The sequence below is a fragment of the Pannonibacter sp. XCT-53 genome (assembly GCF_009915765.1).
GTDB lineage: Bacteria > Pseudomonadota > Alphaproteobacteria > Rhizobiales > Stappiaceae > Pannonibacter > Pannonibacter tanglangensis.
In genome coordinates this window covers 1183789-1414474 of the sequence record NZ_JAABLQ010000001.1, presented here as the reverse complement: position 1 = coordinate 1414474, position 230686 = coordinate 1183789, and the positions used below count along the sequence as shown (strand labels likewise).

Below are 230686 nucleotides of genomic sequence, written 5' to 3'. Positions count from 1 at the left end.
ACCAAGATGATCCATCTCGGCAAGAACACGTCGAGCCGCATCATCTCCAAGGGCATTTCCGCCGGCAAGTCGCAGAACACCTATCGCGGTCTCGTCTCGGCCCATCGCAAGGCGACCAACGCGCGCAACTTCACCCAGTGCGACTCGCTGCTGATCGGTCAGGACTGCGGCGCGCACACGGTGCCCTATATCGAGAGCAAGAACGCCTCGGCCCAGTTCGAGCACGAGGCCACCACCTCGAAGATCTCCGACGACCAGATGTTCTACTGCCTGCAGCGTGGCCTGTCCGAGGAAGAGGCGGTCGCCCTGATCGTCAACGGCTTCGTCAAGGACGTGATCCAGCAGCTGCCGATGGAATTCGCCGTCGAGGCCCAGAAGCTGATCTCCATCAGCCTGGAAGGCTCGGTCGGCTGAGCCGCCTCGCACCCGGAACCCTGTTTGAAGACGGCGCAGGACTGTCGCGCCGCTGACTGAAATGAGGACTGCCTCAATGCTTGAGATCAAGAACCTGCACGCCCGCATCGCCGAAGACGGCACCGAGATCCTGCGCGGCATCGACCTGACCGTGAACCCGGGCGAGATCCACGCCATCATGGGGCCGAACGGCTCGGGCAAGTCTACCCTGTCCTACATCCTCGCCGGCAAGGAAGACTATGAAGTCACCGAAGGCGAGATCCTGTTCAACGGCGAGAACCTCCTCGACATGGAAGCCGACGAGCGCGCCGCTGCCGGCGTGTTCCTGGCCTTCCAGTATCCGATCGAGATCCCGGGCGTTGCCACGATGGAATTCTTGAAGACGGCGCTCAACGCGCAGCGCAAGGCGCGTGGCGAGGCCGAGCTGTCGGTTCCCGACTTCCTCAAGCTGGTGAAGTCCAAGGCTGCCGACCTCAACGTCACCATGGACATGCTGAAGCGTCCGCTCAACGTCGGCTTCTCCGGCGGCGAGAAGAAGCGCTCGGAAATCCTGCAGATGGCGCTGCTGGAGCCGAAGCTCTGCGTCCTCGACGAGACCGACTCGGGCCTCGACATCGACGCCCTGCGCATCGTCTCGGAAGGCGTCAACAAGCTGCGCTCGCCGGAGCGCTCGATGATCGTCATCACCCACTACCAGCGCCTGCTCGACCACATCGTGCCGGACGTCGTCCATGTCCTGTCGAAGGGCCGGATCGTCAAGACCGGCGGCAAGGAGCTGGCGCTGGAGCTGGAAAAGAACGGTTACGCTGACTATGTCGGCGAAAAGGCTGCCTGAGGCCGAGGAGAGACCATGACCGCGACCCTGCGTGTCGTTGCGACACAGGCCGAAACGGACCTCAACGCCCAGTTCGAGGCGCTGAAGGCCGGTGGCGCGACGCTGATCGACCTGCGCGAGGCGGCCTTCCAGAGCTTCAAGGCGACGGGGCTTCCGCACCGCCGCATCGAGGAATGGAAGTACACCGACCTGCGCGCCTTCGCGAAGTCCTACGAGGCGCCGGCCACGGCCGCGAGCCTTGAGGACGTGCGGGCGGCGCTGGCTGCCGTCGACACTTTCGGTGACCTGGCGCGCCTGCGCGTCGTCATCGCCAATGGCCGCCTCGTGGCGGACCTGTCCGACCTGGCGGGGCTGGCTCAGGCCGGCGTCGAGGTGAGCGACATCGCCACGGCCGGGCCCGAGCTGTTCGCGGCACCCGAGATCGCGGCCGCCAATCCGGCACTGGCCCTCAACACGGCCCTGCTGCAGGGCGGCGCGATCCTGCGCGTGCGCGCCGGCGCCGAGGTCGAGGCCCCGGTGGAGGTCGTCCAGCTCGCGCTTGGCGGGGCCACCTATGCGCGCCTGCGGGTCGAGCTGGCCGCCGGTGCCCGGCTGACGCTGATCGAGAGCTTTGCCGGCGTCCAGGCCCCGGTCAATGCGGTGTCGGACTATGACGTCGCGGACGAGGCAACCCTCGTCGGCGCGCGCCTCATCGCCAACACCGGGTCGGCGCCGCATCTGTCCACGGCCCTGATCCGTCTGGGGGCCCGGGCCGAGGTGCGTACGCTCGGCTTCCTCGTCGGCACCGATTTCGCCCGCAACCAGGCCTTCGTCACCTTTGCCGGCGAGCATTCCGCCGCCAAGCTCTATGGTGTCACCATGGTGCGTGCCGACCAGCTGGCCGACCAGACGCTCGTCGTCGATCACGCCGTGCCGAACTGCGAGAGCCGCGAGTTCTTCAAGACCGTGATCGACGGGCGCGCCAAGGGCGTATACCAGGGCAAGATCATCGTGCGTCCGCACGCCCAGAAGACGGACGGCCGCATGATGACCCAGGCGCTGCTCCTGTCGGAAGACGCCGAGATGGCCAACAAGCCGGAACTCGAGATCTTCGCCGATGACGTCCAGTGCGCCCATGGCGCCACCAGCGGCCAGATCGACGAGGACCTCTTGTTCTATCTCCGCGCCCGCGGCATTCCGGAGGCCGAGGCCCGCACCCTGCTGATCCTCGCCTTCCTGTCGGAAGCCATCGAGGAATTTGGCATGGACAGCGTGACCGAGGCGCTCGAGGCCCGCGTCCGGACCTGGCTCGCCGGCAGCTGAGACGCGCCGGCCGTTCTGCGACAAGGCTGCGCCCGGGATCATCCCGGACGCGCCACCCCCGACCGCCCGGGACGCGGGGAGGGCAGGCCCTCCCGGTCCGCAAGGAGATGACATGACCGCCCCGTTCGCCCGTCCAGAGACCGATCAGCCCTACGATGTCGCCGCCATCCGGCGCGACTTTCCGATCCTGTCGCGGCAGGTCTACGGCAAGCCTCTGGTCTATCTCGACAACGGCGCCTCCGCCCAGAAGCCGCAGGCCGTCATCGACGCCATGGTGAAGGCCTATTCCAGCGAATATGCCAATGTGCATCGCGGGCTGCATTTCCTGTCCAACGCCGCCACGGAGGCCTATGAGGCCGCGCGCGAGACCGTCCGCCGCTTCCTCAACGCCGGCAGCGGCGACGAGATCATCTTCACCCGCTCGACCACCGAGGCGATCAATCTGGTCTCCTACGGCCTCGGGCCCGAGACCTTCGGGCCGGGCGACGAGATCGTCCTGTCGATCATGGAGCACCACTCCAACATCGTGCCCTGGCATTTCCACCGCGAGCGCAACGGCGCTGTGCTGAAGTGGGTCTATGTGCGCGAGGATGGCGGCTTTGACCTGGAGGCCTTCGAGGCCGCGCTGACGGACCGGACCAGGCTGGTTGCCATCACCCAGATGTCGAACGTGCTGGGCACCGTCGTGCCGGTGAAGGAGATCTGCCGGATCGCCCATGAGCGCGGCATCAAGGTGCTGGTCGATGGCAGCCAGGCTGCCGTGCACATGCCGGTCGACGTGCGCGACATCGACTGCGACTTCTATGTCTTCACCGGCCACAAGGTCTACGGCCCGACCGGCATCGGCGTGCTCTACGGCAAGATGGAGGCGCTGAAGTCCATGCGCCCGTTCTGCGGCGGCGGCGAGATGATCGTCGACGTCACCGAGGACGCGATCAGCTATGCCAACCCGCCGCATCGCTTCGAGGCCGGAACCCCGCCGATCGTGCAGGCCATCGGCCTTGCGGCTGCGCTGGACTACATGGACCGGATCGGCCGCGACCGGATTGCCCGCCACGAGGCCTCGCTGCTTGCCTATGCGACCGAGCGCCTGTCGTCCATCAACTCCCTGCGCATCTTCGGCAAGGCGCCCGACAAGGGCGCGATCATTGCCTTTGAAATGCAGGGCGCCCATGCCCATGATGTGGCAACGATCATCGACCGGTCCGGGGTGGCCGTGCGGGCCGGGACCCATTGCGCCCAGCCGCTGCTGGCCCGCTATGGCGTCACCTCCACCTGCCGGGCCAGCTTCGGCCTCTACAACACGCACGAGGAAGTCGACGTCCTCGTGGATGCGCTGTTGAAGGCGCAGAAGTTCTTTGCCTGAGGAGCTCCCCATGGACGACACCTCCGCAGCCCGTCTTGGCACCGACGCCGCACCCGGCAGCACGGCCTTGCAGGGCGACAGCCCTGCCGGCGAGGGCAGCGCCGCGGCTCCGGTCGCAGCCATTCCCGAAGCGGAACTGGCCGCGCTGACCGACAACATCGTGGCCGCGCTGAAGACGGTCTACGATCCGGAGATCCCTTGCGACATCTACGAGCTTGGCCTCGTCTACAAGGTCGACATCGAGGATGACCGGTCGGTCAAGGTCGACATGACCCTGACCGCGCCCGGGTGCCCGGTGGCCGGCGAGATGCCGGGCTGGGTGGAGAATGCCATTGCCTCGGTGCCCGGTGTCGGCGACGTCGAGGTCCGCATGGTCTTCGACCCGCCCTGGACGCCGGATCGCATGTCGGAAGAGGCCCGCGTGGCCCTCAACTGGTACTGACACCAATGCCCGGCGCGCGTCATTCGCCGGGAACTGGTCGGTCCGCTGCGGCGACCGGGCATTTTCAGGGCGTGCAGCGTCAGCATCGCAACGCCTTGGCAGGAGACCCTTTTGCCAGCCGGGCCGCGTGCCCATATACTGGCCAAGGACGCATGACAGCGGCGCCTCTGCCGCGCCTGAAGGGAAACGGACCATGGCATCGGCCCGCAAGTTCCAGATCATGAAGGTCACCCCGGCTGCCGCCGGCCGCGTGCGCGAGCTGATGGAGGGCGGCGACGCTCCGCGGCTCGGGCTCAGGGTGGGCGTCAAGAAGGGCGGCTGCGCCGGCATGGAATACACCATGACCATGGTGGATGCGGCCGACCCGCGCGACGACGTGATCGAGGCGGACGGCGCCCGGGTCTTCATCGACCCGTCGGCGGTGCTGTTCCTGATCGGGTCGGAAATGGACTTCGAGGTGACGAAGTTCCGCGCCGGCTTCGTGTTCCGCAACCCGAACGAGGTCTCCTCCTGCGGCTGCGGCGAATCTGTCTCGCTCAAGGCCGCCGACCCGACCGCGCTCGCCCTGTCCTGAGATCGCCCAACCCCGGAACAGTCAGCCCGCAAGCAGTCAGTCCTGAAACGGCCTGTCCTGCCCTTGCCTGTTCAGGGCCTCCCGCATCTGTTCAGGGCCGGACCCCTTCCGACCCGCCCCAGCCCCGGATCTGCACATGACCTTTTTCGACCGTCTCAAGGCGGCTTCGGCTGCCGACTGGCACAGCTATGTCGACCACGCCTTCGTCCGCCAGATGGGCGAGGGCACCCTGCCGCAGCCGGCCTTCCGCCATTACCTGGTGCAGGACTACCTGTTCCTGATCCAGTTCGCCCGGGCCTATGCGCTGGCGATCTACAAGAGCCCGAGCCTCGGCGACATGCGCCAGGCGCTGGCCGGCGTGAAGGCAATCCTCGACATGGAGATGGACCTGCATGTCGAGCTTTGTGCCGGCTGGGGCCTGTCGCGCACCGATCTGGAACGCGCCCGCGAGGAGCGCCAGACGATGGCCTACACGCGCTTCGTGCTGGATGCGGGCGGGCAGGGGGATCTGCTCGACCTGATGGTGGCGCTGGCGCCCTGCGTGCTCGGCTATGCGGAGATCGGCCGTCGGCTGGCCGCCACGCCGCGCGGGCTGGATCCGGCCAATCCCTATGCCCGCTGGGTGGCGGAGTATTCCTCCGAGGGCTATCAGGAGGTGGCAGCCGGCTTTGCGGCCTGGCTTGACCGGATCGCGGCCGATTATGCGACCCCTGCGCGCCAGCCGAGGCTGGAGCACCTGTTCGCCCAGGCCAGCGTGCTGGAGGCCGACTTCTGGCAGATGGGGCTGGAGGCTGCCTGATCAGGCCACACGGGTGTCGTCGACGACGCCCGTGTCGGACTCGCATTTCACCCGGTTGCGACCTTCGTGCTTGGCCGCATAGAGCGCCAGGTCGGCGCGGGCAATCACGGTCTGCGAGGTATCGCCGGAGCGGTATTCCGACACGCCGATGGACATCGTGATCCGACCGAGGTTCTCCCCCGTCGACCGCTTCACCAGTTCCTTGGAATACACGGCCTTGCGGATGCTCTCGGCAATCTCGCTCGCCGCCGCGATGCCGGTGTTCGGCAGGATGATGGCAAACTCCTCGCCGCCGTACCGGCAGGCGCAATCCTGCCCCTTGACGTTCTGCTTCACCGCCAGCGCCACCAGCCGCAACACCTGGTCGCCCGTCTGGTGACCATAGGTGTCGTTGAACTTCTTGAAGTGGTCGATATCGGTGAGGAGCAGCGCGAAGGGCTCGCCGCTGTCGGCCGCCGACCGGATGGCCTTTTCGATCATCATGTCGAAGTGGCGGCGGTTGTTCAGCGTCGTCAGGTCATCGGTGAGCGATTCGTAGCGGATCGCCTCGAGGTTTTCCTGCAGCGTCTCGATCTGCCGGCGCGATTCCAGCAGCTGGCTTTCCAGGTTGCGGTTGGCCGCAACGGCCGCATGGGTGGACTTGATCATGTGCGCCACGACGGCGCGCAGCTTTTCGGGATCCGCGAGGTCCTTCAGCTTCTCGCTCGCCGTTTCCAGCGCCTCGCCGTAATCGGCCGTGGCATCCGTGCTGACGCGGATGGCGTCGACGAGATCCTGGACCTCCTCGGCCACCTTGGCGCCGACCTCGTCGATGCGGTCGCCGAGGCGGTTGGGCGAGAGGAACTTGGCATAGATCTTCTGCAGATCGTCGCCGTTGATCCCGCCCTTGACCGTGATGATGTCGTTGATGGCCCGGTTGAGGCCATGATTGAACCCGGCCGAATACGTGTACCAGAGTTCGTAATTGCGCGGATAGGCGGGCAGGGTGTTGCGACGGATGTAGGATAACGCCGACTCACCATAGGTGATCGTCCGCTTGAAATCCTCTTGATCCGACATGTCGGTAACCCGCATCCGCCTTATGGCTGCGGTCAACCGCAGCCTGCCCACATTCACAGCCTATCGTTGCAGGGCTTAACGGTCGGTAAACCTAGGCTTTTTTGTCAAGGTTCGTGACAAAAACCTGCTTCCCCCGACCGCAGGTTCTTGCCCCGTCAGGAGGCCTTCTTGGCGCGCGGATCCCGCAGCAGGAATGCCGGCACGTGATCGCCGAGGCCAATCACCGGCTCGTCATTGTCATGCCCGCGGTCGCGGCGCCCACCCCGATCCCGGTCCCGGTCGCGCTCCCGATCCCTGTCGCGCGACGGCCGCGCAGCCCGGGGCTGCATGTCCTCGCGCGGAGCCTGGACCGCCTCGACCACACGGTCTTCGCTGGCGGCCTCCGGGCGCGGCTTGCGGCTGCGCTCGCGGCGCGGAGCTTCGCTGACGACGTCCTCGGACGGCTCGCTGCGGCTGCGGCCGCCGCGTTCCCGCGACCCGCCGCGCTTCGGCTTGTCGCCGCCGCCCGACCGGGCCGCCTTGCGACGCTCCTTGCGCTCGGCAGCGGCAGCCTCGAAGTCGAGCGGCTCGCCCAGCCAGTCGATCGACTTGGCGATCACCTTCTCGATGGCAGCCAGATACTTGGCATCATCGCCGCTGACCAGCGTGTAGGACACGCCCGAGCGGCCCGCGCGGCCGGTGCGGCCGATGCGGTGGACATAGTCTTCCGCGTGGATCGGCACGTCGAAGTTGAACACGTGGCTCACGTCGGGAATGTCGAGCCCGCGGGCGGCCACGTCGCTGGCAACCAGCAGCTTGAGGTTCCCCTTGCGGAAATTGTCCAGCATCATCATGCGCGTGCGCTGGTCCATGTCGCCATGCAGCGCCCCGACGTTGAAGCCGTGACGTTCCAGCGAACGGAACAGCGTGGCCACATCCACCTTGCGGTTGCAGAACACGATCGCGTTCTGCAGGTCCTCGGCCTGGGCCAGCAGGTCGCGCAGGGTCTGGCGCTTCTCGTAGTCTTCGCCGCCGGTGGCCACCAGATACTGGGTGATCGTCGAGGACGTGGACGAACGGGTCGAGACCTCGACCTTGGCCGGGTTCTGCAGGAAGGTTTCGGTCAGGCGCTGGATCTCCGGCGGCATGGTGGCCGAGAAGAACAGGGTCTGGCGCGTGAAGGGGATCAGCTTGCAGATGCGCTCGATGTCGGGAATGAAGCCCATGTCGAGCATGCGGTCGGCCTCGTCGATGACCAGGATCTCCACCCCCTGCAGCAGCAGCTTGCCCCGCTCGAAGTGATCGAGCAGGCGGCCGGGCGTCGCGATCAGCACGTCGGTGCCGCGATCAAGCTTCTTGTCCTGGTCGCCGAAGGAGACGCCGCCGATCAGCAGGGCCACGTTCAGCTTGTGGTTGACCCCGTATTTCTCGAAGTTTTCCTGGACCTGGGCGGCCAGTTCACGCGTCGGCTCGAGGATCAGCGTGCGCGGCATGCGCGACCGGGCGCGGCCCTTCTCGAGCTTGGTCAGCATCGGCAAGGTGAAGGAGGCCGTCTTGCCCGTGCCGGTCTGGGCGATGCCGAGCACATCCCGCCCCTCGAGAACATACGGAATCGCGCCCTTCTGGATGGCGGTCGGCTCGGTATATCCGGCGGCGGCGACTGCCTGGAGAACTTTCTCGCTGAGGCCGAGCGTATCGAAAGACATAAGTGAGTATGTCCAATTCTGGTTCTGGATGAGGACGGGGAACGCACAGGTCGGCACCCCCACAATTGGCCGACAACCTACAGCCAAAGCCCGGAGTGTCAATGTTTTCCTTGAGTTTCGGCCCGATTTGACGCGGTTAAAGCTAATGTCGGGCGCTGGCGAGCCCCTGGTCCGCCGGTGCGCGCGCCAGCTCGGGGCCGGAACCGGCAAAATAGAGCCTGAGGTCGCGCGCATAGCGGCGACGGATCCGCTCGCCGGTCGCCCCCTGGCCCAGCTGGAGGGCAAGGTCGGACGGAGCGGGGCAGGGGGGCGGGGGCGGCAGCGTCCGGCCCGTGGCCGCGCGCACCAGTCCGGCCAGCTCCTCCCAGCGCCGCTCCAGCCGGTCGGTGCCGAGCACCAGCGGCGGCTTCAGCCCGGCCGTCTCCAGCATGTGGCACTGCGAGCGGAACAGGTTGTCGGCCCGCAGGTCCCCGATCTGGCTGATGCGGGCGACGAAGGCCTCCGGCGTCATCCCGGCCGAAAAGCCGTGCCTCAGGTAGAAGGTCGGCAGGGGGCGGCCGGAGGCGATCACGGTCTCGTAGGCGGCGGCGATCCGTTCGGCCGGAGGCTGGGCCAGGGCAAAGATGGCAATCGCCGGATAGCGCCGCCCCAGTTCGCGCGCCGTCAGCAGCTCCACGTTCTCGAACCAGCCGTCGTCCTGCGCGCCGGCATCGAGTGCCGCCAGGATCGGACGTGCCAGCGACTGCGCCAGTCCGGGAATGCGCGCATAGGCCAGCCGGCCGCCGGGCAGGACCAGATAATGGTGGTTGCGCAGCGGTCGTCTCAGCCGGTCGTAGACGGAATAGACGCTTTGCAGCATGAACGCGCTCCCACACCTTGCCGCATGCGGCCCTCACTGCCCCAACGCGGTAGCGGATCAGCCGGATGCGGTCAATTCTCCAGAGCGGGGAGCGCCCGTCAACCCGGTCAGATGTCGAGGTCCCGGGCGAATTCGGCGCGGTCCTGGATGAAGCGGAACCGGGCTTCCGGCTTGTTGCCCATGAGCTGCTCGACCGTGTCCCGGGTGTCGGCCTCGTCGCCCTCCACGATCTCCACCTTGAGCAGGGTGCGCTTGGCGGGATCCATGGTCGTTTCCTTGAGCTGGCTCGGCAGCATCTCGCCCAGACCCTTGAAGCGGCCGATCTCGACCTTGCCCTTGCCCTTGAACACGGAGGCCAGCAGCTCGTCCTTGTGGGCGTCGGTGCGGGCGTAGATCGTCTTGCCGCCCTGGGTCAGGCGGTAGAGCGGGGGAACGGCGAGATAGAGATGCCCCTGACGGATCATCTCCGGCATCTCCTGATAGAAGAAGGTGATCAGCAGCGAGGCAATATGCGCGCCGTCCACGTCGGCGTCCGTCATGATGATGATCTTCTCGTAGCGCAGGTCCGCATCCTTGTAATGGGACCGGGTGCCGACGCCGAGCGCCTGGATGAGGTCGGCAAGCTGCTGGTTGGCGACCAGCTTGTCGCGTCCGGCGTTGGCCACGTTCAGGATCTTGCCGCGCAGCGGCAGCACGGCCTGGTTCATGCGGTTGCGCGCCTGCTTGGCCGAGCCACCTGCCGAATCGCCCTCCACGATGAACAGCTCCGTGCCTTCCGACTGGTTGGCCGAACAGTCGGCCAGCTTGCCGGGCAGGCGCAGCTTGCGCACCGCCGTCTTGCGCGCCACGTCCTTTTCCTGGCGCCGGCGCAGCCGCTCCTCGGCGCGGTCGATCACCCACTCGAGCAGCTTGTTGGCCTGGGTGGGCGAGGCGGCAAGCCAGTGGTCGAAGGCATCGCGCAGGGCGTTTTCCGTGATGCGGGTTGCCTCGTTGGTCGCCAGCTTGTCCTTGGTCTGGCCGACGAACTCCGGCTCGCGGATGAACACCGACAGCATGCCGGCGGCCGAGGTCATGATGTCCTCGGAGGTCAGGATCGCCGCCTTCTTGTTGCCGACCAGATCGGCATAGCCCTTCAGGCCGCGCAGCAGCGCGTAGCGCAGGCCCGCCTCGTGGGTGCCGCCCTCCGGCGTCGTCACCGTGTTGCAGTAGGACGACAGGAAGCCGTCGCCTGCAAACCACGTGACCGCCCATTCGACGGAGCCGTGCTTGCCGGGTTCGCCGACCTTGCCGGCGAAGATGTCGTCGATGACCTTGCGCTCGGTGCCGAGCCGTTCGGAGAGGAAGTCCTTGAGGCCGCCGGGGAAATGGAACACGGCCTCGGCCGGCGTCTTGTCCTTCTCGCCGATCAGCGCGGGGTCGCAATGCCAGCGGATCTCGACCCCGCCGAAGAGATAGGCCTTGGACCGGGCCATCCTGAGCAGGCGTGCCGGCTCGAAGGTGGCCTCCTTGCCGAAGATCTGCCAGTCCGGCTTGAAGCGCACGAGGGTGCCGCGGCGGTTGTGCACGTCACCGACGAGTTCCAGCGGCCCGACGGGCCGGCCGCGCTGGAAGGTCTGGCGGTAGAGCTTGCGCGCCCGCGCCACCTCGACAACCATCTCCTCCGACAGCGCGTTCACCACCGAGGAGCCGACGCCATGCAGGCCGCCGGAGGCCTCGTAGACCTTGCTGTCGAACTTGCCGCCCGCATGCAGCGTCGTCATGATGATCTCGAGCGCGGACTTGTCCTTGAACTTCGGATGCGGATCGACCGGAATGCCCCGGCCGTTGTCGATGATCGTGACATAGCCGTCGGCGGTCAGCGACACGTCGATCCAGGTGGCATGTCCGGCCACGGCCTCGTCCATCGAGTTGTCGATGATCTCGGCAAAGAGGTGATGCAGCGCCTTCTCGTCGGTGCCGCCGATGTACATGCCCGGACGCCGGCGCACCGGTTCCAGTCCTTCCAGCACCTCGATGTCGGCGGCGGTGTAGTCATCGCCGGACGAGGTCTTGGGCGGCGTGCGCTCGGGCCTTTGCGCCGGCACTGCAGCTGACGTCGGCGCAGGGGCCTCGCCCGGAACCGCCGCCGGTCCGTCGGCCGGGGCAAGGGCAGCGGCAGCGGTGGCTGCGGCGGCAGCGGCGGACTTGCCCGTTGGGGCTGCGGGCGCCCCGGCGGCGCCGGCAGTCTGCGGTCGGGCGAAAAGATCCTTGTCTGCGCTCATCAATCCAGCTTGCCTGTGGTCCTGTCCGCCGCCGTCGCCCGCCTGAGGTCGGGGCGCTGCCGGCGGCCGGAGCGTGTCATCGAGTCTGAAGGGCCGCCGCGTCGGGGGCCGGGCGGGTCCTTATGCGCCCCCGCCGATTCGCGGTCAATTGTCTCAGTCTCCAGCCCTGGAACAAAGTCCGCGCGCCGCAGTTATCCGCGATTTCCGTGACGCCGGGCTTTCGAGCGGCTGCAGAAACCGAATGTCAACGTGTCTGTGATTGACTGCAACCATCGCCGGTGCAGCCGGTGATGGGGGAAACAAGACGACAATCCCGGGAGGCTCCGATGGGCCGGTTCTTCAGCCTGCGCACGATGCGTGCGCGGATCGATCTTCTCTTTGCCGGAATCCTGGCCGCCTGCGCGGTCTGCATCATGATCGCGGGCTAGCAAAGCCGCGCGGTTGTGGCGCGGCTGCAACAGCCAGACGGCTTCAGCTGCGCTAGAAGAGTGTTGGGCAAAAATTGCCGCTGTTCGGCCACGATTGGGCATCACCCGTTGGGGATGAGCAGTTGGTAACCTGGGGGATGTCGAGGGGCTTTGGTCCAAGGCATCCGCTCCGGAACAGGGCGTCAGATGGGATCATCCGCAGGCGGATGCAAGTCCCGTCGGGCCGGTCCGGACCAGGATCTGGGGGGCATCGCAGCGATGCCTGCTGAAGGGGAAATGGCGTGCGCGTATCCGTGGGTGCGAGCGAGATGACCGGTCAGGACCTCGTCGAGGTTTCGTCCCCGATTCGCCACAATGCCGGCCCTCGCGGTCAAAGTGCCGCCGGAAAGGTTGCCTACACTGCAAGACATTCAGACGGCTCCGGTCAGGGGAGGGCACAGCGCCCGGGTCCCGCCGGGTTCGTCCGCTCCCTTCGCGCGGCCGCCCGGACACTGGCAGTCTCGGTTGCCGCGCATGTCTCTAGGGGCTGGCTGCAGACCATGCGCCGCCCGGAAGCAGGTTTCGCCACTATGCGCAGCGTGCAGTGTCTTGTTGTCGTGGGGTTGCATCTGGCGCTGCTGTCACCGGCCCTTGCCTTTGACGGCACGCCGGCGCGCAACGAGCAGATCACCCCGGAGAAGATGACGGCCAACGAGGCGCTGCGTCTGGGGGCCAAGAAGTATTACGCCGGCGACAAGCTCGCCGCGCTCGACTCCCTGCGGTATGCCGCCGAGAACGGTCAGCCGATGGCCGCCTGGAAGCTGGGCCGCATGTATGCCGAGGGCGATGGCGTCACCGAGGACGACGTCAAGGCCTTTGAATACTACAGCCAGGTCGTCAGCCTGCATGGCGAGGACAGCCCCTCGTCGCCCCAGGCGCCTTTCGTGGCCAGCGCCTTCGTCGCGCTCGGCAACTACTATCTCAACGGCATCAAGAACTCCGCGATCAAGGCGAACCCGGCCCGGGCCCGCCAGATCTTCACCCACGCCGCATCCTATTACGGCGACGCGGAAGCCCAGTTCGCCCTCGGCCGCCTCTACCGCGAGAACAACGATCTTCTCGCCGTGCGCTGGTTCAATCTGGCCGCCATCAAGGGCCATGTCGGCGCCCAGGCCCTGCTCGGCGAGACCCTGTACAATCTCGGCGCCTCCGATGATCACCGCGAGCGCGGGCTCATGTGGCTGACCATCGCCCGCTCCCATGCGGCGACGGAGCCGGACGGGCAGTGGATCGTCGACCTGCAGGAGCGCTACTTCTCGCTCGCCGACGAGAACATCCGCCGGACCGCGGCTGCCGACGCGCAGGCATGGCTTGCCCGCAACGGCGCCTCCGCGACGGCCACGGCCGCGACCAATCTGCCGCTGCGCTGAGCCTGCCGGCCGCGCCGCCTCCCGTGCGGCGCCCCCTGGTCCGCAGGCACAGCCGTCGCCTTGTCATCTCGAAGTCCCCGCCGTGCCTGCCGGTCCTCTCGGGCCCGCCCGTCGGCCTGCGCGCCTCACGGCAGTCCGGCGAGCCTCTCCGGTGCCGCTGCGCCCCGTCCGCCCCCGGATGCTTCCGCAGGTGAAATGCCCGACGCGGCCGCTCCTGAAGCCGACACGGCGGAAACCGTGCCGGATCCGGCCGCAAGACCGGTGCCGGGTCGGGGGCCTGGCTGTGCCGGAGCCATCGCCAGCGCGCAGGGCATGTCGCTGAATTTCCACGACGTGTTGTTGAGAACCATGACGCAGCGGGCGAGGCGCGGTCCCTTGGCGCTGCGCAGGCACACCGTGCTGCCCACCTCGTGGTCAAGCCCCTGGGCGCGGCAGATGCAGGGCTTGCGGGTCGCCTCCGGGGCAAGCGGGTCCTCGGCGCGCAAGGGGGGGACCGGGGGCCCGGAGACCGTGCCCAAGGGCAGCGAACCGGGTGGGCCGGCCGGGTCCGAGGCTGCTGCCGGGGTCCCCGTCAGCAAGGCGAAAATCACACCCAGTCCGCATGCCGTCCGCCGAGCCCGCATCTGTGCCGCCTCCGCCCGTTCCGGCAAAGGTTAACACGATGCCCGCGAAAGGAAAGCGCCGGCGTGGCCGGACGTCCGGTCAGGCGGCGAGGTCCACCCAGACCGGCACGTGGTCGGACGGCTTGTCCCAGCCGCGCACATGGGCATCGATCCCGGTGCCGCGCAGCAGGTCCGCCGCCTGGGGCGACAGAAGGATGTGGTCGATGCGGATGCCGTTGTTCCGCTGCCAGGCGCCGGCCTGATAGTCCCAGAAGGTGTAGGTGTCCGGGCGGTCATTGGTGGCCCGCACGGCCTCGGTGAAGCCGAGGTTCAGGAGCGCGCGGAACCGGGCACGGCTTTCCGGCTGGAACAGCGCATCACCCAGCCAGTCCTGCGGCGTGCGGGCGTCGCGCGGTTCCGGAATGACGTTGTAGTCGCCCAGCAGCAGCACCGGCATTTCCAGCTCCAGCTGGCTGCGGGCGTGGGCAATGAGCCGGTCCATCCAGGCGAGCTTGTAGGGGAACTTCTCGGTGCCGAGCGGATTGCCGTTCGGCAGGTAGAGGCAGCCGATGCGCAGCGCCCCGGTTGCCGTCGAGACGGTTGCCTCGATGTAGCGCGCCTGCTCGTCGCTGTCGTCGCCCGGCAGCCCGCGGCGGATGTCCTCCAGCGGCTGGCGCGACAGGATGGCGACGCCGTTGAAGCCCTTCTGCCCGTGGGTGGCCACATGATAGCCGAGCTCCTCGAAGGCTCCGGCCGGAAAGCCCTCGTCCACGGACTTGATTTCCTGCAGGCAGGCGATGTCGGGCCGGGCCTCGGCAAACCAGGCGAGCGCCGTCTCGAGCCGCGCCTTGACGCCGTTGATGTTCCAGGTCGCGATCTTCATGTCCGCCGCCGGTCCTTCCTGCTGTCTGCCTCGCCCCGTCCGCAGACCGTGGCCAGGACCTCCTGTTAGCAGGCCCCTCCGGCGCTGGCCAGAGCATGGCCCCCGTCGTTGAAACGCTTTTGGGGCACGTGTTCGGGGCATGCTTGCGGAGCGCCTGTCCCGTGGCTTCCGCGACCAGCGCGACCAGCGCGGCCGGCGTCAGGGGCCGCGGCGCTCTCCGCTCGCCCGCCTCAGATGGCGAAGCTGGTGCCGCAGCCGCAGCCCGACACCGCATTCGGATTGCGGATCTGGAACGACTGCCCCATCAGGTCGTCGACGAAGTCGATCTCGGCGCCGTCGAGATAGGGCAGGGAGATGGCATCCACCAGCACGGTCGCCCCCTCGCGCTGCAGCACCAGATCGTCGGGCTCGCGCTCGGTCACGATGTCGTACTTGTACTGCAGGCCCGAGCAGCCGCCGCCCTCGACGCTGACACGCAGCATCGCTCCCGGCGCTTCGCCGGAGAGGATCTTGGCGACGCGCCGGGCGGCCTTCAGGCTCAGCGACACGGGCGTGGCGAGGGTCGAATCGTCGGTGGCTGCGGACATGGACCTGTTCCTTGACTGTCGGGCACCTGGCGGGAAAGGGGCGTCCGGACGGACCGGCCGGCCCGTCGGCGCAGGAAATCGCCGATTCTTGCCTGGCCGGAGGGGCTCCGGCGGCCTTTCCCCGTTGCGCCGCGCTGGCCTTAATAGGTATGTACGCTTGGGCCTTGCGTCAATTGTTATGGCATCAGGGCGAAGCCAGGGAGCGGACAGAAGATGACCATGGCGACCTTGGGCTATGGCGCACAGGAGCGGGCGGTCTACGCCCAGGATCCGGGCAGGAGCAGGGGCCGCCTGCATCCCGAACCCGACAGCCCGACGCGGACGCCGTTCCAGCGCGACCGCGACCGCATCATCCATTCGACCGCCTTCCGCCGCCTCAAGCACAAGACCCAAGTCTTTGTCTATCACGAGGGCGATCACTTCCGCACGCGCCTGACCCACACCATCGAGGTCTCCCAGATCGCCCGCTCGCTCGCCCGCGCGCTGCGGCTGGACGAGGATCTCGCGGAATGTCTGGCGCTTGCCCATGATCTCGGCCACACGCCCTTCGGCCACGAGGGCGAGGATGTCATGCACGAATGCATGGCCCCCTTCGGCGGCTTCGATCACAACGCCCAGTCCCTGCGCGTCGTGACCGCGCTCGAGCACCGCTATGCCGAGTTCGACGGGCTGAACCTTGCCTGGGAAACGCTGGAGGGGCTGGTCAAGCACAATGGCCCCCTTGTCGATGCCACCGGCGCGCCGCTCGGCAAGTTCAGGGACAGCGAATTGCCCTTTGCCATCCGCACCTATGCCCAGAAGCAGGATCTCCTGCTCGGCACCTGGCCAAGCGCGGAAGCCCAGGCGGCAGCGATCGCCGACGACATTGCCTATGACGCGCATGACCTCGACGACGGGCTGCGCGCCCGCCTGTTCAAGGTCGAGGACATCGCCGAGGTGCCCTTCCTCGCCGGCATCCTCGAGGAGGTCGACAGCCGCTATCCGGGACTGGAGGAGCAGCGTCGCATTCACGAGATCGTTCGCCGCCAGATCACCCGCATGGTCGAGGATGTCATCCGGGAAGGCATGCGCCGGCTGGAGGCGCTTAAGCCGCAGGGCGCCGACGACATCCGCGCCGCCGGCCAGTGTGTGGTCGGCTTCTCCGCCGCCATGGCCGACGCGGAACGTCAGGTGAAGAAATTCCTGTTTGCCCGCATGTACCGCCATCCGGACGTGCTGGCCGTGCGCAAGCTGGTGGCGCGCATCGTTCGGGAGCTGTTCGGGCACTACATGCAGCAGCCCGAGGACATGCCCCGCGAGTGGGCGCAAGGGATGGAGCGGCTCAGCGGCGCGGACCGGGCCCGCCGGGTCTGCGACTTCATTGCCGGCATGACCGACCGTTACGCCATCGAGGAACACCGCCGTCTGTTTGACGACACCCCGGAATTGGGCTAGGCCCCGCGCACCCCTCTGTCCGGACAGGCGCCGGGCAGACCGACGAACACTCCAGCCAGACTGGCCGATCCATGAACATCTTTGCCGAATTCACCACCCGTGTGCAGGCCGCCGTCGCCGGCCTCGACCTTGCCTCCGCCCCCTCGGCGGAGGATCTCGCCCGCGTCACGGTGGAAAGCCCGCGCGATCCCGCCCATGGCGATCTGGCCACCAATGCCGCCATGGTGCTGTCCAAGCCGCTCGGCCTCAAGCCGCGCGACCTGGCCGATCTCATCGCCGGGGCGCTGCGCCGCGATCCCGATGTCACCGAGGTGACGGTCGCCGGTCCGGGCTTCATCAACATGCGCCTTGCCCATGGTGCCTGGCACCGGGTCCTGGCTTCGGTCGTCGCCGACGGCATCGGCTTCGGCCGCGCCACGCTCGGGGCAGGGGCCCGGGTCAACGTCGAGTATGTCTCGGCCAACCCGACGGGCCCGATGCACGTCGGCCATACCCGTGGCGCCGTCTTCGGCGATGCGCTGGCCAACCTGCTCGCCTTCGCAGGCTACGACGTGACCCGCGAATACTACATCAACGACGCCGGGTCGCAGATCGACACGCTCGCCCGCAGCGCCTTCCTGCGCTACCGCGAGGCGCTCGGCGAGGACATCGGCGAGATCCCGGCCGGCCTCTATCCGGGCGACTACCTCAAGCCCGTCGGGGCGGCGCTGGCTGCCAACCACGGCAACGCGCTTCTGGCCATGGACGAGGCCGGCTGGATGCCGGTCGTCAAGTCCGAGACGATCGACGCGATGATGGCGCTGATCCGCGCGGATCTGGAGCTTCTCAACGTCCGCCACGAGGTGTTCTTCTCCGAACGCACGCTGCATGACCGGGGCGCCGGCGGCACGTCGGAGATCGACCGCATGCTCGACAAGCTGCGCGCGCGCGGCCTCGTCTACGAGGGCACGCTGCCGCCGCCGAAGGGCGAGCTGCCGGAAGACTGGGAGGACCGCGAGCAGACCCTGTTCCGGGCTACCGACTATGGCGACGACATTGACCGGCCGCTGAAGAAGTCGGACGGCAGCTACACCTACTTTGCCGCCGACGTGGCCTACTTCCTGTCGAAGTACGAGCGCGGCTTCAAGGAAATGGTCTATGTGCTGGGCGCCGACCACGGCGGCTACGTCAAGCGTCTGGAAGCGGTGGGCAAGGCCGTCTCCGGCGGCGAGTCGCGGGTCATTGTCCGCCTCTGCCAGCTGGTGAAGCTGTTCCGCGCCGGCGAGCCGGTGCGCATGTCCAAGCGCGCGGGCGATTTCGTCACCCTGCGCGACGTGGTGGAGGAAGTCGGCCGCGACCCGGTCCGCTTCATGATGCTGTTCCGCAAGAACGAGGCGCCGCTCGACTTCGACTTCCAGAAGGTCACCGAGCAGTCCAAGGACAACCCGGTCTTTTACGTGCAGTATGGCCATGCCCGCTGCTGCTCGGTGCTGCGCCAGGCCGGTGAGGAACTGCCCGGAGTTGACCTGGGTGATTCTGTCCTGGCGGCGACCGATCTGTCGGGCCTGACTGATTCTGGCGAGCTGGAACTCATCGCCAAGATGGCGGAGTGGCCCAAGGTCGTTGCCGCGGCTGCGGAGGCGCATGAGCCCCATCGCGTGGCGTTTTTCCTGCACGAACTGGCCAGCTCGCTGCATGCGCACTGGAACCGCGGCAAGGAAATGCCGCAATTACGCTTTATTAACCCTGAAAATTCACAGTTGACGCTAGCGCGACTTGCCCTTGTACGGGCAGTCTCTTTGGTACTTGCTTCCGGCTTGACTCTCCTCGGCGTGGACGCGCCCCGGGAAATGCGCTGAAGCGGGAGAGTTGTTCCGTCCGGGGGCCAGAGGCATCCGGACGGGCCTTGGGTGGAACACTGGACACATATGTCGCAACGCTCTGATTATCCCCGTTCCGAGTCCCTTCGTCCGGCTGATCCGTCAGGCCGGGAGCGGGGAGATGCGCAGGGCGCCGAGGATCCGCTGGTCGAGCTGGCCCGGATCGTCAACCGCAACCGCCAGTCCGCCCCCCAGTCGTCACTCCAGTCCGGGCAGCCGGGGCGCGTCGAGGCCTCCGACTATTTCGCCGGTCTGGAAGACGAGGACCTGCTCAAGGGGCCGGGCGGCGATCCGCTCGCTCCCCCGCCGCTGGCCCCCCCGCCGCTGGCCAGCCGCGCCGACCCGCTTGCCGCACGCGACGTTGGCCGCGATCCCCAGCGGGATCTCCAGCGCGATCCGATGCCGGCCTACACGCCCGTGATCGGCGGTTCGCCCAACGAGCCGGCCTTCGACTTCGATTTCGATCTGCCGAAGCCGGCCCCGGCCGAGGCAGGCCGACCGGACCCGCGCGCCGGCGTCGGCCGCAGCGCGCCGGCAGCCTACGACCGCGACGAGGACGTGGCGGAGGACAGCACGCTGGCCGCCTCCGACCCCTATCGCTATCCGTCCGGGCCCGATCCCGTCGAACCCTATCGCGCCGCGCCGCAGCCGCTGGCGGCCGAGCCCCTGCGCGCCACCCGGTCCCAGCCCGCAGCCGCGCCCGCCGCGCCCGCCGCGCGTCCGGGGGAGATCGACCTCGATTTCGATCGCTTCGCCGCCGATCTGCAGGGTGGCGATGCCGGTGCCTTCCAGGATGACACCGGCTGGGAAGAGGTCGATGTCAGCGATGGCACCACGCTGGATGCCGACACGCTCGACGACTTCGACATGGAGCCGGAGCGCGAGCCCTATGCCTATGGCGCGAAGGATCCGGCGGCCGTGCCGGGGCGCACCCCGGGCCAGCTCCAGGATCCCGGGCGGGTCGAGCTGCGCGGTCAGGACCGTGGCATCGGGCGCGAGCCGGCCGCACCGGCCGAGCCCTATCAGCCGCTCGTGCGCGGCAGCGCCCGGGACCGTTTCCCGAGCGACATCGAGGACGCCGGAACGGGTCGGCTCTCGGCCGGGCGGCCCGCGCAGGACCGTTTTTCCGAGGCGGGTAGCCAGGCGGGTGGTTTGTCGCTGCGCCCGACCCTTGATCCCGTAGAGGCCGACAAGGGGTCCGCGCTCGAGCAGGATCTCGTCGCCGGCCTTGAGGACGAACTGATCGGTGCCTTCCAGGCGCGCAAGGAGCCGGTGCTCGGGTCCGTGCCGCAGGACGAGTTCCGCAGCCTGTCGCCGCAGCGTGATTACGAGACGTCGCAGCGTGCCGCCTCGCAGGCGCAGCCTGCCAGGGCTGCCGCCGTACCGCCGCCGCCCTTCGTGCCGGATGCGGCGGCCTGGCCGGCGCTCGCGCCCGATGCCAAGGTGCGCAGCGCCCGCGAGGCGTCCGCCAACTTTGCCGAGCTCGACGATCTGGTCGGCTCCCTGTTCGAGGACGAGCGCCTGTCGCGCAAGCCCGAGCCCCGTCGCCCCGAGCCGGCCCCGTCGGCCGACATCGACGACATGGCCTGGCCGGACGCGCTCAACGCCCTGCCGCGTGAGGAAGGGCCGGCCGACGACGATTTCCTCGAGGACGAGTTCTCGACCGCCTTCTCGCAGAAGCGCAACAAGACGGCCGAGCTGCCGTTCAATGACGTGCTCTATGACGACGACGAGGCACCGCCGCCCCCGGGAGGCTATGACCTGGACGCCGTGGCCCGCGCCATGCAGGAGAGCGATCCGACCCTGGGCGGGGCAGGCGTCCTGCCGCCCCATCCTGCCCTGGAGACGGCGGCCGCGCCGCGCCAGAAGCAGTCGCGCAAGAGCCTCTACATCGCTGCCGCCGTCCTTGGTCTGGCCGGTCTCGGCGGGGCCGTCTTCGCCGTGACCGATTTCGGCGCGTCCTCCGTGCCGTCGGGCCAGCCGCCGGTGGTGGCGGGGCTCGAGGGCCCGCTCAAGACCTTCCCCTCCGACGACCAGGCCACGGTCGAGAGCAGCCAGCCGGCCAAGCTCATCTATGACCGGGTCGGCAACGAGGAGCGTCTGGTCGTGCCGGAAAATCCGGCCCCGGCCCAGCTCCCGCCGGCCCCGGTCGAGACCGCCGGAGCCGAAGCCGCTCCGGCCACGGGTCCGAAGCGGGTGCGCACGCTCGTCGTGCGGCCCGACGGCACCATCATTTCCGGCGAGGCCGAAAGCGGCAGCCAGCCCGGCGTGCGCGTGGTCAACACCGCGCGGCCGGACCCGGCTGCGGCCACGCAGCCCGCTGCCGCCGTCCCCGGCGCGCCGGCCGTCACCGATCCGGCGCTCCTCTCGCCGTCCCCGGCCCAGCCCGTGCCGGGCGTCCCGGCGATTGTCAGCGCCGGCACGGCCCCGGCGACCGATCCGGCCGCTGCCGCTGCTGCCGCCGCCGCCGCTGCCAATGCTCCGACCGTGTCCGGTCTGCCGCGGCCCAAGCCGGGCGGGGCCGGGCCGCAGGTCGCAGCGCTCCAGCCGCAGGCCGCCGCTCCGGCTGCCGTGCAGCCGCAGGTGCCCGCACCCGTTCCGGCCGCGCCCCAGTTGGCCGTCCCCCAGCCGGCTGCACCCCAGCCTGCCCCACCCCAGCCTGCCCCGGCGCAGGGCGCGGGACCGCTGAACCTGACGCAGCCCCAGGCGGCTCAGCCCGCTCAGCCGTCTGCGGCCGCACCGGCAGCCGCCGCCGCGGTTCCGGGTGGCTTCTCGGTCCAGGTGACCTCGCAGCGCACCCAGGAACAGGCCCAGTCGGCCTACGCGGCCCTGCAGCGCAAGTTCCCCTCGGTGCTCGGCGGGCAGGCGCCGCTCATCGAACAGGCCACGCTGGACAGCCGCGGCACGTTCTACCGCGTCAGCATCCCGGCGGGCTCGCGGGATCAGGCCGTGTCTTTCTGTGAAAGCCTGAAGGCGGCCGGTGGCGACTGCTTCGTCCGCCGCAACGGCACCTGACGGCAGGCCCGGCCGGGCTCCGGCGGCTCGCATCGCACCGCCCGAACCGGGGCACCGCCCCGGTTCCGCGTCTTCGTCGGCGTTTTCTTCGGCGGCTTCTGCGGCACGGCTCCGACAGCGTGCCGCGCGCGCTCCTCAGGCGAGAAGGGCAGAGGCGAGCACCGGCAGGCTGCGGTCGAGCCGGTAGTCGATCGACGAGTGGTTGTCGTCAAACTCCTCGTAGGTATGCGCGACCCCGGCGCCGCTGAGCAGGCGGGTCAGCCGCCGCGCGCCATAGACCAGATTGTACTGGTCAACCCGCCCGCAATCGATCCACAGCGCCTTCATCGACCGCAGCGCCTCCAGATGCGTCGGGGCAAGCGTCACCGGATCATGCGCAAGCCACGCCGACCAGCGTTCCGGGATCAGCGCGCAGGTGTCCGGATCGACCGGCAGGCGGATGCCGAGAAAGGCGGTCGGGTCCGGATCATAGGTCGCCGCCATCGCCAGCGACATCAGCACATGGATGTCGCCGCCGCCGAATTTCGGCCCGGCCTCGAAGTCCGTGATGAAGCGTTCGATGGACATTTCCTTGCGGGCCAGCGCGCGCAGCACGTTGGGCATGTCCGGCAGGTAGCAGAGCTCGAAGCCCATGTCGCCGGAATGGCAGGCCGCCGCCGACCAGATATCGGGATGGAGCATCGCATGCAGGATCGCGCCATAGCCGCCGCTGGACTTGCCGAAGACCCCCCGCCGGCCCTTGCCGCCACAGCCGAACCGGCCTTCGACGGCGGCCAGCACCGGGCCGGTCAGGTAGCTGCCCCAGCGCCCCATGGCGAGGGAATCGATGTACTGGTTGCCGCCGAGGCGGGTGAACCCGTCGGGCATCGCCACCACGACCGGGGGCAGGGTGCCCTCGTGAATCAGCCGGTCGAGTCGCTCCGGCAGGTTCTCGCCGAAGTTCTTCCAGGCCACATGGCCAAGGCCGGATCCGGTGAAGCCGGCCAGATCCATCAGGAGGGGCAGGCCGGCGCCGTCATGGCCATGGGGGACGTAAACCACCGTCTCCCTTGCGGCAGGATCGCCCAGCATGTTGGCGGCAATGAGATCGCTTTCCACCGTGAGGCTGTGTAACGTTCCGGCGGGGATGTCGTGGCGCTTGCGCATCGTCCTGTCCTGTGGTTGGCACATGGGATCGACATTAGGCCGCCCCGGCCGTGCCTGGCAAATCGGCCGAAAGCCGGGCGGGGCCGGCGGCCGGCGCCCCGGGCGGTCGGCCAGGATGGCGACGGCCCCGGGCCGCAAGCGCAGGACGTAAGGGTAGGACATGACCAAGGCATTCATCAGCGGCTGCGCCGGACCGGTGCTCACCGAGGCCGAGCGCGCCTTCTTCCGGGCAGAGGACCCGTGGGGGCTCATCCTGTTCGGCCGCAACTGCGAGACGCCGGACCAGATCAGCCGCCTGTCGGCCGAGTTTCGCGCGGCGGTCGGCCGTGCCGACGCGCCCGTGGTCATCGACCAGGAAGGCGGCCGCGTCATGCGCCTGAAGCCGCCGCTGTGGCCCTCCTATCCCTCCGGTCGCATCTATGGCCTGCTCTACGAACAGGACAGCGCGGCCGGCTTGCGCGCCGCCTGGCTCGGGGCGCGCCTGATCGCCGACGACCTGCTGGCGATCGGCATCACGATGGACTGCCTGCCGGTGCTTGACCTGCTCTATCCTGAGACCGTCGCGGCCATCGGCAACCGCTCCTACGGACGCGATCCGGCCATGGTGGCGGCGCTTGGCATGGCGGCCGCCGAAGGCCTTCTTGCCGGCGGCGTCCTGCCGGTGATGAAGCACATGCCCGGCCACGGCCGCGCCGAGGTCGACAGCCACCACGACCTGCCGCGCATCCGCGCCCCGCGCGAGGCAATCCTTGCCGATGATGTTGCGCCCTTCCATGCCTTCCGGACAGCGCCCTTCGGCATGACCGCCCATCTGCTCTACGAGGCCATCGACCCGGCCGCACCGGCAACCCAGTCGAAGATCGTCGTCGACGAGATCATTCGCGGTGCCATCGGCTTCGACGGGGCACTGATGTCGGACGACCTGTCGATGCAGGCGCTTGGCGGCACCCTCGGCGACCGGGCCCGCAAGGCCCATGCGGCCGGGCTCGATCTGGTCCTGCATTGCAACGGCGACATGAACGAAATGCGCCAGGTCGCTGATGCAACACCGGAACTCGCGGGCGTCGCACTGGCTCGCTGCCAGCGCGGCATGGCCCGTCGCCAGGATCCGGCGGCCGGCTTCGACCGGGCCGCGCACCGCGCCGAGTTCGAGGCCCTGATCGGCCGCATCGAGCCGCTGGCCTGACCCATGGCACCCGTCCAGACCGACTTCCTCGAGGATCCTGCGCCGTCCGACCGGGCGAGCGATGATCCGCAGCTGGTGGTCGATGTGGACGGGTTCGAGGGCCCGCTCGACCTGCTGCTGACGCTGGCGCGCAACCAGAAGGTCGACCTGCAGCGCATCTCGATCCTGGCGCTGGTCGAGCAGTATCTCGCCTTCGTGGCCGATGCGCGGCGCATGCGCCTGGAGCTGGCGGCGGACTATCTCGTCATGGCCGCCTGGCTTGCCTATCTCAAGAGCCGCCTGCTGCTGCCCGAGCAGAAGGACGAGGACGAGCCGACGGGTGAGGAACTGGCGGCGGCGCTGGCCTTCCGCCTGCAGCGTCTGGAGGCCATGCGCAAGGCCGCCGAGGCGCTGATGTCCCACAACCGGCTCGGACGGGACGTCTTTCCCCGGGGCGCGCCGCAGCCCCTGTCGGTGCAGCGCAAGAGCGTGTTCGACGCCACGATCTATGACCTGCTGACCGCCTATGCCTCGCAGCGCCAGCGCCAGTCGGTCACCAGCGTCCGCGTCCGGCGCCGCACCGTGTGGTCGCTGCAGGAGGCGCGGGACCTCCTGGCGCGGCTGGTGGGCGAGATGGCCGACTGGACCCCGATCAATGCCTATCTGGTCGATTACCTCGCCGACGAGAGCGAACGGGCGACGGTGATTGCCTCCACCTTCTGCGCGAGCCTCGAGATGGTGCGCGAAGGGCATCTGGAAGTGCGGCAGGGCGAGGTCTTCGCCCCGATCTACCTGCGTCGCCGACGGGAGAAGCGTGATGGCGGCTGAGCTGGATCCGGAAGGCCTCAGGATGGTCGAGGCACTGCTGTTTGCCTCCGCAGACCCGCTCGGGGCGTCCGAGATTGCCGCCCGTCTTCCGGCCGGCACGAATGTCACCATCCTGCTGGCCGAGCTGCAGCGCCAATATGCCGCACGCGGGGTCAATCTCGTGCCGGTCGCCGGCAAGTGGGCCTTCCGCACCGCGCCCGATCTTGCCTATCTGCTCCAGCGCGAGGCGGTGGAGTTGCGCAAGCTCTCGCGGGCGGCCCTCGAGACGCTGGCGATCATTGCCTACCACCAGCCCGTCACCCGCGCCGAGATCGAGGAAATCCGCGGCGTCTCCACCAACAAGGGCACGCTCGACGTGCTGCTCGAGACCGGCTGGATCCGCATGCGCGGCCGCCGGCGGACGCCGGGGCGGCCCGTCACCTATGGCACCACCGAGGGCTTCCTCGACCATTTCGGGCTCGAGGCCATCGCCGATCTGCCCGGTCTGGAGGAACTGAAGGGCGCTGGTCTTCTCGACAGCGCCATCCCGGCCAGCTTCCATGTGCCGCTGCCGGACGACTCGGAAACGCTTGCACCCGACGAGGATCCGTTGGAAGACGGCGAACTGTTCGATTTCGAGGACCTCGCCGCCGACGGCGAGGAGGAGCCGTCCCGTTGACGTCACAGCCGTCATCCTTCGCCCTGCCGGCCACCGGCGCGGCCGCATCGCCCGCCAGCCGCGAAGCGTCGGGCTGGGGCCCGCGCGGCACCACCGGCACCACCTTTGCCTCCGCCCTGGCCTTCGAGGACATCCATCACGCCTATGGCGCGGCGGAGACGCTGCACGGCGTCTCGCTCGCCGTCCGGCCGGGCGAGATCCTCTGCCTGCTCGGCCATTCCGGCTGTGGCAAGACCACGCTGATGCGCATCGCCGCCGGCGTCGAGCCGCAGTCGCGCGGCCGGGTGCTGATCAACGGCGAGGAGGTGGCTGGTCCGGCCCGCTTCCTGCCGCCGGAACAGCGCGGCGTCGGCCTGATGTTCCAGGACTATGCGCTGTTTCCGCATCTGACGAACCGCGAGAACGTGATGTTCGGTCTGACGCGGCTGAGCCGCACGGCCGCCGCCGAGGTCGCCGACCAGATCCTTGCCCGCGTCGGTCTCGGTGCCTATGCGGCCGACTATCCCCATTCGCTGTCCGGCGGCGAGCAGCAGCGGGTGGCGCTGGCCCGCGCGATCGCGCCGCGCCCCGGCATCCTGCTGATGGACGAACCCTTTTCCGGACTGGACAGCCGCCTGCGCGACGACGTGCGCGAGGAAACGCTGGCGATCCTGCGCGAGACCCGCGCCACCTGCGTGATGGTGACGCATGATCCGGAGGAAGCCATGCGCATGGGGGACCGCATCGCCCTGATGCGGTCCGGCCGCCTGGTGCAGCATGGCACGGCGGAAGATCTCTACCTGCGCCCGGTCAATGCCTTCGCTGCCCGGTTCTTCTCGGAAGTCAACGAGTTCGACGGGATCATCCGGGGCGGCCGGGTCGACTGTCCGCTGGGGGTTCTGCCCTTTGCCGGGTCGGCGCCGCTTGCCGACGGGACTGCGGTCCATGTCTGCCTGCGCCCGGACGGGATCCGCCTGCTGCCGGCCGGGGAGGGGCTTCCGGCCCGCGTCATCTCGCGCCGCTTCATCGGCACCGTCGACCTTGTCCTGCTGGCCTATCCGGGGTCCGACCGGCCGCTGCAGGCGCGCCTCAGGCCCGGCGATCAGGTCCGGGTCGGGGCCGATGTCGGCATCGCCGTGGAGGAACGGGATGTACTTGTCTTTGCCAAGTCGTCGCCGAGCCATTAGATAGAGCAGACGGTCCCGGGGAGCTTCGGTTGCGAGGGCTGGACCTTTTTGTAATAGTGACGCGCCGGTGAGCGACCGGAGTGAGTAGGAGTTCGGGGAATGAGCATCGGTATCTGGCAGCTTCTCATCATCGCGGTGATCGTCATCCTGCTGTTCGGCCGGGGCAAGATCTCCGACCTGATGGGCGACGTCGCCAAGGGCATCAAGAGCTTCAAGAAGGGCATGGCCGAGGACGACACCGCGTCGAGCGACACGCCGGCCGCCCAGCCGCAGAAGACCATCGACCATCAGCCGGCCAGCCAGGTCGCGGCCGAAAAGAGCCAGGACCAGTCGCGCACGAACTGAGCCCACGGTCCAGCTCGAGGGCCAGCCCGACAGGCCGGCTCTGGGGTCAGCAGGGTCGGGATCGGATCTGCCCGGCTGATCGCCGCGCGAGGACCCGGACCCGCAAGGAATGACAGGCAAGGGCATCCGGCCGGCGCAAGCGCGCGGGCAGGATGCGGCACGACCGGCAGGCACGCATGTTTGATGTTGGATGGACGGAACTCCTGGTGATCGCCGTGGTCGCGATCATCGTGGTTGGCCCGAAGGACCTGCCAAGGATGCTGCGCGCGTTTGGCCAGACGGTCGGCAAGATGCGGCGCATGGCCAACGAGTTTCAGTCGACCTTCAACGACGCGCTCAAGGAAGCCGAGCGTGAGGCCGACATTCTCGACATGAAAAAGGCCGCCGAGGACGCCGCGCGCGGCGTCCAGAACTATGACCCGCTCGCCGATCTCAAGAAGACCATCAGCCAGCCGCTGACCCTTGACGAACCGGCGGCGGATCGTGCGGCCGAAACGCCTCTGGACGCGGTTGCCGATGCCTTTGGCGGGGCCGAGACCGATCCGGCTCCTGCCGCCACAAGGCCTGCCTCCGCTCCGCCGTCACCTGCAGCCCCGTCACCTGCAGCCCCGTCACCTCAGGTACCGACACCCGGGCCCACATCGACGCAGACCCCGGCGGCTGCCCCGCTCGCCCCTGTGGCTGCTCCGGCCGCGCCTGCGCCTGCGCCGTCACCGGTGCCTGCTGCAGCCGGCGCACCCATCGCCGCCGGACCTGTGTCCGCCGCGCCCGTGGCTGCCGTCCAGCCCGTCCCGACGCCCTCCAGCGAGACCCGGTCATGAGCCAGGACGACATCGACGCCAGCAAGGCGCCCCTGATCGAGCATCTGATCGAATTGCGCTCCCGCCTCCTGAAGTCGGTGGTCGCGATCATCGTGATGTTCCTGATCTGCTTCTATTTCGCGATCGACATCTACAACATCCTGACGGTGCCCTATCAGCTGGCGGTCGGCATGGACAAGCCGATCGAGATGATCTTCACCGCGCCGCAGGAGTGGTTCTTCACCCAGATGAAGCTCGCCCTGTTCGGCGCGTTGTTCCTGGCCTTTCCGGTGATCGCCTCGCAGGTCTACATGTTCGTGGCTCCGGGGCTCTACAAGAACGAGCGCCAGGCCTTCATGCCCTATCTGGTGGCCACGCCCGTCCTGTTCTCGCTCGGCGCGGCGATGGTCTATTTCTTCGTCATGCCGATGGCGATGGGCTTCTTCCTGTCGATGGAGCAGACCGGCGGCGAAGGCAAGGTGACGATCCAGCATCTGGCCCGCGTCAGCGAGTACCTTGATCTCATCATGGTGCTGATCTTTGCCTTCGGCATCGTGTTCCAGCTGCCGGTCGTGCTGACGCTGCTTGGCCGGGCCGGTCTGGTGTCCTCGCAGATGCTGAAGGAAAAACGGCGCTACGCGATCGTCATCGCCTTCATCGTCGCGGCCATCCTGACCCCGCCCGATCCCATCAGCCAGATCGGCCTTGCGCTGCCGACGCTGCTTCTCTACGAAGTCTCCATCGTTACGGTTCGGATGATCGAGCGCCAGCGCGCGGAACGGGAAAAGCAGGAGGCTGCCTGATCGCCAGGCCCTCGCCCTGACCGGCGGCAAAGCGGCGCCCGACCAGCGGGCCTCCTTGCCATCGGAAACCCAAATGTTCGACATCAAGTGGATCCGGGAAAACCCGCAAGCCTTCGACGCCGCTCTTGCCCGCCGCGGGGCCGAGGCGGCGTCCGCCCGTCTCATCGCCCTCGATGACGCCCGCCGCGCCCATATCGCACGGCTCCAGGAGGCGCAGGAGCGCCGCAATGCCGCCTCCAAGGAGATCGGCAAGGCCAAGGCGATGAAGGACGAGGCCGCGGCCCAGGCGCTGATCGACGAGGTCGCCAAGATCAAGTCGATGATCCAGGAAGGGGAGGAAGAGGAGCGCCGCCTCAACGAGGCGCTCGACCAGGCCCTTTGCGTCATTCCGAACCTGCCGCTCGCCGATGTGCCGGACGGCTCCGACGAGACCGGCAACGTCGTCCACCATGTGCATGGCGACAAGCCGCAGCTCCCCTTCATCAACAAGCCGAAGGAGCATTTCGAGCTCGGCGAGGCACTCGGCACGATGGATTTCGCCACCGCTGCCAAGCTGTCCGGCTCGCGATTCGTCCTGCTCAAGGGCCAGCTGGCCCGGCTTGAGCGGGCGCTCGGCCAGTTCATGATCGACCTGCACACCACCGAACACGGCTACATGGAAGTGTCGCCGCCGCTGCTGGTCAGCGGCACGGCGCTCTACGGCACCGGCCAGCTGCCGAAGTTCGAGGAAGACCTGTTCCGCGCCGGTGACAGCCATTACCTGATCCCGACCGCCGAGGTTCCGCTGACCAACATGGTCGCGGACGAGATCCTCGGCGAGGAGGCCCTGCCGCTGCGCGTCACCGCGCTGACCCACTGCTTCCGCTCGGAAGCAGGCTCCGCCGGCCGCGACACCCGCGGCATGCTGCGCCAGCACCAGTTCCAGAAATGCGAGCTGGTGTCGGTCACCCGTCCGGAGGATTCCGCCGCCGAGCTGGAGCGCATGCTCGGCTGTGCCGAGGCCGTGCTGCAGAAGCTTGGCCTCCACTACCGCGTCATGACGCTCTGCACCGGCGACATGGGCTTCGGCTCGCAGAAGACCTATGACATCGAGGTCTGGCTGCCGGGGCAGGACACGTACCGCGAAATCTCGTCCTGCTCGGTCTGCGGCGACTTCCAGGCCCGGCGCATGAACGCGCGCTTCCGCCCTGCGGACGCCAAGGGCCTGCGCCACGTGCACACGCTGAACGGCTCGGGCGTGGCCGTCGGCCGCGCCATGATTGCCGTCATGGAAAACTACCAGAACAACGACGGCACGATCACCGTGCCGGAGGTGCTGCGGCCCTACATGGGCGGACTGGAGCGGATCGGCTGACCATGCGCATTCTCATCACCAACGACGACGGCATCCATTCCGAGGGGCTGCGCGCGCTGGAGCGCATCGCCCGGGCCCTGTCCGACGACGTCTGGGTCGTGGCGCCCGAGACCGACCAGAGCGGCGTGGCCCATTCCCTGACGCTGAGCGATCCCCTGCGCCTGCGCCAGATTTCCGAGCGCCACTTCGCCTTGCGCGGCACCCCGACCGACTGCGTCATCATGGGCGTGCGCAAGGTGTTGCCGGGCCTGCCGGACCTGATCCTGTCGGGCATCAACCGTGGCCAGAACATGGCCGACGACGTCACCTATTCGGGCACAGTCGCCGGTGCCATGGAGGGGGCGATCCTCGGCATCCGTTCCTTCGCCGTCTCGCAGGCCTGGAGCTTCGCCGTCGGCACTGAACCGGACTACGCGCCGGCCGAGGCCCTCGCACCGGAGCTGTTCCGCAAGCTGATGGACTTCGACCTGCCGCGCTATACCCTGCTCAACATCAACTTCCCGGCCTGCCGGCCGGAGGAGGTGGCGGGCGTGCGCGTCACCGTGCAGGGCCATCACGAGCAGGCCGGCCTCATCATCGACGAGCGCATGGACCGCCGCGGCAATGCCTACTACTGGCTGGGCTTCCAGGAGCGCTCGCATGATCCGGTCGGCAACAGCGACCTGAACGCCATCGCCGCCAATTTCGTCTCGGTCACGCCGCTCAGGCTTGACCTCACCGCGCATGATCTGGTCGGGTTGCTGTCGGCACAGCTGGGCTGACCCCGGTCCGGGGCGGGGAGGGGACGATGGCGCAGACGGGACACTTGGATCCGCCGCAGGTCTCGAGCGAGGAGTTCGAGGCCCGCGCTTCCCTGGTGCTGTCCCTGCGCCGGCGCGGCGTCAATGACCGCCGCGTGCTGTCGGCGATCGAGCGGGTGCCGCGCCGCCTGTTCCTCGCGGCCCGCCTGCACCGCTATGCCTACGAGGACTGCCTGCTGCCGATCGAGTGCGGCCAGGTGGTGAGCGCCCCCTCGCTGGTGGCGCGCATGGCCGAGGCGCTCGAGATCCAGCCCTCGCACCGGGTGCTGGAGATCGGCACCGGCTCGGGCTACCAGACCGCGATCCTGTCGCAGCTGTGCCAGCATGTCTTCACGGTCGAGCGCTACCAGACGCTGATCTCGCTCGCCCGCCAGCGCCTCGCCGCCCTCAAGATCACCAATTGCGAGCTGCATCACGCCGACGGCCTGCAGGGCCTGCGCGAGCGCGCGCCCTTCGACCGGATCGTGCTCACCGGGGCGGTCACCTCCATCCCCCAGATCCTGAAGGCGCAGCTGGCCAGCGACGGCATCCTCGTCTGCCCCATCGGCGCGCCCGGCACGCTGCAGGCCCTGGTGCGCTTTCGCAAGGGCGCAGAATCGCACGTTGAGGAAAGTCTTGGCGAATTGCGTCTCGTTTCGCTGCGCCCGGGCAAGGCCGATTTCCTTTAGTGCTTGATCTTTTGGCAGAATTCAGCCGTTTCCACGCGTCGTTTAGGCTTTGTCAACCTTACTCCCCTTTACTGGTCCCATGTTAACTTACATTGGGTCGAGCAGGGCAATGACCAGTCGGATGCGTAACGATCGCAAGTCCCTTTGGACACGGGTCGCCGTCATTGGCCTCCTGTCCGGTCTTGGTGCCGGTTGCAGTGGCGACATTGAGCGGTTTGCAGACGGGCCGATCTACACCGGCGGCACGGCAAACCAGCGTTCCATTCTCGGCAGCGGCGCGTCCAGCCAGCCGAGCTATCAGGATGTGGTGCGGGGTCCGGGGCAGGGCTCCGGGGCTCTGCCGGTGGCGGGCGGCAATCCGCGCAGCACCGGATCCATCGCCTCCAGCAAGCTGCCCCCGGTGCCGGGCACGGCCGAATCGTCCGCGCCGCCGCCGGTGCGCCTGTCGCAGGCGGGCGCCACCGTGAACCGTCCGGCCGCCATCCCGGTTCCGGCCGCTCCGGCTCCGGCTCCGGCTGCGGTGGCCGAGGCGGGCGAGAACACCTGGAAGGGCTGGACATCGGCCGGCGGCACCCGCATCCAGTTGCGCGAGGGCGACACGGTTGCCTCTGTCAGCAAGCGCTACGGCGTGCCGGCCGAAGCCATCATGGCCACCAACGGGCTTGACCGGTCGTCGCAGCTGCGCTCCGGCCAGTCGATCGTCATCCCGACCTATGTCTTTGCCGCCAACAACGCCAGCACCAGCGCGACCCCGGCTCCGGGCAAGCCGGTGCGCCTCCCGCCCGCCGGCTCCGCGCCGGAGGTGACGGGCTCCGTGCCGCCGGCCTCCAGCCTGACGGCCGCCATCAGCGCGCCGTCGCGCAAGCCGGCCGGGTCTCAGGCTGCTTCTCAGGCTGTTGCCGGTCTTGCGCCGGCAGCGCCAGTCGCCTCCGATGCCCGGCCGACCGCACCGCTCGTCGCCGGCCGCCCGGCGCCGGCTGCCCCCGCAACCGGGCCCGTGACGGCCCTGCGCGAGGCACCCGGGTCCACCTTGCCCGCCAGCGATCGCCCGGCCATCGACGCGGTCGCCGGTGCGGTGCAGGCGAGCGCGCCCGTGCGCACCGCCGCGGTGGATCCGCAGGAAACCACGGCCGGTCCCATGTTCCGCTGGCCTGTCCGTGGCCGCGTGATTTCCGAATTCGGCACCAAGCCGGGCGGCACCCGCAACGACGGCATCAACCTCGCCGTTCCCGAGGGCACGCCGGTCAAGGCGGCCGCCGACGGCTCCGTCATCTATGCCGGCAACGAGCTGCAGGGCTTCGGCAATCTGGTCCTGATCCGGCACGACGACGGCTGGGTCTCGGCCTACGCCCACAACAGCGAGATCCTGGTGAAGCGCGGTGACACCATCCAGCGCGGTCAGGTCATCTCCAAGGCCGGCGCCACCGGCTCCGTCTCGCAGCCGCAGGTGCATTTCGAGCTGCGCAAGGACAACAAGCCGGTCGATCCGACCCGCTATCTGCCCCGCGGCTGAGGCCGACAGTCAGACAGTCAAAAGGCGGCCACCGGCCGCCTTTTTCTTGTCGCTGGTGACCCGGCATTCCCTGTCATTCTCCGTCATTCCGGACAAGGTGAGCGTTCAGCGAACCGCAGATCCGGGATCCAGCATGTCTGTGCGAGCGCAAGCGAGCCCAAAACCACGTCAACCCGACACGACTTGCGACCGACAGGTGTGTCGCGCTCCGCGCGGCTAATATCTGGATCCCGGGTCAGGCCCGGGACAGGCCCCGGCTCGGCGCTTCGCTGACGCTCAGCTGGCCCGGGATGACTGTGAGTGGGTTTGTCAGACAGTCAAAAGGCGCCCGCCGGCCTGTCCCTAGCGCGCCAGCGGGACGCCGAGGCGTCCTGCCAGGTCCTGGATGAACTGGAAGGCGACTCGACCGGACCGCCCGCCGCGCGTCGTTGCCCATTCCAGCGCCTCGGCGCGCAGCTGCGCCGGCTCCACCTCAAGGCCGAAGTGGCGGACATAGCCGCTCACCATCTCCAGATAGTCGTCCTGGGTGCAGTTGTGGAAGCCGAGCCACAGGCCGAAGCGGTCGGACAGCGACACCTTTTCCTCCACGGCCTCCGCCGGATTGATCGCGGTGGAGCGCTCGTTCTCGATCATGTCGCGCGGCAGCAGGTGGCGGCGGTTCGAGGTGGCATAGAAGAGCACATTCTCGGGCCGCCCCTCGATGCCGCCTTCCAGGACCGCCTTCAGCGACTTGTAGGACGTGTCGTCATGGTCGAAGCTGAGATCGTCGCAGAAGACGATGAAGCGGTGCGGCGCAGCCTTGATCAGCGCCATCAGCCCCGGCAGCGTCTCGATGTCCTCGCGGTGGATCTCGATCAGCTTGAGCGGCGGCGTCTGGCCCGTGCGGTTGATCGCGCCGTGCACCGCCTTCACCAGCGACGACTTCCCCATGCCCCTGGCGCCCCAGAGCAGCGCGTTGTTGGCCGGCAGGCCCCGGGCAAAGCGCTGCGTATTGTCGAAGAGAAGATCGCGCACACGGGCAACCGCGCACAGAAGTTCGAGGTCGACGCGGTTGACGCGGGCGACCGGCTGAAGGTTTCCCGGCGATGGCTGCCAGATGAAGGCATCGGCGGCGTCGAAATCCGGCACCTGCGGCAGCGGCGGAACCGCCCTGGAAATCAGCGCGATCAGCAGGTCGAGCTTGTCCGACAGGTCGCTGGGGCTGAGGCTGGTTTCTTTTGTCATGACAGCACTGTTACCTTGATCCTGAATGCCTATATGGGGGGTGCTTGTAGGCCTGGGGCAGGCTTAACATGGGGGGGAGGGGCCCGAAATCCCGGTTTTGCCCGGATCGGTACGCCGAAACCTGCCGTCTCACTTGAAAAGCGGGGCCCCGTGGTTATAGTCCGCGCCACCTGAATGGGGCGTTGTCCGGCAGGGCCCGACAGGGTCGCCGCGACGCCATCTCCGAGGAGAGCTTGATGTTCATCACCCCCGCATACGCACAGACCGCCGGCGCCGGTGGCCCGGATCTGCTGATCTCTATGCTGCCGTTCGTCGCGATCTTCGCGATCATGTATTTCCTGATCATTCGTCCGCAGCAGAAGCGGATGAAGGCCCACAAGGAAATGATCGCGAACCTGCGCCGCGGCGACGTCGTCGTCACGTCCGGGGGGCTGATTGCCAAGGTCGTCAAGGTTGTGGACGACGCCGAGATCCAGGTCGAGCTGGCCGAAGGCGTGAAGGCGCGCCTCGTGCGCTCCATGGTGGCGGAAGTCCGCTCCAAGTCCGAGCCTGTCAAGGACGGCGAGTAATCTCTTCGGGACCGGTCAGTCCAGGCCGGCCGGTCCCGCTGCATTCGGTTTAGGATTGGTGCCGCCCGGCGGTGGCTCAGCCAGCACAGGCATTCACTCATGCTCTATTTCGCGCGCTGGAAGATCGCCCTGATCTTTGCAGTGGTCATCGGAGGGATCGTGTCGATCCTGCCGAACTTCATGTCTGCGGAAACCTTGCGGAACTGGCCCGACTGGCTTCCGAAGTCGCAGATCGTGCTGGGTCTCGACCTGCAGGGCGGCGCCTATCTTCTCTATGAAGTCGACGAGCGCGACTACATCGACAAGAGCCTGGCGACACTGACGGGCGAAATCCGCAACGAGCTGCGCAAGGAACCGCGCATCGGCTACACCGGCCTGACCATTCAGGGTGACACCGCACAGGTCCGCATCCGTGATGCCGACAAGCTTGAGGAGGCCCGCACCCGTCTTGAGCCGCTCGTCAACCCGCTGGCAAGCTCCATGCTGGGCGGCGGCGGCGTCAACGAGTTCGAGATGACGGTCACCGACGACGGCCTGATCCGCTTTGCGTTTACCGAGCAGGGGCTCAACCAGCGCATGGCAGCGATCGTGCAGCAGTCGATCGAGGTGATCCGGCGCCGCGTGGATGAACTGGGCAACACCGAGCCCAACATCCAGCGCCAGGGGACCAACCGCATTCTCGTCGAGGCTCCGGGCGAGCAGAACCCGGAGCGCCTCAAGTCGCTCGTCGGCCAGACGGCGCAGCTGACCTTCCATCTCGTCGATGTCACCATGTCGGCGGACCAGGCGCTGCAGAGCCGGCCTCCGGTCGGCACCATCATCCTCAATTCCATCGACGAGCCGGCCATTCCGTATCTGGTCGAGGAAGTTCCGCTGATGACCGGCGAGGATCTGGTCGACGCCCAGGTCTCGTTCAATCCGCAGACCAACGAGCCGGTCGTGAGCTTCCGCCTGAGCACGGCGGGCGCGCGCAAGTTCGCCAATGTCACCACCCAGAACGTCGGTCGGCCCTTTGCCATCGTGCTCGACAACGAGGTGATTTCCGCCCCGCGGATCAACGAGCCGATCACGGGCGGCTCCGGTCAGATCTCCGGCAACTTCTCGGTCGAGAGCGCCAACGATCTCGCGGTCCTGCTGCGCGCCGGTGCGCTGCCGGCCAAGCTGTCGGTGATCGAGGAACGCGCCATCGGTCCGGGCCTTGGCCAGGATTCGATTGACGCCGGACGCACCGCCTCGCTGATCGGTGGCGCGCTCGTCGTCGTGTTCATGGTGCTCGCCTACGGTCGCCTCGGCTTCTATGCCGACATCGCGCTCATCGTGAACGTGGTGCTGATCTTCGCCGCGCTGACCTTGCTGCAGTCCACCCTGACCTTGCCCGGTATCGCCGGCATCGTGCTGACCATCGGCATGGCGGTCGACGCGAACGTGCTGATCTATGAACGCATCCGCGAGGAGTTGCGGGCAGGGCGGTCGGTGATCTCCTCGATCGAGGCCGGGTTCAGCCGCGCCTTCGACACGATCGTGGACGCCAACATCACCACGCTCATTGCCGCAGTCGTCCTGTTCCAGCTCGGCTCGGGTCCGGTGCGCGGCTTTGCCGTGACGCTGGCGCTCGGCATCTTCACGACCATGTTCACGGCCTACACCGTGACGCGCTTCATCGTGTCGATCTGGATCCGTCGGGCCCGCCCGACCCATATCAATATCTGAACCGGAACTCACATCATGAAGCTCTTGCGGCTTGTTCCCGACAACACGAAGTTCCGCTTCATGCGGTTCCGGTTTTACAGCTTCCCGGCCTCGCTGGTCCTTGCCGCGCTGTGCATCGGTCTGTTCTTCACGGTCGGCCTCAACTACGGCATCGATTTCAAGGGCGGCAGCCTTATCGAGATGAAGACCAATGGACCGGCCGACATCGCCGAGATCCGCAGCAAGCTGTCCGCGCTCAACCTGGGCGACGTGCAGGTGCAGCAGTTCGGCGATCCGGACGAGGTCCTGGTCCGGCTCGAGCAGCAGGACGGCGACGAGCAGAGCCAGCAGCTTGCGATCAATGCCGTCCGCGAGACCTTTGCGGACGAGGTCGAGTTCCGCCGGGTCGAGATCGTCGGGCCGAGCGTCTCGGGCGAGCTGGCGACGGCCGGTGCGCTTGGCGTCGGGGTGGCCCTGATCGGCATCCTCATCTACGTCTGGATCCGCTTCGAGTGGCAGTTCGCCATTGGCGCCATCCTGACCACGGTGAATGACGTTATCGTCACCATCGGCCTTTTCGTGGTGCTGCAGCTCGACTTCACCTTGTCCAGCATCGCGGCGGTGCTGACGATCATCGGTTACTCGCTGAACGACACGGTGGTCGTCTATGACCGCATCCGCGAGAACCTGCGCCGCTACAAGAAGATGCCGCTGCCGGAACTGCTCGACCTGTCGATCAACGAAACGCTCACGCGCACGATGATGACGTCGGTCACCACTTTGCTCGCGCTCCTTGCGCTCTATCTGTTCGGTGGCGAGGTCATCCAGTCCTTCACGCTGGCCATGATCTTCGGCATCCTGATTGGCACCTACTCGTCGATCTTCCTGGCGGCGCCCATGCTCATCCTGTTCAATCTGCGCCCGGCCGGCGGAGACAAGGACGATGACAAGGACAAGGACAAGCCTGCCGAAGGCTCGGCGGCGGCGTCCAGGACGGTCTGACGCCCGAGACGACAGGACAACACATGGAAATCCGCAAGGCGCATTTCCCCGGACGCGCGCCCGTCGACGCCTATGGCGGCGGCGGGTTCCGTTTTGCGGACATGTCCCATCTTGGCTCGATCTGCTGCCTGCCGTCCGGGATCCATGGCTGGGACGTGACCCGCTTCGAGGACATCGACCTGGCGAGCTTTGCCCGCGTTCTGGGGCAGGCGGAGGAGATCGAGGTGCTGCTGGTCGGCACGGGGACCGACCTTCGTCCGCTCCGGCCCGAGTGGAAGGCTGCCTTCCGCGAGGCCGGCATCCTCGCCGATCCGATGTCGACGGGCGCAGCCGTCCGCACCTACAACGTCATGCTGTCCGAGGATCGCGCCGTGGCGGCCGTCCTGATCGCGGTGGACTGACCCATGGTCTCCTCCGCTGCCGCCACGTCCTTTGATCATGCCCAGGCGCTGGTGCGCGAGCAGGACCGCGACCGCTATCTGACCGCCCTGTTCGCGCCGCCGGAGCATCGTCCCGGCTTGCTTGCGCTCTATGCCTTCAACATCGAGATTGCCCGCATCCGCGATGTGGTCAACGACCCGCTGCCGGGCGAGGTGCGGCTGCAGTGGTGGCGCGATTTCCTCACTGGCACCCATCACGGCGAGACGTCGGCCAATCCGGTTGCCGCTGCCCTGGCCGAGACGATCCGGCGCTACCATCTGCCGGTTGCCGCCCTGGTCGCCCTCATCGATGCGCGGGTCTTCGATCTCTATGATGATCCGATGCCGACGCTGACCGATCTGGAGGGCTATGCCGGGGAGACCTCGTCGGCGCTGATCCAGCTGGCCTCGATCGTGCTCGCGGGTGGATCGGAGGCGGGCACCTGCGACGCGGCCGGTCATGCGGGGGTCGCCTACGGGCTCACCGGCCTCATGCGCGCCTTGCCCTGGCATGCGGCGCGCCACCAGCAGTTCCTGCCCTCCGACGTGCTCGACCGCCACGGCGTCGACCGGGCGACCCTGTTCCGGGGCGAGATGACACCGGAGCTCGGGGCAGCCCTCACCGAAATGCGGGCGCACGCGCGGCACCATCTGGACCGCACGCGCGGTCTCGTGGGGTCGGTGCGCCCCGAGGTCGCCGCCGCCTTCCTGCCGGTCTGTCTGGTGGAGCCCTTCCTGAAGGTGATGGAGCGCAAGGGGTTCAATCCCTTCCGCGACCGCGCCGAGCTGTCGCAGCTGCGCCGCCAGTGGATCATCTGGCGCGCTGCCCGCAAGGCCTTCCGCGCCGGCTGACCTCTCCTGATCGCACCGGCCGGACGGCGGCCAGACTTGCTGGCCGGACGTGCCGGCCAGGCGCGCGCCTTGCGCGTCTGGCTCTTGCGCCTGTCAGGTCCGCGTGAGGGCGTTCGCGCCGATCCAGCCGGCGAAATCCGCGCGGGCCCGCTGCGTCATGGCCAGCTTGCGCGCCTTGGTCTTTTCCGCCCCGCGCAGCCGCTTGCCCTCCGCGTCCTTGACGGGGGTCTCCATCGGCGGGAACAGGCCGAAGTTCACGTTCATCGGCTGGAACGAGCGCGGGCCTTCCGCGTCGTCGCGGGCAATGTGGCCGCCGGTGATGTGGCCGAGCAGCGCGCCCATGGCGGTCGTGGCCGGCGGCGGCGTCAGCGCGAGCCCGAGCCTCTCGCGGGCGGCAAAGAGCCCGGCCATGCAGCCGACCGAGGCCGATTCGACATAGCCCTCGCAGCCGGTGATCTGGCCGGCGAACCGCAGCCGCGTGTCGGCCTTCAGCCGCAGCGTCGGATCCAGCAGCTTCGGCGAGTTGAGGAAGGTGTTGCGGTGCAGCCCGCCGAGCCTTGCGAAGACCGCCTCTTCCAGCCCGGGGATCATCCGGAAGATCTCGGCCTGCGCGCCGTACTTCAGCTTGGTCTGGAACCCGACCATGTTGTAGAGCGTGCCAAGCGCATTGTCCTGGCGCAGCTGCACCACCGCATAGGCCTTCACGGTCGGGTTGTGCGCGTTGGTCAGGCCCATCGGCTTCATCGGCCCGTGCCGCAGCGTTTCGCGGCCGCGCTCCGCCATCACCTCGATCGGCAGGCAGCCGTCGAAATAGGGGGTGTTGGCCTCCCACTCCTTGAAGTCGGTCTTGTCGCCGGACAGCAGCGCGTCGATGAAGGCATCATACTGGGCCTTGTCCAGCGGACAGTTGATGTAGTCCTTGCCGGTGCCGCCCGGTCCCACCTTGTCGTAGCGCGACTGGAACCAGGCCACGTCCATGTTGATGCTCTCGAAATGCACGATCGGCGCGATGGCGTCGAAGAAGGCGAGGGCATCTTCTCCCGTCCGCGCCAGGATGGCCTCCGACAGGGCCGGGGAGGTGAGGGGGCCGGTGGCGATGATGACGCTGTCCCAGTCCTCGGGCGGCAGGCTGGTGAGCTCGCCCCGCTCCAGCGTGACGAGGGGATGGGCGGCGAGCGTGCGGGTCACCGCCTCGGCAAAGCCGTCCCGGTCCACCGCAAGCGCGCTGCCGGCCGGCACCTGATGCGCATCGGCCGCCTGCATGATCAGCGATCCGGCCGCGCGCAGTTCCGCATGCAGCAGCCCGACCGCATTGTAGTCGGCATCGTCGGAGCGGAAGGAATTGGAACAGACCAGTTCCGCCAGGCTGTCGGTCTTGTGCGCGTCGGTCCGGCTGAGCGGCCGCATTTCATGCAGCACCACGGGCACGCCGGCCTGGGCCATCTGCCAGGCGGCTTCCGATCCCGCCAGGCCACCGCCGATCACGTGAACAGGTTTTGTCATCCGATTGAAGCCTCTTGTTGGCCGCAGCGCTGTCTCGCGCGGCACCGGACCCAGGGACCAGACCCGGCGTTTGACCCCGGATCCGTCCCGGTGACCTGCCGGCAGCGTGGCCGGGCAGGCGTGGAAACATGATCCCGCCTGATATCGTTTTGGTGGGCAGGATGCAACGGAAGCCATAAGCTGCCGCTGCGGCATCGTCGCCGCCGGTCAGGGGAGCCTCGCCCATGAGCACAGTCAGCGCCGACAGGGCAGCGCCCGCCCCCCGGGACGCCCGCACGCGGCGTCCAGACCAGGCGCCCGCCTGCCCGCCAGACCACGTCCATGCAGGTTTGCCGGCACGTTCGCAGGCACGTTTGCACACACGGGCGCGGGCTCTGGCGCGGGCTCTGGCGCTGGCTCTCTGCGTTGCGCTCGCCGGCTGTGCCGCCCAGTCAAGCCAGCCGGCAACGGCCTGGTACACCGGCCAGGATGGCGTGCCGCCGCGGACAGACCGGATCTATGTCTGTCACAGCTTCGGCTGCGCGCGGAAGACGCCCGTGCAGCTGACGGGGCGCGACCTGCGGCGCCTTGGCGACATCCTGCGCGCGGGCCGGGCCTCGCCCCAGGCCGAGCGTGCGGCCATCGCGCGGGCCGTCGCCTGGATGGAGACCCGCGTCGCCGCCACCGTGGGCTCGGCCGGGGACCGTCCGGGCTTCGACATGCGGGGCGCGGGCGAGCCCGGCCAGATGGACTGCATCGACGAGGCCACCAACACGACCAGCCTGCTGCTGCTGGCCGAGGCCCGGGGGTTGCTGCGCCATCACCGTGCCGGCGCACCGGTCGCGCGGGGCTTCCTGGTCGATGGCCGCTACCCGCATGCCACCGCGGTGGTGCTGGAGACCTCCGGCGACGCCTATGCGGTGGACAGCTGGCCGACGCCCAACGGTGCCGCGCCGGTCATCCAGCCCCTGTCCGCCTGGTTCGCGGCCCGGCCCCGGCTCTAGCTCCGGGTTTGGCCCGTGCCGCCGGCAGCCGGCGGCACCGCGCGCATCCGGACCGGCGGCGTGTCAGCCGGCCCGCGCCGCCAGTTTCCACTTGCGGTATTCGCGGTCGACGATGCGGCGCGGATGCCAGACCAGCGTGCTCTGCAGGATTTCGCCGCTGAACCGGTAGAGCCGCGCCACCAGACGCCGCAGCGGACGCTTGGCCTGATAGCGGGCCTCCGACTGGGCCGGCTGCAGCGCGGCCGAAAGCCGCGCGTAGTTCTCCGGCATCGGATGCAGCTGGCCCGGATCGGGCGCGCGCATCTTGCGCGCGACGAGCGAGGTTCCCGAGCCGGCATTGTGCTCGGCCAGGTCGAAGCCCGCCTGCGCCAGCATCGCCTTCAGCGTGTCGTGGTTGAAATTGTAGACATGCGCATAGTGGAAGCGGGTGCTCGGCGCATGATGCGTGTTCTCGATGTCCGGCACGTCCACGAACAGCATGCCCCCCGGCTTCAGCCAGCGGTTCATGATGCTGAGCGAGGTCAGCGGCAGGTGCAGGTGTTCCAGCACGTGATGCAGCGTGATGGCATCGAAGCTGCCTTCCTCGATTCCGGCCTCCTCCAGCGGCGAACAGACGATCTGCGCCCCGAACACCCGGCGGGTGTAGTCGGAATAGCCCTTGTGCGGCTCCAGTCCGATTGCCTTGTAGCCGGCAAGCTCGGCCAGATAGAGGAACTCGCCACTGCCGCTGCCCACGTCCAGCACCTTCGCGCCGGTCTGGACATGCTTCTGGATCCGCTCCAGCCGGCCAAGGCCCGTGCGGGAGTAGCGCAGGATGTGCTTGCGCTTGGGTGTCAGCGTCGCCTTGTAGTCGCTGCGGTAACGCGACGCATAGTAGGCGTCCAGCTCGGCCTTGCTCGGCAGCGGCCAGGAATGCACCAGCCCGCAGCCCGTGCAGATCACCGTCGTCAACGGCGACCCATCGCGCCCCTTCAGGCCCACGATCTCCGAGTCATGTGTGCCGCAGACCTTGCAGGCCGTCGTGTTGCTGACCCGGTCGCCAATCTTTCCCGCCATGCGCTTGCCTCTCCCGTCCGCGTCTGACCCGGTCAGACGCGGACATAATAAAGAAGCCGTTCCCCATGCGCGACCATGGATTGGAACGACTCCAGACTGCTCATCTTCGCTATGTAGAACCCCGTAGGAAACATTCAAGAGCTGGAAAGCAGCGGCAAGGCTGCTGCACCGTCGCTCCAGCGTCCTCCATAGCGGCCGCATCGGCGCGCGCGGGCCCGGACAGTCCCTGGGCCATGCAAGGAGCACCTGACGGACGGACCGGAATGACGGGAAGGACTTTCAGCGCGGACGCCCCGCTGCGGATCTGTGCGGCGACAGGTCGGGAGATCTGCGGAAGACGAGAGACCCTGGAATCGAAAAGCGCTCGCCGATGGGAGGAGGATTCGGCGAGCGCTCTTTCGATGGCCGATCCGGGAGGAGGTGGATCGGTCGAAGCCGGACCGCAGGTGGGAGGAGGAGTCCTTTGGTCCGAAAATCGGAGCGGCGTGTTCGCCGCCCGTGTTGATGTTTAGATAATTCGTCCCGGCCCTGCGCGCCATGCACAATTCTGCATGCCTGCCTTGTTCATGTTGCAGAGCAGCACGTGCGGCGCAGCCTGCGGGCGGTCCGGACGGCCGCTTGCTCAGCGCATGGCCTGACGGGCAATCTGGGCAATGTCTGCACGCGAGATGCCGATGTCGTTCAGCTCGCGGGAGGACATGCGTGCCAGTTCGTCGTAAGTTGCGCGATACTTCTTCCAGGAGCGGTACTTGGAAACGATGTCGTGAAGCATGATGTTACCTTTCTTCTTGCTTTGTGGTGTCTTGTGGAACCTTGCGGCGTCCCGGTGTCCGGCGCTGCATCAATTCGTTGACATCTAGATAGGGGAACCAGATCCCGTTTGCCAGTGCTGGCTCATCATGCCAGCCCTGCGTCATCTGCAGGGCCGGTTAAGCGCCATTAGGGGCTGCGGCGTCTTCGTGGTGCGGGCGTGGTCCAGGCATGGCCGACCGGCGGCGGCGCTGTGCCCACGCGCCTCTGGGAGGGCCGGTTACCGAATCTGACCCGCAGGAATCGCAAGACTCTGCCGGATTTTCCCCCTCAACAGGGTCTGTTGCCGCTGCCGGCGGAAGGGCGGCGATGCGGCGGCCTCGCAAGCCGGGAAGGGGCCTTGCATGGTGCAGTGCAATCGCCGCTCCGGCGGGCGCTGCCCGGACCGGGGCCGCGAGCCATGCGATCCTGCGTGTGCTGCATTGCCCCGGCGGCCGACCCGCCCCCGTCCTCCGCGGTGCGTCACAGGCCGACCTTGCGATGGCCGGCACTTGTCCAGGCAGACCTGATCTGCCGCCCCCGACCGGACGCGCGAGGCGCTGGAACCTGGCATGTGGATCAGGCGCCAAGGACGAGTGCCAGAACCGGGTGGCAGAATCGGGTGCCAGAATCGAAGACCAGAATCGGGCATGTGGATCGGCGGCCAGGCTCTCGCGCGGCAACGGGATGCCGGACTCGACCGGTGGGATCAGATGCCGCACGCGGATGCCGGAAGCGGGGGCCAGAGCGACGGACCAGAGCGACGGACCAGAGCGACGGACCAGAACGGCGGCCAGACCCACGGGCCAGAACGACAGGCCAGAACGGCGGGCCAGAACGACAGATTGGTCTTTCCCGTCTCGACCCGCCGCCTGCGTCAGACCTCCGACCGGCCTCGCGCCGCAGTCCCCCGGCGGGACGGGACCCAGCCCTGCCTTGAAGGCTCGGGTTCGCCTCGGCCAGCGCCTGCGGCGACAAGGCCATCCGGCCTGCAACTCTGGCAGGAGGCTCGGCCGCGACTGGACGGGGCGCCTTCTTTGAAGATGGTCTGGAAAGACGATCTGGGAAGACACCCTGGGACGACTGTTGGGAAGCTGCCCAGGGCACGGTCTGGGCACGGTCTAGGGAACGGACTGGGCACCCGTCTGGACCGGTCGCCGTGGCAGATGGCATGCCGGCACCACGGCGCGGCCTGCTGCAAGGCCGGACGACGCAGAGGCATCGCGGACCGCTACCGCTTGTCCCGCGTCTGTGACTGGTTGTCGTCGCTGTTTCCTGCCGTACGCCCCAGTCTGTGCCAGAGAGGCGGGGCGATCACATGAAAACGCCCCCGGGCAGGTGTGCCGAAGGCGGGTTACCGGGACGTCGCGCGCCGGTTCCATCATGGACTGGACCCATCCGGATCCTGAAAAAACGTACGCCCGCCGGTGGGAGGAGGTACCGGCGGGCGTCGTTTAGTCGGGCAGGTTTGGGAGGAGAAGAACCTGCCGTCTCACACGATCCGGGGTTTGGGAGGAGGAGAACCCGGGACCGCGATTCCTGTAACTTGCAGAACCGCTCAGCGGCTGGCGCGGCGGGCGATGAACTCGATGTCGCCGCGGCCGATGCCAAGGTCGCTCAGCTCGCGGTTGGACAGGCGGGACAGCTCCTCGACGGTGCGGCGGTAGTTGACCCACGAGTTGTACTTGCGAACGACGGTGTTGAACATGTGTCCGATCCTTGACCTTGTGGAGCGGCTGCCGGCTTCCGCCTGGATCTGCCTGTCTGGCTGACCTCTTGTGCGGTGCAGCGCCGTTCCGATGGCCAATATCTAGATCCTCTTCGCATCTGCGAGAAGGTCCAGTCCTGCATGTCAGTCATGCGAATTGTGCAAGGCGGAAAAACAAAGGCGGGACAGCCTGTTCTGCCCCGCCCCTGATCATTTAAATCGATCGAATCGCCAGATTGTGCATTGCGGCATCATTCCGCCGCAGTCGATCTCCTGAGCGGCCGGCGGCCGAGCAGATCCTGCAGGAACCGGCCCGTATGGCTGGCCGGGTTCTCGGCCACATCCTCGGGCCGGCCGGTTGCCACCACGGTGCCGCCACCGTCGCCGCCCTCGGGGCCGAAGTCGATCAGCCAGTCCGCCGTCTTGATCACCTCGAGATTGTGCTCGATGACCAGCACCGTGTTGCCCTGCTCGACAAGCTCGTGCAGCACCTCCAGCAGCTTGGCCACATCGTGGAAATGCAGGCCCGTGGTCGGCTCGTCGAGGATGTAGAGCGTGCGACCCGTCGAGCGGCGGGACAGTTCCTTGGCAAGCTTCACGCGCTGCGCCTCACCGCCCGACAGTGTCGTCGCCTGCTGGCCGACCTTGATGTAGCCCAGCCCCACCTGCGCCAGCGTCTCCATCTTGTCTCGCACCGCCGGCACGGCCGCGAAGAAGTCAGCCGCTTCCTCGACGGTCATGTCGAGCACGTCGGCGATCGACTTGCCCTTGAACAGCACCTCCAGGGTCTCGCGGTTGTAGCGCTTGCCCTTGCAGACGTCGCAGGTCACATAGACGTCCGGCAGGAAATGCATCTCGATCTTGATCACCCCGTCGCCCTGGCAGGCCTCGCAGCGGCCCCCCTTGACGTTGAACGAGAAGCGACCGGGCTGGTAGCCGCGCGCCTTGGCCTCGGGCATGGAGGCGAACCACTCGCGGATCGGCGTGAAGGCACCCGTGTAGGTGGCCGGGTTGGAGCGCGGGGTCCGCCCGATCGGCGACTGGTCGATGTCGATCACCTTGTCGAGATGCTCCAGCCCCTCGATGCGCTCATGCGGGGCCGGGTTCTCGCGCGCACCGTTCAGCCGGCGTGCGGCAGCGCGGAACAGGGTGTCGATCAGGAACGTCGACTTGCCGCCGCCCGAGACGCCGGTGATGCAGGTGAAGGTGCCGAGCGGGATGTCGGCGCTGACATTCTTCAGGTTGTTGCCGCGCGCGCCGATCACCTTGATCTGGCGGCGCTTGTTGAGCTTGCGCCGCTCGGCCGGCACGGCGATGCCCTTGGCCCCCGACAGGTATTGTCCCGTCAGCGAGGCCGGATTGGCCATGATCTCGGCCGGCGTGCCGACGGCGACGATCTCGCCGCCATGCACGCCCGCGCCGGGGCCGACATCGACCACATAGTCGGCCGTCAGCACCGCATCCTCGTCATGCTCGACCACGATCACCGTGTTGCCGAGATCGCGCAGGTGCCGCAGCGTGTCGAGCAGCCGCGCGTTGTCGCGCTGGTGCAGTCCGATCGACGGCTCGTCCAGCACATAGAGCACGCCCGTCAGCCCCGAGCCGATTTGCGAGGCCAGGCGGATGCGCTGGCTTTCGCCGCCCGACAGCGTGCCGGAGTTGCGCGACAGCGACAGGTATTCCAGGCCGACATCGTTGAGGAAGCGCAGCCGCTCCCGGATTTCCTTGAGGATCCGGCCGGCGATTTCCTGCTGCTTGGGGCTGAGCGTCCCCGGCAGGGCCTCGAACCAGGTGGCGGCCGTGCGGATCGACAGGTCGGAGATCTGGCCGATGTGCCGGCCGGCGATCTTCACCGCCAGCGCCTCGGGCTTGAGCCGGTAGCCGTTGCAGGCCGGGCAGGGATGGTTCGACTGGAAGCGCGACAGTTCCTCGCGAACCCAGGCCGAATCCGTCTCGCGCCAGCGCCGCTCGATGTTGCCGATGACACCCTCGAAGGTCTTGCGCGCCTTGTAGCTGCGCACCCCGTCGTCATAGACGAACTCGATCTCGGTCTTGCCGGAGCCATGCAGGATCAGGTGGCGGACTTCCTCGGGCAGGTCGCGCCAGGGGGTGGCCATCGAGACCTTGAACTGGCGGCAGATCGCCTCCAGCGTCTGGGCGTAATAGGGCGAGGTCGAGCCGGTCTTGGCCCAGGGCAGCACGGCCCCGTCGCGCAGCGACAGGCTTTCGTCCGGCACCACCAGCTCCGCCTCGAAGGCAAGCGTCGTGCCGAGACCGTCGCAGGAGGGGCAGGCGCCGAAGGGGTTGTTGAACGAGAACAGCCGCGGTTCCACCTCCGGGATGGTGAAGCCGGAGACCGGGCAGGCGAATTTTTCCGAGAACAGGATGCGCTCGTGCGTCTCGTTGCGGTTCTGCAGCACCGCGTCCCGGTCGGCCGGCAAGTCCGGCAGCGGCCGGTCGGCGAATTCGGCGATCGCGATGCCGTCGGCCAGCTTCAGCGCGGTCTCGAAGGAATCGGCGAGCCGCCCGGCGATGTCCGGCCGCACCACGATCCGGTCCACCACCACGTCGATGTCGTGCTTGTACTTCTTGTCCAGCGCCGGTGCCTCGGCGATCTCGTGGAACGTGCCGTTGATCTTGACCCGCTGGAAGCCCTTCTTCATCAGCTCGGCGAGTTCCTTCTTGTACTCGCCCTTGCGCCCGCGCACGATCGGCGCGAGCAGGTAGAGCCGCGTGCCTTCCTCCAGCGCCAGCACCCGGTCGACCATCTGGCTCACCGTCTGGCTTTCGATCGGCAGGCCCGTGGCCGGCGAATGCGGCACACCCACCCGGGCGAAGAGCAGGCGCATGTAGTCATAAATTTCCGTCACCGTGCCGACGGTGGAGCGCGGGTTGCGCGAGGTCGTCTTCTGCTCGATGGAAATCGCCGGCGACAGGCCGTCGATCTGGTCCACGTCGGGCTTCTGCATCATCTCCAGGAACTGGCGTGCATAGGCCGACAGGCTTTCCACGTAGCGGCGCTGGCCCTCGGCGTAGATCGTGTCGAAGGCCAGCGAGGACTTGCCGGAGCCGCTGAGGCCGGTCATCACGATCAGCTTGTCGCGCGGCAGGTCCAGGTCGACGTTCTTGAGATTGTGCTCCCGCGCGCCCCGGATCGACAGGAACTTGCCGCGCTCGGCCGGCAGCGGCCGGTTCGCCGCAGGGCCGCTCACGCGGGCGGCGGGCAGGGCGGACATGGTGTCCTCGGACTTCGGATCGGACATGGGATCGTTCCTGGCTGACCCGCCGGCGGCGGGCACGCGGGCGGGCGGCCGCGGGCCGCCACCCCGGGGGATAAGGTTCACTGCTATATACGCGCCGCAAGCGAGGGCTCAACCGGCAATCACGGAGGCCAGGCAATCACGGAAGCCAGGCGGTCAGCGAGCGCCGGGAGGCCCCTGCCGGATGCCCCCGCGTGCCGGGTCCGCCGGCAGGAAGACCCCTTGCACGACGATCGCCCCTGCATGCCGGCCAAATCCGCACGCAGGTCGCCCAGCATGCCGGTCTCCCCGACATGACGATCGTTCCTGCAGGCAGGTCGCCCCGACATGCCGGACGCCCCGACACGCCGGCCGTCCCGGCATGCGGGTCCTTTGCCCTGGCCCCGCGCCCTGACCTCGCGACCTGACCCAGCGCCCTGGCCCCGCGCCCGTCTCCGCCTGCCTGGCGCGCCGCAAGGGCCCGTCCCGCAGACGACATTTTGATCCTACGCAGCCCGGACGCATCCGGACCAATCGCATCTGCGTCCTTGCCAGCCGCCTGTCTCCTTGCTACAACAGGAACAAAAAAAGAACAAGACCTGTTTTCAGCCGCAAGCGTCCCGACCGGGTCCCGAGTGGCCCCTCAACGGGCCAGGGCGCGGCCCAGTGGTGCGGCCCGGCGGCGCGGCGCTTTGTGCAAAAGGGCGAAAGCACGGGTGCGGCGGCGGCGATAAGGCGCTAGGGTCCGGCCGATCCGTCGTGCCGGCCCTCGCATGCTGCGCCCGCCGCGCGCGGTGCCGTCGGGCCCTGCGTCGGACGGGACCGCGAGGAGGGGACCCGCAGCGGCCGCCGGCACGGCATGGAAACAGGCAGAGACGAGCAACAAGGAGCCCGGAACATGGCGGGAAGCGTCAACAAGGTCATTTTGGTCGGCAATCTCGGCGCCGATCCTGAAATCCGCCGCACCCAGGACGGCCGTCCGGTCGCCAACCTGCGCATCGCCACCTCCGAGACCTGGCGCGACCGCGGGTCGGGCGAGCGGCGCGAGCGCACGGAATGGCATCGGGTCGTGATCTTCAACGAGGGTCTCTGCAAGATTGCCGAGCAGTACCTGCGCAAGGGTGCCAAGGTCTACATCGAGGGCCAGCTGCAGACCCGCAAGTGGCAGGACCAGGGCGGTCAGGAGCGCTACTCCACCGAAGTCGTGCTGCAGGGCTTCAACGGCGCCCTGACCATGCTGGACGGCCGGGGCGAGGGCGGCGGCGGCGCCCTGCCGGATTACGGCTCGTCCGGCGGCTATGAAGGCGGCGGCGGCGGGTACGGCGGCGGCTCGTCCGGTGGCGGCTATGGGGGCGGCTCGTCGGGCGGCTACGGCGGTGCCTCGGGCGGGGGCTCGTCGGGCGGCGGCTATGGGGGCGGTTCGGGCGGCTCGGGCGGCTCGGGCGGCGGCTTCGGCGGCGGCATGGACGACGAGATCCCGTTCTGACGCAGCGGTTGCCCCTCTGGCGAGGCCCTGCCCTGACGATACCGTCCGGACAGGGCCGCTCGCCCTCGAGGCGGGAAAGGCAGCCGGCATCTGGCCATCTGCGTCTGGCCATCAACACTCGGGCAGCCCCGGGGGATCGTGGCATGCCGGGGTCATGCCGGCGCGGCCGGTGACCACGGCGGCAGGCGCGATCCGCGGGGCCCGACTGTGGCATTCTGACGACAGCCCGGGGCTTGCCGGCGGCCGGACATGCGCGGCTTCTTTCTTTGCGTTAACCTTCGGGTGGGGGATCGGCTAGTATGGTCGGCGAGGCAGAGGAGGGCGTCGCAGGACCGGCATGCCGGGTCCGCAGGGACCGGCCGGTTCCGACGCCGGGACACTGGCGCCGGCACTCCTGCCGGCGGAGGCCGGCACGGTCTGTGGGGGCACGGATCGGGCGGGCGATGATTTTGATCAGAGGTTTTTGACGCATGCGCTCGGATTGTCGTTCCGCCCTCGTCCTTACGGAAGATGCCGCCAAGGGATGTTTCCAGAAGGGCCGTTTCCGTAAGGGGTTTTCCCGCTCCGTCCTGCTGGCGGCGTCAGCCTGCCTTGCACTTTCCGCGGCCAGTCCGGCCTCGGCGCAATCCTTCCTCGACCGGCTGTTCAACCCGGACTATCAGCCGAAGGAGCGGCTCGAGCCGGTTGCCCCGGCGGCGCCGCAGCCGCGGCAGCTGGACCGCTCGACGATTGCTGCCAACAAGGTCACCGGCCCGAAATATTACACCTACCGGGCCGATGGGCTGGAAACGGTCCCGCTCGGCGCGCTGGCGACGCTGAAGACCGCCGCGGCCGAGGTCAGCCAGACTGCCACCCAGACTTCGGGCCAGACGGCAGGCCAGGTCCCGTCCCAGTCGGCAGCGCCGACGCTTTCTGCCTTCGACCAGGCCCGCCCGGCGCTTGTCGACCTGTCGGTGAAGGCTCTGCCCGAGGTCGGTGCGGCGCTCAAGGCGCATTACCGCGACGCGCATGACTTCGTCTGGGTGACGGACGGCGCCCCCAACAGCCGCGCCCAGTCGGTTGCCGCCGAGCTGGCGGCTGCGGACCGCTACGGCCTCGACCCGGCGGATTATGCCGTGCCGCTGCCGGTGGTCGCCGGTCTGGAGGCGGAGGCGGCCGCGCGCGCGCTGATGACCTACGAGATGCGCCTGTCGGTGGCGGTGCTCACCTATGCGCTGGATGCGGGCCGGGGCCGGGTCGACCCCAATCGGATTTCCGGCTATCACGACCTGCCACGCCGGAAGGTGGCGCTTGACGGGGTGCTGCCGTCGCTCCTGTCGGCTTCCGATCCGGCGGCCGCGCTCCGCGCGCTGCAGCCGGCCTCGCCCGCCTTTGCCGCGCTCGTGGCCGAGCGGGCCCGCCTCAAGACCCTGGACGATCAGGGCCCCGAGATCCGGATTGCCGCCGGAACGCTGATCAAGCCGGGCCAGTCCAGCCCGGAACTCAAGAACGTCGTGTCCGCCATCCGTCACCGGGCCTCTCCGGCGCTCGAGGCACGGCACATCGCCACGCTCGGCACCTATAGCGACAGTCCGGTCTTCTCGCCGGAGCTGGTTGCGCTGGTGAAGGACTACCAGGCGGAAGCCGGTCTCAATGCGGATGGCATCATCGGGCCCGGCACCATCCGCGCGCTGACCGGCGACAGCCTCGAGGCGCGCATCGCCAAGGTGGAGCTGGCGCTGGAACAGATCCGCTGGCTGCCGGAGGATCTCGGCGACCGCCGCGTCTTCATCAACCAGCCCTCCTTCACCGCGGTCTATTACGAGCCGGGCAAGGCGCCGCTGTCGATGCGCACCGTGATCGGCACCAAGGCAACCCAGACCTCGGTCTTCTATGACGAGATCGAGACGGTGGAATACAACCCCTTCTGGGGCGTGCCGCGGTCGATCCTCGTCAACCAGAAGCTCGACATTCTCGCCAAGGATCCGGGCTATTTCGACCGCGCCGGTTTCGAGGTCACCAATGCCGCCGGCAAGCGTCTGTCGTCGTCGGACGTGGACTGGGTGGCCGTTGCCCAGGGCCGCGTCAACGTCAACGTGCGCCAGCGCCCGGGCGACGACAATGCGCTCGGCGAGCTGAAGATCCTGTTCCCCAACAAGCATGCGATCTACATGCATGACACGCCCTCGCGCCACCTGTTCACCAAGGACGTGCGGGCCTTCTCCAGCGGGTGCGTGCGCCTGGCGGATCCCCGCGCCATGGCGGCGGCGGTGCTGGGCACCGACGTCGCCCACGTCGCGGGCCGGATCAATACGGGCAAGAACAATTCCGAGGCGGTCACCGCCCGCATCCCGGTCTATCTGGTCTATTTCACGGCCTGGCCGCAGGACGACGGAACCATCGCCTACTATGACGATGTCTACGAGCGGGATCCCTTCATCCAGCGCGCGCTGGAGGCCACGGCGCGGGCGCGCACCGGCATCCGCACCTGAGGTCCTTCGGGGCCGGGCATCTGGACAGGCCCGGCTCCAGTCGCCGCCGGATGTCGGCCAAACGGGCAGCAAGCCCGCGCCCCTGTCCTCCGGCTGGTGCCGGGTCGGCAGCGCATGATCCGGCAAGGCGGTGGCGGCTCAGTCGGCCAACAGCGGTCCCGTCGCGCTGGCCATGCTCCGGATGCCGGGGGGCTTGCGGACTTGCGTGTCGAGGCGATGCGGCCCCGCCGGGAGGCTCCCGGTCGCTTTCATCCTCAGCTTGCGCGCGCTGTCCTGGCCGTTTCAGGGCCGGGACACGGCTCTCATCCGCGTCCAGGGGGGGCGCATTGCCGGCTGCCTCGGGGGCCGCAGGCGCGGCCCTCACCCTGACCTCGACCAGCTCGTCATCTCCGGCGCGTATCAGGGGACAGGGGCAGGGACGGGCGCAGGGGCAGGGCATTGGCCGCAGCGGTGTCAACGCCGTCCCGCAGGAGGCGCGCGATTGTCTCCTGCCCGGTCGCCTGATCGCCCTCAAGCACAGCCCGGCCAACGGGGTCTGCCGCGCCTGCCGGGTCAAGGTCGGGTCCGGGGACGCCTTCGATATCCGCCAGCCGTGGGCTCCGGATCTCTGAGCATCGAAGCCCGCGGCCAGCCGCGGCTCGCGTCTGGCCGGGTCAGCCCGGCGTGCCGTTGGCGAAGGCGAGGATGCCGTCGGCGATGAACTGGACCGAAAGGGCGGCGAGCAGCACGCCGAGCAGCCGGGTCACCACCATCTGCACCGTGTCGCCCATCAGCCGCTCGATCCGGTCTGCCAGCAGGAAGGCGAGGAGACAGCTGCCGAGGATTGTCAGGATCACGCCGCCGAGGCCCGCATAGGCCACCTGGCTCGGTGCCTGGCTGGCCAGCAGGATGATGGCCGAGATGGCCGCCGGGCCGGCGATCAGCGGAATGGCGATGGGAAACACCGCCATGGCATTGAGGTCGGACGGGTGATGCTCCACCGCCTTTTCGGCCGTCTCGCTCTTGCGCTTGTTGCGGTGGTCGAACACCATTTCAAATGCAATGACGAAGAGCAGCAGGCCACCGGCCACGCGGAAGGCCGACACCGAGATGCCGAGCAGGGTCAGCACCGTCTTGCCGGAAAAGAAGAACACGAAGAGCACGATGCCCGACGTGATCGTGGCGCGATAGGCGATGCGCCGGCGGTCCTTTGCCGACACGCCGGCCGTGAGCGCCAGGAACATCGGCGCGAGGCCCACCGGATCGATCGTCACGAAGAGCGTCGCAAAGGCGTTGAGCAGGAATTCCGTCATCATGGCCCCCGATGTCGTGCCGTGTGTTTCTTGGTGCGGGTTGCGTGCCGCCTCAGCTGCCGCAGCCGGTGCAGGCCACGCCCGGACCCAAGCCCTGACCCGAGGCCAGACCGGGGTCCAGACCTGCGCTGATCCCTTGCGCCCTGCGGCAGGCGACCGGCTAACGTCAGGCTGCCGGCCGCCGGTGCCGCAGCGCAGCATTCCCCGGTCGCCGCCCGTTGCCCGACGGTTCCCGAGCCGCTGATCCGCAGGCGTCTGCCGGGTCGGTCGTGCCGGGGCGGGCTCTGCCGGCGTCCGTCGTGCCCCGTTCCGGCGTCGTGCCGGCGGGCCGGGCACCGGCACCGTTGCACCGCTTATACCAGAGCGGTGACCGCAATTGCCTCTTTTTGGCCGGATTGTTTTCGCGGAGCTGTGAACAATTCATGTAAGTAACTGAAAATAAATAAACAATTATCCCGCGAATCTCCGGCGTGCATTTGGCTCAAGGGGCGGAATCGGCTATAAGCAAAGCAACATAAGAACCATATGGAACGCATCCGTGGCCGATCAGGATTCCACGTCCCCGGGCAGCAACCTGCCCTCAGACATCCGCCCCGTCTCCATCACCGACGAGATGAAGCGCAGCTATCTCGATTACGCCATGAGCGTGATCGTCAGCCGTGCGCTTCCCGACGTGCGGGACGGTCTGAAGCCTGTGCATCGCCGCATTCTCTACTCGATGCACGAGAACGGCTACGAGTGGAACAAGCCCTATCGCAAGTCGGCCCGCGTGGTCGGCGACGTGATGGGTAAGTACCACCCCCATGGCGACAGCGCGATCTACGATGCGCTGGTGCGCATGGCGCAGAGCTTCTCGCTGCGCCTGCCGCTGATCGATGGCCAGGGCAACTTCGGCTCGGTTGACGGCGATCCGGCTGCGGCCATGCGCTACACCGAGTGCCGCCTGGAAAAGGTCGCCCACAAGCTGCTGGACGACATCGACAAGGATACGGTCGACTTCCAGGAAAACTACGACAGTTCCGAGACCGAGCCCGTCGTTCTGCCGGCGAAGTTCCCGAACCTGCTCGTCAATGGCGCCGGCGGCATCGCCGTCGGCATGGCCACCAACATTCCGCCGCACAACCTCGGCGAAGTGATCGACGCCGCCATCGCCATCATGGCCAATCCGGCGATGACGCTCAGCGAGCTGATGGACATCATCCCGGGGCCGGATTTCCCGACTGGCGGCATCATTCTGGGCCGATCCGGAATCCGCTCGGCCTATGAGACGGGGCGCGGGTCCGTCGTCATTCGCGGCAAGGTCGACATCGAGGAGATCCGTGCCGGGCGCGAGGCCCTGATCGTCACGGAGATCCCGTACCAGGTCAACAAGTCGACGATGATCGAGAAGATCGCCGAGCTGGTGCGCGAGAAGCGCATCGAGGGCATCTCCGACATCCGCGACGAGAGTGACCGCTCGGGCATGCGCGTCGTCATCGAGCTGAAGAAGGACGCGGTCGCCGACGTCATTCTCAACCAGCTCTACCGCTTCTCCGCCCTGCAGCAGAGTTTCGGCTGCAACATGGTGGCGCTGAACGGCGGCCGGCCGGAGCTGCTCACGCTCGCCGACATGCTCAAGGCCTTCGTGGCCTTCCGCGAGGAAGTCATCGGCCGGCGCACCCGCTTCCTGCTGGCCAAGGCGCGTGACCGCGCGCATGTGCTGGTTGGTCTGGCGATTGCGGTTGCCAACATCGACGAGGTCATCCATCTCATCCGCACGGCGCCCGATCCGGCAACCGCCCGGGCCCAGCTCATGGGCCGTGACTGGCCCGCCCGCGATATCGAGCCGCTCATCCGCCTGATCGACGATCCGCGCCACACCGTGAACGAGGACGGCACCTATCGCCTGTCCGAAGAACAGGCCCGCGCGATCCTCGACCTGCGCCTGCAGCGCCTGACGGCCCTTGGCCGGGACGAGATCGCAGACGAGTTGAACAAGCTCGGCGAGGAAATCTCGGATTACCTCGAAATCCTCCGCTCGCGCGAGCGGATCCAGCAGATCATCCGTGAGGAACTGCTCGAGATCCGCACGGAATTTGCAACCGACCGCAAGACCCAGATCATGGACGGCGGGGCGGACCTTGAAGACGAGGACCTGATCCAGCGCGAGGACATGGTCGTCACCGTCAGCCATGGCGGCTACATCAAGCGCGTGCCGCTGGCGACCTACCGCGCGCAGCGGCGCGGCGGCAAGGGCCGCTCCGGCATGGCGACCAAGGACGAGGATTTCGTCACACGCCTGTTCGTGGCCAACACCCACACGCCGGTGCTGTTCTTCTCCTCGCGCGGCATCGTCTACAAGATGAAGGTCTGGCGTCTGCCGCTCGGCGGTCCGACCTCGCGCGGCAAGGCGCTGATCAACATGCTGCCGCTCGAGCCGGGCGAGCAGATCTCCTCGATCATGCCGCTGCCGGAGAACGAGGACAGCTGGGGCGAACTGGACGTGATGTTCGCCACCACCCGCGGCACCGTGCGGCGCAACAAGCTGTCCGACTTCACCCAGGTGAACCGCTCCGGCAAGATCGCCATGAAGCTGGACGACGGCGACGGCATCGTCTCGGTCGAGACCTGCACCGAAGCCGATGACGTGCTGCTGACCACGGCGGCCGGCCAGTGCATCCGCTTCCCCGTCACCGATGTCCGCATCTTCGCGGGCCGAAACTCGGTCGGCGTGCGCGGGATCAACCTGGCCGACGACGACCAGCTGATCTCCATGTCGATCCTGCGGCACTTCGATGCCACCTCCGAGGAACGGGCGGCCTATCTCAAGCTGCGCCGCCTGATGCGCGGCGAGACGGACGAGGCCGGCGTGCCCGAGGAGGCAGAGGAGGCCGGTGGCGAGGGAGCCGGTGCCGAGGGAGCTGGTGCCGAGGGAGCCGGGCTGGACGGCGCGGATCTCGGCCAGGACCGTTACGCCGCCATGAGCGCGGCCGAGCAGGTCATCCTGACCGTGTCCCAGAACGGCTTTGGCAAGCGGACGTCGTCCTTCGAGTACCGGGTGACCGGTCGTGGCGGCAAGGGCATCACGGCGATGGCCGTGACCAAGCGCAACGGCCCGCTGGTCGCCTCCTTCCCGGTCGAGGACAGCGACCAGATCATGCTCGTGACCAATGGCGGCCAGCTCATCCGCTGCCCGGTCGACGGCATCCGGGTTGCCGGCCGCGCCACCCAGGGCGTCATCGTTTTCAACACTGCCGCCGACGAGCAGGTCGTCGCCGTCGAGCGTGTCAGCGAGGATGACAGCGAAGGGGAGGGTGCCGAGCCGTCCGACCTCGCCGGTGGGCCCGACGGCGGCGAGTGAGCCGCGCCGGTCAGTCCGGGCAAGTCCAGACAACAAGAAAGGCGCTGCGGGAGACCGGAGCGCCTTTTGTCCTGTTTTGGTCGGAAAAGGCCGTGAATGGGCAGCGTTCCGGGCGGTTCTTGTCGCATCCGGGGCGACCGGCACCAAGGTCGGTTGTCCGGGGGCGGTTGTACGGGGTCAGTTGTACGGGGTCGGCTGGAGGGGGTCAGCTGGAGGGGGTCTGGCGCACCAGCACGGACAGGTTTTCCGACGGCCGTTCCTCGACGGTGATCGCGCCGATCCGGCGCAGGCCGGCCTTGCCGGACAGGCTTTCAAGGCAGCCCTCGCTCCAGTTGCCCCAGGCCTGACCCTGGCAGCTTGCCGGCAGGTCCGACGACAGACGATTGCCCTTGGCCGAAGCACCCTGCGTCGGCATCTCGGCGAAGGCGAAGGCGGCCGACGCGATGACGGTCAGGATCGCGACCGCCAGCAGCGCTGCAATGCCGGCGAGGTTGTACCCGTCGGACGTCGTTTTCGGGCTCTGGATCTTCTCAATCTGCATCGGTCTGTCTCCCCTGCCGGAGTGGTCAGGTTGTGAGCCGATACCATCATCTCCGCCGCTGTCGATCCGTGATCCCGGTCACAGGAACGGCGGTTTCGTGCGCCCGCCCGTCCCTGTCGTGCTCTGTGGGGGGGAGCCCGGCACAGGCCCGGGGACGGGCAGAAAAAAGGGCGCGGATCTGCTCCGCGCCCTTCAGACTGCTGACAAACTTCGGAGTTTCGTCAGTTTGGCGTCATTCCGGACAAGGTGAGCGTTCAGCGAACCGCAGATCCGGAATCCAGCATGTCTGTGCGAGCGCAAGCGAGCCCAAAACCAAGTCAACTCGATACGACTTGCGACCGGCAGGTGTGTCGCGCTTCGCGCGGCTGATATCTGGATCCCGGCTCGGCGCTTCGCTGACGCTCAGCTGGGCCGGGATGACTGTGAGCAGGTTTGTCAGCAGTCTGAAGCGCGCGGATCTGCTCCGCGCCCTTAGGTCGTGACGAGCCGGGTCGAGCGGACCCGTCAGGCCCGCGTTGCCGGCTTGCCGATCCCGGCCACCGGGCCCGGCTCCGGCAGCGGCGCGCGGGAGGGCGCGCAGGCCGGATCTTCGCCAAGGAATTCAAGCTCCAGGCAGCCATAGGGATCGCGCGAGACGGGCGCCGCCTTCTCGGGCGCGGGCAGGGGGCGGGTCAGGCTGTCGATCTGCGCGGCGCTGACGCCAATCAGGGCAATGAAGCCGCCGATGGCCGCAAGCCAGGCGAGGACCGGAGCGCTGGGGAGGAAGAAGCGGATCGTGTGTGTCATGCCGCCCATATGGGCCTTTGCCGGCAAAAGGTCTACCGCACTGCAGTAAAAGGTCTGTCACCCTTGTGTGAACGCTGCCCCGGCCGGGCCGCAACCGGGCCGGTCAGCCGCCGCTGCCGCGGCAAGGCCGCCGACACTGCAAAATGCGGCCTCGCCGGCGGTCAAACGGGCCTGCCGGCTTGTGGCCTTCCGCCAAGGGCGGTATCAAACGGACATGATCAGAACCGCGCTTTACCCGGGATCCTTCGATCCCGTGACCAACGGGCATATCGACATCCTCGGCCAGGCCCTGTCCCTGGCCGACAAGGTGGTCGTTGCCATCGGCATCCACCCGGGCAAGCAGCCGCTCTTCAGCTTCGAGGAGCGGGTCGGGCTGATCCGTGCCTCGTCGCTTGCGGCCTTCGGGGCCGATGTGACCGCACGGATCTCCGTCATTGCCTTCGACACCCTCGTGGTCGAAGCCGCCCGCCAGGAGGGCGCGCTGGTGCTGGTGCGCGGCCTGCGCGACGGCACCGATCTCGACTACGAGATGCAGATGGCCGGCATGAACGGGACGCTCGCGCCCGACATCAAGACGGTGTTTCTCCCGGCTTCGCCGCCGGTTCGCCACATCACCGCCACGCTTGTCCGGCAGATCGCCCGGATGGGCGGTGACATTTCCGCCTTTGTTCCTGCGCCCGTGGCCGGCCCTCTCGTGGCCCGCGCCCGCGCCGGAACCTGATCCCCGGTGCCCTGCACCCGAATCGCCCCTGATGGAGCTTTCATTGAAGAGCATTCTTGCCCTGTTTGCCCTGCTGCTGCCGCTGGTCCTTGCACCGGCCGCCGTGCGGGCCGAGACGCTTGACCCGCAGAACACCCTGTACCTTGACCTCAAGGACGGGCGCGTCGTCATCCGCCTGCGCCCGGACCTGGCGCCGAACCATGTCGAGCGGATCAAGAAGCTGTCGAAGGCCGGCTTCTATGACGGGATCGTGTTCCACCGTGTCATCGACGGCTTCATGGCCCAGACCGGTGATCCGACCGGCACCGGCACCGGTGGCTCGGACGAGCCGGATCTGGCGGCCGAGTTTTCCAAGGCCCCGTTCAAGCGCGGCGTTCTGGGCATGGCCCGCGCCAGCGACCCGGACAGCGCCAATTCGCAGTTCTTCATCGTCTTCGACGAGGCGGACTGGCTGAACGGCCAGTACACGGTCTGGGGCGAGGTCGTCGAGGGCATGGAGTTCGTCGACAAGATCAAGCGCGGCGAACCGCCTGCCAATCCGGACAAGATCATCAAGATGCGGCTTGCTGCCGACGCCGGCTGAGCCTCTGGGGCACCTCTGGGGTGCCTGCCAACCCGGGGCCGAAGGCCCCAGAAACAGTCCACAGAACTGGAGAAGCAAGTGGCTGAGTACAAGGACAGCGAGCACACGCTCCTCATGGAAACCACGCAGGGCCCGGTCGTCATCGAGATGCGCCCGGATCTGGCTCCGACCCATGTCGCCCGCATCAAGGAACTGGTGCGCGAGGGCTTCTATGACGGGATCGTGTTCCATCGCGTCATCGACGGCTTCATGGCCCAGACCGGGTGCCCGCAGGGCACCGGCACGGGCGGCTCCGGCAAGAAGCTGAAGGCCGAGTTCACCAAGGAAAAGCACAAGCGCGGCACCTGCTCCATGGCGCGCGCGATGGACCCGAACTCCGGCGACAGCCAGTTCTTCATCTGCTTTACCGACGCGCCCTGGCTTGACGGCCAGTACACGGTATGGGGCCAGGTGATTTCCGGCATGGAGAATGTCGACAAGATCAAGCGCGGCGAACCGGTCAAGAACCCGGACAAGATCGTGTCGCTGAAGGTTGCAGCCGACGCCTGAGTGACCTATTTGCCGCTCGCGGCAGCCTGATGCGGGCGTGGCGGAGCGATCCGCCGCGCCCGCTTGCCTGAGGGCAGGACGCCTCTTCAGACCATTCCCGTTGCTTTGAGACTGGGCCTTGTGACATGCGCGTTGACGATTTCGATTTCGAGCTTCCCCAGGAACGGATCGCCCTGCGGCCAGCCCGCCCGCGGGACGCAGCCCGGATGCTCGTGGTGCGTCCGCAGTCAGACCCTGAGCTTCAGGACGCAGGCGTTCTCGACCTGCCGATGCTCCTCGAGCCCGGCGATGCCCTCGTCTTCAACGACACCAAGGTGATTCCGGCCCAGCTTGAGGGCACCCGCACCCGCGGCGACGCGGTGGCGCAGATCGGGGCCACGCTGCACCTGCGCGCCGGCGCCGACCGCTGGTGGGCCTTCGTGCGTCCGGCCAAGAAGCTCGCCGTCGGCGACCGGGTTCGCTTCGGGACCACCTCCGAGGCAAGGGCCTGCCTCGGCGGCGTGCTGGACGCAACCGTGGCGGAAAAGAAGGACACGGGCGAGATCCTGTTCGTCTTCGACCTGTCGGGGCCGGATCTCGACGCAGCGATCCACGGTGTCGGCCATATTCCGCTGCCCCCCTACATTGCTGCCAAGCGGGGAGAGGACGAGCAGGACCGCACCGACTACCAGACGATCTACGCCGAGAAGGAAGGCGCCGTCGCCGCTCCGACGGCCGGTCTGCACTTCACCGAGCGCCTGTTTGCCGCGCTGGACGCCCGGGGCATCGAGCGCCACACCGTCACCCTGCATGTGGGGGCAGGGACGTTCCTGCCGGTCAAGGCCGACGACACCCGTGACCACGTGATGCATGCCGAATGGGGGCAGATCTCGCCGGAGACCGCCGCCCGGCTGCAGGCGGTGCGCGCGCGCGGCAACAAGGTCGTGGCCGTGGGCACCACCTCCCTGCGCATTCTGGAGAGTGCAGCCCAGGGGCCGGGCGGTCTTGCCGCCTTCGCGGGCGAGACCCGCATCTTCATCACGCCGGGCTATCGCTTCCGCGCCATCGATGCCCTGATGACCAATTTCCACCTGCCGCGCTCGACCCTGTTCATGCTGGTGTCGGCGCTGAGCGGGCTCGACACGATGCGCGCGGCCTATGCCCACGCCATCGAGACCGGCTACCGCTTCTACAGCTACGGCGACAGCTCGCTGCTGTTCCCGTCCGCTTCCAGCATTGCCTCCCAGGACGAGCTTTCCCGATGACCCACGCGCCGCAGCGCTTCGCCTTCCGTCTCCTCGCCACCGACGGCATGGCCCGCCGGGGCGAGATCACCACGCCGCACGGGCTGGTCCGGACCCCGGCCTTCATGCCGGTCGGCACCCAGGCCACGGTCAAGGCCATGTACACCGACCAGGTCCGCGCGCTCGGAGCCGATGTCGTGCTGGGCAACACCTACCACCTGATGCTGCGCCCCGGCGCCGAACGGGTGGCAAGGCTCGGCGGCCTGCACCACTTCATGCAGTGGCCGCACACGATCCTGACCGATTCCGGGGGCTTCCAGGTCATGTCGCTGGCGCAGCTGCGCAAGCTGGACGAGACCGGCGTCCGCTTCCAGAGCCACATCGACGGGCAGAAGTACCACCTGACGCCGGAACGGTCGGTCGAGATCCAGGGGCTGCTGGGGTCCGACATCCAGATGCAGCTTGACGAGTGCATTGCCCTGCCGGCGCCGGAACAGGAAGTGCAACGCGCCATGGAGCTGTCGCTTCGCTGGGCGGAGCGGTCCCGGGCCAAGTTCGAGGCCATGGGCGGGGTCGAGAAGGGGCAGGGGCTTTACGGGATCGTGCAGGGCGGGGATGTTCCGCACCTGCGGGTGCGCTCCGCCGAAAGCCTGGCTGCCATGCCGTTCGAGGGCTATTCCGTCGGAGGGCTGGCTGTCGGCGAGCCGCAGGAAGTGATGCTGCGGATGCTGGAGGTGACGACACCGGCCATGCCCGTCGACAAGCCGCGCTACCTGATGGGCGTCGGCACGCCGGAAGACATCCTGGAAAGCGTCGCGCGGGGCATCGACCAGTTCGACTGCGTCATGCCGACCCGCGCCGGCCGCCACGGCCTTGCCTTTACCCGTCGCGGCAAGATCAACCTGAAGAATGCGCGGCACGCCGATGATCCGCGTCCGCTGGACGAGGAAAGCGACTGCCCGGCCGCCCGCCAGTATTCACGGGCCTATCTGCACCATCTGGTGAAGGCAGGGGAGGGTCTGGCAGCCATGCTTCTGACCTGGAACAACCTCGCCTATTACCAGCAGCTGATGCAGGGCATGCGTGAGTCGATCGAGGCCGGCCGGTTCCAGGATTACCGCGCATCGGTGAAGGAAGGCTGGGCCCGGGGCGACATCGCGCCGCTCTGATCGGGACCGGCCCGTCTCGCCTCGTCCCCCCTTGCAGCACCTGTCAGCGGCGACGCCTGTCGGCGTCGCCCTTCTGTCGTTGCTGGTTCCGGAGTGCCGCGGACCAGGGCCCCGGTCGGGCGGGCCGTTCGGACCTCAGGCGGCCGTGCCCTTGTCCTTGCGCAGCACGCAACCGGAAATGCCCCAGCTGCCGTCTTCCTGACGGGCGAAGCTGTAGAGGGCAACCCAGTTGTCGCCATCGGGGCCGGTCACGAAGACTTCCTGCACCGGTCCCTGCGGGGTTTCCTTCAGCCGCCCGAAGCTGACCTCGCGCGGGCGGAACACCGGCAGATAGCCCTGCTTCACCATGGCGATGAAGATGTCAGGGCTCTGGAACTGTTTCTGAAGACCTGTCGTTGCGAAGGCAAAGGCACCGGCGGCATCATTGCGCCGAAAGGCCTCCATCTGGCCCTGGATCATCTTGCGAAACTGCGCGCCGTCCAGGACGCCCTCGGCGGACGCCGACGTCAGCCCCCCGGCCAGGCCGAGAAAGCCGCACACCACCCATACGAATGCAGAAGTACCCAAGCGCATTGCCGGTCTCCCTCAAGGTGACAGATGCCCAGCATACGCGGGAATTCCTCTACGGGATCTTTCCTGCCTTCACGTTTGCTTGACTGTCCCCCGAAAGACGTTGCGCCGGGAAAGGGCCGCTCTCAGAGACGCCAGAGCGTCACACCCTCGGGGCAGCGCGCACGCTCCAGTGCCGCCGGAAGATCGGCCACCAGGCCGGCCCTGTCCTTCAGCAGCGCGGTGACGAGCGACCAGCCCTTCTCGACAAAGGCCCGGTGCGGAACGGCCAGGACGACCGCATCCGCCCCGGACAGCGCGTCGAGCGGCGCAAGGGAAAGGCCGTACTCGTGCAGGGTCTCGTCCGCATCGGCCATCGGGTCGTGCACCACCACATCGGCGCCGAAGGATTGCAGCTCCCTGATCAGGTCGACGACCTTGGAGTTGCGGGTGTCGGGAACATTGGCCTTGTAGGTCAGACCAAGCACGGCGACCTTCGGCGGCATCGGCATGCCGAGACGGACGCAGGACTGGATGATCTTGCCGGCGACGAAGGCCGGCATGTGCTCGTTGGTGCCGCGTCCCGCCAGGATCACCTGCGGCGTCAGGCCGATCTCGTGCGCCTTGTGGGTGAGGTAATAGGGATCGACACCGATGCAGTGGCCGCCGACCAGACCGGGCTGGAACGGCAGGAAGTTCCACTTGGTGGCCGCCCCCGCGAGCACGTCGCGCGTGTCGATGCCCATGGCATGGAACAGCACCGACAGTTCGTTCATCAGGGCGATGTTGAGGTCGCGCTGCGTGTTCTCGATCACCTTCGCCGCCTCCGCCACGCGGATCGAGGGCGCGCGGTGGATGCCGGCAGTCACCACGCTGCCGTAGAGCGCGGCGAGGCGGTCGGTGATCGCCGGCGAACTGCCCGCGACGATCTTGGTGATGTCGGCAAAGCCGCGCTCCGTGTCGCCCGGGTTGATGCGCTCCGGGGAGTAGCCGACGTGGAAGTCGACATGGAGCTCACCACCCGATTCCGCCGCCAGGACCGGGACGGCGAGCTCTTCCGTGGCGCCGGGATAGACGGTCGATTCAAACACGACGATCGCCCCGCACTTGAGGTTTCGCCCTGCGGTCCGGGCGGCCGAGAGGAAGGGACCGAAGTCTGGCCGCTTGGCCCGGTCGACCGGGGTGGGCACGGCCACGATCACCACATCTGCCTGACGCAGAGGGCCTTCTTCGCCGGTGAAGGAGATTTGTTTGCCGGCTAAGTCAGGGCCGGAGATGGATCCGGTGCGGTCGATCCCCTGCGCCAGCTCGCTGATCCGCCGGGCGTTGATGTCGAAGCCGATGACCGGATAGCCGCCGGCCGCGAAGGCGACGGCAACCGGCAACCCGACATAGCCGAGACCGATCACGGCAACGGTGGGAAGGAGTTCGGCGCTGGTCATGGCGATCGCTTTCGGCTGCAGGCAGGAGAAATGACAAGGGCCGGGGCCTCCTGACGAGGCACCCGGCCCTGACTGTTTAGGAGCCGCCCTGCCGTCTGACAAGCGGCCGGCAGGACGGCACGCCCTCGTCAGCGCTCACGGCGGCGGGGGCTGGGGCGGCGCTCAGGCGCCGGTCTTGGCCTTGATCACGTCCTGCAGCATCGGCAGCAGGTCGGCAGCCAGATCCGGCTGGTCGAGACCGAAGGCGATGTTGGCGGCGAGGAAGCCGATCTTCGAGCCGCAGTCATACGACCGGCCCTCGAAGGCGAGCGAGGTGAAGGACTGCTGGCCCATCAGCTTGATCATGCTGTCGGTCAGCTGGATCTCGCCGCCGGCGCCCTTTTCCTGGCTGGACAGCAGGCCGAAGATTTCCGGCTGCAGGATGTAGCGGCCGGTGATCATCAGGTTCGACGGCGCGGTGCCCGGCGCCGGCTTTTCCACCATGCCGGTGATCGGCATGGCGGCCTTGCGCGGGCCATCGGCCAGCTTGACGATGCCATACTGGTGCGTCTGGTCTTCCGGCACTTCCTCGACCGCGATGATGTTGCCGCCGGTCTCGTTGTAGACCTCGACCATCTGGGCCAGGCAGCTCTTCTGCGACTTGACGATCACGTCCGGCAAAAGGATCGCGAAAGGCTCGTTGCCGATGATGTCGCGCGCGCACCAGATCGCATGGCCAAGGCCGAGCGGCTCCTGCTGGCGCGTGAAGCTGGTGGCACCGGCATGCGGGCGCATGGAGTTCAGCAGCTCGAGAGCTGCCGTCTTGTTGCGGCGGCGCAGGGTGTCTTCCAGCTCATAGGCCATGTCGAAGTGATCTTCGATGACCTGCTTGTTGCGGCCCGTGACGAAAACAATGTGCTCGATGCCGGCTTCCCGGGCCTCATCCACCACATGCTGGATGATCGGGCGATCGACGATGGTGAGCATTTCTTTCGGCACCGCCTTGGTGGCGGGCAAAAAACGGGTTCCCAGACCTGCGACCGGCAGCACTGCCTTGCGGATTGGCCTGTTCATAAAACTGCGCTCCTGAAATAGGCTCCGGGCCGGAGCCGCGCGTCAAAACCTTGGTGCGGCAGGGGAAGTTGGCCCCGCCAGCCTGTGAGACATAGCGGATTTTCCAAAAGGTTGAAACTGGGGTTGCGCCGGGGCTGCTCGAATGTTGCGGGGAGCGGAAAAGGCGGGTATGCAACGCCCGTCGGATCTCCGACAAAAGGACAGCTTGAAGGATCTCCCATGACGAGCGCCAGCACGGACGTCACCGTTGGAAATGTCACTTTCTCCAACCGGGCGCCGTTCAGCCTCATCGCCGGTCCCTGCCAGATGGAAAGCCGCGACCACGCGCTGGAAATGGCGGCGGCGGTGAAGGAAATCGCCGACCGGCTCGGCATCGCGGTCGTCTACAAGAGCTCCTTCGACAAGGCCAACCGCACCTCGCTCAAGGGCAAGCGGGGCATCGGCCTCAAGGAGGCGATGCCGGTCTTTGCCGAGATCCGCGAGACCTTCGGCATGCCGGTGATCACCGACATCCATACCGAAGAGCAGTGCGCGCCGGTCGCCGAAGTCGTCGACATCCTGCAGATCCCGGCTTTCCTGTGCCGCCAGACGGACCTGCTCGTGGCTGCCGCCCGCACCGGGCGCGTCGTCAATGTGAAGAAGGGGCAGTTCCTGGCGCCCTGGGACATGAAGAACGTGCTCGACAAGATCGTCGAGAGCGGCAATCCGAATGTGCTCCTGACCGAACGCGGCGCGTCCTTCGGCTACAACACGCTGGTGACCGACATGCGCGCGCTGCCGATCATGGCGCGCACGGGTGCGCCGGTCGTGTTTGACGCCACCCATTCCGTGCAGCAGCCGGGCGGGCAGGGCGCCTCGAGCGGGGGCGACCGCACCATGGTTCCGGTGCTGGCGCGTGCGGCTGCGGCTGCCGGCATCGCCGGCCTCTTCATCGAGACCCACGACGACCCGGACAACGCCCCCTCCGACGGCCCGAACATGGTGCCGATCAAGGATCTCGAGGCCCTTCTGCGCCAGGTGCGCGACATCGACCGGGTCGTGAAGGCCACTGCTGCCTGACCCGCTCCATCCCCAGTTCCTTGCGGGTTCGCCCGCCTCACCAATCCCCGCGGCCTCCCTCCCGCGGGTTCATCACAGGGAGATGCAAATGACCGCCATTGTCGACATCACGGCCCGGGAGATCCTGGACAGCCGCGGCAACCCGACTGTTGAAGTGGACGTGCTTCTGGAAGATGGCGCCTTCGGCCGCGCAGCCGTTCCCTCGGGCGCCTCGACCGGCGCGCATGAGGCCGTCGAGCTGCGTGATGGTGGCTCGCGCTACCTCGGCAAGGGCGTGCAGCAGGCCGTCGATGCCGTCAACGGCGAGATCTTCGACACCATCGGCGGTCTTGACGCCGAAGACCAGATCCACATCGACCAGACCATGATCGAGCTGGACGGCACCGCCAACAAGTCCCGCCTGGGTGCCAACGCCATTCTCGGCGTGTCGCTCGCCGTTGCCAAGGCGGCTGCCCAGTCGTCCGGCCTGCCGCTCTACCGCTATGTCGGTGGCGCGTCCGCCCGTCTGCTGCCGGTGCCGATGATGAACATCATCAACGGCGGCGCCCATGCCGACAACCCGATCGACTTCCAGGAATTCATGATCATGCCGGTCGGCGCGGAAAACTTCTCCGAAGCCCTGCGCATGGGCGCCGAGGTGTTCCACACGCTGAAGAAGGCGCTGAAGGACGCGGGCCACAACACCAACGTCGGTGACGAGGGCGGCTTTGCGCCGAACCTGGAATCGACCGACGCAGCCATCGGCTTCGTCATGAAGGCGATCGAGAAGGCCGGCTACAAGCCGGGCGAGGACATCTACCTGGCTCTCGATGCCGCCTCGACCGAGTTCTACAAGGACGGCAAGTACGTGCTGGAAGGCGAAGGCAAGACGCTGGACTCCGACCAGATGGCCGCCTACCTCGCCGACCTCAGCGCCCGTTACCCGATCATCTCGATCGAGGACGGCATGGCCGAAGACGACTGGGCCGGCTGGAAGGCCGTGACGGAGCTGTGCGGCAAGCGCGTCCAGCTCGTCGGTGACGACCTGTTCGTGACCAACTCCAGGCGTCTGCGCCAGGGCATTGCCAGCGCCACTGCCAACTCGATCCTCGTCAAGGTCAACCAGATCGGCACCCTGACCGAGACGCTCGACGCGGTCGAGACCGCGCACAAGGCCGGCTACACCGCCGTGATGTCGCACCGTTCGGGTGAAACCGAAGACGCGACCATCGCCGACCTGGCGGTTGCCACCAACTGCGGCCAGATCAAGACTGGCTCGCTTGCCCGTTCCGACCGGCTTGCCAAGTACAACCAGCTCCTGCGCATCGAGCAGGAACTGGGCACCCAGGCCCGCTTTGCCGGCCGCTCGATCCTCAAGGCCTGATCGGCACAGGTCGTCTGAACGGCAGAACCCCGGTGGCGACACCGGGGTTCTTGTTTTTTTGGGGGCGTGATTTCAAGTCTGGCCCGTCATGCCGGACAAGGTGAGCGGAGCGAACCGGAGATCCGGACTCCGGCATGTCTGCGCGAGCGTCAGCGCGCACCTCATGTACCTCAGCACTGGACAAGCATGCGGCAGGGTTGTCGCGCGCCGCGCGGCTGATATCTGGATCCCGGCTCGGCGCTGCGCTGGCGCTCAGCTGGGCCGGGATGACGGTTGAATTTGGAGTTGCCCGCTCCGAGGCTCACGCATCGGCGACGGCATCCTCGTCGCTGCGGGTTGCCTCGGCATGCTGCAGGGCTGCGGCAATGGTGGCCGGATCTTCGGCCCCGGCGAGGGCGAAGCGGCCGTCGATGATGAAGAAGGGCACACCCGTCACACCCATCTCGCTCGCCTGGTCGATCTGGCGCTTCAGCTTGGCAAGATCGGAATCCGTCTCGAACAGCTGCTCGACAAGATCCGACTGCATGCCGGCTTCGGCCGAGATCTGGACCAGCGTTTCGGACTTGGCAAGATTGCGGCCCTCGACGAAATAGGCGCGGAACAGCCGTTCGACGACATCGTCCTGCAGGTCATCCGAGCGGGACCACAGGATGAGCCTGTGCGCATCGAGCGTGTTGGGCGAGACGTCGATCTTCTCGAAGGCGAAGGCAATGCCTTCCTCGCGCCCGGCCTGCCGCACGCGCTCGTAGGCCGCCTCCGCCCGGTCCGGCCCGCCGAACTTCTCGTTCAGATAGGTCGCCCTGTCCTTGCCTTCCTTCGGCAGGGTGGGATCGAGCTGATAGGGATGCCAGCGCACGTCGACGGCAATGTCGGGAACCGAGCGGATCGCCTTCTCGAGGCGCCGCTTGCCGATATAGCACCAGGGGCACATGACATCCGAGATGACATCGACGACGAGGGGCTTCTGGCTGGACATGGATGGCTCCTCGGCGGCGCAACGGACTGGGGCATGTGACGGATTCCCCGAGCTGTCACAGTAGTCAGTCGGGCATATCCGCGCAACCGTCGCCTGTCGTCCGGCCGGGTCAGAGCTGGGTCTGGCCAAGGATCGCGGCGATCCGCCGCTGTAGCAGCGGCCCGCCCTGGTCGCCTTTCAGCACCGCCACCGGCCCGAGACCGCGCACCGCACAGACCAGATCTTCCTCGCGGCTGGTCGCATCGGCCACGGAGAGGATGGCACCCGTCATGTCGCCGGCCAGCGACGCGGTATCGAGGAGCGGACTGTCGACCCGGGGCTTGAGATGCAGCTCGCTGACATTGAGGCCACGCGGCATGCAGAGCGCCCGGCAGGCGGCCAGGTACCGGTCATACTGCTCGATCGGCAACCCGCCGCGGCCGGCTTCCTGCAACAGCCAGACCCGGCTCTCGGCGAGCACCCGGTCGGCCAGCCGTCGCCGCCGGCCCATGCGGATCGCGCTGGCGAGGCGGGCCGACAGCTGCCGCTTGCTCAGATCGCCGCCCAGGACATCGGTTGCACCGGCGCGAAACAGCAGGTCGATGTCACTGTCCCGATCCGGATAGGCAAGGACAGGCACCCGGGCAAAGCGTGCGTCGCGGCCGATGCGCTCGATCATGTCGGCCGCCTCCGGGGCGGGCGTGTCGAGAATCACCGCGTCAAAGGCCCGCTGGCCGAGATAGGTTTCGGCCATGTCGGTTGTGAGAGCGCCGACCAGCGTCACGTTGCGGGCACGGGCGTCGAAGAGCTCGAGGAACCGTTTGCCAAGGCCGATCACGAGCAGGCCAGACCCGCCCGAGTGATGCGGTGCTGCCCCGAACCGGGGAACGCGACCGAAGATCATCCGGCGCAAGCGCGCCTCCTCGGTGCGCAGGATCGCCCGCTGCAGCGCGCAGATCATGCGGAACAGCGAATCGGACGGCACGGCGGCGTCGATCAGCGCATGCGTCCGGGGCAGGGGATCGGGCAGGTCCCGGCCGGCCCGGGTCAGGGCGATGACCGGCACTTCCGCCCGCAGCCGCCCCATGTCCGCCAGCGCCATGGCAAGCGAAAAGCGGATCGACGGATCATCGAGATGGAGAAGCACCGCCGCCGGCATGCGGTTGGCGTTGGCGGCACCCGCCGCCAGATCCACATCCTCCGGCCATCCGGGAACACTTGCACCCTTGGGACCACCCAGACGCCAGATCGGCCCCTGCCAGACGAGGGCGCTGTCGCCCTCCCACTCGCGTCCGCTCATCGCTCAGGCAACCTGCTGCGCAAGGCGCTGCACGCGCATGGCCAGCCGCGCCCGGTCCACCCGGCCGTCATCAAGTTTCGGCAGGGCCGACAGCATCAGCACCCGTGTCGGGATCTTGGCCAGATCGACGCGCTCGGTGTCGAGATAGGCGAAGAAGGCCTTGCCGTCGGGCGCCGAGCCGGGCTTGGCAACCAGCGCCGCGTAGAGGCGCGCGCCAAGCGTCGGGTCCTCGACGAGGAACGCGGCCGCATCGCAGACTTCCGGATAGGAGGCATAGATCCCGTCGATGGCCGCCAGTTCGCCGATGCCCGGGGCATGCTCTCCCGGAATGCCGAAGCCTGCCAGCCCGCCGTCGGTCAACCGTACCGAAATGCCTGTGCGAAGAAATCCGGCCCGGTCGGTTGCGGGTCCTTCGTCGGCGCCTCCGCCGGACTTCCAGCCCCGGTCGGGGACCATGGGACCTCTGACAAGAAGCCGCGCAGGCCTGCCATCCTCCGGGTCGTCGACCTTGATCTCGAGCAGGTCAGGTCCGCTGTCGCCTTGCGAGGGCGACGAGATCTTTCCGGTCGGCACGGGCAGGATACGGGCAGACTTGCCGCGCAGCCGGGCCACCATCGCATACTCGTCGGCCACATGCAGGTCGACGAGCGTGTGGCGCGGCACGAAGGTTGCCGCCTGCGGCGAGGAGATGCTCCAGCAGGCAACGAGCGTTGTTTCCTTGCGCGCCAGCCGCCGGTCCATGGCTTCCACGAGCGGCCCGGGCAAAAGGACATAGTCGGCCTTGACCGCATCCGCATGGGCCGACAGCCGCGCCAGTGCGGTCGGATGGTGCAGGTGCAGCGTCCCGCCGGACAGCAGCCACGGCACCAGCCCGGCCCCGAGACCGGTCAGCCCGCTGAGCGCATAGGGCACGATGACCTGGGCGCCATCCGCAAGCCCGGTCTCCAGATAGGGCATGAAGCCGGCGGCAATCCACTGGTTGTGGCTGCGGGTGACCGGGGTTGCGGCCAGCCCGTTGCGCGACCAGGTGATGGTCGCGGTGTGCTCTGCCGCCTGGGCGCGGTTGAGGTCGGGCGCGACCAGACCATCGCCCATTTCCGCAAGCATCGGCCCGAGATCGATCAGCCCGTCGGGGATGTCCTTGCCGAGGCCGAAGACGAAGCGCAGGCTGAACAGTTCCGCCGCGACGTCGCGCGCCGCAAAGCCGGTCTGTCGCGTTTCCAGCCGGTCCTGGGCGATCAGGCCCTTGGCGCCGAGCCGGTTCAGCGCGTCGAGCACGTCCTTCTGGCGCCAGTGCAGCGGCAGCGGACTGATGATGAGGCCTGCGCGCATCGCCGCCAGCGTCGAGATCACCGCATCGACGGTGTTGGGCGCGTGCAGGCCGACCACATGATCGGTCGCCAGACCGACGGCGGTAAAGAACCCGGCCAGCCGGTCGATTTCCGTCTCGGCCTGGGCATAGGTGAGCGCGCGCGGCGCGCCGCCGGTCCAGTCGCTGCGGTCCGGGGCATCGACCATCGCCAGCCGGTCGGGATGCGCCTCCGCGGCCTTCCGGAACAGGCCATCCAGCGTGACCCGGCCCCAGATGGTGCTCATCCGGTGACGTTCGATCGTTTCGGCGGGCGTCGTGATCATGCTCTGCCGTCCCTTGGGCTCAGTTGCCCGCGTCTGCCGACCACCAGGTCGGGAATTCATAGCCGTAAAGCGGGAAGGTCTCGGGCGACACGATCCGCGTCCACTGTCCGAGCCATTCGGCCGGAAGGTTGAACAGCGGCACCGCATAGGCCCCCGACACCAGCACGCGGTCGAGTGCACGCACGGCCGAGACAAAGTCCGTCCGGCTGCGCGCTGCCACCATGGCGTCGATCATCGCGTCGATGGCCGGTTCCTTCGCGCCCGTGATGTTGAGCGACCCGGGCGTGTCGGCGGCCTTCTGCGACCAGCGGCCAACCTGCTCGCCACCGGGGGAGAGGGAGGCCGTCCAGGTGTAGAAGACCATGTCGAAGTCGAACTTGATGCGCCGTTCCTCGAACTGGGAGGCATCCACGGTCCGCACGCTGGCCTTGATGCCGACCAGATCGAGGCCGCGGCCATAGGCCAGCGCCAGCTTTTCCTCGTCCTCGTTCTTGGTCATGATCTCGAAGGTCACCGGCTGGCCCTGGGGATCGACCAGAACCCGGTCCTTCAGGCTGAAGCCGGCGTCCTGCAGAAGCGTCAGCGCGGCCTTGAGCACGGTGCGGTCGCGCCCCGAGCCATCGGTCTCTGCCGGCTTCCACGTCCCCTCGAGCACCTCGGGCAGCACGACGCCCGGGAACGGCGCCAGCAGCGCCCGTTCCCGCTCGTCCGCCGGCCGGCCGATCGAGGACAGGTCGGAATTGTCCCAGTAGCCGGCCGTGCGCTTGTAGAGGCCGGAATAGAGGGTGCGGTTCACCCACTCGAAGTCGAACAGCATCGACAGCGCCTGGCGCACGCGCCGGTCGGCGAAGACCGGGCGGCGCGTGTTGAAGGCCATGCCCTGCATGTTGGCCGGCGTGCCCTTGACGATCTCCTTGCGGACGACCTTGCCTTCCCTGGCGGCCGGGAAATCGAACCCGGTCGTCCAGCGGCTGGGGTTGTTGAAGGGCAGCACATCGATCAGCCCCTTGCGGAAGGCTTCCTGCAGGGATGTCTCGTCGCGGAAATACTCGATCCGGATCTCGTCGAAATTGTCGAAGCCGCGCTTCTGGGGCAGGTCCTTGGCCCAGTAGGTCGGGTTGCGCCGGTACACCACGCGGCGACCGGGGACGATTTCCGCAAAGACATAGGGACCGGTGCCGAGCGGCGGCTTCAGGGTCGACTTGTCGAAGGCCTCCGCGTCGGTGGCGGCCTTGGAGAACATCGGCGCCAGGCCGATCAGCAGCGGCAGCTCGCGGTTGTTGCCGTTCTTGAAGGTGAGCCGCACGGTGCGCTCGCCCATCACCTCGAAATTGGCGATCTCGGCGTACCAGTTGCGGAACGGCGGCCGGCCCTTGTCGCGCATGATCTGCAGCGAGAAGATCACGTCGTCGACCGTGAAGGGCGAGCCGTCGGAGAAGGTGGCCTTCGGGTTGAGGGTGAACTCGATCCATTCGCGGCTGTCGGGCATGCGCACGAATTCGGCCAGATGGGCATAGAGCGAGAACGGCTCGGCGTTGTTGCGCATGAGCAGGCTCTCGGTGATGTTCTCGCCGAACTGCCGTTCCTTCATGCCGCGCGCGCTGGTGAAGCCGCCCTGCACGATGAAGGAATTGAGACTGTCGAAGGTGCCCTGGACGCCGAGCGTCAGAACGCCGCCTTTCGGCGCATCCGGATTGGCGTAAGGGAAATGCGCGAAGCCGGGCGCCAGCGCCGGCTCGCCATGCATGGCGATGCCGTGCAAGGCGGGAACCTGTGGATCGCGCACGTTGGCGCGCGAGGTGCCGCAGAACAGCGTCGTGCCGAAGGGCAGGGCGAGAGCGGCGGGGACGGCGGTGGCCAGCAGGCGCCGCCGGGTGATCGACAGGCCGGAAGTCAGGGCATTTCGCTGGAAATCAGTCATCGACCCGCAGGAGCCTCCTTGATTCTCAAGGTCGGATGTTAACACACAGCCTGCGTACTGCTGCCTTTTTGGCGCTTTCCGGTGCTGGAAATTCCCAGACGATGTGGTTAAACATGGGCCCGCGCATTTCGGGTCACCCTGTTGCCGCAATCGTCGGGCATCGGGAGATCCAAGGAGGAGCTTGGCCTGTCCGGGTTTCAACCACGCCGCGGCCCCTGGCTGCGCGAACGGGCTGGTCGCAAGGTCCCTCGGGACAGCGAACGCACAATCGAGGATGTTTTCTGATGGCGAGTGTTTTTAAGAAGGGTTTGGCGGGCTGTGCGGTCGTGGCGCTTGCCGTCCTCGGGTCGGTTGCAGGCGCGGGTGCCCAGACGGCCGAGCCCGAATCCCCGTGGGTCAAGGTGTGCAACACCGATCCCAACGTGAACAAGGAAATCTGCCTCATCACCCAGGAACTGCGGACCGCGACCGGCCAGTTCCTGTCCTCGGTTGCCGTGCGCGAGATCAGCGGTGAAGCCCGCAAGACCCTGCTCATCGCCGTGCCGACCGGCATGCTGATCCAGCCGGGCCTGCGCGTCCAGGTCGATGCCGGCAAGCAGACCGAAGCCAAGTACGGCATCTGCTTCCCGAATGCCTGCTACTCCGAGCTGGTCATCGACGACGCCTTCATCGGCCAGATGAAGAAGGGCACGACGCTCATCCTGACCACCCTCAACCAGCAGGCCAAGCCGGTGCCGCTCGAGCTGACCCTGTCGGGCTTCACCAAGGTCTATGACGGTGCGCCGATGGACGTGGCCGAGATCCAGCGCAAGCAGGAACAGCTGCAGAGCGAACTGCAGCGCCGCGCGGACGAAGCCCGCCAGAAGCTGATCGACAAGCAGCAGCAGGCGACCGGCAACTGAGCCGACCGATCCTGCCAAGCCTTGCAGAGCGCCGCATCCCTCGGGATGCGGCGTTTTTTGTTGTCAAAAGGGGCCGAGGAAGAGGGCAGGGCGCTGGCGAGGCGAGAGGCCCGCACGCCCGGCAGGACAGGGCAGGTCAGGGAAGCGAAGAACAGGACAGGACAGCACAGGACAGCACAGCACAGGACGCCGGCGCGGCAGGGCCGGCGCACCGTGTCAGTGCATGCCGACCGAGCGAGGCACGTAGATGCCGTCCGGCGTTTCCTCGAAGATCTCGTCCAGCTGCGGATGGCGCAAGGGCTCGCCGGTCATGTCCGGAACCAGGTTCTGCTCTGAGACATAGGCGACGTACTCGGTCTCCGCGTTCTCCGCGAGCAGGTGATAGAAGGGCTGGTCGCGCGACGGCCGCACATCCTCGGGGATGGCGTTCCACCATTCTTCGGTGTTGGAGAAGGTCGGATCGACATCGAAGATGACCCCGCGAAAGGGGTAAACCCGATGGCGTACGACCTGCCCGATCCTGAATTTTGCAGTACGCATGACAGTCACCGTGCACAGGGTCGCGGTGCCGGTGGCGCCCCGGGAGGAGGAGGCTGCCTTCCCCCGGCACCTTGCGACATGGTCACAGCATAATAATCAACTGTCTAAAGACCGTAAACCTCGGCAAGAATCGGGTCCCGCGCCGCGACGAGCCGGGCGAGGTCGACGATCACCTTGGCCTGTTTCCAGGTCGCGTCATCCTGCATCTTGCCGTCGATCATCACCGCGCCGGAGCCGTCGGGCATGGCGTCGAGGATCTTGCGGGCGAAGGCGACCTCGGCCGGATCGGGCGAAAACACCCGCTTGGCGATGTCGATCTGGGTCGGATGCAGCGACCAGGCGCCGAGGCAGCCCATAAGGAAGGCATTGCGGAACTGGGCCTCGCAGGCGGCCGGGTCCGAGAAATCGCCGAACGGCCCGTAGAACGGCTTCAGTCCGGCCGAGAGGCAGGCATCCACCATCTTGCCGACCGTGTAGTGCCAGAGATCCTGCTGGTAGGCGGCCCGGGGGGCGCCGTCGGCGGTGGCGTCCGCAAGCACCGCATAGTCCGGGTGCCCGCCACCGACGCGGGTGGTCTTCATGCCGCGCGAAGCGGCAAGGTCGGCCGGCCCGAGGCTCATTCCGTGCATGCGCGGCGAGGCGGTGGCAATGGCCTCGACGTTCTTCACGCCTTCTGCCGTCTCGAGGATGGCATGGATCAGGATCGGTCGGGTCAACCCGGCGCGGGCCTCGAGCTGGGCCAGAAGCTGGTCCAGGTAATGGATGTCCCAGGGGCCCTCCACCTTTGGCAGCATCACGACATCGAGCTTGTGCCCGACCGCCGGCACGATCTCCAGGAGGTCGTCGAGGAACCAGGGGCTGTTCAGGCAGTTGACGCGGGTCCAGAGGCCAGTCTGGCCGAAGTCATTGTCCCGGGCCATCTCGATGAAGCCCTGACGCGCCGCAACCTTGGCATCGGCCGGGATCGCGTCCTCGAGATTGCCGAGAACCACGTCCACCTGCTGGATGAGATCGGGAACCTTGGCCCGCATCTTCTCCATGTGTGGTGGCACGAAATGGATCATCCGCTCCATCCGCACCGGCAGCTCGCGGTAAGGGGCAGGGGCTCCGATGGCAAGCGGGGCGTAGTAGGCGCGCGGGGTCTTCATGGCGGATCCCTCTCCTCTGGTCCGGGTCTCGCTTCAGGCTATAGCGCGTCTGCTGCGCTGCAACCATTGACCGAAAGGTGCAGAGGCAGGCGGCGGGCTCAGTGGTCCCACTTGCGGTGGATCCACATCCACTGCGCGGGATACTCGCGAATCCAGGCCTCGAACTGGGCGTGGATCACCTCGCAGCCGGCCTGGATGTCGGAGTCCCGGTCCTCGGTCCTCTGTGGCCGGAAGGCGCGCCCCTCGACGCGGAACCGCACGCCGTCCAGCCGGACGGTGCGGCCGATGACGATCGGCACGTCGCAGCTGCGCGCCAGCGCGACCGGAACCGGGGTGGCTGTCGCCGGCCGGCCGAAGAAGGGCACGTGCACGCCCCGGCGCTCCCTGAGGTCGCCCATGATCGCCACGACGCCCCCCTGGCGGAGGGTCGAGATCAGCCGGCGCGCGGCCTGGTGGCCCTTCGACAGCAGGCCGCCCTTGTAGAGGTCCTGCCTCAGGCCCCGCAGCAGGGCATCGGAATGCTCGTTCTTGAGCGCCTGGTAGACGCCCGTGATCTCCATGCCCTCCCACACCGCCGGGGCGACGCAGAGTTCCCAGTTGCCCGTGTGCAGCGACACGAACAGGCAGGCGCGGCGGTTCGCAATGATGTCCCGGGTCATCTCGTCGACGACGATCTCGTAGCGGCTGCGGTCCCGCAGCAGCCGGTCGATGTGGAAGGTCTCGGCCGTCACCCGGCCGAGATTGGTCCACATGTCGGCGATGATGCGCCGCCGTTCCGCCTCCGGCAGCTCCGGCATCGCCGCCGCGAGGTGGCGCAGCGCCCGCCGGTGCCGGCTGTTCAGGGGCGCGAGACGGCGCCACAGCCAGCCCATCGTCGCCGAGGCGAGGTCCACGGGAACAAGACGGAACAGACGGAAGACGACCGCCAGTGCAGCCCATTCGAGGCGGCGGAGAACCGCGGCGAGGGGCCGGGACGGGGCAGTCGACATGGCGGGTGATCCCGGATGCAGGCGCGTCGGCGCCGAGACAGTCTCCGGGCCGGCTTGATTGACCGCCCGGGTGGAACAGGTTAGGCCTGATAGCAAAAGCCCAGACCGCCACGCAAGCGGATCAGAAGGTCCGGCCCCCTCTCCCTGGACTGGTCATGCAAGACGTCATCGCGCTCGCCCTTCCGTTTTTCGGACTGATCTTCCTCGGCTTCGTTGCCGGCAAGATCAAGGACATCCCGCCCTCGGGCATGGCCTGGATGAATTTCTTCATCATCTACATCGCGCTGCCGGCGCTGTTCTTCCGCCTGCTCTCGGAGACACCGGTCGAGCAGCTGACGGACCTCAGCTTCGTCACCGCCACGACCTTTGCAACCTATACGGTCTTTGCGATCTCCTTCTGCATCGGCGTGCTGGCGACGCGTGGCAACATCGCCGAGTCGACGATCATGGCCATCGGCGGCTCCTATTCCAACATCGGCTACATGGGGCCGGGCCTGACCATGGCCGTGCTTGGCCCCGCCGCCACTGTCCCGACCGCCTTCGTCCTGTGCTTCGACAACACGCTGATGTTCATCCTGGCACCGCTGATGATGGCCATGGCCGGCACCGACAAGGAGCCGCTGACGGTGACCCTGTGGAAGGTGGTCGTGCGTGTCTTCACCCACCCCTTCATCCTGGCGACGATCGCCGGGGTGGGCGCTGCCTTCATCGGCTTCAAGCCGCCGCAGGGCGTGGACACGATGCTGAAGTTCCTGAGCGGCGCGGCGGCACCCTGCGCCCTGTTCGCCATGGGCGTGACGGTGGCGCAGCGCCCTGTGGGCCGGGTGCCGCTCGAGCTGCCGGCGCTGCTGGCCGTGAAGCTGGTCCTGCACCCGCTGCTCGTGTTCCTGCTGCTGACCTGGATCGGCGGCTTCGATCCGGTGTGGATTGCCACGGCCGTGCTCATGGCCTGCCTGCCGCCGGCCACCAATGTCTTCGTCATCGCGCAGCAGTACCAGGTCTACATGAACCGGGCCTCGAGCCTGGTCATGATCGGGACCATGGTGTCCGTCGTCACCGTGACGGGCTTCATCTACGCGATCACGCATGGCTGGCTGACGCCGGCCGTCTGACGTCGCCCTTCCAGCGCCCCGTCAAGGCCCAGTCGAGGCCCCTTCCGGGCGGGGCCTCCGTGCCCGGCCGAAGCGGACGTCCTTGCGTCCCGGCGCCGGCGCTCAGCGGGCGAGGCCGGCGAAGATCTTCGGGCGGCCGGCCATCGGCGTGATGCCCTCGCGCATCAGCAGCCGCCGCAGCGGCCCGATCCGCCCGGCCGCGTAGAGCCCGAGGCTGCGGGCGGCCTGAACCGGAAGGAGATCGCTCAGCAGCGACCGGTTGAGCAGGTCGACCGCCGTGGTGCGTGTCGAGATGTCCACCTTGCGGGCAGCCTCGTAACGGGCAAGCGTCTGCGGCGATCCGATGTCATCGCCGCGCGCCAGCGCCGCCTGCAGGATGCTGCCAAGATCAGCCACGTCGCGCAGCCCGAGATTGAGCCCCTGGGCGCCGATCGGGGGAAACACATGCGCGGCCTCGCCGACCAGCGCGCAGCGACGGGCCGCCACCTGGTGCGCGATCATGCCCGACAGCGGGAACACCTGCCGGCTGCTGGCCAGCCGGAATCGCCCGAGGATCGAATGGGCCCGCCGTTCCAGCTCCAGCGCCAGCGCCTCGTCGGTGTAGGACAGGAGATGCTGGGCAGTCTCCGGGCTGACGACACAGACGAGCGAGGACATCCGCCCGGGAAGCGGAACCAGCGTGAAGGGGCCCGTCGGCGTGTGGAACTCCGTCGAGATCGACTGGTGCGGCCGGTCATGCTCCAGGTTGAGCACCAGCGCATGCTGCGGATAGGACCACTGCCGCACCTCGATCCCGGCGGCGGCGCGCACGCGCGACTGGCGGCCATCGGCGCCGACTGCCAGCCGGGCCGTCACCGTGTCGCCAGTCTCGAGCCGGATCGTGACGCGGTCCTCGGCCGGCTCGACCGCCTGAACGCGCTCCTTGACCCAGGTCAGGCCGGGCTCGGCCAGCGCGGCCTGCTCCAGCACAACGTTCAGCTCCCGGTTCAGCACGTTGTAGCCAAAGGCCTCCAGCTTCAGCTCGCTCGCGTCGAAGGTGATTTCCGGTGCCCGGATCAGCCGGCCGGTGTCGTCGATGAGGCGCATGTGCGCGAGCGCGGCCGCCTTCGGCGCCAGGGCCGGCCAGACACCGATCTCGTCCAGCAGCGCCACGGAAGCCTGCAGCAGTGCGGTCGTGCGTCCGTCGGTCGCGTTGATCGCCGGAGCGATCAGCACCGTCTTCAGCCCCCGCCGTGCCAGCAGGATCGCAGCCGTCAGCCCCGACGGGCCGGCGCCGATGACGGCAGCATCATGGACAGGAAGCGGGGCGGCAGCGAGGGTCATGGCGGGAAAGCCTTCCGGAGCGACGGTTGCAGTCGTCGGGAGGATGGGACTTTCCGCCCGTTTTGCAAGTGTTTGACCTGACGCAAAGCGTCTCGTCGACAAATCGGCTAGGGAAGGCTGGACTGCAAGGGCCCTGATCCCCGGGGCCGGATGTCCGGAGACCGCATGACGCAGCATTCCGTCCCCGACCGGAGCGGGCTTGCCCGCCTCACTCCCGGGAGGCCCCGGGTGAGCTGGCGCGACCGCGCACCGGTCATCGGCCTTGTCGGCCTGCTGGCCCTGGCGGGCTGGGCCTATCTCGGCACGATGATCGCCGCCATGGTGCCGGTGATGGACATGACCGAGGCCGGGCCGGGAATGGGCCTGCTCAATGCCTTCAACATCTTCGCCGGCCTGCCGGCGGAAGCGCGCGCTGCCCTGGCCGTCCTGTGCCTGCCGGGGCAGGTGGCCACCTTCGGCATGCCGGCGGGTGTCAACCTGGCCCAGGATGCCGCTCTCGTTTTCCTGATGTGGATGATGATGACGCTGGCCATGATGCTGCCGAGCGCCATGCCCGTGTTTCTCGCCCATGCCGCCCGCGGGGGCCTGTCCTCCCGGGCAGCGGCGGCAGTCCACGCGGCCGAGGCTTCCGGCGGACGGCAACCCGGTCTGCGGGACGGGGTCCTGCGGCGCACGGCGCTGATTGCGGCCGGCTATCTGCTGGTCTGGACCGCCTATGCGGTGCTGGCCACGGCGGCACAGCTCGCCCTCATGGCCGCGGGCCTGATCTCGCCCATGATGGCGCCCGTCAGCCTGGTCTTCGCCGGCACGACGCTGGTGGCAGCCGGGATCTACCAGTTCACGCCGGCCAAGGCGGCCTGCCTGTCGCGCTGCTGGGTGCCGCGCTGGCAGAGCACCGGGCCGGACGGATCAGCCCGCGCGCTCGTCGGCGAGGGGCTTGTCCAGGGCCTTGCCTGTTTCGGCTGCTGCTGGGCGATGATGACGGTGATGTTTGCCGTCGGCATCATGAACATCGTCTGGGTGGCGCTGCTCGGCATTCTCATGACGATCGAGAAGACCATCCCAAGCCTCTGGCTTTACAAGGCAATCGGTGTCCTGTTCCTCGCCTGGGGCGGGTTGCTCCTGGGGCTTGCGACCGGGGGGGCGGGCTGAGCGCCACGCGCCCGTCCGCCGGGCCCGGTGCCCGGACCGCTGCGGCCCGGCCGGGAAATCGCAGCGGGGGACTGGTCAACACGTCACGAAATTGAAATAATGTCGCAAATCTGCAGTCTGCCTCGCGGGCTGCAGCCATGCCCGGCGCCGGCGCAGGATCCCCTGCGGCAGCGGCCGCATGGAGCCGTGGGTGGTGCCACAGGTGGTCTCTTGCGCGGGCGGGTCATGCCCCCCGGCGCCGGGACCGGACCGGTGCGGCGGCCCGGCAAGCTGATTGCTCTATTGCTGCGCGGCGTGCCGCGCGGTTCCCGCAGCGGCGGGGACACGCGGACCAAGTGGAAGACCAGTTGTCGTGACCGATATCACTCCCGAGAAGCATTCCCCCGAACCGGCGCTTTTCCTGATCCATGTGCTGACCGCGTCGGGCGCACCGATCGCACTGGTGGCGCTGCTGGCCGGGGCCCGCGGCAACTGGCAGGAAATGTTCGCCTGGCTCGGTCTGGCCCTGGTGGTCGATGGCATCGACGGTCCGCTGGCGCGCCGCTACAACATCGCCGAACGCCTGCCGCGATGGTCGGGGGCCTCGCTCGATTTCGTCATCGACTACGCGACCTATGTCTTCCTGCCGGCCTTCGCGCTCTCGGCCAGCCCGATGCTGGACCAGCCGTGGAACTGGATCTGCGGTGGTCTGGTGGTGTTCACGGGCGCACTCTATTTCGCCGACAACGGCATGAAGACGCATGACAAGGCGTTCAAGGGCTTCCCGGCCTGCTGGAACATGGTCGTCTTCGGACTGATGCTGTTGTCGCCGAGCCAGGGGTTCACCATTGCGGTGGTGCTGGCCTGCTGCGTCTTCACCTTCCTGCCGGTCCGCTTCGTGCATCCGGTGCGCGTCAAGCGCTGGCGGCCGCTGACGCTGGCCATGACCGTGGCCTGGCTCGTCTCTGCCGGCATCGGTCTGGTCAACGACATGACGCTGAGCGAACCGCTGACGGTGATTTTCGCCTTGTCCAGCCTGTATCTTCTGACAGTATCTGCCCTGCATCAGGCGCTGGAGCGCTATTTCTGAGCAGGAGTGAGCGATGCTGGAATGGGTGGCGGATCCGCAGATCTGGGCCAGCCTCCTCACGTTGACCGTGATGGAAGTTGTTCTCGGCATCGACAACATCGTCTTCATCTCGGTGCTGGTCGCCCGGTTGCCGGCCGAGCAGGCGCGGCGTGCCCGCCAGATCGGCCTCGGGCTTGCCCTCCTGTTCCGCATCGCGCTCCTGTCGGTCCTGACGCTGCTCGTCGGCCTGACCGCGCCGCTCTTCGCGCTGGCCGATCACGGTTTTTCCTGGCGTGACCTGATCCTGATCGCCGGCGGCCTGTTCCTGCTGGTCAAGGCCACGCACGAGATCCACCGCGGCATCGAGCCGGAGGACGAACCCGGCAAGGCACCCGTCGCCGCCACCTTCGCCGCCGTCGTCGCCCAGATCATCGTGATCGACATGGTGTTCTCGGTCGATTCGATCATCACCGCGATCGGCATGGCCCAGCAGGTCGGTGTCATGATCGCGGCCGTGGTGATCGCCATGGCGGTGATGTACGCCGCCTCCGGTCCCATCGCCTCCTTCATCGAGCGCCATCCGACGACCAAGATGCTGGCCCTGTCCTTCCTGCTGCTGATCGGCGTGGCGCTGATTGCCGACGGACTGGGCTTCCACATCCCGCGCGGCTACATCTACTTCGCCATGGCGTTCTCCGCGATGGTGGAGATCATCAACGTGCTCGCGCGGGCACGCCGACGCAAGGCCAGCCTGTCGCATCACTGAGGCACGCCGGCCGGGAGAGGCCGGCACGGGGAGGAGACCGATCCATGATCAAGGCCATCCGCATCCATGAAACCGGCGGACCGGAGGTCCTGCGCTACGAGGACGTCGAGGTGGGCGCGCCCGGTCCGGGCGCGGCCCTGATCCGCCACACCGCCATCGGCCTCAATTTCATCGACACCTATTTCCGCTCCGGCCTCTATCCGGCCCCCAATGGCCTGCCGTTCATTCCGGGCAACGAAGGCGCCGGGATCGTCGTCTCGGTGGGCGAGGGCGTGAGCCATGTCGCTCCGGGGGACCGTGTTGCCTATGTCGGGCCGCTCGGCGCCTATGCCGAGGAGCGGCTGGTGCCGGCCGACCGGCTGGTGCGCCTGCCGGAGGGCATCGACGACCGGACGGCCGCCGGCATGATGCTGAAGGGCATGACCGCGCGCTACCTGCTGCGCAAGACCTTCGTCGTGGGACCGGAAACGACCCTGCTGTTCCATGCGGCGGCTGGCGGCGTCGGCCTCATTGCCGGCCAGTGGGCGGCCCATCTCGGGGCCACCGTGATCGGCACGGTCGGCTCCGACGACAAGGCGGAGCTTGCCCGCGCCCATGGCTACACCCATGTGATCAATTACGCCCGCGAGGACTTTGTCGCCCGGGTGAAGGAGATCACCGGCGGCCGGGGCTGCGACGTGGTCTATGATTCGGTGGGGCGCGATACCTATCCCGGATCGCTCGACTGCCTGAGACCGCAGGGCCTGTGGGTGTCCTTCGGCCAGTCCTCCGGCCCGATCACCGACTTCAACCTGGCGCTCCTCGGCCAGAAGGGCTCGCTCTTTGCCACGCGCCCGACGCTGTTCAGCTACATCGCGCAGCGATCGGATCTGGAGGCAACGGCGGCCGATCTCTTCGACGTGGTCGGGCGGGGCATCGTCCGCATCGGCGTGAACCAGGACTATGCCCTGGCCGATGCGGCCCGCGCCCATGCCGACCTGGAGGGCCGCCGGACCACCGGCACCACGGTCCTGCTCCCGGGCTGACCCGGATGGGACAGGGCGGGGACCGGTCGCGCAGCCTCTATGCGCCGGCGATGCGCTACTTCTACGCCGTGGCAGAGCTTGGGTCCATCCGCGCCGCTGCCCGTGAACTCAACGTCGCCTCGTCGGCGGTCAACCGCCAGATCCTGTGGCTCGAGGAGGCGCTCGACCTGCAGCTGTTCGAGCGGGTGGGGCGCGGCCTGCGCCTGTCGCCGGCCGGCGAGGTGCTGCTTGCCCATGTCCGGCGCACCTATTCGGACTTCGAGGGAACGGTCGCCGAACTGGATGCGCTCAAGGGCCTTCGGCGCGGGACCGTCTCTGTTGCCACCGTCGAAAGCCTGGCCGAGACGATCCTGCCCGACATCATCGGCACATTCCGCAAGACCTATCCCGGCATCCACGTCGCCGTGACGGTCACCTCCGCCCAGCAGGCGGCCGCCCTGGTGGAGGCGGCGGAGGCCGATGTCGGCTTCACCTTCGACCCGCCGCGCAACGCCGCCCTGTCGGTCGCCTTTGCCCATGACCTGCCGATTGGCGCCGTCATGTCCCCCGGCCATGACGCGGCGCGCGCCGGGCCGCTGACCCTTGCGGACTGCCTGCGCTACCCGATTGCCCTGCCGGCGCGCGGGCTTTCGCTGCGCACCCGGCTCGACGCAGCCCTGGCCCGCATTCCGGGCAACCTGCGCACCTATGTGGAGGCCAACTCGCTGTCCTTCATGCGCGCGCTCGCCCGGCGCGGGATGGTGATCAGCTTCCAGACCCGAATCGGGCTGGAAAAGGATCTGGAGGCCGGGACACTGGTCTTCCGCCCGCTCACCGATGCGCCGCTGCAGCAGGACCGCTTCGTCATCGTCACATCGTCGATGCGGGCGCTGGCGCTGGCCCCGGGCATGTTCTTCGATCACGCCATGATCGCGTTGAAGGATCATTTGCCGACGATTGATGCCATTTAGGCATCGAATGGCTTCGCAAATGGTTCTATGTTCGGCCAAGGTTTTGCGGCAACCTTCGTGTGGTTGCCCTGCGGCAAACCGCCGCGACAGACCGGCGCGCATCAAGCGCAACGCAGGACACCACCAGAGGGAGAAGAATGATGGGGCGTTTGACGACGCACGTGCTGGACACCGCTCTCGGCCGTCCGGCCGCCGGTCTCGTGATCGAACTGTGGGCCGTCGAGCCCCGGCCGTCGCGCCTGCGCCGGGTGGAGACCAACGCGGACGGCCGTGTCGACGGCGCCATCCTGGAAGGAGCCGAGTTCGGCCCCGGCATCTACGAGCTGCGCTTCTTCGCCGGCGATTACCTGAAGGCCAGCGGCGCCACCCTGACCGAGCCGCCCTTCCTCGACATCATCCCGATCCGCTTCGGCATCTCCTCGGCCAGGGACCACTATCACGTGCCCTTGCTGCTTTCGCCCTTCGGCTATTCCACCTATCGGGGCAGCTGACCCATGCGCGACACCCTCCGATTTCTCCGGGCTGGCAGGATCGTCGAACTGGGCGACGTCGGTCCCATGGACACGGTGCTCGACTATCTGCGGCTCACCGAGCGGGCGACCGGCACCAAGGAAGGCTGCGGCGAAGGGGACTGCGGCGCCTGCACGGTTGCCCTCGGCCGGCTCGTCGACGGGAAGCTTGTCTACCAGCCGGTCAACGCCTGCATCCAGCTTCTCGGCATGATCGACGGGGCGGAACTGGTCACGGTCGAGGACCTGAGCGCGGACGGACGGCTCCATCCGGTGCAGAAGGCCATGCGGGACCTGCACGGCTCGCAATGCGGCTTCTGCACGCCGGGCTTCATCATGAGCCTCTTCACGCTCTACCACGCGGAGGGCATGACGAAGAGCCGGCAGGCCGTCACGGACTGGCTTGCCGGCAACCTGTGCCGCTGCACCGGCTATCGCCCGATCATCGACGCGGCGCTCGCCAGCTGTTTCGAGGCGGCCGACGATGCCTTCTCCTGGCGCGCCGGCGAGACGCGGGAGGCCCTGCGCCGCCTGGCCGACAGCCGCGACATCTTCATCGGCACGAGTGACAGCTTCCTTGCCGCGCCTGCCACGGTCGGAGGGCTTGCGGCCATCTACGGCCAGCACCCGGACGCCACACTGGTGGCCGGCGCGACGGATGTCGGTCTGTGGATCACCAAGAGCCTGCGCTCGCTTCCGAAAATCATCCATCTTGGCCGCGTCGCCGGAATGAACCGGATCGAGGAGACGGCCTCGGGCCTCGTGCTCGGCGCCGGCGTCACCTACGCCCAGGCAGAAACGGCCCTGACGCGGCTTGCGCCCGATCTGGGCGAGCTGCTGCGGCGCGTCGGCTCGAAGCAGGTGCGGGCGTCGGGGACCATCGGCGGCAACATCGCCAACGGCTCCCCGATCGGTGACATGCCACCGGCCCTGATCGCGCTCGGGGCCCGGATCGAGCTGCAGCAGGGCGAGGAGGTGCGCAGCCTGCCGCTCGAAGCCTTCTTCCTCGACTACGGCAAGCAGGACCGCAGGCCCGCCGAATTCGTCACGGGGATCTTCGTGCCACGGCCCGATGTGAACGAGGTCTTCCGCTGCTACAAGATCTCCAAGCGCTTCGACCAGGACATCTCGGCCGTCATGGGCGCCTTCCGCTTTTCCCTCGACGGGCCGATCCTGCGCGAGGCCAGGATTGCCTTCGGCGGCATGGCAGCCACACCGAAGCGGGCCACGGCCGCCGAGGCCGCGCTGGCCGGGGCAAGCCTTGATGACCCGAGCACCTGGGCGGCGGCCATCCGGGCCCTCACCACGGACTACCGTCCGATCACCGACATGCGTGCCAGCGCCGACTACCGCATGGAAGCGGCGCGGGCGCTGCTGGCCAAGGCACTGATGGAGGTGAGCGGCGCGGACGAACCGCTGCGGCTCAAGGGGGCAGCGCACCAGGGAGGCTCGGATCATGAACGCGCCGCATGACACCCGCCGGACCGGCGCGCCGCTCGCCCATGTGCACCGGTCATTGCCGCATGACAGCGCCGAAAAGCACGTGACGGGAACAGCCGTCTACATCGACGACATGGTCGAGCCGCAAGGCCTGCTGCATGTGGTGCCCGGCTGGGCGCGCCAGGCGGTGCGTGGCCGCATCTTGTCGATGGATCTCGACGCGGTGCGGGCCGCTCCGGAGGTGGTTGCGGTTCTGACCGCCGCCGATGTGCCCGGGCTCAACGACTGTTCGCCCTCGATTGGCGGCGACCCGGTTCTCGCCGGCGGCGAGATCCTGTTCTACGGCCAGGTGGCCTTTGCGGTGGTGGCCCGGACCCGGGACGCGGCCCGCCGCGCCGCCCGGCTGGCCCGCATCGAGGTCGAGGCCGCGACGCCGGTCGTCACCGTCGAGCAGGCGCTGGCAGCCGATGTCACCGTGCTGCCGGACTACCAGTTCCGGCGCGGGGCCCCGGAAGCCCGGCTTGCGACGGCACAGCGCCGGCTGGAGGGGTCGTTCCGGATCGGCGGTCAGGAGCACTTCTATCTGGAGGGCCAGATCGCCATGGCGATCCCGGGCGAGGACCGCAGCATGCTGCTGCACACCTCGACCCAGCATCCGACCGAAGTGCAGCATGTGGTCGCGAAGGTGCTCGGCCTGCCGGACGCGCTGGTGACGGCGGAAGTGCGCCGCATGGGCGGCGGCTTCGGCGGCAAGGAAAGCCAGGCCAACCAGTGGGCCTGTCTGGCCGCGCTCGCGGCCCGGATCACCGGTCGCCCCTGCAAGATCCGGCTGGACCGCGACGACGACATGATCATGACCGGCAAGCGGCATGATTTCCGCGTCGACTGGTCCGTCGGCCATGACGACAGCGGCCGCATCGAGGCTGTCGACATGACGCTGCTGGCCCGCTGCGGCTATTCCGCAGACCTGTCGCTTGGCGTGGTGGACCGGTCGATGTTCCACTCCGACAGCAGCTATTTCTATCCCGATGCCGTGATCCGGTCGCGGCGCCTGCGCACCGACACCTGTTCCAACACGGCCTTCCGCGGCTTCGGCGGCCCCCAGGGGATGCTCGCCGCGGAGCGGATGCTCGACGCGATCGCCATCACCCTCGGGCTCGACCCGCTGGAGGTGCGCAAGCGCAACTTCTACACGGCCGAGCGCAATCTGACACCGTACGGCATGCCGGTGGAGGAATGGCAGACGCTGCACCGGGTGGTGGAGGAACTGGAGGAGCGGACCGATTACTGGCAGCGCCGGCATGAGGTGCGCGCCTTCAACGCCCGCAGCCATGTCCTCAAGAAGGGGCTTGCCCTGACCCCGGTCAAGTTCGGCATTTCCTTCACGCTGAAGCATCTGAACCAGGCCGGCGCGCTGGTGCATCTCTACACCGACGGCTCGGTGCACCTGAACCATGGCGGCACGGAAATGGGGCAGGGGCTCTACCAGAAGGTCGCCCAGGTCGTGGCCGACGAGCTGGGAGTGACCCTCGACAAGGTGGCGATCACCGCGACGACCACTGCCAAGGTGCCGAACACCGGCCCGACGGCCGCCTCCTCCGGCACGGATCTCAATGCCATGGCGGCCCGCAACGCGGCGAGGACCATCCGCGAGCGGCTGGTCGCGCTGGCGGCCGAGCGCTATGCCTGCCCGCCGGAGACCGTCGTGTTCCGCAACAACCGGGTCCTTGCCGGCGACACCGAAGTCTCCCTGGCCGAGCTGGCGCGCGCGGCGCATCAGGCCCGCATCCACCTGTCGGATGCAGGCTTCTATGCCAGCCCGAAGATCACCTGGGACCGCGACAGCGCCAGCGGCCGCCCGTTCCTGTACTTCGCCTATGGGGCGGCGGCGAGCGAGGTCACCATCGACACCATGACGGGCGAAATGGTCGTCGACCGGGTCGACGTGCTGCATGACGTCGGCCGCTCGCTCAATCCGGCGATCGACATCGGCCAGATCGAAGGCGGGTTCGTCCAGGGCATGGGCTGGCTGACGACGGAAGAACTGGTCTGGGACGACCAGGGGCGGCTGCGCACCCACGCGCCCTCGACCTACAAGATCCCGACCGCCTCGGACATCCCGGCCCATTTCGACGTGCGCCTCTACGACAGCCCGGGCAATCCGGAGGAAACGATCTACCGCTCCAAGGCCGTCGGCGAGCCGCCGGTGATGCTGGCTAACTCGGTCTTCTCGGCCATCACCGACGCCATCGCCTCGCTGCGGCCCGGGCACGTGCCGCCGCTGGATGCGCCGGCCACGCCCGAGGCGATCCTGAAGGCGGTTCGTGCCATGAAGTCGGGAGGAGCTGCATGAGCCTGTGGCGCCGGATGTCCGGGTGTCTCGAGCGGGACGGGGCCTGCGCCCTCGTCACCGTGGCCGAGGTGGCCGGCTCGGCGCCGCGCGAGGTGGGCGCGCGGATGATCGTGCGCGCCGACGGCAGCCTCAGCGGCACCATCGGCGGCGGCACGCTCGAGTTCGAGGCGATCCGCTGGGCCATGGCCGCACTGGCCGCCGGACGGCGCGAGCTTGTGATCCGCCGGGTCTCGCTCGGCCCGGACCTCGGGCAGTGCTGCGGCGGGCGGGTCGATGTGGCGATCGAGACCTTCTCGGTCGCGGACCGGGGCGAGGTGTCGGCCCTTGCGGCGCGCGAGGCCGAGGGCGGACGGTTTGTGACCCGGCGCGATCCGGTCACCGGCCTGCGCAAGGTCCAGACCCCGGACACGGGCGGGCCCCTTGCCGCCTTCACGCGGGCCGCCGATGGCGCGATCCTTGAGGTGTTCGGCGCGACGGACCGGCCGGTGTGGCTGTTCGGGGCCGGCCATGTCGGACGGGCGGTCGTGCTGGCGCTCGCGCCCTTGCCCTTCGCGGTGACGTGGATCGACAGCCGGCCCGAGATGTTTCCGGCGGCAATGCCGGGCGACCTGACCTGCATCGCCCATGACCGGCCAGCGGATCTGGTGGACAAGGCGCCGGCGGATGCCTTTGTTTTGATCATGACGCATTCGCATGCGCTGGACGAGGACATCGCCGCGGCGGCGCTGAGAACGGGCAGATTTCCCTATGTCGGCGTGATCGGCAGCGCGACCAAGCGGGCCCGGTTTGTCAGCCGGCTTGGCAAACGTGGCCTCGCCCCTGCGGCAGTTGCAGCCCTGGTCTGCCCGGTCGGCGCTGGCGGCGTTGCCTCCAAGCTGCCGGCAGCCATCGCGGCGTCGATTGCGGTCGAACTGCTGGTCACAAATGAGGCAGCAAACGCGGAAAGCTTATCCAATCAGACCCTTGCGCTAGGCTCAGGGCTCAGACAATAACACGGCCAGGCGTGGGAACTTCGGGGGGACGGCGTGGACAGCAGCACTGCAGCAGCCGATGAGCAACGGACATCAGCTCCGCCGGGCGGTGGCAGCGGCGGCCGGCGCGCGGGCGCCGACGTCCTGCTTGCGGCACAAGGGATCACCAAGCGGTTCGGCGCCGTCGCCGCCAACGCCGACGTGGACCTGGTCGTCAACGCGGGCGAGATCCATGCCCTCCTCGGCGAGAACGGCGCCGGCAAGTCAACGCTGGTGAAGATCCTCTACGGGGCGCTGCAGCCCGACGCAGGCCGCGTCACCTGGCAGGGGAGGGAGGTCCGGGTGGCCTCGCCCGCCGCCGCGCGCGCCCTCGGCATCGGCATGGTGTTCCAGCATTTCTCGCTGTTCGAGGCCCTCAGCGTTGCGGAGAACATCGCGCTGGCGCTGGAAAAGCCCGGAACCATGCGCAGCCTTGCCGACAGGATCCGCGCCGTCTCGCGCGACTACGGCCTGCCGCTCGACCCCGACGCCCTTGTCGCCGACCTGCCCGTCGGCATCCGCCAGCGCATCGAGATCGTCCGCTGCCTGCTGCAGCAGCCCCGTCTCATCATCATGGACGAGCCGACCTCCGTGCTGACCCCGCAGGAGGCGGACGAGCTGTTCCTGACCCTGAAGCGTCTGGCCTCGGAGGGCTGCGCTGTCCTCTACATCAGCCATCGCCTGGAGGAGGTGCAGCGCATTTGCCACCACGCCACAATCCTGCGTCACGGCAAGGTGGTCGCCGAATGCGACCCGACACGGGAAACGCCCGGTTCGCTCGCGCGGATGATGGTCGGGGCCGACATCGCCCATGTGGCGGCCGCAGCACAGGCCCCCGGGGCAGCGGCAACGCGGCTCGCCGCCCGCCGCCTGAGCCTGCCGGCGGCCACGCCCTTCGCCGTGCCGCTGACCGACGTGACGCTCGAGGTCAGGGCTGGCGAGGTCGTGGCGGTTGCCGGCGTGGCCGGCAACGGGCAGGGCGAACTCTTCGATGCGCTGACCGGCGAGCGACGCACCGCGCCCGGCATGGTCGAGATCGACGGCACGGCCTGCGGCAACGAGGGCATCACCCGCCGGCGCCAGCGCGGCGCGGCCTTCGTGCCGGAAGAACGGCTCGGCCATGGCGCCGTTCCCGGCTTCCGGCTGTCCTCCAACCTGCTGCTGACCCGCCATGCGACCGGTGACGGTCTGGTGAAGGGCGGCTTCGTCGCCTTTGCGGCCATGGCAGCGATGGAGCGGCGCATCAAGCAGGTCTATGACGTGCGCATGTCGCATGACGACCCGGAAGCCCGCGCGCTATCGGGCGGCAACCTGCAGAAATTCGTCGTCGGACGCGAGCTGTCGCGCAATCCCGGCGTGCTGATCGTGAACCAGCCGACCTGGGGCGTGGATGCCGGCGCGGCCGCGCTCATCCGCCAGGCGCTGGTCGATCTCGCCCGCAAGGGATCGGCCGTGCTCGTGATCAGCCAGGACCTCGACGAGATCTACGAGATCGCCGACCGGATCGCGGTCATCTCGCGCGGCCAGCTGTCGCTGGCCGAACCGGCTGCTGCCATGAGCCGCGAACGCATCGGCCTGCTGATGGCCGGCGGTGCGGAAGCCGCTGCCCCGACCGGCTCGTCGACTGCAGCCCGGAGAGCATGATGCGCCTCGTTCTCGTCAAACGCGCCGAACACAGCCGCCTGATGACGGGCCTGTCGCCGGTCATCGCGGTCGCCCTGACCATGGTCTCCGCCGGCATCCTGTTTGCGGCCGCAGGCCACGATCCGGCGCTTGCCCTCTATACCTTCTTCATCGAGCCCCTGACCGACAGCTGGTCGCTGCAGGAGGTGCTGGTGAAGGCGACGCCGCTGGTGCTGATCGCCTGCGGCCTCTCGGTCTGCTACCTGTCGAACAACTGGAACATCGGGGCGGAAGGCCAGTTCGTCGTCGGCGCCATCGCCGGATCGGTGCTGCCGATCATGGTCCCGGCCTTCGAGAGCGTGCTGACCTTGCCGCTGATGCTGCTGATGGGGGCCGTCGGCGGCGCCCTGTTCGCGCTGATCCCGGCGCTGCTCAAGACCCGCTTCAACACCAACGAGATCCTCGTCAGCCTGATGCTGGTCTATGTGGCGAACCTGGCGCTGGACTATCTGGTGCGCGGCCCGTGGCGCGATCCGGGCGGGTTCAATTTCCCGGAATCCGCGCTGTTCTCGGCGGCTGCGACCCTGCCGACGCTGGGAGACGGGCGCCTGTCGGTGTCGCTGCTGGTCGCCATTGCCGTGGCGATCCTCCTGTCCGTGCTGCTTGCCCGGACCCTGAAGGGGTTCGAGATCCGGGTGCTTGGCGAGAGCCCGCGCGCCGGCGCCTTCGCCGGCTTTTCCTCCCGGCGCATGACCGTCTTTGCCTTCCTGCTGTCGGGCGCACTGGCCGGACTTGCCGGCATCATGGAAGTGGCCGGCTCCATCGGCCAGCTGCAGCCGACAATCTCGCCGGGCTACGGCTTCACCGCCATCATCGTGGCCTTCCTCGGCCGTCTCAATCCGCTTGCCATCCTGGTCGCCGGGTTCGTGCTGGCGCTGAGCTACATCGGCGGCGAGGGCGTGCAGGCCTCCATGGGCATCTCCGACAAGATTGCCAGCGTCGTGCAGGGGATGCTGCTGTTCTTCGTGCTCGCCTGCGACACCCTCATCCTCTACCGGATCAAGCTGCAGTCCGGTCAGACCGCAAAGGGAGAGCGCGCCCATGTTTGAGGCGATCCTGCTGACCGTGATCACCGCCGCCACACCGCTGCTGCTGGCTGCCATCGGCGAGCTGGTGGTGGAACGCTCCGGCGTCCTCAACCTCGGCGTCGAGGGCATGATGATCATGGGGGCCGTCACCGGTTTTGCGGTCGCCAACGTGACCGGATCGGGGGCCCTCGGTGTCCTCGGGGCCATTGCTGCCGGCATGGCGCTGTCTGCCCTGTTCGCGTTTCTGGTGCTGGTGCTGGTCACCAACCAGGTGGCGACCGGGCTGGCGCTGACGTTGCTCGGCCTTGGCCTCTCGGGCCTCATCGGCGAGGCCTTCATCGGCGTGCCGGGACTGAAGCTGGAGAAGCTCGACATCCCGTTCCTGAGCGACATTCCCTTCGTCGGACCGGTGCTGTTCAGCCAGGACCCGATCGTCTACGCCTCCTTCGCGCTGGTGGCCGCCGTCGCCTGGGCGCTGACCCGCGCGCGCATCGGGCTGATCCTGCGTGCCGTTGGCGACAACCACAGCTCGGCGCACGCGCTTGGCCTGTCGGTGCTGAAGGTGCGTTTCCTCGCGATCCTGTTTGGCGGTGCCTGCGCCGGCCTGGCCGGGGGCTACATGTCGCTCGCCTACACGCCGCAATGGGTGGAGAACATGACGGCCGGACGCGGCTGGATCGCGCTGGCGCTGGTCGTGTTCGCCTCCTGGCTGCCCTGGCGGGTCGTCATCGGCGCCTACCTGTTCGGTGCGGTGACGGTGCTGACCTTCCACGCACAGGCGATCGGTGCCGGCGTGCCCTCGCAGCTCTTGTCGAGCCTGCCCTATCTTGCCACCATCCTCGTGCTGGTGCTGATTTCCTCGAACCGCCGCCTGACGCTGGTCAACACGCCCGCCTGTCTCGGCAAGCCGTTCGTTCCCGATCGCTGACCGAAAGGCCAGCCGCCGGGGCCCGTCGCGGTCCGGTCCCGGCAGACCTCACCAGGATCCGCGAAAGCGTCGGACCGAAACCGACAAGTCGAAGGGGAAGTGTCACATGAAGAACATCCTGAAAGCCGCCGTCGCGGCGCTTGCGCTGGCTGCCGCCAGCACGGCCGCCCAGGCCGCAGACCTGAAGGCCTGCTTCGTCTATGTCGGCCCGGTGGGTGATTTCGGCTGGTCCTACCAGCACGACCAGGGCCGCCAGGCGATGGAAAAGCATTTCGCCGGCAAGGTGGAGACCGCCTATCTGGAAAGCGTGCCGGAAGGCCCGGATGCCGAGCGCGCGATCGAGCGCTTCGCCCGTGAAGGCTGCGGCATCATCTTCACCACCTCCTTCGGCTACATGAACCCCACCATCAAGGTGGCGCAGAAGTATCCGAACGTGAAGTTCGAGCACGCAACCGGCTACAAGACCGCAGCCAACGTGGCCACCTACAACTCCAAGTTCCACGAGGGCCGCTACATCCTCGGCCAGATCGCGGCCAAGATGTCGACGAAGGGCACCGCGGGCTACATCGGTTCGTTCCCGATCCCGGAAGTGGTTTCCGGCATCAACTCCTTCATGCTCGGCGCCCAGTCGGTGAACCCGGACTTCAAGGTCAAGATCGTCTGGGTCAACTCGTGGTTCGACCCGGCCAAGGAAGCCGATGCGGCCAAGGCGCTGATCGACCAGGGCGCGGACATCATCTCGCAGCACACCGATTCCACCGCACCGCTGCAGGTGGCGGCCGAGCGTGGTGTGCTGGGCTTCGGACAGGCCTCCGACATGATCGCCTTTGCGCCGAAGTCGCAGCTCACCTCGATCATCGACGAGTGGGGCCCGTACTACATCGAGCGCGTGCAGGCCGTGCTCGACGGCAAGTGGGAAAGCAAGCAGACCTGGCACGGCCTCAAGGAAGGCCATGTCGTGATGGCGCCCTACACCAACATGCCGGCTGACGTCGCCGCCATGGCCAAGGCAACCGAGGAGAAGATCAAGGGCGGCTGGGAGCCGTTCACCGGTCCGATCACCAAGCAGGACGGCACCGAGGCCGCCGCCGCAGGCGTCCGCCTGGAAGACGCCGCCATCCTCGGCATGAACTGGTACGTCAAGGGCATCGACGACAAGCTGCCGCAGTAACGTCAAGCCGTCTGCAGGGGCGGTCCGCCGTCCCTGCAGATCGCCCCCTTGGAGAGCGCCCCCTTGGAGATCGCCCATGGGCCGCACCGGTGTCCGCCGGCCCGGGCCCGGATCAGGACCGGGACCGGGAACTGGGCCAGCAACAGGGGCGGGGGTCTGACGGACCGCCCGCACGGGCCGGACCCCTGGCAAGGGCCGATTGCGCAAAAGACCGATCACCGCCGCGCTGCCGACCCGTCCGGGCCGGCGGCTCAGGCTCCCGCGTGCCGGCCGGTCCGGCCGGAGCGCCACCCGACCACGACACTCCAGAGAGTTCGCCATGATGATGACCTTCGCTGCCGACTGGCTCAACCTGCTGCTCCGCTGGGCGCATCTGGTCGTCGGCATCGCCTGGATCGGCACCTCGTTCTACTTCATCGCGCTCGACCTGGCGCTCCGGAAGCGGGACGGCATGCGCGAGGGCGTCTACGGCACCGCCTGGGAGGTGCATGGTGGCGGCTTCTATCATGTCGAGAAATACACGGTCGCTCCCTCCTACCTGCCGCAGGACCTCATCTGGTACAAGTGGGAGGCCTACCTCACCTGGGTGACCGGCTTCGCGCTGCTGGTGGTCCAGTACTATTTCAACGCCTCGTCCTTCCTGATCGACCCGTCCAAGGTCGCCATGACCCCCGGCGAGGCGGTGCTGATCTCGGTCTTCAGCCTTGTGGCGGGCTGGTTCATCTACGACGGCCTGTGCCGCTCGCCGATCGGGCGCAACACGCCGCTGCTCGCGGTCTGCCTGTTCGCCTTGATCCTGGGCGCCTCCTACCTGTTCACGCAAGTGTTCTCCGGCCGTGGCGCGCTCATTCACGTGGGGGCCTTCATCGGCACGATCATGGCCGTCAATGTCTTCGGGGTGATCATCCCGAACCAGAAGAAGATCGTCGGCAGCCTGCTGCGGGGCGAGGCCCCGGACCCGAAGCTCGGCCAGATGGGCAAGCAGCGGTCCGTGCACAACAACTACCTGACCCTGCCCGTGCTCCTGATGATGGTCTCGAACCATTATCCGATGCTGACCGGCCATCCGCATGCCTGGCTGCTGGTCGCGCTCGTGCTGGTGATCGGGGGCATGGTGCGCCACTTCCTCAACCGTCACGAGGCTGGCGATCCCTTCGCCCGCTACTGGTGGACGCTGCCCTCGGCCGCTGCCGGCCTGGCCGTGGCCCTGGTGATGACGGCGCCGCGCGACTTCTCGGGCGCCGGAACGGTCGCGGATGCGGAGGCCCTGAAGATCAGCCAGCAGCACTGCGTCATGTGCCATGCGGCAACCCCGACCCACGAAGGCTTCACCGAGGCCCCGAAGGAAGTGCGCCTTGAAACGGTGGAAGACCTGCGCCGCTACGCGGACCAGATCATGGCCCAGGCGGTCCAGTCCGACGCCATGCCGCTCGGCAACGAGACCGGCATGACCGACGCGGAGCGCCAGACCCTTGGTGCCTGGATCACGCAGCAGAAGTAGGAGGAGCGGGGACGATGACGACACCCCTGGCCCTTGCGGCCGTGAACGCCCTGACCGCCGAGGCCTTCGTCGCGCAGTTCGGCGATGTGGCCGAGCACTCGCCGTGGGTGGCGGAAGAGGCGGCACGGGCCGCGCCCTTTGCCAGCCGCGCGGCGCTGGTGGAGGCCTTTGCCGCAGCCATGCGCCGGGCCCCGCGAGAGCGGCAGCTCGCGCTGATCCGCGCCCATCCCGACCTTGCCGGCAAGGCGGCGGTGCGCGGCGAGATCGCCGAGGACTCGCGAAGGGAACAGGCCGGCGCCGGTCTTGACCGGTTGAGCCCGGAGGAATTTGCCCGGTTCACGGCGCTGAACGAGGCCTACAAGGCCCGCTTCGGCTTTCCCTTCATCCTCGCCGTCAAGGGCGCGACCAAGGACCTGATCCTGGCGGCCTTCGAGACCCGGCTCCATCACGATGCGGACACGGAGTTCGACACGGCGCTGACGCAGATCGCACGGATCTTCCGGTTCCGGCTCGAGGACCGTGTGGAAGACTAGGCGATCCGGCCAGTCAGGGCTGCAAACAGACCCCCGGCCGCCATCCCGGGCGCGCGAAGCGGAGACCCGGGACAGGACAGCCACGGTCTCTCCCAGGATAACTCATTGAACGATAGAGGCCCCGGCTCTCCGGTCCCGGCTCGGCGCTGCGCCTGGCCGGGATGACTTCGGTGAGGTCGAGGTCTGGCCAAGGTCTGGCAAGCGTGACGGGCGGAGCTGCTGGCTCAGCCGTCGCGGCTCCAGATCAGCGGATAGGACTCCGGCGCGTCGTCGACGCCGTTGCAGTCCTTCTTTTCCCGCAGCGTCAGGGCTTCCCAGCCGATGCTCTCGCCCTCCAGATAGACCAGCTCGTAGGTCACGAGCCGGCCGCAGTCGCCGATGCCCCGGGCGCGGGCGAAGGAGGTGAGCACGGACGTCGCCGGGTCGAAGGACGGGCTGATGATTTCCGGGTCTTCCGTCGGCTCTCCGGTCGGCGGGCCCTGGAAATGCAGCAGGGCCGCGTTGAGATCGCCGTCGATGAGCACCGAATAGACATAGACCGAGGTGCCCTGGTAGGCCCCCAGGAAGCAGGGCAGTTCCCAGATGCCGCTGGTCTCGTTGATGCCGTAATAGGTGGCGCCGAGGGCCGGCAGCGTGTCGGAAAGCGGGCAGACGGGATCGGAGGTCGCCGCCTCGCGGACCCGGTCGGGCACCTCTGCCAGGTCCGTGACCGCCCGGCGTTCGATGATGCGCACGCGGCGGTCATCGCTGACGCTGGACTGGATCGTCTCCGTGCCGCCGGGGCGCAGCGCCAGCTGGAAGCTGCCGCTGTCGGCCGGGCGGGGGCCGGAAATGATCAGGGCATCCTGGCGGCCGACGCGACCCTGATGATCGTCCATCAGCGCGAGGACCGGAGTGAAGCCATCCAGCGGCACGGGAATTTCCACCTTGGTCCCGCTGGCCAGTTCCAGCACGGCGGTCGCCGCGTCGCCGGCCTTGAGCGCGCGCATCATCGGTTCGTCAGGCACGATGCCGCCGAACCGGACCTTGCCTTCGTCCGGCTCGCGGGTGATGTCGCCGACCATGCGGTAGTCCTGGCTCGGCACCCAGAGCCGCACCTTGCCGCCGACCGGCGGGGTCAGGGAGGACTGGAACTCGAGCACCATGTCCGCCGCCGGCGCGAGCGGCCGTTCGAGCGCCAGCCGCAGGTAGTCTCGCTCCCCGACCGACACGAAGGTTTCGGCGGTGCACTGGGCCTCGGCATCGCAGCTGAGGGTCCAGGCGCCGTCCTGCAGCACCACTTCGGTCGCCCCCAGCGGCGCGGAAAAGGGCAGCAGCGCGAGGGGCAGCGCCCCGGCGGCGCACAGAAGACGACGGAAGACTGCGGCTGTGGTCATGCGTCCTGCTCCCCCGTGAGACGCTCGAACCGGCCGTCGAGAAACTCGTCGACCGGCCGGGCCCAGATGGTTCCGTCCTGGCCCTGATAGAGAAAGGCGTGAAGCCCGCTGGCCTCGATGCGGCATCGACCGACGATGCGGTACACCCCTTGCGTCTTGCGATGCCGCCACAGGCTGCCGCGCAGCGCCGGATCAAGTCCGCCGGCCAGGCTCGCCGCACCGATGTCGCCGTCAGCCGGGACCGGCTCGGGCGGGGATGAAACGCTGCTCATGAATGCCCCTCGCGGCCGCAGGCAGGCGGCCTGTCGAGAGTCATAGGACAGGAGCGCCCCGTTTCACAAGCGCCCGGTTGCACCAGCGTGGCTCGGGCAGCGGGCGTCTGGCCGTGCGGACCGGCTCAGCGGAAGGCGATCGGGATGGTGAAGGTCCAGGTGTCGCGGCGGGCAGCAGCGGGAATGGCCGGGAAGGGCGCGGCCCGGCGCACGGTTTCAAGCGCGGCCTCGTCCAGTTCGGGCACGCCGGAGCTGCGCGCCACCCGGATCGAGGAGGCCGCGCCGCCCTTCGCCACGACGAAGGACACCAGAGTTTCACCGGTCAGGCGGCGGCGCTTGGCCGACGGCGGATAGTAGAGCGCGCGGCGCAAGGCGCGCGACACGAGGCCCGGATAGTTGGAGACCTCAGCATTGCCTTCTGCCTCGCCCGTGCCGATCCGCCCGGCGCCGCCGGCCAGTGCGGTGGCCGAGGCCTGCCCGCCGGCGCCTCCGGCTGCAGACGGCGTCACCGGCGTCTGCGCGGCATCGGTCCTTTGCTGTCGGGTCGTCGCCGGCTTCGGCTTTTCAGGCCGGGCCGTTGCCGGCTTGGTCTGCGTCGGCCTCGGTCTGGCGGACGCGGACGGGTCGGGCAGGGCGGCAAGGCGCGCGGTCACCGCTTCGGCCGGCTGGGCCGATGTCGCGGCCGGTGTCTGGTCCGACGACTGGACAGGTGTCTGCACGGATGTCTGGACGGACGTCTGGACGGACGCCTGGACTGGGCCGGAGGTCGGGACCCGCGCGGTGACCGTCTGCGCCGGCGCTGCGGCGAGCGACTGCGGCGCGACGCTCTCGAGCGCACCCACCGCAGTCAGAATTGCCGGGGCAACCGTGTCCGGCGACAGGGCACTCACCGTCGGCGTCACCGGTTCGGCCTGCGCGGAGGAAGGGGCCAGAGACGCGACCAGAGACGTGACCAGAGACGCGACCGGGGGAGCAGGGTCTGCAACAGCCTCGGTGACCGGGTGCGCCATGGGCGTGACCGGCTGAAGCACGGGGGCGGCCGATGCGCTCGGCACAGGATCGGCGGGCGGGGGCGTCGCCGGGGCAAGCGCACTGCGCGACACCACGTCGCCGCTGACGACGAAGGTCTCGATGGCCGTGCCGGGCGTCGCATCGATCCGCGCACCGCCTCCGGCAATGAGAACCTCTTCCACGGCGGTCAGGCCGACAGCAAAGACCGAGGCATGCAGGAGGAGCGAGGCCACGAGCCAGAGCCGGCGTGGGGCAGCAGGACCCTGAGCCACGCCGGCCACCATCCTCGGTCCGCCGGCAACAGGCAGCGGCGCGGCCGGATGCTCCGTCGCGCCGGCGGCTGACAGGCGCGCGGGACCGAAGTCGAGCCGGCCCGCCTGCGGGTCCGGCTCGGCCGCGCCTGCGACCGGTGCGCAGCGCATCGGCACGAGGACGCCGGCCGGCCAGACCGGATCTGGCGCCTCGCCGGGCCCCGGAAAGGCCGCGCGCCCGGGAGCGGTCAGGCCAGCCTCGGCGCGACCGGCCTGCGGTTCTGGTCTGGCCTGGACTGCGCCGCGCTGCATGGCCCGTCTCCTTGGCTAGCGGCCGAAGCTGACCGCGGTGCGGCTCGACGCGGTGAGCGGGGCGCTGCAAAGCGGGGCTGCCGCCGCCGCGCCGCAGCCCGAAGGCCCGTTCACGAGGATCGAGCCGAAGCCCTCGCAAGGGGCACCGGCGATCTGGAACTGGCGAACCACGGTCTTGCCCTCCGGCAGCGCGCCGAAGTCGAACACGGTCATGCGGTCGACCACGCCGTCCTTGCTGAACAGCACGAACTCGAAGCCGGCCGCGGCCAGCGCCGCACCGGTGGCGTTGCTGGCCACGAAGGTGAGTAGGCAGCCGCCGTTGACGGTTGCAACCTTGTTCAGCTCCAGCCCGATCCCCTTGGGCTCCGCAGCCTTGACCGGGGTCGCGAGCAGGGCCGTGAGCGTGAGCGCTGCCGCCGAGGCGACACCCAGATGACGTGCAAATCGCATTCTTACCACCCGAACTGCTTGTTGAAGGTCAGCTTGAACGTGCGCCCGCGACCGTCATCCCCGGCCAGGTTGTTGCGGTAGCGCTTGTCGAAGATGTTCTCGACCGAGGCGCGGACTTCCCAGCCCTTGAACTGGGTCGCCTCGTCGCCCTTCCACGACAGGAAGGCGTCATGGACGGCGTACCCGGCGAAGGGCCCGGTGGTCTGCCCGGTCGAGATCGAGGTCGCGAACTGGCCGCGCCAGCCGAAGGACAGGTTGTAGTCCGGCACCCGCGCGCCGAGGGTCACGGCAACCGTGTCGGCCGGGATCGAGGCCAGGGTCTGCTTGGTCTTCTCGTCCTTGCCGCGCAGGATGCTGTAGGCGAGATTGGCAAAGGCGTACTGCGACTGGTAATCGGCCTCGAACTCGACGCCGTAGATGTGCGCCTGGTTGATGTTGACGTAGTAGGGGACCGGAACCCGGAGGTTGTTGAGCGGGTTGACCGCGATCAGGTTGGTCAGGTCGTTGTAGAAGCCGGTCGTCTTGAACTGCAGCGCGTCGCCGTCCTGGATCAGGTCGCGGCCGGACACCGCAAAGCCGGCCTCGTAGTTGAGCGAACTTTCCTTCTTCAGGCCAAGGCTGACGGTCCGCCCGCCCGGGAACGTGGAGCCGGGGCGCGTCGGCCGGGCGGAGGTGGAGAACATTTCGTCCAGCGTCGGCAGGCGTTCGGTGCGGGCCAGCGACCCGAAGATCGAGAAGCTCTCGGTGAACTTGTACATGGCCGCGATCTTGGGCGAGAAGGCGAGATCCGACTGCGACCGGGCGCCGGGGATACGGCTGTCGGGGTCCAGCGCGATGTGATCGAGCCGCACGCCGGGAATGATCGTCAGCTTCTCGTTCCAGATGAACTCATTCTGCAGGAAGACGCCGATCTTGCGGTCGGTGCCTTCCGGATGGAAGTCGACCCAGCCGGTGCCGCCCTTGGTCTTGCCGGTCCGCTGCTGATAGGAGAGCTGGGTGCCGAGCGTCAGGAAGTTGGCAAAGGTGTCGCCGGTCGTCTCGAACGTGTTCTCCAGCTTGGCCTGCCAGGTGCGATAGCCATACTCGCTGTCGAGAAACAGCGGCGACGGGATGCGGGCCGTGGCCTTGTCCTGCACGACCTTGGTGTCCGAGACGGACAGGTTCAGCTTCAGATCGAGGAACGGATTGCCCTGCGCGGGGTTCTCATAGGCAAACACCAGCGTCTGGTCGGTGATCTCGCGGTCGATGTTGCCGAAGTCGGTGATCGTGCGGTTCTGGGCGTAGGACGTGTTGTCGGCGTCGCTCTGCCAGCGCTGGTACGACAGGCGCACGCTCTGTTCGTTGGCGTCGCCGAAATGATGCGTGACCTTGGCAAGGCCCGAGAAGGCCTCGAAGCCGGAGCCCGGCACCTTGGCGCCCGAGCCGGTCAGGTAGTCGTTGGAGCGGCGGAAGTTGCCGTTGACCAGAACGTCGGTCTGCTCGCCGAGGCGCGCCGCCAGGATGGCCGACGTGCTGAGGCCTTCCTTGTTGGAATCAAGCATCGACTTCAGCCGCAGCGCGACCTTCTCGTTCGGCGACAGGAAATCGGAGGCATCCTTGGTGACGAAGTTGATCACGCCGCCAAGGGCGCCCGACCCGTACAGGGTGGAGGAGGCCGGCCCGCGCAGCACCTCGACCTGCTTGTAGAGCTCCGGATCGGAGAAGAACGAGCCCATGTTGTACTGTTCGTAGAACTTGGTCGCGCCATCCACGGTGATGATGATGGTCGATTCGTCCGAGGCATTGGCCGCGCCGACGCCGCGAATGTTGAAGCCCTGACCGCCGACGCGGTCGGTGCCGATGATCGTCACGCCGGGCGTCTGGCGGAAGATGTCGCCGATGGTGGTGGCCTGCTCGTCGTCGATCTGTTCCTGGTCGATGACGGTGACCGCCTGCGGCGTGTCGATCGCCACCTTTTCCTGGCCGGCGCCGATGACGATGCGCTGCAGCGCCGTCGCGGCCGACTTCTGCGCCTCCGGCGCTGCCGACCTTTGCGCCTCCGCCTGCTGCGCGAGCGACGGGGTCGCCACGGTCAGAGAGAGGAGGGCGACGCCGCCCATGAGGAATGCCAAGCGCTTGCCAGCCGACATGATGCTACCCCTGCAGTGCGGACTGGCTGGCTCTCCCGCTCGCTTGTCCCTTGAACCCTTGCTTATTTCCTGAATAACGCATTCAGGTATTGCGGTCGATACAAAAGATGAATATTGAAGTCAACTATTGAGCGGTGACCGCGGTGCGGCTGTCCAGGACCGTGCGGCCGCGATGTCACACCAGGACCGGCATGTGCCACTCCCCGCCAGGTGATCCCCAGCTCCAAGGGCGGTCGGGCCGGTCTCACGGACACGTTCCGACGGAACGCAAGTTGACTGCCTGCACCGGTCGCAGAGGGCGGCCGCCGTGCATCAGGAGGGGATTGCCATGACCACGACCACCAGCCCGCGCCCGGGAGCAGAGGCCATTCGCGCTGCCGTTGCGGCCCACCCGGAACGCCGCGAGCGGGATCTCGCCCGGGACCTGGGCGTGACCGAAGCCGAACTTGTCGCCGCCTTCTGCGGCGCGGGCGTCACGCGCCTGACCCCGTCCCTGTCGACGATCTGCAACGGCATGAAGACGGTGGGGGAGGTGATGGCCCTGACGCGCAACGAAAGCGCGGTGCACGAGAAGATCGGGCCGTTCGAGAAGTTTGTCGATGGCAGCCGGGCGGCCATGATGCTGGGCAGTGCCATTGATACGCGCATGTTCCCGTCCCACTGGGTGCACGCCTTTGCCGTGGAAAAGCCGGGGGACTCCGGTCCGCGCCGCAGCATCCAGGTGTTCGACGCCCATGGCGATGCCGTGCACAAGATCCACCTGCGCCCGGCCTCCGATGTGGCGGCCTATGAGGCCGTCGTGGCGAGCCTGCGGCATCCCGACCAGAGCGCGGGACTTGGTGTGGAACCGGTCGCGGCCCTTCGACCGGAGCGGCCGGCGCTGGAGACCGCCAAGGAGACCGAGCTGCGTCGGCGCTGGAGCGCCATGACCGATCCGCACCAGTTCTTCGGACTGCTGCGTGACCTCGAGCTGCACCGCCTGAATGCGCTGGAACTGGCCGGTGACGACTGGGCCTGGAAGGTCGATGGCGACGCGGTCCGTGCGATGATGCGGCTGGCGGCAGACAACGACATCCCCATCATGTGCTTCGTCGGCAATCGGGGCTGCATCCAGATCCACTCCGGCCCGGTCAGCCAGATCAAGGAAATGGGTCCGTGGATCAATGTCCTTGACCCCACCTTCCACCTGCATCTGCGCCTTGACCACATTGCCGAGGTCTGGGCCGTGCGCAAGAACGCCGATCAGGGTCATGTCACGTCGCTGGAGGCCTATGACGCCGATGGCCAGCAGATCATCCAGTTCTTCGGCCTGCGCAAGGAGGGCAGGGGCGAGCGGGCAGACTGGCGCGAACTGGTCGAGCACCTGCCGCGCGTGGCGCAGCGCGCGGTTGCCTGAGGAGGCCGTAATGACTGAGATGTCTGCTGCCGAGACCCGACGCAAGGGAGGCAACCGCAAGGCCGTCGCCCTGATTGCCGCCGCCGCCGCCCATGTGAGCCTCGCGCTCAGCCTCTCCGCCGCCTGGGCCGGTCCGGGCGATGACCTGTCGCAGGCCCGCCGCATTGTCGCGATCGGCGGCTCGGTGACGGAAATCGTCTATGCGCTGAAGGCCGGGGACCGGCTGGTGGCCCGCGACAGCACCTCCACCTATCCGCCCGAGGCGCAGGCGCTGCCCGATGCCGGCTACATCCGTGCGCTCAATGCCGAGGGCGTGCTGGCCGTGACCCCGGACGCGATCCTAGCGCTCGAGGGCAGCGGTCCGCCGGAGGCGCTTGATGTCCTCAAGCAGGCCGGCATCCCGCTTGCGATGGTACCCGAAAGCTTCACCGCCGAGGGGATCCTCGCCAAGATCGACCGGGTTGGGGCCGCCCTCGGCCTGAGCGACGCGGCCGCCGGTCTTTCGGCGGCGGTGCGGTCCGATCTTGCCGCCGCCATGGCGGAGGCGGCTGCCCGGGAGACGAAGCCGCGCGTGCTCTTCGTCCTGTCGCTGGCCGGCGGACGCGTGCTTGCCTCCGGCACCGACACGGCTGCCGACGGCATCATCCGCATGGCCGGCGCGATCAACGCCGTCGAGGCCTTCTCCGGCTACAAGCAGCTGACCGACGAGGCGATTGCCGGACTGAAACCGGATGTGATCCTGATGATGGACCGGGGTGGGGATCACGGCGCGGGCGCGGACGAACTCTTTGCCCATCCGGCCCTGGCCCTGACGCCTGCGGCCGCAAGCCGCCGTCTGGTGCGGATGGACGGGCTTTATCTGCTCGGCTTCGGGCCGCGCACGGCCGCAGCCGTGCGCGATCTCGCCGTGGCCCTGCGCCAACCCGGAAGCACCGCGCAATGAGCCGCAGTGGCGCTGCCGTGTTCGAGGCATCCGCCGGGGCCGCCGCGACTGCGGTGTCTGGGCCGTCTGTGCCGTCTGGGGCGTCTGCAGCGTCTGCAGCCTCTGGGGCGAGCGTGTCCGGACCACGCGCAACCGCCAGGGCCCGGCCGATCGAGGGCGACCGCGCTCCCCGCGCGCGGATCGTCCTCGGTTGCCTGGCGCTGGCCCTCGTCGCCACGGCGCTCGCCGCCCTGATGACCGGCGCCACGGGGCTCGCAAATCCCGAGGCCATCCGCCTGATGCTGGCCGGCGAGCGGCCGCAGGGCGACCTGCTGCTCATGCGCGACGTCATCGTGCTTGCCGACATCCGGTTGCCCCGGGTGATCATGGCCGGCCTGATCGGAGCCTCACTGGCGGTGTCCGGCGCCGTGATGCAGGGCCTGTTCCGCAATCCGCTGGCTGATCCCGGCATCGTCGGCGTGTCCTCCGGGGCGGGACTCGGCGCTGCCGCGATGATCGTTCTGGGCGGGGGGCTGCTTGCCCCGGTGACAGCGCTGTTTGGCGGGCATGCCGTGTCCTTCGCGGCATTTCTCGGCGGCCTCGCCACGACCGCGCTGCTCTACCGCATCGGCACGCGTGGCGGCTCCACCCACATCGCCACCATGCTGCTGGCCGGGATCGCGCTCGGCGCGCTGGCCGGTGCCGCGCTCGGCCTGCTTGTCTTCGTGGCTGACGACCGCGCCCTGCGCGATCTGAGCTTCTGGGGCCTTGGCTCGGTTGCCGGGGCCACCTGGGACAAGATCCTGACCGCAGGCCCGGTCATTGCGCTGGTGCTGCTGCTCAGCCCGCTGCTGGCCCGGGCGCTGAACGCCCTCGTGCTGGGGGAGGCGGCGGCCGGACACCTTGGCGTGAACGTGCAGCGCCAGAAGCGGCTGGCCATCGTGGCCGTGGCCGCGGCCACGGGCGCGAGCGTGGCCGTCAGCGGCGGCATCGGCTTCGTCGGCATCGTGGTGCCGCATCTCCTGCGCCTGACCATTGGCCCGGATCACCGCTACCTGCTGCCCGGCAGCGCGCTGCTGGGCGCCATCCTGCTGATCGCCGCCGACACCGTGGCGCGCACCCTTGTCGCGCCGGCGGAGCTGCCGATCGGCATCCTGACGGCGCTGGCGGGCGCGCCGTTCTTCCTCTGGATCCTGCTGACCCGCAGGGGCTTTTCCCTGGGGTGAGGGCATGAGCGACCTGGTACTGGACGGATTTTCGGTGACGCTGGCCGGACGCAGGATCGTCGAGGACGTCAGCCTCTGCGCCCGCGCGGGCGAGCTGACCGCGATCATCGGGCCCAACGGGTCCGGCAAGAGCACGCTGATGAAGGGCCTGTCGGGCGAGCACCGCTATGCCGGCTCGGCCCGACTGAACGGCCATGAGATCGCGGGCCTGGCGCCCGCGGTGCTCGCCCGGCAACGGGCGGTGCTGCCGCAACACTCGGTCATCACCTTCCCGATGACCGTGACCGAGGTGGTGGGGCTTGGCTTCCATGCCCGCCGGCCGCAGCCCGAGCTGATCGGCGCGGCGCTCGAGCGGGTGGGGCTGTCGGGCTTCGGTGGCCGGCTCCATGAAACCCTGTCGGGAGGCGAGCAGCAGCGGGCCCAGCTTGCCCGGGTGCTCGTCCAGATCTGGGAGCCGGTGAACGACGGGGCCCCCTGCTGGCTCTTTCTCGACGAGCCCGTGTCGAGCCTCGACATCCATCACCAGATCCTGATCATGGATCTCGCCCGCGCCTATGCCCGGGCGGGCGGCGGCGTGCTGGCCGTGATGCATGACCTGAACCTGACAGCCATGTATGCCGACCGGGTGATTGCCTTGCGCGGCGGACGGTGCGCCGCTTGCGGTCCGACCGCAGACACGCTGACCGGACCGGTCCTCTCCGGCGTCTATGGCTGCCGGCTTGCGGTAAACGAGACGCCGGCCGACGGCACGCCTTTCATCCTCCCGCACCTGGCGCGGGGGGCGTAGGCCAGGGAATGCCGGCTTGCCACTTGCATCCGGACGCCGGCTCGGCCATTGCAGGGACGTGCAAGGCCAGGCCATGCGTCAGGCCGCCGGAAAGCCGGCGGTTCAGGCCGCACCCGGAGAGATCCCCATGCGACGTCCCCTTGTCCTGTCCGCGCTGGTGGCCGCCTCGGCCGCAGGCTCCCTGTCGGGCTGCGCCGCCCTTGCCGTCGGCGGAGCGATCGTCTCGACCACGGCGAGCGGTGTCAGCACCGTCACCAGCACGGCCGTGGGCGTGACGACGAGCGCGGCCGGCGTGGCCGTCGACGTGGTGACGCCATCCGGCAGCGCGCCGAAACGTCCCTGACGGTCCCTGAGCGTCCCTGCGGTCCCCGACGGGGCCTGAGCCCCGGAACAGGGGCCAGAACAGGGGTCACATCAGGGGAGACCCGGGTCTGGAGCTGCGGTCAGCGCGCGGGCGCGATGCGGATCAGGCGACCTTCCTCGGAATCGGTGAGCAGGTAAAGATGCCCGTCGGGGCCGCTGCGCACATCGCGGATGCGTTCACCGAGATCCTCGAGCAGGCGCTCTTCTCCGACGACCTTGCCGCCTTCGATCTCCAGGCGGTTCAGGTGCGTGCCGGCCAGGGCACCGAGGAACAGGTCACCCTGCCAGGCGGGGAAGCGGCTGCCGGAATAGAAAGCCATGCCCGACGGGGCGATGGAGGGCACGTAGAGATGGATGGCCTGTTCCATGCCCGGCTTTTCCTTGCCCTCGCCGATGCTCAGGCCCGAATAGGCGCGGCCATGGGTGATGACCGGCCAGCCGTAATTGGCTCCGGCCCGGAGCACATTGATCTCGTCGCCGCCGCGCGGGCCATGTTCATGCGCCCAGATGCCGCCCTCGGGCGTGACCGTGAGACCCTGCGGATTGCGGTTGCCATAGGTGAAGATTTCAGGCAGCGCCCCGCTGCGGCCGATAAACGGATTGCCCGGCGCAGGCTCGCCCGTGCGGGTGATGCGGATGACCTTGCCGGAATGCAGCCCGAGATCCTGCGCGCTGTCGTCGTCGCCATGGTCGCCGATGGTCGCATAGAGCAAACCGTCCGGTCCGAAGGCCAGGCGCGACCCGTAGTGCCGGCCGCTGGACCCCCGGGTCTTGGCGGTGAAGATCACCGTGACATCGGAAAGGCCTGACTGCGTCAGCCGCGCCCGGGCGATGGCCGTCGTCCCGCCGCCCGAAACCGGCGCGGCATAGGAGAGGTAGATCGTGGAGTTCTCGGCAAACTGCGGATCGACGGCCACGTCGAGCAGGCCGCCCTGTCCGGTGTCATAGACGACCGGCACGCCGTTGAGCGGCGCGCTCAGCTCGCCCTCGGCACTGACCAGCCTGAGCCGGCCGGGACGCTCGGTCACCAGCATGCGGCCGTCCGGCAGGAAGGCAAGTCCCCAGGGGTTCTCCAGCCCGCGGGCCACATCGACCAGGGTGAAGCGCGCCTGCTGCGAGGCGATGGTGTCCGCCCGGGCCGGTGCTGCCAGCGCCATCAGCGCCGCGAGCGCCAGTCCCGCCCCGAGCATCAGGCCAAGGCGCCGGCGGCGGCGCACCAGGGCAGCCTCGGCGACGGCGAAGGCCTGTCGCTGGCGGCGGGCGCGGACGGGATCGGCGGAGAGGACGGGCACGGGCTGACGGTGCATGGCAGGCCTTTCGCAGGACGGGGCGCCCGCCGGGGGCGGGCCGTTGCCCAGCGATATGGGGCTCCCGGTCGGCGCCGCAAGGCTTTGCCGGCTGAGGCTCACGTCCTCGTGAAAACGGAGAAGCCGTGCGGCGTCAGCCGGTCGCGCTGGCCTTGCGCTTGACCGTGGCGACCTTGTCGACCTCGAAGGCCACGGTGCGGAAGATCTTCAGGAGCGACTGGTCGATCTTCGGCCCCATGTCGACGAGCACGCCATAGGCCTGACGCGGGCTGTAGGCAGGCTTGTAGGCCCGCTTCTCGATCAGGGCAGCGTAGATGTCGCAGATCGTCAGCATGCGCACGCTCTGGCTGATCTGGTCGCCCTTCAGCCGGTCCGGATAGCCGCTGCCATCCAGATACTCATGATGATGGACGGCGATGTCGATGACTTCCGGCGAGATGTTCGGCTGCGCCGACAGGATCTCGCGCGAGCGCACGGGATGCTGGCGGATGATCTCGAATTCCTCGTCCGTGAGCTTGGCCGGCTTGTCGAGAATGGAGAGGGGAATGTAGACCTTGCCGACGTCATGCAGCATGGCCGCGGCCCCCAGGAAGGCGCGCTCGGCCTTGGACAGGCCCAGCACATCGGCAAAGGCCAGCGCATAGCCGGTGACCAGCATGGAGTGGCAATAGGTGTGGCTGTGGTGCATCTGCACCGCCGACATCCAGGCGTCGATGCCGTCGAGGCGGAAAGCCTCCAGCGTGTCGTCCACGGCCCGGGCCACCTGCGCCAGCGGCAGCAGCGTGTCCGTCACCACCGACAGGGTGCATTCACCGAGCGCAGCACTCATGGCCTGGACGGAGAGGGAGGTCTGTTCGGGTGTTTCCGCCGGCAGGGACACATCGGTGTAGGAGCCGAACTGCAGCTCGATCTCGCGCAAGGCTTCCTTGGCCGGCCGCGTCCGTGACCAGATCCGTCCAAGACCGAGCGCGTCCGCCTGCATCTTGTCACGGCGGTTGCCGCCGCGCACCAGGCCGACGCTGGCCGCATTGCCGGCCCGCGCCAGCGCATCGCGGACGCCGGACAGGACGGCATCGCTGCCCTCCGCCACATCCACCAGCACGAGATCGGCAGACTTCAGATCTGCCTCGGCCACGTCCCGATGCTCGAATATCTCGGCCGGGTGCATCTGCCCGATCGTGTGCAACAGGTCCGGACAATGCTCCAGATCCGTCACAAGCATCACAAGCCTGAACACCGCACACCTCTCCTCAGTCCGCCGACCGTAAATTTTGGCCGAAGTTCCTAAGCAAAGCTTAACCCAACCCGCGCCGCCGGCCATCGTTGATATCTCATAGCCTAGTATAATTTACGTAGGGTTACCTCGAAAGTCGGCATTTGAAGCATCTGCTGCATTGCCGCAATTTTCCGAAAGCCCACCGGCAAGGCAGTCGATCGCCGTCCTGCTGCCGGGGCCACGGCCTCCTCCCTTTGGCCGGCTCGTCCGCTTTCGTCCGGCATGACAAGAGGGCAGCGCAGGGCATCGGAAGCGGGGCAATCGGACCATCATGGCGACACGGGCAGCGGGCCAGGCCCGAGAAAAAACCGCAGGATCTGGCGGCGATGCTGCCCCTCGGGACGAGGCGGGTCGCGAGATGCGGGTGACGGATCACCGGATTGCCGTCCGGCACGGCGCAGGCACCGCGGACGTGGCCGCGCGGCAGTGGCACGCGCCGCAAGGAAACGGGCCGGGCACCGACACTCAGGGGCTTCGCGCATCGGCGCCGGAGGTGCGGCGCAAGGCAGACCTTGCCCCCATCATTCTCCTGCATGATTCCCTTGGCTGCATTGCGCTGTGGCGCGACCTGCCCGAACGTCTGGCCCGGCGCACGGGCCGCACCGTGATCGCCTATGACCGGCCGGGCTTCGGCCAGTCACAGCGCCTGCACGCACGTCCGGCCCCGGATTTCGTCGAGGGCGAGGCGCTCGGCACCTTTGCCGATGTCCTGGCGGGGCTGCGCATCGACACGTTCATCGCTGCCGGCCACAGCGTCGGCGGCGGCATGACGCTCGCCATCGCCGCCGCCTGGCCCGACCGCTGCCGCGCCGCCATCACGATTGCCGCGCAGAGCGTTCTGGAAGACAGGACCCGGGCCGGCATCCGTGCGGCGGAAGCGGAGTTCGCCAACCCGGCAATGCGGGAAAAGCTCGCCCGGTACCACGGCGCACGCACCGACTGGGTGCTGGATGCCTGGATCGGCTCGTGGCTGTCTCCGGCCTTCGATGGCTGGAGCCTCGACGCGGTTCTGCCGGCCATCCGCCAGCCGCTGCTGCTGATCCACGGCGCGCAGGACGAATATGGCTCGCCCGCCCAGCTCCAGCGCATTGCCGATCGCGCGCGCGGTCCGGTCCAGTCCCTCCTGATCGAGGACGCCGGCCACTTTCCGCACCGCAGCCACGAAGCCGAGACGCTTGCCGCCATCACCGCGTTTCTGGCGGAGGTTGAGGAGAGCGTCAGGTCTTGAAACAGTGCCTGCGATGCCACTCCAAAAACGCCGGGTGCGGCCTGTCACGCATTTGCAGCGGTGGTGTTGCAAAGACGATCGTCCCTCCATCCGGCGCCCCAAAACGGGTGAGATGACGTGAGACGAGACCGGACGCCGCGACAAACGAACCTGGCGAAACCCCCGGAAAAACAGCAGGATTCGGGACGCGCCGAGATGTCTTGAAACAAAGTGTTGGCGGAAGAGGTGGGATTCGAACCCACGGAACGCTTGCACGCTCGCCGGTTTTCAAGACCGGTGCCTTAAACCACTCGGCCACTCTTCCGTTCGTTTCGTTTCCCGTCTTTGGTCCGCAAAGTCAAGCGTGCGGCTGCGGGTGTCTGGGGACGCTGCCGCCGGGCTCAGGTGTCGTGCCGAAGATGGATGTGGACGGGAAGGGGGCCGTCGACCCGCATGAGTGGGCAGGGGGTCGGGTCGACGGCCGGTGCCGGGAGGGCCCCAGCCTGCGGCGCGGCGGGGCGGCCGGCTGCAGTGCTTCCTTGGTAGCCGGGCGGACATGGCGGCGGTGTGATGATCATCACAAACTGTCCGATCCGGCCCCGCGCCGCTCCCTGACAGTTCTTTCCTGACAGCTCTTTCCTGACGGTCCTTTCCCGACAGTCCGAAGCGGCCAGTGCTGCCCTGCCAGTCCTGCGCGGCCGGCCTGACGTTGTCAGACCACCGACCCTGCGGGCCGCGGGGGCCAGCCGTGCGACCCGCCCCGGGTCTGCATCAGGATGACGGCGCAGGCGAGACCAGCCCAGCTCAAGCCAAGGGACAGGTGCCGCGAGAGGCACCGGCACCAGGCTGTGGCGACGGGGAGAGGAGGCGGGGCGGGGAGGGGGAGAGAGGGGGGAATCGCAAGGGCGAGGGGGCCTGTGGCGAGACGGTTGGCACTCACGTCCGGGTCGGGCAGCAAGACCCGCAGGACGCAAGGGCAGGAAAAACCGCAGCTTTCGGCTCGCGCCGCGCCCGGTTCAATTCCGCGCTTGGCTCACGGTTAAGGATCGGGTAACGACTATGGGGTTAACTGCGGTCAGTCCAATTCTGCGGGGGCGGAGTGGGGCTGTTGCGTGCGCCTGAACCGACATGGTTAAGGCCATCCTTGACGAGATGGCCATCCGGACGATCAGCTGCATGACCGCGTGACACGACGCCGGATTTCCGGTTGAATTGGACCGCGTGTGCTTGGGGCCGCCAGACGCGTGATGAGTGGGACGGCAGAATGCAAGGGATTGGCGTGAGCCGACAGACCCCGATGGCCGAAGCCGGCCAGACCGACGACAGCGCTGGCACCGCCGGCGCGGCACACGGTATCCCGTCTCCCGCAAGCGCAGGCAGGTCCGCCCGCCGGATGTCGTCCGGCATCCTGGTCGCCATGGCTGCAGCGCTCGCGCTTGCCGGCTGCGCCTCGACCCCGCCCAAGAAGCGGTCCACCGAATTTTTTCCGGAATCCAAGTATGGCGTGAAGGCCAGCCCGCGCGTGGTGGCCGACGGCCAGCCCGTACCGCGGGGCGGCGGCCGCGACATCGTTGGCCAGCCCTACAAGGTCGCCGGACGCTGGTATCATCCCAAGGAAGATCCCGATTACAAGAAGGTCGGCTTTGCCTCCTGGTACGGCGAGGCCTTCCACGGTCGCAAGACCGCCAACGGCGAGATCTACGACCGCAACGCCCTGACGGCCGCGCATACGACCATGCCGCTGCCCTCCTACGCCCGCGTGACCAACCTCGCCAACGGCCGCTCGATGATCGTGCGCGTCAACGACCGTGGCCCGTTCCACGGCAACCGCGAGATCGACCTGTCGCAGCGTGTCGCCAAGATGCTGGGCACCAAGGCGGCGGGTGTCGCCAAGGTGAAGGTGGAATATGTGGGGCGTGCGCCGCTGCATGGCCAGGACGAAGCCTTCCTGCTGGCCTCCTATTCCGGCCCGGATGCGGTCACGCCGGGCGGCACGATGCCGGGCACGATGATTGCGCAGGCAACCCCGCCGGCCCAGCCCGCCGCGCGCGCCACCACACCGTCCGCGCCCGTGCCGGCGGCTTCGGTCCAGGTCGCCTCGGCCGCCGACGCGCTCGGCGCAGCTCCGTCTGCCGGCGGCATCCGCGCCCCGTCGCCGCGTCCGCTGCTGATGACCTCGATGATCACGGTGGCAAGCGCCTCCGGCTCCACGCCGGTCAGCAATCCCGCCTATCAGATTGCCTATGATCCGGCCCTTGCCTTCGAGACCGGCATTTCGGGCGTGATGGTGGCCTCGGCAAGCCAGGTTGCTCCCGCGGCCGCCCCGCTTGGCGCTGCGCCCCAGACCCTCGCGCCCCAGACCCTTGCTCCGCTGCCCGCTGCCGTGTCGCCCGGCGCTGGTCCGGCTGCGCCCGATCTGGGCCAGCCCGGTCTCGGCGCTCCGCCCCAGACCCTCGGCACCCTCCCGGTCCGCATTCCGCCCGCAGGCCTGTCGCAGCCGGCGGCCTTTGCCCCGCAGCCGGCCGCCTCGCCCTTTGATGCGCTGCAGCCGGCCGTCAACGGCCCGCGCAACCTGCTGACGGGCGGTGCGATCTCTTCCTTTGCCGCCAACGACCGCATCAATGCGGCCTATTCCGCCTTCGGCAGCTTCGAGGCGACTTCCGTTCCGCTCAACCGGCTGGACCGCTGACGAGGGCGGGCTCGCGCCCGCTCGCCGGAGGTCTGGCGCTGACGGGCCAGTTGCAGGCAAACCGGGTTCCGTCGATCTGGTCGCATCGGATCCGGCGTAGCCCCTTGCGGGCCTGTCTGGCCGGGACAAGGGGCCGCTCAGGTGGTCGGTGACTGGCTGACGCGGCGTCGTCGCAGCCGGCCAGTCTTGCGGCACGGGTCCGGGTCGGCAGGAAGGGAGAGCCTGTTGGTTGGTGATCTTGGCCCCATCGGAAGGTGCCGCATGTCCCTCTGGGAGCTGACGGGTCGCGCATGGTCCGGCGTCGTCAGCAGTCTTTGCGGGTTCCGGCGCGCAGAAACCCGACGCCGCAGGCGGGCGCCCGTCCGCCTGGCCCTGTCGCTGCTTCCGACCCTCTCCCTTGGTGTTGCCCTATCTCTGGCCATTGCGCCGGCCTTTTCGCCAGCCCGGGCCGAGGCGATCGAGACCCGGGCGCCCATCGCCTTCCTTTACGACATCACCGCAGACACGCTGCTCTATGCCAAGGAGGCCGACAAGCCCTTCGCGCCGGGGTCGCTCGCCAAGGTGATGACGGCAGTGGTGGTGTTCGACGCCCTGGCCAAGGGCGAGATCAGCGCTGACACGCTGTACACCGTCTCGGAACATGCCTGGCGCACGGGCGGCGCGCCGTCGCGCGGGGCAACGATGTTTGCCGCCGTGAAAAGCCAGATTGCGGTCAAGGACCTGCTGGCCGGCCTGATCGTCCACAACGCCAATGACGCCGCCATCGTGCTGGCTGAAGGGCTGGCCGGATCCGAGGCGGCCTTTGCCGAGCGGATGACCCGCTTCGGGCTGGAGATCGGCCTCACCGGATCCCGCTTCCGCAGCCCGACCGGACTGGACGCCGACGCCTCGACGGTGACAGCCCGCGACATGGTCACGCTGGCCCGCCATCTTCTCGAGCGGCACGCTGACCGGCTCGCCCTGTTCACGCAGGCCGACTTCACCTGGAACAACATCTTCCAGCGCAACAAGAACCCGTTTCTCGGCGAGATCCGGGGCCTTGACGGTCTGGCGGGCGGTCAGTCCGAACGCGACGGCTTTTCCGGCCTGATCACGGTGGAGCGCGAGGGCCGCCGGATCGTCGGGGTGCTGGCTGGCCTGCCCAACGACAAGGCCCGGCTGCAGGCGCTCAAGGAGCTTGCCGATGCGGCGTGGGAGAGCTTTGCCACGCAGACCCTGTTCGTCGCGGGCGCCGCTGTGGGCGAGGCGCGGGTGTTCGGCGGCGTGGCGACCAGTGTCCCGCTGGTGGCTGGCCGCGACATCGCGGTGCTGTTGCCGGTCGGTGCCAGCATGAACTACCGCCTGCGTCTGGTCTACCGCGGGCCGCTGATCGCACCCGTCACGCCGGGAACGGAGGTCGGCGAGCTGAGGGTGATTGGCCCGGACGACGTGGTGGTCTACAAGGCACCCGTGGTCACCGGTGGCGCCGTCGAGACCGGAACGCTGCGCCAGCGGGCAGTGAACGGTGTGACCGAACTGCTGTTCGGCTGGATGTAGGGGCAGGCAGCGCCAGGGCTGCCGCAGTCAAGAGGTTGCAGTGCAGGGCAGGTTCATCACCTTCGAGGGCGGAGAGGGCGCGGGCAAGTCCACGCAGATCCGCCGCCTGCGTGACCGCCTGGAAAAGGCCGGCCTCGAGGTCGTCGTCACGCGCGAGCCCGGCGGGTCGCCCGGCGCGGAAATGATCCGCGAGGTGCTCTTGTCCGGCAAGGCCAAAAGCCTCGGCCCGCGCGGGGAAGCCATGCTCTTTGCCGCCGCCCGCGCCGATCACGTCGATGCCACCATTCGTCCGGGGCTGGCGGCGGGCAAATGGGTGCTCTGCGACCGCTATGCCGATTCGACCCGCGTCTACCAGGGCGAGGCCGGCGTTGACGGTCAGATGCTGGACCTGCTGGAGCTTGCCGCCACCGCCGGCCTGAAGCCGGACCTCACCGTGCTGATCGACGTGCCGGCGGATGTGGGCCTGAAGCGGGTCGAGGCGCGCAGCCACAATCCCTCCGGTGCCGCCCCGGACCGGTTCGAGGCCGACACGCTCGCCGTGCACGAGCGACGCCGGTCGCTTTTCCTCGAGCTGGCCGAGAACGAACCGGACCGCATTGCCGTGGTCGACGGTGCCGGCGACGTGGCCGCCGTCGAGGCGGCGATCTGGCAGGCGGTCACGACCCGCCTCGGACTGGAGGACGCCGGCCGTGGCTAGGGCACAGGAGATCGAGGCTGCCCCCGAGATCGACGAGATCGAGGGCGTCGCCCTGCCGCGTGCCCAGCCGGCGTTCTACGGCCACCACAGCGTGGAACGCGAGCTGATCACCGCGTATGGATCGGCACGGTTTCACCATGCCTGGCTGATCGGCGGGCCGAAGGGCATCGGCAAGGCCACGCTGGCGTTCCGCTTTGCCCGTTTTGCGCTGGCCCATCCCGACCGGTTCTCACCCGCCGTGGCTGCTGCCGAAAGCCTGGCCGTGGCGCCGGACCATCCCGTGGCGCGGCAGGTGGCGGCCGGCGCCCATCCCAACATCCTGCATCTGCGCCGCCCCTGGGACGACAAGGGCAAACGCTTCAAGCAGGCGCTGCCGGTGGAGGAGGTGCGCCGCACCGTGTCCTTCTTCGGCACCACGGCCTCGGGCGCCGGCTGGCGGATCTGCATTGTCGATGCGGCGGACGACATGAATGCCTCCTCGGCCAATGCGCTCCTGAAGATCCTCGAGGAACCGCCGCCCAACTCCCTGTTCCTGGTGCTGTCGCATGCACCCGGTCGCCTGCTCCCGACGATCCGCTCGCGCTGTCGCCGGCTCGAACTCGGCCCCCTGTCGCCGGCGGAGATCGCCGGGGCGCTCCCGGCGGTCGCCGGTCACAGCCCCGACGCGGCGACGTTGGCCGACATCGCCCGCTTTGCCGATGGCAGCCTGCGGGCAGCCCTTCTGCTGATGGCGGGCGAGGGGCTGGCGGTCAACCGCGGCTTCCTGGCGCTGGCGGAGCGGCTGCCCCGGGTGCCCGTCGCCGAGCTGCATGCCTTCGCCGACCTGGTCGCAGCCCGCGGCCAGACCGACAACTGGGAGGCCTTTCTGGCGGTGACCCGCGACTGGCTGCATGGCCGGCTGTCCGGCGCCGATCTTGCCAGCCCCTCGCGGCTTGTCAGGTGGACGGAGGTATGGGAAAAGATGGGCCGCGCGGCGGCCGAGGCCGAAGCGCTCAATCTCGACAAGAAGCAGGTTGTCATCGACGTGTTCCGGAGCCTTTCCGAAGTCATGCGAATGCCGGGATGAGCGTGCCGCCCGCGCGCCTCCGCCGCTGACCTTTGCCTGGCCGTCCTCCGACACCTGTCCGCCCCTCGCTGAAAGCGCCCGACCCTGATGACCGACAAGCCCCGCTACTACATCACCACCGCGATCTCCTATCCCAACGGCGTGCCGCACATCGGCCATGCCTATGAGGCGATTGCGACGGACGCCATGGCGCGGTTCCAGCGGCTGGACGGCAAGGATGTGTACTTCCTGACCGGCACGGACGAGCACGGCCAGAAGATGCTGCAGACGGCGCGCAAGGAAGGCATCACGCCCCGCGAGCTGGCGGACCGCAATTCGGCCCGGTTCCGCGCGATGGTCGAGACGCTCGGCTGCACCAACAACGACTTCATCCGCACCAGCGAGGAGCGGCATTACAAGTCGAGCCAGGAAATCTGGCGCCGGATGCTGGCCAATGGCGACATCTACAAGGACAGCTACTCCGGCTGGTACTCCGTCCGAGACGAGGCCTATTATCAGGAAGGCGAGACGGAGCTGCGCCCGGACGGGGTGCGCTACGGCCCGCAGGGCACGCCCGTGGAATGGGTCGAGGAGGAGAGCTACTTCTTCCGTCTCAGCGCCTATCAGGATCGCCTGCTGGCCCATTACGAGGCCAACCCCGATTTCATCGGCCCGTCGGAGCGCCGCAACGAGATCGTCAGCTTCGTCAGCCGCGGCCTGAAGGACCTGTCCGTGTCGCGCACCACCTTCGACTGGGGCATTCCCGTGCCGGATGACGAGCGGCATGTGATGTATGTCTGGGTGGACGCGCTCACCAACTACATCACCGGCGTCGGCTTCCCGGATGAGAGCGATCCCAAGTGGGCCTACTGGCCGGCGGATGTGCATGTCATCGGCAAGGACATCATCCGCTTCCACGCGGTCTACTGGCCGGCCTTCCTGATGGCGGCCGGTCTGCCGCTGCCCAAGCGCGTCTATGCGCATGGTTTCCTGTTCAACCGCGGCGAGAAGATGTCGAAGTCGGTCGGCAACGTCATCGATCCGTTCAACCTGGTCGAGCATTACGGCCTCGACCAGACGCGCTATTTCTTCCTGCGCGAGGTGCCGTTCGGGCAGGACGGCAACTACAGCCACGAGGCCATCGTCAACCGCATCAATGCGGATCTGGCCAATGACCTGGGCAACCTGGCCTCGCGTTCGCTGTCAATGATTGCCAAGAACTGTGACGGCGCGCTGCCGCAGCCGGGGGCGTTCTCCGAGGCCGACCAGGCGATCCTGGATCAGGCGGACGCCATGCTGGAGACCTGCCGCGCGGCATTCGGCAAGCAGGAGATCCACCAGGCGCTCAATTGCGTCTGGGCGTGCGTGGCCGAGGCGAACCGCTATTTCGCCGCGCAAGAGCCCTGGGCGCTGAAGAAGACCGATCCGGCGCGCATGAACACCGTGCTCTATGTCACGGCCGAGGTGATCCGCCAGATCGCGATCCTGGCCCAGCCGGTGACGCCGCTGGCGGCCTCCAAGCTGCTGGATGGCCTGCAGGTTCCGGCGGGCCAGCGCAGCTTTGCAACGCTTGGCGCGGCCGGGCGGCTGGCTCCGGGCGTTGCCATCACCAAGCCGGAACAGGCCTTCCCGCGCTATGTCGAGCCGGAGGCAGAGGCGGGCGAAGGCTGAGCGGGGAGGGGCGAAAGCCCGGGTCTGGCCCGGCCGGTCAAGGCCGAGCCTTTGGCCGCAGCACCCCTCTCCCCCTTGAGGGGGGAGCTGCCCCCGCCAGGGGGCGGAGGGGGGTAACGGTCCCTCCGATCATCCGGGACGTGGTTTCGTGTCGACAGGCTGACCCCCCCCTCTGTCTGCTGTCGCAGACATCTCCCTCTCAAGGGGGGTGAGGGGCGCTGCGGCTGGCGGCAGGTGTGCCGGATCAGGACCTGAGCAGGGGGAGCCGGACGCGACGAGGCTTTTCCTCCACGGATGAGCAACAGAGTTCTACAGTCGTTTTCCACAGGATGTCCCATGCTTGTCGACAGTCATTGCCACCTGGATTTCCCCGACTTTGCCGAGGAGCGCGATGCGGTCATCGCGCGCGCGCATGCGGCCGGGGTGAAGCTGATGGTGTCGATCTCGACCCGCGTGCGGAAGTTCCCGCAAGTGCTTGCAATCGCTGAACATTACGACAGCGTCTATTGCTCGGTCGGCACCCATCCGCACAACGCCCATGAGGAACTGGACATCACGGCGGACGAGCTGGAACGGCTGGCGGCGCACCCGAAGGTGGTCGCCATCGGCGAATGCGGCCTCGATTACTTCTACGACAAGTCGCCGCGCGAGGCGCAGGCGGCAGGTCTCGTCACCCATATCGAGGCGGCGCGCCGGACCCAGCTGCCGCTGGTGATCCATTCGCGCGATGCCGATGACGACATGATCGCCATCCTGAGCACCGAGATGGAAAAGGGGGCTTTCCGCGCGGTGCTGCACTGCTTCTCGTCGGGGCCCGAGCTTGCCCGGCGCGGGGTGGAGCTGGGGCTCTATGTCTCCTTCTCCGGCATCCTGACCTTCAAGCGCTCCGACGAGATCCGCGCGATTGCCGCCAGCGTGCCGCGCGACCGGCTGCTGGTGGAAACCGACAGCCCCTATCTGGCGCCGCAGCCCCGGCGCGGCCAGCGCAACGAACCGGCCTATACCGCCTTCACCAACGAGACGCTCGCCGAGGTGCACGGGGTGTCGCCGGAGGAGATGGCGCGGCAGACGAGCGAGAATTTCTTCCGCCTGTTTTCCAAGGTGCCGCGCCCGGAGGCCGCATGAGCGCAGAGCTGGAAATCACCATCCTCGGCTGCGGCTCGTCCGGCGGCGTGCCCCGGATCGGCAACGACTGGGGCAGCTGCGATCCGCGCAACCCGAAGAACCGGCGGCGGCGTTGCTCGATCCTCGTGCGCCGGATCGGAGAGGCCGGGGCGACGACCGTTCTGATCGACACCGGCCCGGACATGCGCGAGCAGCTGCTGGACGCCGGGGTCGATCACGTCGACGCCGTGCTCTACACCCACGCCCACGCCGACCATTTGCACGGGATCGATGACCTGCGCATGTTTGCCATCCGCGAACGCCGGCGCATTCCCGTCTACATGGACGCGGAAACCTCGCGCCGCTCGCGCGAGGCCTTCGGCTATTGTTTCGAGACGCCGCCGGGCTCGTCCTATCCGCCGATCCTCGACGAATTCCGGCTGGTGAAGGACGTGGAGACGGTGATCAGCGGGCAGGGGGGCGACATCCGCTTCCTGCCCATCGAGGTGCATCACGGCGACATCGATGCGCTCGGCTTCCGCTTCGACGATGTGGCTTATCTGCCCGACGTTTCCGGCATTCCGGAGGAGGCGGTGACGCGCTTTGCAGGACTCAGGCTCTGGATCATTGACGCCCTGCGGCGGACGCAGCACCCGAGCCATTTCTCGCTCGCTGATGCGCTCGGCTGGATCGCCGACCTGCAGCCGGCGCAGGCCGTCTTGACCAACATGCACAACGACATGGACCACGCGGCCCTGACGCAGGAACTGCCCAGGGGCGTCATTCCGGCCCATGACGGCATGGTGCTGCGCCTCGGTGAGGGCAGGGTCTCGGTCGGTTAGCTCCGCCCGTAGGCCTTGAGGAAAACGCGGACGGCGGCGTTGACCGTGGCGGTTCGCTCCGCGTCGGTGGGGGCGTCACCGACGTTCAGCAGCATGCGCCGCAACGTGCCGGCAATGCACAGGTCGAGAAAGTGCCAGGCGGCCACGTCCTCGTCCTCGATCTCCAGGGCGCCGGCAGCGATATGCGGGCGCAGGAACTCCTTGAGGTTCTCGCGCCCGCGCAGCGGGCCTTCCTCGTAGAGCAGGCGGCCGAAGTCAGGGAACTTTTCGGTGGCGCCGATGACCATGCGCAGCATCGAGATCATGTCCGGCTGCATCATCTTGGCCAGATAGAGGCCGGCGATGGTCTTGAGGTCGTGTTCCAGGTCGCCGATGGTCGCCGGGATCTGCAGGCAGCTTTCCGGCTGGTCGAAACGGTCCTTCAGGATCAGCGCCTTGAACAGGGCTTCCTTGCTGTCGAAATAGACGTAGAGCGTGCCCTTGGACACGCCGGCTTCCCGGGCGACCGCATCCATGCTGGTGCCGTCGAAGCCGTTGGCGCGAAACACCTGACGCGCGCCGTCGAGGATCTGGTTGCGCTTGGCGCTGTCCTGGCGGTCGTCGCCGGGCTGGGCGGCCGCTCGGGGGGATCCGGATGTCATCGTCGTTCCGTTGCTGAGGGGCCACCGCTGCGGCCCCGGGATCTGGTTAGGTTTTCCGCCGGGGCCTGTCAAATGCTGCCTGCGCGGGACCGCCCGAATTGCCTTTTGCCATGTCCGGACACGGCCTCTTGCCAGCCATGCCGGGCAGGTCTATAACGCATTGACCGAACCGTTCAGTCAATAGCGCCTGCAGGCGGGCGAGCGGTCCGACCTCTGGAACAGTTCTCGAAGGACGGAACCCGTGTCCGACAGCGTCCCCGCCAGCATCGACCCCGTTTCTTCTCCGGCCCGGACGGCCGGGGAGGGCCCCGATCGCCGCTCGGTCCCCGCAGCGGCGGAGGGCGGCGGATCTCCGACTGGTCAACCGGAAGCACATCCCCCCACCCGTGCCCGGAGCAACCCCGGAGATCCGTCGCCGATCCCCTCCGATCGCAGCCGGCGCAAGGCCAAGGCAAGGACCATCCTCAGCGTGATCGCGCTGGCGGCGCTTGGTGGCGTGTCCTGGGCCGGCCATGGCTGGTGGACGCATGGCCGCTTCGTCGAAACGACGGACGACGCCTATGTCACCACCGACATCACCGTCGTCCTGTCCAAGGTGTCAGGCCATGTGGCCACCCTCGAGGTGAGCGACAACCAGCGCGTCGAGGCCGGCGACATCCTGGCCCGCATCGACGACGGCGACTACCGGCTGGCCGTGCAGGGCGCGCGGGACCAGATTGCCAGCGCCGAGGCGACCGTTGACCGCATCGCCCGTCAGATCACGGCTGCGCGCGCCTCGGTCACCCAGGCCACCGCGACGGTCGCTGCCATGCAGGCCCGCGCCGACGAGGCCCGCGCCAACCACGACCGGCAGATCCGTCTGACCGAAGGCAAGGTCACGAGCCAGGCAAGCCTCGACGGGGCCATCGCCGACCTGCGCAGCGCCGAGGCCAACCTGAAGAGCGCGGAGGCCGCCGTCGAGGTGGCGCGTGCCAACATTCTGGTCCTCGAGGGCCAGAAGCTCGAAGCCGAGGCGGCCATGGCTGCGGCCCGCACCAGGCTCGACAAGGCCGAGCATGACCTCGGCTTTACCGTCATCCGTGCGCCGGTCGCCGGCATCGTCAGCAACCGGGCGGCGCAGGTCGGCACGCTGCTTCAACCGGGCAGCCGGGTCGCGGCCATCGTGCCGCTGACCGACACCCGCATTGACGCCAATTTCAAGGAAACCCAGCTCGGCCACATCCGCCCCGGTGCCCATGTTGCGGTGACGGTGGATGCCTATCCGGGACTGGTGCTGGAGGCGACCGTCGACAGCATCTCGCCGGCAACAGGCGCGGTGTTCTCGCTGCTGCCGTCGGAAAATGCCACGGGCAACTTCACCAAGGTGGTGCAGCGCGTGCCCGTTCGCATCACCGTGCCGATGGGCCAGAAGGGCGCCGAGGCCCTGCGCGCCGGCCTGTCGGTGGTGGTGGAAGTGGACACCCGCACGGGCGCTGCCGATCCCGCCGCCACGGCCAGCCTGCACTAGGCCGCCCATGACCAGCGCGGCGGCGACCAGCAGCAGTGACGCTCCAGGCCGGAGCGGGGAAGGGCGCAAGCTCTTCACCTTCCTCTGCATGGTCTTCGGCATGTTCATGGCGATCCTGGACATCCAGATCGTCTCGGCCTCGCTTGCCGAGATCCAGGCGGGGCTCGCGGCATCTTCCGACGACATTCCCTGGATCCAGACCAGCTACCTGATCGCCGAAGTGATCATGATACCGCTGTCCGGCTACCTGTCGCGGATGCTGTCGACGCGCTGGATGTTCACGATCTCGGCCGCCGGCTTCACCCTGATGAGCCTGATGTGCGCGACCGCCACCTCCATCGAGGAAATGATCGTCTGGCGCGCGCTGCAGGGCTTTCTCGGCGGCGGCATGATCCCCACGGTGTTTGCCACGGCCTATCTCATCTTCCCGCGCGAGAAGTTCAACGTCATCTCGCCGATCATCGGCCTCGTGGCCACGCTTGCGCCCACCATCGGCCCGACGCTCGGCGGCTACATCACCGACTACGGCTCGTGGCACTGGCTGTTCCTGATCAACGTGGTGCCCGGCATATTCGTGACACTGGCCGCCGTGACGCTCATCGACTTCGACAAGCCCGACCTCAGCCTGTTCGACCATTTCGACTGGGTCGGCTTTGCCGCCATGGCGGTGTTCCTTGGCTCGCTCGAGTTCGTGCTGGAGGAAGGCAACGGCGAGGACTGGTTCCAGAGCGAGGAAATCGTCCTGTTCACGGCCGTCATGCTGATGGGCGCCGCCGTGTTCTTCTGGCGCGCCTTCACCGCCCGCGAGCCGGTGGTGGACCTGACGGCCTTTTCCAACAAGAACTTCGCCATGGGCAGCCTGTTCAGCTTCGTCCTTGGGATCGGGCTCTACGGGCTCACCTATCTTTATCCGGTCTATCTGGCGGGCGTGCGCGGTTACACGTCGCTGCAGATCGGCGAGACGATGTTCGTCAGCGGCCTCGCCATGTTCCTGACCGCGCCACTGGCCGGACGGCTGATGTCGGTGCTGGATCCGCGCGTGATGATGGGCATCGGCTTTGCCGGGTTTGCCGCCGGCACCTGGCTGATGACCGGCATCACGCAGGACTGGGATTTCCACGAGCTGCTGCTGCCGCAGATCCTGCGCGGCTCGTCGCTGATGCTGTGCATGGTGCCGATCAACAACATCGCGCTCGGCATGCTGCCGCCGCAGATGATCAAGAATGCCTCCGGCCTGTTCAACCTGACGCGCAACCTGGGCGGTGCTGTCGGCCTTGCCATCATCAACACGGTGCTGAGCCAGCGGCAGGATTTCCACTACGCGCGGCTGCAGGAAAGCGTCAACGGCGCGCGGGCCCCGGTGACCGAAACGCTCGCCGGCCTGACCCAGACCTACCAGAGCCTCGGCGAGGGCGCCGGGACGGCGGCACTGAAGGCGCTGAGCGGCATGGTGACGAAACAGGCGTTCCTGATGTCCTTCATCGACGTGTTCCTGATCCTGACGCTGCTGTTCCTGTCGCTGCTGGCGGCAATCTTCTTCGTTGAACGGCCGAAGCCCATGGGCGGCGGAGGCGGCGGGCACTGAGCGGGCGTCCGTATTCGCCCCGGCAGACACGGCACGAATCCGGTAGGCTTGCGGCCATGTCCGACCCTGCAAACCTCGTGCGCAAGAAGCCGCGCGTGCCGACCGAAGAGCGGCTGACGCGGATCACGCTGGCCTATCTGGAGCGCTACGCCACGTCACTCGCCAACCTGCGCCGGGTGCTGACACGGCGCGTCGAGAAGGCAGCGCGGGCGCATGAGCGCGACGTGGCCGAGTTTCTTCCGCTCGTCGAGATCGTGCTGAAGAAAGCGGCCCGCTTGGGCCTCGTCAATGACGAGGTCTATGCCGAGACAAAGGCGGCCAGCCTGCGCCGCAAGGGCGCGTCCAGCCGCCAGATCACCGCGAAACTCAGCGCCCGCGGGGTCAGCCGCAGCGTCATCGAGGAAACGCTCGCGCGCGACGACACCGATGCGGCCGCAGCCGCCCGCCGCTACGCACAGCGCCGCCGCCTTGGTCCGTGGCGCAAGGGCTGGCACGAAGAAAACGATGCAGACCGCCGCGACCGCGACCGCAAGGACCTTGCGGCGCTGTGCCGTGCCGGCCATGGACTGGATGCTGCGCGCAAGGCTCTGCACGGTGCCGAGGACGACTTGGGGTAAGCGTCGCCATCCAGACGGCTCGAGGACCTTGCATGCGGCGGTCCTGGTGGGCGATCGCAGCAGACATCCCGGCAAGGCGTGACCTGCGGCTGACCGGCACAGGGACGCAAGCCGACCAGGGTGTCCAGATCAAACCATCGATTTCAAACCACCCATTTCAAACCATCGATATATGTTCCATAATATATCTTATGCGAATCTCTGATGTAGGCATAGCCATAGGGCCGCATGCCGTCGCCAGGCTCCCCTGAACGAGGCGCACGAGGGCTGCGGCAGGCCTACACGGCATCTTCGTGCCTGGGGACGAGCGAGACAGCGCCGGTTGCCATGGCGCTGCCCCGGCGCTCCGGTCCCGCGTCTCGTTGCACGCGCCCGCGATGACGCCAGTGTCCTGGGCGAGCGCCCGGTTTTTCACCGTCATCCCGGGCGCAGCGCAGCGGAGACCCGGGACCGGAGAGCCCAGGTCTTTTCGGCCTCGCGCGTTCAGATCGCTGAACCGATCGCGCCACGTCGAGTTCATGAATTCCTTTTGAAGCCCCGGCGCTCCTGTCCCGGGTCTCGTTGCACTCGCCCGGGATGACGCAGAGATGGCGACACGGGCTGGCTGAGGCAAGACTGAGGTCAATCGCGCTGCGCGTCGCACGAACGGCTGTCCTATCAGCTCAGTCGCTGTCCGGGCGGCCGCTTCGGAGCTTCTTGATGCTGCCGCGTTGTTTCTTGGTGTCGACCCGGCGCTTCTTCGAGGCGAGCGTCGGCCGGGTTGCCTTGCGCGGCTTGTCGCGGTGCGCGGCCTTGACGAGAAGCTCGATCAGCCGGGCCAGCGCATCCTCGCGGTTTTGTTCACGCGTACGGAATCGGTCGGCCTGAATGAGGATTTCCCCGGCCTGCGTCAGACGGCTGCCGGCCAGTTCCCCTGCCCGTTGTTTGACATCATGCGGCAACGTACGGTTGTTGTCAAGTTGAAAACGCAACTGAACCGCCGTCGAGACCTTGTTGACGTTCTGGCCGCCCGGACCGGAGGCGCGGACGAAGTCTTCGGTCAGGTCGCGCTCGTCGATATGCAGTCGTCCCTTGATCGTGATGCGGCGGCTTTCCGGCGCGCTCTCGAGCGGCCTTGGCGCCGCTGGACCGGGCGGCACAGGCGGCACAGGCGGACCTGGGGGCTCCCTGTCGCTCATGCCAGCACGCCTCCCAGAATGGTGGCCACCAGCGCGGCTTCCGCCTGCCCCCGGAAGGTCTCGTCCTTCAGCGTCTGGCCCGTGAGCGCGAGGATCTGGGTCTCGAAGTCGGCGTAATGCTGGGTCGCGGCCCAGATGAGAAAGATCAGATGCACCGGATCCACATGCGGCTTGAGCCGGCCGGTTTCCGTCCAGGTGCGGATGACGGCCGCCTTCTCGCTCACCAGCTGGCGCAAGGAGCCCTGCAGCACGGGCTTGACCTGCGGTGCCCCCTGCAGGATCTCGGAGGCAAAAAGCCGAGAGGCTTCAGGCCATTCGGCCGAGATCTTCAGCTTCTGCCGGATGTAATCGGCAAGCTCGGTCGCCGGGTCGCCGGTGACGTCCAGCATGCGTAAGGGGGCCAGCCAGGTGTCGAGGATATGCTCCAGCACGGCCTCGTAGATCGCCGTCTTGGTCGGGTAGTAGTAGAGCAGGTTCGATTTCGACATCCCTGCCCCGGCGGCGATCTTCTCGATTGTCGCACCGCCGAAGCCGAACCGGGAAAACTCGGACAGGCCCGCCTCGAGGATGCGGGCGCGGTTGCGTTCCTGGATCCGGGTCGGCTTGCCGTCGGTCTCGCCGGATGCCGGGCGGCCGCTTGCAACGCTGCGCAGGCCGGCCGCGCGCTTGATCGGCGAGGTGCCGGGGGTGCTGCGGGCGCGGCTCATGCCTCGGCTCCGGCTGTGACCTTCGGCCTGATGCCGACACCGGCCAGGATGATCCGCACCACGTTGTCGCGGGCCACGGCGAACTGCGCGTCGCTCAGGGGCTGTCCGTCGTTCAGGGTCTCGATCTGGTGGATGAAGTCGGCATAGTGCTGCGTGGTCGACCAGATCATGTAGAGCAGCGTGCGCGGATCGACCGGATCCATGCGCCCTTCCCTCACCCAGCGTTCGATGATGGCGATGCGGGTGGCCGTCCAGTCCCTGAGCGTGGTCTCGAGATAGTCCTGGATGACCGGCGCCCGGTGCAGGATCTCGTTGGCCCAGACCTTGGAGCCCATGGGATGCTGGCGGGAAATGTCCATCTTGGTGGTGATGTAGTGGGTCAGCGCCTCGGCCGGGTCCTCGCAGTCGTCGAAGGAGTTCGCGGCATCGAGCCAGATCATGAAGATGTTCTCCACCACCTGGCGGTACAGCGCCTCCTTGGTGGCGAAATAGTAATGCAGGTTGGCCTTGGGGATCCCTGCCCGCTCGGCAATCATGCCGGTGGTGGCCCCGCGATAGCCATGCTCGGCAAAGACCGCCTCGGCCGCCGACAGGATCTGCCGTTCGGTCTCGGCGCGGGCCGCACTCCTGCTGGACACCTTCCGATCCATCCGCTCCCGTTTCCCCCGCCCCCGCGGGTCGCAATCCGGCAAGCCCGTGCCGGTAAAATCACCTTGCCGATGAAATTATCATCTTGACCGTTTGGTCAAGTATTCATAGGCTTCATCTTGACCGTTTGGTCAGGTTTCCTGCGCGTGACTCGCCCCCCTCGGGGGCGGGACCATACTGCGCAGGTTTCCGGCCAGCGTCCAACACCAAGCGCAAGATCCGGAACACAAGGGACGGCGCACTCCAGAGAGATGACCGGTCGGCCACGCAGGAAAAACCTGCGGTACGAACCGGCGGGGAACAGCACGCATGGAAATTCTGAACACGATACCGGACAAGTCCTCCCGCCGCTGCTAGGCTCGGATGCTTTCCGCGTTCGGCCAGGTCCGTTCGCGTGCGCTGAATGCTGCTGCCACGACCGGCCCGCAAGGAATGGGCCGGCAAGGAGGAACCATGTCTGATACGGCTGCAACTGCTGCCATTCCGAACAATCTCGAAGCTTTCTGGATGCCGTTCACTGCCAACCGGCAGTTCAAGAAGGCCCCGCGCATGTTCGTGGGCGCCAAGGACATGCATTACACCACCGCCGACGGCCGCCAGGTGCTGGACGGAACGGCCGGCCTGTGGTGCTGCAACGCCGGCCATGGCCGCCCGCGCATCGTCGAGGCGGTGCAGAAGCAGGTGGCCGAGATGGATTATGCGCCGGCCTTCCAGATGGGCCATCCGCGCGCCTTCGAGCTGGCCGCCCGCCTGGCGGCCCTGCTGCCCTCCCCGCTTGACCATGTGTTCTTCACCGGCTCCGGATCGGAAAGCGTCGACACGGCGCTGAAGATCGCGATCGCCTACCAGCGCGCCATCGGCCAGGGCTCGCGCACGCGCCTCATCGGCCGCGAGCGCGGCTACCACGGCGTCGGCTTCGGCGGCATCTCGGTGGGCGGCATCGTCAACAACCGCAAGCATTTCGGCACCATGCTGGGCGGCGTCGACCATATCCGCCACACCCATGACCCGGCCCGCAACGCCTTCACCCGCGGCCAGCCGGACAATGGCGCCGAATTCGCCGAGGACCTGATCAAGGTCATCCAGCTGCATGACGCCTCGACCATTGCCGCCGTCATCGTCGAACCGGTGGCCGGCTCGACCGGCGTGCTGATCCCGCCGAAGGGCTATCTGAAGCGCCTGCGCGAGATCTGCGACCAGCACGGCATCCTCCTGATCTTCGACGAGGTCATCACCGGCTTCGGGCGCCTCGGCACCGGCTTTGCGACCGAGTATTTCGACGTGGTGCCGGATCTCATCACCACGGCCAAGGGCATCACCTCCGGCGTGATCCCGATGGGCGCGGTGTTCTGCAGCAGCAAGATCTACGATGCCTTCATGACCGGCCCGGAACACATGATCGAGCTGTTCCACGGCTACACCTATTCGGCCCATCCGGTGGCCTGCGCCGCCGCCCTCGGCACGCTCGACACCTACGAGGAAGAAGGCCTGCTCACCCGGGCTTCGGAGCTTGCCTCCTACTGGGAAGATGCGGTGCATTCGCTCAAGGACTGCCCGAAGGTCATCGACGTGCGCAATCTTGGCCTGATCGGCGCCATCGAGCTGGAGCCGATTGCCGGCGAGCCGACCAAGCGGGCGTTCTCGGCCTTCCTCAAGGCCTATGAGGACGGCCTCCTGATCCGCACCACCGGCGACATCATTGCCCTGTCGCCGCCGCTGATCATTTCCAAGGCGCAGATCGACGAGCTGTTCGGCAAGCTGCGCACCGTGCTTCAGAGCAACATCTGACACGGCACCTGTCGGCCCGCGCGCAGACGCGCGGGCCCTTCCAGACAAAAGACAACAAGTCCGCCAGGGACAGTCCGGGGATCCAGACCATGAAGAAGATCAACAACGCCATCGGCGGTCGCGAAGTCGTGTCGAATTCCGGGCGCGTCGCGCCGGTGTTCAACCCGGCGACGGGCGAACAGGTGGCCGAGCTGGGGCTGTCGTCGGCGGCCGAAGTGGCGGATGCCATTGCGGTGGCCAAGGCCGCCTTCCCGGCCTGGCGCGACACGCCGCCGCTGAAGCGCGCCCGCTTCATGTTCCGCTTCAAGGAACTGCTCACCGAAAACACCGATGCCATTGCCCGCGCGATTTCCGCCGAACATGGCAAGACCCACGACGACGCGCTCGGTGAAGTGGCGCGCGGCATCGAGGTGGTGGAGTTCGCCTGCGGCATCCCGCATCTTCTGAAGGGCGAGTTTGCCCGCAACGTCGGCCCGGCCATCGACAGCTATTGTGACCGCCAGCCGCTCGGTGTCGTGGCCGGCATCACGCCGTTCAACTTCCCCGCCATGGTGCCGCTGTGGATGTACCCGATCTCGGTCGCCTGCGGGAACACGTTCATCCTGAAGCCGTCGGAGCGCGATCCCTCTGCAGTCATGTTCGTCTACGACCTGTTCCGGCAGGCGGGCTTCCCCGAGGGCGTGCTCAATGTCGTGCATGGCGACAAGGAAGCGGTCGACGTGCTCCTCAAGCACCCGGACGTGAAGGCGATCTCCTTCGTTGGCTCCACGCCGATTGCCGAATACGTCTATTCGACCGGCACCGCCCATGGAAAGCGCGTGCAGGCGCTTGGCGGGGCCAAGAACCACATGATCATCATGCCGGATGCGGACATGGACCAGGCGGCCGACGCGCTGATGGGCGCGGGCTATGGCTCGGCCGGCGAGCGCTGCATGGCCATCTCCGTCGCGGTTCCGATCGGCGAGAAGACGGCGGACGCGCTGGTTGAAAAGCTCATCCCCCGCGTCGAGGCGCTGAAGATCGGTCCGGCCACGGACAAGTCGGCCGACATGGGCCCGGTGATCACCGAGGCGCACAAGCGCAAGGTGCTGCGCTACATCGACCAGGGCGTCAAGGAAGGCGCCAAGCTGCTGGTCGATGGCCGCGGCTTCAGCCTGCAGGGCTACGAGAACGGCTATTTTGTCGGCGGCACCCTGTTCGACCGCGTGACAAAGGACATGACGATCTACAAGGAAGAGATCTTCGGTCCGGTGCTCTCGGTCGTCCGGGCCAAGGGCTACGAGGAAGCCCTGACGCTGATCAACGAGCATGAATACGGCAACGGCACCGCGATCTTCACCCGTGACGGCGACGCGGCCCGGGCCTTTGCCGACCGGATCGAGGTAGGCATGGTCGGCATCAACGTGCCGATCCCGGTTCCGGTGGCCTATTTCTCCTTCGGCGGCTGGAAGCGGTCGCTGTTCGGCGATCACTCGATCTACGGGCCGGAAGGCGTGCGCTTCAACACGCGCATGAAGACGGTCACCACCCGCTGGCCGGCCGGCATCAAGGACGGCGCGGTCTTCACCTTCCCCAGCCTCGACTGAGGGCGGGACAACGCGGACAACGGGACAAGGGTTCAGGGAAACGGCATCATGGCAGCACTCGGACAGAACCTCAGGATCAACCCGGACCGGCTCTGGGACAGCCTGATGGACATGGCAAAGATCGGACCGGGGATCGCGGGCGGCAACAACCGCCAGACCCTGACTGATGCGGATGCCGAAGGCCGCAGGCTGTTCCAGTCCTGGTGCGAGGACGCCGGCCTGACGATGGGCGTCGACAGGATGGGGACGATGTTCCTGACCCGCCCGGGCACCGATCCGGACGCCCTGCCCGTCTATGTCGGCTCCCATCTCGACACCCAGCCGACCGGCGGCAAGTACGACGGCGTTCTCGGTGTTCTGGCCGGCCTTGAGGTGGTGCGCACGCTGAACGACCTCGGCATCAGGACGAAGCACCCGATCGTCGTTACCAACTGGGCCAACGAGGAAGGCGCGCGCTTTGCCCCCGCCATGCTCGCGTCCGGCGTCTTCGCCGGCGTGCACAGCCTGGACTACGCCTATGGCCGCAAGGACCCGGACGGCAAGACCTACGGCGAGGAGCTGAAGCGCATCGGCTGGGTCGGCGAGGAAGAGGTGGGCGCGCGCAAGATGCACGCCTATTTCGAGCTGCACATCGAGCAGGGCCCGATCCTGGAGGCCGAGACCAAGCAGATCGGCGTCGTCACCCATTGCCAGGGCCTGTGGTGGCTGGAGTTCACGCTGACGGGCCGCGAGGCGCACACCGGCTCCACACCGATGAACCTGCGCGTAAATGCCGGACTGGCCATGGCGCGGATCATGGAAATGGTCCAGACCGTGGCGATGGAGAACCAGCCCGGCGCGGTCGGCGGCGTCGGCCAGGTGAACTTCTCGCCCAACTCGCGCAACGTGCTGCCGGGCAAGGTCGTCTTCACGGTCGACATCCGCACGCCGGATCTCGCCAAGCTCAACGCCATGCGCGCCCGCATCGAAAAAGAAGCCGCCGAAATCTGCGAGGCACTTGGCGTCGGCTGTGCGGTGGAGGCCGTCGGTCATTTCGATCCGGTGACCTTCGATCCGAAGCTCGTCGCCAGCGTGCGCGCGGCCGCCGAGCGGCTCGGCTACAGCCACATGAACCTGATTTCCGGCGCGGGCCACGACGCCTGCTGGGCGGCCAAGGTCGCCCCCGCCACCATGATCATGTGCCCTTGCGTCGGCGGCCTGTCACACAACGAGGCGGAAGAGATCTCGAAGGACTGGGCCGGCGCCGGCTGCGACGTGCTTCTGCATGCGGTGCTGGAGACGGCGGAAGTGGTTGGGTGAGCGGCGTTAGGTCCTCAAGATCAAGGAATGCAGTTTTCGTCATCCCGGGCGAGGGAAACGAGACCCGGGACCGGAGAGCCGAGGAACCAAAAAAGAACAAGGGTCGCGGAGCATCGCGCAACTGCAAAGGGGAACAGACATGGCAAGCACTGTGATCAAGGGCGGCACCGTGGTGACCGCTGACCTGACTTACGAAGCCGACGTGAAGGTCGAGGGCGGCAGGATCGTCGAGATCGGCAAGGGCCTCTCCGGCGACAAGGTGCTGGACGCGACCGGCTGCTACGTCATGCCGGGCGGCATTGATCCGCATGTCCACCTCGAGATGCCCTTCATGGGCACCTATTCGGCCGATGACTTTGAAAGCGGCACCCGCGCCGGGCTTGCCGGCGGCACCACCATGGTGGTCGATTTCTGCCTGCCCTCCCCCGGCCAGTCGCTGCTCGACGCGCTGTCCATGTGGCACAACAAGACCAGCCGCGCGACGGCGGACTACTCCTTCCACATGGCGATCACCTGGTGGGGCGAGCAGGTGTTCAACGACATGGAGACCGTCGTCCGCCAGAAGGGCATCAATTCCTTCAAGCACTTCATGGCCTACAAGGGCGCGCTGATGGTGGATGACGACGAGATGTTCTCCTCGTTCCAGCGCTGTGCCGAGCTCGGGGCGCTTGCCATGGTCCATGCCGAGAACGGCGACGTGGTGGCCCAGATGCAGGCCAAGCTTCTGGCGGAGGGCAACACCGGCCCCGAGGCCCATGCCTATTCGCGGCCCGCAGAGGTCGAGGGCGAGGCAGCCAACCGCGCCATCATGATTGCCGACATGGCGGGCGTGCCGCTCTACATCGTGCACCTGTCCTGCGAGCAGGGCCACGAGGCGGTGCGCCGGGCCCGCGCCAAGGGCATGCGCGTCTATGGCGAACCGCTGATCCAGCACCTGACGCTGGACGAGGCCGAGTACGCCCACCCCGACTGGGATCACGCCGCCCGCCGCGTCATGTCCCCGCCCTTCCGCAACAAGCAGCACCAGGACAGCCTCTGGGCCGGCCTGTCCTCGGGGTCGCTGCAGGTGGTGGCGACCGACCATTGCGCCTTCACCACGGCACAGAAGCGGACCGGCTACGGCGACTTCACGAAGATCCCGAACGGCACCGGCGGCCTTGAGGACCGCATGCCGATGCTGTGGACCCACGGCGTGGCGACCGGGCGGCTGACGATGAACGAGTTCGTCGCCGTCACCTCGACCAACATCGCCAAGATCCTCAACATCTACCCGAAGAAGGGGGCGATCCTCGTCGGCGCCGATGCCGACATCGTGGTCTGGGACCCGAACCGGGAGAAGACGATCTCGGCCGCCAGCCAGCAGTCCTCCATCGACTACAACGTCTTCGAGGGACAGCATGTGAAGGGCCTGCCGCGCTTCACCCTGACACGCGGCCATGTCGCCATCGAGGAGAGCAAGGTCTCGACGCGCGAGGGCCACGGCGCCTTCGTTGCCCGTCCCCCGGTCACGGCGGTCAACAAGGCCCTGTCCACCTGGAAGGAGCTGGTCGCCCCGCGCAAGGTCGAGCGCAGCGGCATTCCCGTGACCGGCGTCTGACATCACCGGGGCCCGCGCCAGGCGGCAGCGGGCCCCTCGAACTTTCGACAGGACGGACCAGGGCGGTCCGGGGGACACGACATGAACACTGCGGCGCACCTTCACACCGCCACCCCGCAGGCCAGGGATGCCAGGGCGAGGCCCGTGATCGACATCGAGAAGCTGTCGCTGACCTTCGAGACCAACGACGGGCCGGTGCATGCCCTCTCCAACATTGACCTGAAGATCGACGAAGGCGATTTCGTCTCCTTCATCGGCCCCTCGGGCTGCGGCAAGACCACGCTGCTGCGCGTCATTGCCGATCTGGAGCAGCCGACCGGCGGCAGGATCGCCGTCAACGGCATGAGCCCGGAGGAGGCACGGCTGAAACGGGCCTATGGCTACGTGTTCCAGGCGGCCGCGCTCTATCCCTGGCGGACGATTGCCGACAATGTCGCCCTGCCGCTCGAGATCATGGGGCTTGATCCGAAGGAGCGCGCGGAGCGCGTCGCGCGCAACATGGAGCTGGTCAACCTCAAGGGCTTCGAGAAGAAGTACCCCTGGCAGCTCTCCGGCGGCATGCAGCAGCGCGCCTCCATTGCCCGCGCGCTTGCCGTCGAGCCGAAGCTGCTGCTGATGGACGAGCCCTTTGGCGCCCTCGACGAGATCGTGCGCGATCACCTCAATGACCAGCTGCACCAGCTCTGGGCCAAGACCAACAAGACGGTGGTCTTCGTCACCCACTCGATCCCGGAGGCGGTCTATCTCTCCACCAAGATCGTCGTTCTCTGTCCGCGGCCGGGCCGGATCTACGACGTGATCGAGAGTGATCTGCCCCGCGCCCGCACGCTCGACATCCGCGAGACACCGGAGTTCCTGAAGGTCGCCCATCGTGTCCGCGAGGGCCTGAAGGCAGGGCATTCCTATGAGGACTGAGACCGCGTCCCCCTCCGCCTCTATCTCGCCCGTCTCCGGCCTGATGTCCGGCACCGTCGGCCCGGTGCTGGTTGTGGTGCTGGCGCTCATCGCCATCTGGTATGTGGCGACCGTGGCCCTGAACGCGCCGTTCCAGCGCGACATCTACGCCCGTGCCGGGCAGGCCGACGTGCCGTTCACGCAGCTGGTGGCCGATACGCTCGACCAGCCCCGGCCCGTCCTGCCGTCCCCGCATCAGGTGGCGCTCGAGATCTGGGACACCACGGTCAACAAGAAGATCACCTCCAACCGCAGCCTGATCTATCACACCGGCATCACGCTCTCCTCGACGCTGACCGGCTTCGTCATGGGCACCCTGCTCGGCATCGGGCTCGCCGTGCTGGTGGTGCACTCCCGGGTGCTGGACAAGTCGCTCATGCCCTGGGTGATCTCCTCCCAGACCATCCCGATCCTCGCCATCGCACCGATGATCATCGTGGTGCTCAACGCGATCGGGATCTCCGGCCTGATGCCGAAGGCGATGATCTCGACCTACCTCTCCTTCTTCCCCGTGACCGTGGGCATGGTGAAGGGCCTGCGCTCGCCGGAACTCATCCATCTCGACCTGATGCGCACCTACAGCGCCAGCCGCTCGGAAACCTTCTGGAAGCTGCGGCTGCCCTATGCGGTGCCCTATCTCTTCGCCTCGATGAAGGTCGGCATCGCCGCAAGCCTGGTCGGGGCCATTGTCGGCGAGCTGCCGACGGGTGCGGTTGCCGGTCTTGGCGCGCGGCTGCTTGCCGGCTCCTATTACGGCCAGACGGTGCAGATCTGGTCGGCGCTGGTCGTGGCCTCCGTCGTCGCCGGGCTGCTCGTGGCGCTGATCGGTGTCGTCGAGCGCGCCACGCTTGCAAGAATGGGGATGAACCGATGAGCTCTGTCGCTGCCAGCCGTCCGCGCTTCGACACGCCAGCCCGTCTGGCGCTCGCGGTGCTGCTCTTTGCAATTCTCGGCCTGTCGGGGACGGCCTTCACGCCCGACCTCGACGCCTTCGACCTGCCGCGCCTGTCCATCGTGGTGGTGATCCTGGCCATCCTGGGCGTGCGCTACACCCTGGGCTTTGCCCGCAACCGGCTGGGGGACATGGCGATCGGAACGGTGACCGCCATCTCGGCCTGGTTCCTGATCGAGACCGCCGGCAACCACCGCGGAGCAGCGGCTGCCGGTTTCTGGTGCCTCACGGTCGCCACCTGGCTGGCGGCCTGGCTGTTCGTCGAGCGGCTGGCGAACTGGCGCGGACTGTCGCCCGCCGGCCAGAAGGCCGTCAATCTGGCGATCCCGCTGATCTTCGGTGCAACGCTGCTGGTGCTGTGGCAACTCGTCGTGGTGGGGGCCGGCATCCCGCAGGTGCTGCTGCCCTCCCCCGGCGCCATCGGCGCGCGACTCGCGAACTCGGTGCCGACGCTCTGGGCCGACTTCCAGCAGACCTTCCTCAAGGCGGTGCTGGCCGGCTACGCCATCGGCTGTGGCAGTGCCTTTGTCGTGGCCATCCTGATCGACCGGGTGCCGTTCCTGCGCCGGGGTCTGCTGCCCATCGGCAACCTGGTCTCGGCCCTGCCCATCATCGGCGTCGCCCCGATCATGGTGATGTGGTTCGGCTTCGACTGGCCGTCCAAGGCCGCCGTCGTCATCATCATGACCTTCTTCCCGATGCTGGTGAACACGGTGGCGGGGCTTGCCGCCGCTGACGCCATGCAGAAGGACCTGATGCGCACCTATGCGGCCTCCTACTGGCAGACGCTCATCAAGCTGCGCCTGCCCATGGCCCTGCCCTTCATCTTCAATGCCCTGAAGATCAACTCCACGCTTGCCCTGATCGGTGCGATCGTTGCGGAATTCTTCGGCACGCCGATCGTCGGCATGGGCTTCCGCATCTCCACGGAGGTCGGGCGCATGAACCTCGACATGGTCTGGGCCGAGATCGCGGTCGCGGCCGTGGCCGGCTCGCTGTTCTATGCGACCGTCGCCCTGGTCGAGCGCATGGCCACGTTCTGGCATCCCTCGCAGCGCGGCTGAGAGGCGGGCAGGCATAGGCACCTGGCCGGGAAGCCTGTAGGCTCCCGACTAGGTGATTCCGTCTGACCTGCCCCACGAGGACTGCCATGAAGCCCGGCCGCGACATTTCCGTTCTCATCGAGATCATGGCCGCGCTGCGCACCCCGGTGACGGGCTGTCCCTGGGACCTCGAGCAGGACTTTTCCACCATCGCCCCCTACACGGTCGAGGAGGCCTACGAGGTTGCCGAGGCGATCAGCCGCAACGACCTCGATGACCTGCGCGAGGAACTGGGCGATCTGCTGCTGCAGGTGATCTACCATTCCCGCATGGCGGAGGAACAGGGCGCCTTCAGCTTCCCCGACGTGGTGGAGGCGATCACGAAGAAGATGATCCGCCGGCATCCGCATGTCTTCGGCGACGACACCGCCCGCACCTCCGGCATGGCCAAGGGCATGTGGGACCGGATCAAGGCCGAGGAGAAGGCCGAGCGCAAGGCGCGCCGCGCGGCTCTGGGGCTTGCGGACACCGAGCCTGGCTATCTCGATGCGGTGCCCTCCGCCTTCCCGGCCCTGATGGAGGCGGAAAAGCTCCAGCGGCGGGCGGCCCGCGTCGGCTTCGACTGGGACAGTTTTGCGCCTGTCATCGCCAAGATCCGCGAGGAGCTGGACGAGCTGGAAGCCGAGCTAAAGGACCACACCGCGCCGGCCGTGACCGGCAACGTGGCGGATGCGATCAAGGACGAGATGGGCGACGTGCTGTTTGCGCTGGCAAACCTTGCCCGTCATCTGGACGTGGAACCGGAAGACGCGCTGAAGCGGACCAATGCCAAGTTCCGCCGCCGCTTTGCCGCCATCGAGGCCGAAGCCGCGCGCCGCGGCCTTGCGCTGGAGGACATGACGCTCGACGAGATGGAAGCGGTGTGGCAGGCGGCGAAGGGGAAGTGACGAGGCTGGAGCACCTGCCGACAGGTCCCCTGCCCTGGCCTCGGGCAAGCCTGGCCGCCGTCATCCCGGACGAGCGTCAGCTCGAGCCGGGACCGGAGCGCCGAGGTGTCTCAGGGACGCACTCAATGAAAATTCGATGCCTGGACACTCCGTCCCGGCTCGGCGCTGCGCCTGGCCAGGATGACTTCGGAGCGGTAGAGGTCTGCCATCAAGCGCAGGCAGGAGCCCCTGCCCTTCACTCCGCCCCTTCGATGAACGCCCCGTATCGGGCGCGGAAGTTGCCGCGCTGCTTGTCGGAGACGCGCACGGTCAGCTCGATGCCCTCGTCCGTGTCCTCGCGGGCCAGCACTTCGGCGATCTGGTAGAGCCCGGCCAGCAGGTGGCCGTCCGTGACGGGCAGGACGAGATCGAACCGGTCGTCGCCGAGGGCAACGAAATTCTCGATCCGGGTCAGCAGGGCCTCGACACCGTCGCCGGTGAGGGCTGACAGGGCGATGGCCCCCTCGGGGCTGTTGGCGGCCAGAAGCTTCTCGCGCCGCTCCGCATCGAGACAGTCGATCTTGTTCCAGACCTCGACGATGGGCGCCCCGGTCTGCGGGCTGACGCCGAGTTCCTCCAGCGTGCGCCCCACGTCGACCGCCTGGGCCTCGGTGTCGGCATGGCTGATGTCTCGCACATGCAGGATGAGGTCGGCCTCGAGCACCTCTTCCAGCGTCGCACGGAAGGCGGCGACCAGATGGGTAGGCAGCTCGGAAATGAAGCCCACCGTGTCGGACAGGATGACCTCGCGGCCATGCGGCAGACGGATCCGGCGCAGCGTCGGATCGAGGGTGGCAAACAGCAGGTCCTTGGCGAAGACCTCTGCTTCCGTCAGCCGGTTGAACAGCGTCGACTTGCCGGCGTTGGTGTAGCCGACCAGCGCCACGACAGGCTGGGGGATCTTCTTGCGCTTCTTGCGGTGCAGGTCGCGGGTGCGGCGCACCTGCTCCAGCTCCCGCTCCAGCCGCAGGATCTTCTCCTGGATCTGGCGGCGGTCGGCCTCGATCTGGGTTTCACCGGGGCCGCCCATGAAGCCGACACCGCCGCGCTGGCGTTCAAGGTGGGTCCAGGAGCGCACCAGCCGGCTCTTCTGCCAGGTGAGATGGGCAAGGTCGACCTGCAGACGGCCTTCCTTGGTGCGCGCGCGCGCACCGAAGATCTCGAGGATCAGACCGGTCCGGTCGATCACCTTGGTCTTCAGTTCCTTTTCGAGATTGCGCTGCTGGATCGGCGAGAGCGCGTGGTCGACGACGACCACATCGACCTCATGCGCCGCGACCAGGGCCGCGATCTCCTCGACCTTGCCGGTGCCGATCAGGGTCGCCGGACGCGGCTGCTGCACCCGGACGATGAGCGCATCGGCAATCTCCAGCTCGATGGCCGCGCACAGGCCCACGGCTTCCTCAAGGCGCGCCTCGGGACTGCGGAAGGCCTCCGGCGCCGTTTCGGCTCCTCGGCTGGTCTTGTCGGGGGTAATCGGTTCGACGACGAGGGCGCGAGAAAGAGGCGCGCGGCGGTCGAGGTCGGGCCCGCGGTCACCCGGCGCGGTCTCTCCGCGCCGGCGTCCACCGGCAGGGCCGTCGGATCTTGTGGATTGCGTCAATCAGGCGCCTGCTTTGTCGCCGCCATCCTCGCCCGGCTCAAACAGCTGGACAGGACCATTCGGCATGATCGTGGAAATCGCATGCTTGTAGACCAGCTGCGAGTGCCCGTCGCGACGCAGCAGAACGCAGAAATTGTCGAACCAGGTCACGACACCCTGCAGCTTGACGCCGTTGATCAGGAAAATCGTGAGAGGAGTTTTCTGCTTGCGGAGATGATTGAGGAAGGTGTCCTGGAGATTCTGCGCACGCTCAGCCATGAGTTTTCTTATCCTGTTTCTGCCACATGCGGCCGGGCATCTGACACTTGTCTTGTCGTGGACGGGAGCGAGGCCCTAAACACAAACGCTGCCGCCTCTGCCGGTGGTAACCGGTTCCACGATCCAAGACTATAGCAAGTCAGCCTTGCTGACACACAACAATTTCACACGTTTAGCGGATTTCTTCCAGATGGCTTGCGGTGTGGAACTCCTGGCGCAGGCGCGTCGCGATCGTGCCGGGATGACCATTTCCGATCGGCCGGCCGTCCAGCTGCACCACCGGCATGACCAGGGTCGAGGCCGCCGTCACGAAGGCCTCGCGGGCCTCGAAGGCCTCTTCAAGCGAGAAGGCGCGCTCCTCGAAGCGGATTCCCTCGCGGGCGACCAGATCCAGCACCACCGCGCGGGTGATGCCCTTGAGGATGCCGCTCTCGGCCGGCCGGGTCACCAGCACGCCGTCCTTCGTCACGATCCAGGCGTTGGTCGAGCCGCCCTCCGTAACATAGCCGTTGGCGTCCACGTACCAGGCTTCCTTGGCGCCCTGGTCGCGGGCGTGCTGCTTGGCCAGCACGTTCGGCAGCAGGCCCACCGTCTTGATGTCGACGCGCGGCCAGCGGTTTTCCGGATGGCTGACGACGGCGATGCCCGTTTCGGCCTGCTTGTCGCCCGCCCGCGGGTTGGTCGACTTGGAGGTGATCACCAGCGAGGGCGCCACCGGCTGCAGCGGGAAGAAGTGGTCGCGCCGCGCCACGCCGCGCGTCACCTGCATGTAGACGAGACCATGGCGCACCAGATTACGGCGAATGACTTCCTTCATCACGAAGGTCAGGGCCGCCCGCGACATGGGCATGTCGATCCGCAGTTCACGCAAGGACCGCTCGAGCCGGTCGAGGTGGCGCGGACCATCCACGAGCTTGCCCTGCCAGACCTCGCAGACCTCGTAGACGCCATCCGCGAACTGGTAGCCCCGGTCCTCGATATGCACGCCGGCCTTGGCATGCTCGACGTATTCGCCATTCACATAAGCAATGCGGCTCATGGGTTCCGTCCCCCAAAACAAACAGACACAGGCCTTGCGGCTCAGAAGAATTCGAGACTGACGCGGAACATCTGCTCCACCTGGCGCACGCGATTGGCCATCGCGAAGATGACGATGCGGTCGCGGGCCTGGATCTGCATGTCGCCGTTCGGCATCAGCACCTTGCCCGAGCGGAACACCGCCCCGACGCGAATGCCGTCCGGCAGGTCGATGTCGCGCAGCGGCCGCCCGACCAGCGGCGACGTCTCCAGCGCCTCCGCCTCGATGACTTCCGCCGCCCCGTTCTGCAGCGAGTGGACGCCCCGGATGCGGCCGCGGCGGACATGCTGCAGGATGCGGGAGATCGTCACCGTGCGCGGGCTGATGTAGGCATCGATCCCCAGCACGCTGGCAAAGGCGGGATAGCTCGGGTTGTTGAGCAGAGACAGGTTGCGGCGGCAGCCCATCTTCTTGGCCATGACGCAGGAGAGGATGTTGACCTCGTCGTCATTGGTCAGCGCGACCATCGTGTCGGCCGTGGCCACATCCGCTTCCTCGAGGATCGCCTGGTCCAGCGCCGACCCGTGCAGGATGACGGACCGCTTCAGCTCGTTGGCAATGCCGACGGCGCGCTCGCGCGAGGATTCGATCACCTTGATGCGGGTCTTGGACTGGCGCTGCTCCAGCGCCTTGGCGACGTAGAGCCCGATGTTGCCGCCGCCGGCAATGACCACCCGGTTGGCCTCGGGCTCCTCGTGCCCGAAGATGCCGAGGGTGCGGCGCACCTGGTCGCGGCGGGCCACCACATAGGCCAGATCGTCCACGAGCAGCTGGTCGGAGCTCTTGGGCACGAACAGCTTGCCGTTCCGGAACACGCCGACGACGACGGCACCGAGATCGGGGAACAGGTCGGTCAGCTGCCGCAGCGGCGTGTCCACCACGGGGCAGTCTTCCTCGCAGACGATGCCGACCATCACCACCTGGTCGTCGGCAAAGCGCACCGTCTCGGCCGCTCCCGGCAGCGACAGGCGGCGCAGCACCATGTCGCCCACCTCGATTTCCGGCGAGATGATGACGTCGATCGGCAGATGCTCGCGCGAGAACAGGTTGCGCCAGCGCCCCTGCAGGTAGCTCTGCGAGCGCACGCGCGCGACCTTGGTCGGCACGTTGAACAGGGAATGGGCCACCTGGCAGGCGACCATGTTCACCTCGTCATAGAGCGTGACGGCGATGATCATGTCGGCCTGATCGGCGCCGGCCTGGGCCAGCACGTCCGGCTGGGCGCCGTTGCCGACAAAGCCGCGCACGTCGAGCTGGTCACTGATCGCGTTGACCAGATGCGGAGAGGTGTCGATGACCGACACGTCGTTCTGCTCGGCCGCCAATCTCTCGGCAATGCCGTAGCCGACCTGCCCTGCCCCGCAAATGACGACCTTCATCGGCCCGAACTCCGGATAGACTCAACGACGCATGACCGCGCTCACGATAGCCCTAGCGACTTCAGCTTGCGATGCAAGGCCGAACGTTCCATTCCAACGAATTCGGCCGTGCGCGAGATGTTGCCGCCGAAGCGCTTGATCTGGGCCTGCAGGTAGTCCCGCTCGAAGATCTCGCGCGCCTCGCGCAAGGGGACGGACATCAGGTGGTCGCCGCCGCCGTTGGACGGCAGGTTCGGCAGCATGGCGCCCACTTCCGCAGGCAGAAGGTCGGCGGTGATCACCGCTTCCGCATCGCCCCGCGTCAGGATCATGAGCCGTTCCACGTTGTTGCGCAGCTGCCGGATGTTGCCGGGCCAGTCGTGGGTCTGCAGCACCGCCATGGCATCGTCGCCGATGCGACGCATCGGCAGGCCGGCGCTGGCCGAGATCTGCTCCATGAAATGGCGCACCAGCACGGGAATGTCCTCGCGGCGCTCGGCAAGGCCGGGCACCCGGAGCGGCACCACGCTCAGCCGGTGATAGAGATCCTCGCGGAAGGTGCCGCTGGCGATCTCGCTCTCGAGGTTGCGCGCCGTGGAGGACAGGATGCGGATGTCGACCTGGACGCGCGTCGCCCCTCCGACACGGGTGAAGGTCTGGTCCACCAGCACGCGCAGGATCTTGCCCTGCGTCTCGCGCGGCATGTCGGCCACCTCGTCGAGATAGAGCGTGCCGCCATGGGCCTCCTCAAGCGCCCCGATCTTGCGCAGGTTGCCCTTCTCGTCCTCGACGCCGAACAGCTCCTCCTCCATCCGCTCCGGCGTGATGGTGGCGGCATTGAGCGCCACGAAGGGTCCGCGCGCCCGCGGCGACAGCTCGTGGATCATGCGCGCGGCCAGCTCCTTGCCGGCCCCCGAGGGACCGGAAATCAGGATGCGGCTGTTGGTGCCGGCGATCCGCTCCACGGTCTGGCGCAACTGGTTGATGGCATTGGATTCGCCGATCAGCCGGGCCGTGTCGCCGCTGCGCTGCTTGAGCTCGCGGATCTCGCGCCGCAGGCTGGAGGCCTCCAGGGCACGCTCGGTGATGAGCAGCAACCGGTCCGCCTTGAACGGCTTCTCGATGTAGTCATAGGCGCCGCGCTTGATTGCGGATACGGCAGTCTCGACATTGCCATGGCCGGAGATGATCACCACCGGCAGGTCCTTGTCCTGCGCCTTGATCTCGTCGAGCAGCGCCAGTCCGTCGAGCCGGCTGCCCTGCAGCCAGATGTCGAGCACGACCAGCGACGGCCGCCGCTCCTTGATCGCCGCCAGCGCCGTGTCGCTGTCCGACGCCGTCCGCGTTCCGTAGCCTTCGTCGTCGAGAATGCCCGCGATCATCTCGCGGATGTCGGTCTCGTCGTCCACGATCAGGATGTCATACGCCATGGCCGGTCACTTCTTCTTGCCTGATGTCCTGGTTGGGCGAAGCTGCAGCTGCCTCTGCCGCTGGGTCTTGCGGTCCGATGATCAGCCGGACCATCGCCCCGCTCTCTCCCGGACCGAGGTCGGGCGCATCGAGAAGCTCGATGCCGCCGCCGTGGTCCTCCATGATCTTGCGCACGATGGCAAGACCGAGCCCGGTGCCCTTCTCCCGGGTGGTCATGTAGGGCTCCAGCAGCCGTTGCCGGTTCTCCGTCGGCAGCCCGACGCCGTTGTCGATCACGTCAATCACCTGCCGCTCGCCTTCGGCGCGCAGGACGATGCGGATGCGGCCTTTCGGCAGGTCCGAGCCCGCGCGCCCCGACACGGCCTCGGCCGCATTCTTGATCACGTTGGTCAGCGCCTGGCCGATCAGTCGCTGGTCGACAAAGCCCTCGATCGGACCATCGGGCAGTTCGGTGCGGATCTCGATGTCCGGATTGCCGACCGTCTGCAGAAAGGCTGCTTCCCGCACCATGTTGCGCAGGTCCGCGCGCGCCTTGGTGGGCTTGCGCATGCGGGCGAAGGACGAGAACTCGTCGACCATCTGGCCGATGTCGCCGACCTGGCGGATGATCGTGTCGATGCACTGGTCGAACACGGAGCGGTCGTCCTCGACCTTCTTGCCGTAGCGGCGGCGGATGCGCTCGGCCGAGAGCTGGATCGGGGTGAGCGGGTTCTTGATCTCGTGCGCGATGCGCCGGGCCACGTCGGCCCAGGCGGAGTTGCGCTGCGCCGAGACGAGATCCGTGATGTCGTCGAGCGTCACCACATAGCCGTGCTCGCGCCGGGTCGACTGCTCCGTGGTGATGCGGACGTTGACGGTCCGCTCCCGGCCGCCGCGTACCAGCGTGATCTGGGTTTCCTTGAACCGCTCGCTTTCCTTCTGGATGGCCAGCGCGACGCAGTCCGCAAGCTCCGGGATCACCTCGGCGATCGGCCGGTCAAGCGCATCGCTTTCCTCGATCTGCAGCAGGGCGCGGGCCGAGCGGTTGACCAGCGTGATGGCACCCTCGTCGTCGATGCCGATGACCGAGGCCGTGACGCCGGACAGCACCGCCTCGGTGAAGCGGCGGCGGCGGTCGATCTGTTCGTTGGCCGCCAGCAGCGCGTCGCGCTGGCCGCGCAGCTGGCCGGTCATGTTGTTGAAGGTGGCGCCGAGATTGGCGAGATCGCCTTCGGACTTCTCGGTCACCACCTCGACATAGAGATTGCCCTTCGACACCTGGTCGGCAGCCGAGATGAGGCGGCGGATCGGGGCGACAAGCCGGCTGGAAAAGCCGAAGCCGATCCAGATCGCCGACAGGAGCAGGATCAGCGCGACGCCCAGATAGATCAGCGCGAAGGCCACCTGGGCGCCAAACCGCGTCTCCTCCATCTTGGTGTATTCGGTGGCGCCCTCCTCCGCCAGACGCAGGTATTCCGTCACGCGCGGGTCCATCCCGCGGGTGACATAGAGATACATGCCGTCGAACGACTGCAGCTTCATCACGCCGCCGACGAGGTTCGAGGTGCCCGGCGCGATCAGGACCGGTTCCCCTCCGTCGGCCTTGGGATAGATGTCGGAGGGCGGCAGCAGGATGTTGGCGCGCGGATCCAGCACGACACGGGTGATGACGGTGCCATCGCCCTTCATCACGAAGGCGGCCAGCAGGCCGCGCAGCTGGGCCTGCGCGGTGAAGAAGGAATCGAACCGGGAGGGCTCGTAGTCGTAGATGCCCCGCGCCCGGTCCACGTCGCTGGCCATGGCGGTCAGGTCGGCGCGCAGCACATGCGCGTGTTCCTGCAGATAGGCCTGGGCGACGGTGAGCGCGTTGTCGATGATCTGGCGGGTGCGCTGCTCGAACCAGCGGTCCAGCCCCTGGTCGAGCGTGATCGTGGCCACGACCGCCATCAGCAGCGCCGGAACGGCGGCGATGAGGCTGAACATCGCCACGATGCGCACATGCAGCCGCGCGGCCGCCCGCCCCCGGCGACGGGCCTGCAGCAGCTTGGCGATTTCCCAGAGGATGGCGACGACAAGGCCGCTGGCGAGCAGGCCATTGACCAGCATCGACAGCTTCACGACCTGTTGCGTCGGCTCGATCGGCGTCGCACCGGTCAGCACCATGAAGGTGACACCGATGGAGGCCAGCGACAGGATCATCACGGCAAGGCCGATGCGCCGGCCCAACCGGCCACGCGGGCCCTGATCCACATCCGCGCGCGGATCCCGTTCCAGTATCATCCCGTCCCTGAAGTTGGTGGTGACATCGCACAGGCTGGCGGCCGCCGGCATGGATCCGGCGGCCATGCGCGACATGGTTACCACACATTGTTGCCAAATTGCGACAGGATTGCGGCCAAGCCCGGGGCCTGCCGGTTCGGCATCCGGTGCACTACGGAGCCGCTGTTGCATTGCAACCACTGCGCCCGGGCCGCATAAATCTCGCGGGAGCCTAGGGATTTTCGAGGATGGGACGATGACGGGACGCGGACGGGCGATTGCCGTCGCCATCGTGGCGCTGGCGGCTGTGCTGGCTGGCGGCTGGTTCTGGTGGCAGGGGCGCACGGCCCTGCCGGAGGGGCTGGCCACGGCCAACGGGCGAATCGAGGCCGAGACGGTCCAGATCGCCAGCAAGACCGGCGGGCGGGTTCTGGAGGTTCTGGTGGCCGAGGGCGATCTGGTGCGCACCGGACAGGTGCTGGCGCGGGTCGATACCTCCGAGCTGGAGGCCATGAAGCGCGGGGCCGCCGCCCAGGAAGCGGCCGCGCGCGAGGCCGTCAACACGGTGCTGGCGCAGATCGTCCAGCGCGAGAGCGAGCTGAAATACGCAGACCAGGCGCTGGAGCGCGCGCGCACGCTGCTCGGCAACGGCCATATCTCGCAGCAGGAGGTCGATCAGCGCCAGACGGCGCGCGAGACCGCCGCCGCCGCCCTTGCCGCCACCCGCGCGCAGCTGGCGAATGCCGAGAACACCGTGCTGGCCAGTGCGGCAGAGGTCGGCCGCATCGTCACCCTGATCGATGACAGCACGCTGACCGCCCCGATTGCCGGGCGCGTCCAGTACCGGCTGGCCGAGCCGGGCGAGGTGATCGGCGCCGGTGGCCGCGTGCTGACGCTGCTCAATCTCGGCGATGTCTACATGACCGTCTTCCTGCCCACCGGCAGCGTCGGACGCGTGCTGATCGGGGCCGAGGCCCGGATCGTGCTGGACGCCGCACCGGAATTCGTCATTCCCGCCACGGTCTCCTTCGTTGCGGCCGACGCCCAGTTCACCCCGCGCGAGGTGGAAACCCGGTCGGAGCGCGACAAGCTGATGTTCCGCGTCAAGCTGAAGATCGACCCGGCGCTCCTCGCCCGGCACATCGACAAGGTCCGCACCGGCCTGCCCGGCGAGGCCTATGTGATGATGGCCCCGCCCGTCGCCTGGCCGGCCGCGCTCGAGGTCCGCCTGCCCCCGGCCCCGTGAGGCGATGATGATCCTGCAGCCGCCCGCAAGCCCGATCGCACGGCCGGATGTGCCACAGGCCGGGGTCGCCCGTCTGGAGGCCGTCAGCCACCGGTACGGCAAGGTCGTCGCGCTCGATGCGATCTCGCTCGAGCTCCCGGCAGGGCGCACGATGGGCCTGATCGGCCCCGACGGCGTGGGCAAGTCCACCCTGCTCGCCCTGCTGTCCGGCGCCCGCCGGATCCAGAGCGGGACCGTGACCGCGCTCGGGGCTGACCTGTCGCGGCCGCGCGACAGGCGCAAGGTCCTGCCGCGCATCGCCTACATGCCGCAAGGGCTCGGCAAGAACCTCTACATGGACCTGACGGTGGCCGAAAACCTGGAGTTCTTCGGCCGTCTGTTCGGACAGGACCGGCCGGAACGCCAGCGGCGGATCAGCGACCTGACACAGGCAACCGGACTGTTTTCCTTTCTCGACCGGCCGGCAGGAAAACTGTCCGGGGGCATGAAGCAGAAGCTCGGGCTGTGCTGCGCCCTGATCCATGACCCCGATCTCCTGATCCTCGACGAGCCGACCACCGGCGTCGATCCGCTGTCTCGCCGCCAGTTCTGGACGCTGATCGAGACCATCCGCGCGGACCGGCCGGGCATGAGCGTGATCGTGGCGACCGCCTACATGGACGAGGCCGAGCGGTTCGAGCATCTGGTTGCCCTGCATGCCGGGCGGATCCTGGCCGAGGGCACGGCGGCGGACCTGAAGGCGCAAGGCCGGGGCGCAACGCTCGAGGAGGCCTTCGTCAACCTCCTGCCGGATCGCAGCGGACGCCCGCATGCGACGCTGGTGGTGCCGCCCTTCACCGACGGCGACGCGGCGCCGGCCATCATGGCCCGCGATCTGGTGCAACGCTTCGGCACCTTCACGGCCGTCGATCACGTCAGTTTCGAGATCCGCAGGGGCGAGATCTTCGGGTTTCTGGGGTCGAACGGCTGCGGCAAGTCGACAACGATGAAGATGCTGACGGGCCTTCTGCCGCCGACGGAAGGCGAGGCTTTCCTGTTCGGCGAAAAGGTCAACGCGGCCAATCTGGAGAGCCGCAAGCGGGTCGGCTACATGTCGCAGGCCTTCTCGCTCTATGGCGAGCTGACCGTGCGCCAGAACCTGATACTGCACGCGCAGCTCTTCCACATGCCGGCCGCCGAGGTGCCGGCCCGTGTCGCGGAGCTGCTCGACCGCTTTCGTCTCGGAGAGCATGCCGACACGTTGCCAGAGGCGTTGCCGCTGGGGGTGCGCCAGCGCCTGTCGCTGGCTGTCGCCATCGTGCACCGGCCGGATGTGCTCATCCTCGACGAGCCGACGTCGGGCGTCGATCCGGTGGCGCGCGATGAGTTCTGGCAGTTGCTCGTCGATCTCGCGCGCAAGGACCGGGTGACGATCTTCCTGTCGACGCATTTCATGAACGAGGGCGAACGCTGCGACCGCATCTCGCTGATGCACGCCGGCAAGGTCCTGGCCTGCGACACGCCGCAGAACCTCATCCGCGACCATGGAGCGGCCACGCTGGAGGATGCCTTCATCGCCTGCCTCGAGGCGGCACGTCCGGAGGAACAGGCAGCCGAGGCGGGAAGGGCCGCAGGCGCAGCAGATCCGGACACGACAACGGCGCACACGGCCGAGGCGACCGCAACGGCCACCGCCCCTGCCCGCAAGCGCCGGGCGCCGTTTCCGGTCCTGTCGCGCCGCCGCCTGATGGCCTATTCGCTGCGCGAGGCCAAGGAGCTGCGCCGCGATCCCGTTCGCCTCGCCGTCGCCCTGCTCGGCACCATGATCCTGATGCTGGTGTTCGGCTACGGCATCACCACGGATGTCAACGAGCTGACCTATGCCGTTCTGGACCAGGACCAGACACGCGAGAGCCGGCAATATGCCGAGAGCTTTTCCGGCTCGCGCTACTTTGCCGAGCAGGCGCCGATCCGGTCCGAGGCGGAGATCCTGCCGCGCCTCAGGTCCGGCGACATCTCGCTCGCCATCGAGATCCCGCCCGGCTTCGGCAAGGCCCTGCTCCGAGGCGAGACGCCTCAGATCGCGGCCACCATCGACGGGGCGATGCCCTTCCGGGCCGAGACCATCGCCGGCTATGTCGAGGGGCTGAACCGGGCTTATCTGGTCGAGCGTTACCGCCAGATCCATGGCGAGGCCCCGCCCGCCGGCGTCGCAGTGATCGAGCCGCGCTTCCGCTACAATCAGGACTTCAAGAGCATCAACGCCATGGCACCCTCCGTCATGGCGCTGCTCCTGGTCTTCATCCCGGCCATCCTGACGGCCGTCAGCGTGGTGCGCGAGAAGGAACTGGGCTCGATCACCAATCTCTATGTCACGCCGGTGACGAGCCTCGAGTTCCTCATCGGCAAGCAGCTCCCTTATGTCCTGGTCGCACTGGTCAACTTCCTGCTGATGACCGCCATGGCGGTGCTGGTCTTCGGCGTGGCGCTCAAGGGCAGCTTCGCCGCCCTCTGCCTCGGCGCGGTGCTCTATGTCTGCGCCACCACCGCCATCGGTCTCCTGTTTTCCACCTTCACCTCGACGCAAGTGGCCGCGATCTTCGGCACCGCGATCGGAACCGTCCTCCCGGCGGTGCAGTTTTCCGGCATGATGCAGCCGGTCGCCTCCCTGGAGGGCGGCGGGGCCATGATCGGGGCGATCTACCCGACCGCCCATTTCATGACCATCGCGGTGGGCACCTTCACCAAGGGCCTGGGGATCGGCGACCTGTCGGCAAGTTTCCTGGCGCTGCTGCCCGCTGCCCCGCTGGTGCTCGTTGCCTGCGTCCTGCTGCTGCCGAAACAGGAGCGCTGAGCCTTGCGCCGTCTCGTCACCATCTACCGGCTGGGCCTCAAGGAAATCCTGTCGCTGTGGCGCGATCCGGTGCTGCTGATCCTGATCCTCTGGGCCTTTACCGGCGGCGTCTACATGGCCGCCGAGGGCATGAAGAGCGATCTCAACAACGTCTCCATCGCAGTGGTGGACGAGGACCGCTCGCAGCTGTCGCTGCAGCTGGTCGAGGCGCTGCGACCGCCGGAATTCCTGACCCCGGTCCGCATCTCCTTCGGCGAGATCGATCGCGCGCTCGACGGCAACACCTTTTCCTTCGTGCTGGTGATCCCGGCGCGGTTCGAGGCCGACGTCAGGGCCGGCAAGACCCCGGCACTGCAGCTCGACATCGACGCCACCGCCATGATGCAGGCCGGGATCGGGACCAACTTCATCGCCAACGCGCTGGGTCAGGAGCTGAACCGCTTTGCCGCAAGCCTTGGCCTGGCGCAGGACAGGCCGCTCGACCTGGTGCTGCGCTATGCCTTCAACCCCAACCTGACCGGCGCCTGGTTTTCCTCGGTGATGGAGATCATCAACAACATCACCATGCTGACCGTGGTTCTGACCGGTGCGGCCGTCATCCGCGAGCGCGAGCACGGCACGCTGGAACATCTCCTGGCAATGCCGCTGACGCCCTTCGAGATCATGATGGCCAAGGTCTGGGCCAACGGACTGGTGATCGTCGCCGTCGTCGCCTTTTCACTCTGGATTGTCGTCGAGGGGCTGTTGAAGGTGCCGGTGGCGGGCTCGATCCCGCTGTTTCTTGCCGGAACCGTGCTCTACCTGTTCTTTGCCTCGGCCCTCGGCATCCTGCTCGGCACCGTCGCCCGTTCGATGCCGCAATTCGGACTGCTGTTCATCCTGATCGTGCTGCCGATGAACCTCCTGTCCGGTGGCGAGACCCCGCTCGAAAGCCAGCCGGAAGCCCTGCAGATGATCATGAGCCTGGTGCCCTCGACCCAGTTCGTGGCGATGGCACAGGCGGTGCTCTACCGGGGGGCCGGCGTGACGATCATCTGGCCGAAGCTCGTGATGATCACCCTCGTCGGCCTGACGCTGTTCACCCTCGCCGCCGCCCGCTTCCGCCGGTCCATCGCCGCCGCCCGCTGAGGGGCGACGGCGCGGTGCCTTGCGGCGTCAGCGGCTGGCGCGCAGCACCTGGACGTCGAGGTCGCGGATCTTCTTGCGCAGCGTGTTGCGGTTGACGCCAAGGAGTTCGGCCGCCTTGATCTGGTTGCCGCGCGTGGCTGCAAGAGCCGCGCCGATCAGGGGATACTCGATCTCCCGCAGGATGCGGTGATAGAGGCCCGGGGGCGGCAGCGCGTCACCGTAATTGGCGAAATAGCCGTTGAGATAGCGCTCGACCGACTGGCCGAGGTTGATCTCCCCCGACTGGTCCTCCGCTGCCTGCGAGGCCACCGGCGTCGACAGCTCCTGCTCCAGCAGCGCCTCGCCGATCACATCCTGCGGATAAAGGGCGGCGAGCCGGCGGACGAGGTTTTCCAGCTCGCGCACGTTGCCCGGCCAGCGGTAGCGGCGCAACAGGTTCATGGCGGCCGCGTCGATCTGCTTGGCCGGCAGGCCTTCCTTCTCGGCCAGCGCGAAGAAGTGGCGCACCAGATCCGGAATGTCCTCGACGCGTTCGCGCAGCGGCGGAAGGCGAATCGGCACCACGTTCAGGCGGAAGAACAGGTCTTCGCGGAACAGGCCCTGGTTGATCGCCTGGCGCAGGTCCTTGTGGGTGGCCGCGACGATCCGCACGTCGGTCTTGATCGGGGTGCGGCCGCCGACGGTGGTGTATTCGCCCTGCTGCAGCACGCGCAGGAGCCGGGTCTGGGCTTCCATCGGCATGTCGCCGATTTCGTCGAGGAACAGCGTGCCGCCGTCCGCCTGCTCGAACCGCCCCGAGGAACGGGCCTGCGCGCCGGTGAAGGCGCCCTTCTCGTGGCCGAACAGCTCGGCCTCGATCAGGTCGCGCGGGATCGCGGCCATGTTGATGGCGACGAACGGCCCGTTGCGGCGCTTGCCATAGTCATGCAGCGCGCGGGCGACCAGCTCCTTGCCGGTGCCGCTCTCGCCGTTGATCATGACGGTCAGGTCCGTCTGCATCAGGCGGGCCAGCACGCGGTAGATCTCCTGCATGGCCGGCGAGCGGCCGACCAGCGGGATGTTCTCGCCCATGTCCTCGGTCTCGACCGGACGGCGTTGCTTGGGCTCCTCCAGCGCGCGGGCGATGATGCTGGTGAGTTCTTTCAGGTCGAAGGGCTTGGGAAGATATTCATAAGCCCCCTTCTCCGACGCCCGGATGGCGGTCATGAAGGTGTTCTGGGCGCTCATGACGATGACCGGCAGGTCGGGCCGGAGCTTCTTGATGCGCGGCAGCACGTCGAAGATGTTCTCGTCCGGCATGACCACATCGGTGACCACGAGATCGCCGTCGCCGGAACTGACCCAGCGCCACAGGGTGGCAGCGTTGGAGGTGAGGCGCACCGTGTAGCCGGCCCGGGACAGGGCCTGGTTCAGCACCGTGCGGATTGCTGCGTCGTCGTCAGCAACGAGAATGGTCCCGGTCGGCATGGTCACGCGGTCCTGTCGCTGGAGGAGGTTTCGGGTTCGATGAAGGCAGGCATGAGGATGCGGAACACCGTGCGGCGCGGCACGCTCTCGCATTCGATCACCCCGCCATGATCGCTGATCATCTTGGCCACCAGCGCCAGGCCGAGGCCGGAGCCGTTGGTCTTGGTGGTGATGAAGGGCTCGAAGATGTGCGGCATCAGGTCTTCCGGCACGCCGGGGCCGTTGTCCTTGACGCAGAATTCCAGCGGCAGGCTGACCTTGTCGCTGGTGCCGGGCACCGACAGGCGCACGCCGGGCCGGAAGGCGGTGGTGATGCGGATCTCGCCGTCCGGATCATTGCCGATGGCTTCGCTGGCGTTCTTGACGAGGTTCAGGAACACCTGCACCAGCTGGTCACGGTTGGCAAAGACGAAGGGCAGCGAGGGATCGTAATCCTCGACGATGCGCTTGCCGCGGGCAAAGCCGCTGTCGGCGAGCCGCTTCACGTGGTCGAGAACCACATGGATATTGACCGGCTCGCGCTCGATCGGCCGCTCGTCGGAGAAGACCTCCATCCGGTCGACGAGTTTCACGATCCGGTCGGTCTCGTCCATGATCAGACGGGTCAGCGCCCGGTCGTCCTCGCTGGCGGACTGCTCCAGGAGCTGTGCCGCGCCGCGAATGCCGGAGAGCGGGTTCTTGATCTCGTGCGCCAGCATGGCGGCGAGGCCCGTGACGGTGCGCGCGGCGCCGCGCGAGGTGAGCTGGCGGTCGATCTTCTCCGCCATGGTGCGTTCCTGGAACATCAGCACCACCGCACCCGGCCGGTCGGACACGGGCGCGGCATGGATGTCGACGACCCGGTCGGAGCCGATGCGCGGCGAGCCGATGTCCACCTTGTACTCGTTCACCGGAGCCCCCCGGTCACGCACCTGCTCGATGAGGGTGAGCAGCGGGCTGCCGAAGGGCACGAAATAGCTGATCGGATGGCGCCGCAGCACCGATACGGAGGACCGCAGGAAAATCTCGGCCGCCATGTTGGCCGCCTCGATCACCCCGTCCGGGGCCACCAGCAGCACCGGATGCGGCAGGGCATCGAGAATGGTCGGGCCATCCGTGGTCAGGGCAGCCGTCCGGCCGTCCTGGGATCTGGGCGCAGGCGTCGTCATGCGGCGCTCCTTGAGGGCTGCGAGGAAAACCAGGACCGCGCCAGATCCCGCACCCGGGCCGGACTGTCGCTGGTCATCATCTCGGCGCGCAGGGCGCCGGGCACGTTGTCGGTCTGGTCGAGATACCAGCCCAGATGCTTGCGGGCGATGCGCCGGCCAAGCTCCAGTCCGTAGAGCGAGAGCAGCGCGTCATAATGCTCGAGCGCGAGGTCGGCGAGCGCTGCCCCTTCGGGTGCCGATGGCACAGGCGTGCCATTGAGATGGGCACCGATCTGACCGGGCAGCCAGGGCCGGCCATAGGAGCCGCGCCCCACCATCACGCCGGCAGCCCCCGATTGCGCCAGCATGTCCCCGGCGGCCGCGATGGACACGCAGTCGCCGTTGGCGATCACGGGAATGGTGACGGCCTCGACGACGGCGCGGATCGCCTTCCAGTCGGCCTCGCCCTTGTAGAACTGGTTGCGCGTGCGGCCGTGCACCGTGACGAGCTGGACACCGGCATTCTCGGCCCGGCGGGCAAGATCGGGTGCGTTCAGGCAGTCCCGGTCCCAGCCCAGCCGCATCTTCAGCGTCACCGGCACCTTGACCGCCTGCACGGTTGCCTCGATCAGCGTCAGGGCATGGTCGAGATCGCGCATCAGCGCCGAACCGGAATAGCCGGTGGTCACACGCTTGGCCGGGCAGCCCATGTTGATGTCGATGATGTCGGCCCCCGCATCCTCGGCGATGCGGGCCGCCTCGCCCATCCAGTGGGCCTCGCGGCCGGCGAGCTGCACCACATGCAGGTCGAGCCCCTCGCCTTCCGCCCGGGTCCGGGTTTCGGCATCCCCCTCCACCAGGCTCTCGCAGGCAACCATCTCCGACACGACCACGCCGGCACCGAATCGGGCGGCAAGTCGCCGGAACGGCAGATCGGACACGCCCGACATGGGGGCCAGAAACGCGCGGTTGGCCAGCGTGTGCGGGCCGATCGCCAGCGGCGTGTCAGGAAGAGAGGTGGGGTTTGTGCTCATATCGTGTGCAGGTTTCTTTCTGCCTACAGACTAGTCATTTTTTGCGCTGCGGCAAGCGGCAAGTTGCCCCGATCGGGTCGCGCGGCAAATAACCGGTTGAGCAGCGACGTGGAAAGACCTTATCTGCAGGCTCACGCGCCACCGCCCGCCCGGATCGATCATGTCCCCGTCCGCCCCTCTCGATGCGCTCGTCGTCGCCGCCGGCCGCGGCACCCGGCTGCAAAGCGCGGAAGACACTGCCCCCAAGCAGTACCTGCCGCTCGGACCCCGCCCTGTCCTTGCCTGGACACTCCTTGCCCTTGCCGCCTGTGCTGAGCTGCGCCGGATCCAGGTGGTCATTCATGCCGATGACGGTCCCCTCTATGCCGCGGCGCTCGACACCCTGCCCCCGGCCCTGCGCGCCCGGCTTGCCCCGCCCGTGACCGGCGGAGACACGCGCCAGGCCTCGGTGCGGCTCGGTCTGGAGGCCCTGGCTGCAGCCGGATCGGCAGCAGGGGCCAGAGACGGGCATCAGCTTGAGGACGGGGGCGCCCCTGCCTTCGTGCTCATCCATGACGCGGCCCGCCCCTTCCTTCCCCTGGCCGTGATCGAGCGGATGCTGGCCGCCTTCGCCGACGGCCATGAGGCGGTGCTGGCCGCCCTGCCCGTTCACGACACGCTGAAGCGGGCCAACTCCGGCGGCGTGGCCACAGGCACCGTCGACCGGCAGGGCCTTTGGGCCGCGCAGACACCGCAAGGCTTTGCCTTCCCGCGAATCCTCGCTGCCCATCGCGCCGCCGCAGCCGCGGGCCTGACCGGCTTCACCGACGACACGTCCCTGGCCGAATGGGCCGGTCTGAGCGTGAAGCTGGTGGAAGGGGCCGCCGACGCCTACAAGATCACCACCCGCGCCGATCTGCTGCGCGCCCGTGCCGATGCTGCCCGGGTGCCCGCCGGCCTGCCACAGGACGCCTCCGCCATGACCGACTGGTCCGCCTATCCCGACATCCGCGTTGCCACCGGCTACGACGTGCATGCCTTTGAACCCGGCGATGCCGTGATCCTCGGTGGCATCGCCGTCCCGCACGAACGCAAGCTCGCCGGCCATTCCGACGCCGACGTGGTGCTGCATGCGCTGACCGATGCCATCCTGGGTGCAATTGCCGACCGCGACATCGGCGCCCATTTCCCGCCCTCCGATCCGAAGTGGAAGGGGGCGGCCTCGGACCAGTTCCTGATCCATGCGCTGGACCTGCTGGCGGCGCGCGGCGGCAAGGTCGCGCATCTTGACGTGACCATCGTCTGCGAGGCCCCCAAGATCGGACCTGTGCGGGATGCGATGCGCGAGAGGATTGCCGAGATCTGCGCCCTGCCCCTTGGCCGCGTGTCGGTGAAGGCAACGACCTCGGAGCGCCTCGGCTTCACGGGTCGCAAGGAGGGCATCGCCGCCCTCGCCACCGCAACCGTGCGCCTGCCGGCCGGGCAGGACGAGGCCTGATCCGACCGCAAACCTCCGGAGCCACCGCCATGACCGATCTTGATCCCCTGCTGGCAGAGACCGCCGAGCTGGTGAAGCGCATGGCCGAGGCAGGCTTGACGCTCGCCACGGCTGAATCCTGCACCGGCGGTCTCGTGGCCGGCCTCGTGACCGAGGTGCCGGGATCATCGGCCGTGCTGGACCGTGGCTTCGTCACCTACTCCAACGCGGCCAAGGCCGAGATGCTCGGCGTGCCGATGGCCCTGATCACCGAACACGGCGCGGTCAGCCGGCCGGTGGCCATCGCCATGGCCGAAGGGGCCCTCGCGCACTCGCAGGCCGATGTCGCCGTTGCGATCACCGGGATTGCCGGCCCGGGCGGCGGGTCGGAGGCCAAGCCGGTCGGCACCGTGCATTTTGCCTGCGCCGCGCGCGGCCATCCGACCGTCGCGGATGCGCATCGGTTTGCCGACAACGGCCGCGCCGCCATCCGCGCCGACGCGGTGCGGGTCGCCTTGCAGCTTGTTTCAAATTTTACGGATGTTCTGAAGGGCTCCTCAAGCCTTTGAGCGTACTCTGCCATGCTTGTGCGGGGCTGACAAAATCCCCCCACAGAATGCAGGGGTAGATATGCGCGCAATGATTGCGTCGCTCTGGCTCGCGCTGCTTGGCGTGAGTGCCAGCGCTGAGGACATGCCAGTCCCGGGCGATTTCTTCTTGATCTCGCGCCAAGCTGACGGAACCTTTTCCGGCAGTCACAAGGTCCTGGAAAAGCCGGGCGAGGGTTATGTCGCGGTGAGCTACTGCGGCCGCAAGCTGTGGGTTCGCCCGAGCACGGTCGCCTGGACCCATATGGAGGTTGAGAACCGGCGCCGTGTCGCGCTCGAGTTCAACGCCGGCAAGGGCTGGCGCCCGCTTTGCGCCGAGGCCCAGAACCAGGTCCGCCTCGCCGACCTCGGCATCGAAGCCGACAACTTCATCGTCGCCAACGGCGGCAGCTACAAGCAGCCGACCGTCGAGAACCGCTTCAAGCATATTTCCAAGCAGTTCCAGGGCAAGACCGGCAAGACCGAGAAGAGCTCGACCTACCACAGCCGCTGAGGCGGTTTCCCGATCCTGCGCCGCACTGGACCGCCCGACCGCGCTCCGGTGCGATCAGCATTTATTAAACTTTGACGGCTGATACTCATCGTTAAGAAAGGGTTGTCACGCATTATGGGGGTCGAGCGTCCCTGATTGCAGACCGCAATCCGGCCCATCGATTGGAAAATTGCCGTGAAAGTGCTCCTGTCCCTGTTTCTGGCCCTGGTCGTGACGGCACCGCCGCAGGCAACGGCGGAGCTGTCGACGCAGGAGGAATTCCACATCATCTCCCGGGACAAGATGAACCGGTTCCGCGGCAGCCATCAGCTCCTGCGCCGGCCGCAGGACGGCTTCGTCCAGGTCCTGTATTGTGACCAGGTCTACTGGGTGCGCCCGCAGACGGTGGCCTGGACCGAGCGGGAAGCCGAGCGCGGCTTCGGCCTTGCCATCGAGACCAACCGCGGCAACGGCTGGCGCCCTGTCTGCCAGGATCCGCAGGCCCAGGTAACGCTCAAGGACCTCAACCTGAGCCCGCGCGAGGAACGCGCCGTCACCACCGCTCCGGGCGCCCGGCAATTCCGCTTCCAGGAAATCCAGCGCGGCTTCGACAACCGCTGAACCGTCATCGACGGACACCGCGGCCGAGGCCGGCCCGGCGTGCTCAGGCCAGTCGTGCCGGTCCGTAGACCTCGTCGGCACGCGCCTCGAAGGCAGAGGCGAACTTGCGGAAGGCCATGTCGAACATGGCCCCCATCAGCGAGGCGAGCGTCCGGCTCTTGAAGTCATACGAGATATAGAAGCGCACCCGGCAGCGCGTGTCGCCCAGCGGCTCGAAGGACCAGCGGTTCTCCAGGTGCTGGAACGGCCCGTCGAGATACTCCACGAGGATCTCGTTGCGGTCGCGATCAAGCGTGACCTTGCTGGTGAAGGTCTCGCGAAACAGCTTGTAGGCCACCGTCATGTCCGCGATCAGGATGTCGCGGGCGGGATCGATGTCCTTGCGGCCGCGCACGATCAGGTTCTGGCACAGCGGCACGAACTGCGGATACTTCTCCACATCCGCCACAAGGTTGAACATGTCGGCCGCAGAGTGGCCGACATCCCGGGTCGTTTCAAAGGACGGCATCGTTTCCTGTCCGGTTTCCTGTCCGGTGCCGCAGACGCGTCTCAGTGGCCGAGCTTGGCCGCGCGCGCCGCACGCAGATCCGCAAAATCTTCGCCCGCATGGTGTGAAGACCGCGTCAACGGGCTCGCCGAAACCTTGAGGAAGCCCTTGGCATAGGCGATCTTTTCATAGGCCTTGAATTCCTCCGGCGTCACGAAGGACATCACCGGGTGATGCTTCTTCGAGGGCTGGAGATACTGGCCGATGGTGAGGAAGTCGACGTCGGCGGTGCGCAGGTCATCCATGAGCTGCAGCACCTCGTTGCGCTCCTCGCCGAGCCCCACCATGATCCCCGACTTGGTGAACATGGTCGGATCGAGTTCCTTCACCCGCTGCAGCAGGCGGATGGAGTGGAAGTAGCGGGCGCCGGGCCGCACCTTCAGATATTTCGAGGGCACGGTTTCCAGATTGTGGTTGAACACGTCCGGCTTGGCGCGAACGACGATCTCGAGCGCCCCGTCCTTGCGCAGGAAGTCGGGCGTCAGAACCTCGATGGTGGTCTTCGGCGCCTTGGCGCGGATCGCGGCAATGACGTCAGCGAAATGGTTCGCGCCGCCATCGTCTAGGTCGTCCCGGTCCACGGACGTGATGACCACATGCTCCAGGCCCATGGTGGCGACGGCCGTGGCAATGCCCTCGGGCTCATGCGGGTCCACGGCGGTCGGCATGCCGGTGCGCACGTTGCAGAAGGCGCAGGCGCGGGTGCAGGTGTCGCCGAGGATCATGAAGCTGGCGTGCTTCTTCGACCAGCACTCGCCGATGTTCGGGCAGCCCGCTTCCTCGCAGACGGTGACGAGCTTGTTCTCGCGCACCACCTGATGCGTTTCCCGGTAGACAGGCGACGTCGGCGCCTTGACGCGGATCCACGCCGGCTTGCGCGCGACCGGATTGTCCGGGCGATGCGCCTTCTCCGGATGGCGGGGCTTCTGGGCATCCGCACTCTGCTGCGGCCGGTTCAGGGTGTCGAGGATCGTGACCATGGCATCCAGATGTCGTTGTTCGGCACGAAGGTCAAGTGCTGCCTTCGCACGGAGACTATGCGTTTTCGTGTGAACTGAGGAGCGATTTGAGACGCTCGACCGCAGCGCCCGAAAAGGGCCGCGACTTGCGCGTGGTCTCGTCCATCTGGACGATCACCGACGAGGCCCGCGCCGCGCAGGTCTCGCCCTGGAAGATGACCTGATCGAGCGTGAGCGAGCTTGTCCCGATCCGGAGCACCCGGGTTCCGATCTGCACCTCGCCGGGCCAGTGGATCTCGGCCAGGAAATCCAGCTCGAGACGGGCAATGACGAAGGCCGCGCCCGGATCGGCCAGGCCCCGGGTCCGCTCTTCGCCCGCCTGCCCGGCAACCGTGCCGTAGATTGCCTCCACCCGCCCGGTCTCGAGGAACGTGGCAAAGACGGCATTGTTTATATGCCCCTGCCGGTCGGTGTCGCTGTAGCGCAGCTTGTCGACCGTCACGAGCGGATAGTCGGACAGTTTCGGATGCCGGTCGCCCATGGTCCTCCTCCTGACCTTTGCCGAGCGGTGGACTGACGGAGGCCAGCCAGCTCAGCGGCCGCGGATCTTTCGCCAGAGAAACAGGAACAGGATCGCGCCGACGGTCGCCACGACCAGCTGGTCGAAAAAGCCGCCGGTGAGGTTGAGTTTCAGCATCTCCGCCAGCTTGCCGCCGACCAGGGCGCCGATGAGGCCGACGACGAGCGAGCCAAGAAAGCCGCCGCGGCTGTCAAGCACGCGGTGGGCCACGGCGCCGGCAATCAGGCCGATGATGATCCAGATGAGAAATCCCATGTCGCCCTCCGGTCAGGCAAGAATGCGTGCGACGAGCACGACCACCACGGCACCGATGGCGGCCACGAGCACCTCGTTGAGCAGCGGGTGACCGACATTGACGGAGATCCCGGTCGACTTCACCAGGAAACCGCCGACGAAGGCGCCGATCAGCCCCGTCAGCAGATAGCGGAACAGGCCGCCGCCGCCAACGATGAAACTGGCGAGCCACCCGGCCACAAGGCCGATGACGCACCAGATGACGATTGCCTTGGTATCCATCGCGGTCTCCCCAGAAACTGCAAGACCGCCGCCCGGATCCGGACGGCGGTCTGAACCGGTGTCAGGCGTTGAGCGCGCGCCCGTAGGCGTCCAGCACGCTTTCCTTCATCATTTCAGAAAGCGTCGGATGCGGGAAGATCGTGTGCATCAGGTCTTCCTCGGTCGTCTCCAGGTTCATGGCGACGACGAAGCCCTGGATCAGCTCGGTCACTTCCGTGCCCACCATATGCGCGCCGATCAGCTCGCCGGTCTTCTTGTCGAAGATCGTCTTGATCAGGCCGTTGTCCTCACCCAGCGCAATCGCCTTGCCGTTGGCGCCAAAGGAGAAGCGGCCGACGCGGATGTCGCGGCCAAGTTCCTTGGCCTTGGCCTCCGTCAGACCGACAGAGGCGACCTGCGGGTTGCAATAGGTGCAGCCCGGGATCTTGCCCTTGTCCATGGCGTGGACATTCGGCAGGCCGGCGATCTTCTCGATGCAGACAACACCTTCATGCTCGGCCTTGTGGGCGAGCATCGGGGGACCGGCGACATCGCCGATGGCATAGAGGCCGGGCACATTGGTGCGGCCATAGCCGTCGATGACGATGCAGCCGCGGTCGGTCTTCACGCCGAGGGCCTCAAGGCCGAGGTTCTCGATGTTGCCCTGCACGCCGACCGCCGAGATCAGGCGGTCAGCGGTGATCTCGGTCACCTTGCCGTCCCTGGTCTCCACATGGGCGGTGATGGAGTTGGCCCCCTTCACCACCTTGGCAACCTTGGCCTCGGTCATGATCTTCAGGCCGCGCTTTTCCAGCGCCTTGCGGGCGATCGCCGAGATCTCGGCATCTTCCACCGGCATGATCTGCGGCATGACCTCGACGACGGTCACGTCCACGCCCATCGAGCGGTAGAAGGACGCGAACTCGATGCCGATGGCGCCCGAACCCATGACGACCAGCGACTTCGGCATGAAGTCCGGCTTCATCGCCTCGAAATAGGTCCAGATCAGCTTGCCATCCGGCTCGATGCCCGGCAGCGCACGCGGCCGCGCGCCGGTGGCGATGATGATGTGCTTGGCGGTGTAGGTGCCCTCCCCCTTCACGCCCTTCGGCGCGGGGTGCTGCGGCTCGACCGCCGGCTTGGAGGATTTCGCCACCACGACCTCACCCGGCCTGGTGAGCTTGGCCTCACCCCAGATGACGTCGATCTTGTTCTTCTTCATCAGGAAGCCGACGCCGGCGTTGAGACGGGCCGAGACGCCGCGCGAGCGGGCGACCACGTCCTTGACGTCCGCCGTCATCCGGCCTTCCAGCGTCAGTCCGTAGGACTTGGCGTGGTTGGCGTGATCGAGGATTTCGGCCGAGCGCAGCAGCGCCTTGGTCGGGATGCAGCCCCAGTTGAGGCAGATGCCGCCGAGATGCTCGCGCTCGACGATGGCCGTCTTGAAGCCGAGCTGGGCCGCACGGATCGCGGTGACGTAGCCGCCGGGTCCGGAGCCGATGATGAGGACGTCATAGCTGTCGGCCATGGAAGTTCCCTCGCCTGTTTCGCAGGAAGTTTGCGTGTATCTCAAGGAAGAAAGGCCCCGGACCAGCCGGGGCCTCGCTGAGGTCACTCAGACCAGCATGCTCATCGGGTTCTCGATGTAGCCCTTGAAGGCCCCGAGAAGTTCCGCACCCAGCGCACCGTCGACGCAGCGGTGGTCGGTCGACAGCGTCACGGTCATGACGGTGGCAACGGCCAGCGCGCCGTTCTTGACGACGGGACGCTGTTCCCCCGCGCCGACGGCCAGAATGGTCGCATGCGGCGGGTTCACGACGGCGGCGAAGTTCTTCACGCCCATCATGCCCATGTTGGACACGGCGGTGGTGCCGCCCTGGTACTCTTCCGGCTTCAGCTTGCGGTCCTTGGCGCGCTGGCCAAGGTCCTTCATCTCGTTGGAGATGGTGGACAGGGCCTTCTGCTCGGCGCTGCGGATGATCGGGGTGATCAGGCCGCCCGGGATCGACACGGCAACGCCGACATCGGCGTGCTTGTGCTTGACCATGGCGTCGTCGGTCCACGAGACATTGGCGTCCGGCACATCGCGCAGGGCCAGCGCCAGGGCCTTGATGACCATGTCGTTGACCGAGAGCTTGTAGGCCGGCTTGCCGTCCCTGGACTTCGGCGCCGCATCGTTGAGCTGGGTGCGCAGGGCCAGGAGCGCGTCGAGCTCGCAGTCGACCGACACGTAGAAGTGCGGGATCGTCTGCTTGGACTCGGTGAGACGCTTGGCGATGGTCTTGCGCATGCCGTCATGCGGCACGAGCTCGTAGGAGCCTTCGGAGAAGAGCTTGAGCACCTGGTCCTTCGACGGACCGGTGGCCAGGGCGGGCGCCGGGGCGGCAGCGGCAGGCGCCGGAGCGGCTGCCACCGGAGCCGGAGCAGCAGCAGCAGGAGCCGCCTTGCCCGTGCCCGACGTCAGGGCCGCCTCGATGTCGCGCTGGACCACGCGGCCATGCGGGCCGGAGCCGGCGATGGCCTTGAGGTCGAGCCCGTTCTGGGCCGCCAGACGCCGGGCGAGCGGCGAGGCGAAGACCCGTGCGCCACCGGACTGAGGCGCTGCGGCGGGAGCGGCAGCAGCCGGAGCGGCTGCGGCAACCGGTGCTGCAGCCGGAGCTGCCGGAGCCGGAGCGGCCGCAGCGGCCGGAGTTGCAGCGGGTGCGGCCGAAGCCTTGGACGCATCCTCGCCGTCAGCGGCCAGCACGGCAATCACCGTGTTCACCTTGACGCCCTGGGATCCGGCCGGAACCAGGATCTTGGCAAGGGTGCCCTCGTCGACGGCTTCCACTTCCATGGTCGCCTTGTCGGTCTCGATCTCGGCGATCACGTCGCCCGGTGCGACCTTGTCGCCTTCCTTGACCAGCCACTTGGCCAGATTGCCCTCTTCCATCGTGGGAGAGAGGGCCGGCATGGTGATGTTGATCGGCATCTGTGCCTCCCTTGCCTCAGGCCTTGTAGGTGACGGCTTTCACCGCATCGATGACTTCCTTCACCGACGGCAGCGCCAGCTTCTCAAGGTTCGCGGCGTAGGGCATCGGGACGTCCTTGCCGGTGACGCGCAGGATCGGCGCATCCAGGTAATCGAAGGCCTTTTCCTGGACCTGGTAGCCGATTTCCGACGACACGGAGCAGACCGGGAAGGCTTCCTCGACGGTGATGCAGCGGCCGGTCTTGCGGACCGAGGCCAGAACCGTGTCGATGTCGAGCGGGCGGATGGTGCGAAGGTTCACGACTTCCGCCGAGATGCCCTGGGCGGCCAGTTCGTCCACGGCCTTCATGACATAGGTCATGCCGATGCCCCAGGAGACGATGGTCACGTCCGTGCCGGCGCGCTCGATCTTGGCCTTGCCGATCGGCAGGACGAAGTCGTCGACCTTCGGTACCTCGAAGGACTGGCCGTAGAGGATCTCGTTTTCCAGGAAGACGACCGGGTTCGGGTCGCGGATGGCAGCCTTGAGCAAGCCCTTCGCATCGGCGGCCGACCACGGCTGGATCACCTTCAGGCCCGGGATATGGGCATACCAGGAGGCATAGTCCTGGCTGTGCTGGGCGCCGACGCGGGCCGCCGCACCGTTCGGACCACGGAAGACGATCGGGGCACCCATCTGGCCGCCGGACATGTAGAGCGTCTTGGCGGCCGAGTTGATGATGTGGTCGATCGCCTGCATGGCGAAGTTGAACGTCATGAACTCGACGATCGGCTTCAGGCCAGCCATCGCAGCGCCGACGCCGAGACCGGCAAAGCCGTGCTCGGTGATCGGGGTGTCGATGACGCGGCGGGCGCCGAATTCGTCCAGCAGGCCCTGCGTGATCTTGTAGGCGCCCTGGTACTCGGCCACTTCCTCGCCCATGACGAAGACGCGGTCATCGGCGCGCATTTCCTCGGCCATCGCATCGCGCAGGGCCTCGCGGACGGTCAGGGTGACCATCTCGGTGCCAGCCGGCGCGTCGCTGTCGGCAGAGCCGGAGGTGACGGGCGCAGCCGGAACCGGGGCAGCGGCGGCAACCGGCGCAGGCGCGGCAACCGGGGCCGGCGCGGCGGCAGGCGCCGGTGCGGCAACGGCCGCAGCCGGTGCGGCGGAGGCATCCTCGCCATCGGCCAGAAGAACGGCAATCGGCGTGTTGACCTTGACCGCCTCGGTGCCCTCGGCGACGAGGATCTTGCCCAGCACGCCCTCGTCCACGGCTTCCACTTCCATGGTCGCCTTGTCGGTCTCGATCTCGGCGATCACGTCGCCGGCCTTGACGGCATCGCCCTCGGCCTTCAGCCACTTGGCGAGCTTGCCCTCCTCCATGGTCGGCGAGAGGGCCGGCATCAGAATGTTGATCGGCATGGTATCCCCCGGCCTTAGAGCAGAATGTCGGTGTAGAGCTCGGAGACATCCGGCTCAGGGTCGTTCTGGGCGAATTCGGCCGATTCGGCGACGATCGCGCGCACGTCGCGGTCGATGGCCTTCAGGTCGTCGTCGGTCGCCCAGCCGTTCTCCAACAGGCGGACGCGGACCTGCTCGATCGGATCGTGCTCGGTGCGCATCTTCTGCACTTCGTCCTTGGAGCGATACTTCGCCGGGTCGGACATCGAGTGGCCGCGGTAGCGGTAGGTGATCATCTCGAGAATGTACGGGCCCTTGCCCTCGCGGCACCAGGCGAGCGCCTTGTCGGAGGCGGCCTTCACGGCGCGCACGTCCATGCCGTCGACCTGCTCGCCGGGGATGCCGAAGGACAGGCCGCGCTGCGACAGGTCGGTCGTGGCCGACGCGCGTTCCACGCTCGTGCCCATGCCGTACTTGTTGTTCTCGATCACGTAGATGACCGGCAGCTTCCACAGCTCGGCCATGTTGAAGCTCTCGTAGACCTGGCCCTGGTTGGACGCGCCGTCCCCGAAGAAGGCCATCGCGACGTTGCCGTTGCCGGTGTACTTGTTGGCAAAGCCGATGCCGGTGCCAAGCGCCACCTGGGCGCCGACGATGCCGTGGCCGCCGTAGAAGTGCTTCTCCTTGGAGAACATGTGCATGGAGCCGCCCTTGCCCTTCGACAGGCCGCCCCGACGCCCGGTGAGCTCCGCCATCACGCCCTTCGGGTCGAGATCCATGGCCAGCATGTGGCCGTGGTCGCGGTAGCCGGTGATCATCTGGTCACCGTCCTTCTTGGCCATCTGCATGCCGACCACAACGGCTTCCTGGCCGATGTAGAGATGGCAGAAGCCGCCGATGAGGCCCATGCCGTAGAGCTGGCCCGCCTTCTCCTCGAAGCGGCGGATCAGGAGCATTTCGCGGTAGGCGTGGAGTTCCTCGTCCTTGCTGAACTCCGCGATGGCAGGTGCGGCCGATTTGGCTGCACCGCTGGACCGGGTGGCGCCTTTCGCGCGCGTACCGGCGGAAGACTTGTTCGTAGCGGCCATGACCCTCGTCTCTGCGTGGCGTTTCCCCTAGGAAAGCAAGCGGAAGGTAACCCGCGCGTCTTGTCAATCCAAGAGGTGTGAGGAGTTCGGGTGATACCCTTCAAGGGTATGAAAAATATGAAGGAAAAAGGATAAACTAATATTCGGTTCATCAGTCCGAATGAACCGGATTTCAGTTACCTGCCCCGCGGCTCGTCGAGGTGCAGGATCGCCAGTTCATTGACATGGACAACATTGAGATTGATGCGGGCCCGCTCGTCGATCATGTCCGGATCGAGGCTCTCCGGACGCAGCAGGCTGACGCGGGTCGCAAGATGCTCGCGCTCGTAGCGGAGTTCCGCCAGCTGGGCCTCCAGCGCAGCCACCTCGCGCTCGATCCGCTCGCGTCCGGCGATGCCGAATTCACCGCTGACCGAATGGAACCCGAAATAGCCCAGCACGGCCATGGCGACCGCCGGGATGACGAGGCGTCGGAGAATGGATTTCTTGCGCTGGCGGGTGGTAGCGGGCACTGGGCGACCTACGACGGACAATGGGCCTTGTGCCTCCACTGTGCCGAGTCACGCTTAACAGTTCCTTTCACCCGACAGGAATGGCGCAGGAAAACCTCATGCGCACAAGGCCCTGGGGCGGTGCCGCCAGCCGCCACTGCCAGCCGCTACCGCCAGCCGTCGCTCTCAGCTGCCGATGCCGCCCGCCGCAGGCTCCGGCGCCGCGCCCGTGACACAGGCGTCTGCGCGTCCCCGCAGGCCGCCCCCTGACGCCCGACCCGAGCCGTCAGGCAGCGGAGGAGACCCGCCGGGCCGCACGTCCGTCAGGCCGCCTTGGCAGGCATGGCCAGGCGCGCCAGCTTGGTCATGATCGTTGCCGTTCCCTTGAGCCGGTCATCCGCCCGCTCCCAGTCACGCGACAGCACGATCTTCTGGTCGGGACGGATCTTGGCGAGCGAGCCCTGTTCGGCGATGTAGGCGACAAGGCCGGCCGGATTGGCGAACTGGTTGCCGCGGAAGGTGATGACGATGCCTTTCGGGCCGGAGTCCACCTTCTCCACATTGGCCTTGCAGCACAGGCCCTTGATGTAGACGATCTTCAGCAGGTGGCCGACCTCGTCCGGCAGGGGTCCGAAGCGGTCGATCAGCTCCGCGCCGAAGGCATCGATCTCCTGCGCCTCGGTCAGGTCGGCAAGGCGGCGGTAGAGCGACAGGCGCAGCTGCAGGTCCGGGACATAGCTCTCCGGGATGAGGACCGGCGTGCCGACATTGATCTGCGGCGACCACTGGTCCTCGCCGACCTCGTCGCCGCCGTCCTTGAGCTGGGCCACGGCCTCCTCCAGCATCTGCTGGTAGAGCTCGTAGCCGACTTCCTTGATATGGCCGGACTGTTCCTCGCCGAGCAGGTTTCCCGCGCCGCGGATGTCGAGGTCGTGGCTGGCGAGCTGGAAGCCGGCGCCGAGATTCTCCAGCGACTGCAGCACCTTGAGCCGACGCTCCGCCGTTCCCGTCATCGGCTTGTTGGCCGGGACGGTGAAGAGCGCATAGGCGCGCGTCTTGGACCGGCCGACGCGACCGCGCAGCTGGTAGAGCTGGGCCAGACCAAACATGTCGGCCCGGTGCACGATCAGCGTGTTGGCGGTCGGAATGTCGAGACCCGATTCGACGATGGTCGTGGACAGCAGCACGTCATACTTGCCCTCGTAGAAGGCATTCATGACATCCTCAAGCTGGCCCGGAGCCATTTGCCCGTGCGCGGTCGCGACCTTCACCTCCGGCACGCTTGTCGCCAGGAACTCGGCCTGCTCGGCGAGATCGGAGACGCGCGGACAGACATAGAAGCTCTGCCCGCCGCGATAATGCTCGCGCAGCAATGTCTCGCGCACCACCAGCGGATCGAAGGGCGACACGAAGGTGCGCACCGCCAGCCGGTCCACCGGCGGGGTGGCAATCAGCGACAGCTCGCGCAGGCCCGTCAGTGCCTGTTGCAGCGTGCGCGGGATCGGCGTGGCCGACAGGGTCAGCACATGCACGTCGGACTTCAGCTCCTTCAGCCGTTCCTTGTGCTTGACGCCGAAATGCTGCTCCTCGTCGATGATCAGCAGCCCGAGATCGCGGAACTTCACGCCGGTGCCGAGCAACGCATGGGTGCCGACGACAATATCGACCGATCCGTCCTCCAGCCCCTTCTTGGTTGCCGCGAGATCCTTGGCGCTGACCAGCCGCGAGGCATGGGCGACATGGATCGGCAGACCGTGGAAGCGGGTGGCGAAGGTGCGGAAATGCTGGCGCGCCAGCAGCGTGGTCGGCACCACGACAGCCACCTGCCGGCCCGACATGGCGGCGACGAAGGCCGCCCGCAGCGCCACTTCCGTCTTGCCGAAGCCGACGTCGCCGCAGACCAGCCGGTCCATCGGGCGCCCGGCCGCCAGGTCCTGGAACACGGCATCGATGGCCGTCAGCTGGTCTTCCGTCTCCTCGTAGGGGAAGCGGGTGGAGAATTCGTCATAGACCCCTTCTGGCACCTCCACCACGGGAGCCGTCTTGAGGGCGCGCGCGGCTGCCGTCTTGATCAGCCCGTCGGCGATCTCGAGCACCCGCTTCTTCATGCGCGCCTTGCGCGCCTGCCAGGCCCCGCCGCCCAGCTTGTCGAGCATGACGTCGCTGTCTTCCGAGCCGAAGCGCGTCAGCAGTTCGATGTTCTCCACCGGCAGGTAGAGCTTGTCGCCGCCCTGGTACTGCAGCTCGAGGCAGTCATGCGGCGCGCCGAGCGCCTCGATGGTCTTGAGGCCGATGAAGCGGCCGATGCCGTGGTCGACATGGACGACGAGATCGCCCTCGGAGAGGCTGGCCGCCTCGGTGAGGACGTTGGCGCCCTTGGCCTTGCGGCGGCCCTTGCGCACCAGACGGTCGCCGAGGATGTCCTGCTCGGAGATGAAGACCAGCCGGTCGACCTCGAAGCCTTGCTCCAGCCCGAGCAGGCTAAGCGCGGTCGCCCGCGGCGGCAGGCCGGCAAGATCGGCAACCCGCTCGACCGGCATGGGCAGGTCGAGGCCATGGTCGGCGAGGATCTGGCCGAGACGGTCGCGCGAGCCTTCGCTCCAGCAGGCGATGACGACGCGTCGCTCCTCCTTGGTAAGAGCGCGCACGTGCTTGACGGCCGCATCGAAGATGTTGACGTCGCCCGCCGCCCGTTCGGCGGCAAAGGTGCGGCCCTGACGGCCGGCAAGGTCGATCACCGTGCGGCCGGACCCCGGCGGCGGCGTGAAGGGATCGAGCTGGCAGCTGGCGCTGTCCGCCAGCCGGGTGGTCCACTCCGCCCCGACCGGATAGAGCGCATCGGGCTCGACCGGCATGTAGGGCACGGCGCCGGCCAGATGGCCGTTGTCGAGCGCCTCCTTGCGCGCCGCATAATGCTCGCTGATCTGGTCGAGGCGCTCGCCCACCGCGTCGCCGGCCCGGGCATCCAGAACAATCGGCGCCTCGCCGATGTAGTCGAACAGCGTTTCGAGCCGGTCATGGAACAGCGGCAGCCAGTGCTCCATGCCGGCATAGCGGCGCCCGTCGCTGACCGACTGGTAGAGCACGTCCTCACGCCGGGCCGCACCGAAGCGGGCCAGATAGTTGCGGCGGAAGCGGGAGATGGCTTCCTCGCCCAGCACGACCTCGCTCATCGGCACCAGTTCGAGCCGCTTCAGCTGCCGGGTGGTGCGCTGGCTTTCCGTGTCGAATGCGCGGATCGATTCCAGCGTGTCTCCGAAGAAGTCGAGGCGGACGGGATCGTCCGCACCGGGGGCATAGAGATCGATGATGCCGCCGCGCACCGCGTATTCGCCGGTCTCTCGCACCGTGGGTGTGCGCGAGAACCCGTTCAGCTCCAGCCAGGCTGCGATCCGGGTCAGGTCGATCCGGTTGCCCGGTGCCATGGAGAAGGTCTGGGCGGCGACCCAGTCGCGCTCCGGCAGCCGCTGCAGCGCGGCATTGACCGTGGTGACGAGCACCTTGCGCCCGTCCCCCGGCAGTCCGCGCGCAAGCTGACCGAGGACCAGCAGCCTGCGAGCGCTGATCGCCGGGTTGGGCGACACGCGGTCATAGGGCAGGCAGTCCCAGGCCGGCAGCGACAGCGCCTCCACATCGGGGGCGAAAAAGGTCAGCGCCTCGATGACCCCCTGCGCCCGCCCGGCGTCGCGGGCGACGAACACCGCTGCAAGCCCGTCCTGCGGCGCCTCGGCAACGATGCGGGCAAGCGCCAGCGCCTCGGCCCCGTCCGGCACGCTGGCAAGGGTGATGTTGGCGCGGTCACGAAAGAGCGTCTCGAACAAGGGCGGCAGTCCCGGTGATGTCTTGGATGCGGTCAGGTCGGGTGGAGCGGCAGGGCCGGGCGATGCGGGGCCAGCCTCCGGAGCCGGCGCCCGGAACCGGTGTCAGCCGAGCCGGATGTCGTGGAAGGCCAGCATCCGGCGGAACAGCGGCCGGTCCCACTCGCCCGGCAAGGGCTTGCGGCCGGTGATCCAGGCATAAAGGTCCTGATCGTTGACGGTGATGATCTCTTCCAGCTCGTCAAGCTCCGCGTCGCTCAGGCGGCCGATCTCCGCCTTGGTGAAGCCTCCGAGCAGGAGGTCCATTTCCTTCATGCCGCGATGCCAGGTGCGGAAGAGGATGCGCTTGCGGCGGGCGTCGAGACCGTCGTCGGCGGCCCCCTCGGTGGCGTTTGTAGCCTGGATGCTGTCGGTCATGTCGGATCCTGACGAATCGGGACGGGACCGGATGCCCGATGCATGCCGGTCGCGCGGGGAAGTCCCTGCGCTTATAGCGTCGCCCAGCCCGGATGTCAGGTCCGGATGTCGGGTCTGGATGTCGGGCCCGGATGTCGGGTCTGGGCGTCGGGTCTGGGCGTCGGGTCCGTGTCCTTGCCCGGTTGCCAGCTCCGCGGGTGGGCCCAGCCCCGGTCCCCTTCCCCAGCCTCGCCCCTCCAATCCCGCCACCCGCCGCCGCGCGGAGCGGCCGTCCCGCGCTGCCGCGTTGCACCGGGCCGCCAAAGGGTGCAAAACCCCATGCACCCTATTGCCCTGTCGCCAAGGTCAGGGCCGTTTCCGGCCGAAAGACACACGCCGCCGCCATGCGCCCGACCCTGCTTGACCCTCTGTTCGCCCCCGTCTCGGTGCTGCCCGGCATCGGACCGAAGATTGCGAAGCTGCTCGACACGCTGCTCGACAGTCCGAGCGGTCGGGAGGCGACGGTGCTCGACCTTGTCTTCCACCTGCCGCATGCGGTGATTGACCGCAGCCGCCGCCCCGGCATTGCCTATTCGGAAAACGGTGACACCGTGACGCTGGACGTGCGGGTCGAGCGTCACATGCCCGCCCCCCGGGGCAGCAAGGCCCCCTACCGGGTGCTCGCCAGCGACGCCACCGGCTCGATCGCGCTGGTCTTCTTCCATCCCCGGCAGGACTGGCTGGAGAAGGTGCTGCCGGTCGGCGGCCGGCGCATCATCTCCGGCAAGGTGGAGTGGTTCGCCGAGCGGCCGCAGATGGTGCACCCGGACTACATCCTGACGCCGGAGGAAGCAGAGACCATGCCGGCCGTCGAGCCGGTCTATCCGATGACGGCGGGTCTGGCGCAGCGCACGCTGCTGAAGGGGCTCGCCGGCGCGCTGGACCGGCTGCCGCTCTTCCCCGACTGGCTCGACCCCGAATTCCGCGCCCGCCAGGCCTGGCCGGATTTCGACGAGGCGCTGAAGCGGGTGCACCGGCCGGAGGGCGCGCGTGACCTCGACCCGGCCTCCCCGGCCCTGTCGCGCCTTGCCTATGACGAGTATCTCGCCAACCAGCTGGCCCTTGCCCTTGTGCGCGCCACGATGCGCAAGCTCGGCGGCGAATCCCGCCTCACCACGGGCGACCTGAAGGCGAAGATCCTTGCCGCCCTGCCCTATGAGCTGACCCCCGGCCAGGCGCGTGCGGTTGAGGAAATCGAGGCCGACCTGCGCAGCCCGCAGCGCATGCTGCGCCTGCTGCAGGGCGATGTCGGGGCCGGCAAGACCATCGTCGGGCTTCTGGCCATGGCCGCGGTCATCGAGGGCGGCGCCCAGGCGGCCATGATGGCCCCGACCGAAATCCTCGCCCGCCAGCATTTTGCCTCCATGGCGCCACTGTGTGAGGCCGCCGGCATCCGCATCGCGCTGCTGACCGGGCGCGACACGCAGAGGCAGCGGCGCGAGACGCAGGCGGCGCTGGCCGCCGGCGAGATTGACCTCGCCGTGGGCACCCACGCCCTGTTCCAGGGCGCGGTCGAATTTGCCAATCTCGGCATTGCCGTGGTCGACGAGCAGCACCGCTTCGGCGTCCACCAGCGCCTCGCGCTCTCCTCCAAGGGCAAGGGCGTCGATGTGCTGGTGATGACCGCGACACCGATCCCGCGCACGCTGGTGCTGACCTATTTCGGCGACATGGACGTCTCCCGCCTCACCGACAAGCCGAAGGGCCGCAAGCCGATCACCACGGTCTCGGTCTCGCTTGACCGGATGGGCGAGATGGTGGCGCGGATCAAGGCCGCCGTCGCCGAGGGCCAGAAGGTCTACTGGGTCTGCCCGCTGGTCGAGGAGAGCGAGAAGATCGACCTTGCCGCCGTCGAGGACCGGCATCGGCACCTCGCGCAGGAGCTGAAGGTTCCAGTCGCCCTCGTTCACGGCCGGATGAGCGGCGAGGACAAGGACACCGCGATGATGGCCTTCAAGGAAGGCCATGCCCGGGTGCTGGTGGCGACGACCGTGATCGAGGTCGGCGTCGATGTGCCCGATGCCACGATCATCGTCATCGAGCATGCCGAACGCTTCGGCCTGGCGCAGCTGCACCAGCTGCGCGGCCGCGTCGGACGCGGCGACCGGCCCTCGTCCTGCGTGCTGCTCTACAAGGGGCCGCTGGGCGAGACCTCGGCCGCGCGCCTTGCGGTGATGCGCGAGACCAACGATGGCTTCGTCATCGCCGAGGAAGACCTGCGGCTGCGCGGGGAAGGCGAAATCCTGGGCACGCGGCAATCCGGCGCCCCCGGCTTCCGGCTGGCCCGGGGCGACGCACGCACCGATCTCATGGAGATTGCCCGCGACGACGCGCGCCTGATCCTGGAGACCGACCCGCAGCTGAAGGGTCCGCGTGGACCGGCGCTGCGCACGCTCCTCTACCTGTTCGGCCGCGACGAAGCGATCCACCTCATCCGCGCCGGCTGATTTCTTGCGCGAAATTTTTGTTTCAAGATATTGTTTTATATGATTTTTCAATCACTATTAAAGTGATACTTTAACCGCATTCATCGCCCGTGTGCCAGCAAATGTCCGGCTGGCGTGCGGGGCTTTGGACAGCGCCCGGCAAATCGGCTATGCCAACGCATGAGGGCTGCCCGCCGGCAGCCTGTCCCGGCGGAGCTGCTCCCGAGCCCGCCGCTGAGTGGAGCCCAGCACGTGCGACGGACCGCCTACAAGCTTGCGGGCCTGGCCTTTGTCGTCACCGGCCTTGTCGGTGCCGTGCTGCCGCTGCTGCCGTCGACGATCTTCTTCATCCTTGCCGCTGCCATGTTCGCCCGCTCGTCGCCGGAGCTGGAGGCGCGCATCCTCGCGCACCCGACCATCGGCCCGCAGGTGATCGCCTGGCGGGACCACGGCGTGATCCCGCCCCGGGCAAAACTGCTTGCGGTCGGTGGCATGGCGGCGGGCTATGCGGTCTTCGTCGTGCTGGGCGAGCCGGCGGGGCTGACCGCCGGTCTGGTGGCCGCCGCCATCCTCGCCTGCGCGGCCTATGTCCTGAGCCGCCCCTCCCGGCCGCAGGCGTGAGCACGGGGACCTGCCGCCCTCCGGCGGCTCAGCTGTCCGGGATCAGCCGCTTGCCGAGGGAAATGACCTCGTCCTGGCTGTAGCCGAGACCGTCGTAGAAGGCCTTGACCGGCAGGTTGGAACTGCGCACCAGCAGGTTGAGCTTCGGGCAGCCGCGGGCGACCAGCAGCGCCTCGCAATGCTCCATGAGGCGGCGGGCATGGCCTTGGCCCTGATGCTCCGGGTGAACACAAAGATAGTACAGCGATCCGCGGTGCCCGTCATAGCCGAGCATCGCGGTGCCGATGATGCCGTTGCCCTGGCGCAGCACGAGAAAGCCCCAGGGACTGTCGGCCATCTTGCGGTCGATGTCCCGGTCGGGGTCGTTCCAGGGCCGCGTCAGGCCGCAGTCGGTCCACAGGCGGACGACCCGGTGCCGGTCGCCCTCGGTGAAGGTGTCGATGACGGTCTCGTAGCGAAGGCTCATTCCACCGTCACCGATTTCGCCAGATTGCGCGGCTGGTCGACATCGGTGCCCATGAACACCGCCACGTGATAGGCGATCAGCTGGATCGGGATCGAGTAGATGATCGGGGCGACGATTTCCGACAGCGCCGGCATCAGGATGCGGTCGCGGTCGGCAAGGCCGGACGCCTCCGCCCCCTTCTCGTCCGTGATCAGCAGGATGCGCCCGCCCCGGGCGGCCACTTCCTGCATGTTCGAGACCGTCTTCTCGTAGATCGCGTCATGCGGCGCGATCACGATCACCGGCAGGTTCTCGTCGATGAGCGCGATGGGCCCGTGCTTCAGCTCGCCCGCCGCATAGCCTTCGGCGTGGATGTAGGACAGTTCCTTGAGCTTGAGCGCGCCCTCCAGCGCCAGCGGATAGCTGGTGCTGCGACCGAGATAGAGCACGTCCGAGGCGCGCGACAGGCCGGGAGCCAGTTTCTCGATCCGTGCCTCGAGCGCGAGCGCCTTCAGCGCCAGCCCGGGCACTTCCGACAGGGCGCCGACCAGCTCGGCCTCCTGGTCGGCCGTGAGCACGCCCCTCTGGCGACCGGCCAGGATGGCGAGCGACGCCAGGACGGAGAGCTGGCAGGTGAAGGCCTTGGTCGACGCGACGCCGATTTCCGGGCCGGCAATGGTCGGGAACACGAGGTCAGCCTCGCGGGCGATGGTCGATTCCGGCACGTTGACGACGGCACCGATGGTGAGGCCGGCGGCCTTGCAGTAGCGCAGCGATGCCAGCGTGTCGGCGGTCTCGCCGGACTGGGAGATGAACAGGGCCATCTCGCCGGGGTTCACCGGCAGCTCGCGGTACCGGAACTCGGACGCAATGTCGATCTCGACCGGCAGGCGCGCGTATTTCTCGAACCAGTACTTGCCGACGAGGCCGGCGTAGTAGGCCGTGCCGCAGGCCGACATCACCAGCCGCGTCAGTCCGGAAAAGTCCACCGCCATGCCGTCCGGCACCTTGGCCTTGCGTGCGGCCAGGTCAAGGTAGCGCGACAGCGTGTGCCCGATGACTTCGGGCTGCTCGTGGATTTCCTTGGCCATGAAGTGGCGATAGTTGCCCTTGTCGATCATGGCCGCGCCAATGGCGGACCGGCTTTCGGGGCGCTGCACCTGTGCGTTGCTGCGGTCGCGGATGACACAGCCCTGGCGGCTGAGCACGACCCAGTCGCCTTCCTCGAGATAGGTGATGCGATCCGTGAAGGGCGACAGGGCAATCGCGTCGGAGCCGAGGAACATCTCGCCGTCCCCATGACCGACTGCCAGTGGCGAGCCCTGGCGGGCACCGACCAGGAGGTCCTCCTCGCCCTCAAACAGGAACACCAGCGAGAAGGCCCCCTTCAGGCGTGGCAGGACGGCGGCGACCGCATCGACCGGTGACAGGCCTCCGCGCAGGGCCAGATCCGTCATCAGCGCCACGACCTCCGTGTCGGTGTCCGACACGGGGAACAGACCCGCCGCCGCCGCCTCGGCCCGCAGCTCGAGATAGTTCTCGATAATGCCGTTGTGCACGACACAGACGCGGCCGCTCTGGTGCGGGTGGGCATTGGTGACCGTCGGCGCGCCATGGGTGGCCCAGCGGGTGTGTCCGATGCCGATCCGGCCCGCCAGCGGGTCCTTGTCCAGCAGCGCCTCGAGGTTGCGCAGCTTGCCTTCGGCACGGCGGCGCGTCAGCACCCCGCCTTCCAGCGTGGCGACGCCGGCGGAATCATAGCCGCGGTACTCCAGCCGCTTCAGCGCGTCGACCAGGAGCGGCGCCACGCCCGCATTTCCGACAATCCCGATGATGCCGCACATGTCACCCATCCCTTGTAACGAAACTCGCCTGCCTCCCTTAGACGAGCCGGCCCAGCGGATTGAAATAAAACCTTGTTTCAGACCGTGACAGGGGTCGGCCGGGTCACGGCTTTCCAGTCTTGCGAGCCGCGAACCGCGCCCTCAGGTCCCGCGCCCGCTCCGGCTTCACTGACTGATGCGCACGGCCGATGGCCAGCGCATCCTCCGGCACGGGCTCCGTCAGGGTGCTGCCGGCGGCGACATAGGCGCCGTCGCCGATGCGGATCGGGGCAACCAGCGTGCTGTTCGAGCCGATGAAGCAGCCCTCGCCGATGTCGGTCCGGTACTTGCCATAGCCGTCATAGTTGCAGGTGATCGTGCCGGCGCCGATGTTGGAACGCGCCCCGATGCTGGCATCCCCGATATAGGTCAGGTGGTTGACCTTGGCCCCGGCCCCGATCGTCGCATTCTTGATCTCGACGAAATTGCCGACATGGGTATCGGCGGCCAGCTGCGCCCCCGGCCGCAGTCTGGCATAGGGCCCGATCAGGGACCCGGCCCCGACATGGGCCCCCTCCAGATGGCTGAAGGCGCGGATCCGGGCCCCCGCCTCGACGGTGACGCCAGGACCGAAGACCACGTTCGGCTCGACCGTCACATCCACGCCAAGCACCGTGTCATGGGAGAAGAACACCGTCTCCGGCGCCTGCAGCGTGACGCCGGAAAGCATCGCTTCCTGACGCATCCGGCTCTGGAAAATCGCTTCACATTCAGCAAGTTGCGCCCGGTTGTTCACACCGCGCACCTCATCCTCGCTGGCCGAGACGGCGCTCACCTTGAGACCGCGTGCGTTGGCGAGTTCGGCCGCATCGGTCAGATAGTACTCGCCCTTGGCATTGGCATTGCCGATGGCCGATATCAGCTCCAGCGCGATGGCCCCGCGAAAGCCCATGATGCCGGAATTGCAGAAGGTGATGGCACGCTCGGCCTCGCTGGCCTCCTTCTCCTCCCGGATCGCCAGGAGCGTGTCGCCGCGCATGACCAGACGCCCGTAGCCGAAGGGGTTGGCGGCCTCGAAGCCGAGCACGACCACATCGGCACCGGCGGCCAGCGCCTCGCGCACCCGCGCCACGGCCGCATCGGTGACGAGCGGCGTGTCGGCAAAGAGCACCAGCAGATCGTCCTTCGGCGTCTCGAGCAGGCTGCGGGCCGCGAGCACCGCATGCGCCGTGCCAAGCCGCTCGACCTGCTCATGGCACTGCGCCCCGGGCGCCAGCCGGGCGACGAGCTTGACGAGGTCCGGCATCTGCGGCCCGACGACAACGCCGATCTCGGCCCCTTGATAGTGCTGGATGCGCTTCAGCACATGGCCGACCATCGGCAGGTTGCCGATCTCGTGCATCACCTTCGGCGCGGCCGAGCGCATGCGTGTGCCAAGACCGGCAGCCAGAACGATTGCCTGCAGCGAACGGGTCGACATCAGCTTTCACCTCTCCACGGGATCTGGACCTGGGCCCGGTGCGGGGCCTTTTCGGAGCATGAGGGGTTTCATGCCGCGATCCACAGGTCAATAGTGACAGCATCCATGCGTCAGTTCGGGTTTCTTGTTCGTTAACTATAATTGCGCTGTGATGGGGCCGACAAAACCTGAGATTCGCTCCAAGGCAGGACCAAACCGCCGTGCGCAACCGCCGCGAGGACACCGGCAAATCGGGGTCTGGAGCATCTGTGCTCCGGTCTCGCTATGTCGTTGCCGGCTGGGGCTTCGCTGCCGTGCTGTTTGGGGTCGTTGGCGTCTCGGCGGTGCACTTTGCCCCTCCCCCCGACATCGAGGCCAACGCCCGCGCCTATGCGGGCCTGCCGCTCCCGGCAACAGGCAGCGGCCCTGTCGGTCCGACCGGAAGCATCGTGGCGGACAATGAGACCGTCACCTTCGGCATCATGCCCTCCACGGGCGGCATGGCCAATGCGGAAGCGATGCGTCTGCTCGAGGAGCAGGTGACGACCTTGCGCAAGGAACTGGTGGCCTTGCGCCGGCGCGCGGAGATGCTGGCCGAACAGGCAAGCCAGCAGTCGGCACGGCTCGCCGCCATCGAGACCGGAAGCCCGGCGGGCGTGACCGAGGCCGGCAGCCGGGTCCCGGCGCCGGCAGCCCCTCGCAGCCCGGACGCTGACACGCCCGCCGGCATGCCAGGCGTCCAGGCACAAGGCACGGGCGGCCAGTCAGTCCCGTCCCGCGCCGTGGCGGTTCCAAGCCCGCGCCCGGCGGCGGTGGAGACGGTCCCGGCCCCAGAGACGGGACACAAGACCGGACAGGAGGCCGCAGCGACACGGGCACAGTCCCGGACGACCGCACAGCCCCAGAACCAGAACCAGAACCAGAGCCAGGCCCAGGCCCCGGTGACCACCGCAGCGCCCATGCGCCCCAATCCGGAGGACATGACCGTCGAGGCGGACAGCGCAAGGGCCGCCCCCCCGGCAACGCCGGTGCGGATCGTGGCCTTGCCGGCAGCAGCCGGCCCGGCGCCGGAGGCAACCGCCTCGATCCCCCGCAACGACCCGATGCCGCCGGAACTGACCCGCGACCTCGCCTCCGCCATGGTGATCAGGCCCGCCGACGCGGCCGGCCGGCTGCTCGGATCAAGCGACGTGATCGGCCGCAGCGACTTCGCCATCGAGATCGGCCGTTATGCCAGCCGCGCCGAGGCGGACGCGGCCTGGCTCTCCTTCCGCGATGCCCATGCAGAGCGCATGGCGGACCTGCGCGCCCTCACCGCACCGGTGGACAACGGAGAGACGGCCGGCGGGCAAGGCGTGCGCCTGCTCGCAGGCCCCTTCGGCAATGCCGCAGCTGCCGCCGTCGCCTGCCTCCGGCTGAGCGAAGTGGGCAGCACGGCGTGCCGGCCGACCTTCTTCGTCGGCGAACCGCTCGAAACCGACTGAGCCGGGCCGGATCAGCCGATCTGGGAGAAGATCGGGAAGGTTTCCAGGAGCCAGAACGAGAAGACCTGAAGCTGTCCGGACAGGAACAGGATGCCGGTCAGGATCATGAACACGCCCATGGCCTGCTCGACCCGGCGCATGTGCCGGCGGAATTTCTGCATGAAGCGCAGGAAGGGGCCGGCAAAGAGCGCGGCAGCCAGGAACGGGATGCCCATCCCGAGCGCATAGGCGCTGAGCAGGAGTGCACCGCGCGCGACCGTGTCCTCCGAACCGGCCACGAACAGGATCGCCGCCAGGATCGGCCCGACGCAGGGTGTCCAGCCGAAGGCAAAGGCCAGACCCAGCACATAGGCTCCGCCAAGCCCCGCCGGCTTGCGCTGGACCTGCACCCGGGCCTCGCGGTAGAGCAGCGCGATCCGGAAGACGCCCAGGAAGTGCAGGCCCATGATGATGATCACGACACCCGCGATGTAGCCCAGGATCTGCAGGTGCTGGGAGATGGTCTGCCCGATCAGCGAGGCACTGGCGCCAAGCGCAACGAAGACCGTGGAAAATCCGAGCACGAAGGCGATCGAGGTGAAGAACACCCGGCGGCTGGCCTCGCTCTCGGCCTTGCCATCCGCGATCTCGTCAAGGCTGGTGCCGGCGAGGAAGCCGAGATAGGGCGGCACGAGCGGCAGCACACAGGGCGAGACGAAGGACAGGAGCCCGGCCAGCATGGCGCCAACAAGCGAGACTTCCTGCAACATCGGTCGGGCTTCCTGATCAGACGACACTTCCTCCGAAGCGTTGTAGCTGCCGCACCGGCAAAGCGAAAGGCGTCGGCATGTCACAGCTGTGTGTGACGCCGCCGGCGTCGTCACGCCGGGCAAGCGCCCGGTGACCGGCAGTGGAGGCCAGGACCGAGGTGGCCGCATTGATGTACCCGGATCAGGGCGCAAGGCTTGCCCGCGCGAAGCGGCGCAACGGCCCCGGGACCCAAACCGGAGGGCGAGGTCCGACAGCCGATCCGGGGCCTGTTCCAGGGCTCGGGTCAGGGCTGATTTCGGGGCCGAGATCAGGGGGCGAGATATGGGGCCAAGATCAGGGGGGCGTGGTGAGGCGTCGGTCTTGCGACAGCACCCAAGGTGCAGAAATGAGGGCGCAACAGTGAGGGGGCAGCACCTGGGAGGCAGCACCTGACGATAAGCAACTGGGGCCTGTCGTCGAACCAGTCCGGGAACCGGTCTTTTGGCCCATCTTCGGGCCGGTCGTCGGACCAGCCTTGGCGCTGGTCACGAGGCCCGTCATTGGGCCAGCGGGGGGAGCATGCAGGCCAGTGACCGCACTGGCGACCGGGACACGCCCGGCAACTGTCCGGCGCCTTCCGCGCGAGCCCCCATCCTGCGGGCCCTGCGGACGGGCGCCTGCGGTTCAGGCGTCGTTGACCAGGCCGCCCCGGACAACCTCGAACACGCGGCGATTGAGCTGTCCAACCTCCTGCCCGTCGCGCAGGCCTTGCCGCCACTGCTCCAGCACGAGCCGCAGCGCAAGGGTCTGGCGGTTGTGCGGAAGCTGGTCGACAAACCCGGCAAAGAACGCGTCAAGCGCCTTCCGGTCGACGGTGCCCTGGTCGATCAGGGCGTGGATCAGGGTCATCGTCGCGGCGATATGACCTTTGAGGAAATCGAATTCCGCGCCAAGCGCGGCTGTCTCTGATGTTGCGTCGGGCATGTCCTCAACCAGTCTGCCGGTGTGATCCGACGGTAAAAGCCCATTTCACTCACAACGGTTGCACAAGTTCCTTTACGTCCGGTTTCCGGCTCCTGGTGCATTGAAAACGTTACAAACTTTGGCCTTCAACCGGTGCGGCAGCAAAAATTGCACATTTGAAGCATCTTGCAAACCTGTTTCGGTTAAGTTTTTTCCCGTAAGCCGCAGGACGGCTCCCGAGGCGTCACCTCGCCGACGCAGGGATCACCGCAGCAGACCGGCCAGTGGCCGGCCCGCAGGCGGACGGCAGGCAGCCGACAGACGCTCGGGGGCTGCAGACCCGTGAACCTTCCATTACTTGGGAATACTTCCCGCATCTTGCCCGCCCGGTCCGGCCGGTCCGGCCGCATCCTGACGCTCCGCCTCGATCCGGATGGCCCCGTCAGCCGTCGACAGGACCAGCCGCTCCCCCTCCTGCGACAACCGGCTCACGCCCGACAACGCCTGACGCAACCTTGCCTCGGCGGCAGCAAGCGCCGGATCGGCGCAGATCGCCTGAGTGGCGATCAGCGGCAGATCCTCGACCAGGGAGCCGTCCGGCGCCCGGACGAAACCCATCGCCAGCGAGTTGCAGGGCGACTGCACCGCGATCCGGGTGCCCTCGAGGCTAAGCCGGGCGTCCACGCCGAGTGGCGCTCCCATGACATGCGTGATCCTGAAGTCCTGCATCCCGCCTCCCCCGGCCGGCGTTGCGATCAGGCCGGCCGGAAGGCCGACGGCCAGGGCGAGGCAGACAAGCTTGCCGAGCATCTGGTCTTGTCCCGCCTCAACTGTAGACGAAATCGCTGGCGCTGAGGCCCGTGACGCCGACCAGCCGAACTTCCCCGCCCGCGTAGCGCACCAGCATATCCGAACCCGACTGGATCCACGAGATCTCCCAGGGATCGATGTCCCCGGTGAACTCGATGCGGTCCTGGCCACGGGTGAAGTCGGTGATGCGGTCGCTGCCATCGCCGGCGTTGAAGACGAAGATGTCCGCCCCGGCATTGCCGGTAAGCGTGTCGCCGCCCTTGCCGCCCTCGATGCGGTCGGCCAGCGCAGAGCCGATGAGCGTGTCGCCGAGGCCGGTACCGATGACGGTCTCGACATTAAGGACCGTCGCGGTGTCCACGCCGTTGCTCACGCTGCGCGCGGTCAGGTTGACCGTCGCCGCACGGGTCATGGCCGACAGGTCGAGCGTGTCGGTGCCGGCCCCGCCATCCAGCGTGTCGTTGCGGCCACCGCCCCAGACGAAGCGGTCGTTGCCGGCATCGCCGCTGAAACTGTCGGTGCCAGCGCCGTCGAACAGGGTGTCATTGCCGGCGCCGCCGAAGACGGTGGTGCCGCTGGTGCTGCCGCGCAGCGTGTCGCTGTGGGCCGACCCGTGCAGGACCTCGATGCCGACGAGGATGTCGCCGAGCGCCTCTCCGCCGGCCTGGCTGGCCCGCTGCAGGTTCACGTCGACGGCCTCGGTGGAGGATGCGTAGGTCACGACATCGACCCCGTCGCCACCGATAAACACGTCGGAGCCCGGGCTGCCGGTGAAGATGTCATTGCCGGCCCCGCCATGGATCAGGTCATTGCCGATCGTGCCGAGGAAACTGTCGTTGCCGGCCCCGCCGGACACCTCGAACACGGTGGCCGTGGCCGCACCTGCGGTCAGGGTGCCAGATGCGGTCGCCACGGCGCCGAGACGGAGCAGGCCGTCGGTGAAGCGCAAGGTCTCGATCCCGGCGACAGTGTCGGTGCCATCCGGCGACCCGGCGCGCAGGTCCGCCACGGTGCGCGTGCCGTCGGCATTGAGGGTGATCCGGTAGTCGACGAGGCGGCCGGTGAACACGGCGACATCGGCACCCGCGCCGCCGTCGAGCCGGTCATTGCCCCGCCCGCCCGTCAGCACGTCATCACCGGCCCCGCCGATCAGCGTGTTCGCGTTGGTGTCACCGGTCAGCGTGTCGGCAAAGGCCGACCCGGACAGGTTCTCGATCGAGACCAGGATGTCACCCTGCGCATGACCGCCGGCCTGGCCGGAGGTGATGCCGAGGTTGACGACGACACCGGCAGAAGACTCGCTGTAGTCGGCCCAGTCGAGCCCGCTGCCGCCATTCAGCGTGTCGGCCCCGTCACGCCCGGCCAGCAGGTCGTCGCCATTGCCGCCGGTCAGCACATTGGCCCCGGCGTTGCCGCGCAGCGTGTTCGTAAAGGACAGCGCACCAACAACATTCTCCACGTTGGTGAGAACATCGCCGTCGGCAAAGCCGCCCGTGCCGCGTCCGCTCGCCAGATCGACCGTGACCGCACCGGTGGAGGCTGCATAGGTCACGTCATCGGTGCCCGCACCACCGTCGATGCTGTCCTTGCCGGCCGAGCCGTTGAGGATGTCATTGCCGCCACCGGCCAGCATGATGTCGTCGGCCGTGGTGCCGGACAGCGTGTCGTTGCCCTCCGTGCCCCGGATCGTCCGGTCGACCACGTCGAAGACCAGCGAGCCCACTGCAAGGCTGCGGTCGGCGAACTGGAAGGTCTCGACGTTGACGACCGTGTCCGCGCCGTCGAGGCCCGTACGGCGATCGGTCACGAGGATGCTGCCGTCGGTGTTGCGCTGCAGGATGTAATCCGCGCGCGTGCCGCTGAAGACGACGGTATCGGCATCTGCGCCGCCGTCGATCATGTCGTTGCCAAGGCCACCGGTCAGCCGGTCCTGACCGGCATTGCCCGTCAGCGTGTCGTTGCCTGCGCCGCCCGCGAGGATGTTGGCGCCCGCGTCGCCGATCAGCGTGTCGGCAAGGGCCGAACCGGTCACGGCTTCGATGCCGATGAGGCGGTCGCCCTGTGCATCGCCGCCGCTCTGGGTCGCCAGCCCGAGATTGATGGTCACACCCGCCAGCGATGCGGCATAGCTGGCCGTGTCGATCCCGGCCCCGCCGTCGAGGACATCCGCGCCACCGCCCCCGGTCAGCACGTCATCGCCCGCTCCACCGCTCAGCGTGTTGGCGGCCGCATCGCCGGTCAGCGTGTCGGCGAAGGCCGAACCGGTCACGTTCTCGATGCCGGAGAGGACGTCACCCTGCGCATGACCGCCGGACTGGGCCCCGGCAAGCCCGAGGTTGACCGAAACGCCCGCAGCGGACTCTCTGTAGTCGGCCGTATCGAGGCCGCCGGCGCCGGTCAGCGTATCCGCCCCGTCACGGCCGGCCAGAACGTCATCCCCGGCACCGCCGACGAGCACATTGGCGCCCGCAGTCCCGCGCAGGACATTGGCCAGGGCCTGCGACCCGGTCACGTTCTCGACATTCGCCAGCGTGTCGCCCTCGGCGAGCCCGCCGCTGCCACGGCCTGTCACCAGATCGACGGTGACACCGACGGTTGAGGCGGCGTAGCTGACAGTGTCCGTCCCGGCTCCGCCGTCGATCGCATCGCGGCCGGCAGACCCGAGGATCATGTCGTTGCCGGCATCCGCCTCGATCACGTCGTCGGCCGTGGTGCCGTTCAGCGTGTCATTGCCCGCAGTGCCCCTGATTGCCTGGCCCGTGCCGTCGAAAACGAGCGAGCCGACCGCAAGCGTCGCATCGGCGAAGGCGAAGCTCTCGACGTTGGAGACCTTGTCGATGCCGTCCATGCCTGCGCGCTTGTCGGTCACGGTGATGCTGCCGTCCGCATTGCGCACGAGGGTGTAGTCGGACCGCCGGCCGCTGAAGACGACCGTATCCGCATCGGCGCCACCGTCGATCGTGTCGTTGCCGGTCCCGCCCGCCAGACGGTCCTGGCCGGCCATGCCGAGCAGGATGTCGTCGCCGCGCATGCCGACCAGATGGTTGGCCTGATCGTTGCCGACGAGGCGGTCATTGCCGTCACCGGCCACCACGTTCTCGATCACGGTGCCGGAGGCGATGGTCAGGGCGGCGACGCCGGTCAGGTTGACCCTGAGCCCGGTGAGATCCGCATCGACGCCGCCCCGGATGGCGGCAAAGTTGAGCCAGTCCGTGCCGCCGTTGGTGTCACGGATGACGGAACGCCCGGGCTCCAGGGCGAGCATGCGCTGGAAGTCGTCGGTGAAGTGATAGACGGTGTTGATGCTGGCCGCATCGCCATAGATGTCGAGCGTGGCGTTGCTGACGCTGCCGGAGAACCCGTTGGCGCGCGTGTCGGTGATACGCACGGTCCAGACACCGGCCGACAGCTCGCCGCGAAACTCGTTCGAGCCGAACATCCAGACCTTGCCGGCGAAGCTGTTGACGGCGGTTGCCGAGCCGACGGTGAGCAGCAGGCTCTGGGTGCCGTCGGGCGACACCAGCTCGACCCGGAGATCCTCGACATTGCCATGGGTGAGCGTCAGCGTCAGCGACACATAGTCGATGTCGATGGCCTGGCTGACCGTGAGCCGGTACTCGGCCGACGCCCCGGTGCCATTGGCGATGCTGCGCACGGCGGCATCGGTGACGCGCTGCGTCACCTCGTTGGCGCTTGTCCTTGCAGTGCCGAACAGGCTCCACACCTCGGCGAAGCGAACCGCTTCATAGGCATCGACCTGCCCGAACCCGGCATCATTGGAAAAGGCCATGCCGCCGCCATTGACGGTGCGCGCGCCGTTGATGGCCCAGAGGTCGGTCTGGTTGGTGGTGAGCGCGCCGCGGTTTTCCTCGAAGCCGCCGGCCTGGACATCGGCCGTCACCGCCAGGATCTCCTGTACATCGCGCCAGCCAAGCGCCTTGTTGGCCCCCAGCATCAGCGCCGTCACGCCGCTGACGATCGGCGTGGCGGCCGAGGTGCCGCCGAAGCTGTCCGTGGTGTTGCCCGCCGAATATCCGGCCAGACCTGTCTCGTCGGTGGTGGTGATGCCGGCGGTGCCGCCGTTCGAGGGCGCCGAGACCAGCAGGTTCGAGCCGGTGTTGCTGTAGAAGGCGCGAACGCCCTGGTCGGTGTAGGCCCCGACGGTGATGGTGTAGCGGGCAGCACTGAATTCGGAGTAGTTGGCATCACGCCGGTCGGTCGCCCAGTCGTTGCCGGCCGCGACCGTGATGACGGTGCCGAGCCCGCCGCGACCGGTATCGGCCGCAAACTTCAGCGCGCCCTGAAACTGGATGCCCAGGCTGGAGGCAACGGAATCGGCGTATTTGGCCGACCAGTTCCAGCTGTTCGACGTGATGTCGAAGGAGGCCATGTGGCGGATGGCCTCGATGAAATAGGAGCCGGCATTGCCGAGGATGTCGACGCCGGTGATCTGGGCGCGGCTGGCGATGCCCGAACCGCCGATGCCGTTGCCTTCCACCGCCGCGATGATCCCGGCCACCGCCGTGCCATGGGCCTGCTGGCCGGCGGCACCTTGCGGGTTGAAGGTCAGGCTGCCGACGCGGAATTCCTTCGACGCGTTGTAGTTGCCGGCCAGGTCGGCGTGGGTTTTCTCAAGACCATCGTCAAAAACACCAACAGAGACACCCTGCCCCTTGAACTCGCCGCCGAGAAGATCAAGCGAGATCGTCTTCTTGTACCATTCCCTGGCCGCATTCGGATCCGTCATGGTCATCCCAGCACTTGTTGAACAGAGCCTCTGCCGGTTGGCAGGGCCCTGACCCTACGTGAGATGACCCCTCCCGGGTGCTAACGCGGTTCCGACAATTTTAAGGACCGGCGCGCGGCAGGACGCAGGGTTAAGGTTTGGTCGCCAGAAAGGCAGAAAACCCCGCTTTCCCCTTGTAATAAAAGACGATTCTGGAAGTTTTGCCCCTGTCGGAATTGCCAGTTGGATCAGCACGGCGACAGGGTCTTGCCCTGCGAGCACGGGGCTCCGCACCGGGGTCGGCCCGGGACATCCGAGGAAATCATGACCTGGGAGGGGGAATGGTGAGCGAGCAGGGACTCGAACCCTGGACCAACTGATTAAAAGTCAGTTGCTCTACCAACTGAGCTACTCGCTCCCACAGGGGGACCGTGGGGATCCCCACGCTGGCGGTGTGTTTATGTCCAAGTCGCCGCCAGTGCAACCCGGAAAATGACGGCACGATCCGCCTTTCCACGACCGCGATCCTGCCCCGAGGCCGGTGAAGACCCGGTAAACCGCACCCGTCGGGTCCGGTCCATCCCCGGACACAGGCGTTCAGGCGGGATCGAGGATCAGCATCAGGCCCCGGTTGTCGGAGGCTGCAATCACGCGGCGCGCGGCAACGCCGGGCCCGGTCAGCCGCAGCGCGGCAATCCGCGGCCATGTCGCGGGCTCCCCTGCGGACACGCCGTAGAGCCCCTCATAGGCCACCGGCGACAGGATCGACACCAGCCCGCGCGCCGTCCGGCACTCGATGCCGAGGCTCGTGGCGCGCAACGCGCGCACGCCCGTGACGGCCTGCAGGAAGATGTGATGATCGGCCGGATCGCGGGCGATCAGGATCACTTCGGCGAGCGCGCGGACGCCGTTGCCATGCTGCTGGAATTCCGGCTTCCAGAAGTTCTCCGGATAGCGGTTGCGGCAGGTGAACCAGCCGACCGACGGCGCATCCGGGTCTTCGGTGAAGGTGAGGTCGAACCCGACCTTGCGCACCACGCCGTCCGGTCCCGTCGCCTCGCGCTCGAAGCCGAAGGGCTCGAACAGGCGCAGGCCCGCAGCCTCGAAGGCAGCGCGATCCGCGGCCGGATCGGTGCTGTCGAGCACGACCATCGACGCCCCCTCGCCGGCCGCAAGGAAATCCCGGTTGAAGGCCCCGAACGAGAACGCGCCGCGGGCGGGAGCGGGAATGTCGACACCGGCCGGCACGCTCAGGAGCTCGAGGAAGGCGCCGTCCAGCTGGATCAGGCGGTTTTCCGTGCCCCAGGGATGGCGGGCGACCGGGGTCAGCCGGAAGCCCTGCGCCTCGTAGGACCGGGCCGCCGCCGCAAGATCGCGCACCGCGACGACGATGTGGTCAATGCCGCGCATCACCGGCCCTCCCTCGCGCACCGGTCAGACCAGGCGGCTGCGCTTGATGGCGGCCTCGATGAAGGAGGCAAACAGCGGATGCGGCTCGAACGGCCGCGACTTCAGCTCCGGATGGTACTGGACGCCGATGAACCACGGATGATCCGGGATCTCGACCGTTTCCGGCAGGACCCCGTCTGGCGAGGTGCCGGCGAAGATCAGGCCGCAGTTTTCCAGCGTCGGCCGGTAGCCGATGTTGACCTCGTAGCGGTGACGGTGCCGCTCGGAGATGGCCGTCGCGCCATAGATGCCGGCGATGCGGGAGCCCGGCTTCAGGGCAGCCTGGTAGGCGCCGAGCCGCATGGTGCCGCCGAGGTCATCGCCGGCCTGGCGCGTCTCCCGCTCGTTGCCGCGCGTCCATTCGGTCATCAGACCGACCACCGGCTCCTCCGAGGGGCCGAACTCGGTCGAACTGGCCTTGGAGATGCCGGCAAGATTGCGGGCCGCCTCGATCACGGCCATCTGCATGCCGAAGCAGATGCCGAAATAGGGCACCTTGCGCGTGCGGGCGAAATGCGCTGCCGCGATCTTGCCTTCCGCGCCGCGCTCGCCGAAGCCGCCCGGCACCAGGATGCCGGCAACCCCTTCCAGATAGGGGCTCGGATCTTCCTTCTCGAAGGTCTCCGATTCGATCCACTCGATGTTGACCTTGACGTTGTTGGCGATCCCGCCGTGCACCAGCGCCTCGATCAGCGACTTGTAGGCGTCCTTCAGCACGGTGTACTTGCCGACCACCGCGATCGTCACCTCGCCTTCCGGATTGGCGATGCGGCGGGAGATTTCCTCCCAGCGATCCAGCTTCGGCGCCGGCGCCCCGGTGATCCCGAAGGCCTTCAGGACTTCCTCGTCCAGGCCTTCCTTGTGATAGGCGATCGGCACGTCATAGATCGACGCCACGTCATAGGCCGGGATGACCGCGCTTTCCCGCACGTTGCAGAACAGGGACAGCTTGCGGCGCTCGGTGTCGGGGATCTTGCGGTCGCAGCGGATCATCAGGATGTCCGGCTGGATGCCGATCGAGCGCAGCTCCTTGACCGAGTGCTGCGTCGGCTTGGTCTTCATCTCGCCCGCGCTCGGAATATAGGGCATCAGGGTGAGATGGATGTAGATCGCCTGTCCGCGCGGCAGGTCGTTGCCGAGCTGGCGGATCGCCTCGAAGAAGGGCAGGCCCTCGATGTCGCCGACAGTGCCGCCGATCTCGACCAGCACGAAGTCGACATCCTCGTTGCCCTCGAGCACGAAGGCCTTGATCGCATCGGTGACGTGGGGAATCACCTGCACGGTGCCGCCCAGATAGTCGCCACGCCGCTCCTTGGCGATGATGTCCTGATAGATCCGGCCGGTGGTGATGTTGTCCTGCTTCGACGCCGGGCGCCCGGTGAACCGCTCGTAGTGGCCGAGATCGAGGTCGGTTTCCGCGCCGTCGTCGGTCACGAAGCACTCGCCGTGCTGGTAGGGGCTCATCGTGCCCGGATCGACGTTGAGATAGGGGTCGAGCTTGCGCAGCCGCACGGAGTAGCCGCGCGACTGGAGCAGTGCGCCGAGCGCCGCCGAGGCAAGGCCCTTGCCGAGGGAGGAAACCACGCCGCCAGTGATGAAGATGTATCGCGCCATGGAGCAACACCTTAACGGGACCCGGGCCGGGTCGGCCACACGGGTCTTGCGGTTAGACACAATAAAAATGCCCTGCGATTGCTGCCGCAGGGCAATTTCAGAACTCGGTTCCGGCCGGGCCGGACGGCGGCTTACTGGGCCGCCGGGACCTGCGGGCCGGTGGGCTGCTGCGGGCTCTGCTGCTTCAGCGCATCCAGAACGCCGCCGCCCTGGCCGGGCGTCACCGGAGCCGGGGCTCCCTGCTCGCCGCCCTGCGTCTGGGTCTGCGGCAGCGTGTCGAGCACGGACGCCGGGCTGTTGTCCATCTCGGCAATCAGGCTGAGGCCGATCGACGTGGCAAAGAAGGCCACGGCCAGCAGCGCGGTTGCCCGCGTCAGCACGTTGGCCGTGCCGCGCGCGGTCATGAAGCCGCTGTTGCCGCCCATGCCGAGCGCGCCGCCTTCGGAACGCTGCAGAAGGACGACGAGCACAAGGGCAAGCACGACCATCAGATGAATGACGATGACCACAGTTTCCATGTCGGACCGAAACTCTGTTGAACGATTGGCGCCTTCTACACCAGTCTAGATTGGCTTTCCACCCTTGATGCGCAAGTGCCCGCGCCGAGCTGTGGCAAAGCCGCCGGGCCGCGCCGGCTCAGCGATAGGCCGCGATGATCCCGAGGAAATCCGCCGCCTTGAGGCTGGCACCGCCGACAAGCGCGCCATCGACATGGGGCACCGCCATCAGCTCGGCCGCGTTGGCCGGCTTCACCGACCCGCCATAGAGCAACCGCATCGCCGCGCCCTCGCCGCCGAGCCGCGCCGCCAGCCGCGCCCTCAGGGCCGCATGCACCTCGGCCACGTCCGCGGCTGTCGGCGTCAGGCCGGTGCCGATGGCCCAGACCGGCTCATAGGCAATCACCGTGTTGGCAGCCGTGGCCCCGTCGGGGACAGAGCCGTCCAGCTGGCCCGCCACGACGGCCAGCGTCTTGCCGGCCTTGCGCTCGGCCTCGGTCTCGCCGATGCAGATGATCGCGACCAGGCCCGCGCGCCAGGCCGCCTGTGCCTTGGCCCGCACCACCGCGTCGCTCTCGCCGTGATCGGCGCGCCGCTCCGAATGCCCCACGATGACGGCCGTGGCGCCGGCGTCCTTCAGCATCTCGGCCGAGACGTCGCCCGTGTGGGCGCCGGAGACGGCCGCATGGCAATCCTGGCCGCCGAGCGCGATGCGCGTGCCCGCCGCATCCCCCGCCAGGCGGGACAGGAGCGTGGCCGGCGGACAGATCATGACGTCGACCTTCTGGGCCAGCTGCGGATAGAGCGCTGCCGCAAGAGCCTTGAACTCGGCCCGGCTGGCCTCCAGTCCGTTCATCTTCCAGTTCCCGGCGACGAGCGGACGGATCGGATGGGCGGTTGCGGCGGTCATTCTGCGCTCCTCCAGCAGTGATGCAAGCTTCGCCGACTTGGCTAGCGGCAGGCGCGGGAAAGTGCAAGTGCGCCGCATCGCCATCTGCAGCGCTCGCCCTATTGTCCGCCGCCGTGCAACGGGATATGCAGGGCAACTGCCCGGCCGGACAAGCCTGGCCGCATGCATCATGACCATCAGGAGACAACATGCTCGACGCGCTGCGCAAGGGCGCCGGCACCTGGGTTGCCAAGATTTTCCTCGTCCTCCTCGTCTTCAGCTTTGCAATCTGGGGCATCGCGGACGTTTTCCGTGGCTTTTCCAGCAGCACGGCCGCGAAAGTCGGCAATGCGGAAGTGTCCCTGACCGACTTTGATCGCGCCTATCGTCTGGAGCTCGACCAGATCGGCCGCCAGATCGGCCGGCCGCTGTCGACCACCGAGGGCGCCCAGTTCGGCATCCCGCAGCAGGTCCTGTCGCGCCTGATCGCCGACGCGGCGATGAATGACGAGGCCAACCGCCTCAACATCGGCCTGTCCGACACGGAACTGGCGCGCATGATCCAGTCGACGCCCCAGTTCCAGCGCGGCGGCACCTATGACCGCAACCGCCTGCTTGAAACCCTGCGCCAGAACGGCATCCGCGAGGAGCAGTTCGTCGAGGACCAGCGCGCGGTCGCCCGCCGCATGCAGATCGCCGAGGGCGCGACCGGGGCCATGGCCGCCCCGCGGACCATGCTCGAGGCCATCAACGCCTACGAGAACGAGACCCGTGCGGCCCGCTACATCCTCATCGCCCCGACGGCCGTCGGCGAGATCGCCGCGCCGGACGAGGCGGCCCTGACGACATTCTACGAGGAGCGCAAGGCCGAGTTCCGCGCGCCCGAAACCCGTGCGCTGACGCTTCTGGAGCTGTCCCCCGAGCGCCTGGCGAACGCCGGCGAAGTGTCCGACGAGGAAGCCCGGGCGGAGTATGACCGGACCATCGACCGCTACCGCAACGACGAGCGTCGCCGCGTCCGCCAGATCCCCTTCACCGATTCGGCCGAGGCGGAAGCGGCTGCGGCGGAGCTTGCCGCCGGCAAGACCTTCGCGGAGCTGATGGCGGCGCGCAACCTCAAGGACAGCGACGTCGATCTCGGCCTGCTGACCCGCGACAAGTTCCTGGATCCGGCAGTCGCCGAAGCCGCCTTCGCCCTGCCCCAGGGCGCAACCAGCCAGCCCGTGAAGGGCCGGTTCAGCACCCTGATCCTCGAGGTGGCCGAGATCCAGCCGGCCTCCACGCAGCCCTTCGAGGCCGTGCGTGACGAGATCAAGGCCGACCTTGCGACCCGTCGCGCCGAGCAGGAGGTCTCCGACCTGCATGACGAGATCGAGGACGCGCGCGCCAGCGGCGCCCTGCTCGGCGAAGTGGCGAGCCGCTTCGGCCTGCAGCCGGTCACCATCCCCGCCGTGGATGCCGCCGGCCGCGATGCCGCCGGTGCTCCGGTCACCCTGCCGCCGGCCCGCGACCTGCTCGCCAAGGCCTTCGAGAGCGACGTCGGCGTGGAAAACGACGCCCTCGCGCTCGGCACCCGGGGCTTCCTGTGGTTCGACGTGACCGCCGTGACGCCGGCGCGCGACCGCGACCTGTCCGAGGTCCGTCCGGCCGTGGTCGAGGCCTGGCTTCAGGCCGAACGCACCCGCAAGCTCGGCGAACTGGCGCTGGCCACGGCCGAGCGGCTGCGCAAGGGCGAGACCCTCGAGGCGGTTGCCGCCGAGAAGGGACTTGAGGTCCGGCAGGCGCCGGCCCTCAAGCGCAACCTTGCCACCGAGGACCTGCCGGCGGAAACCTCGAGCCAGGCCTTCGCCGGCCCGGTCGGGACCGTGATCGAGGCCGCAGGGGCTGGCGGCACGCGTGCCGTGCTCGTGGTCGACAGCATCGCCACCCCGGCCTTCTTCGTCGAGGCCGAGGAAATCAAGCCGATCGACGAGATGATCACCCGCCAGCTCCAGAGCTCGCTGCTGTCCCAGCTCATCAACGAGGTGGAAGCGCAGAAGGGCGTCGAGATCAACCAGGCGGGCATCGCCCAGATCATCGGCACCAACACCCAGAACTGACCGGATCGACGTCGCGCGGAGCGTGTTCCCATGAGCAATTTCAAGGCCTTCATTGCCAGGATCGCCGAGGGGGACGCGCTGTCGCGCGACGAGGCGCGGGCTGCCTTCGACATCATCCTGTCGGGCGCGGCAACCCCTTCGCAGCTCGGCGGCTTCCTGATGGGCCTGCGCCTGCGCGGCGAGACGGTGGACGAGGTCACCGGCGCCGTTGCCTCCATGCGCGCGCGCATGCTGCCGGTTGCCGCCCCGGCCGATGCCATCGACATCGTCGGCACCGGCGGCGATGCCACGGGCAGCTACAACATCTCCACCTGCGCCGCCCTTGTCGTCGCGGGCTGCGGGGTGAAGGTGGCCAAGCACGGCAACCGCTCGCTTTCCTCCAAGTCCGGCTCGTCGGAAGCCCTCGCCCAGCTTGGCGTCAACATCGACATCGGCCCGGAGCGGATCTCGGCCTGCGTCAATGAGGCCGGCATCGGCTTCATGTTCGCCCCGCTGCACCACGCAGCCATGAAGCATGTGGGGCCGACCCGCATCGAGCTGGGCACGCGCACCATCTTCAACCTGCTCGGCCCCCTCTCCAATCCGGCCGGCGTCAAGCGCCAGATGACGGGTGTCTTCGATGGCCGCTGGGTCGAGCCGATTGCCCATGTGCTGAAGAACCTCGGCTCCGAGCATGTCTGGATCGTGCATGGTTCCGACGGCATGGACGAGATCACCACGACGGGCCCGACTGAGGTGGCCGAGCTGAAGGACGGCGTGGTCCGGACCTTCACCATCACCCCGGCCGATGCCGGCCTGCCGACCGCCCGCTTCGAGGACCTCAAGGGCGGAACGCCGGAGGAAAACGCGGCAGCCCTGCGCGCCGTGCTCGCCGGGGCCAAAAACCCCTACCGCGATGTGGTGCTCATCAACGCGGCCGCCTCGCTGATCGTTGCCGGCAAGGTTGCAACCCTGCCCGAAGGCGTGGCGCTGGCCACCCGCTCGCTCGACAGCGGCGACGCGCTCGACCGGCTCGAGCGCCTCGTGGCCGTCTCCAACGGATAAGACCATGGCTGACATTCTCACCCGCATCGAGGCCTACAAGCGCGAGGAAATCGCCGCCGCCAAGGCTCGGCGCCCGCTCGCCAGCCTGCTGGATGCCGCGAGCACCGTCGAGGCCCCCCGCGGCTTTGCCCGGGCGATCCGGGCCAAGCTCGATGCCGGCGACTATGCCCTCATTGCCGAGATCAAGAAGGCAAGCCCGTCGAAGGGCCTGATCCGTGCCGACTTCGATCCTCCGGCGCTGGCCCGCGCCTATGAGGCCGGCGGCGCGGCCTGCCTGTCGGTGCTCACCGACACGCCCTCCTTCCAGGGCCACCCGGACTTTCTCACCGCGGCGCGGGATGCCGTCGCGCTGCCGGCGCTGCGCAAGGACTTTCTCTACGACACCTACCAGGTGGCGGAGGCCCGCGCCTGGGGTGCCGACTGCATCCTGATCATCCTCGCCGCCGTCGATGACGCGCTGGCGAAGGATCTCGAGGACGCCGCCTTCGACCTCGGCATGGACGTCCTGCTTGAGGTCCACGACGAGGCGGAGCTGGAGCGGGCGCTGAAGCTTGCCTCGCCGCTGATGGGCATCAACAACCGCAACCTGAAGACCTTCGAGGTGTCGCTGGAGACAAGCGAACGCCTGGCGCCGATGATCCCGGACGACCGGATCATCGTCGGCGAATCGGGTCTGTTCACCCCGGCGGATCTGGCCCGCATGCAGGCGGCGCGCATTTCCACCTTCCTCATCGGCGAAAGCCTGATGCGGCAGGAGGACGTGGCAGGCGCCACCCGCACGCTGCTGGCCCGCAGCCCGGAAGCGGCCTGACCCATGGCCGGCGACCAGGATCACCTGACCCATCTCGACGCGGCCGGCACCGCCAACATGGTGGATGTGGCCGACAAGGCCGTGACCCGGCGCGAGGCCCGGGTGCAGGGCGAGATCCGCATGGCGCCGGAAACCCTGCAGCTCATCCTCGACGGCAACGCCAAGAAGGGCGATGTCATCGGCACGGCGCGGCTTGCCGGCATCATGGCCGCCAAGCGCACGCATGAGCTGATCCCGCTCTGCCATCCGCTGCTGATCACCAAGGTTGCCGTCGACATCGAGCCGGATCCCTCCCTGCCCGGCCTCGTTGTCACGGCCAGCGTGCGCGTGACCGGCCAGACCGGCGTCGAGATGGAAGCCCTCACCGCCTGTTCGGTCGCCTGCCTGACGATCTACGACATGGCCAAGGCCGTCGATCGCGGCATGGTCATCGGCAACATCAAGCTCCTGGAAAAGAGCGGCGGCCGCTCCGGCGACTGGCGCGCCGACGAGACCTGACCTGCCCCTGCACAGGGCATCCACCCCTCGCGAGGACCTGACGCCATGAGCCTGATGCCGGTTGAGGACGCCCGCGCCAAACTCCTGTCCGGCGTCGTGCCACTCGGCGTGGAATCCGTGCCGGTTGCTGCGGCCAACGGCCGGGTGCTGGCGGCCGATCTGGCGGCGCGGCGCACCCAGCCCCCCTTCCCGGCCTCCGCCATGGACGGCTATGCCCTGCGCGCCGCCGATGCGGCCGCCGCAGGCGCCCGGCTGACCGTCATTGGCGAAGCCCCGGCCGGCCACGGCTTCACCGGCACGGTGGGGCCGGGTGACGCGGTGCGGATCTTCACCGGCGCTCCCGTTCCCGCTGGCGCCGACAGCATCCTGATCCAGGAAAACGCCAGCCGCAGCGAGGCGAGCCTCACGGTTCTGGAGCCGGTGCGTGCCGGCCAGTTCGTGCGCCCGGCCGGTCTCGACTTCTCGCAAGGCGACGTGCTGCTGCGGGCCGGAACCCGGCTCGACTTCAAGGCGCTGGCGCTGGCCGCCGCCATGAACCATGCCGCACTGCCCGTCTGGCGCAAGCCGCTGGTGGCGATCATCGCCACGGGGGACGAGCTGGTTCCGCCCGGGCAGACGCCCGGCCCGGACCAGATCATCGCCTCCAACCACTGCGGCGTCGCCGCTCTGGTGGAGGATTGCGGCGGCAGCCCGCTCGACCTCGGCATCGCCGCCGATGACCCGACCGCAATTGCCCTGAAGGTCCGCGAGGGCATCGCCGCCGGCGCTGACGTTCTGGTGACGCTCGGCGGCGCCTCCGTCGGCGATCACGATCTGGTGCAGTCGGTGCTGGGCAGCGAGGGCATGGAGCTGGCCTTCTGGAAGATCGCCATGCGGCCGGGCAAGCCGCTGATGGCCGGTCACCTCGGCCGCACCAAGGTGCTCGGCCTGCCGGGCAACCCGGTGTCGAGCCTTGTCTGCGCGCTCCTGTTCCTGCGCCCGCTGCTCTATCGCCTGACAGGCCAGCCGGACGGAACGGGCCAGACGACGGCAACGCTGACCGCGCCCGTGCCGGCGAATGACCAGCGCCAGGACTACCTGCGCGCCCGTCTCACCACCCATCCCGACGGCACCCGCAGCGTCACGCCCTTCGACCGGCAGGACAGTTCCATGCTCGGGCTTCTGGCCGCCTCCGGCGCCCTGATCATCCGGGAGCCCCATGCCCCGGCGGCACACGCCGGCGACCGCGTCGACGTGCTCGTGCTCTAGCCCCGCGCCCGGCAATCCCCCCCCTCTGGCAGCCTGGCAGCCTGGCAGCCTGACTGCCATGGCCTCACCGTGGCTCCCCGACCCCGGGGGACAAAAAAGCTGGAGCCGGACTGCGGGAGCCAGAGCGAAACCAACGGATCGAGGCCTACGCACAGCGGCTGCCAGAAAAGGCCAGCCAGAAGAGGCCAACACGACGGGGCCAGCCCGTCAGGATCATCCAGACAAGACCATCCAGACGGGGGCGTCCAGATGGGGGCTTCCAGACAGGAACTACCAGCAAGGGCCCCGAGATCAGGCTGCCCTGCCCCGATGGAGGGGCAGCCGGACCGCCCTGTCCCCTTGCGCCTCAGGCGTCCCGTGCACCCGGGCCACCGGGGGACAGACGGCATGCGGAAGATGCCAGATGCCAGACGCAAGAGAAGAGCACCATTTCATTTCCAACATAATTTTTTCATTGCAGATGATTTTTGCATCATTTGCAATGAACAGATATTTCTCCGTGCTGTTTGAGGGCTCTGGGAGGCTCCCGGCCTCCAGTTGCTCCCGGCTTCGCGTGGCCAGCCTTCAGGGAAAGACTGGTTGCGGAGCAGCGCCCGTCCTGTGCCGTGGTTCAGCGCGCCGTGCCGGGCACGTGAGGCGTAACCGTCCTTGAGGCTCCCGGTCCAGACGTGGGCCGCTGGTCTTTGCGCGCCCCCCTCATTTCAGGTCGGCCCGAACAAGGTCTCGAAAGGCGGACTGGCGGGCGAACCGGGTGCAAGCGGGAGACTGCATGGGCAAATCCACAGGCGATTGCCGTCCCCTGCCGCGCGGTTGCAGAAATTCGGTCGCGCCGGCTTTACGGACGCCAAACCGTCATCCTAAGCACGCACACTATCCCGACCTGTCCGGCGGGAGGCCTGTCGGGCGCACGCTGCGGTGCCCCCAGGGCGGATCCGTTGCGGACAGACGGCAAACACCCGCCCGCGCGCCGGCAGCGGACCACTCGACCCTTTTTTGTCACGACCTTTTTGTCCATGCGTCTCAAGAAGTCGATCCTGAAGCGAACCAGGCACATCCGCGCCCTTGTCCTCGACTATCCGCTCCGGCCGCTGCCCGACCCCGTGCCGGCCCCTGAGGCCGCGCCGGCGCAAGACACGGCCATCCCGCGCCGCGTCTACCAGACCTGGGAGGAAAACCTGTTCGGCCGACGGCATCTGGCCGCGCTTCAGGCCTTCCGGCGGCAAAATCCGGGGCTGACCTTCGTCCTGCTCGACCGTGCCGCCCGCGATGCCTACATGGCGGACGTCTGGGGCCACCATCCGGTCCATGCCGTCTACCGCGGCGCGCGCTTCGGTCCGATGCAGGCCGACATCCTGCGCTATTGCCTGCTGCACGAGCGGGGCGGCTACTATTTCGACATCAACAAGGCGGTGACCGTGCCGCTTGATGCCCTGCATGCGCCGGACACGACCGCCCTCCTCGCCCACGAATTCAGCGAATGCCACCTGCTGCCGGACCAGACCATTCTCAGGCTCCTGCCGCACCCGGACCGGTATGTCGCGCAATGGGGCTTCGGCTTCGCGCCCGGCCATCCCGTGCTGGCGCGCATGATCGCGGCGATCTGCGACTACGCGCCGGAATTTGCCGGCCGCCGCTTCGCCAATCCGAAGTCCGCGATCCTGCAGCTGACAGGACCGGGCATGTTCACCCGTGTCCTCCGCCAGTGCCTGCAGGACGATCCGGACCTCGCCGGCCGGATGCGGATCCACGGACCGAACTTCGACGGCAAGGGCAACGTCAGCCTCGACGGCTCCGACGTGCGCTATCTTCGCCAGCCACCCTACTTCCGCGCCCGCGACGAGATCATCCTCGACCCCATCGCGTTCCAGACCTGATCAGACCTGGGCAGACCAGACCTGTTCCGCGGCCCGCGAGGCCTCACCCCGCCTTGCGGATCCAGACGGCGGTGTCGTGGAACGCGGCGCCGCCGTAGGGGGCGACCGGGTCGGCGCCGGTCAGCGTGTTGATGCCGCAGCCGGTCTCGAAGGCGGAGTTGGGCCACAACCCTTCGGAGATCACCGTCCCCTGCACCAGCCCCTCGATCACCCGGGCGTGCAGGACGACCTCGCCGCGCCCATTGCCCATCACCACCTTGTCGCCGTCGGCCACGCCGGCCTTCGCGGCGTCCTGTGCCGTCAGCCAGACCTCGGGCCGTCCCCCCTCCTTCTTCACCGAGCCCGGGGTCTCGGAGAAGGTCGAGTTGAGGAACGAGCGTGCTGGTGCCGTCACGAGGCGGAAGGGATGGTCGGCATCGGCCCGCTCGACCGCATCCCAGTAGTCGGGCAGCTCCGGCATGGTGGCCACCGGTCCGAGCGCCTTGCCGTCCTCGGGCCGGTTGGGAGCCAGCGTCCTGGCCCAGTCGACGCGGAAATGGAACTTGCCGTCCGCATGGCCGAAGCCTTTCAGGAAATGCGCCTGCTCGAAGCCGGGCTGCATGTCCTTCCAGCGCCCGGCCTCCAGGTCGGCGAGCGTGCCATAGCCGGAATTGACCAGCATCCAGTCAACATGCTCGCGTGCGCTCATGTGGAACCCGGGATGGTCCTTCGCCCCGATCCGGCGGGCCAGCTCGTTGATGACGAACAGGTTCTCGCGCGCCTCGCCCGGTGCCTCGGTCAGCTTCGGACCGAAGATCAGATACTGGTGGCCACCGCCCTTGTAGATGTCGTCATGCTCGAGGAACTGGGTTGCCGGCAGCACGATGTCGGCATGACGGGCGGTATCGGTCATGAACTGCTCATGCACCACGGTGAAGAGATCCTCGCGGGCAAAGCCTTCCACCACCTTGCGTTGCTCGGGGGCAACGGACACCGGATTGGTGTTCTGGATCAGCATGGCCGTCACCGGCGGGCCACCGGCCAGCGCCGTGCGGTCGCCGGTCAGCACCCGGCCGACGAGGCTCTGGTCGAGGAGGCGTGTGGCCGTCTTCAGCTCCGGGGCCTCCACCATCGCCTTGTTGAGCTGGTAGATCGCGCCATTGTTGTGGAAGGCGCCGCCGCCCTCATATTGCCAGCAGCCCGTCACCGCGGCGATGCTGGCGGCCGCATGCATGGACACCGCGCCGTTGCGCGTGCGGGTGAAGCCGTAGCCGAGGCGGAAGAAGGTCTTCTTCACCTGGCCTATCATGTGGGCGAGGCTGACGATATCAGCCGCAGGCACGCCGCAGATGGCCTCCGCCCACTCCGGCGTGCGGCTCGCCAGATGCGCTTCCAGCGCATCCGGACAGTCGGTGTAGCGGGCAAGATAGGCCCGGTCGGCGAGATCGTCGCGGAAGAGGACATGCATGATGGCGCAGGCGAGCGCCGCATCGCTGCCCGGCTTGACGATCACGCCCACATCCGCCTGTTTCATGGTCTCGGTGCGGTAGACGTCGACGACGATGATCCGCGCGCCGCGCTGCTTGCGGGCGGCAATCGCGTGGGTCATCACGTTGACCTGCGTCGCCACCGCATTGGTGCCCCAGATCACCACCTGGTCGGCGCGGGCAATCTCCCGCGGATCGGGCCCGGACAACCGGCCCGTGCCGGCGACATAGCCGGTCCAGGCCATGTTGGTGCAGAAGCTGTCGAACTGGCGCGAGGTGCCCTTGGCGTGGCGGAACCGGTGGATCGCGTCGCGCTGCACCAGCCCCATGGTCCCGGCATAGTGATAGGGCCAGATCGTCTCGGTGCCGAAGCGGGCCTCGGCGTCGAGGAACTTCTCGGCGATGAGATCCAGTGCGGCATCCCAAGAGATCGGCTCGAACCGCCCCTCGCCCTTGGCCCCCACCCGGCGGAGCGGGCGGGTCAACCGGTCGGGATGATAGAGCCGCTCGGTGTAGCGGGCCACCTTGGCGCAGATGACGCCGGCCGTGTAGTCATTGTCCGGCGCCCCGCGCAGGCGGCCGATCCGCCCCTCCGCCGTCACCTCCACCTCGAGCGCGCAGGTCGAGGGACAGTCGTGCGGGCAGGCGGAGAAGGCAGTGATCGTGGCGGGCTTGTTCATGCGACACTCGCTGGCTGGCGCTCAAGCGGACGCAACACGCGCCCGGACGACAATGTCCGAGGTTTCAGACCTTGCGCCAGCGAAGTCAAGCAACGGTCGGCGCAAAATCAGGGTGCCAGTTTGGCTCCTGTGCCAGGACACGAAAAAAGCCGGCCCCTCGCGGAGCCGGCCTTTGATTTTGCGTGATTGTCAGCTGATCAGCCGACGATCTCGTGGCCGGCAAACCAGAAGGCGATCTCTTCGGCAGCGGTTTCCGGAGCGTCGGAGCCATGCACCGAGTTCTCGCCGATCGACAGGGCGAACAGCTTGCGGATAGTGCCTTCGGCGGCGTTGGCCGGGTTGGTGGCGCCCATCACTTCACGGTTCTTGGCAATCGCGTTCTCGCCTTCCAGCACCTGGACGATGGTCGGGCCGGAGGACATGAACTCGGTCAGTTCGCCGAAGAACGGACGGTCCTTGTGGACGGCGTAGAAGGCTTCGGCCTGACGCTGGCTCATCCACACGCGCTTCGAGGCGACGACGCGCAGGCCGGCTTCTTCCAGCTTGGCGGTGATGGCGCCGGTCAGGTTGCGCTTGGTCGCGTCCGGCTTGATCATGGAGAAGGTGCGTTCAATAGCCATTTTTCTCTCGTCTCTTTTTGATTTGTGTGGATCAATCCAACACAACAAACCGGGCCTTGAGCCCGGTCGAATTCGAAATCGACCATCCGTATAGCTTTGGTCGAGGGCGACCGCAAGGGCCCCGGACGAACCAAGGGATCGAACAACGCAACGCCGCAATCCGAAGCCGAGAACACGAATGCTGTCAGTCCTGAAAACTACGATCACGCCTTGCGTGAGCCTGGTGCTCGCCACGCTTCTGGCAATGTTTGCAGGTGCCGCCACTGCAAGCTCGCCCTTCAGCGAGGACAACCCCAACACCGCAACTCCGGCGCAGGTGACAGCCGCAATCAAGGACCTTGCTGAGGCGGATCGGGAGGCGTTGTTGGACTTCGTTGCCGGAAACGCCCTCTTCACGCTCTACCATGAAGCAGGGCACATGCTTGTGTCCGAACTGGAGCTGCCGGTGCTGGGAAAGGAAGAGGACGCAGCGGACAACTTCGCCGCAGTCTCCATGCTTCAGTTCGAGGACGAGACCGTCAATCACCTGCTTTCGGCGGCCATGGACGGATGGTTCCTGCTGGCGAACAAGAACGAGATCGCTGAAGCTGACTTTGCCGGTGAGCACAGCCTCGACATTCAACGAGGATACAAGGTCCTTTGCCTCATGGTCGGCAAGGATGCCAAGACCTTTGGCGATCTTGCGGTCGAACTGGAACTGGAGGCAGACCGCATTGAGAGCTGCGCACAGGACTACGCCGATGCGGAATACGCCTGGGCCAAGCTCCTTGAGCCGCACCAGCGGGCTGACAACGATCCGGACCGCAAGATAAAGGTTGTTTACGGTCCAGCCCCCGTGGGCATGCAACTGCTGACCGAGGACTTCAAGACCAATGAGCTGATGGAGCTGGTGGCAGAAGAACTGGACGCGTTCTACAAACTTCCCGAACCGGTTGTATTCCGGGCGATACGCTGCGGCGAGGAAAACGCATTCTGGCACCCGCAAAAGCGTGAAATGCACTTGTGCTATGAACGCCTGAACCAGATGGCAGACCTTTATCTACGCTATCTGAAAGCCGAGCAGTGAGGCAAAGGAGTGACCTGGCGGGGTTCTTCACGACAGTGGCGGTTTGGTTCTTGCGAAACCCGGACAACTCCCCCAAAGATCCGCCCATGTTGCAGATCACCGACCTCACCTACCGCATCGCCGGCCGCCTTCTCATCGACAGCGCCAGCGTCACCCTGCCCGCCCGCAGCAAGACAGGCCTCGTGGGGCGCAACGGCGCGGGCAAGTCCACCCTGTTCAAGCTGATCACCGGTGACCTCGCACCGGAAACGGGCTCCGTCAGCATCCCGAAGAACGCCCGGATCGGCCAGGTGGCCCAGGAGGCCCCGGGCACCGAGGACAGCCTGCTGGAGGTGGTGCTGGCCGCCGACACCGAGCGTGCGCGCCTGCTTGCCGAGGCGGAGACGGCGACCGATCCGGACCGGATCGCTGCCATCCACACGCGCCTCGCCGACATTTCCGCGCACACGGCCGAGGCGAGGGCGTCGGCGATCCTGTTCGGCCTTGGCTTTGATGCCGAGGCACAGCGCCGGCCGTGCTCGGCCTTCTCGGGGGGCTGGCGCATGCGCGTGGCGCTGGCCGCCGTGCTCTTCTCCGAACCGGACCTGCTGCTGCTCGACGAGCCCACCAACTATCTCGACCTGGAGGGCACGCTCTGGCTGGAAAGCTACGTCGCCCGCTATCCGCACCAGGTGCTGCTGATCTCGCATGACCGCGACCTGCTCAACAAGGCGGTCGATTCCATCGTGCATCTGGACCGCGGCAAGCTCACCTTCTACCGCGGCGGCTACGACAGCTTCGACCGCCAGCGGCGCGAAACGATGCTGCTGCAGCAGAAGGCCAAGGAAAAGCAGGACGCGCAGCGCAAGCACATGCAGGCCTTCGTCGACCGCTTCCGCGCCAAGGCCACCAAGGCCCGCCAGGCCCAGTCGCGCCTCAAGATGCTGGAGAAGATGGAGCCGATCATCGCGCTGACCGAGGAGAGCGCAAAACCGATCCACTTCCCCGATCCGCAGGGCCGTCTCGCCCCGCCGATCCTCAAGCTCGACGGCGTTGCCGTGGGTTACGGCGAGCGCACCGTGCTGTCGCGGATCTCGCTCAACATCGACACCGATGACCGCATCGCCCTGCTCGGCTCCAACGGCAACGGCAAGTCCACCTTCGCCAAGCTGATCTCCGAGCGGCTGGCCCCCATGTCGGGCGAGATCGTCCGGGCCTCGAAGCTGAAGATCGCCTTCTTTGCCCAGCACCAGCTCGATGAACTGCGCCCGGCCGAAAGCGCGGTCGCCCATGTGCGCAGCCTGATGCCGCAGGCGGCCGAAGCCCAGGTGCGCGCCCGCGTCGCCCGCTTCGGTCTGCCGACCGACCGCATGGACACGCCCGCCAAGGATCTCTCCGGCGGCGAGAAGGCGCGCCTCCTGCTCGGCCTTGCCACCTTCGACGGACCGAACCTCATCATCCTCGACGAGCCGACAAACCACCTCGACATCGACAGCCGCGAGGCGCTGGTCCAGGCCCTGAACGAGTTCCAGGGCGCCGTGGTGCTCATCTCGCACGACCGCCATCTGGTGGAGGCCTGCGCCGACCGGCTCTGGCTCGTGGCCGACGGTCGCGTCGCCCCCTTCGACGGCGACATGGACGACTATCGCCGCTACATCCTGCAAGGCCCCGACAGCCTGAAGAAGGCCCGCGAGGACGAGGAACGGGAGCGCGAGAAGGCGGCGAGCGGCGCCGACAAGCGCCGCGATGCGGCCGAGCGCCGCGCCCGCCAGGCCCCGCTGCGCAAGCAGATCGAGGCGGCCGAGAAGGAAATGGCGCGGCTGCAGGAGAAGATCGCCAGGATCGACGAGATGATGTCCGATCCCGACTTCTTCACCCGCGATCCGGAACGGGCCGCCAAGTTCGCTAAGGAACGCGCCTTCTGCGAAAAGAAACTCGTCAGCACCGAGGAAGAGTGGCTGCTGCTGTCTGCGGAGCTCGAAGAGGGCTAAGTTGAGAGTGTATCTCATATGAGGTACACTCATCATCCATGATTGGAGCGGACACCCTTCCCCGGAGATTTGTCATGACCGCAAAGACAGGCATGCTGCATGTCCGGATTGAAGACGAGACAAAAGCGCGCGCGGCGGCGGCTCTGGATGGCACCGGGCTGACCCTGTCGGATGCGGTGCGTATCCTCGTGACCCGGATTGCACAGGACGGTGTCCTTCCCCCGGGGCTGTTGCTGGATACGCAAGCCCATGACGCCTGGTTCCGGGACAAGGTGGCCGAGGCACTGAACGACCTTTCGGCTCCGCTGTCGCACGAGGACGTCATGGCGGCGGCAGCCCGGCGGATTGCACGCGGCCGACTTGACAGCGGCGACTGAGGGTGCCTGCGGTGCGGCTGGCATGGCATCCCTTGGCAGCGCAGGACTTTCTTGCGATCATCGACGACATCGCGGCGGACAATCCGGCCGCCGCGACCGCGTTCAAGCAAGATGTGGAAGCCCGCGTTGCAACACTGACGCGCCATCCTGACCTCGTCCGCCCGGGCCGTGTCGCGTCAACACGGGAGCTGGTTGTTCGGCAGACCTATATCGTTGTCTACACCGAACAGGCCGGTTCGATCCTCATCCTGCGCCTGCTTCATGGCGCCCGGCAATGGCCCTGAGCCCGCCCGTCACCCCCACCAGAAAGCCCGCCCATGCCGCTGCCGCAGTCTCCCGCCGTCATCGCCTTCGATGCCGATGACACGCTCTGGCACAACGAGAGCTTCTTCAAGCTGACGGAAGCCCGCTTCGCCGAACTGCTCGCGCCCTATTGCGAGAAGAACCGCGTCGCGGACCGGCTGGTGGCCGCCGAACGGCGCAACGTCCACCACTATGGCTACGGTATCAAGGGCTTCATCCTGTCGATGATCGAGACGGCGATCGAGGTCACCGACGGCAAGGTGCCGGCGACGGTGATCGGCGAGATCCTGACGGCGGGACAGGACATGCTCGGCCATCCGGTCGAGCCGCTCGACGGCGTGCGCGAGGCGCTTGCCGCCATCCGGGGCATCGCCCCGCTGATCCTCATCACCAAGGGCGACCTGTTCGACCAGGAACGCAAGATCGCCGCCTCGGGCCTGCAGAAGCACTTCACCGCCGTCGATGTGGTCAGCGAGAAGAGCCCGGAGGTCTACGCCCGGATCTTTGCCCGCTACACCGACGACATGTCGAAGGTGGTCATGATCGGCAACTCGGTGCGCTCCGACATCCTGCCCGTCCTTGAACTGGGCGCCACCGCCATTCACGTCCCCTACCCTCTGCTCTGGGCGCTGGAAGCGGCCGACTTCCCCGTTGGCCATCCGAAAGCGATCCAGCTCAAGAGCCTCACGGACCTGCCGGCGTTGTTCGGGCGGGCCTGACCGGGGTTGCGTCAGGGCGCCTTCACCGGATGCAGCGGCGCGCCGGTTGAGAGGAAGCTCGTGACATTGGCGATGGTCGTCTCGGCGATGGCCGTCAGCGCGTCCTCGGTGAAGAAGCCCTGGTGGCCGGTGATCAGCACATTCGGGAAGGTCAGGAGCCGGGCAAAGAGGTCGTCCGGGATGATCCGGTCCGACAGGTCCTCGAAGAACAGCTGGCTTTCCTCCTCGTAGACATCGAGCCCGAGGGCGCCGATCTGGCCGCTCTTCAGCCCCCGGATCACGGCGGCCGTGTCGATCACGGCCCCGCGCGAGGTGTTCACCAGCATGACGCCGGGGCGCATCTGCGCAATCGTTTCATCGTTTATGAGATGAAACGTGGCCGGCGTCAGCGGGCACTGCAACGACAGGATGTCAGCGGCGGCGAAGAGTTCGGCCAGCGGCAGATAGGTGACGCCAAGCGCGAGGCAGGCCGGGTTCGGCACCGGGTCATGCGCCACCACGCGGCAACCGAATCCGGTCATGATTCTTGCCAGCACCTCGCCGATGAGACCGGTGCCGATGATGCCGACCGTGCGCCCATGGACGTCGAACCCCATCAGCCCGTCCAGCGCGAAATTGCCGTCCCGCACCCGGTTGTAGGCGCGGTGGGTCTTGCGGTTCAGCGTCAGCATCAGGGCGACCGCGTGCTCCGCCACCGCATGCGGCGAATAGGCCGGCACACGGGCCACCTGAATGCCGCAGGCCGCTGCGGCCTTGAGGTCCACGTGATTGAAGCCGGCCGAGCGCAGCGCAACGAGCCTCACCCCGAAATCCGACAGTCCGTCCAGCACCGGCGCCGACAGGGTGTCATTGACGAAGGCGCAGACCACATCCGCCCCGCGCGCCAGCGGCATGGTCCGTTCCGTCAGGCGCATGTCGTGATAGACGAGGCTGACCGGCGCCTCCGCCCGTGCTGCCGCCGCATCCAGAAACCGGGCGTCATAGGGCTTGGCGCTGAACACATCGACACGGAAACGGGCATCGGACATTGTCGGGCTCCGGATGGGATGATGGCAAGATTGGCTGCGCGCCCCGTCTGAGGGGGCGTTGCCGGCAGTGATACACATCGCCGCGCAACAGCCCATGACATGGCGCATGGCCCGTGCCGAATTCCACGCCTCCCGCCCTCCCCGTCATTCCGGACAAGGTGAGCGGCCGCGAACCGCAGATCCGGAATCCAGCGAGCGCAACAAACAGCGACCAAGTGCGAGCGGCAGCGAGCGCAAGAACCATCCGTCATCTGCGAGCGGCAGCGAGCGCAACAGCCCACAACATGACGCATGGCCCCGTCTCGAAATCCACGCCTCCCGTCCTCCCCGTCATTCCGGACAAGGTGAGCGGCAGAGAACCGCAGATCCGGAATCCAGCATGTCAGTGCGAGCGGCAGCGAGCGCAAATGCAATTTCGCCTGATCGGCGCGCGCTGGACCAGCGTGTCGCGCTCCGCGCGGCTGATATCTGGATCCCGGCTCGGCGCTTCGCTGGCGCTCAGCTGGTCCGGGATGACGCGTAACAACAACGGGCAAACAAAAAACCCCGGACCTTTCGATCCGGGGCTTCCATCACGCATGCGCTGTTGAGATCAGCCGACAAACGGCCGGGTGCCGGAGGCGTCCTTGATCTCGGTCGGCAGGCCGATGCGGTTGAGGAGCGCGAGGAAGGGCTTGGGGTCAAGCTCCTCGACATTCTTCATCGCACCCACATCCCACGTGCCGTCGGCAATCAGCATGGCAGCGGCGACCGGCGGCACGCCGGCGGTGTAGCTGATGCCCTGCGAGCCGACTTCATTGTAGGCGTCCTTGTGGTCGGCGATGTTGAAGACCAGAACTTCGGCCGGCTTGCCGTCCTTCTTGCCCTTCACCAGCGTGCCGATGCAGGTCTTGCCGGTGTAATCCGGGGCAAGCGACGAGGGATCCGGCAGCACGGCCTTGACCACCTTCAGCGGCACCACTTCCAGCCCTTCGGCCGTCCTGACCGGCTGCTCGGACAGGAGGCCGAGGTTCTTCAGCACGGTGAAGACGTTGATGTAGTGATCCGAGAAGCCCATCCAGAAGCGCACGTCCGCCTGCGGATAGTTGGACGACAGGGAATGCACCTCGTCATGGCCGGTCAGATAGGTCTGCTGCGGCCCCACGAGCGGCATGTCCCAGACCTTGCCGACCTCGAACATCCGGTTCGACTGCCAGGCCCCCTGCTGCCAGGAATAGACCGTGCCGGTGAACTCACGGAAATTGATTTCCGGGTCGAAGTTGGTCGAGAACCAGCGGCCATGCGAGCCGGCGTTGATGTCGATGATGTCGATCGACTCCGGCTCGGTCACGTATTCGTCGATGGCCAGGCGCGCATAGGCATTGACCACGCCCGGGTCGAAGCCGACGCCGAGGATGGCGGTGACGCCCTTGTCCGCGCAGGCCTCGCGGCGCTTCCACTCGTAATTGCCGTACCAGGGCGGCGTCTCGCAGATCTTCTTCGGATCTTCGTGGATGGCCGTGTCCATATAGGCCACGCCTGTCTCGATGCAGGCATCCAGAACGGTCATGTTGACGAAGGACGAACCGACGTTGATGACGATCTGACACCCGGTCTTGCGGATCAGCGCGGCGACCGCCGCCGTGTCCATTGCATCCAGGGCATGGGCTTCAAGAGCGCCCTCGACCTTCAGGCTGCCTTTCTCGCGGATGCTGTCGATGATCCGCTCGCACTTCGCGGGATTGCGCGAAGCAATGTGAATGTCGCCGAGCAGGTCGTTGTTCTGCGCACATTTGTGCGCGACAACCTGCGCTACGCCACCGGCGCCGATGATGAGTATGTTGCGCTTCATTTCGCCCATAGTCCTCCTTGAGTCTTTGAGGGGCACTGCGCGGGCCGGAGCTGCCGGCCCGCGTTCAGGAACGTGTCACGCCGCCATCACGGCGGCATCACAGCAGGATCAGGAAAGGGCGGCTGCGAAGTCGGCATAGGTGAAGTCGCGGGCAAGGCGCACCGCGCCGTCCAGCTCCTTCACCGCGATCGCCGGCATCTTCACGCCGTTGAACCAGTTCTTCTTGACCATCGTGTAGCCGGCCGCATCCTGCATGGAGAGCCGGTCGCCGGCCTTCAGCGGCGCGGGGAAACGGAACTCGCCAAAGATGTCGCCGGCCAGGCACGACTTGCCGCAGACCATCCATTCATGGTCGCCGGCATTCGGCTCCATCTTGGCATTCAGCCGGTAGATCAGCAGGTCGAGCATGTGCGCCTCGATCGAGCTGTCGACGATGGCGAGGTTCTTGCCGTTGTAGAGCGTGTCGAGAACGGTCACTTCCAGCGTGGTGGACTTGGTGATCGCGGCCTCGCCCGGCTCCAGATAGACCTGCACCTCGTTTTCGCCGGCAAAGCGCTTCAGCCGCTCGGCGAACTTCTCCAGCGGATAGCCCTCGCCGGTGAAATGGATGCCGCCGCCCAGGCTGATCCAGTTCATCTGCCGGATCAGGAAGCCGAAACGCTGCTCGATATGGCCGAGCATGGCGTCGAAGCGGTCGAAATCGTCGTTCTCGCAGTTGTTGTGGAACATGAAGCCGGAGATCCGGTCGACCACGGCCGCGATCTTCTCCGGGTCATGCTCGCCAAGGCGCGAGAACGGACGCGCCGGGTCGGCCAGGTCAAAGCCGGAGGTGGAAACGCCCGGGTTGACGCGCAGGCCACGCACGTGACCGGCCGACTGGGCGTCGAACCGCTCGAGCTGGCCGATGGTGTTGAAGAGGATCTTGTCGGACGAGGCGATGACCTCGTCGATCTCGTCATCGGCGTAGGCGACCGAATAGGCATGCGTCTCGCCCGGGAATTTCTCCCGGCCGAGCTTCACCTCGTAGAGCGAGGACGACGTGGTACCGTCCATGTACTGCGACATGAAGTCGAACACGGACCAGGCGGCGAAGCACTTCAGCGCCAGCAGCGACTTGGCGCCGGAGGTCTCGCGCAGCCACGCGATCTTCTCCATGTTCGGGAGAAGCTTCGACTTGTCGATGAGATAATAGGGAGTGGGGATCATGTTTAGCCCTTCCGCCATCCTGAACAAAACAGGGAGGGAACCCAGTCAGGGGGGCCTGTTACCCCCTTTGCCCCCCGGGCACAATGAAAATCGGGTCCCTTGATTAAAATTTCACGCTTGACGCGCTCCGCACCTGTCAGCGTTCGCAGGGCCACCGACAGCAACGCCTCCCCCCTGCCCGCATGTAATGCCGCGCGTCAGCCGGGCGCGAAACCGTCACGCCCGCTTGCGAAGATTTGCCAGGCGACCGCCAATGCAACGGCAGCCGCGCGAAGCCGGCTCATCAAAACCATGCCGGCGCTGCAACAACTTGAAAGCCGGAAGGCCAATCCTTGAACGATCTGCAAAGCCGGACGTCCGGCCGCGCAACACGGGCGCGTCAGGCCATGATCCCGAGACCGTCAGACACGGCTCGTGCAGGCAGCGGGCTGACAGTGGTCGGGCAGCGGGCTGGCAGCGCGCGGGCCGGCACCGCCTCCTCGTTCAGCCTGGTGTCCGGGACTTGGGGACAGGTCGTGTGATCAGGCCGTGTAGTCAGGCCTTGCGCTCCCAGCCGCCGTTCGGCTTCTGCTGCCAGTAGGTCACCTCGGCGCCCTGGGCCTTCAGGCTCTTCCAGTGGCCCCGCGCCTCGGCGAGCGCCTCCGGGTCCTGCCCGTCAAACAGCAGGACGATGCGGGCATAGCCCTCGATGCTGCCGGGGACGGCCCGGTCGACCAGAAAGCGGATCACCGCGCCGTTGGGGTTGTCCGGCCCGTCCGTGAGATAGACGGGCTGGTGCTCGGGATGATCGTCCGCGGCGGTTCCGTGCGGCAGGAAGCTGTCGTCGGAGAAGGCCCACAGATGCGCGTCCAGCGCCTCGACCCGTTCGCGCGATCCGCATTGCACGACAACGGTCCAGTCCCGCTCGAGGCATTTCATCAGAAGACCCGGCAGGACCGCCTCCAGCGGCTGGCTCGTCAGGTGATAGAACAGCACTTCGGTGGCCAAAGGATCCGGTCTCCCTCGTTCGCTCGGCGCGGGTGATGCAGCCCGGCAACAGGCCGCAACCATTTCGGCGCCACGCGCCAGAATGCGCATGGACAGACGCCGGGACTCCTAGCATTAACCGGACGCAAATTTGCAGGCCTTATTTTGAACCCGGGTTGGCAGCGAGTCGTTAAGGACCTTGGCTGCCGAGGTGTTCAGGGCCGGTTATCGGGGGTTCATGATGGTTGTTCGCGTCGCGCTGTTCTTCACGCTGGTTCTCGGGCTCGCCGGTGCGACTGCGGCCCTTGGCCTCATCGTGACCGAGCCTGCGACTGCCTGCCAGGCCTACAAGGCCTGCTGAGGGTGCGGCTGGGGATAACCCGTGCCCCGCACACTGCAGAAACTGTTGAAAACCCGCTGGACACCCGGCGGGTTTTTTGTTGACGGACTGTGCAGCGCCTCCTGCAGCCGGTGCCCCCGGCAGGCTGGCCCGAACTGGCCCGAACTGGCCTGAACCGGCCTGAACTGGCCGGCGCCAGGTCGCCCGTCGTCCGGGCGGCCTGACATCGCAACCTGACATCGCGGCCTGACATCGCAGCGTGACATCGCAACCTGACATCGCGGACAGCGGGGCCGGACATGCCCCGCGCCCCGCCCCACATCAGGTCCGCTCTCAGTCCTCGTAATGGGCGCGGACCAGCTCGTCGAGCAGCCGCACGCCGAAGCCCGAGGCCCAGCCCTGGCTGAACTCGGTCTTGTCGGAGCCCATGGCCGTGCCGGCCACGTCGAGATGCGCCCACGGCACGTCATTGACGAAGCGCTGCAGGAACTGCGCGGCCGTGATGGAGCCGGCCGTACGGCCGCCGGTGTTCTTCACATCGGCGTTGGGCGTGTCGATCAGCTTGTCATAGGCCTTGGACAGGGGCAGCCGCCAGACGGTTTCCCCGGTGCCCTCGCCCGCCGCCGTCAGTCGCTGGGCCAGCTCGTCGTTGTTGGAGAACAGACCGGCGTTCTGGGAGCCGAGCGCGATGATCACGGCGCCGGTCAGGGTCGCCAGGTCGATCATGAACTTCGGCTTGAAACGGTCCTGCGTGTACCAGAGCGCGTCGGCCAGCACGAGGCGACCTTCGGCGTCGGTGTTGAGGATCTCGATCGTGGTGCCGGACATGGCGCGCACGATGTCACCCGGCCGCTGCGCGTTGCCGTCGGGCATGTTCTCGACCAGGCCAATGACACCGATGGCATTGACCTTGGCCTTGCGCGCGGCGAGTGCATGCATGAGACCGGTGACTGCGGCAGCCCCGCCCATGTCGCCCTTCATGTCTTCCATGCCCGCGGCAGGCTTGATCGAGATGCCGCCGGTGTCGAAGACCACGCCCTTGCCGACGAAGGCGACCGGCGCCTCGTCCTTCTTGCCGCCGTTCCAGCGCATGATGACCAGACGCGGCGGACGCACGGAGCCCTGGGCCACGCCGAGCAGCGCGGCCATCTTGAGCTTCTTCATCTCCTTCTCGGTCAGGATCTCGATCTCGACGCCGAGCTTCTCGAGCTTGGCCGCGCGATCTGCGAACTCGACCGGGCCCAGCACGTTGGCCGGCTCGTTGACGAGATCACGCGCCAGGATGACGCCTTCGCCCAGACCTTCCCGCACGCTCCAGGCCTTCTTGGCGGCCTTGGGGTCGACGCCGGCGATGTTGAGAGTGATCTCGGCCGGGGCGGCGTCCTCGTCCTTCTTGGTCTTGTAGGTGTCGAACGTGTGGCTGCGCAGCACGGCGCCGAGGGCGAAATCGGCCGCCGCCTCGCCGGTGACTTCGGCCTTCGCGGTCTCCAGATAGACGAGTGCCTGGGTGGCCTTGGCGGCTGCGACGGCCGCCTGCACGGCGCCGCCGAGCTTCATCCAGTCGAGGCCCTTCATGTCCTCCGGCTTGCCGAGGCCGATGACGATCAGCCGGTCAAGGTCCAGCCCGGCCGGGGCGATCAGGTCGAGGCGCGTCCCGCGCTTGCCGGTGAAGTTGCCCGCCTTGGCCGCACGGGCGAGCCCCCCGCTCAGGCTGTCCAGAAGGGCGGCGCCAAGCGCGCCGCTGGCCAGCTCCTCATCGGCAAAAACGACGGCAACGCCCGGCTGGGCCACGGCCTTGCCGAACTGGATCTTTGTGAGCTTGCTCATGATTGCTGCGGTATCCCATGTGCAGGTGTTGTTGTGGGGGCAAGATGGACCGCCCTCCTCCGACCCGCAAGCCTTGCGAAAATTATTGTCAAATTCGCTCGCTTGTTTGCGTGCTGTTCACCACCTTCCGTGCTAATCGGAGCTTCGGGCGGGATCCGGGGCACGGAACGAACGCAACTAGGCGCCGGACGGCTGGCGCTGCGGCTGGTCGCATGAAGACGCTTGAACGATACATCATCCGGCGCTCCCTCCTCGTCTTTGTCATGACGCTCGCGGCCATGACGGGCGTGGTCTGGGCGACCCAGGCGCTGCGCCAGCTCGATCTCGTCACCTCGAAGGGCCAGACGATCGTCCAGTTCATCTCGATCACGATGCTGGCGATGCCGTTCCTTGTCGTCATCGTCGCGCCTTTCGCGCTGATGATCGCGCTGATTCTTGTCCTCAATGCCCTGTCCAGCGACAGCGAGCTGATCGTGATCAACGCCACCGGCGGCTCACGCTGGCTCGTGCTGCAGCCGGTGCTGATGTTCGCCCTCGCCGTCACGGCCGCCACCGCCTTCTTTTCCCTCTATGTCGCCCCGCTCGGCCTGGCCCAGCTGCGCGACGAGATTGCCCGGGTGCGCGTCGACCTGGTCGCCAACATCGTTCGCCCGGGCCGCTTCATCACGGTTGAGGACGGGCTGACCTTCCACATCCGCAACCGCAGCGGCGACGGCAAGCTCGACGGGCTGCTGCTGCACGACACCCGCGATCCCGAGACGATCTTCACCTACCAGGCCAACCAGGGAAACATCGTCGAGGCGGCCGGCCGGACGCTGCTGATCATGCAGAACGGGACGATCCAGCGCCGCCCCAAGCGCCAGGGCGACATTTCCATCGTCCGGTTCCAGTCCTACGCCTTCGATCTCTCGAGCCTGATCCCCGAGGCCAGCGAGCCCGTCTACAAGGCCTCCGAACGCTCCACCTATGCGCTGATGTTCGAGCGCGACATCGACGACTACGCCCGCGGCAACCGCGAACGGCTGATCGGCGAGTTGCACAGCCGCTTCAGCCAGCCACTCTATCCGCTCGCCTTCGCGCTGGTGGTCTTCGCCTTCCTCGGACAGGCCCGCACCACCCGCCAGAGCCGGGGCATGGCAATCCTCGGCGCGCTGACCGCCTGCATCCTGCTGCGCACCGCGGGCTTCGGCGTGACCTCGCTGACCGCAGGAGACGACGCGATGATGGTGGGCCATTATCTCGTGCCGCTCGCCGGCATGGCGGCCGCGATCTGGGCCATCCTGCATTCGGAACAGGCCGCACCGGCCTGGATGGGCCGGTTGACGGAGCGCATCGGCGAGGCGGCGGACGCGCTGCAGCAACGCCTGCAGGGCCGCATGGGCGGGGGAACGTCCTGACATGCTCGGCCGCACGCTCACGCTCTATTTTTCCGCCCGCTTCCTCAAGGCCATCCTCGGCCTGTTCCTGCTGGCTGCCGTCCTCATCTATCTCTTCGACGTGCTGGAGCTCCTGCGCCGCGCCGGCGAGCGGGGCGATGTCTCGGTGCTCAGGGTCAGCCTGATCTCGCTCCTGCGGGTGCCGCTGCTCCTCGAGCAGGTCATCCCCTTTGCGGTGCTGTTCGGCGCGATCCTCGCCTTCGTGACGCTCAGCCGCGCGCTGGAGCTGGTGGTGACCCGCGCGGCCGGCATTTCGGTCTGGCAGTTCGGGGCCCCCGCGGCCCTGGTCGCGCTGGTGCTCGGGATCCTGTCGGTCATGGTCTACAATCCGGCCGCCGTCTGGATGCAGCAGCGCTCCGACGACCTGGCAGCCGGCATCTTCGGCTCGGAGGAAACCTTCCTGCTCCAGACCACCAATTCGGTCTGGCTGCGGCAGGACGGCGTTGACGGCGAATCGGTGCTGCATGCCGAGCAGCTCATCGGCCAGGGCACGGTCCTGCTCGGCGTCACGATCTTCACCTTCGACCATGACGGCACGTTCCAGGAGCGGATCGAGGCACGCGAGGCGCGGCTGTTCGAGGAATACTGGAACCTCACGGATGCCATCGTCTACACGACGGAAGCCGATCCGCAGCGCTACGGCGCCTACAAGGTCTCCACCTTCCTCACGCCCACGGAAGTGCGCGAAAGCATCGGCGCGCCCGAATCGATCTCGTTCTGGGACTTGCCCCGCTTCATCGAGCTGGCCCGCCGGGCCGGATTGCCCGCGTACCGATATACGCTTCAATATCAGACGCTTCTGGCCCGTCCCCTGCTTTTGCTGGCGATGGTTCTGATCGCCGCTGCGGTTTCGCTCAAGGTTTCTCGCTTTGGCGGGCTCGGCCGGATGATTCTGGGTGGAATCCTGTCTGGCTTCGTGCTTTACGTTCTGTCGGAGCTCGCGCGTGATTTGGGTGGAGCGGGTATCGTTCCGCCGCTGATTGCCGCCTGGGCTCCGGGAGTGTTTGGAGTTCTCATGGGATTGACGATCCTGCTCAATCAGGAAGACGGCTGATGACGCGGTCCTCGCTTCTCGCCCCCTCCTTCCTGACGCGTGGCGCTGTGCGCCCGGCTCGCGGCATCCGTATCCGCGGCCTGGGGTTCGTCATTGCCTGCAGCCTGATCGTGGCGCCGGGGGCCCTCACCCCCGCAGTTGCCCAGGATTCGCTTGCGAACGCGCTGCAGGCCCGCATCAAGCCCGATGCCCAGATGCTTCTGGAAGCGACCGAGCTCACCTATGACTTCGACCGGGACGTGATCTCGGCCGTCGGCAAGGTCGAGATCTTCTACGATGGCTTCACGCTGGAGGCCGAGCGCGTCGACTTCGACCGCAAGGCCGGCAAGATGGTCGCGCGCGGCTACGTGCGCTTCATCGAGCCGGACGGCAATGTCGTCACCACCAACGAGCTGGAACTCTCGGACGACTTCGCCCAGGGCTTTGCCAACTCGCTGCAGCTCGACACGCCCGAGCGCACCCGCTTCATTGCCGACCGCGCCACGCGCGAAGGCGGCAATGTCACCACCTTCGAGAACGGCCTCTACACCGTCTACACCAGCCCCGACCGTCCGGCGAACAAGCCGCCGCTGTGGCGGCTGCGCGCCCAGCGGATCATCCACAACCAGCAGGAGCAGGTTGTCGAGTTCCAGGACGCCTCGCTGGAGTTCTTCGGCCAGCCGATCGCCTACATGCCCTACCTGTCGATGCCGGACCCGACGGTCAAGCGCAAGACGGGGTTCCTGATGCCGTCCGGCGTCTTTTCGGAGCGGCTCGGCTTCGGCGTCGCGCTGCCCTACTACTGGGCGCTCGATCCCACCTACGATCTCGGCGTCACCCTGACCCCGCTGTCGAAGCAGGGCGTGCTGAGCGAGGCCGTCTGGCGCCAGCGGCTCGTCTCGGGCTCCTACCGGGTCGCGGCGGCCGGCCTGTTCCAGGCCCAGCCGTCCGAGTTCCGCGGCACGTCGGGCGACCGGCGCTGGCGGGGGGCGATCCACACCGACGGCGAGTTCCGCATCTCGCGCGACTGGAAATGGGGCTGGGACCTCACGCACAAGACCGACCGCGCCTTCCTGCGCGACTACGACAGCGTGAGCTTTGCCAAGAGCGACGAGGTCTCGCAGATCTATCTGGCCGGCGAGACCGAGCGCAACGCCCTGTCGGTCAAGGCCTATGCCTTCCAGATCTCGCAGGAGGACTACGATTCCTCGCGCGACGGTCATGATCCTGTCGGCCGTTTCTCGCCGGTGGGCCGCAGCCTGCAGGACAAGCAGCCCTACGTGCTGCCGGTCGTCGACTACGATTACGTGTTCGAGAACCCGATTGCCGGCGGCGAGCTGTCGCTGTCGAGCAACTTCACCAGTCTGCACCGCAACAAGACCGACGCCTTTGCCTTCAACGGCGTGGACCGGTTCCGCGGCATCGACGGCACCTTCTCGCGCCTGACCGTCCAGACCGACTGGCGCCGCACCCTGATCGACCCGATCGGCCAGGTCTTCACGCCCTTTGCCTATGTGCGCGGCGACCTGTTCTTCCTGGCCTCGCAGGACAAGAACATCAGCTCGCTCACGGGCGATGCCTTCGCCGGCCGCTTCATGCCGGCAGCGGGCATGGAGTACCGCTATCCCTTCGTCGTCACCTTCGACGGCGGCAACCAGATCATCGAGCCGGTGGCGCAGATCATCGTGCGCCCGGACGAGCAGCGCATCGGCCAGCTGCCGAACGACGACGCCCAGAGCCTCGTCTTCGATGCCACCACGCTGTTCGACTACGACAAGTTCTCCGGCTTCGACCGGGCCGAAGGCGGCACGCGTGCCAACATCGGCCTGAACTACAAGCTGCAGTTCGACGGCGGCCAGTATCTGAGCACCATGTTCGGCCGCTCGTTCCATCTGGCCGGCAAGAACTCCTACACCTACACGGACCTGCTCGGCGCGACGCGCAACTCCGGTCTGGAAACGCGCAACTCCGACTATGTCGGCAGCGCCTATTTCGACACGCGCTACGGCGTGCGGTTCGGTGCCCAGGCCCGCTTCGACGACGACAATTTCGCGATCCGTCGGGTGCAGGCCCAGGCGACGGCAACCTATGGCCCGGTGGTCAGCACGCTCGCCTATGCCTTCCTTGGCGCCCAGCCCGATCTCGGCATCGACAAGCCGCGCGAGGAAGTGCTCGGGGCCGCAAGCCTGCGCCTCAGCGACAACTGGCGCGTCTTCGGCTCGCTGCGCTACGACATGGAAAACCGCAACGTGGTGCAGGACGGGCTCGGCATCGGCTACGACGACGAGGGCTTCTCGCTGTCGGTCGCCTACCAGGAAGACCGCAGCCGCAACAACAAGGAGCCGGTTGACCGCACCGTCTTCTTCCGCTTCGGGCTGCGGACGATCGGCGACACCCAGGTCTCGACCGGCGGCCTCTGAGGCCGCCGCCGGCCCCCGGGATGCCTGCCGACGGCGAAAAGCGGTGCAGTTCCCAATTTTGGCCATGGTTTCACGCCATGGGCTTGAGAACGGTGGTGGGTCACACAGGACCGACAGGCAGCGGAAAAACGGTGGGGATGCCGTTCCGCGACGGCAACAGGGAGGCGCCGGGCAGGATGGCCCGGGCAGTCACAACATGAAGAAGTCACTTCTCCTCGCTTGCATGGCCATGATCCTGGCCACGGTCTCCGCCCCGCGCGTCGAGGCCCAGTCCTCCATCAAGGTCATCGTCGCCGACCAGGCCATCACCTCCTACGACATCCAGCAGCGCGCCCGCCTCATTTCCCTGACCCAGCGCAAGAGCAGCGGGGCAGCCACGCGCGAGGCGCAGGAGGAGCTGATCGACGACGTCCTGAAGCTGCGCGAGGCCCGCCGCATGGGCGTCAGCGTTTCCAAGTCCGAAGTCGACGCCGCCTTTGCCAGCATCGCGCAGCGCGTCAATCTCACGCCGCAGAATCTCGCAAATGCCTTGCGTCAGGCTGGTGTGAACCCCGAGACCCTGCGCAACCGTCTCAAGGCCGAGATCGCCTTCAGCCAGCTGGTGCGCCAGCGCTTCCGCGCCGAGGTCCAGATCAGCGAGACCGACATCGTCAACGCGCTGCGCAAGGCGCGCGCGGACGAGAACAACAAGGACAAGCCGGCCGACGTCAGCGTCGAATACGAGCTGCAGCAGGTCATCTTCGTCGTCCCGGCAAAGGCCAAGCCCAACTTCAAGGTGCAGCGAAAGCGCGAGGCGGAGACCCTGCGCAAGACCTTCACCTCCTGCGAGCAGGGCGTGCCCCAGGCGCGCAGCCTGTCCGAGGTCGTGGTCAAGTCGATCGGCTTCCGCCTCGAGACCGAGCTGCCGGCGGACATGAAGGACGTCATCGCCAAGACCGAGGTCGGCCGTCTGACGCCCCCGCTTGACGCCGAACGCGGCATCCAGATGATCGCTGTCTGCAAGAAGCGGGAGATCAAGTCCGACATTTCCGCCCGCACGCAGATCGAGGACGACCTGCGCCAGAAGGAGGGCGAGCAGCTCACCCGCCGCTATGTCCAGGAGCTGCGCCGCGCGGCCGTGATCGTCTACAAGTAAGCCGGATCGGTCCTGATGACAGCTCCCCGCCCCGCCCTCGCCGTCACCTGCGGCGAGCCTGCCGGCATCGGCCCGGACGTCACCCTGATGGCCTGGGCGCGGCGCGAGGAGCTTGAGCTTCCGCCCTTCTACCTGCGCGGGGATCTCGCGTTTCTGGCCGCCCGCGCTGCCCGTCTCGGGCTCGACGTGCCCTGCCGCGCCTGTGCGCCGGAGGAGGCGGGCGCCGTCTTTGCCGACGCGCTGCCGGTCGTGCCCACCGGACCGGCCGTTGCCGACCATCCTGGCGACCCGGATCCGGCCACCGGCGCCGCGGTCATCGCCTCGATCGACGCCTGCGTCGAGGATGTGCGCGAGGGCCGCGCCGCCGCGGTCGTCACCAACCCGATCGCCAAGAAAGTGCTCTACGACGCCGGCTTCCGGCACCCCGGACACACCGAATATCTCGGAGAGCTGGCACAGCGCTTTGCGCCCGGCCCCTTCCTTCCGGTGATGCTGCTGGCCGGTCCGAAGCTGATGGTGGTGCCGGTCACCATCCACGTGCCGCTCGCCCGGGTCCCCGAGCTGCTGACGGCCGGGCTTCTGGCCGACACCGCCCGCATCGTGCATCATGATCTTGTCACCCGCTTCGGTCTGGAGCGGCCGCGCATCGCCGTCTGCGGTCTCAATCCCCACGCCGGCGAAGGCGGCAGCATGGGCACCGAGGACCGGGACCTGATCGCGCCCGTGCTGCAGATGCTGACCGCCGAGGGCCTCAACGTCTCCGGCCCGTGGCCGGCCGACACGCTGTTCCACGACGCAGCCCGCGCCACCTACGACGTGGTGCTCGGCATGTATCACGACCAGGTGCTGATCCCGGTGAAGACCATCGGTTTCGATGACACGGTCAATGTCACGCTGGGCCTGCCCTTCGTGCGCACCTCGCCTGATCACGGCACGGCCTTCGGTATTGCCGGCACCGGCGCGGCGCGCTGCGACAGCTTCGCCGCCGCCGTGCGGATGGCGGCAGCGCTCACCCGGGAAGGTCCGGTGGCATGAGCCAGATCGACGACATGCCGCCGCTGCGCGACGTCATCCGCACCCATGGGCTGGATGCCAAGAAATCGCTCGGGCAGAACTTCCTGCTCGACCTCAACCTGACCTCGCGCATTGCCCGGGCTGCCGGTGACCTTGCCAACGCCACGGTCGTCGAAGTCGGTCCCGGTCCGGGCGGCCTGACACGGGCGTTGCTCGCCAATGGCGCGCGCAAGGTCATTGCCATCGAGAAGGACAGCCGCTGCCTGCCGGCGCTGGCCGAGATCAGCGCCCGCTATCCGGGCCGGCTGGACGTGATCGAGGGCGACGCGCTGAAGGTGGATGTCGCCGCACTCGGCGAAGGCCATCCCGTCAGGATCGTCGCCAACCTGCCCTACAACGTCGGCACCCAGCTGCTGCTCAACTGGATCACCACGCCCGTCTGGCCGCCGTTCTGGGCGTCCCTGACGCTGATGTTCCAGAAGGAAGTCGGCCAGCGCATCACCGCCACCGTGGATGACGACCATTACGGCCGCCTCGGCGTCCTCGCCGGCTGGCGCACCCGTGCCCGCATCCTGTTCGACATCGGGCCCCAGGCCTTCACACCGCCGCCGAAAGTCACCTCGGCCGTGGTGCATCTCGAGCCCAATCCGGAGCCCCTGCCCTGCGCGCTGGCCGATCTCGAACGCGTCACGGCAGCTGCCTTCGGCCAGCGCCGCAAGATGCTCCGCGCCTCGCTCAAGGGCCTGAAGCCGGACGCTGAACAGCGCATCGCCAACTGCGGCATCGCCCCGACCGCGCGCGCCGAGGAAATCGACATTCCCGGCTTCGTCAGGCTGGCCGCGCGTTTCGCGGAGAGCTGAGGGCGTCACAAAAGCGACGTCCCCAAAGACGATGCAACTTTTACTTGCCGATCGCCCTCGTGAAATTTATCAGTGGAGCCTCCAAGGCTTCAATCTGAAGGGTAATCGCAGTGGCGACGTTCACAATCAGGCATGGCGAGAACGTCGGGACGGGTGAGGCTGATTTCTTCCATCTGGATTCCAAGGTTGGCTCATTCAGCCTGGATGGTGGAGCTGGCTATGATACCGTCCGGATAAACCTTGCGTTTTTGGATGAGTATTCAATCGATAACGTCGAACGATTAGAGTTCTACGGCACGTGGGAACGGCCGAAAGACATGTATTTCGGCTTTGGCGGAGAGCCTCGATTTGTCGACTTTTCTCAAACCAATATCAGAACATCGATTTCTGTTTACAGTTCAAACTCTACGGTGATCGGCAACGGCGCGATCAGCTTGACGGCCGTGGAAAAGTCGGAGATCACGACGTTCGATATGGAGAGCGGCGCTTATCGCGGCACTTTTGACGGCAAGACAATTGAAAACACTTACACGAACTTCTTGAATGTGTCGGCCAGGTCCGGAGACGATACCGTCTACGGAAATCAATTCAACAATTTGGCCATCCTGGGACCTGGAAAGAACTACTTTGATGGCAGGGGCGGACTGGACACATTTCGTATTCAGGGTTGCCCATCCTCGTACAAGATCGAGAAGACCTCCAATGGTCATCTGATAAGTCTTGACCGAGCTGTGACCCCACAGTCAACCGAACTGGTCAACGTCGAGCGTGTCGAGTTTACATGTTACGGCGTCAGAATACTTGCGTTCGATCTCGATGGTGCCGCCGGGCAGACCTATCGCCTGTACCAGGCTGCCTTTGCCCGCACACCCGATACCGATGGCCTGAGACACAACGTGAAACTTGTGGACGCCGGCATGTCGCTGCATCAGATATCCTCCGCCTTCATCGGATCGGCCGAGTTCATCCAGCGCTACGGTCGCACCCCCTCTGACAGAACTTACATAAACGCCCTGTACAACAATGTCCTTGGCCGCGACGCCGACGCTGAGGGGCTTGCCGGCTGGATCGGGCGACTGTCATCCGGCACATGGGACCGAGCCAGTGTCCTTCTCGGTTTCTCCGAGAGCGCCGAGAACAAGGCCCTGGTCGGCCATGCGATTGAAAAAGGCATCTGGCTGCTTTGACCCTGGCAGCAAAAAGCCCGCCGCCGGGATCCGGGGCGGGCCAATCTTTCCGTCTCGCAGGGCACACCGCTCAGCCTTCGCCGGACAGTTCCCCCTCAAGGTCGCCGACCATGCCCTCGATGAACGGGCCGATGGCGGCGGAGCGGGCGCGCTTGTGCCGCTCGGCCTTCAGGATGGCCCGGACCGCTTCATAGGCGCGGCTCAGGTCCTCGTTGACGACGACATAATCATACTCGGTCCAGTGCCGCATTTCCCCGACAGCCGTCTTGAGCCGGCGCAGGATCACCTCCTGCGTGTCCTCGGCCCGGCGATGCAGGCGCGACTTCATCTCGGCGATGGACGGCGGCAGGATGAACACAGACACCACGTCTTCGCGCATCCGGTCATAGAGCTGGAACGTGCCCTGGATGTCGATGTCGAACAGCACGTCGCGCCCTTCGCCAAGGGCCTTCTCGACCGGATCGCGCGGCGTGGCGTAGTAGTTGCCGTGCACTTCGGCCCATTCCAGCAGCTCACCGCGGTCGCGCATCTGCTCGAAGCGCTCGCGCGTGATGAAATGGTAGTGCACCCCGTCGATCTCGCTGGTCCGGCGTGGCCGGGTCGTCACCGAGATCGACAGTTCGAGATTGTCTTCCCGCTCCAGCAGAAGCCGGGCAATGGTCGACTTGCCGGCGCCGGAGGGCGAGGACAGCACAAGCATGAGGCCGCGACGATGGGATTCCGCCTCGTCGGCCGTGACGACGGTGCCGCCGTGCGGCTTGCCTTGGTCAGCCATGGGGATCACTCCAGGTTCTGAACTTGCTCGCGAAGCTGGTCGATCACCGCCTTCAGCTCCAGGCCGATGGCCGTCAGGGCCACGTCATTCGACTTGGAGCACAGCGTGTTGGCTTCGCGGTTGAATTCCTGCGCCAGAAAATCGAGCTTGCGGCCAACCGGGCCGCCCTCGGCCAGAAGCTTGCGCGCCGCGCCCACATGGGCCGTCAGCCGGTCAAGCTCCTCGCGCACATCCGCCTTGGCTGCCAGCAGGGCGGCTTCCTGGGCCAGCCGCTGCGGATCCAGCGCCGGCACGGCGCCGACCAGATCCTCGACCTGCTGCTTCAGGCGGGCCCGGATCGCCTCCGGCTGGCGCGCCGGCACGGCTTCTGCGGCAGCGGTCGCCCGCGCGATCGTGTCGAGATGCCCGCCCAGGACCGCGCCGATGGCGGCCCCTTCGCGCGCCCGCATCTCGGCAAGCGCGACGAGGGCCGTGTCGAAGCTGGCGGCGAGCGCCGCGAGGAACGCGGCGCGGCTGGCCTCGTCCTCGACCGGCTCCTTCAGTTCCAGCACGCCCTTGTGCGCCAGGATGCCGTCCAGTGACGGCGGCGCGGCTTCCGGCATCCGGCGGTGCAGGAGTTGCAGCGCCCGCAGCACCGCCTCCAGCGCGGCCTCGTTCACCGTCAGCACAGCCTCGCCCTGGTCGCGCTGCATCGAGAGGTTGGCCGACACGTTGCCACGCGACAGCACCCGGGCCGCCTGCTCCTTGAGCGGCCCCTCGAGCTCCTCAAGGCCCGACGGCAGACGCAGCCGCAGGTCGAGGCTCTTGCCGTTGACCGAGCGCAGCTCCCAGGTCCAGCGCACGGGGCCGGCGGCCCCTTCGACCCGGGCAAAGCCCGTCATGCTGGCAAGCGCCATGTCACGTGTTCCTTGCAAGGACCGGGGCGCCGGACGCTGTCCGGGCCGCCGGTGTCAGTTGGAAGTTGCCGGCGCTGCCTGCGGCGCGGCCGGGGCCGACTGCTGCTGGGCCCGCAGCGCCCGCTCGATCTCGCGCCACTTTCGCACGTTCTGCTGATGCTGCTCGTAGGTTTCGGCAAAGACATGCCCGCCGGTGCCGTCGGCCACGAAGTAGAGATCCTTCGTCCGCGACGGATTGGCCACGGCTTCCATGGCCGCCCGGCCGGGATTGCCGATGGGCCCGGGCGGGAGCGCCGGGATCTGGTAGGTGTTGTACTCGGTCTTCTTGTCGAGATCGGCGCGGGTGATCGCCGAGCGGTCGCGCGTCCAGGCCTCGCCGCCATAAAGACCGTAGAGAATGGTCGGGTCCGATTGCAGCGGCATCGACCGGTTCAGCCGGTTGACAAACACGCCCGCCACACGGGTCCGTTCATCGGCCTTCGCCGTTTCCTTCTCGACGATGGAGGCAAGGATGACGAGTTCTTCCGGCGTCTTGATCGGCAGGTTCTCGCTGCGCCGGCTCCAGATCTCGCGCAGGAGCTTCTCCTGCGCGGCGACCATCTGGTCGAGGATCTGCTGGCGCGTGGCCCCGCGCGTGAAGGTGTAGGTTTCCGGCAGGACCTCGCCCTCGCCCGGGATGCGCGTGATCTCGCCAGTCAGGATCTCGTTTTCCTTGAGCCTTGCGATTACCTGCGCCGTCGACCAGCCTTCCGGCACGGTCACCGAATGGGTGACGGCATTGCCTTCGACCAGGTCGCGCATGACCTCGTTCATGGTCACGCCGGCCTTGAAGGCATATTCGCCGGCCTTCAGCCGGCCGGCGTTCTTGTAGGCGCGCACGCCGAGGTCAAACACCCAGGCGTTGCTGATGACCCGGTTGGCCTCCAGCGTTTCGGCAATCGTGGTGAGGCCCTGACCGGAGGAGATGATCACCGTCCGGTCCGCCTGCAGCGGGCCGGGCGCGTCGAACTCGAGCTTGCCCCAGTAGAGGCCCGCGCCGGCGGCCAGCATCATCAGCACGACGCTGCTGAGGATCAGGTTGATGAGAATGACGAAGGGATTGCGCACATGGCGCGAACGGGCTGGCGGCTCTGGAGCCCGGTCCGGCTGGATCGCCTCGCGGGGGCTTTTCGGCTTGAGTCGCATGGGTCGCTCGTTCCTCCGGGTCCGTCTGCATCCGTCCGGTGCCTTGCGGGCAAGCCGGCGGGGACTGCACTGTCGAGGGGACTTGTGGCAGGGACCTGTCCCCTGGCAGCCGCCCCCGGGAGGTTAAACCTGCCGATTGGGGCGAAACAGCGATGGTCTCGCCGACCGTCCGGCGGCGCGGGCTCCGCGCCGCCGCAGCAGCCCGTGGCTCAGGCTGCGACCTTGCGGAACACCAGCGAGGCGTTCGTGCCGCCAAAGCCGAAGGAGTTCGACAGCGCGATGTCGATGTTCATCGGCTTGGCCTTGTGGGCCACCAGGTCGATCTCGGTCTCGACGGACGGGGTGTCCAGGTTGAGCGTCGGCGGCGCGACGCTGTCGCGGATCGCCAGGATCGAGAAGATCGCCTCGACGGCACCGGCGGCCCCGAGCAGATGACCGATGGACGACTTGGTCGAGGACATGGTGAGACGTCCGGCCGCGTTGCCGACCAGACGCTCGACCGCGCCGAGCTCGATCGTGTCCGCCATGGTCGAGGTGCCATGCGCGTTCACGTAGTCGATGTCGCTGGCCATGATGCCGGCGCGCTTCAGCGCGGCGCTCATGCAGCGATAGGCGCCGTCCCCGTCTTCCGACGGTGCGGTGATGTGATAGGCGTCGCCCGAGAGGCCATAGCCGATGACCTCGGCATAGATCTTGGCCCCGCGACGGACGGCGTGATCATAGTCCTCGAGGACCACGACGCCGGCGCCCTCGCCCATCACGAACCCGTCGCGATCCTTGTCATAGGGACGCGAGGCCTTGGTGGGCTGGTCGTTGTAGATGGTCGCCAGGGCGCGGCAGGCGGCAAAGCCCGCCAGCGACAGGCGGCAGATCGGCGATTCGGTGCCGCCGGCCACCATCACGTCCGCATCGCCAAAGGCAATGAGACGGGCAGCGTCGCCGATGGCATGGGCGCCGGTCGAGCAGGCGGTCACGACCGCATGATTGGGGCCCTTCAGGCCGTGGCGGATCGACACCTGACCACCGGCCAGGTTGATCAGACGGCCCGGGATGAAGAACGGGCTGATGCGGCGCGGGCCCTTGTCACGGAGCACATGCGCCGCCTCTTCGATGCCCTGGAGCCCGCCGATGCCGGAGCCGATCAGCACGCCCGAGCGAACCTGCTCGTCGTAGGTCTGAGGCTTCCAGTTGGCATCGGCAAGGGCCTGGTCCGCGGCAGCCATGGCATAGATGATGAAATCATCGACCTTGCGCTGCTCTTTCGGATCCATCCAGTCATCTGGATTGTAGGCCCCCTCGACCGAGGGATCGCGCGGGATCTGACACGCAATCTGACAGGCAAGATCATCGACATCAAAGCCTGTGACGCGCTGCGCCCCGCTCTGGCCTGCCAGGATCTTCTTCCAGGTCACGTCAACACCGCAGCCAAGCGGAGTGACCATGCCCATACCGGTAACGACGACTCGTCTCATTAGCCCGCACGTAGTTCGGGCGGCAGCGCGCACGCTGCGCCCGTCAGGTCAGGGGGAAACCGGATTAACCGGCGTTCTTTTCCAGGAAGCTGACAGCGTCACCGACGGTCAGGATGGTCTCGGCTGCATCGTCCGGGATCTCGACGCCGAATTCTTCTTCAAAGGCCATGACCAGCTCAACGGTGTCAAGGCTGTCTGCGCCGAGGTCGTCGATGAAGCTCGCACCCAGCACAACCTTCTCGGAGTCGACGCCCAGGTGCTCGACAACGATCTTCTTCACACGTTCCGCGATATCGCTCATTTTACTTACCTCGGTGGTTTTTACGAACCGGTCACCCGCGCAAGGGCATCTTGGGCAAATCTCAGAAAACCACAAGACCTTGCGACGGGAGTTATCTGCACAAAAGCCAGGAAGCCGGCGGGACGCCAGCCTTCTGCACAGTCCGTCCAGAATAATCGGCGGCTAGGTAACACACTTTATCAGGGTTTACCAGCCGCCGAGCCGGAGCTCGACACGCCGGGGAACCGGTTGGTCCACCGGCAATTTCTCTCGTCAGATCATGGCCATGCCGCCATTCACATGCAGGGTCTGTCCCGTCATGTAGGCAGCCTCGTCACTGGCCAGATAGACGGCGGCAGCCGCAATCTCCGCAGCCGTCCCGAGCCGGCCGGCCGGCACGGACCCGAGAATCGATTCCTTCTGCTTGTCGTTCAGCACATCCGTCATCGCCGTCTCGATGAAGCCCGGCGCGATGGTGTTCACCGTCACGTTGCGGCTTGCGATCTCGCGGGCGATCGACTTGTACATGCCGATCATGCCGGCCTTTGCGGCCGCATAGTTGGCCTGCCCCGGGTTGCCGGTCACGCCGACCACCGAGGTGATGCCGATGATGCGGCCATGGCGGCGCTTCATCATGCCCTTGATGGCGGAGCGGCAGAGGTGGAACCCGGAGGTCAGGTTCACTTCCAGCACCTGGTCCCACTCCTCATCCTTCATGCGCATGAAGATGTTGTCGCGGGTGATGCCGGCATTGTTGATGAGAATGTCGACGCGGCCCATGGCAGCCTCGGCGGCCGGGATCAGCCCCTCGACGGCGGCCCGGTCGGACAGGTTGGCGGCGGCCACATGCACCCGGCTGCCGAGATCGGCGGCCAGCGCCTCCAGCTTTTCCACACGGGTACCCGAAAGGGTCACCGTCGCGCCCTGGGCGTGCAGCGCGCGGGCAATCGCCTCGCCGATGCCGCCGGTCGCGCCGGTCACCAGCGCGGTCCTGTCGTTCAGATTGAACATTGACTGTTCCTTCCTGTTGGCAGCGCGGACCGCAGTCGGTCCGGGCCTGGTGGAGACGGGAGCACGCCGGCCCCCGGTCGGCAGGTCTCAGCCCTTCAGCTGCTCCAGCACGGCATCGACGTCGCCCGGCACGTTGACGGCAAGACCGGTCGCGTCCTTGGCAATGCGCTTGACCATGCCCGAAAGCACCTTGCCCGCGCCGATCTCGACAAAGGTCGAGACCCCCTCGCCGGCAAGCCACTCGACGGACTCGCGCCAGCGCACGGTCCCGGTCACCTGCTGCACCAGCCGCGTGCGGATCTCGGCCGGGTCGGAAATCGGCCGCGCCAGCACGTTGGCGACCAGCGGGACCTTCGGCGCCTGGATCGTCACGCCGGCAAGCGCTTCGGCCATGGCATCGGCGGCCGGCTGCATCAGCGAGCAATGGAAGGGAGCGGACACCGGCAGAAGCACCGCGCGGCGCCCGCCCTTGCCCTTGGCAATCTCGACGGCGCGCTCCACGGCAGCCTTGTGGCCGGAAACCACGACCTGGCCCGGTGCGTTGTCGTTGGCCGCCTCGCAGACCTCGCCCGGCGCGCTCGCCTCGGCGGCAACCTCCCGGGCAACATCGAAGTCGAGCCCGAGCAGCGCCGCCATGGCACCGACGCCGACCGGCACGGCCGCCTGCATCGAGGTGCCGCGCAGCCGCAGGAGCCGCGCCGCGTCACCGATCGACAGGCTGCCGGCAGCCGCAAGCGCGGAATACTCACCGAGCGAATGGCCGGCCACATAGGCAGCGGATGCCTTCAGGTCGATGCCGCGCGCTTCCATCACCCGCAGCGCTGCAAGGCTCACCGCCATCAGCGCCGGCTGGGCATTCGCCGTCAGCGTCAGCTCGTCCTTGCTGCCGGTCCACATCAGCTCCGAGAGCTTCTGCCCGAGCGCCTCGTCGACTTCGGCAAAGACCGCCCGCGCCTCGGCAAAGCCATCGGCCAGCTCCTTGCCCATGCCGATGTCCTGGCTGCCCTGTCCGGGGAAGATGAACGCGACGCTCATGCCTGTGCCTCCGCTGCCGCGGCCGGGGTCTTGCCGGCCACGATCCGTCTGTCCTGTGGGCTGCCTGGAGGCTCCGCACCACCGACCGGCACGTCAGTGTTGAAGGAGCAAGCGCCCGCACTTGCGCCGCTAATGGTCTGACGAGAGCGCCCCTGTCAAGCCTCCGGCATGCACTGGTCCGGGCCCGACGTCGGGAAATGCGGGGGTTTTCCCCGTCTTGGGACCTTTCGCACCTGGCCGCCCCCCGGCGCGCGCGGGCCCGGGCAGCGCGGATTTTCACGCCGGGTGCGGGCCGGGCGCGGGTTACGCCTTGCATTCCGTGCCGGTTGCTGTATGAAGCAGGCCTCGTCCGGGACCTTGGCTGGTGGCTGAACGGAGGGACATGTCTCTGAAGGCATGTCAGGATCGTGAGGGATCCGACTTCCCGTGTCTCCGCTCTCGTAGGACTAATACGTTCCTTTCCGTAGGCACGTAGAGGCTTTGCGCCAGGCCCGTCCGATTGACACACAGAAAGGCAAGCACACATGCCGCTTTATGAACACGTGTTCCTGGCCCGCCAGGACGTGTCGACCCAGCAGGTCGAGCAGCTCGTCGAGCAGTACAAGGGCCTGATCGAAGCCAACGGTGGCAAGGTCGGCAAGATCGAGAACTGGGGCCTGCGCTCCCTCGCCTACCGCGTGAAGAAGAACCGCAAGGCTCACTACACGATGATGAACATCGACGCCCCGCACGCCGCGGTCGCCGAGATGGAACGTCAGATGGGCATCAACGAAGACATCCTGCGCTTCATGACCCTCAAGGTCGAGGCTCACGATGAAGAGCAGTCTGCCATGATGCAGAAGCGTGACCGCGATGACCGTCGCCGCCGCGACGACCGCTTCGGCGGCGAGCGCAGCGACCGCCCGGAACGGTCCGACCGTCCGGCCCGTGGTCCCCGTCGTGCAGATGCGGAGTAATTGAGAATGTCCGAAATCGCTCAGATCCCCGCCCGTCGTCCGTTCTTCCGTCGTCGCAAGACCTGCCCGTTCTCCGGCAACGGCGCCCCGGTCATCGACTACAAGGACATCCGTCTGCTGCAGCGCTACATCTCCGAGCGCGGCAAGATCGTCCCGAGCCGCATCACCGCGGTCTCCGCGAAGAAGCAGCGTGAGCTGGCCCGCGCCATCAAGCGCGCCCGCCTGCTGGCCCTGCTGCCCTTCGTCATCAAGTAAGTTCGGGGCTTCCCGAATCCGGGCCGCGGCGGATCTCGATCCGGCCGCGGCCCTGTCGGTTTTCCGGGCGCCGCCGCCTTGAGGGGCAGGCGGCGCATCAGAGCCGGCAATCCCGGATTGGGGCCGACGGGTTCGTGATCGGCCTCTAACCGTCTGGCACGGGCAGGCATCCCTGCCCCGGACGGGACAGACCGACTGGAGAAGTCACATGGAAGTCATTCTGCTCGAGCGCGTGGCCAAGCTTGGCCAGATGGGCGACAAGGTTCGCGTCCGCGACGGTTACGCCCGCAATTTCCTGCTGCCGCAGGGCAAGGCGCTGCGCGCCAACAAGGCAAACCTTGCCAAGTTTGAAGCCGAGCGCGCCCAGCTCGAAGCCCGCAACCTGGAGCGCCGCAAGGACGCCGAGGCCGTTGCCGGCAAGCTGAACGGCCAGACCTTCGTGGTCATCCGTTCCGCCTCCGAGACCGGCCAGCTCTACGGCTCCGTCTCCCCGCGCGACATCGCCGAAGTGGCGACCGCCGGCGGCTTCACCATCGGCCGCGGCCAGGTGCATCTGGCAACCCCGATCAAGACCATCGGCCTGCACAGCGTTGCCATCGCGCTGCACCCGGAAGTCGAGGTCTCCGTCTCGATCAACGTCGCCCGCTCCGCTGACGAAGCCGAGCGCCAGGCTGCCGGCGAGGACCTGACCGCCCGCGAGCAGGACGTGTTCGAGTTCGAGGAAGAAGAAGCCGAGGACGGCGAGGACGAGGGCGAAGGCGACGACGCCTGATCCAGCCTCCCCTTCGTGGTGGATACCGACGGCGCCCCTCGCGGGGCGCCGTTTGCATTTGCCGGCTTGGCAGGGGCTGCCCCGGCCCGAGAGCGCCCGATGCTGGCGCGTCAAGGCAAACTTTCGGGTTTGTCCCCGCTGATTTTCACGTCACACTCGTTATTAACGCGCTGCTAACTCCTCGCTTTTCCTGCCGCTCCAACGCCGGTAAACGAAGGGGGGCGTTATCCGGGGGATCCCATGAAAGGCAGCATTCAGAAGGTCGAGACCGTGTCGGACAGCGTGCGCGTCGCACCGCACAATGCGGAGGCCGAACGCCAGCTTCTGGGCGCCATTCTCGTCAACAACGAGACCTATTACCGGGTCTCGGACTTTCTCGAGGCGCATCATTTCTTCCTGCCCCCGCACAAGGACATCTACGAGAAGATCGGCCAGCTGATCCGCGCCGGCAAGACCGCCTCCCCGATCACGCTGAAGACCTTCTACCCGGCCGACACCAGGATCGCCGATCTCAGCGCCACCCAGTACCTGCTGCGCCTGGCCGCCGACGCCGCCTCCATCATCAACGCCGAGGACTACGGCCGCACGATCTATGACCTCGCCGTCCGGCGGAACCTGATCCGCATCGGCGAGGACATGGTCAACATCGCCTTCGACGCGCCGATCGACATGCCGCCGAACCAGCAGATCGACGATGCCGAGCGGCGGCTG

Annotated in this window: 197 protein-coding genes and 2 tRNA genes (2 of these 199 running past the window's edge); 112 read left to right on the top strand and 87 right to left on the bottom strand. The window is 67.4% G+C overall.

Annotated features, from left to right (window positions below; all coding sequences use genetic code 11):
• The 7 genes from sufB to tenA all read left to right on the top strand — a co-directional run.
• A protein-coding gene (sufB, locus tag GWI72_RS06460) for a Fe-S cluster assembly protein SufB (RefSeq protein WP_161673038.1) crosses the window boundary here: on the top strand, nt 1-414 show its end. The gene continues 1059 nt to the left of window position 1, outside the view; only the last 414 of its 1473 coding nucleotides appear in the window; its start codon lies off the left edge, out of view; the stop codon is at nt 412-414.
• A gap of 76 nt (nt 415-490) precedes the next feature.
• On the top strand, nt 491-1249 hold the full coding sequence (sufC, locus tag GWI72_RS06455) for a Fe-S cluster assembly ATPase SufC (protein WP_161673036.1): 759 nt from the start codon (nt 491-493) through the stop codon (nt 1247-1249).
• A 15-nt stretch (nt 1250-1264) separates the two neighbouring features.
• A complete protein-coding gene (locus tag GWI72_RS06450) occupies nt 1265-2551 on the top strand; it encodes a SufB/SufD family protein (protein ID WP_161708163.1) in 1287 nt (428 codons plus the stop codon).
• Between the two features lie 112 nt (nt 2552-2663).
• Nucleotides 2664-3917 carry a cysteine desulfurase gene (locus tag GWI72_RS06445; protein ID WP_161673032.1) on the top strand — a complete coding sequence of 418 codons (1254 nt, stop codon included), beginning with the start codon at nt 2664-2666 and terminating at the stop codon, nt 3915-3917.
• Between the two features lie 10 nt (nt 3918-3927).
• On the top strand, nt 3928-4359 hold the full coding sequence (locus tag GWI72_RS06440) for an SUF system Fe-S cluster assembly protein (RefSeq protein WP_161673030.1): 432 nt from the start codon (nt 3928-3930) through the stop codon (nt 4357-4359).
• A gap of 193 nt (nt 4360-4552) precedes the next feature.
• A complete protein-coding gene (locus GWI72_RS06435) occupies nt 4553-4933 on the top strand; it encodes a HesB/IscA family protein (RefSeq protein ID WP_161708162.1) in 381 nt (126 codons plus the stop codon).
• 136 nt (nt 4934-5069) lie between these two features.
• Entirely contained in the window at nt 5070-5732 is a 663-nt protein-coding gene (tenA, locus tag GWI72_RS06430) for a thiaminase II (RefSeq protein ID WP_161673026.1), read from the top strand.
• Here tenA and GWI72_RS06425 read toward each other — a convergent pair whose 3' ends face one another.
• The 4 genes from GWI72_RS06425 to parE all read right to left on the bottom strand — a co-directional run bounded on the left by GWI72_RS06425 (nt 5733) and on the right by parE (nt 11596).
• Entirely contained in the window at nt 5733-6791 is a 1059-nt protein-coding gene (locus tag GWI72_RS06425) for a GGDEF domain-containing protein (protein ID WP_161673024.1), read from the bottom strand.
• Between the two features lie 155 nt (nt 6792-6946).
• Nucleotides 6947-8476 (bottom strand): DEAD/DEAH box helicase, encoded by a 1530-nt coding sequence (locus tag GWI72_RS06420; protein ID WP_161673022.1) that lies wholly within the window; start codon nt 8474-8476, stop codon nt 6947-6949.
• A gap of 142 nt (nt 8477-8618) precedes the next feature.
• On the bottom strand, nt 8619-9335 hold the full coding sequence (locus tag GWI72_RS06415; RefSeq protein WP_161708161.1) for a hypothetical protein: 717 nt from the start codon (nt 9333-9335) through the stop codon (nt 8619-8621).
• A gap of 107 nt (nt 9336-9442) precedes the next feature.
• Nucleotides 9443-11596 (bottom strand): DNA topoisomerase IV subunit B, encoded by a 2154-nt coding sequence (parE, locus tag GWI72_RS06410; RefSeq protein ID WP_179956030.1) that lies wholly within the window; start codon nt 11594-11596, stop codon nt 9443-9445.
• A gap of 997 nt (nt 11597-12593) precedes the next feature.
• Between parE and GWI72_RS06405 the strand changes: the two genes are divergently transcribed.
• Nucleotides 12594-13433 (top strand): tetratricopeptide repeat protein, encoded by an 840-nt coding sequence (locus GWI72_RS06405; RefSeq protein ID WP_161673016.1) that lies wholly within the window; start codon nt 12594-12596, stop codon nt 13431-13433.
• A 125-nt stretch (nt 13434-13558) separates the two neighbouring features.
• Here the strand turns inward: GWI72_RS06405 and GWI72_RS06400 are convergent, their stop codons facing one another.
• From GWI72_RS06400 to GWI72_RS06390, 3 genes are all read right to left on the bottom strand, one after another.
• Nucleotides 13559-13918 (bottom strand): hypothetical protein, encoded by a 360-nt coding sequence (locus GWI72_RS06400; RefSeq protein WP_161708160.1) that lies wholly within the window; start codon nt 13916-13918, stop codon nt 13559-13561.
• 217 nt (nt 13919-14135) lie between these two features.
• Entirely contained in the window at nt 14136-14918 is a 783-nt protein-coding gene (gene xth, locus GWI72_RS06395; protein WP_161673014.1) for an exodeoxyribonuclease III, read from the bottom strand.
• A 230-nt stretch (nt 14919-15148) separates the two neighbouring features.
• Complete coding sequence (locus GWI72_RS06390; protein ID WP_161673012.1) at nt 15149-15505, bottom strand: HesB/IscA family protein; 357 nt, start codon at nt 15503-15505, stop codon at nt 15149-15151.
• 213 nt (nt 15506-15718) lie between these two features.
• On the opposite strand from GWI72_RS06390, the gene GWI72_RS06385 reads away from it, so the two are divergent.
• The 3 genes from GWI72_RS06385 (at nt 15719) to GWI72_RS06375 (ending at nt 21813) form a co-directional block, all read left to right on the top strand.
• Entirely contained in the window at nt 15719-16939 is a 1221-nt protein-coding gene (locus tag GWI72_RS06385) for a deoxyguanosinetriphosphate triphosphohydrolase (protein ID WP_161673010.1), read from the top strand.
• Between the two features lie 71 nt (nt 16940-17010).
• Nucleotides 17011-18777: an arginine--tRNA ligase gene (gene argS, locus GWI72_RS06380; protein WP_161708159.1), complete on the top strand. Its 1767-nt coding sequence runs from the start codon at nt 17011-17013 to the stop codon at nt 18775-18777.
• Nucleotides 18778-18846: 69 nt separating this feature from the next.
• Complete coding sequence (locus GWI72_RS06375) at nt 18847-21813, top strand: SPOR domain-containing protein (RefSeq protein ID WP_161708158.1); 2967 nt, start codon at nt 18847-18849, stop codon at nt 21811-21813.
• A gap of 135 nt (nt 21814-21948) precedes the next feature.
• Here GWI72_RS06375 and GWI72_RS06370 read toward each other — a convergent pair whose 3' ends face one another.
• Nucleotides 21949-22959 (bottom strand): alpha/beta hydrolase, encoded by a 1011-nt coding sequence (locus GWI72_RS06370; protein ID WP_161708157.1) that lies wholly within the window; start codon nt 22957-22959, stop codon nt 21949-21951.
• A 160-nt stretch (nt 22960-23119) separates the two neighbouring features.
• On the opposite strand from GWI72_RS06370, the gene nagZ reads away from it, so the two are divergent.
• The 11 genes from nagZ to GWI72_RS06315 all read left to right on the top strand — a co-directional run bounded on the left by nagZ (nt 23120) and on the right by GWI72_RS06315 (nt 33059).
• On the top strand, nt 23120-24145 hold the full coding sequence (gene nagZ, locus GWI72_RS06365; RefSeq protein ID WP_161708156.1) for a beta-N-acetylhexosaminidase: 1026 nt from the start codon (nt 23120-23122) through the stop codon (nt 24143-24145).
• 3 nt (nt 24146-24148) lie between these two features.
• The gene (locus tag GWI72_RS06360) at nt 24149-24952 is read left to right on the top strand and encodes a segregation and condensation protein A (protein ID WP_161708155.1); all 804 of its coding nucleotides are present in this window, start codon (nt 24149-24151) and stop codon (nt 24950-24952) included.
• Complete coding sequence (gene scpB, locus GWI72_RS06355; RefSeq protein ID WP_161708154.1) at nt 24942-25610, top strand: SMC-Scp complex subunit ScpB; 669 nt, start codon at nt 24942-24944, stop codon at nt 25608-25610. Before GWI72_RS06360 ends, scpB begins: the two co-directional genes overlap by 11 nt.
• Nucleotides 25607-26776 carry an ABC transporter ATP-binding protein gene (locus tag GWI72_RS06350; RefSeq protein ID WP_390805961.1) on the top strand — a complete coding sequence of 390 codons (1170 nt, stop codon included), beginning with the start codon at nt 25607-25609 and terminating at the stop codon, nt 26774-26776. Before scpB ends, GWI72_RS06350 begins: the two co-directional genes overlap by 4 nt.
• Nucleotides 26777-26875: 99 nt before the next feature.
• Nucleotides 26876-27121: a twin-arginine translocase TatA/TatE family subunit gene (locus GWI72_RS06345; RefSeq protein WP_161672996.1), complete on the top strand. Its 246-nt coding sequence runs from the start codon at nt 26876-26878 to the stop codon at nt 27119-27121.
• Nucleotides 27122-27297: 176 nt separating this feature from the next.
• Nucleotides 27298-27942 (top strand): Sec-independent protein translocase protein TatB, encoded by a 645-nt coding sequence (gene tatB / locus GWI72_RS06340; RefSeq protein ID WP_179956029.1) that lies wholly within the window; start codon nt 27298-27300, stop codon nt 27940-27942.
• The gene (gene tatC, locus GWI72_RS06335) at nt 27939-28724 is read left to right on the top strand and encodes a twin-arginine translocase subunit TatC (RefSeq protein WP_161672994.1); all 786 of its coding nucleotides are present in this window, start codon (nt 27939-27941) and stop codon (nt 28722-28724) included. The genes tatB and tatC overlap by 4 nt, the downstream gene beginning before the upstream one ends.
• A 73-nt stretch (nt 28725-28797) precedes the next feature.
• Entirely contained in the window at nt 28798-30078 is a 1281-nt protein-coding gene (gene serS, locus GWI72_RS06330) for a serine--tRNA ligase (protein WP_161708153.1), read from the top strand.
• 2 nt (nt 30079-30080) lie between these two features.
• Nucleotides 30081-30839, top strand: a complete 759-nt coding sequence (gene surE / locus GWI72_RS06325; protein ID WP_161672990.1) for a 5'/3'-nucleotidase SurE — start codon at nt 30081-30083, stop codon at nt 30837-30839.
• Nucleotides 30840-30865: 26 nt separating this feature from the next.
• On the top strand, nt 30866-31546 hold the full coding sequence (locus GWI72_RS06320) for a protein-L-isoaspartate(D-aspartate) O-methyltransferase (protein WP_161672988.1): 681 nt from the start codon (nt 30866-30868) through the stop codon (nt 31544-31546).
• A 121-nt stretch (nt 31547-31667) separates the two neighbouring features.
• A complete protein-coding gene (locus GWI72_RS06315) occupies nt 31668-33059 on the top strand; it encodes a M23 family metallopeptidase (RefSeq protein ID WP_209000062.1) in 1392 nt (463 codons plus the stop codon).
• 342 nt (nt 33060-33401) lie between these two features.
• On the opposite strand, the gene GWI72_RS06310 is transcribed toward GWI72_RS06315, so the two are convergent.
• The gene (locus GWI72_RS06310; protein ID WP_161708151.1) at nt 33402-34283 is read right to left on the bottom strand and encodes an ATP-binding protein; all 882 of its coding nucleotides are present in this window, start codon (nt 34281-34283) and stop codon (nt 33402-33404) included.
• A gap of 236 nt (nt 34284-34519) precedes the next feature.
• Here GWI72_RS06310 and yajC point away from each other — a divergent pair, with 236 nt between their 5' ends.
• From yajC to GWI72_RS06290, 5 genes are all read left to right on the top strand, one after another.
• Complete coding sequence (gene yajC, locus GWI72_RS06305; protein WP_161672983.1) at nt 34520-34852, top strand: preprotein translocase subunit YajC; 333 nt, start codon at nt 34520-34522, stop codon at nt 34850-34852.
• Nucleotides 34853-34951: 99 nt separating this feature from the next.
• The gene (gene secD, locus GWI72_RS20140; RefSeq protein ID WP_244314212.1) at nt 34952-36562 is read left to right on the top strand and encodes a protein translocase subunit SecD; all 1611 of its coding nucleotides are present in this window, start codon (nt 34952-34954) and stop codon (nt 36560-36562) included.
• A gap of 15 nt (nt 36563-36577) precedes the next feature.
• Complete coding sequence (gene secF, locus GWI72_RS20135) at nt 36578-37543, top strand: protein translocase subunit SecF (RefSeq protein WP_244314211.1); 966 nt, start codon at nt 36578-36580, stop codon at nt 37541-37543.
• A 23-nt stretch (nt 37544-37566) separates the two neighbouring features.
• Nucleotides 37567-37944 (top strand): Mth938-like domain-containing protein, encoded by a 378-nt coding sequence (locus GWI72_RS06295; protein ID WP_161672981.1) that lies wholly within the window; start codon nt 37567-37569, stop codon nt 37942-37944.
• A 3-nt stretch (nt 37945-37947) separates the two neighbouring features.
• A complete protein-coding gene (locus GWI72_RS06290) occupies nt 37948-38814 on the top strand; it encodes a phytoene/squalene synthase family protein (RefSeq protein ID WP_161672979.1) in 867 nt (288 codons plus the stop codon).
• 93 nt (nt 38815-38907) lie between these two features.
• On the opposite strand, the gene trmFO is transcribed toward GWI72_RS06290, so the two are convergent.
• Nucleotides 38908-40317 carry a methylenetetrahydrofolate--tRNA-(uracil(54)-C(5))-methyltransferase (FADH(2)-oxidizing) TrmFO gene (gene trmFO / locus GWI72_RS06285; RefSeq protein WP_161672977.1) on the bottom strand — a complete coding sequence of 470 codons (1410 nt, stop codon included), beginning with the start codon at nt 40315-40317 and terminating at the stop codon, nt 38908-38910.
• 353 nt (nt 40318-40670) lie between these two features.
• Between trmFO and GWI72_RS06280 the strand changes: the two genes are divergently transcribed.
• Nucleotides 40671-41300, top strand: a complete 630-nt coding sequence (locus GWI72_RS06280) for a hypothetical protein (protein ID WP_161708150.1) — start codon at nt 40671-40673, stop codon at nt 41298-41300.
• Nucleotides 41301-41363: 63 nt separating this feature from the next.
• Here GWI72_RS06280 and GWI72_RS06275 read toward each other — a convergent pair whose 3' ends face one another.
• The 4 genes from GWI72_RS06275 to uvrA form a co-directional block, all read right to left on the bottom strand.
• On the bottom strand, nt 41364-42356 hold the full coding sequence (locus GWI72_RS06275; RefSeq protein WP_161672974.1) for a class I SAM-dependent methyltransferase: 993 nt from the start codon (nt 42354-42356) through the stop codon (nt 41364-41366).
• Nucleotides 42357-42978: 622 nt separating this feature from the next.
• Nucleotides 42979-43128: a DUF1127 domain-containing protein gene (locus GWI72_RS06270; protein WP_161672972.1), complete on the bottom strand. Its 150-nt coding sequence runs from the start codon at nt 43126-43128 to the stop codon at nt 42979-42981.
• A 1575-nt stretch (nt 43129-44703) separates the two neighbouring features.
• A complete protein-coding gene (locus GWI72_RS06265) occupies nt 44704-44853 on the bottom strand; it encodes a DUF1127 domain-containing protein (protein ID WP_161672970.1) in 150 nt (49 codons plus the stop codon).
• Nucleotides 44854-45104: 251 nt separating this feature from the next.
• A complete protein-coding gene (uvrA, locus tag GWI72_RS06260) occupies nt 45105-48089 on the bottom strand; it encodes an excinuclease ABC subunit UvrA (protein ID WP_209000134.1) in 2985 nt (994 codons plus the stop codon).
• Between the two features lie 901 nt (nt 48090-48990).
• Between uvrA and GWI72_RS06255 the strand changes: the two genes are divergently transcribed.
• Both GWI72_RS06255 and GWI72_RS06250 read left to right on the top strand, forming a co-directional pair.
• Nucleotides 48991-49578, top strand: coding sequence for a single-stranded DNA-binding protein (locus tag GWI72_RS06255; RefSeq protein ID WP_161708149.1), 588 nt, complete (start codon nt 48991-48993; stop codon nt 49576-49578).
• 470 nt (nt 49579-50048) lie between these two features.
• Nucleotides 50049-52049, top strand: a complete 2001-nt coding sequence (locus tag GWI72_RS06250) for a L,D-transpeptidase family protein (RefSeq protein ID WP_161708148.1) — start codon at nt 50049-50051, stop codon at nt 52047-52049.
• Between the two features lie 653 nt (nt 52050-52702).
• Here the strand turns inward: GWI72_RS06250 and GWI72_RS06245 are convergent.
• Complete coding sequence (locus GWI72_RS06245; protein WP_179956135.1) at nt 52703-53341, bottom strand: MarC family protein; 639 nt, start codon at nt 53339-53341, stop codon at nt 52703-52705.
• Between the two features lie 538 nt (nt 53342-53879).
• Between GWI72_RS06245 and gyrA the strand changes: the two genes are divergently transcribed.
• Nucleotides 53880-56681: a DNA gyrase subunit A gene (gene gyrA, locus GWI72_RS06240; RefSeq protein WP_161708147.1), complete on the top strand. Its 2802-nt coding sequence runs from the start codon at nt 53880-53882 to the stop codon at nt 56679-56681.
• Between the two features lie 205 nt (nt 56682-56886).
• Here the strand turns inward: gyrA and GWI72_RS06235 are convergent, their stop codons facing one another.
• Both GWI72_RS06235 and GWI72_RS06230 read right to left on the bottom strand, forming a co-directional pair.
• Nucleotides 56887-57222: a hypothetical protein gene (locus tag GWI72_RS06235; protein WP_161708146.1), complete on the bottom strand. Its 336-nt coding sequence runs from the start codon at nt 57220-57222 to the stop codon at nt 56887-56889.
• Nucleotides 57223-57726: 504 nt separating this feature from the next.
• Nucleotides 57727-58008, bottom strand: a complete 282-nt coding sequence (locus tag GWI72_RS06230; protein ID WP_161708145.1) for a hypothetical protein — start codon at nt 58006-58008, stop codon at nt 57727-57729.
• Nucleotides 58009-58225: 217 nt separating this feature from the next.
• On the opposite strand from GWI72_RS06230, the gene coaD reads away from it, so the two are divergent.
• The 5 genes from coaD (at nt 58226) to tgt (ending at nt 62253) form a co-directional block, all read left to right on the top strand.
• Entirely contained in the window at nt 58226-58729 is a 504-nt protein-coding gene (coaD, locus tag GWI72_RS06225) for a pantetheine-phosphate adenylyltransferase (RefSeq protein ID WP_161674603.1), read from the top strand.
• Nucleotides 58730-58760: 31 nt separating this feature from the next.
• Complete coding sequence (locus tag GWI72_RS06220; protein ID WP_161708144.1) at nt 58761-59312, top strand: peptidylprolyl isomerase; 552 nt, start codon at nt 58761-58763, stop codon at nt 59310-59312.
• A 114-nt stretch (nt 59313-59426) separates the two neighbouring features.
• Nucleotides 59427-59861: a peptidylprolyl isomerase gene (locus GWI72_RS06215; protein ID WP_179956133.1), complete on the top strand. Its 435-nt coding sequence runs from the start codon at nt 59427-59429 to the stop codon at nt 59859-59861.
• A 125-nt stretch (nt 59862-59986) separates the two neighbouring features.
• Nucleotides 59987-61105 (top strand): tRNA preQ1(34) S-adenosylmethionine ribosyltransferase-isomerase QueA, encoded by a 1119-nt coding sequence (gene queA, locus GWI72_RS20130; RefSeq protein ID WP_161708143.1) that lies wholly within the window; start codon nt 59987-59989, stop codon nt 61103-61105.
• Nucleotides 61102-62253 (top strand): tRNA guanosine(34) transglycosylase Tgt, encoded by a 1152-nt coding sequence (tgt, locus tag GWI72_RS06205; protein WP_161708142.1) that lies wholly within the window; start codon nt 61102-61104, stop codon nt 62251-62253. Before queA ends, tgt begins: the two co-directional genes overlap by 4 nt.
• A 135-nt stretch (nt 62254-62388) precedes the next feature.
• Here the strand turns inward: tgt and GWI72_RS06200 are convergent, their stop codons facing one another.
• The 3 genes from GWI72_RS06200 to galU all read right to left on the bottom strand — a co-directional run bounded on the left by GWI72_RS06200 (nt 62389) and on the right by galU (nt 65297).
• A complete protein-coding gene (locus GWI72_RS06200; protein WP_161672949.1) occupies nt 62389-62826 on the bottom strand; it encodes a DUF4864 domain-containing protein in 438 nt (145 codons plus the stop codon).
• A 122-nt stretch (nt 62827-62948) separates the two neighbouring features.
• The gene (locus GWI72_RS06195) at nt 62949-64244 is read right to left on the bottom strand and encodes a nucleotide sugar dehydrogenase (RefSeq protein WP_161708141.1); all 1296 of its coding nucleotides are present in this window, start codon (nt 64242-64244) and stop codon (nt 62949-62951) included.
• 162 nt (nt 64245-64406) lie between these two features.
• Complete coding sequence (gene galU, locus GWI72_RS06190) at nt 64407-65297, bottom strand: UTP--glucose-1-phosphate uridylyltransferase GalU (RefSeq protein WP_161708140.1); 891 nt, start codon at nt 65295-65297, stop codon at nt 64407-64409.
• Nucleotides 65298-65516: 219 nt separating this feature from the next.
• Here galU and kdsA point away from each other — a divergent pair, with 219 nt between their 5' ends.
• Complete coding sequence (gene kdsA / locus GWI72_RS06185; RefSeq protein ID WP_161672943.1) at nt 65517-66356, top strand: 3-deoxy-8-phosphooctulonate synthase; 840 nt, start codon at nt 65517-65519, stop codon at nt 66354-66356.
• A gap of 88 nt (nt 66357-66444) precedes the next feature.
• On the top strand, nt 66445-67719 hold the full coding sequence (eno, locus tag GWI72_RS06180; protein WP_161672941.1) for a phosphopyruvate hydratase: 1275 nt from the start codon (nt 66445-66447) through the stop codon (nt 67717-67719).
• 301 nt (nt 67720-68020) lie between these two features.
• On the opposite strand, the gene GWI72_RS06175 is transcribed toward eno, so the two are convergent.
• The 4 genes from GWI72_RS06175 to GWI72_RS06160 all read right to left on the bottom strand — a co-directional run bounded on the left by GWI72_RS06175 (nt 68021) and on the right by GWI72_RS06160 (nt 73530).
• On the bottom strand, nt 68021-68695 hold the full coding sequence (locus GWI72_RS06175; RefSeq protein ID WP_161672939.1) for a DsbA family oxidoreductase: 675 nt from the start codon (nt 68693-68695) through the stop codon (nt 68021-68023).
• 109 nt (nt 68696-68804) lie between these two features.
• Nucleotides 68805-69974, bottom strand: coding sequence for a response regulator transcription factor (locus tag GWI72_RS06170; protein WP_161708139.1), 1170 nt, complete (start codon nt 69972-69974; stop codon nt 68805-68807).
• Between the two features lie 3 nt (nt 69975-69977).
• The gene (locus GWI72_RS06165; RefSeq protein ID WP_161708138.1) at nt 69978-71609 is read right to left on the bottom strand and encodes an AMP-binding protein; all 1632 of its coding nucleotides are present in this window, start codon (nt 71607-71609) and stop codon (nt 69978-69980) included.
• Nucleotides 71610-71628: 19 nt separating this feature from the next.
• Complete coding sequence (locus tag GWI72_RS06160) at nt 71629-73530, bottom strand: extracellular solute-binding protein (protein WP_161672934.1); 1902 nt, start codon at nt 73528-73530, stop codon at nt 71629-71631.
• A 284-nt stretch (nt 73531-73814) separates the two neighbouring features.
• Between GWI72_RS06160 and GWI72_RS06155 the strand changes: the two genes are divergently transcribed.
• On the top strand, nt 73815-74432 hold the full coding sequence (locus GWI72_RS06155; protein WP_161672932.1) for an invasion associated locus B family protein: 618 nt from the start codon (nt 73815-73817) through the stop codon (nt 74430-74432).
• Nucleotides 74433-74648: 216 nt separating this feature from the next.
• Here GWI72_RS06155 and hspQ read toward each other — a convergent pair whose 3' ends face one another.
• The 3 genes from hspQ to GWI72_RS06140 form a co-directional block, all read right to left on the bottom strand.
• On the bottom strand, nt 74649-74972 hold the full coding sequence (gene hspQ, locus GWI72_RS06150; protein ID WP_161672930.1) for a heat shock protein HspQ: 324 nt from the start codon (nt 74970-74972) through the stop codon (nt 74649-74651).
• A gap of 104 nt (nt 74973-75076) precedes the next feature.
• Nucleotides 75077-76120, bottom strand: a complete 1044-nt coding sequence (locus GWI72_RS06145) for an HpcH/HpaI aldolase/citrate lyase family protein (protein ID WP_161708137.1) — start codon at nt 76118-76120, stop codon at nt 75077-75079.
• 98 nt (nt 76121-76218) lie between these two features.
• Complete coding sequence (locus GWI72_RS06140; protein ID WP_161708136.1) at nt 76219-77109, bottom strand: lysophospholipid acyltransferase family protein; 891 nt, start codon at nt 77107-77109, stop codon at nt 76219-76221.
• A 155-nt stretch (nt 77110-77264) separates the two neighbouring features.
• Between GWI72_RS06140 and GWI72_RS06135 the strand changes: the two genes are divergently transcribed.
• Nucleotides 77265-78221, top strand: a complete 957-nt coding sequence (locus GWI72_RS06135) for an AEC family transporter (protein ID WP_161672924.1) — start codon at nt 77265-77267, stop codon at nt 78219-78221.
• Between the two features lie 102 nt (nt 78222-78323).
• Here GWI72_RS06135 and GWI72_RS06130 read toward each other — a convergent pair whose 3' ends face one another.
• Nucleotides 78324-79544, bottom strand: coding sequence for a UbiH/UbiF family hydroxylase (locus GWI72_RS06130; protein ID WP_161672923.1), 1221 nt, complete (start codon nt 79542-79544; stop codon nt 78324-78326).
• Nucleotides 79545-79709: 165 nt separating this feature from the next.
• Between GWI72_RS06130 and GWI72_RS06125 the strand changes: the two genes are divergently transcribed.
• The 15 genes from GWI72_RS06125 (at nt 79710) to uraD (ending at nt 96641) form a co-directional block, all read left to right on the top strand.
• Nucleotides 79710-80696 carry a DUF2182 domain-containing protein gene (locus GWI72_RS06125; RefSeq protein WP_161708135.1) on the top strand — a complete coding sequence of 329 codons (987 nt, stop codon included), beginning with the start codon at nt 79710-79712 and terminating at the stop codon, nt 80694-80696.
• Between the two features lie 352 nt (nt 80697-81048).
• Nucleotides 81049-81765, top strand: a complete 717-nt coding sequence (locus GWI72_RS06120; RefSeq protein WP_161672919.1) for a CDP-alcohol phosphatidyltransferase family protein — start codon at nt 81049-81051, stop codon at nt 81763-81765.
• Nucleotides 81766-81778: 13 nt separating this feature from the next.
• Complete coding sequence (locus tag GWI72_RS06115) at nt 81779-82510, top strand: TerC family protein (RefSeq protein ID WP_161708134.1); 732 nt, start codon at nt 81779-81781, stop codon at nt 82508-82510.
• 44 nt (nt 82511-82554) lie between these two features.
• Nucleotides 82555-83535, top strand: a complete 981-nt coding sequence (locus GWI72_RS06110) for a quinone oxidoreductase family protein (protein WP_161672915.1) — start codon at nt 82555-82557, stop codon at nt 83533-83535.
• Nucleotides 83536-83540: 5 nt separating this feature from the next.
• Complete coding sequence (locus GWI72_RS06105) at nt 83541-84485, top strand: LysR family transcriptional regulator (RefSeq protein ID WP_161672913.1); 945 nt, start codon at nt 83541-83543, stop codon at nt 84483-84485.
• A gap of 140 nt (nt 84486-84625) precedes the next feature.
• Nucleotides 84626-84976, top strand: coding sequence for a hydroxyisourate hydrolase (gene uraH / locus GWI72_RS06100; RefSeq protein ID WP_161672911.1), 351 nt, complete (start codon nt 84626-84628; stop codon nt 84974-84976).
• 3 nt (nt 84977-84979) lie between these two features.
• Nucleotides 84980-86467: a xanthine dehydrogenase small subunit gene (gene xdhA / locus GWI72_RS06095; RefSeq protein ID WP_161708133.1), complete on the top strand. Its 1488-nt coding sequence runs from the start codon at nt 84980-84982 to the stop codon at nt 86465-86467.
• Entirely contained in the window at nt 86451-88787 is a 2337-nt protein-coding gene (xdhB, locus tag GWI72_RS06090) for a xanthine dehydrogenase molybdopterin binding subunit (protein WP_161672907.1), read from the top strand. The genes xdhA and xdhB overlap by 17 nt, the downstream gene beginning before the upstream one ends.
• Nucleotides 88784-89779, top strand: a complete 996-nt coding sequence (gene xdhC / locus GWI72_RS06085; protein ID WP_161708132.1) for a xanthine dehydrogenase accessory protein XdhC — start codon at nt 88784-88786, stop codon at nt 89777-89779. The genes xdhB and xdhC overlap by 4 nt, the downstream gene beginning before the upstream one ends.
• Nucleotides 89780-89812: 33 nt before the next feature.
• Nucleotides 89813-91441 (top strand): ABC transporter ATP-binding protein, encoded by a 1629-nt coding sequence (locus GWI72_RS06080; protein ID WP_161708131.1) that lies wholly within the window; start codon nt 89813-89815, stop codon nt 91439-91441.
• Nucleotides 91438-92529 carry an ABC transporter permease gene (locus GWI72_RS06075; protein ID WP_244314209.1) on the top strand — a complete coding sequence of 364 codons (1092 nt, stop codon included), beginning with the start codon at nt 91438-91440 and terminating at the stop codon, nt 92527-92529. The genes GWI72_RS06080 and GWI72_RS06075 overlap by 4 nt, the downstream gene beginning before the upstream one ends.
• Nucleotides 92522-93436, top strand: a complete 915-nt coding sequence (locus tag GWI72_RS06070; protein WP_161672899.1) for an ABC transporter permease — start codon at nt 92522-92524, stop codon at nt 93434-93436. The genes GWI72_RS06075 and GWI72_RS06070 overlap by 8 nt, the downstream gene beginning before the upstream one ends.
• Nucleotides 93437-93542: 106 nt before the next feature.
• Nucleotides 93543-94607, top strand: coding sequence for a BMP family ABC transporter substrate-binding protein (locus tag GWI72_RS06065; RefSeq protein WP_161672897.1), 1065 nt, complete (start codon nt 93543-93545; stop codon nt 94605-94607).
• Nucleotides 94608-94926: 319 nt separating this feature from the next.
• On the top strand, nt 94927-96108 hold the full coding sequence (locus GWI72_RS06060) for a urate hydroxylase PuuD (RefSeq protein ID WP_161672895.1): 1182 nt from the start codon (nt 94927-94929) through the stop codon (nt 96106-96108).
• A gap of 14 nt (nt 96109-96122) precedes the next feature.
• On the top strand, nt 96123-96641 hold the full coding sequence (gene uraD / locus GWI72_RS06055; protein ID WP_161708129.1) for a 2-oxo-4-hydroxy-4-carboxy-5-ureidoimidazoline decarboxylase: 519 nt from the start codon (nt 96123-96125) through the stop codon (nt 96639-96641).
• 224 nt (nt 96642-96865) lie between these two features.
• Here uraD and GWI72_RS06050 read toward each other — a convergent pair whose 3' ends face one another.
• The 5 genes from GWI72_RS06050 to GWI72_RS06030 form a co-directional block, all read right to left on the bottom strand.
• Nucleotides 96866-98017 (bottom strand): DUF1176 domain-containing protein, encoded by a 1152-nt coding sequence (locus GWI72_RS06050; RefSeq protein WP_161672891.1) that lies wholly within the window; start codon nt 98015-98017, stop codon nt 96866-96868.
• Nucleotides 98014-98289: a hypothetical protein gene (locus GWI72_RS06045; protein WP_209000060.1), complete on the bottom strand. Its 276-nt coding sequence runs from the start codon at nt 98287-98289 to the stop codon at nt 98014-98016. The genes GWI72_RS06050 and GWI72_RS06045 overlap by 4 nt, the downstream gene beginning before the upstream one ends.
• Before the next feature lie 125 nt (nt 98290-98414).
• Entirely contained in the window at nt 98415-99863 is a 1449-nt protein-coding gene (locus GWI72_RS20125; protein ID WP_244314208.1) for a TonB family protein, read from the bottom strand.
• A gap of 15 nt (nt 99864-99878) precedes the next feature.
• Nucleotides 99879-100313 carry a hypothetical protein gene (locus tag GWI72_RS06035; RefSeq protein ID WP_161708128.1) on the bottom strand — a complete coding sequence of 145 codons (435 nt, stop codon included), beginning with the start codon at nt 100311-100313 and terminating at the stop codon, nt 99879-99881.
• Between the two features lie 2 nt (nt 100314-100315).
• Nucleotides 100316-102442: a TonB-dependent receptor domain-containing protein gene (locus GWI72_RS06030; RefSeq protein WP_161708127.1), complete on the bottom strand. Its 2127-nt coding sequence runs from the start codon at nt 102440-102442 to the stop codon at nt 100316-100318.
• A gap of 328 nt (nt 102443-102770) precedes the next feature.
• Between GWI72_RS06030 and GWI72_RS06025 the strand changes: the two genes are divergently transcribed.
• The 5 genes from GWI72_RS06025 to GWI72_RS06005 all read left to right on the top strand — a co-directional run bounded on the left by GWI72_RS06025 (nt 102771) and on the right by GWI72_RS06005 (nt 107116).
• Nucleotides 102771-103838: a hemin-degrading factor gene (locus GWI72_RS06025; RefSeq protein WP_161672885.1), complete on the top strand. Its 1068-nt coding sequence runs from the start codon at nt 102771-102773 to the stop codon at nt 103836-103838.
• 19 nt (nt 103839-103857) lie between these two features.
• A complete protein-coding gene (locus tag GWI72_RS06020; RefSeq protein ID WP_179956128.1) occupies nt 103858-104781 on the top strand; it encodes a heme/hemin ABC transporter substrate-binding protein in 924 nt (307 codons plus the stop codon).
• A gap of 113 nt (nt 104782-104894) precedes the next feature.
• Nucleotides 104895-105986 carry a FecCD family ABC transporter permease gene (locus GWI72_RS06015; protein ID WP_348272644.1) on the top strand — a complete coding sequence of 364 codons (1092 nt, stop codon included), beginning with the start codon at nt 104895-104897 and terminating at the stop codon, nt 105984-105986.
• A gap of 4 nt (nt 105987-105990) precedes the next feature.
• Nucleotides 105991-106773, top strand: a complete 783-nt coding sequence (locus GWI72_RS06010; RefSeq protein ID WP_161708124.1) for a heme ABC transporter ATP-binding protein — start codon at nt 105991-105993, stop codon at nt 106771-106773.
• Nucleotides 106774-106900: 127 nt separating this feature from the next.
• The gene (locus GWI72_RS06005) at nt 106901-107116 is read left to right on the top strand and encodes a hypothetical protein (RefSeq protein WP_161672877.1); all 216 of its coding nucleotides are present in this window, start codon (nt 106901-106903) and stop codon (nt 107114-107116) included.
• A 100-nt stretch (nt 107117-107216) separates the two neighbouring features.
• Here the strand turns inward: GWI72_RS06005 and GWI72_RS06000 are convergent, their stop codons facing one another.
• Both GWI72_RS06000 and GWI72_RS20380 read right to left on the bottom strand, forming a co-directional pair.
• Nucleotides 107217-108443 (bottom strand): PQQ-dependent sugar dehydrogenase, encoded by a 1227-nt coding sequence (locus tag GWI72_RS06000; protein ID WP_244314207.1) that lies wholly within the window; start codon nt 108441-108443, stop codon nt 107217-107219.
• Nucleotides 108444-108576: 133 nt separating this feature from the next.
• Complete coding sequence (locus GWI72_RS20380; RefSeq protein WP_161672875.1) at nt 108577-109680, bottom strand: HD domain-containing phosphohydrolase; 1104 nt, start codon at nt 109678-109680, stop codon at nt 108577-108579.
• 532 nt (nt 109681-110212) lie between these two features.
• Between GWI72_RS20380 and GWI72_RS05990 the strand changes: the two genes are divergently transcribed.
• Nucleotides 110213-110947 (top strand): alpha/beta fold hydrolase, encoded by a 735-nt coding sequence (locus GWI72_RS05990; RefSeq protein WP_161708123.1) that lies wholly within the window; start codon nt 110213-110215, stop codon nt 110945-110947.
• 214 nt (nt 110948-111161) lie between these two features.
• On the opposite strand, the gene GWI72_RS05985 is transcribed toward GWI72_RS05990, so the two are convergent.
• Nucleotides 111162-111251 (bottom strand) — tRNA-Ser (locus tag GWI72_RS05985).
• Between the two features lie 954 nt (nt 111252-112205).
• On the opposite strand from GWI72_RS05985, the gene GWI72_RS05980 reads away from it, so the two are divergent.
• From GWI72_RS05980 to GWI72_RS05950, 7 genes are all read left to right on the top strand, one after another.
• On the top strand, nt 112206-113615 hold the full coding sequence (locus tag GWI72_RS05980; protein ID WP_390805931.1) for a septal ring lytic transglycosylase RlpA family protein: 1410 nt from the start codon (nt 112206-112208) through the stop codon (nt 113613-113615).
• Between the two features lie 261 nt (nt 113616-113876).
• On the top strand, nt 113877-115151 hold the full coding sequence (locus GWI72_RS05975) for a D-alanyl-D-alanine carboxypeptidase family protein (RefSeq protein ID WP_161708122.1): 1275 nt from the start codon (nt 113877-113879) through the stop codon (nt 115149-115151).
• A gap of 40 nt (nt 115152-115191) precedes the next feature.
• The gene (gene tmk / locus GWI72_RS05970) at nt 115192-115848 is read left to right on the top strand and encodes a dTMP kinase (protein ID WP_161708121.1); all 657 of its coding nucleotides are present in this window, start codon (nt 115192-115194) and stop codon (nt 115846-115848) included.
• Nucleotides 115841-116914 carry a DNA polymerase III subunit delta' gene (locus GWI72_RS05965; protein ID WP_161672867.1) on the top strand — a complete coding sequence of 358 codons (1074 nt, stop codon included), beginning with the start codon at nt 115841-115843 and terminating at the stop codon, nt 116912-116914. The genes tmk and GWI72_RS05965 overlap by 8 nt, the downstream gene beginning before the upstream one ends.
• Nucleotides 116915-117001: 87 nt before the next feature.
• Nucleotides 117002-118564 (top strand): methionine--tRNA ligase, encoded by a 1563-nt coding sequence (gene metG, locus GWI72_RS05960; protein WP_161708120.1) that lies wholly within the window; start codon nt 117002-117004, stop codon nt 118562-118564.
• Nucleotides 118565-118900: 336 nt separating this feature from the next.
• Entirely contained in the window at nt 118901-119689 is a 789-nt protein-coding gene (locus tag GWI72_RS05955; protein WP_161708119.1) for a TatD family hydrolase, read from the top strand.
• On the top strand, nt 119686-120510 hold the full coding sequence (locus tag GWI72_RS05950) for an MBL fold metallo-hydrolase (RefSeq protein WP_161672862.1): 825 nt from the start codon (nt 119686-119688) through the stop codon (nt 120508-120510). The genes GWI72_RS05955 and GWI72_RS05950 overlap by 4 nt, the downstream gene beginning before the upstream one ends.
• Here GWI72_RS05950 and GWI72_RS05945 read toward each other — a convergent pair.
• The gene (locus GWI72_RS05945) at nt 120507-121151 is read right to left on the bottom strand and encodes a TetR/AcrR family transcriptional regulator (protein ID WP_161708118.1); all 645 of its coding nucleotides are present in this window, start codon (nt 121149-121151) and stop codon (nt 120507-120509) included. The two genes, GWI72_RS05950 and GWI72_RS05945, sit on opposite strands and share 4 nt — an antisense overlap.
• Before the next feature lie 469 nt (nt 121152-121620).
• On the opposite strand from GWI72_RS05945, the gene GWI72_RS05940 reads away from it, so the two are divergent.
• From GWI72_RS05940 to GWI72_RS05930, 3 genes are read left to right on the top strand one after another with little or no spacing between them, the layout of a single operon-like run.
• Nucleotides 121621-122658, top strand: a complete 1038-nt coding sequence (locus GWI72_RS05940) for an HlyD family secretion protein (RefSeq protein ID WP_209000059.1) — start codon at nt 121621-121623, stop codon at nt 122656-122658.
• Between the two features lie 7 nt (nt 122659-122665).
• Nucleotides 122666-124243: a DHA2 family efflux MFS transporter permease subunit gene (locus GWI72_RS05935; protein WP_161708117.1), complete on the top strand. Its 1578-nt coding sequence runs from the start codon at nt 122666-122668 to the stop codon at nt 124241-124243.
• A 56-nt stretch (nt 124244-124299) separates the two neighbouring features.
• Complete coding sequence (locus GWI72_RS05930) at nt 124300-124860, top strand: RecX family transcriptional regulator (RefSeq protein WP_161708116.1); 561 nt, start codon at nt 124300-124302, stop codon at nt 124858-124860.
• Nucleotides 124861-125522: 662 nt separating this feature from the next.
• On the opposite strand, the gene arfB is transcribed toward GWI72_RS05930, so the two are convergent.
• Genes arfB through GWI72_RS05915 form a run of 3 tightly spaced genes read right to left on the bottom strand, consistent with a single transcriptional unit; the run spans nt 125523 to nt 127383 of the window.
• A complete protein-coding gene (arfB, locus tag GWI72_RS05925) occupies nt 125523-126038 on the bottom strand; it encodes an alternative ribosome rescue aminoacyl-tRNA hydrolase ArfB (RefSeq protein WP_161672855.1) in 516 nt (171 codons plus the stop codon).
• Nucleotides 126035-126745: a TetR family transcriptional regulator C-terminal domain-containing protein gene (locus tag GWI72_RS05920; RefSeq protein ID WP_161672853.1), complete on the bottom strand. Its 711-nt coding sequence runs from the start codon at nt 126743-126745 to the stop codon at nt 126035-126037. Before GWI72_RS05920 ends, arfB begins: the two co-directional genes overlap by 4 nt.
• Nucleotides 126742-127383, bottom strand: a complete 642-nt coding sequence (locus GWI72_RS05915) for a TetR/AcrR family transcriptional regulator (RefSeq protein WP_348272643.1) — start codon at nt 127381-127383, stop codon at nt 126742-126744. The genes GWI72_RS05920 and GWI72_RS05915 overlap by 4 nt, the downstream gene beginning before the upstream one ends.
• A 463-nt stretch (nt 127384-127846) precedes the next feature.
• Here GWI72_RS05915 and GWI72_RS05910 point away from each other — a divergent pair, with 463 nt between their 5' ends.
• The 8 genes from GWI72_RS05910 to mazG all read left to right on the top strand — a co-directional run bounded on the left by GWI72_RS05910 (nt 127847) and on the right by mazG (nt 137559).
• Nucleotides 127847-129181, top strand: coding sequence for an aspartate aminotransferase family protein (locus GWI72_RS05910; RefSeq protein WP_161672849.1), 1335 nt, complete (start codon nt 127847-127849; stop codon nt 129179-129181).
• 89 nt (nt 129182-129270) lie between these two features.
• Nucleotides 129271-130767: a CoA-acylating methylmalonate-semialdehyde dehydrogenase gene (locus GWI72_RS05905; protein ID WP_161708115.1), complete on the top strand. Its 1497-nt coding sequence runs from the start codon at nt 129271-129273 to the stop codon at nt 130765-130767.
• 48 nt (nt 130768-130815) lie between these two features.
• On the top strand, nt 130816-132066 hold the full coding sequence (locus tag GWI72_RS05900; RefSeq protein ID WP_179956026.1) for a Zn-dependent hydrolase: 1251 nt from the start codon (nt 130816-130818) through the stop codon (nt 132064-132066).
• A gap of 139 nt (nt 132067-132205) precedes the next feature.
• Entirely contained in the window at nt 132206-133663 is a 1458-nt protein-coding gene (gene hydA / locus GWI72_RS05895) for a dihydropyrimidinase (protein ID WP_161708114.1), read from the top strand.
• Between the two features lie 81 nt (nt 133664-133744).
• Complete coding sequence (locus tag GWI72_RS05890) at nt 133745-134578, top strand: ABC transporter ATP-binding protein (protein ID WP_161672840.1); 834 nt, start codon at nt 133745-133747, stop codon at nt 134576-134578.
• Nucleotides 134568-135491, top strand: coding sequence for an ABC transporter permease (locus GWI72_RS05885; protein WP_390805925.1), 924 nt, complete (start codon nt 134568-134570; stop codon nt 135489-135491). The genes GWI72_RS05890 and GWI72_RS05885 overlap by 11 nt, the downstream gene beginning before the upstream one ends.
• Nucleotides 135488-136633, top strand: a complete 1146-nt coding sequence (locus tag GWI72_RS05880) for an ABC transporter permease (protein WP_161708113.1) — start codon at nt 135488-135490, stop codon at nt 136631-136633. The genes GWI72_RS05885 and GWI72_RS05880 overlap by 4 nt, the downstream gene beginning before the upstream one ends.
• 86 nt (nt 136634-136719) lie before the next feature.
• Entirely contained in the window at nt 136720-137559 is an 840-nt protein-coding gene (gene mazG / locus GWI72_RS05875; protein WP_161708112.1) for a nucleoside triphosphate pyrophosphohydrolase, read from the top strand.
• Nucleotides 137560-137794: 235 nt separating this feature from the next.
• Here the strand turns inward: mazG and hflX are convergent, their stop codons facing one another.
• The 6 genes from hflX to GWI72_RS05845 form a co-directional block, all read right to left on the bottom strand.
• A complete protein-coding gene (hflX, locus tag GWI72_RS05870; RefSeq protein WP_161708111.1) occupies nt 137795-139201 on the bottom strand; it encodes a GTPase HflX in 1407 nt (468 codons plus the stop codon).
• Nucleotides 139202-139459 (bottom strand): RNA chaperone Hfq, encoded by a 258-nt coding sequence (gene hfq / locus GWI72_RS05865; protein WP_161672824.1) that lies wholly within the window; start codon nt 139457-139459, stop codon nt 139202-139204.
• Between the two features lie 172 nt (nt 139460-139631).
• Nucleotides 139632-140498 carry a D-amino-acid transaminase gene (locus GWI72_RS05860; protein ID WP_161708110.1) on the bottom strand — a complete coding sequence of 289 codons (867 nt, stop codon included), beginning with the start codon at nt 140496-140498 and terminating at the stop codon, nt 139632-139634.
• Between the two features lie 41 nt (nt 140499-140539).
• A complete protein-coding gene (gene trkA, locus GWI72_RS05855; protein WP_161672820.1) occupies nt 140540-141916 on the bottom strand; it encodes a Trk system potassium transporter TrkA in 1377 nt (458 codons plus the stop codon).
• Nucleotides 141917-141957: 41 nt separating this feature from the next.
• Nucleotides 141958-143325, bottom strand: a complete 1368-nt coding sequence (gene ntrX, locus GWI72_RS05850) for a nitrogen assimilation response regulator NtrX (RefSeq protein WP_161672818.1) — start codon at nt 143323-143325, stop codon at nt 141958-141960.
• Entirely contained in the window at nt 143315-145585 is a 2271-nt protein-coding gene (locus tag GWI72_RS05845; RefSeq protein WP_161674588.1) for a sensor histidine kinase, read from the bottom strand. Before GWI72_RS05845 ends, ntrX begins: the two co-directional genes overlap by 11 nt.
• Before the next feature lie 235 nt (nt 145586-145820).
• Between GWI72_RS05845 and GWI72_RS05840 the strand changes: the two genes are divergently transcribed.
• Genes GWI72_RS05840 through GWI72_RS05830 form a run of 3 tightly spaced genes read left to right on the top strand, consistent with a single transcriptional unit; the run spans nt 145821 to nt 150771 of the window.
• Nucleotides 145821-146810, top strand: a complete 990-nt coding sequence (locus GWI72_RS05840) for an HlyD family secretion protein (RefSeq protein WP_161708109.1) — start codon at nt 145821-145823, stop codon at nt 146808-146810.
• Nucleotides 146811-146817: 7 nt separating this feature from the next.
• Nucleotides 146818-149643 carry a ribosome-associated ATPase/putative transporter RbbA gene (gene rbbA / locus GWI72_RS05835; RefSeq protein ID WP_161708108.1) on the top strand — a complete coding sequence of 942 codons (2826 nt, stop codon included), beginning with the start codon at nt 146818-146820 and terminating at the stop codon, nt 149641-149643.
• Nucleotides 149644-149646: 3 nt separating this feature from the next.
• Nucleotides 149647-150771 carry an ABC transporter permease gene (locus GWI72_RS05830; protein WP_161708107.1) on the top strand — a complete coding sequence of 375 codons (1125 nt, stop codon included), beginning with the start codon at nt 149647-149649 and terminating at the stop codon, nt 150769-150771.
• 27 nt (nt 150772-150798) lie between these two features.
• Here the strand turns inward: GWI72_RS05830 and ntrC are convergent, their stop codons facing one another.
• Genes ntrC through dusB form a run of 3 tightly spaced genes read right to left on the bottom strand, consistent with a single transcriptional unit; the run spans nt 150799 to nt 154399 of the window.
• On the bottom strand, nt 150799-152238 hold the full coding sequence (gene ntrC, locus GWI72_RS05825; RefSeq protein ID WP_161672810.1) for a nitrogen regulation protein NR(I): 1440 nt from the start codon (nt 152236-152238) through the stop codon (nt 150799-150801).
• 2 nt (nt 152239-152240) lie between these two features.
• Nucleotides 152241-153386, bottom strand: coding sequence for a two-component system sensor histidine kinase NtrB (locus GWI72_RS05820; RefSeq protein ID WP_208995655.1), 1146 nt, complete (start codon nt 153384-153386; stop codon nt 152241-152243).
• On the bottom strand, nt 153383-154399 hold the full coding sequence (gene dusB / locus GWI72_RS05815; RefSeq protein WP_161672808.1) for a tRNA dihydrouridine synthase DusB: 1017 nt from the start codon (nt 154397-154399) through the stop codon (nt 153383-153385). The genes GWI72_RS05820 and dusB overlap by 4 nt, the downstream gene beginning before the upstream one ends.
• Before the next feature lie 160 nt (nt 154400-154559).
• Here dusB and GWI72_RS05810 point away from each other — a divergent pair, with 160 nt between their 5' ends.
• The 4 genes from GWI72_RS05810 to GWI72_RS05795 all read left to right on the top strand — a co-directional run bounded on the left by GWI72_RS05810 (nt 154560) and on the right by GWI72_RS05795 (nt 157556).
• The gene (locus GWI72_RS05810; protein ID WP_161708106.1) at nt 154560-155876 is read left to right on the top strand and encodes a bifunctional 2-C-methyl-D-erythritol 4-phosphate cytidylyltransferase/2-C-methyl-D-erythritol 2,4-cyclodiphosphate synthase; all 1317 of its coding nucleotides are present in this window, start codon (nt 154560-154562) and stop codon (nt 155874-155876) included.
• 29 nt (nt 155877-155905) lie between these two features.
• On the top strand, nt 155906-156424 hold the full coding sequence (locus GWI72_RS05805) for a CinA family protein (RefSeq protein ID WP_161708105.1): 519 nt from the start codon (nt 155906-155908) through the stop codon (nt 156422-156424).
• A 61-nt stretch (nt 156425-156485) separates the two neighbouring features.
• A complete protein-coding gene (locus tag GWI72_RS05800) occupies nt 156486-156956 on the top strand; it encodes a hypothetical protein (protein WP_161708104.1) in 471 nt (156 codons plus the stop codon).
• Between the two features lie 174 nt (nt 156957-157130).
• Nucleotides 157131-157556: a hypothetical protein gene (locus GWI72_RS05795; RefSeq protein WP_161672800.1), complete on the top strand. Its 426-nt coding sequence runs from the start codon at nt 157131-157133 to the stop codon at nt 157554-157556.
• 43 nt (nt 157557-157599) lie between these two features.
• Here GWI72_RS05795 and GWI72_RS05790 read toward each other — a convergent pair whose 3' ends face one another.
• The 12 genes from GWI72_RS05790 to GWI72_RS05735 form a co-directional block, all read right to left on the bottom strand.
• The gene (locus GWI72_RS05790; RefSeq protein ID WP_161672798.1) at nt 157600-158064 is read right to left on the bottom strand and encodes a type II toxin-antitoxin system RatA family toxin; all 465 of its coding nucleotides are present in this window, start codon (nt 158062-158064) and stop codon (nt 157600-157602) included.
• 41 nt (nt 158065-158105) lie between these two features.
• Complete coding sequence (gene lipA, locus GWI72_RS05785) at nt 158106-159083, bottom strand: lipoyl synthase (protein WP_161672796.1); 978 nt, start codon at nt 159081-159083, stop codon at nt 158106-158108.
• A gap of 55 nt (nt 159084-159138) precedes the next feature.
• Complete coding sequence (locus GWI72_RS05780) at nt 159139-159603, bottom strand: acyl-CoA thioesterase (protein ID WP_161708103.1); 465 nt, start codon at nt 159601-159603, stop codon at nt 159139-159141.
• A gap of 51 nt (nt 159604-159654) precedes the next feature.
• Complete coding sequence (locus GWI72_RS05775; protein WP_161672793.1) at nt 159655-159897, bottom strand: GlsB/YeaQ/YmgE family stress response membrane protein; 243 nt, start codon at nt 159895-159897, stop codon at nt 159655-159657.
• A gap of 12 nt (nt 159898-159909) precedes the next feature.
• Complete coding sequence (locus tag GWI72_RS05770) at nt 159910-160158, bottom strand: GlsB/YeaQ/YmgE family stress response membrane protein (RefSeq protein WP_161672791.1); 249 nt, start codon at nt 160156-160158, stop codon at nt 159910-159912.
• 61 nt (nt 160159-160219) lie between these two features.
• Complete coding sequence (lpdA, locus tag GWI72_RS05765; RefSeq protein ID WP_161672789.1) at nt 160220-161665, bottom strand: dihydrolipoyl dehydrogenase; 1446 nt, start codon at nt 161663-161665, stop codon at nt 160220-160222.
• 87 nt (nt 161666-161752) lie between these two features.
• Nucleotides 161753-163108, bottom strand: a complete 1356-nt coding sequence (locus GWI72_RS05760) for a pyruvate dehydrogenase complex dihydrolipoamide acetyltransferase (protein WP_161708102.1) — start codon at nt 163106-163108, stop codon at nt 161753-161755.
• A 16-nt stretch (nt 163109-163124) separates the two neighbouring features.
• Nucleotides 163125-164513 carry a pyruvate dehydrogenase complex E1 component subunit beta gene (locus tag GWI72_RS05755; RefSeq protein ID WP_161708101.1) on the bottom strand — a complete coding sequence of 463 codons (1389 nt, stop codon included), beginning with the start codon at nt 164511-164513 and terminating at the stop codon, nt 163125-163127.
• A 14-nt stretch (nt 164514-164527) separates the two neighbouring features.
• Nucleotides 164528-165580: a pyruvate dehydrogenase (acetyl-transferring) E1 component subunit alpha gene (gene pdhA, locus GWI72_RS05750; protein ID WP_161672783.1), complete on the bottom strand. Its 1053-nt coding sequence runs from the start codon at nt 165578-165580 to the stop codon at nt 164528-164530.
• A 176-nt stretch (nt 165581-165756) separates the two neighbouring features.
• On the bottom strand, nt 165757-166092 hold the full coding sequence (locus GWI72_RS05745) for an FtsB family cell division protein (RefSeq protein WP_348272642.1): 336 nt from the start codon (nt 166090-166092) through the stop codon (nt 165757-165759).
• Between the two features lie 302 nt (nt 166093-166394).
• The gene (gene mfd, locus GWI72_RS05740) at nt 166395-169892 is read right to left on the bottom strand and encodes a transcription-repair coupling factor (RefSeq protein ID WP_161708100.1); all 3498 of its coding nucleotides are present in this window, start codon (nt 169890-169892) and stop codon (nt 166395-166397) included.
• A gap of 102 nt (nt 169893-169994) precedes the next feature.
• Nucleotides 169995-170306, bottom strand: coding sequence for an FAD assembly factor SdhE (locus tag GWI72_RS05735; protein WP_161672779.1), 312 nt, complete (start codon nt 170304-170306; stop codon nt 169995-169997).
• 383 nt (nt 170307-170689) lie between these two features.
• On the opposite strand from GWI72_RS05735, the gene recG reads away from it, so the two are divergent.
• Entirely contained in the window at nt 170690-172792 is a 2103-nt protein-coding gene (recG, locus tag GWI72_RS05730; RefSeq protein WP_161672777.1) for an ATP-dependent DNA helicase RecG, read from the top strand.
• A 231-nt stretch (nt 172793-173023) separates the two neighbouring features.
• Nucleotides 173024-173392 carry a YbaN family protein gene (locus tag GWI72_RS05725; RefSeq protein ID WP_348272641.1) on the top strand — a complete coding sequence of 123 codons (369 nt, stop codon included), beginning with the start codon at nt 173024-173026 and terminating at the stop codon, nt 173390-173392.
• 28 nt (nt 173393-173420) lie between these two features.
• On the opposite strand, the gene GWI72_RS05720 is transcribed toward GWI72_RS05725, so the two are convergent.
• From GWI72_RS05720 to glmU, 3 genes are all read right to left on the bottom strand, one after another.
• A complete protein-coding gene (locus GWI72_RS05720; protein ID WP_161708099.1) occupies nt 173421-173858 on the bottom strand; it encodes a GNAT family acetyltransferase in 438 nt (145 codons plus the stop codon).
• Entirely contained in the window at nt 173855-175681 is a 1827-nt protein-coding gene (glmS, locus tag GWI72_RS05715; protein WP_161708098.1) for a glutamine--fructose-6-phosphate transaminase (isomerizing), read from the bottom strand. The genes GWI72_RS05720 and glmS overlap by 4 nt, the downstream gene beginning before the upstream one ends.
• A 103-nt stretch (nt 175682-175784) precedes the next feature.
• A complete protein-coding gene (gene glmU / locus GWI72_RS05710) occupies nt 175785-177140 on the bottom strand; it encodes a bifunctional UDP-N-acetylglucosamine diphosphorylase/glucosamine-1-phosphate N-acetyltransferase GlmU (protein WP_161708097.1) in 1356 nt (451 codons plus the stop codon).
• A 248-nt stretch (nt 177141-177388) separates the two neighbouring features.
• Between glmU and GWI72_RS05705 the strand changes: the two genes are divergently transcribed.
• Complete coding sequence (locus GWI72_RS05705) at nt 177389-178603, top strand: SPOR domain-containing protein (RefSeq protein WP_161708096.1); 1215 nt, start codon at nt 177389-177391, stop codon at nt 178601-178603.
• Nucleotides 178604-178614: 11 nt separating this feature from the next.
• Here GWI72_RS05705 and GWI72_RS05700 read toward each other — a convergent pair whose 3' ends face one another.
• The 9 genes from GWI72_RS05700 to tpiA form a co-directional block, all read right to left on the bottom strand.
• A complete protein-coding gene (locus GWI72_RS05700; RefSeq protein WP_161672765.1) occupies nt 178615-179352 on the bottom strand; it encodes a cytochrome c biogenesis CcdA family protein in 738 nt (245 codons plus the stop codon).
• Nucleotides 179353-180016: 664 nt separating this feature from the next.
• On the bottom strand, nt 180017-180316 hold the full coding sequence (locus tag GWI72_RS05695) for a hypothetical protein (protein ID WP_161672762.1): 300 nt from the start codon (nt 180314-180316) through the stop codon (nt 180017-180019).
• Between the two features lie 333 nt (nt 180317-180649).
• Nucleotides 180650-181105: an META domain-containing protein gene (locus GWI72_RS05690; protein ID WP_161708095.1), complete on the bottom strand. Its 456-nt coding sequence runs from the start codon at nt 181103-181105 to the stop codon at nt 180650-180652.
• 16 nt (nt 181106-181121) lie between these two features.
• On the bottom strand, nt 181122-185858 hold the full coding sequence (locus tag GWI72_RS05685; RefSeq protein WP_161708094.1) for a S8 family serine peptidase: 4737 nt from the start codon (nt 185856-185858) through the stop codon (nt 181122-181124).
• 315 nt (nt 185859-186173) lie between these two features.
• Nucleotides 186174-186249 (bottom strand) — tRNA-Lys (locus GWI72_RS05680).
• Nucleotides 186250-186428: 179 nt separating this feature from the next.
• Nucleotides 186429-187241, bottom strand: a complete 813-nt coding sequence (locus GWI72_RS05675) for a VOC family protein (RefSeq protein ID WP_161708093.1) — start codon at nt 187239-187241, stop codon at nt 186429-186431.
• 24 nt (nt 187242-187265) lie between these two features.
• Complete coding sequence (locus GWI72_RS05670) at nt 187266-188894, bottom strand: CTP synthase (RefSeq protein ID WP_161676053.1); 1629 nt, start codon at nt 188892-188894, stop codon at nt 187266-187268.
• A gap of 131 nt (nt 188895-189025) precedes the next feature.
• A complete protein-coding gene (gene secG, locus GWI72_RS05665) occupies nt 189026-189412 on the bottom strand; it encodes a preprotein translocase subunit SecG (RefSeq protein WP_161676052.1) in 387 nt (128 codons plus the stop codon).
• A gap of 118 nt (nt 189413-189530) precedes the next feature.
• The gene (gene tpiA / locus GWI72_RS05660; RefSeq protein WP_161708092.1) at nt 189531-190301 is read right to left on the bottom strand and encodes a triose-phosphate isomerase; all 771 of its coding nucleotides are present in this window, start codon (nt 190299-190301) and stop codon (nt 189531-189533) included.
• A gap of 188 nt (nt 190302-190489) precedes the next feature.
• Here tpiA and GWI72_RS05655 point away from each other — a divergent pair, with 188 nt between their 5' ends.
• From GWI72_RS05655 to GWI72_RS05630, 6 genes are all read left to right on the top strand, one after another.
• Entirely contained in the window at nt 190490-192379 is a 1890-nt protein-coding gene (locus GWI72_RS05655; protein ID WP_161708091.1) for a SurA N-terminal domain-containing protein, read from the top strand.
• A 30-nt stretch (nt 192380-192409) separates the two neighbouring features.
• Nucleotides 192410-193423: an anthranilate phosphoribosyltransferase gene (trpD, locus tag GWI72_RS05650; protein ID WP_161708090.1), complete on the top strand. Its 1014-nt coding sequence runs from the start codon at nt 192410-192412 to the stop codon at nt 193421-193423.
• A gap of 4 nt (nt 193424-193427) precedes the next feature.
• Nucleotides 193428-194234: an indole-3-glycerol phosphate synthase TrpC gene (gene trpC / locus GWI72_RS05645; RefSeq protein WP_161708089.1), complete on the top strand. Its 807-nt coding sequence runs from the start codon at nt 193428-193430 to the stop codon at nt 194232-194234.
• Between the two features lie 3 nt (nt 194235-194237).
• Nucleotides 194238-194732 carry a cyclic pyranopterin monophosphate synthase MoaC gene (gene moaC, locus GWI72_RS05640; protein ID WP_161676047.1) on the top strand — a complete coding sequence of 165 codons (495 nt, stop codon included), beginning with the start codon at nt 194238-194240 and terminating at the stop codon, nt 194730-194732.
• Nucleotides 194733-194777: 45 nt separating this feature from the next.
• On the top strand, nt 194778-195980 hold the full coding sequence (locus GWI72_RS05635; protein WP_161708088.1) for a molybdopterin molybdotransferase MoeA: 1203 nt from the start codon (nt 194778-194780) through the stop codon (nt 195978-195980).
• Nucleotides 195981-196993: 1013 nt separating this feature from the next.
• On the top strand, nt 196994-197854 hold the full coding sequence (locus tag GWI72_RS05630) for a glycosyltransferase family 32 protein (protein WP_161708087.1): 861 nt from the start codon (nt 196994-196996) through the stop codon (nt 197852-197854).
• A gap of 43 nt (nt 197855-197897) precedes the next feature.
• Here the strand turns inward: GWI72_RS05630 and GWI72_RS05625 are convergent, their stop codons facing one another.
• Together GWI72_RS05625 and ndk are read right to left on the bottom strand one after the other, a co-directional pair.
• Entirely contained in the window at nt 197898-200000 is a 2103-nt protein-coding gene (locus GWI72_RS05625; RefSeq protein ID WP_161708086.1) for a molybdopterin oxidoreductase family protein, read from the bottom strand.
• A gap of 197 nt (nt 200001-200197) precedes the next feature.
• A complete protein-coding gene (gene ndk / locus GWI72_RS05620; RefSeq protein WP_161676043.1) occupies nt 200198-200620 on the bottom strand; it encodes a nucleoside-diphosphate kinase in 423 nt (140 codons plus the stop codon).
• 178 nt (nt 200621-200798) lie between these two features.
• Between ndk and GWI72_RS05615 the strand changes: the two genes are divergently transcribed.
• The 5 genes from GWI72_RS05615 (at nt 200799) to GWI72_RS05595 (ending at nt 205055) form a co-directional block, all read left to right on the top strand.
• Entirely contained in the window at nt 200799-201686 is an 888-nt protein-coding gene (locus tag GWI72_RS05615) for a DUF4344 domain-containing metallopeptidase (RefSeq protein WP_161676042.1), read from the top strand.
• An 86-nt stretch (nt 201687-201772) separates the two neighbouring features.
• Nucleotides 201773-203656, top strand: coding sequence for a ribosomal protection-like ABC-F family protein (gene abc-f / locus GWI72_RS05610; RefSeq protein WP_161708084.1), 1884 nt, complete (start codon nt 201773-201775; stop codon nt 203654-203656).
• Nucleotides 203657-203730: 74 nt separating this feature from the next.
• Entirely contained in the window at nt 203731-204033 is a 303-nt protein-coding gene (locus GWI72_RS05605) for a type II toxin-antitoxin system RelB/DinJ family antitoxin (protein ID WP_161708083.1), read from the top strand.
• A gap of 32 nt (nt 204034-204065) precedes the next feature.
• Nucleotides 204066-204317, top strand: a complete 252-nt coding sequence (locus tag GWI72_RS05600; RefSeq protein ID WP_244314205.1) for a type II toxin-antitoxin system RelE/ParE family toxin — start codon at nt 204066-204068, stop codon at nt 204315-204317.
• 33 nt (nt 204318-204350) lie between these two features.
• Complete coding sequence (locus GWI72_RS05595; RefSeq protein ID WP_161708081.1) at nt 204351-205055, top strand: HAD family hydrolase; 705 nt, start codon at nt 204351-204353, stop codon at nt 205053-205055.
• Nucleotides 205056-205066: 11 nt separating this feature from the next.
• Here the strand turns inward: GWI72_RS05595 and GWI72_RS05590 are convergent, their stop codons facing one another.
• From GWI72_RS05590 to GWI72_RS05575, 4 genes are all read right to left on the bottom strand, one after another.
• Nucleotides 205067-206083, bottom strand: coding sequence for a 2-hydroxyacid dehydrogenase (locus GWI72_RS05590; RefSeq protein ID WP_161708080.1), 1017 nt, complete (start codon nt 206081-206083; stop codon nt 205067-205069).
• A 592-nt stretch (nt 206084-206675) separates the two neighbouring features.
• Nucleotides 206676-207914 carry a saccharopine dehydrogenase family protein gene (locus tag GWI72_RS05585; RefSeq protein WP_161708079.1) on the bottom strand — a complete coding sequence of 413 codons (1239 nt, stop codon included), beginning with the start codon at nt 207912-207914 and terminating at the stop codon, nt 206676-206678.
• A gap of 108 nt (nt 207915-208022) precedes the next feature.
• The gene (locus GWI72_RS05580) at nt 208023-209120 is read right to left on the bottom strand and encodes a carboxynorspermidine decarboxylase (RefSeq protein WP_179956025.1); all 1098 of its coding nucleotides are present in this window, start codon (nt 209118-209120) and stop codon (nt 208023-208025) included.
• A gap of 534 nt (nt 209121-209654) precedes the next feature.
• Nucleotides 209655-210107: a DNA polymerase III subunit chi gene (locus GWI72_RS05575; protein WP_161676036.1), complete on the bottom strand. Its 453-nt coding sequence runs from the start codon at nt 210105-210107 to the stop codon at nt 209655-209657.
• A 217-nt stretch (nt 210108-210324) separates the two neighbouring features.
• Between GWI72_RS05575 and GWI72_RS20295 the strand changes: the two genes are divergently transcribed.
• Complete coding sequence (locus tag GWI72_RS20295) at nt 210325-210447, top strand: hypothetical protein (protein WP_280116330.1); 123 nt, start codon at nt 210325-210327, stop codon at nt 210445-210447.
• Nucleotides 210448-210759: 312 nt separating this feature from the next.
• Here the strand turns inward: GWI72_RS20295 and GWI72_RS05570 are convergent, their stop codons facing one another.
• Nucleotides 210760-212253 (bottom strand): leucyl aminopeptidase, encoded by a 1494-nt coding sequence (locus GWI72_RS05570; RefSeq protein WP_161676035.1) that lies wholly within the window; start codon nt 212251-212253, stop codon nt 210760-210762.
• A 212-nt stretch (nt 212254-212465) separates the two neighbouring features.
• Between GWI72_RS05570 and lptF the strand changes: the two genes are divergently transcribed.
• The 7 genes from lptF to GWI72_RS20375 all read left to right on the top strand — a co-directional run bounded on the left by lptF (nt 212466) and on the right by GWI72_RS20375 (nt 221338).
• The gene (gene lptF, locus GWI72_RS05565) at nt 212466-213650 is read left to right on the top strand and encodes an LPS export ABC transporter permease LptF (protein WP_161676034.1); all 1185 of its coding nucleotides are present in this window, start codon (nt 212466-212468) and stop codon (nt 213648-213650) included.
• Between the two features lies 1 nt (nt 213651).
• On the top strand, nt 213652-214743 hold the full coding sequence (gene lptG, locus GWI72_RS05560; protein WP_161676033.1) for an LPS export ABC transporter permease LptG: 1092 nt from the start codon (nt 213652-213654) through the stop codon (nt 214741-214743).
• The gene (locus GWI72_RS05555; RefSeq protein ID WP_161676032.1) at nt 214743-217142 is read left to right on the top strand and encodes an LPS-assembly protein LptD; all 2400 of its coding nucleotides are present in this window, start codon (nt 214743-214745) and stop codon (nt 217140-217142) included. The genes lptG and GWI72_RS05555 overlap by 1 nt, the downstream gene beginning before the upstream one ends.
• A gap of 196 nt (nt 217143-217338) precedes the next feature.
• Entirely contained in the window at nt 217339-218277 is a 939-nt protein-coding gene (locus GWI72_RS05550; RefSeq protein WP_161676031.1) for a SurA N-terminal domain-containing protein, read from the top strand.
• A gap of 15 nt (nt 218278-218292) precedes the next feature.
• Entirely contained in the window at nt 218293-219312 is a 1020-nt protein-coding gene (pdxA, locus tag GWI72_RS05545) for a 4-hydroxythreonine-4-phosphate dehydrogenase PdxA (protein ID WP_161708078.1), read from the top strand.
• A complete protein-coding gene (gene rsmA, locus GWI72_RS05540) occupies nt 219309-220151 on the top strand; it encodes a 16S rRNA (adenine(1518)-N(6)/adenine(1519)-N(6))-dimethyltransferase RsmA (protein WP_161708077.1) in 843 nt (280 codons plus the stop codon). The genes pdxA and rsmA overlap by 4 nt, the downstream gene beginning before the upstream one ends.
• 110 nt (nt 220152-220261) lie before the next feature.
• Entirely contained in the window at nt 220262-221338 is a 1077-nt protein-coding gene (locus tag GWI72_RS20375) for a DUF4214 domain-containing protein (RefSeq protein WP_161708076.1), read from the top strand.
• 70 nt (nt 221339-221408) lie between these two features.
• Here GWI72_RS20375 and gmk read toward each other — a convergent pair whose 3' ends face one another.
• The 7 genes from gmk to fabD all read right to left on the bottom strand — a co-directional run bounded on the left by gmk (nt 221409) and on the right by fabD (nt 227992).
• Entirely contained in the window at nt 221409-222113 is a 705-nt protein-coding gene (gene gmk, locus GWI72_RS05530) for a guanylate kinase (protein ID WP_161676027.1), read from the bottom strand.
• A gap of 5 nt (nt 222114-222118) precedes the next feature.
• Nucleotides 222119-223009, bottom strand: coding sequence for a YicC/YloC family endoribonuclease (locus GWI72_RS05525; protein WP_161708075.1), 891 nt, complete (start codon nt 223007-223009; stop codon nt 222119-222121).
• 54 nt (nt 223010-223063) lie between these two features.
• Nucleotides 223064-224194 carry an endolytic transglycosylase MltG gene (gene mltG, locus GWI72_RS05520; protein ID WP_161708074.1) on the bottom strand — a complete coding sequence of 377 codons (1131 nt, stop codon included), beginning with the start codon at nt 224192-224194 and terminating at the stop codon, nt 223064-223066.
• 209 nt (nt 224195-224403) lie between these two features.
• Entirely contained in the window at nt 224404-225666 is a 1263-nt protein-coding gene (gene fabF / locus GWI72_RS05515; RefSeq protein ID WP_161676024.1) for a beta-ketoacyl-ACP synthase II, read from the bottom strand.
• A gap of 64 nt (nt 225667-225730) precedes the next feature.
• Nucleotides 225731-225967: an acyl carrier protein gene (locus GWI72_RS05510; RefSeq protein WP_161676023.1), complete on the bottom strand. Its 237-nt coding sequence runs from the start codon at nt 225965-225967 to the stop codon at nt 225731-225733.
• Nucleotides 225968-226219: 252 nt separating this feature from the next.
• A complete protein-coding gene (gene fabG / locus GWI72_RS05505; RefSeq protein WP_161676022.1) occupies nt 226220-226957 on the bottom strand; it encodes a 3-oxoacyl-[acyl-carrier-protein] reductase in 738 nt (245 codons plus the stop codon).
• Between the two features lie 87 nt (nt 226958-227044).
• On the bottom strand, nt 227045-227992 hold the full coding sequence (gene fabD, locus GWI72_RS05500) for an ACP S-malonyltransferase (protein ID WP_161676021.1): 948 nt from the start codon (nt 227990-227992) through the stop codon (nt 227045-227047).
• Between the two features lie 524 nt (nt 227993-228516).
• On the opposite strand from fabD, the gene rpsF reads away from it, so the two are divergent.
• The 4 genes from rpsF to GWI72_RS05480 all read left to right on the top strand — a co-directional run.
• The gene (gene rpsF, locus GWI72_RS05495) at nt 228517-228948 is read left to right on the top strand and encodes a 30S ribosomal protein S6 (RefSeq protein WP_161676020.1); all 432 of its coding nucleotides are present in this window, start codon (nt 228517-228519) and stop codon (nt 228946-228948) included.
• Between the two features lie 6 nt (nt 228949-228954).
• Nucleotides 228955-229203 (top strand): 30S ribosomal protein S18, encoded by a 249-nt coding sequence (rpsR, locus tag GWI72_RS05490; protein WP_161676019.1) that lies wholly within the window; start codon nt 228955-228957, stop codon nt 229201-229203.
• Between the two features lie 208 nt (nt 229204-229411).
• Nucleotides 229412-229975, top strand: a complete 564-nt coding sequence (gene rplI, locus GWI72_RS05485) for a 50S ribosomal protein L9 (protein ID WP_161676018.1) — start codon at nt 229412-229414, stop codon at nt 229973-229975.
• Between the two features lie 240 nt (nt 229976-230215).
• A protein-coding gene (locus tag GWI72_RS05480; RefSeq protein WP_161676017.1) for a replicative DNA helicase crosses the window boundary here: on the top strand, nt 230216-230686 show its start. 1014 nt of this gene lie beyond the right edge of the window; the window shows 471 of its 1485 coding nt (coding positions 1-471); the start codon lies at nt 230216-230218; its stop codon lies beyond the right edge, outside the window.

What these genes read in the sequence shown, in the direction of transcription:
- GWI72_RS05700 (WP_161672765.1), bottom strand. Translation starts at nt 179,352, where the DNA reads ATGTTGCAGGAAGTCTCGCTTGTTGGCGCCATGCTGGCCGGGCTCCTG.
- GWI72_RS05805 (WP_161708105.1), top strand. Translation starts at nt 155,906, where the DNA reads ATGACCGATCTTGATCCCCTGCTGGCAGAGACCGCCGAGCTGGTGAAG.
- fabG (WP_161676022.1), bottom strand. Translation starts at nt 226,957, where the DNA reads ATGTTCAATCTGAACGACAGGACCGCGCTGGTGACCGGCGCGACCGGC.
- GWI72_RS05590 (WP_161708080.1), bottom strand. Translation starts at nt 206,083, where the DNA reads ATGTCCGATGCCCGTTTCCGTGTCGATGTGTTCAGCGCCAAGCCCTAT.
- secG (WP_161676052.1), bottom strand. Translation starts at nt 189,412, where the DNA reads ATGGAAACTGTGGTCATCGTCATTCATCTGATGGTCGTGCTTGCCCTT.
- GWI72_RS06075 (WP_244314209.1), top strand. Translation starts at nt 91,438, where the DNA reads ATGATGCGCCTCGTTCTCGTCAAACGCGCCGAACACAGCCGCCTGATG.
- hydA (WP_161708114.1), top strand. Translation starts at nt 132,206, where the DNA reads ATGGCAAGCACTGTGATCAAGGGCGGCACCGTGGTGACCGCTGACCTG.
- xth (WP_161673014.1), bottom strand. Translation starts at nt 14,918, where the DNA reads ATGAAGATCGCGACCTGGAACATCAACGGCGTCAAGGCGCGGCTCGAG.
- GWI72_RS06370 (WP_161708157.1), bottom strand. Translation starts at nt 22,959, where the DNA reads ATGCGCAAGCGCCACGACATCCCCGCCGGAACGTTACACAGCCTCACG.
- GWI72_RS05685 (WP_161708094.1), bottom strand. Translation starts at nt 185,858, where the DNA reads ATGACCATGACGGATCCGAATGCGGCCAGGGAATGGTACAAGAAGACG.
- GWI72_RS05975 (WP_161708122.1), top strand. Translation starts at nt 113,877, where the DNA reads ATGTCCCTCTGGGAGCTGACGGGTCGCGCATGGTCCGGCGTCGTCAGC.
- GWI72_RS06025 (WP_161672885.1), top strand. Translation starts at nt 102,771, where the DNA reads ATGACCACGACCACCAGCCCGCGCCCGGGAGCAGAGGCCATTCGCGCT.
- xdhA (WP_161708133.1), top strand. Translation starts at nt 84,980, where the DNA reads ATGCGCGACACCCTCCGATTTCTCCGGGCTGGCAGGATCGTCGAACTG.
- GWI72_RS06250 (WP_161708148.1), top strand. Translation starts at nt 50,049, where the DNA reads ATGCGCTCGGATTGTCGTTCCGCCCTCGTCCTTACGGAAGATGCCGCC.
- GWI72_RS06265 (WP_161672970.1), bottom strand. Translation starts at nt 44,853, where the DNA reads ATGTTCAACACCGTCGTTCGCAAGTACAACTCGTGGGTCAACTACCGC.
- eno (WP_161672941.1), top strand. Translation starts at nt 66,445, where the DNA reads ATGACCGCCATTGTCGACATCACGGCCCGGGAGATCCTGGACAGCCGC.
- GWI72_RS05945 (WP_161708118.1), bottom strand. Translation starts at nt 121,151, where the DNA reads ATGACATCCGGATCCCCCCGAGCGGCCGCCCAGCCCGGCGACGACCGC.
- GWI72_RS06065 (WP_161672897.1), top strand. Translation starts at nt 93,543, where the DNA reads ATGAAGAACATCCTGAAAGCCGCCGTCGCGGCGCTTGCGCTGGCTGCC.
- GWI72_RS05635 (WP_161708088.1), top strand. Translation starts at nt 194,778, where the DNA reads ATGAGCCTGATGCCGGTTGAGGACGCCCGCGCCAAACTCCTGTCCGGC.
- GWI72_RS06170 (WP_161708139.1), bottom strand. Translation starts at nt 69,974, where the DNA reads ATGAGCGGACGCGAGTGGGAGGGCGACAGCGCCCTCGTCTGGCAGGGG.
- nagZ (WP_161708156.1), top strand. Translation starts at nt 23,120, where the DNA reads ATGACCAAGGCATTCATCAGCGGCTGCGCCGGACCGGTGCTCACCGAG.
- GWI72_RS06320 (WP_161672988.1), top strand. Translation starts at nt 30,866, where the DNA reads ATGGCGCAGACGGGACACTTGGATCCGCCGCAGGTCTCGAGCGAGGAG.
- rsmA (WP_161708077.1), top strand. Translation starts at nt 219,309, where the DNA reads ATGAGCCAGATCGACGACATGCCGCCGCTGCGCGACGTCATCCGCACC.
- GWI72_RS20295 (WP_280116330.1), top strand. Translation starts at nt 210,325, where the DNA reads ATGATGGTTGTTCGCGTCGCGCTGTTCTTCACGCTGGTTCTCGGGCTC.
- GWI72_RS05655 (WP_161708091.1), top strand. Translation starts at nt 190,490, where the DNA reads ATGCTCGACGCGCTGCGCAAGGGCGCCGGCACCTGGGTTGCCAAGATT.
- metG (WP_161708120.1), top strand. Translation starts at nt 117,002, where the DNA reads ATGACCGACAAGCCCCGCTACTACATCACCACCGCGATCTCCTATCCC.
- arfB (WP_161672855.1), bottom strand. Translation starts at nt 126,038, where the DNA reads ATGAGCGACAGGGAGCCCCCAGGTCCGCCTGTGCCGCCTGTGCCGCCC.
- GWI72_RS06160 (WP_161672934.1), bottom strand. Translation starts at nt 73,530, where the DNA reads ATGACTGATTTCCAGCGAAATGCCCTGACTTCCGGCCTGTCGATCACC.
- GWI72_RS06245 (WP_179956135.1), bottom strand. Translation starts at nt 53,341, where the DNA reads ATGACGGAATTCCTGCTCAACGCCTTTGCGACGCTCTTCGTGACGATC.
- GWI72_RS05570 (WP_161676035.1), bottom strand. Translation starts at nt 212,253, where the DNA reads ATGAGCAAGCTCACAAAGATCCAGTTCGGCAAGGCCGTGGCCCAGCCG.
- pdhA (WP_161672783.1), bottom strand. Translation starts at nt 165,580, where the DNA reads ATGGCCGCTACGAACAAGTCTTCCGCCGGTACGCGCGCGAAAGGCGCC.
- GWI72_RS05790 (WP_161672798.1), bottom strand. Translation starts at nt 158,064, where the DNA reads ATGCCGTCCTTTGAAACGACCCGGGATGTCGGCCACTCTGCGGCCGAC.
- gmk (WP_161676027.1), bottom strand. Translation starts at nt 222,113, where the DNA reads ATGGCTGACCAAGGCAAGCCGCACGGCGGCACCGTCGTCACGGCCGAC.
- GWI72_RS06020 (WP_179956128.1), top strand. Translation starts at nt 103,858, where the DNA reads ATGTCTGCTGCCGAGACCCGACGCAAGGGAGGCAACCGCAAGGCCGTC.
- rplI (WP_161676018.1), top strand. Translation starts at nt 229,412, where the DNA reads ATGGAAGTCATTCTGCTCGAGCGCGTGGCCAAGCTTGGCCAGATGGGC.
- GWI72_RS06115 (WP_161708134.1), top strand. Translation starts at nt 81,779, where the DNA reads ATGCTGGAATGGGTGGCGGATCCGCAGATCTGGGCCAGCCTCCTCACG.
- GWI72_RS06165 (WP_161708138.1), bottom strand. Translation starts at nt 71,609, where the DNA reads ATGATCACGACGCCCGCCGAAACGATCGAACGTCACCGGATGAGCACC.
- lpdA (WP_161672789.1), bottom strand. Translation starts at nt 161,665, where the DNA reads ATGGCCGACAGCTATGACGTCCTCATCATCGGCTCCGGACCCGGCGGC.
- GWI72_RS05880 (WP_161708113.1), top strand. Translation starts at nt 135,488, where the DNA reads ATGAGCTCTGTCGCTGCCAGCCGTCCGCGCTTCGACACGCCAGCCCGT.
- trpD (WP_161708090.1), top strand. Translation starts at nt 192,410, where the DNA reads ATGAGCAATTTCAAGGCCTTCATTGCCAGGATCGCCGAGGGGGACGCG.
- rpsF (WP_161676020.1), top strand. Translation starts at nt 228,517, where the DNA reads ATGCCGCTTTATGAACACGTGTTCCTGGCCCGCCAGGACGTGTCGACC.
- GWI72_RS05910 (WP_161672849.1), top strand. Translation starts at nt 127,847, where the DNA reads ATGTCTGATACGGCTGCAACTGCTGCCATTCCGAACAATCTCGAAGCT.
- GWI72_RS05720 (WP_161708099.1), bottom strand. Translation starts at nt 173,858, where the DNA reads ATGAGCCTTCGCTACGAGACCGTCATCGACACCTTCACCGAGGGCGAC.
- fabF (WP_161676024.1), bottom strand. Translation starts at nt 225,666, where the DNA reads ATGAGACGAGTCGTCGTTACCGGTATGGGCATGGTCACTCCGCTTGGC.
- GWI72_RS06060 (WP_161672895.1), top strand. Translation starts at nt 94,927, where the DNA reads ATGATGATGACCTTCGCTGCCGACTGGCTCAACCTGCTGCTCCGCTGG.
- GWI72_RS05605 (WP_161708083.1), top strand. Translation starts at nt 203,731, where the DNA reads ATGACCGCAAAGACAGGCATGCTGCATGTCCGGATTGAAGACGAGACA.
- GWI72_RS06440 (WP_161673030.1), top strand. Translation starts at nt 3,928, where the DNA reads ATGGACGACACCTCCGCAGCCCGTCTTGGCACCGACGCCGCACCCGGC.
- GWI72_RS06420 (WP_161673022.1), bottom strand. Translation starts at nt 8,476, where the DNA reads ATGTCTTTCGATACGCTCGGCCTCAGCGAGAAAGTTCTCCAGGCAGTC.
- GWI72_RS06070 (WP_161672899.1), top strand. Translation starts at nt 92,522, where the DNA reads ATGTTTGAGGCGATCCTGCTGACCGTGATCACCGCCGCCACACCGCTG.
- rpsR (WP_161676019.1), top strand. Translation starts at nt 228,955, where the DNA reads ATGTCCGAAATCGCTCAGATCCCCGCCCGTCGTCCGTTCTTCCGTCGT.
- GWI72_RS06050 (WP_161672891.1), bottom strand. Translation starts at nt 98,017, where the DNA reads ATGACCACAGCCGCAGTCTTCCGTCGTCTTCTGTGCGCCGCCGGGGCG.
- GWI72_RS06135 (WP_161672924.1), top strand. Translation starts at nt 77,265, where the DNA reads ATGCAAGACGTCATCGCGCTCGCCCTTCCGTTTTTCGGACTGATCTTC.
- GWI72_RS05630 (WP_161708087.1), top strand. Translation starts at nt 196,994, where the DNA reads ATGCGTCTCAAGAAGTCGATCCTGAAGCGAACCAGGCACATCCGCGCC.
- uraH (WP_161672911.1), top strand. Translation starts at nt 84,626, where the DNA reads ATGGGGCGTTTGACGACGCACGTGCTGGACACCGCTCTCGGCCGTCCG.
- GWI72_RS05905 (WP_161708115.1), top strand. Translation starts at nt 129,271, where the DNA reads ATGAAGAAGATCAACAACGCCATCGGCGGTCGCGAAGTCGTGTCGAAT.
- GWI72_RS06220 (WP_161708144.1), top strand. Translation starts at nt 58,761, where the DNA reads ATGGAGCTTTCATTGAAGAGCATTCTTGCCCTGTTTGCCCTGCTGCTG.
- GWI72_RS06450 (WP_161708163.1), top strand. Translation starts at nt 1,265, where the DNA reads ATGACCGCGACCCTGCGTGTCGTTGCGACACAGGCCGAAACGGACCTC.
- mazG (WP_161708112.1), top strand. Translation starts at nt 136,720, where the DNA reads ATGAAGCCCGGCCGCGACATTTCCGTTCTCATCGAGATCATGGCCGCG.
- GWI72_RS06295 (WP_161672981.1), top strand. Translation starts at nt 37,567, where the DNA reads ATGGAAATCCGCAAGGCGCATTTCCCCGGACGCGCGCCCGTCGACGCC.
- ndk (WP_161676043.1), bottom strand. Translation starts at nt 200,620, where the DNA reads ATGGCTATTGAACGCACCTTCTCCATGATCAAGCCGGACGCGACCAAG.
- GWI72_RS05845 (WP_161674588.1), bottom strand. Translation starts at nt 145,585, where the DNA reads ATGATACTGGAACGGGATCCGCGCGCGGATGTGGATCAGGGCCCGCGT.
- GWI72_RS05695 (WP_161672762.1), bottom strand. Translation starts at nt 180,316, where the DNA reads ATGCCCGACGCAACATCAGAGACAGCCGCGCTTGGCGCGGAATTCGAT.
- GWI72_RS05670 (WP_161676053.1), bottom strand. Translation starts at nt 188,894, where the DNA reads ATGGCGCGATACATCTTCATCACTGGCGGCGTGGTTTCCTCCCTCGGC.
- parE (WP_179956030.1), bottom strand. Translation starts at nt 11,596, where the DNA reads ATGAGCGCAGACAAGGATCTTTTCGCCCGACCGCAGACTGCCGGCGCC.
- GWI72_RS06125 (WP_161708135.1), top strand. Translation starts at nt 79,710, where the DNA reads ATGACGCAGCATTCCGTCCCCGACCGGAGCGGGCTTGCCCGCCTCACT.
- glmS (WP_161708098.1), bottom strand. Translation starts at nt 175,681, where the DNA reads ATGTGCGGCATCATCGGGATTGTCGGAAATGCGGGCGTGGCGCCGCTC.
- GWI72_RS06145 (WP_161708137.1), bottom strand. Translation starts at nt 76,120, where the DNA reads ATGAAGACCCCGCGCGCCTACTACGCCCCGCTTGCCATCGGAGCCCCT.
- GWI72_RS05595 (WP_161708081.1), top strand. Translation starts at nt 204,351, where the DNA reads ATGCCGCTGCCGCAGTCTCCCGCCGTCATCGCCTTCGATGCCGATGAC.
- sufC (WP_161673036.1), top strand. Translation starts at nt 491, where the DNA reads ATGCTTGAGATCAAGAACCTGCACGCCCGCATCGCCGAAGACGGCACC.
- trpC (WP_161708089.1), top strand. Translation starts at nt 193,428, where the DNA reads ATGGCTGACATTCTCACCCGCATCGAGGCCTACAAGCGCGAGGAAATC.
- GWI72_RS05690 (WP_161708095.1), bottom strand. Translation starts at nt 181,105, where the DNA reads ATGCTCGGCAAGCTTGTCTGCCTCGCCCTGGCCGTCGGCCTTCCGGCC.
- galU (WP_161708140.1), bottom strand. Translation starts at nt 65,297, where the DNA reads ATGAACAGGCCAATCCGCAAGGCAGTGCTGCCGGTCGCAGGTCTGGGA.
- GWI72_RS06155 (WP_161672932.1), top strand. Translation starts at nt 73,815, where the DNA reads ATGGCGAGTGTTTTTAAGAAGGGTTTGGCGGGCTGTGCGGTCGTGGCG.
- GWI72_RS05920 (WP_161672853.1), bottom strand. Translation starts at nt 126,745, where the DNA reads ATGAGCCGCGCCCGCAGCACCCCCGGCACCTCGCCGATCAAGCGCGCG.
- serS (WP_161708153.1), top strand. Translation starts at nt 28,798, where the DNA reads ATGTTCGACATCAAGTGGATCCGGGAAAACCCGCAAGCCTTCGACGCC.
- ntrX (WP_161672818.1), bottom strand. Translation starts at nt 143,325, where the DNA reads ATGGCGTATGACATCCTGATCGTGGACGACGAGACCGACATCCGCGAG.
- GWI72_RS05780 (WP_161708103.1), bottom strand. Translation starts at nt 159,603, where the DNA reads ATGGGCGACCGGCATCCGAAACTGTCCGACTATCCGCTCGTGACGGTC.
- GWI72_RS05885 (WP_390805925.1), top strand. Translation starts at nt 134,568, where the DNA reads ATGAGGACTGAGACCGCGTCCCCCTCCGCCTCTATCTCGCCCGTCTCC.
- GWI72_RS06045 (WP_209000060.1), bottom strand. Translation starts at nt 98,289, where the DNA reads ATGAGCAGCGTTTCATCCCCGCCCGAGCCGGTCCCGGCTGACGGCGAC.
- GWI72_RS06435 (WP_161708162.1), top strand. Translation starts at nt 4,553, where the DNA reads ATGGCATCGGCCCGCAAGTTCCAGATCATGAAGGTCACCCCGGCTGCC.
- GWI72_RS05900 (WP_179956026.1), top strand. Translation starts at nt 130,816, where the DNA reads ATGGCAGCACTCGGACAGAACCTCAGGATCAACCCGGACCGGCTCTGG.
- lptG (WP_161676033.1), top strand. Translation starts at nt 213,652, where the DNA reads ATGCTCGGCCGCACGCTCACGCTCTATTTTTCCGCCCGCTTCCTCAAG.
- yajC (WP_161672983.1), top strand. Translation starts at nt 34,520, where the DNA reads ATGTTCATCACCCCCGCATACGCACAGACCGCCGGCGCCGGTGGCCCG.
- GWI72_RS05950 (WP_161672862.1), top strand. Translation starts at nt 119,686, where the DNA reads ATGAGCGCAGAGCTGGAAATCACCATCCTCGGCTGCGGCTCGTCCGGC.
- glmU (WP_161708097.1), bottom strand. Translation starts at nt 177,140, where the DNA reads ATGTCGACCCGTTCGCTGCAGGCAATCGTTCTGGCTGCCGGTCTTGGC.
- GWI72_RS05755 (WP_161708101.1), bottom strand. Translation starts at nt 164,513, where the DNA reads ATGCCGATCAACATTCTGATGCCGGCCCTCTCGCCGACCATGGAGGAG.
- GWI72_RS20125 (WP_244314208.1), bottom strand. Translation starts at nt 99,863, where the DNA reads ATGCAGCGCGGCGCAGTCCAGGCCAGACCAGAACCGCAGGCCGGTCGC.
- rbbA (WP_161708108.1), top strand. Translation starts at nt 146,818, where the DNA reads ATGATCCTGCAGCCGCCCGCAAGCCCGATCGCACGGCCGGATGTGCCA.
- GWI72_RS06405 (WP_161673016.1), top strand. Translation starts at nt 12,594, where the DNA reads ATGCGCAGCGTGCAGTGTCTTGTTGTCGTGGGGTTGCATCTGGCGCTG.
- GWI72_RS06175 (WP_161672939.1), bottom strand. Translation starts at nt 68,695, where the DNA reads ATGTCCAGCCAGAAGCCCCTCGTCGTCGATGTCATCTCGGATGTCATG.
- GWI72_RS06105 (WP_161672913.1), top strand. Translation starts at nt 83,541, where the DNA reads ATGGGACAGGGCGGGGACCGGTCGCGCAGCCTCTATGCGCCGGCGATG.
- lptF (WP_161676034.1), top strand. Translation starts at nt 212,466, where the DNA reads ATGAAGACGCTTGAACGATACATCATCCGGCGCTCCCTCCTCGTCTTT.
- mltG (WP_161708074.1), bottom strand. Translation starts at nt 224,194, where the DNA reads ATGCGACTCAAGCCGAAAAGCCCCCGCGAGGCGATCCAGCCGGACCGG.
- GWI72_RS05810 (WP_161708106.1), top strand. Translation starts at nt 154,560, where the DNA reads ATGTCCCCGTCCGCCCCTCTCGATGCGCTCGTCGTCGCCGCCGGCCGC.
- GWI72_RS05775 (WP_161672793.1), bottom strand. Translation starts at nt 159,897, where the DNA reads ATGGGATTTCTCATCTGGATCATCATCGGCCTGATTGCCGGCGCCGTG.
- GWI72_RS06360 (WP_161708155.1), top strand. Translation starts at nt 24,149, where the DNA reads ATGGCACCCGTCCAGACCGACTTCCTCGAGGATCCTGCGCCGTCCGAC.
- GWI72_RS05760 (WP_161708102.1), bottom strand. Translation starts at nt 163,108, where the DNA reads ATGCCGATCAACATCACCATGCCGGCCCTCTCTCCCACGATGGAAGAG.
- fabD (WP_161676021.1), bottom strand. Translation starts at nt 227,992, where the DNA reads ATGAGCGTCGCGTTCATCTTCCCCGGACAGGGCAGCCAGGACATCGGC.
- recG (WP_161672777.1), top strand. Translation starts at nt 170,690, where the DNA reads ATGCGCCCGACCCTGCTTGACCCTCTGTTCGCCCCCGTCTCGGTGCTG.
- dusB (WP_161672808.1), bottom strand. Translation starts at nt 154,399, where the DNA reads ATGAGCACAAACCCCACCTCTCTTCCTGACACGCCGCTGGCGATCGGC.
- GWI72_RS06035 (WP_161708128.1), bottom strand. Translation starts at nt 100,313, where the DNA reads ATGCGATTTGCACGTCATCTGGGTGTCGCCTCGGCGGCAGCGCTCACG.
- GWI72_RS05555 (WP_161676032.1), top strand. Translation starts at nt 214,743, where the DNA reads ATGACGCGGTCCTCGCTTCTCGCCCCCTCCTTCCTGACGCGTGGCGCT.
- GWI72_RS06195 (WP_161708141.1), bottom strand. Translation starts at nt 64,244, where the DNA reads ATGACCAGCGCCGAACTCCTTCCCACCGTTGCCGTGATCGGTCTCGGC.
- pdxA (WP_161708078.1), top strand. Translation starts at nt 218,293, where the DNA reads ATGACAGCTCCCCGCCCCGCCCTCGCCGTCACCTGCGGCGAGCCTGCC.
- GWI72_RS05625 (WP_161708086.1), bottom strand. Translation starts at nt 200,000, where the DNA reads ATGAACAAGCCCGCCACGATCACTGCCTTCTCCGCCTGCCCGCACGAC.
- trkA (WP_161672820.1), bottom strand. Translation starts at nt 141,916, where the DNA reads ATGAAGGTCGTCATTTGCGGGGCAGGGCAGGTCGGCTACGGCATTGCC.
- GWI72_RS06255 (WP_161708149.1), top strand. Translation starts at nt 48,991, where the DNA reads ATGGCGGGAAGCGTCAACAAGGTCATTTTGGTCGGCAATCTCGGCGCC.
- lipA (WP_161672796.1), bottom strand. Translation starts at nt 159,083, where the DNA reads ATGGTCACGATCCTCGACACCCTGAACCGGCCGCAGCAGAGTGCGGAT.
- GWI72_RS06415 (WP_161708161.1), bottom strand. Translation starts at nt 9,335, where the DNA reads ATGCTGCAAAGCGTCTATTCCGTCTACGACCGGCTGAGACGACCGCTG.
- GWI72_RS06310 (WP_161708151.1), bottom strand. Translation starts at nt 34,283, where the DNA reads ATGACAAAAGAAACCAGCCTCAGCCCCAGCGACCTGTCGGACAAGCTC.
- GWI72_RS06000 (WP_244314207.1), bottom strand. Translation starts at nt 108,443, where the DNA reads ATGCACCGTCAGCCCGTGCCCGTCCTCTCCGCCGATCCCGTCCGCGCC.
- GWI72_RS06110 (WP_161672915.1), top strand. Translation starts at nt 82,555, where the DNA reads ATGATCAAGGCCATCCGCATCCATGAAACCGGCGGACCGGAGGTCCTG.
- queA (WP_161708143.1), top strand. Translation starts at nt 59,987, where the DNA reads ATGCGCGTTGACGATTTCGATTTCGAGCTTCCCCAGGAACGGATCGCC.
- hfq (WP_161672824.1), bottom strand. Translation starts at nt 139,459, where the DNA reads ATGGCTGAGCGTGCGCAGAATCTCCAGGACACCTTCCTCAATCATCTC.
- GWI72_RS05525 (WP_161708075.1), bottom strand. Translation starts at nt 223,009, where the DNA reads ATGGCGCTTGCCAGCATGACGGGCTTTGCCCGGGTCGAAGGGGCCGCC.
- argS (WP_161708159.1), top strand. Translation starts at nt 17,011, where the DNA reads ATGAACATCTTTGCCGAATTCACCACCCGTGTGCAGGCCGCCGTCGCC.
- GWI72_RS06385 (WP_161673010.1), top strand. Translation starts at nt 15,719, where the DNA reads ATGACCATGGCGACCTTGGGCTATGGCGCACAGGAGCGGGCGGTCTAC.
- GWI72_RS06130 (WP_161672923.1), bottom strand. Translation starts at nt 79,544, where the DNA reads ATGACCCTCGCTGCCGCCCCGCTTCCTGTCCATGATGCTGCCGTCATC.
- GWI72_RS05510 (WP_161676023.1), bottom strand. Translation starts at nt 225,967, where the DNA reads ATGAGCGATATCGCGGAACGTGTGAAGAAGATCGTTGTCGAGCACCTG.
- GWI72_RS05770 (WP_161672791.1), bottom strand. Translation starts at nt 160,158, where the DNA reads ATGGATACCAAGGCAATCGTCATCTGGTGCGTCATCGGCCTTGTGGCC.
- GWI72_RS06010 (WP_161708124.1), top strand. Translation starts at nt 105,991, where the DNA reads ATGAGCGACCTGGTACTGGACGGATTTTCGGTGACGCTGGCCGGACGC.
- GWI72_RS05800 (WP_161708104.1), top strand. Translation starts at nt 156,486, where the DNA reads ATGCGCGCAATGATTGCGTCGCTCTGGCTCGCGCTGCTTGGCGTGAGT.
- secD (WP_244314212.1), top strand. Translation starts at nt 34,952, where the DNA reads ATGCTCTATTTCGCGCGCTGGAAGATCGCCCTGATCTTTGCAGTGGTC.
- ntrC (WP_161672810.1), bottom strand. Translation starts at nt 152,238, where the DNA reads ATGCCGACCGGGACCATTCTCGTTGCTGACGACGACGCAGCAATCCGC.
- tenA (WP_161673026.1), top strand. Translation starts at nt 5,070, where the DNA reads ATGACCTTTTTCGACCGTCTCAAGGCGGCTTCGGCTGCCGACTGGCAC.
- GWI72_RS05735 (WP_161672779.1), bottom strand. Translation starts at nt 170,306, where the DNA reads ATGACCGACAGCATCCAGGCTACAAACGCCACCGAGGGGGCCGCCGAC.
- hspQ (WP_161672930.1), bottom strand. Translation starts at nt 74,972, where the DNA reads ATGCGTACTGCAAAATTCAGGATCGGGCAGGTCGTACGCCATCGGGTT.
- scpB (WP_161708154.1), top strand. Translation starts at nt 24,942, where the DNA reads ATGGCGGCTGAGCTGGATCCGGAAGGCCTCAGGATGGTCGAGGCACTG.
- GWI72_RS06445 (WP_161673032.1), top strand. Translation starts at nt 2,664, where the DNA reads ATGACCGCCCCGTTCGCCCGTCCAGAGACCGATCAGCCCTACGATGTC.
- GWI72_RS05615 (WP_161676042.1), top strand. Translation starts at nt 200,799, where the DNA reads ATGCTGTCAGTCCTGAAAACTACGATCACGCCTTGCGTGAGCCTGGTG.
- GWI72_RS05585 (WP_161708079.1), bottom strand. Translation starts at nt 207,914, where the DNA reads ATGAAGCGCAACATACTCATCATCGGCGCCGGTGGCGTAGCGCAGGTT.
- moaC (WP_161676047.1), top strand. Translation starts at nt 194,238, where the DNA reads ATGGCCGGCGACCAGGATCACCTGACCCATCTCGACGCGGCCGGCACC.
- uvrA (WP_209000134.1), bottom strand. Translation starts at nt 48,089, where the DNA reads ATGTCCGCCCTGCCCGCCGCCCGCGTGAGCGGCCCTGCGGCGAACCGG.
- GWI72_RS06315 (WP_209000062.1), top strand. Translation starts at nt 31,668, where the DNA reads ATGCGTAACGATCGCAAGTCCCTTTGGACACGGGTCGCCGTCATTGGC.
- GWI72_RS06390 (WP_161673012.1), bottom strand. Translation starts at nt 15,505, where the DNA reads ATGTCCGCAGCCACCGACGATTCGACCCTCGCCACGCCCGTGTCGCTG.
- GWI72_RS06235 (WP_161708146.1), bottom strand. Translation starts at nt 57,222, where the DNA reads ATGCAGATTGAGAAGATCCAGAGCCCGAAAACGACGTCCGACGGGTAC.
- tgt (WP_161708142.1), top strand. Translation starts at nt 61,102, where the DNA reads ATGACCCACGCGCCGCAGCGCTTCGCCTTCCGTCTCCTCGCCACCGAC.
- GWI72_RS06345 (WP_161672996.1), top strand. Translation starts at nt 26,876, where the DNA reads ATGAGCATCGGTATCTGGCAGCTTCTCATCATCGCGGTGATCGTCATC.
- secF (WP_244314211.1), top strand. Translation starts at nt 36,578, where the DNA reads ATGAAGCTCTTGCGGCTTGTTCCCGACAACACGAAGTTCCGCTTCATG.
- trmFO (WP_161672977.1), bottom strand. Translation starts at nt 40,317, where the DNA reads ATGACAAAACCTGTTCACGTGATCGGCGGTGGCCTGGCGGGATCGGAA.
- xdhB (WP_161672907.1), top strand. Translation starts at nt 86,451, where the DNA reads ATGAACGCGCCGCATGACACCCGCCGGACCGGCGCGCCGCTCGCCCAT.
- GWI72_RS06005 (WP_161672877.1), top strand. Translation starts at nt 106,901, where the DNA reads ATGCGACGTCCCCTTGTCCTGTCCGCGCTGGTGGCCGCCTCGGCCGCA.
- GWI72_RS06200 (WP_161672949.1), bottom strand. Translation starts at nt 62,826, where the DNA reads ATGCGCTTGGGTACTTCTGCATTCGTATGGGTGGTGTGCGGCTTTCTC.
- tatB (WP_179956029.1), top strand. Translation starts at nt 27,298, where the DNA reads ATGTTTGATGTTGGATGGACGGAACTCCTGGTGATCGCCGTGGTCGCG.
- GWI72_RS06230 (WP_161708145.1), bottom strand. Translation starts at nt 58,008, where the DNA reads ATGACACACACGATCCGCTTCTTCCTCCCCAGCGCTCCGGTCCTCGCC.
- GWI72_RS05820 (WP_208995655.1), bottom strand. Translation starts at nt 153,386, where the DNA reads ATGACGACGCCTGCGCCCAGATCCCAGGACGGCCGGACGGCTGCCCTG.
- kdsA (WP_161672943.1), top strand. Translation starts at nt 65,517, where the DNA reads ATGACGAGCGCCAGCACGGACGTCACCGTTGGAAATGTCACTTTCTCC.
- GWI72_RS06375 (WP_161708158.1), top strand. Translation starts at nt 18,847, where the DNA reads ATGTCGCAACGCTCTGATTATCCCCGTTCCGAGTCCCTTCGTCCGGCT.
- GWI72_RS06275 (WP_161672974.1), bottom strand. Translation starts at nt 42,356, where the DNA reads ATGGCGGGAAAGATTGGCGACCGGGTCAGCAACACGACGGCCTGCAAG.
- GWI72_RS06215 (WP_179956133.1), top strand. Translation starts at nt 59,427, where the DNA reads ATGGAAACCACGCAGGGCCCGGTCGTCATCGAGATGCGCCCGGATCTG.
- GWI72_RS05930 (WP_161708116.1), top strand. Translation starts at nt 124,300, where the DNA reads ATGTCCGACCCTGCAAACCTCGTGCGCAAGAAGCCGCGCGTGCCGACC.
- GWI72_RS05890 (WP_161672840.1), top strand. Translation starts at nt 133,745, where the DNA reads ATGAACACTGCGGCGCACCTTCACACCGCCACCCCGCAGGCCAGGGAT.
- surE (WP_161672990.1), top strand. Translation starts at nt 30,081, where the DNA reads ATGCGCATTCTCATCACCAACGACGACGGCATCCATTCCGAGGGGCTG.
- uraD (WP_161708129.1), top strand. Translation starts at nt 96,123, where the DNA reads ATGACGACACCCCTGGCCCTTGCGGCCGTGAACGCCCTGACCGCCGAG.
- GWI72_RS06140 (WP_161708136.1), bottom strand. Translation starts at nt 77,109, where the DNA reads ATGTCGACTGCCCCGTCCCGGCCCCTCGCCGCGGTTCTCCGCCGCCTC.
- GWI72_RS06425 (WP_161673024.1), bottom strand. Translation starts at nt 6,791, where the DNA reads ATGTCGGATCAAGAGGATTTCAAGCGGACGATCACCTATGGTGAGTCG.
- abc-f (WP_161708084.1), top strand. Translation starts at nt 201,773, where the DNA reads ATGTTGCAGATCACCGACCTCACCTACCGCATCGCCGGCCGCCTTCTC.
- tpiA (WP_161708092.1), bottom strand. Translation starts at nt 190,301, where the DNA reads ATGACCGCCGCAACCGCCCATCCGATCCGTCCGCTCGTCGCCGGGAAC.
- GWI72_RS05580 (WP_179956025.1), bottom strand. Translation starts at nt 209,120, where the DNA reads ATGATCCCCACTCCCTATTATCTCATCGACAAGTCGAAGCTTCTCCCG.
- tatC (WP_161672994.1), top strand. Translation starts at nt 27,939, where the DNA reads ATGAGCCAGGACGACATCGACGCCAGCAAGGCGCCCCTGATCGAGCAT.
- GWI72_RS05550 (WP_161676031.1), top strand. Translation starts at nt 217,339, where the DNA reads ATGAAGAAGTCACTTCTCCTCGCTTGCATGGCCATGATCCTGGCCACG.
- GWI72_RS06030 (WP_161708127.1), bottom strand. Translation starts at nt 102,442, where the DNA reads ATGTCGGCTGGCAAGCGCTTGGCATTCCTCATGGGCGGCGTCGCCCTC.
- GWI72_RS05675 (WP_161708093.1), bottom strand. Translation starts at nt 187,241, where the DNA reads ATGCGCGGCATTGACCACATCGTCGTCGCGGTGCGCGATCTTGCGGCG.
- GWI72_RS05955 (WP_161708119.1), top strand. Translation starts at nt 118,901, where the DNA reads ATGCTTGTCGACAGTCATTGCCACCTGGATTTCCCCGACTTTGCCGAG.
- GWI72_RS05935 (WP_161708117.1), top strand. Translation starts at nt 122,666, where the DNA reads ATGACCAGCGCGGCGGCGACCAGCAGCAGTGACGCTCCAGGCCGGAGC.
- GWI72_RS06290 (WP_161672979.1), top strand. Translation starts at nt 37,948, where the DNA reads ATGGTCTCCTCCGCTGCCGCCACGTCCTTTGATCATGCCCAGGCGCTG.
- GWI72_RS05860 (WP_161708110.1), bottom strand. Translation starts at nt 140,498, where the DNA reads ATGAGCCGCATTGCTTATGTGAATGGCGAATACGTCGAGCATGCCAAG.
- GWI72_RS05840 (WP_161708109.1), top strand. Translation starts at nt 145,821, where the DNA reads ATGACGGGACGCGGACGGGCGATTGCCGTCGCCATCGTGGCGCTGGCG.
- xdhC (WP_161708132.1), top strand. Translation starts at nt 88,784, where the DNA reads ATGAGCCTGTGGCGCCGGATGTCCGGGTGTCTCGAGCGGGACGGGGCC.
- GWI72_RS06270 (WP_161672972.1), bottom strand. Translation starts at nt 43,128, where the DNA reads ATGCTTCACGACATCGTTTCCAAGTACCGCTCCTGGAAGAAGTATCGC.